The sequence below is a fragment of the Caballeronia sp. LZ062 genome (genome assembly GCF_031450785.1).
Taxonomy (GTDB): Bacteria; Pseudomonadota; Gammaproteobacteria; order Burkholderiales; family Burkholderiaceae; genus Caballeronia.
The window spans coordinates 110,113-340,798 of the sequence record NZ_JARTWB010000001.1; the positions used below are offsets into that span (position 1 = coordinate 110,113).

The window sequence follows — 230,686 nt, forward strand, 5'->3', positions numbered from 1 at the left end:
TCGAGCTTGCGCGCCTGTTCGTGCGAGGTCTTCAGCGCGTAACCCGCCGCGACCAGCGCGCCGACCGCACAAATGGCGGCGATCACGCCCGGCAGGTAAGCGGCGCTGCGCTTGGGCGTGAGCGAATACGTGTGCTGGGTCAGCTTGAGCGACACCCGGTTCGAATCAGCCTTGCGCATTGGGTTTCGGCCTGAAGAGCATGAGATAGGGCTTCGGATTGAGCTGCGCGCCGCCGACGATGACTTCGAAGTGCAGATGCGGTCCGGTCGAACGGCCCGTCGAGCCGACTTCGGCAATTTCATCGCCCGGCATGACGTACTGGCCTTCGGTGACGAGAATGCGCGACGCATGGCCGTACCGCGTGATCATGCCGTTGGCGTGGCGGACGTCCACCGCGTTGCCGTACCCGTTGCGCTCGCCCGCCTGAATCACGCGCCCGCCCGCGCTTGCGAGAATCGGCGTGCCGGTCGGCGCGACCAGATCCAGCCCGGGATGAAAGCTCACATGACCGGTGAACGGATCGATGCGGTTGCCGTACGGCGAGCCGAAGTGCGAGCCGGGGGCGGGATCGCGGCCCGGAAACGCCATGTACGCGGTGTAATGCGCAATAGCCTGACCTTGCAGTTGCGAGAGCGTGTCGCTCAGGCACCCGACGACTTTCTGCGCGTTCTTGAGACGCTGCAAAGGCGTGCCGTCCTGCGCGTGCTCCGCGTTGCAAAGACGCGGCGGCAGTTCCGGACCGCCTGCGCCGTCGAGCGAGGTCGACGGGCCTTCGCTGTCCGGCAGCGGCGGCACGTCGTGCACGCCGGAGGCCGACCCTGCGCCGGGCGCGGCCTTCAGCCGGTTATCGAAATCGCGCAATTCGCCGATCTGGGCCGACAGCGCCGCGACGCGCGGCACGAGCGAGTCGAGATCGGCGTCGATCCGTCCGAGCTGCTCGATCTCGTAAGAGCGGCGCGACACGAACGCCTGCTCTTCGCCGAGATGACTGCGCGCGAATGTCGTGCCGATGGCAATGCCCAGCGCAAGCGCGGCGATCAAAAGCGCAATGAGTCCGATGACCGCAATGGTGCGGGCCGTGCGCGCTTCGACGAAACGCACGCGCTGGCTCGACACGGACCGTCTTGACCAGATGACGAACGACATCAGCGGACGGCACCGAGTGAGCCGGCGCTCGCGCCCGGACAGGGTTGAATGTGGAGAAAGCTCAATCGGTTCACGTAAATAGCAGCGCCGCGACGGACGGCGCGGTAAAACGGGCCGGCGATTATGCCGCACGGTGCCGGTGCGCCGACACTTCGTCGGGATGGCGAATCAAATTAATACGAATTCAGCGCGATGAATCGATTCATCGCCGGAATCGGCATTAAAACACCTGCCCACGCTAACAACGTCAAAAAGGTTCAACGCTCGCCGAAGCGCGTTCAGGATGGCTTGACGTCAACCCATCCGATATCGGGCGCGTCGCCCATGAGGAACGCGTGATTGAGTTCGGCGGCTGCGCGCAGGTAGTTCCAGACGGCGGTGATGCGCCTCAGCCGGCGCAGGTCTTCGCGACACGACAGAAAGAAGGCGCGCGTCACGACGATCTCGTCGGGCAGCACCGGCACGAGCCGCGCATCCGGCGACGCCATGAAGCACGGCAGGATGGCGAGCGCGCGTCCCTGCAACGCGGCGTGATACTGCGCGATGGCGCTCGTGCTGCGCCAGCGCGACACCGCGCCCGGCACCGCGCGCTCCAGATACAGCAGTTCATGGCTGAACGCGAGATCGTCGATATAGCTCGCGAAGCGATGCTCGCGCAGATTGTCTTTCGCGCGGATCGGCGCGTGTGCGTCGAGATAGCCGGGCGTCGCGTAGAGCTTCAGCCGATAGTCGCAGAGCTTGGTATAGACGTATTGCCCTTGCTCAGGCCGTTCGAGCGTCACGGCGATATCCGCCTCGCGCTTCGAGAGGCTCACGAAATGCGGCACCGGCAACAGGTCGATGGAGATGTTCGGTTGCGCGTCCTGAAAGCGCGCGAGATGCGGCGCGAGAAAGAAGCAGCCGAAGCCTTCCGTGGAACCGACGCGCACGTGACCCGACAGCGCGTGTCCCGAGTTGGCGATCTGCTCGGCGGCGGATTGCACCGTCGTTTCCATCGCATCGACGAAACCGAGCAGGCGCTGGCCCTCGGCGGTCAGCACGAAACCGCCGCTGCGCGACTTGTCGAAGAGCAGCGTGCCGAGCGCGTCTTCGAGCGCGCGCACGCGCCTCGCGACCGTCGTGTAATCGACGCCCAGCCGTTTGGCCGCGCCGCTCGCGCGCTGCGTGCGCGCCACTTCGAGAAAATAGCGCAGGTCGTCCCAGTTCAGTTTCGCGGCGTCGAACTTCGGGCCTTTTTGCATATCGGTCGGGTGTTTTTCTAGTGCCAGGGCGGACTTTTGCATAACTATACTCAAAGGCACGAGCCTGCCGAATAGTGCCGAATCGCGGGCCGATACCTATAACGGAGACGACATGCCTTTCCCCTCGACGCTTTCACGGCGTCCCGCCCGCGCGTCTTCGCTCCTTCTTCCGCATCGTTTCAATCCAGGAGTCATCCGTGAATATCGTTGCTGAACATCCGGCGCAGGGTGCTCGCCCCGGCGCGTCCGTGCGCACGGCCAGGCTGCTGATCGACGGCGAGTTCGTCGAATCGAAAACGGGCGAATGGCGCGACATAGTCAATCCGGCGACGCAGGACGTCGTCGGCCGCGTGCCGTTCGCGACGACGGACGAGGTCGACGCCGCCGTCACCGCCGCGCAGAAGGCGTTCGAGACGTGGCGCACGACGCCGCTCGGCACGCGTATGCGGCTCATGCTCCGCTTTCAGGACCTGATTCGCCAGAACATGAAGCGCATCGCGCAGACGCTCACCGCCGAGCAAGGCAAGACGCTCGCGGACGCGGAAGGCGATATTTTTCGCGGCCTCGAAGTGGTGGAACACGCGTGCGGCATCGGCACGCTGCAAATGGGCGAGTTCGCCGAGAACGTCGCGGGCGGCGTCGATACGTACACGCTGCGCCAGCCCATCGGCGTCTGCGCCGGCATCACGCCGTTCAATTTCCCGGCGATGATCCCGCTCTGGATGTTCCCGATGGCGATCGTCTGCGGCAACACCTTCGTGCTGAAGCCGTCCGAGCAAGACCCGCTTTCGACGATGGAACTGGTCGAACTGGCGATGGAAGCCGGCGTGCCGCCGGGCGTGCTCAACGTCGTGCACGGCGGCAAAGATGTGGTCGATGCGCTCTGCATGCATCCGGATATCAAGGCGGTGTCGTTCGTCGGCTCCACTGCTGTCGGCACGCACGTCTACAACCTCGCGAGCCAGCACGGCAAGCGCGTCCAGTCGATGATGGGCGCGAAGAATCACGCTGTCGTGCTCCCGGACGCGAACAAGGAGCAGACGCTCAACGCGCTGGCCGGCGCGGGCTTCGGCGCGGCCGGCCAGCGTTGCATGGCGACGTCGGTGGTCGTGCTCGTCGGCGCGTCGAAGGACTGGCTGCCGGATCTCGTCGAACGGGCGCGCTCGCTGAAGGTCAACGCGGGTACGGAGCCGGGCGCGGACCTCGGACCGGTGGTATCGCGCGCGGCGAAGGAGCGCATTCTCGGCATGATCGCGAAGGGCGTCGAAGAGGGCGCGACGCTGGCGCTCGACGGCCGCGACATCAGCGTGACCGGCTACGAGAACGGCAACTTCATCGGGCCGACCGTCTTCTCGGACGTGACCACCGACATGGCCATCTACAGGACCGAGATTTTCGGGCCGGTGCTGTGCGTGCTGGAAGCGGCTACGCTCGACGACGCCATCGCGCTCGTCAACCGCAATCCGATGGGCAACGGCGTCGGTCTCTTTACGCAAAGCGGCGCGGCGGCGCGCAAGTTTCAGAGTGAAATCGACATCGGGCAAGTGGGCATCAACATTCCGATTCCGGTGCCGGTGCCGTCGTTCAGCTTCACGGGTTCGCGTGGCTCGAAGCTCGGCGATCTCGGGCCCTACGGCAAGCAGGTCGTGCAGTTCTATACGCAGACGAAAACGGTCACGGCGCGCTGGTTCGACGACGCCACCGTGAACGACGGCGTCAACACGACCATTTCGCTCCGATAACCAGAAGGAGACACGCGATGCGAATCGGCTTTATCGGCTTGGGTCACATGGGCGGCCCGATGGCCGCGAATCTGCTGAAGGCAGGGCACGCGGTGACGGCCTTCGATCTGTCGCCGTCCGCGCTCGACGCGGCCAAAACGGCGGGCGCGACGCTCGCCAGTTCGCCGCGCGCCGCATCGGAAGGCGCGGCAGTCGTCATCACGATGCTGCCCGCCGCGCCGCACGTCAAAGCCGTTTATCTGAACGACGACGGCGTGCTGGCAGGCGTGAGCGCGGGCGTGCCGCTCATCGACAGCAGCACGATCGATCCGGCCACCGCGAAGCTGATCGGCGAGGCGGCGGCAGCACACGGCAATCCGTTCGCGGACGCGCCGGTATCCGGCGGCGTGGTCGGCGCGCAGGCGGGCACGCTCACGTTCATGGTCGGCGCGGACGAGACGCTTTTCGAAACGCTGAGGCCGGTGCTATCGGGCATGGGCAAGAACATGGTGCGCTGCGGCGAGACCGGCACCGGGCAGATCGCGAAAATCTGCAACAACCTGCTGCTCGGCATCTCGATGATCGGCGTCGCCGAAGCGATGAAACTCGGCGAAGCATTGGGCATCGATCCTTCGAAGCTGGCTGCGATCATCAACACCTCGACGGGGCGCTGCTGGAGTTCGGATACGTGCAATCCCTATCCGGGTATTGTCGAGACTGCGCCGGCATCGCGCGACTATAGCGGCGGCTTCGGTGCGGACCTGATGCTCAAGGATCTCGGCCTCGCCGTCGATGCGGCGCGCGGTGCAAAGCAGCCTGTTTTCATGGGCGCAATCGCGCAGCAGCTCTATCAATCGATGAGTCAGCAAGGTTTCGGCGGACTCGATTTCTCAGGCATCATCAAGCTATACGGCAAGCATGAGTAAGCGAATTCGGCACGCACGTGCGTGCCGAATCTGACCCTCGCTATAACTGCTTTATTAAGTTGCACTGCACAATGCTTCGCGCTGCGCCTTATGCGCCGGAGTCATCGGGATTACGATGATTCGCTTTCCAAAAAAATGTCCTATTCTGAAAGCACGACGCGCGTGTGCCGTTCTATTCCACCCCAGGAAAAGCGGTGTCGCGCGCGCCTCCGATGCAGGCGACGAGCCCGGTCTTCGGGCGATCAGATGAGGAGCACGCGATGCAAGTTACACGTCATTTGAATATGGAATTGCGGCATGCCACGATGCCGACTTATGTAGCCAGCTATTTCTTTCCGTTGCTGCTTTTGGCATACGAAGCCTGGCGTGTGGGTTCCTGGGTCGCGGTGAACGGTTTCAACTTCATGAACTTCAACGCGATGGGCTACGAGTTCGCGCTGATGATCGCCGTGTTCGCCATGCAGGTCATCGTGGAAATCGCGTTCCTCGCGGGAGCCGTGCTGACGCGGCATAAGGATGTGGGCCACCGGCTGGCGAATCTGCTGCTGGGTCTCTTCTGCTCGATGGTTGTGCTCGGCTTCGATCTCGCGCTGCAATATGGGTTGAGCGGAAGCTGATCCGCGGCGTGGTCGTTATCGTCAGAAAGCAGGCCGGCTTCCACGCCGGCCTTCTTCGTTTGCGAGACACGCCGTACTAACAGCCCGCCGCGCTCGCCAGATTCGGCAGCTTGGCGGCGCGCTCGGCGTACCACTTCTCGCTGGCGTCTCTCAGCGCCGTGCGCAAGCCCTCTTCGACGACAGGGTGATAGAACGGCAGCTTCAGCATGTCGTCGAGCGTCAGGTCGAGCTGAATCGCCCACGCGAGCAGATGGCCGAGGTGTTCCATCGCCGGGCCGCAGCCTTGGGCGCCGCGCAGCTTGCCGGTTTTGGCGTCGGCGTAGATGTGCATAAGGCCGCGATTTTGCCGCATCACGCGGCTGCGTCCCTGTGTCTCGAACGAGACCGTCCCCGTGACCGTCATTTGCTTGTCGAGCGAATCGTACGACGCGCCGACGATCACCACCTGCGGCTCGCAGAACACGATCGAAAACGGAACCTTGCGCTTGACCGGCTGCACGTCCGGGAAGCGCGCGGCGTTCTCGCCGGCGAGCTTGCCTTCGTCGGCGGCGTCCTGAAGCCACGGGCGCGTGCCGTCGCAGTCGCCCGCGATGAAAATCGCGCTGTCGCCGCACTGCATCGTCGTTTCGTCGAAGCGCGGCACGCCCTTGTCGTTCAACTCGATGCCCGCGTGTTCCAGCGCGAGCGGCTTGAGATTCGGCGCGCGGCCGGTCGCGGCGAGCACGAGGTCGAACGCTTCCGTGCGCGTGCCGCCGTCTCGCGACTTGAAGCGCAGGGTCGGCCGGCCGTCTTGCAGCGACATGTGTTCGATGTCGCCGTCCGGGTCGAGATAGAACTCGTCGGCGAGCGCCGCCGTGAGCGCATCGCGTACGGGCGGGTCCGAGAGCGCCGCGACGCTGCCGCCTTTGCCGAACATGAAGACTTCGACCGACAGTCTCGCGAGCGCCTGTCCCAGTTCCAGCGAGAGCGGCCCCGTGCCGAATACGGCAATGCGCTTCGGCAGCGTGCGCAGTTCGAAGAGATCGTCGCTCGTGATCAGCTTGTCGCCGAACACGTGCAACTCGTCGGGAAGGTGTGCCTTCGCGCCCGTCGCAATGACGATGCTCTTCGCTGCGACGGTCGTCTCGTCGCCGACTCGGAGCCGCCCCGGCGCCGCGAAGCGCGCGTGTCCGCGAAGGATGCAATCGTCGGGAAACGCATCCACTTCTTCGATGACGCCGCGCACGAAGTGGTCGCGCTCGCGGCGCACGTAGTCCATGACGCGCGCGGAGTCGGTCTGGAGCTCATGCGTGCCTTCGATGCCGCGCGCCGCGAGCGAGCGGGCATCGTGCAGTCCGTTAGCGGCGGCGAGCAACACCTTCGACGGCATGCAGCCGACGCGCGCGCACGTCGTCCCGAATTCGCCGCCTTCGATGAGCACGGCCTTCGCGCCCGCCTCGCGTGCCGCGCGAAACGCGGCCATGCCCGCCGTGCCCGCGCCGATCACGGCGACATCCACTTCGATTGTCTTCATAAGTGAGTCAGCCGTTGTCGGCGAAACCCGGATACAGCGTCATGCCGCCATCGACGAGCAGCGTCGTGCCGACGACGTAATCGCTGTCATCGGAAGCGAGCCAGACGGCCGCGCGCCCGATATCGTCGACTTCGCCGATCCGTCCGTACGGCACGAGCGTCAGCAGCCGGTCGAGCGCCTCCTTCGAATCCCAGGCGTCCTGGTTGATCGGCGTGCGGATCGCGCCCGGCGCGATGGAATTGACGCGAATGCGCTGCGGCGCGACTTCCTGCGCGAGCGATTTCATCAGCATCTGAATGCCGCCTTTGGAGGAAGCGTAGTTCACGTGTCCTGCCCACGGAATCACTTCATGCACCGAACTCATGCAGATGATCTTGCCCAGTGCCTTCGAAACCGGCCGCGGTCCGCGCCGCAGGAACTCGCGTACCGCGCGCTGCGCCGTGAGGAATTGACCGGTGAGATTGGTCTCGATGACCTTGCGCCACTGCGCGAGCGTCATCTCGACGAACTTCGCGTCCTGCTGTAGCCCCGAATTCGCGACGACGATATCCACCGTGCCGTAGCGTTTCACGACGGCGTCGAACATGGCGTCGACGGCGTTCTCGTCGGAGACGTCCGCGCCGACGGCGAACGCCTCGCCGCCGGCCGACGTGATTTCGGCGGCCAGCTTTTCAGCCGGCTCGCCGTGTGAGTGATAGTTGATCGCGACGTGCGCGCCGGCGTCCGCCAGCGCCTTCGCGACACCCGCGCCGATGCCGGAACTGCCGCCGGTCACGAGCGCGATCTGGCCTGCGAGGGCTTTTTGCATGAGCCTTCCTGATGTCGGTTGATCCGGTGAGAGGCGGCAGCAAGGTGCGCGCCCGACATGCGACGCATTCTCACGCGCCGAGGAGTTGCCGGTACACCTCGGCGTAGCGTTGCGCCGCCGTCTCCCAGCCGAAGTTCTGGCTCATTGCGCGCTTCACGACCGTCTTCCATTCGGTGCGCCGCGCCTTGAGCGCAAACGCCCGGCGAATCGCGGCGACAATGCCCGCGCGCTCAAAGCGGTCGAAGACGAAGCCGGTCGCGGTGTCGTCGGCGAGATTTTCGAGCGAGCAATCGACGACCGTGTCCGCGAGGCCGCCCACGCAATGCACGAGCGGCAGCGAACCGTAGGCGAGCGCGTACAACTGCGTGAGCCCGCACGGCTCGAAACGCGAGGGCACCATCACGACGTCACTGCCCGCGATGATCGAATGCGACAGTGTCTCGTCGAAACCGAGTTCGACCGCCACCGCACCCGGATGCGCCGCTGCGGCGTTCTTGAGACCGGTTTCCAGCGCCGGATCGCCGGTGCCGAGCACCACGAGCTGCCCGCCGCGCTGGACGATCTCCGGCACGGCCGACAGCAGCAAATCGATCCCTTTCTGTTCCGTGAGGCGGCTGACGACGCCGAAGAGCAGCGCGTCCTCGTCACGGGCAAGGCCCATGCGTTCTTGTAGCGTCGTCTTGCACTTGCTCTTGCCGGCAGGCTTCGCGGCCGTGTAGCGCGAGGCAATGGCGTCGTCGACTGCGGGGCTCCAGATCGTATAGTCGACTCCGTTCAGGATGCCGCTGACATCGTGCGTGCGCGTTTGCAGCAGGCCGTGCAGGCCCGCGCCCTGGGCCTGAGTCTGAATCTCGCGGGCGTAGGTCGGGCTGACGGTCGTGATGCGGTCCGCGTAGTACAGACCGGCCTTCAGAAACGAAGTCTGACCGTAGAACTCGACGCCTTCCACCGCGAAGAAATCGGCCGGCAATTGCAGCGCGCCGAACTGCGACGCCGGAAACACACCCTGATACGCGAGGTTGTGCACCGTCATCACGCTCGGCACGCGCGGCGCGCCGCCACGCTCGAACGCGCGCAGATACGCGGGCGCGAGACCGGCGTGCCAGTCGTGCGCATGGACGATATGCGGCCGCCACGCGGGGTCGGCGCCCGTCGCGATGCGCGCGGCGCTCCAGCCGAGCAGCGCGAAGCGGCGGTCGCTGTCCGTGTACGGCTTGTGCGACGCATCGAGATACGGGTTGCCCGGACGGTCGTAGAACTGATCGGCGCGCACGACGTAGACCACGACGCCGTGTGGCTGCAACACGCCGCGTTCGAGCCGCACGTCGTCGGCGCCGAAGGCCGCGCCAAGACTGGCGACCGGCTGAATATCGGTCAGGCCTGCGAGCACTGCGGGAAAGCCCGGCAGCAGGACGCGCACGTCCGCGCCAAGTTGCGATTGCGCCGGCGGCAACGCGCCGACGACATCGGCGAGGCCGCCGGTTTTCAGAAGCGGAAACATCTCTGCTGCGGCATGCAGCACGCATACGGTCATCGGCGCTCCCGTCGGTTATCGATTGACTTCTTTTTCGGGCGAGCGGCACGCCCGCCCAGGCGCGGCGTGGCGATCAACGCGACCCGAGCCGCGCGAGCGCCTCGCGTGTGACGAGCGTGACGCCCGAGTCCGTGCGGAAGAACCGCGCGGCGTCTTCGTCCGGGTCTTCGCCGATCACGAGTCCTTCGGGCACCGTGCAACCCCGGTCGATCACCACGCGCTGCAATCGGCAACTCGGCCCCACCGTCACCTGAGGCAACAAGACTGCCTCATTGATGTTACAGAACGAGTGCACGCGCACCGCCGACGAAAACACCGACTTCGAAACCTGCGAGCCCGAAATCACGCAGCCGCCGCACACCAGCAGATTCGTGATGGCGCCTTGCTGGCCGTTCAGGTCGCGCACGAACTTGCCGGGCGGCAACTGTTCCTGATTGGTCCAGATCGGCCAATTGCGGTCGTAGAGGTCGAGTTGCGGAATGGTGGAAGCCAGATCGAGGTTCGCCGCCCAATACGCGTCGACGGTGCCGACATCGCGCCAATAGGCGGGCGCGTTCGGATCGTTGTCGGACGTGACGCAGGACATGCCGAACGGATGCGCGATCGCCCGGCCGCTCGTCACGACGCGCGGAATGATGTCCTTGCCGAAATCGTGATCCGTGCTCGACGCGGCGATGTTCTCTTCGAGCAGCTGATACAGATACTTCGCGCTGAAGACGTAGATGCCCATGCTCGCGAGCGCGATGTCGGGCTTGCCGGGCATCGCGGGCGGATCGGCGGGCTTCTCCAGAAAAGCGGTGACGCGGCGGTTTTCGTCCACGTGCATCACGCCGAAGGCCGTCGCCTCCATGCGCGGCACTTCGATGCAGCCGACCGTGCAGTCCGCGCCGCTCTCAACATGGTCGAGCACCATGCGCGTGTAATCCATCTTGTAGACGTGATCGCCCGCCAGCACGATGATGAACTCCGGCGCAATGGAACGGATGATGTCGAGGTTCTGGAACACGGCATCGGCTGTGCCGCGATACCAGCTCGAATCCACGCGCTGCTGCGCCGGCCAGATGTCGATGAACTCGTTGAACTCGCCGCGCAGGAAACCCCAGCCGCGCTGAAGATGGCGCAAGAGCGAATGCGCTTTGTACTGCGTGACGACCGCGATGCGTCGGATACCCGAGTTGAGGCAATTGGACAACGCAAAGTCGATGATGCGGTATTTGCCGCCGAAGTGGACCGCGGGTTTGACCCGCTTGTCCGTGAGCGGCCCGAGACGCGTGCCGCGCCCGCCGGCGAGGACGATTGCGAGGGTGGACTTCTGCAAGTCGGTGCGATTCTTTGACGGCGTCTCCATGTCGGCTCCTGATATGACCTGCGTCTGTTGATGTCGTGTGGGATGTCGTGCGGTGCTTCTTCCTCGTGGGTGGCGGCCGCTGCTTTGGACGGTGCGCGCGTTCATGTTCGTTGCATTATCGGCGCGCGGTCGAATTCGTGTGCTGCCTCCGTTCGATTTTTTGTTCACGGCAGGCGTGGGTCGCCGAGCGCATCTAGCAAGGCGCATGCCGAAGCGCGCACGACTGCGACGTTGCGTCGTCCCGTCGCGCTGTGACATGCGCGGGACTGGACAAAATGCGGCGGCGCACCTTATAACCGAGCACGCGATGCCGCACGGTGCATTGGCGCGGCACAATACAGAACGTCCCGCGAATCGGCTCTGACCGCTCTCACGCAAGCCCGGAATGACAACATGAACAATGTCCTGAGTATCCAGTCGCACGTCGTTTTCGGACACGCGGGCAATAGCGCGGCGGTCTTTCCCATGCGGCGGCTCGGCGTCAATGTCTGGCCGCTCAACACCGTGCAGTTCTCCAATCACACGCAGTACGGCCGCTGGACCGGCGGCGTCGTGGATGCCGAGGAGCTTCAGAGCGTGATCGAAGGCATCGGGGCGATCGGCGTATTGGCGCGCTGCAACGCGGTGCTCTCCGGTTATCTCGGCGCGACGGAGCAGGGCCGGGCGGTCGTCGAGATCGTCAAGCTGGTGAAGGCGGTCAACCCGCGCGCGCTCTATTTCTGCGATCCGGTGATGGGCGTCGAGGGCGGCTGCACGGTGGCGCCCGGCATCGAAGATTTTCTGGTGACGACGATGCCCGAAGTGGCCGATGCGATCATGCCGAATCACAACGAGCTGCAAAAGCTCACCGGCCGCACCATCGAGAACGTGGAGGAAGCCGTCGATGCCTGCCGCGAAGTCATCGCGCGTGGGCCGCGCACTGTGCTCGTCAAACATCTGCTCGATCGCAACAGCCGCGCCGATACGTTCAACATGCTTGCCGTCACCGCGAAGGAGGCGTGGTTCGCGCAACGGCCGCTGTATCCGTTTGCACGGCAGCCGGTCGGTGTCGGCGATCTGACGAGCGCGGTGTTCGTCGCGCGCACGCTGCTCGGCGATTCGCTCCGTAACGCGCTCGAACACACGCTCGCGGCGGTCAACGCCGTCGTGAAAGCGACCTACGACGCGGGCCGCTACGAACTGGAGATCGTGGCGTCGCAGGACGAGATCGCCAAGCCCACCGACCGCTTTCCCGCCATTCGCGTGAGCGGTAGCGCGCCCGCCAACGCGCGCTGAACGATTCAGGCGGTGGCCGCTGCCGCCATCGCTCTGAAGTTCTCGGGCGTCGCGAAGGCGAGATACTGCGCCTGCATGTCGGGCGTAAGGAATTCCAGCATCGTGCCGTTCTCGATCCAGAACTCGATCACGTCGAAGAAATGGTCGCCGCGCGTGCAACGCACCGCGCGCCAGCCTTCGCGCTCGCCGATCGCCAGCACTTCAGCGGCACTGTGCGGCGTCGCAATGGCCATATGGAACGCGCTGTACTGCGGCCGCTCGACGGTGCCCGCGCCGTAGCTCACGCTCGTCTCGTGTCCGCCGCCGGGCGTGATCACGCGATCGCTCGGGTACACCTCGATGATGCTGCCGCGGTCATCGCCCGCGACGGCCATCCACGCATCAGGGAACGGAGAGAAGGGCGCGGCGAAGCCGTCCCAGAGTTCGGCAAGCACATGCGCGACGTGCTGAGGATCGCGCGCGGGGATGGATGCGTGGAAGATCATGTGGAGCACTCCTATAAAGAGCGGCGCAATGGACGGGGCAGTGCGCGTTGGATGCTTTCACGCGGGGTCCGCCAATGTCAATTCGCGTAAGCCGCGACATTGCGGATTAATACTTTATTTTGTCTTCCCAATTCGATTTGTCTAGTTATTTGAATGACTAAAGCCGTGCGATTATCCGCGCGTGCCGAATGCACCGACAATTCCACTTGCGGCAATTAGGCTTGAACGTTACGCTTCGTCTCACCGGCGATTTACTCGATTCGCCGGTACACGCTTCTCACTTACTCGGACGTCTCGAGTAACTACAAATAGCGCCCCGTCAGGGCGTCATTCTGTGGCCAGTGCATGCAACGGGCTCATTCGACCGCATGCAAAAGCCATACGGCAAAACTTGCGCGCAGAGACCAGCGCCCCGAGCGAAACCCTCGTTTCGCCCGGTCTCGTATTGTTCGCGACGTTTTGTCGATGCTCGATTCACGCAGAGAAGGCATGCACGCGCATGCCATCGCGAAGCGTTGTGCTCTTAAACGCATGCCGCAACGAATTCATTTAACGATAGGCGGAGTTGAGACATGGAAGGAAAACATACTCATTGGATTGGCGCAGTCGCTTCGGCAGCCGCGTTAGTTTTACTCGCGAGTTGCGGCGGCGGTGGCGGCGGAACCAGTTCGAACGGCGCGGGCACGACCACGACCGGCAGCGGAAGCTCGTCGTCGGGCGGTTCTACCAACGCGACGCCGACGCTTGCCGCCGCGACGCAAGTCGTCGACGGGACAGCGCTGGGCGCGACGCAATGGTCGGACGCCTCGCCGACGAGCACCGGTCAGCAGGTCAGCGGGCTGAACTGCACGGTCGCGGGCAATACGTACAGCTACTCGCATCTGTCGATTTATCAGAACGGCAAGCAGCTGGCGCTGCCCGCGAATATCGGCACGGTCGCGCCGACGAACGCGCTCGAGACGGGCTGCGTCTATCCGGTGCATACGGACGACAACACCGGCAAGATCCGCATGGACGTGACGAGCAACACGACCTACACGCTCGGTCAGTTCTTCGCGGTGTGGGGCCAGCCGCTTTCTTCGACGAACGTCGCGGGCATCACGGGCACGGTCACGGCATGGGTGAACACGGGCGGCGCGCTCCAGCAATACACGGGTGATCTCGCGAGCCTGGTCTTGCCGCAGCATGGCGAAGTGACGCTTGCCATCGGCACGCCGCCCGCGCAGATTCCGACCTACACGTGGATCGATCCGCCGCCGTTCGACACCGCGCATCCGACCACGCTGGTGTACGGCGGAGTCGTCGGCACGACGGCTGCCTGGCCGACGGGCGGCAGCGCGACGGGCGCAACGATCGACGGCGTGACCTGCGCCTCGGGCATGGCCGAGACGTTCCACGTGCATTCGCACGTCGCGATCTTCAAGGACGGCCAGTGGCTGCAGTTCCCGCAGCAGATCGGGCTTCCGGGAACCTGCAACTACGAGATGCACACGCACGATCAGACCGGCATCATCCATATCGAAACGCCGACCGCGAAGACCTACACGCTCGGGCAGTTCTTCGATATCTGGGGCCAGCCGCTGACGACGACGAACGTCGCGGGCATCACGGGCAACGTCGTGGTCTACATCAACGACAACGGCGATTCCCGGCGCTATCTGGGCGATCCGCGCGATATCGTGCTGACCTCGCATCGGGACATCACGTTCCAGATCGGCTCGCCGGTCAGCTCGCTCGCCACGTACTCGTGGTATGAGCCGCAATAAGCGATAAGCGACAAGGGCCGCGCGAAGCGGCATCTAGGCAAACGGGTGGCGTTCGGTGAACGTCGCCCGTTTTTCGTTGCACGGGCGGTTTCGGGGCGGCGGGGTAAAAAAAAGCCGCCCGGGGTAGGCGGCGAGAGCGCGTCCGTTGCGAGACTGTCCCATGCGGGGGAACGGACGCGTGAGGAGACAACTGGATGCAGGTGAGTATCGCAAGGGGCGGCGGCCGTCTCAACCGGCATTTGGAAGCAGTGCGTTTCGCGTTCGCCGGATTATGGTGATTCGCGCATACGATCCGGCGTGCGCCACCGACTTGGGCTTATCCGACGCGAAACGCGTGCGTCGCGCGTTTCAGCATTCGCTCGACGGCATCATGCGCGGATAGCCAGGCTGCGCGGAATCGATCGTCGTGACGCATGCGCCCGGCTGGACGTCGAGCGTGCTGTCGATCTGCCGTTTGCCGCCGTCGCGCATCTGCACGCCATAGCGATATACCTTCGCCGTCTGCTCGGGAGTCTTGTCGAAGAGGCTCGTCAGATCGAAGCTCAATCCCGCGCCCGCGCCGATGCCACTCCAGCCGCCGCCACCGACGCCGCCTCCGCCCACGCCGACCGACGGCCCCGAGGACGATGCCGCGCCTGTCGTCACGGTCGTCAGATACTGCTTGTCCGCGATGCGGCCATTGGCGAGCCGGGCATCGGCCGGAAGCGCGCCCGATGCGCCGGGACCGGTTGCGCACGCCGCGAGGAGCGCGCACGCGATGGCGGCGGCGCCTGCCAGCGCCGGACGTTTGAACATGCGTTGATACGAATTCATTGCAGCCTTGATGGGAGCTTGAGTCACCCTCGATGGACGGCAAGCGTCCCGTGCCCGCTTAGCGGCGAAGCATCGCGCAAAAAAATGCCGCCCATGAGAGGGCGGCGAGCCGATGTTGCGCCGGCAGCCGGCATGCGCGGCTGAGGAAGGCGCACGCGCCGCGGCATGGTGCAATAGCGCGCGGGCCATTTGAAGCGGACTAATCCGATCCCCTCGCGGGCGGTTTAGTCCTTCAGCAGGAATTCCACCATTGCATCGCAGACGCGGCCGAACATCTGCGTGCCGGTGACGGTCGGGCAGCCCCGCGCGCGCGCCGCCTCGATGAACGGCGTGATCGGCGGCTTGGTCACGACATCGCCGATGAATGTCTTGGGCGCGAGGCGCGATACGTCGATGGGCAGCGGATCGCCCGGACGCATGCCCGCTGGCGACGCATTGACGACGATGTCGTACGCCTGCGCGTCGGCGTCGGCGTCGTCAGCGATGTTCACCGCGCCGCGTCCAAGCGACGCGAGCCGCGAGACGAGCGCGCTCGTGCGCGCGGCATCGAAGTCGCGAATGGCGAGCGACGCCACGCCCGCCTCGACGAGCGCATGTCCGATTGCCGAGCCTGCGCCGCCCGCGCCGATCAAGAGCGCGCGCTTCCCGGCCGGCCTGCAGCCGGCATCCGCGAGCGCCGCGACCATGCCGACGCCGTCGGACATGCCGCCGTGCCATGTGCCGTCGGCATTGCGCCTGAGCATGTTGGTCGCGCCGAGAAATTCGGATTCGCCGGTGAGCGTCCGGCAGTACTGCGCCGCGCTGAACTTGTGCGGCACGGTGATGATGATGCCGTCGACGTTCTGCATCGGCGTGACGCCGGCGAAGAACGCATCGAGGTCAGCCGGGGCGACATGCGCCGGAATGACGATCGCGTCGCGACCGGTCGCGCGCATGGCCGCTGTCACGCCGGACGGCGAGCGCACCTGCGCAATCGGATCGCCGACGATGAAATACACGCGGGTTGCGCCGTTCAAGCCTGCATCGAGCGATGCGGAAAAAGATGTGTCCTGCGCCATGCGTCGATTGCCTCCGATGTGGCGTCGCGTCGTGGTGAGCGCGAGCGAGGATGTGAGAAGAGTAAATCGCGGTTGTCGAACTGTAGTTGAAAATGGAATAGCATTCAACAAATGCATATTTCTTAGGAAGCAACTAACGGTCGGTTTTTCATCCCACCTCAACACTGGAGAAGTTCGCGATGAACAGAAAACGTCTGGCAATAGCCGGAGCGGGCGCCATCGGACGCATGCATATGGAGCGCGCGCAGCTGCATCCTGATTGCGAAGTGGTGGCCGTGGCGGACCCGTCGCCCGCATCGCAAGCGGTCGCGCAGACCCACGGCGCGCGCTGGTTCGAAAGCATCGATGCGATGCTCGATGCCGTGCATCCCGATGGCGTCATCGTCGCGACGCCCAACGCGGCGCATCTCGAAGCGGGGCTCGCGTGCATCGCGCGGCGTGTGCCGGCGCTCGTCGAAAAGCCGATTACCGATACCGTGGAGCAGGCGCGCCAGCTCGTCGATGCCGCGCGGCGTGCGGACGTGCCGCTCGTCGTCGGACATCAGCGCCGGCATAGCCCGATCCTCAAGCGCGCTCGGGAGATCGTGCAGAGCGGACGGCTCGGTCAGCCTGTGTCCACGAACGCACTTGCGACGTTCTACAAGCCGGAACCTTATTTCGAACTCGACTGGCGCAGAAAGCCGGGTGGCGGACCCGTGCTCATCAATCTGATCCACGACATCGACATGATGCGCTTTCTGCTGGGCGAGATCGCAGAGGTGCAGGCGTTGACGTCGAACCGCGTGCGCGGCTACGAAGTGGAAGACACGGCCGCCGTGCTGCTGCGGTTCGAGAACGGCGCGCTCGGCACGCTGACCGTGTCGGATTGCACGGTGGCGCCGTGGAACTGGGATCTCGCGGCGGGCGAGGCGGCGCATTATCCGCGGCAGAACGTGAATACGCACTTCATTTCGGGCACCGATGCATCGCTGACGCTGCCGTTGCTCGAGGTCTGGGAGTACCGCGCTGCGAAGGGATGGCACGACCCGCTGACCGTCGAGCGCACCGCGCCGCACTTCAGCGATCCGTATCACGAGCAATTGCGTCATTTCGCGGCGGTCATCGACGGCAACGAGACTCCGGTTTGCTCAGGCGAAGACGGGGCGCGCACGTTGGCCGCGACGCTGGCGGTGCATCGGTCGGCGAGGGAGCGGAGGGCGGTCGCGCCGGACGAATGAGCCTACAGCGCAGAAAACGCTTGGTGGTCGTCGCTACTTTGGAATAGGATTCCACATTCGAAGATAATTCCGAGGCGACGCAAATGAACCGGGCATCAAGCGATCTCAGCGATAACGAAACGTTCGATGTCGTCGTCATCGGCGCGGGCGGGGCGGGCATGTCGGCGGCACTCTTCGCCGCCATCGAAGGCGCCCGCGTGCTGCTCGTCGAAAGCACGGAATACGTCGGTGGGACCACCGCATACTCCGCGGGCACAACGTGGATTCCCGCGTCGATGCACATGGCAGCGGTTAATCCCGCCGATTCGTCCGCGAACGCCGAGGGCTTTCTGGATCGCGCGGTCGGTGAGCGCAGCCGCGCCGCGATGCGCCGCGCGTTTCTCGATGCCGGCCCAAAAGCGGTCGCGCATATCGAAGCGAACTCGGACGTGAAGTACCGGGCGCGCCCGTTCCATCCGGACTATTTGTCCGAACTGGAAGGCTCCACGCTGTGCGGCCGCGCGTTGGAACCCTTGCCTTTCGACGGACGCAAGCTCGGCGCCGCATTCGCACTGATTCGCGCGCCGATTCCCGAATTCACCGTGCTCGGCGGCATGATGGTGGACCGGGACGACGTCGCGCATCTGCTGAAAATGACGAAGTCGTTCGCTTCCTTCAGACACGCCGCGAAGCTGCTCGCGCGTCATGCGCGCGACCGCATGAGCGCGCCGCGCGGCACGCGTCTCGTGATGGGCAATGCGCTGATCGGCCGCCTGCTCTATTCGCTGCTTCAGCGCGGCGTCACGCTGCTCACGCGCACGAGCGTCGAGGCGCTGCACACGGGCGCGGGCGGCATCGAAGGCGTGACGCTCATGCAAAGCGGCACACGGCGGCGCGTTGCGGTGACGGGCGGCGTGATCCTCGCAAGCGGCGGCTTCAATCGCCACGCCTCGCGTCGCGCCGCGATGTTGCCGGGCGCCGATCCCGCGTGGTGTCCGGGCGCGCCGGGTCACACGGGCCGCGCGCAGGATCTTGCGCTCGAAGCAGGCGCGCGCTTCGGCGAAGGCGCCATGTCGCACGCATTCTGGGCGCCGGTGTCGGTGCGCAAGAGGGCGGACGGGACGACCGCCGTGTTCCCGCACTTCCTGATGGATCGCGGCAAGCCGGGCATGATCGTCGTCGATCAAAACGGCGAGCGTTTTCTGAACGAAAGCACGTCGTATCACCTCTTCGGCATCGCGATGCAGGAAGCCAACCGCACGACGCCTTCCGTGCCCGCGTATCTCATTACGGATACCGAAGGATTGCGCAAGTATGGTCTCGGCATGGTGCGTCCGGGCGGCAAAGGACTCGCGCCGTTCCTCGCAGACGGCTATCTGACGCAGGCCAGCACGCTCGACGCACTGGCCGGAAAGCTCTGCATCGACGCGGTGCGGCTCGCGAAGAGCGTATCGCGCATGAACCGCTATGCGCGAACGGGCGTCGATGCGGAGTTTCATCGCGGCACCACCGACTATCAACGCGCGAACGGCGACGCCAGCTGGACCGGCCCGAATCCGTGTCTCGGGCCGATCGAGCGCGCGCCGTTCTACGCGGTGCGGCTCTATCCGGGCGACATCGGCGCGGCGACGGGCCTCGTCACCGATACGCACGCGCGCGTGCTCGACCGCGACGACCAGCCGATCGGCGGTTTGTATGCGGTGGGCAACGACATGCAATCCGTGATGGGCGGCGTCTATCCGGGGCCGGGCATCACGCTCGGGCCGGGACTTGCGTTCGCGTATCTCGCCGGACGGCACGCGGCGGCGCGCGTCCAACGAACCGCTTCGAGCACTGCGCACAGCCGCGCGAACGACACGACGAGCCCCGCATGTTGACACGAAGCGATTCTCCGTCGGATGTGCCGCCCGTGCTGCAATGCGACGTGCTCGTGCTCGGCTCCGGCGCGGGCGGTCTTTCCACGGCGGTCACGGCCGCGACGCTCGGCCTCTCGGTCATCGTCTGCGAGAAGGAAGACGTGTTCGGCGGTACGACCGCGTGGTCCGGCGGCTGGATGTGGATTCCGCACAATCCGCTCGCGGTGCGCGCGGGCATCGTCGAACAGGCGGACGCGCCGCGCGCTTATCTGCAAAGCGAACTGGGCGCGCACTTCGACGCCGCAAAAGCTGCCGCGCTCATCGAGCACGGTCCGCGCATGATTGACTTCTTCGAGACGAACACGTCGATGCGTTTCATCGACGGCAACCGCATTCCCGACTTTCACACGACGCACGGCGCGGCGACGGGCGGGCGTTCCGTCTGCGCGATGCCGTTCGATGGCCGCGAACTCGGCGCGCTCATCGGCAAGCTGCGCCCGCCGCTCGCGGAAATGACGGTCAACGGGATGGCGATCGCATCGGGGCAAGACCTCGCGCATTTTCTGAACGCGACGCGCTCGGTTCGGTCCGCGTGGCACGTCGCGAGACGTCTCGCCATGTTCGCCGCGCACAAGCTGCGCCATGGTCGGTCGATGCATCTCGTAAACGGTAATGCGCTCGTTGCGCGGCTGCTGAAATCCGCGGCGGATCGCGGCGTGCAACTGAGAACGCGGGCGAAGGCCATGGAACTCTTGCGGGACGGCGACCGCGTCACTGGCGCGCATGTAGAAATCGAAGGGGTCTTGCATCGGATCGACGCGCGGCGCGGCGTCGTGCTCGCCTGCGGCGGCTATCCGCACGATGTGGCCCGCCGCGCGCAGACATTCTCGTACACGCCAACGGGCAAAGAACACTGGTCGGCGGCGCCGCGCAGCAATACGGGCGATGGAATCCGCATCGGCGAAGCGGCCGGCGCGCATTTCGATGCCGCCGGCCAAGCGCCCGCCGCGTGGGCGCCGGTGTCGCTCGTTCCGAAGCCCGACGGCGAGCCGGTCGCTTTCCCGCATCTGATCGAGCGCGGCAAGCCGGGCGTGATCGCGGTGAGGCCCGACGGCACGCGCTTCGTGAACGAGGCGTCGTCCTATTACGACTTTATCGACGCGCTGCTGCGCGCCACGCCCGCCAGTGACGAGGTGTGTGCGTGGCTCGTCTGCGATCACCGGTTCCAGCGGCGTTACGGGCTCGGCTTCGCGAAGCCGTATCCGTTTCCGCTCGCGGCGTATGAACGCTCCGGCTATCTGCAAAGCGCGCCGACGCTCGACGCGCTGGCGGAACGTTGCGGCATCGACGCGCACGGCTTGCGCGAAACCATCGCCGCCTACAACGCCCACGCCGCGCAAGGCCGCGATCCGGCGTTCGGGCGCGGCTCGACGCCCTACAACCGCATGCAGGGCGATGCATCGCACCGGCCGAATCCGTGCGTCGCGCCGATTCTCGACGGCCCGTTTCACGCGGTCAAAGTGCTGCCCGGCAGCCTCGGCACCTTCGCGGGCCTCGCGACCGACGCCCGCGCCCGCGTGCTCGACGCACGGCACGCGCCGGTTCCGGGCCTGTTTGCCGTCGGCAACGACGCAGCCAGCATGATGGGCGGCCACTATCCGGCGGGCGGCATCACGCTCGGTCCCGCCATGACCTTCGGCTATCTCGCAGGGCGCGAACTCGCGCAGCTTTCGGGCGAGGAAGCTGCCGCCGACGAATCTCTATCCAACGAAGCAAGGACGCTGCAATGACTCTGTACGACACAGTGACGCTGACCGTGAAAATCGGCACGAACGCGCAGGTTTTCGAGCGCATCACGGCGAGCGGCAATCAACCCGGCTCGACGCTGCTCGGCTGCTGGTACTCGGATATCGGCGAGCTCGGCAAGGTGATGGTGCTGCGCGGGTTCGCATCCGAGACGGCGCTGATTGCGGAACGACGACGGCTTTTGCTCGAAGGCAACCCGTTCGGCTGCGGCGAATTTATCGTTGATGTGGAAGTGAACAGCTATGCGCTCTTTCCGTTTCTCCCGCCGATTCAGCCCGCGGAGCATGGCGGCATCTACGAGATGCGCGTCTACGGCACGAAACTGGCGAGCCTTCAGCACACCATCGACGCGTGGCAGAACGCGGTACCCGAGCGCACGCAACGCTCGCCGCTGATCGGCGCGATGTACGCGCTCGACGGCGCCGTGCCGCGCTTCCTGAACATCTGGCCGTACAAGAGCGTGGACGAGCGCTCGCGCATCCGCGCCGAAGCGGTGAAGGACGGGATCTGGCCGCCGAAGGGCGGACCGGCGCATCTGACGACGATGGAAGCCACCATCTACGTGCCCGCGCCGTTCTCGCCGCTGCGCTGAAGGAGCGACGATGCGCACACGCAAACTATCGCTGTCCGCACTGACGGTGCTGGAGTTGACGCCGCCGCAGATGGTCGAATGCGCCGCCAAGGCGGGCTACGACTTCGTCGGCTTGCGGATTCTGCCCGCGACGGAGACGGAGGTCCGGCACGAGATCATCGGTGCGACGCCGCTTCTGCGCGAAACGCTCGCGGCGCTCAAGGACACGGGCATCGGCGTGCTCGATACCGAAATTCTGCGGCTGAAACCGGACACCGACGTGACCGCCTACGAGCCGATGCTCGACACGGCCGCGCAACTCGGCGCGCGCTATGTGCTCGTCGCGGGCAACGATCCCGACGAGGCGCGCACGGCAGACAGACTCGCGCAGCTTTGCGACATCGCGCGGCCATACGACCTCGCGCCTTCGCTGGAACCGATGCCGTGGACGGACGTGAAGGACATCGTGCAGGGCGCGCGCATCGTAAAGGCGGCACGGCGCGCGAACACGGGGCTGATCGTCGATCCGATTCACTTCGACCGCACGAACTCGTCGGTCGAAACGCTGCGCGCGTTGCCGCGCGAATACTTCGGTTATCTGCAGTTCTGCGACGCGCCCGCCGCGCGCCCGGCGGATGTCGAGACGCTGCTGTATCAGGCGCGATGCGCGCGCATGATTCCGGGCGAAGGCGGCATCGATCTCGCGAGCATCCTTCGCGCGCTGCCGGACGATTTGCCGCTCTCCATCGAAGCGCCGATGCAGGAGTGGTCGAAGACGGCAAGCGCGCTGCAACGTGCGACGCGGCTGCGTGAGGCCACGCTTGCCGTGCTCGCCGGAACGTATGGTTGAATTCCGGGCTGGAATCGTGTTCTCATTCGCAATCGCAACATGAAGAGAACGGAACATGGCAGGAAATCTGGAGCGCGCGCTGGCCATCATCGAGCTGCTCGCCAGGAACGGCGGGCGCATGCCGCTCGCCACCATCGCGGATACGCTCAACATTCCGCGCAGCGGCACGCACCGGCTGCTCGCCATGCTGATCGATGAAGGCTATGTCCGTCAGGACGAGGATCACGGCGAGTACATGCTTGCGCTCAAGCTCGTGTCGCTCGCGCTGATCTACTTGTCGACGGGAGGCGTGCTCGATGTCTCGCAGCCGGTGCTGGACCGGCTCGCGGCGGCCTCGGGCGAACTGGCGCGGCTCGGCGTGGTCGAGGACGATCACATCACGTTCGTCGGCAAGGCGCAGGGCGCCAAGTCCGGCCTGCGCTACGACCCGGACATGGGCAGCCAGCCGCCGCTGCATTGCACGGCGAGCGGGCAGGCGTGGCTGTCGTCGCTGTCGGATGAAGAGGCGCTCGCGCTCGTCGCGAAGCAGGGCGGCCTCGGCAAGCCGGGGCAAGGCGGCCCGAAGGCGCCGAGGACGATCCAGCAGTTTCTGTCAGACCTGCACGCGGCGCGAAAGCGCGGCTACGGTATCGCGAGCGAGACCTACGAAGCCGGCATGACGTCGATGGCCGCGCCGATTCATCATCCGGTGACGGGCGTGGTCGTGGGCGTGGTGAGCCTCGCGGGGCCGACGAGCCGTCTGCCCGACGCGCGTCTTAAGGAACTCGCGCCCGCGTTGCTGGAGGCCGCGTCCGATATGGGCGCTGCGACGTTGAGCTCGCCGTACTTCAAACGTTCCGAACCGAAACCTGAGCCGCGCGATGATCAAGCGGTCGCGGGCAAGAAGACGAAGCGCGGCGCCACGGCGCGCTGAGCGGTCGCGCCGCGCTCGCGCGCAATTCCCGGTTCGACGCGTCGCGTCTGCACTATGCTTTGCAGATCAAGCCCGTTCCGAGGCCGATCATGACAGCCGCGACCGCCATCGCTCCCGCGCGTGAACTCAACGACTTGCCGTCGCCGCGCGGCCTGCCGCTCATCGGCAACCTGCATCAGCTTGCGCCCGCCACGCACCATCTCACGCTGGAACGCTGGGCCGCGGAACTCGGCACGCCGTATCTTTTTCGTCTCGGCCGCACGCCGGTGACGGTGTGGTCGGACATCGAACTGAGCCATGCGGTGATGCGCGAGCGGCCGCATCGCTATCGGCGTTACGAGCCGATCGAAGCGGTGCTGAAGGAATTCGGCTGCAACGGGCTGTTTTCGGTCGAAGGCGAGGCATGGCTGCCGCAACGCCGCCTCGTGATGCAGGCGCTCTCCATTCCGCACATCAAGGCGTTCTATCCGACCCTCGCCGCCATCACCGACCGGCTGCGGCGGCGCTGGGAAGCGGCCGCGCGCGATGGGCGCATTGTCGACATGATCGAGGATCTCAAGCGCTTCACCGTCGATGTGACGAGCGCGCTCGCGTTCGGCGAAGATCCGAACACGCTGGAAAAGGACGGCGACGTCATTCAGCAGCATCTGGCGCTGCTACTGCCCATGCTCATGTCGCGCGTGAACGCGCCGTTCGCTTACTGGCGCTATGTGAAGATGCCGGGCGACCGCCGGTTCGATCACGCGATCGCGGAAGTGCATCGCTACATTCGCGCGCTCATGGCGCGTGCGCGCGCACGCATGCAGCCGCAGCAGGACGAGCCGCGCAATCTGCTCGAAGCGATGCTCGCCCTGCGCGATGCCCCCGGCTCCGGCATCACCGACGACGATGTGGCCGCGAACGTCATGACGCTGCTCGTCGCCGGCGAGGACACCACCGCGACGTCGATCGCGTGGGCGCTGCTGTTCCTGGGCGCGGACGAAGCACTTCAGGCGCGCATTGCCGGCGATGCCCGCCGCGCACTCGGCGACGCGCCCGTGTGTCCGAGCTACGACGCACTGCGCGAACTCGATTCGTGCGAAGCCGTCTGCACGGAAGCGGGCCGCCTGCATCCGGTCGCGCCGTATCTCTCGTTCGAGCCGCTGGAGGACGTGCGGCTTTTGGGCGTGCGCCTGCCGGCCGGCACCAAGATGTTCATGCTGAATCGCCCGGCCATGATGGATGCGCGTCATTTCGCCGATGCCGCTCGCTACGATCCCGAGCGTTGGCTGCGCAATCGTCGACGTGAAGCAAACGCCGCCGCGCACGACACGCGCGCCTGGCTGCAGTTCGGCGCGGGGCCGCGCGTGTGTCCGGGGCGGCATCTGGCGTCGGTGGAAATGCGGCTCGTCGTGTCGATGCTCGCGGCGAACTTCGTCTCGCGGCTGGCGACCGATCCGGCGAACATCCACGAAGTGTGCGCATTCACGATGGTGCCGAGCGAAATGCCGATGCGCCTACAGATGCGCGATATCGCGCCGAAGGGCGGCTCCACGCATTAAGCAGGCACGCCGCCGCCCGTCGCCATCCAGAGCACTTCGGCGTCTTCATCGCTCGTGGAGATGGCCGCATGTCCCGTGCGGCTGTCGAAGTAGATGCTGTCACCCGCGTTCAGATGCGTCGGCGCGTAGAGTTCCGAGTACAGGCAGACGCTGCCGCTGATCACGTACAGAAATTCCTCGCCTTCGTGACGGCCCCAGTCGTCGAAGGCGTCGAGCGTATGCGCGGAAATGCGGATGCGAAACGGCAGCATCGCCTTGTGCGCGAGTTCGGTGGCGAGCACTTCCATCTGATATCCGCGATACGCGTGGCGCTGGCCCTGATCGCGCCGAGTGAGTGCGCGCCTTCCGCTCGCGCTCGGCGCGCTCACGTTACCGAAAAGCTCGGAGAGGTCGATCCGCAAGCCGCGCACGATCTTCTGAAGCACGTCGAACGTAGGCGACATCAGCTCGTTCTCAATCTTGGACAGCGCCGAGCGCGACACGCCGCACAAGCGGCTGGCCGTTTCGAGCGTCATGTCCTGCGCGACGCGCGCCTGTCTGACGCGCCGGCCGAGATCGGCTGCGGACTGCTCGGGTGCTTGCTGGCTTCGAGTCGTTGTCATGGTGAGGCGGGAAATTTTGTTTCCGATAATAACACCGGCGCGAAAAATGGCGCCGCCGCTCAATGCTGGCATCGTTGGGGACAACCCGAATATTGGCGTGATTGTGACGTCTGGCATCCACGCGTATAGTCTTCCCGAGAGTTTCTGATCAGAAACAGATCAGCGCGCCGTTCAACCCCGCAGCATTGAAAGGATTCCACCGTGGACGCTCAATCGATTCTTTCCGACCTCGGCATTGCAGGCCTCGTCGCGGACGGCGACCTCGCCGTCACGTCGCCGGTCACGGGGCAGGTCATCGGGCGCGTGAAGCGCCACACCGCCGCCCAACTCGACGCCACGCTCGATCAGGCGCGCACCGCCTTCGCCGTCTGGCGCAACGTGCCCGCGCCGCGCCGTGGCGAACTCGTGCGGCTGCTCGGCAACCGCTTGCGCGAGAAGAAAGCCGCGCTCGGGCGGCTCGTCTCGCTCGAAGCGGGCAAGATTCTGCAGGAAGGCCTCGGCGAAGTGCAGGAGATGATCGATATCTGCGACTTCGCCGTCGGCCTGTCGCGCCAGTTGTACGGCTTGACGATCGCATCCGAGCGGCCGGGGCATCGCATGGCTGAGACGTGGCATCCGTTCGGCGTCTGCAGCATCATTTCGGCGTTCAACTTTCCGGTGGCCGTGTGGTCGTGGAATGCGGCGCTCGCGCTCGTGTGCGGCAACGCGGTGGTCTGGAAGCCCTCGGAAAAGACGCCGCTAACCGCGCTCGCCGTGGATCGCATTTTCCGGGAAGCCCTCGACGAATTCGGCAGTGCGCCGCCGGGACTCGCGGCGGTCGTGATCGGCGACCGCGACATCGGCACGCAACTCGTCGCGGACAAGCGCTCGGATATCGTCAGTGCGACGGGCAGCACGGAGATGGGCCGCGCCGTGGGCGTGGAAGTCGCGCGGCGCTTCGGCCGCTCGATTCTCGAACTCGGCGGCAATAATGCGGGCATCGTTTCGCAGACGGCCAATCGCGATCTTGCGCTGCGCGGCATTCTGTTCTCGGCGGTCGGCACGGCGGGGCAGCGCTGCACGTCGCTGCGGCGTCTGTTCGTCCACGACAGCATTTACGACGAAACCGTCGCGCGTCTCAAAGACCTGTATGCGAAAGTGCCTATCGGCAATCCGCTGAACGACGGCGTGCTGATGGGGCCGCTCATCGACGTGCAGTCGTTCGCGCGCATGCAGGACGCGCTGGAGCAGGCGAAGGGCGAGGGCGGCAAGGTGTCCGGCGGCGAACGCGTGACGGTCGAGGGTTGCGAGAACGGCTACTACGTGCGCCCGGCACTCGTCGAGATGCCCGCGCAAACCGAAGTCGTCCTGAAGGAAACCTTCGCACCGATTCTCTATGTGATGCACTACAGCGATTTCGACGAAGCCATCGCGCTGAACAACGCTGCGGTGCACGGATTGTCGTCATGCGCCTTCACCACCGACCTGCGCGAAGCGGAGCGATTCCTGTCCGCGTCGGGCAGCGATTGCGGCATTGCGAACGTGAATATCGGGCCGAGCGGCGCGGAGATCGGCGGTGCGTTCGGCGGCGAAAAGGAAACGGGCGGCGGACGGGAATCCGGCTCGGACGCGTGGAAAGCGTACATGCGCCGCGCGACGAACACGATCAACTACTCGTCGGAATTGCCGCTCGCGCAGGGCATCGACTTCAATCTCGGCTGACGCGTTCATGGCTCAACACGTGGTGATCGTCGGTGGCGGCGTGGTCGGCAGTTCGGTCGCGTATTTCCTGCGGGCGTCGGACCCGGGCGTGCAGGTCACGGTGATCGAGCGCGATCCGACCTACGTGCGCTCGTCGTCGGCGTTGTCGGCGGCGTCCATCCGGCAGCAGTTCTCGACGCCGCTTTGCGTGCGCATGTCGCTCTTCGGCATCGAGTTTCTGCGCGCCATCGGCGAGCGGCTCGAGGTGAACGGCGAGCGGCCGTCCATCGACTTGCACGAGGGCGGCTATCTGTTTCTCGCGACGCCGCGCGGCGAAAGCACGTTGCGCGAAAATCACGCGATGCAGCGCGAACTCGGCGCGGATATCACGTTGCTCGATGCCGCCGGTTTGCAGGCGCGCTTCCCGTGGCTCAACACGGAGGATCTGTCAGCGGGCGCATTCGGCGAGCGCGGCGAAGGCTGGTTCGACGGTTACGGGCTCGTGCAGGCGCTCAAGCGCAAGGCGCAGGCGCTCGGCGTGCGTTATGTGGCAGCGGACGTCACCGGCATCGAGCGCGAGGGGCGGCGCGCGACGCGCGTGCGCGCATCGAACGGCGAAGCGTATTCATGCGATGTCGTGGTGAACGCGGCGGGCGCGTGGTCGCGCTCCATTGCGGCCATGCTCGGCATCGACCTTCCGGTTCGCGCGCGGCGGCGCAGCATCTTCAATGTGTCGTCGCCGGGGAAGCTCGACGGCTGTCCGCTCCTGATCGACCCCAGTGGCGTCTATTTCCGCCCTGAAGGGCGCACGTATATCTGCGGCACGTCGCCCACGGCGGACAACGACCCCGACGACCTTCCACTCGACGAAGTCGACCACGCACTCTTCGATGACGTGATCTGGCCGACGCTTGCGCATCGCGTGCCGCAATTCGAGGCGTTGCGCGTGGAACACTGCTGGTCCGGTTATTACGAATACAACGTGGTGGATCAGAACGCGATAATCGGTATGCATCCGGACATCGACAATTGCATTTTTGCAAGCGGTTTTAGCGGACATGGTTTGCAGCATGGTCCGGCAACAGGTCGAGGCGTCAGCGAACTGATTCTGCATGGCCGATATACAACACTCGATTTATCGCCGCTTGGCTGGGCGCGTGTTATCGAAGGGCGCCCGATCGTGGAGAAGAACGTCGTATAGCGACAGCGGCATGAAAGGCGCCGCGCGCGGGCATTCTTTGAATGATCGGCACCGTTTTGGCGCGCGTCCATCGATGAAATCCACTAGGGCCAGTTGGCCCGCGGAAGTGCATCCTGAAACTGTCTCGATAAATATTCGAGTATGAACAGGAGGCAAAGATGGATGCTCGATCCAATACGCAACACACCCATTTCGCAGAATGGATGGACGAAGAACAGGCAACAGGCGAACCGACGGCAACGGCTTCCCACCGCTCGAGCCAGGTCTGCGCCGAACCGGAATATGTTGCCGACGTATGCGGTCGTTTCGCAGGAGAAAAAACAGAAGAGGAACAAAAGTCCTGCGTGGTTCGCGGTTATAACTAGGCGTTTTGCATTGCGATTCGTTGCGCGCAATACCGGCTCTCACGCCACGGGCGCGCAGCGATTACCGATAGTGAAAGGCAATTCGCACCGCACGGCGGATTTGCGTATCGTGAATGCGCGCAGTCGCATCGCGCTTACGCTCGTCTTTATTCGGTTCCTCGCTATTCCATCGTTTAAAAGAATATTGCGCCGACGTAAGACGGACATATTGCGTCGCTCAAGCGCGATCTTTTTTGAGCGCCTACGCTGGCGCTTGCGGATGGAGATACCTTCATGAAACGTCTTACCGCACAGGGTCTGTCTGACTTGCGCGTATCGACCGGAGCGCCGCACGATGCACGTCGATGAACACGCGGCACTCGAACCGTCATTGCCCGCTTCGCTGTCCACCGTCTCGCCCGGAGCCGACGAACGCGTGCATCGCATTCACTCGCCGGTGCGCGGGCGGTCGTTTCGCGACTTGCGTGACGACGCCGATCACCTGCGCCGCACACTGGCCGCGTCGACGTGCGTGATGGTCGCGTGGTCGCTGTTCGAAGTGCCTTGGGAAGTCGACGCCGATAGCAGCGGCCAACAGATCGCCGCAGTCCTGACCGCGAAGGCGCTCCTGATGATCATTGCAGGCATGGCGCTGCGCGGTCGGCGCTTCGCTCGCTATGTGTTGCTGTTCGTGTGCGTCACGAGCGTGCTCGCCATTGCGCCCGAATTGCCCGGCGAGTTCTCGCAAGCACCGTGGCTCGCGGTCCTCTCCACTGTCGAATGCGTGACGAAACTCGCCACGCTGACGCTCATCGCGCTGCATCTCAAGCCGCGTCTGCGCTGAAACGCGTGCTTGGTCATCGCTGATGCGGCCCGCGCAGGCGCGGCGCCGCGATGGCACAATTCTCCCAGGCTCATAGTCGACGCGACGAAACAACGACGCAGGGAGAACGCACAGTTGGCGAATCTGGATCTCGACAATCCTTTCCTCGAAGCACTCGGCGCGACACTGACCGCGTGGCGCGACGGCTACGCGGAGTTCACGATGCCCATTCATGCGGGCCATCTCAACCGGCAGCGCATTCTTCAGGGCGGCGCCATCGCCACGCTTCTCGATGCGGCGTGCGGCTACACGGGGCTTTTCACGACGGACGCGACGCCCATTCACGGCTTCACGCTTTCCCTCACGGTCAATTATCTCGATCGCGGCATCGGCGATAAGGTCGTGGCGAAGGGTTTTCTCGAACGCAAAGGGCGCTCCGTGTACTTCGCGCGCGGCGAGGCGTGGGTCGACGACCGCATGAAGATCGCGAGCGCGCAGGGCACCTTCAAGTACGCGCGTTAAGCTGACATGGCGCTCAAGAATCTGCTGCGGCGTCTCGATCTCACGACGCTTCAACTCTTTCTCGCCGTCTTCGAGGAAGGGACGCTCACGCGTGCGGCCGACCGCGAGGCCATTGCGGTGTCGGCCGCAAGCAAGCGCCTGCTGGAACTGGAGCAGGCCGTGGGCGCCGCGCTCTTCGAACGCAAGGCGCGCGGCATGGCGCTTACGCCCGCCGGCGAAACGCTGCTGCATCATGCTCGCCGCGTGTTGCGCGATGTCGAGAACATCGGCATTGAACTGGCGGAACATGCGAGCGGCGTGCGCGGTTACGTGCGGATGATGGCGAACCTCTCTGCCATCGTCGAATTCCTGCCGGAAGACCTGCGCGCCTTTCTGGCGGCACACGGGCAAATCAAGATCGACCTCGAAGAGCGGCCAAGCGGCGGCATCGTGGAGGGCGTGCTGGATAGTCTCGTCGATCTCGGCATCTGTTCCGGCGATGCGGACACGCGCGGACTCGAAAGCACGCATTACCGGCACGACCGGCTCATTATCGTAACGCCCGGCGATCATCCGCTCGCGCGGCGGGAAAGCGTGAGCTTCGCCGACACGCTGGACTTCGATCACATCGGCCTGCATTCGGCCAGTTCGATCAACGCGCGGACGCATCTCGCCGCGCGGCAGGCGGGCAAGCCGCTGCGATTGCGTATACATGTGCCCGGTTTCGATGCCGTATGCCGCATGGTGCAGGCCGGCATGGGCGTGGGCGTGCTGCCGCTTGCCGTGTTCGACGCAATGGGGCGGCAACTCGGACTCGCCGCCGTTCCGCTCGACGAAGCGTGGGCTGCGCGCAGTCTCATCATCGTCGTGCGCGATGCATCGGCGTTGTCGCCCGTCAGCCGCCTCCTGTTCGACCATCTCCGTTCGATAGAAGCCGCGCAACGCTGACCGGCGAGCGTTCGCATTTAGCGAACGATGCTTGCCCAAATGCGGTTGGACGCGGTGCGCGCGTCGCCCATAAGCTTGTCTCCAACTCGAAAACAGGAGACGAGCAACATGAGCGGACCGCTTACGGGCATACGCGTCATCGAGATCGGCACATTGATCGCCGCGCCATTCGCCGCGCGGATGCTGGCCGAGTTCGGCGCCGAAGTGATCAAAATCGAGGCGCCCAATGGCGGCGACCCGCTTCGCAAATGGCGGAAGCTGCACGAGGGCACGTCGCTCTGGTGGTATCTCCAGTCGCGCAACAAGAAGTCCGTCTGCGTGAATCTCAAGTCGCCGGACGGTGCGGACATCATCAAGCGACTCGCCGCCGACGCGGACATCGTGATTGAGAACATGCGACCGGGCGCGCTCGAAAAGCTCGGGCTCGGCTGGGACGTTCTGCATGCAGTAAACCCGAAACTCACGATGGTGCGCATCTCCGGCTACGGTCAGACGGGCCCGTATCGGGATCGTCCGGGTTTCGGCGCAATTGGCGAGGCGATGGGTGGCATTCGGTATACAACCGGCGACGCAGACGGCACACCGGCGCGCGTCGGCGTGAGTCTTGGCGATTCGCTGGCGTCGCTGCACGCAGTGATCGGCGCGTTGATGTCGCTGTTGCGTGTGAAGACCGGGCAGGGCGAAGGACAGGTGGTGGACGTGTCGCTCGTCGAGAGCGTCTTCAACCTGATGGAGAGCCTCGTGCCCGAGTACGACTTGCTCGGACACGTCCGCGAGCGAAGCGGTGGCGCGCTGCCGGGCATTGCGCCGTCGAATACGTATCGCACGGAAGATGGCGGCTTTGTCGTGATCGCTGGCAACAGTGATCCGATCTACAAGCGCCTGATGAACGTGATCGGCCGCCCTGATCTCGCCGATGACCCCGCGCTCGCCCACAACGATGGCCGCGTGCGGCGAAGCGCGATGCTAGACGAAGCAATCGGTGCATGGACATCGCATCACGCCATGAATGACGTTCTGGCCGCGCTCGAACAAGCGGAAGTGCCGTCCGGCCGGATTTATTCGGTCGCGGACATCATCGGCGATGCGCATTACCAAGCACGCGACATGCTGTTGCGGGCGAGCTTGCCGGGCGGCGTAACGGTGAAGATGCCGGGCATCGTACCGAAACTTTCGGATTCCCCCGGCGAGGTGCGCTGGCAAGGACCGGCGCTCGGTGAACACACGCACAGCGTGCTCGAATCGCTCGGATTCGACGAAAACGACGTGCAACGGATGCGTGCCGAAGGAGCGATTCAATGACACACGATGACAGCGAACGCCTGATCGTGCAGGAAGTCGCGCCGCGCGACGGCCTGCAGATAGAAGCGAAATGGGTTGAGACCGCGGACAAGATCGCGCTGATCGACGGCCTTTCTGCGTGCGGCTTCACGCGCATCGAAGCGGGTTCGTTCGTATCGCCGAAGGCGATACCCGCGCTGCGCGACGGCGACGCCGTGTTCAAAGGCATACGGCGTGCGCCGGGCGTGATCTATGTGGCGCTCGTGCCGAACCTCAAGGGCGCGCAACGCGCGCTCGACGCACGCGCCGGTGAACTGAATCTCGTGATGTCGGCGAGCCAGACGCACAACCGCGCGAACATGCGCATGAGCTGCGAGGCATCGCTTGCGGCATTCGAATCGATAGTTAGGTTGACTAATGATATGGCTCGGGTGACATTGAACGCCACGGTCGCCACCGCGTTCGGCTGTCCGTTCGAAGGCGGCATGGACGAAGACCGCGTGCTGTCCATTGCGCGTACGTATCGCGAGATGAGTATCGAGGGCGTGACGCTTGCCGATACCACAGGCATGGCGAATCCGCGTCAGGTCCGACGTCTTGTGTCGCGCGTGCTCGAACATGTTCCCGCGTCCGCGTTGACGCTGCATTTCCACAATACACGCGGGCTGGGTCTCGCCAACGTACTCGCCGCCTACGACGCCGGCGCACGCCGTTTCGACGCCGCTCTAGGCGGCCTCGGCGGCTGCCCGTTCGCGCCGGGCGCATCCGGCAACATCTGCACTGAGGACGTCGTCAACATGTGCGACGAAATGGGCATTCCAACGGGCATCGACTTGCAGAAACTCATTGCATTGTCGCGGACGCTGCCCGCGCTCGTCGGACACGACGTGCCGGGACAAGTAGCGAAGGCCGGCCGCAATGCCGATTTGCACCCCGTGCCCGACTACGTACGAGCCATTTGAAGCAGCCGGTCCGATAAGAACTCAATGACGGACCGTGAAACCAGGAGACAAACATGAGTGATCTAAGCGTATCCGCAGTGGACAAAACACAGGCAGCGCAGAACACGAGCGACATTGTTCGCAAGGTGGCGTGGCGGCTCATGCCGCTCATCATGCTCTGTTATTTGTTCGCATTCTTCGACCGCATCAACATCAGCTTCGCGAAGTTCCAGTTGCAAAGCACGCTCGGTTTTTCCGATACTGCGTACGGTCTCGGAGCGAGCCTTTTCGTGATTGGTTACGTATTGTTCGAAGTGCCAAGTAATTTGCTCCTGTACAAAGTAGGCGCACGGCGCTGGATCGCTCGAATCATGATCTCGTGGGGCATCGCGACGGCGCTCATGGTCTTCGTGCAGACGGGGTGGCAGTTCTACGGCTTGCGTTTCATCATCGGCGCGATGGAGGCGGGTTTCGCGCCGGGCGTGCTCTACTACCTCACGCTGTGGTTTCCGGCGAGCTATCGTGGCCGCATCACCTCCTTGCTGTTTCTCGCGTCGGCATTCTCCGGGCTTTTCGGCGCGCCGCTGTCGGGACTCGTGCTGGGCCATATGAACGGAGTATTCGGCATCCCGGGATGGCATTGGCTCTTTCTGCTCGGTGGCCTGCCGTGTGTGCTGCTGGGCGTCTTGGTCCTGAAAGTGCTTAAAGACCGCATCGACGATGCCGCATGGCTGACGAGCGTAGAGAAGATGTACCTCAAGAGCCAGATCGCGACGCAAAGCCAGGCGACGAATACCGGCCACTCGCTCTTCGGCGCCATCAAGACACCCGGTTTTCTGATGCTCGGCCTGATCTACTTTCTGATTCAGATCGCGTCGTACGGCCTCAACTTTTGGGCGCCGCACCTCATCCGCGCAGCGGGCACGCATAATCCCACCATCATCGGTCTATTGACGGCGGTTCCGTATATTTGCGGCGCGGTGTGCATGGTCGTGGTCGGGCGGTTGTCGGACACATCGGGCGAGCGTCGCAAGTTTGTCTGCGCGCTGTTGCTGATGGCTGCGGCGGGCTTCTTCGCGGCGGGCGTATTCGACAAGCAGACCACGCTCTTGATCGTCGCGCTCGGCGTGATGGGAGCGGGCGTCATCGCCTCCATTCCGGCGTTCTGGGCGTTGCCGCCGAAACTGCTGACGGGAGCGGGCGCGGCGGGCGGCATTGCGTTGATCAACACGCTCGGACAGCTTGGCGGAATCGTGAGTCCGGTGATGGTGGGGCGAATTCGCGATGTGATCGGCAGCACGACGCCCGCGCTGTATGCAATCGGCGCGATGAGCCTGATCTGCGCGCTGTTGTTGCTATACGGATTGCCGCAGACGTTGCGACAGCGGGAGCCTTCGGAGCGTGCGCGCTGAGTATCGCGCGATCGGCGGGGAACGCCCGGCGGACAGAAGAGCCGCCGGGCGTTTTGCATTCTGTACGCCGAACGCAACATGCCGCATTCAAAACGCAATCAGCCAGCAAGCAAGCGCCGGCAATGCCGCGCGATCTGCGTCTCCTCATCGGTGCGCACCACGCGATGCGATGCCTTCAGAAACGACAGTCCATCGAGTATTTGCGCCCGAATCGCTTCGCTGTGCTCGCCGATACCGCCGCTGAACACGATCAGATCGAGTCCGCCGAGCACGGCCGCGTAGGCCCCGATCGTCTTGCGAATAGCGTCACAGAAAACGTCGATGGCGAGCGCTGCGTCCGCATCGCCGTCATCTCGGCGGGCGAGCAGCGCCTGCATGTCGTCATCGGAATTCGACAGCGCCTTCAGGCCGCTCCCGCGATTCACGAGCGTTTCCAGCGCATCAGCGTCGAGTGATTCGTGGCGCAGCAAATGGATCAGCACGCCGGGGTCCAGATCGCCGCTGCGCGTTGCCATGGGAATGCCGCCTGTCGGCGTCATGCCCATCGATGTATCGACAGAGCGGCCGTCTTCCAGCGCGCAAAGACTTGCACCGGACCCCAGATGCGCGATGACCGTGCGCGCGGGCAGCGCGTCGCCCAGCGTGCTCGCGATGAACTCGTATGACAGCCCGTGAAAGCCGTAACGCACCACACCGCGCTGCGCGTAGTTGCGCGGCAATGCAAAGCGCGTCGCACGTTCCGGCATCGTGCGATGAAACACGGTGTCGAAACATGCGAAATGCGGCACACCGGAGAAGATGCGCTGCGCTTCGTCGATTAGCGCGAGTGACTGCGGCAGATGCAGCGGCGCAAACGGAACGGCTTCGCGCAACGCGATCTTCACGTCTTGCGTGAGCTCGCAATGCGCACGCACATGCGGCCCGCCATGCACCACACGATGCCCCACCGCGGCAAGCGGCTCGTGCAAGTGCTTGCGAAGGGCGTCGGCCACGCGCTGCAGCGCATCGTGCTGCGACTCCATCAGATGATCCTGCGCGATATCGATGCTTCCATCCGCCGAACGCATGGAGAGCGACCCGTTCTCGCGCCCGATGCCCTTTGCGCTGCCGGTGAGCCAAGCATGTTCGTCGTTATCGCGCCGGACGAACACGCCGAACTTCAGCGACGACGAGCCGCTATTCAACACCACGATGCCTTGTGTCATGGCATCAGCCCTTCCAGGTCCATTCGCGAATCTGATCGTGATCGATGCCTTCCTCATGCGCATAGCGCACGCTTTCGATGATCTGATTCTTGAGCATCTCCTTGGTATGCGCAGCCGTGCTCGAGAGGCCCGGCACACGGTCGATCACATCGATGGCGAGGCTATAGCGATCGACGCCATTGATGATCGCCAGTTCGAACGGCGTATTGATGTTGCCGCGCTCGCGATAGCCATGCACATGCATGTTGTCGTGATTCGTGCGGTTATACGTGAGCTTGTGCACGAGGGACGCGTATGAATGGAAGTTGAAGATAACAGGCTTGTCACGCGTGAAGAGCGAATCGAAATCCCGATTGGACAAGCCGTGTGGATGGTCTGTGTCGGGCATGAGCCTGAAGAGATCGACCACATTGACGAAGCGGATCTTTAACTCAGGGCAATGCGTCTTGAGGATTTCGACGGCGGCGAGCGCCTCCATCGTCGCGATATCGCCCGCCGATGCCACGACGACATCCGGCTCGTGATTCTGATCGGTCGACGCCCAGTCCCATATGCCGATGCCCTTCGCGCAATGCACCATCGCGTCCTGCATGTTCAGGTACTGCAAATGCGGCTGCTTGTCCGCGACGATCACGTTCACATAGTCATGCGAGCGCAGGCAATGGTCCGCGACGCTCAAAAGGCAGTTCGCATCCGGCGGCAGATAAATACGCACGACTTCCGGGCTCTTGTTGGTCACGACATCGAGAAAGCCGGGGTCTTGATGCGTGAATCCGTTATGGTCCTGACGCCACACGAGCGATGTGATAAGCAGATTGATCGACGGCACCGGCGCGCGCCAGGAGAGCTCGTTCTTTGCTTTTTCCAGCCATTTCGCGTGCTGATTGAACATCGAATCGATCACATGCACAAACGCTTCGTATGTCGCGAAGAGCCCGTGGCGCCCCGTCAACACGTAGCCTTCGAACCATCCTTCGAGCGTGTGCTCGGAGAGCATCTCCATCACGCGGCCTTCGGTCGAAAGTGCGCCGCCGTCCGCGTCCTCGGGCTTGATCTCTGCCAGCCAGCGTTTGCCTGATGCTTCGTACACGCCGTCGAGCTTGTTGCTTGCAGTCTCATCGGGGCCGAAGAGACGGAACGTCAGCATGTTGCGGCGGATCACATCACGGAGAAAGGCTGCGAGCACGACTGTTGGCGATTGATAGACGCTCGCAGTCCCGTTGAATGCGAAGGCGTAATCGCGGATATCCGGCATATCGAGCGCCTGCCGCAGGAGGCCGCCGTTCGCGTGCGGATTCGCGCTGATACGGCGGCCGCCCACTGGCGCGAGTTCGCGCAGGCTTTCCACAAGCGATCCGTTTTCATCGAACAGTTCTTCGGGCTTGTAACTCCTCATCCATTCTTCGAGGATCGCAAGACTTTTATAGTTCGTCGCTGGATCGAGCACCGGCACCTGATGCGAGCGCCAGAAGTTCTCGACCTTATGCCCGTTGACCTCCTTCGGACCGGTCCAGCCTTTCGGCGAGCGCAGCACGATCATCGGCCAGCGGGGACGCGTTACATCGCCGGGTTGCGCGCGGGCACGTTCCTGTATCGCATGAATCTTGTCGATACAGCGTTCCAACGTCGCGGCCATCAATTGATGCATGGTCTCGGGATCATCGCCTTCCACGAAATGCGGCTCATAGCCATAGCCCTTGAACAACGCTTCGAGTTCGTCGTGCGGAATGCGCGCGAGGATCGTCGGATTCGCGATCTTGTAGCCGTTCAGATGCAGGATCGGCAACACGGCACCGTCGGTCGCGGGATTGAGAAACTTGTTCGAGTGCCATGAAGTGGCGAGCGGTCCCGTCTCAGCTTCGCCATCACCGACCATCGTCGCGACAATCAAGTCGGGATTGTCGAAAGCCGCGCCGAATGAATGCGACAGGCTGTAGCCGAGTTCGCCGCCTTCGTGAATGGAACCCGGCGTCTCCGGCGTGCAATGCGAGCCGATGCCGCCCGGCGAGGAGAACGCGCGAAAGAGCCGCAGCATGCCGCGCTCGTCGGGGCTGCGGTCCGGATAGATCTCCGAGTAATGGCCTTCCAGGTATGAATTCGCAAGTGTCGCCGGCGCACCGTGGCCGGGTCCCGAGACGAACATGACGTTGAGATCGTCGCGTTTGATGAGACGGTTCAAATGGACCCATACGAACGATTGTCCGGGGTCCGAGCCCCAGTGACCGAGCAGCCGCCGTTTGATGTGCTCCGGCTTGAGCGGTTCGCGCAGCAGCGGATTGGCGCGCAGGTAGATCATGCCGACCGAGAGATAATTGCAGGCGCGCCAATAGGCGTCTATGTCGCGTAGCAGTTCGGGAGCGAGAGGGGTGTGCGTCGCGGTCTTGCCTTGGACGTCGTCGTTCAATTGCTTCTCCTTGCGGTGAAAGTCAGGGTCGAGCGTCGGCTTACGGGGTGATGCGAGTATTTAGCGGTGTCGGATCCGTGTGATGGAAGGCTTTTGATTCAGGGCCGCGCCGGCGGGACGGCCTTGAAGAGCGAAGAATAGTGAGGCGTCGCGCACCATGATACTTGTGTTCGCGCGACGAAGTTTTGACAAAAACGCAGGCGCGGCGCTCTATTCGATGGCGGATTGCGTCACGTCGTAATCCATTAGCAAGGCCTTGTTGTCTTCCCACATGCCGATGTAATGCACCATGAAGCTGTCGGCGCGTCGATAAATCCAGGGCGTATTCCACTCGATGAAAGACGCAATGCGCGTGGCGTCGAAGTCCGCATGCTTCTCGTATTCGTCGATGAAGAAGTATTGATCGCCCCTGTTTGCATAGACGCTCGACTTGTCGTCCAGTTGCGAGCATGCATGGAGGATGTGATGAAACGCGTCATAGTTCGGCTGCGTGCGGCGAAAGCCCATGATGCCGGAGTTGAACGTCCAGGTGCCGACATCGCGGGCAAATAGCGCGTCCTGACCGTTCATGATGGATTCCAGTCTGCGATTCATGTCGTTGATGAGCACGTCCGCATCAACCCAGAAGACCCATTCGTGATGCGGCAGATATTCGCGTAAGAGAGCGGGCTTGAGCCAGTTGCCCGCGGTTTTGCCGTCGTTCAGATGAGCGGGAATGTCACGATGAACATACAGGGTATAGCCATGACGCGCGCAATAGCGCCGGGAATTAGCCTCGGCAATGCGCCCGTACCGTGCGATGTTCGGCGTATAGAGCGTGACGATAGCGATCGGCTGGCCGGGCTGATAGACGCTTTGCGCGGACGTGTCGTCCGTGCCTGCATCGAAGAAGGAGAGGAATGGCAAGCCTCTCGCCAAGCATGCATTGATGTGTGCGAAAAGCGCCGCGCGAAACCGCCGATGCTGCGGCTCCTCGCGGATGCAAACGGAAAATGCGGGCCATTTCGCCCACACGCTTTCGAGGGCGACCGCAGCGGGTAAGGCCGCAAAGACGCCGCCGATCTTGCTACAAGGCGGAAGCGCGTCGAATTCACGCAGCAACAGACCTTCTTGTTCGGGCAGTTCAACGCTGAACCGGCAATGCGTAACCAGTCGGTAGAGCTTGCAGCGAACGTCTTCGGTATTGCGCCACACCTGAAGATCGGTTTGCGGATGTGGCGATTCCACACACGTCAGAAGCCAGTCACGGCCTTCGAGTAACTCGAGCAACGGCATCGTGCCGAGGATAGCCGCATTCTGCGTAAGCAGCATGATTGCCTCGCCGGGGGCGGTCCTGTCGATCCATTGCAACAGCGTTTCATACTTGAACGTCCACAAAGCGTGCGCGGTGCCGCCGGACAACTCCGACATGTCGATCTCGACATGCCGATAGCCGTTCATGCGTGCATAGCGGCGATGATTGGCGAGCGCACCGGGCGCGTGGTCGAAGAGCAGGCTGATGACGATCATGAATGCAGTATGCAAATGGAGCGAACGCAGGCGCAGATCGCGCCGGGACGGCCGTAGCATGGCCGCAATCCGCACCGGTTCGCATGGGATGTGTCCTAAAACGGCATGCAGAATGCAAAACGCCGTTTCTCAACCGCCCCTAGAATGTGGCGATGACCGCCGATTTCCCCACGCCCGACGACGCGCTCGCGGGCTTTCATCCTGCCGTCGTCAACTGGTTCCGCGCGCACTTCGCCGCGCCGACCGCCGCACAGGCGCGCGCGTGGCCGATCATCCATGCGCGCCGCTCCGCGCTCGTCGCCGCGCCCACCGGTTCTGGGAAGACGCTGACCGCGTTTCTGGCCGCGCTCGATGAACTCGTGCGCGACGGTATCGCGGGAGGCGGCGTCCTGCCGGACGAGACGCGCGTGGTCTATGTGTCGCCGCTGAAGGCGCTGTCGAACGACATCCGCGTGAATCTGGAAGCGCCGCTCGCGGGCATCGCAAGCGAGTTGCGCGATATGGGCGTGGTCGCGCCCGAGGTACGCGCCGCCGTGCGCACGGGCGACACGACGCAGCAGGAACGCAACGCGGTCAGGAAGCGTCCGCCGCACATCCTCGTGACCACGCCCGAGTCGCTGTACGTGCTCCTTTCGTCGGACTCGGGCCGTGGCATGTTGTCGACCACGCGCACGGTGATTGTCGACGAAATACACGCGGTCGCGGGCGGCAAGCGGGGTTCGCATCTGAGCCTGAGCCTCGAACGGCTCGATGCGCTGTGCGAGGAACGCGGTGCGGCCCGGCCCGTGCGCGTCGGACTTTCCGCGACGCAAAAGCCAATTGAACTCGTCGCAAAGTTTCTTGCAGGCGACGGGCAGCCGTGCGAGATCGTCGATGTCGGGCATGTGCGCGCACGCGATCTGGCGCTTGAACTGCCGCCGATGCCGCTAGAAGCGATCATGTCCAACGACATGTGGGAGCGTGTCTACGACAGGCTCGCGGAGTTGTCGGCGCAGCACCGGACGACGCTCGTCTTCGTGAACACGCGGCGCATGGCCGAGCGCGCGGCGCGGCATCTGACGGACCGGCTCGGTAAGGAAGCGGTCGCGGCGCATCACGGCAGCCTCGCGCGGGAGCATAGGCTCGACGCCGAGCAGCGTCTCAAGCGCGGCGAATTGCGCGTGCTGATCGCGACAGCATCGCTGGAACTGGGCATCGACATCGGCGAAGTGGATCTTGTATGCCAGATCGGCTCGCCGGGGTCCATCGGCGCGTTTCTGCAGCGGGTCGGGCGATCGGGGCACCATGTCGGCGGCGTGCCGAAAGGGCGGCTTTTTCCGACTTCGCGCGACGATTTGATCGAATGCGCCGCGCTGCTCGACTGCGTGCGCCGAGGCGAACTGGACGCGCTCACGATTCCGCGCGCACCGCTCGACGTGCTCGCGCAGCAGATCACCGCCGAAGTCGCGTGCCGCGAGTGGGGCGAGGATGCGCTTTTCGAGCGCATCCGTCGCGCGTATCCGTATGCCACGCTCGACCGTGCGCACTACGACGCCGTGCTGCGCACGCTCGCCGAAGGCTACACGGGGCGTCAGGGCGTGCGCGCAGCCTATGTGCATCGCGATGCGGTCAGCCGCACGCTGCGCGCCCGGCGCGGCGGCAAGCTGACCGCGGTGACGTCCGGCGGAGCGATTCCCGACAATGCGGATTTCGCCGTGCTGCTCGAGCCGCAAGGCTTGCAGATCGGCACGGTCAACGAGGACTTCGCCGTCGAAAGTCTCGCTGGCGATATCTTCCAGCTCGGCAACACGTCGTACCGCATCTTGCGTGTGGAAGGCGGGCGCGTGCGCGTCGAGAACGCAAACGGCCAGCCGCCGAATATCCCGTTCTGGCTCGGCGAAGCACCGGGCCGCAGCGACGAGCTTTCGTTCGCCATCTCGCGTTTGCGTGCGGACGTCGATGCGCGGCTCGCATTGGGCGGCGGTGAAGCACGCTTGCATGCTGCATGCAATATGCCGAATGCAACACAGCGGCCGTCATCCGTCGATACGACCGTCCGCTGGCTCGCCGACGAAACCGGCATCGGCACGGAAGCGGCGCAGCAGATCGTCGACTATCTCGCCCGCTCGCGTGCCGCGCTCTCCGTTCTGCCGACGCAGGACACGCTCGTCATGGAGCGCTTCTTCGACGAATCCGGCGGTATGCAACTCGTCATTCATGCGCCGTTCGGCAGCCGCGTCAATCGCGCGTGGGGGCTTGCGCTGCGCAAGCGGTTCTGCCGCACCTTCAATTTCGAGCTTCAGGCTGCGGCCACCGAAGACGCGATCGTGCTCTCGCTGACCGGCAGCCACAGCTTCGCGCTCGACGACGTCTGGCGGTATCTGAGGTCCGCCACCGCCGAGCACGTGCTGATTCAGGCGCTGCTCGATGCGCCGCTTTTCGGCGTGCGCTGGCGCTGGAATGCGACCAACGCGCTCGCGCTGCCGCGTTACGCCGGCGGGCGCAAGGTCGCGCCGCAACTGCAGCGCATGAGGAGCGAGGACCTGCTCGCGGCCGTGTTCCCGGATCAGGTCGCGTGCGCGGAAAACGTCGCGGGCGAGCGGGAGGTGCCGACGCATCCGCTCGTCGAGCAGACCATCGACGACTGTCTGCACGACGCGATGGACAGCGACGCGTGGCTCGCGCTTTTGCGACGCATCGAGGCGGGCGACGTGCGGCTCGTCACGCGCGATTTGCCCGCGCCGTCGCCGCTCGCCGCCGAGATTCTGTCGGCGCGGCCGTACGCATTCCTCGACGACGCCCCGCTCGAGGAACGCCGCACGCAGGCCGTGCTCGCGCGCCGCTGGACCGATCCGCAATCGACGGACGATCTCGGCGCGCTCGATGCCGATGCCATCGCGAGCGTGCGCGAAGAAGCGTGGCCTGACGTGACGAGCGCCGACGAAATGCACGAGGCGCTCACGAGCCTCGCCGGCGTGACGGACGCCGAAGCTGCCGCAAGCGACGGCTGGCCCGCGTGGCTGGATGTGCTCGCGCGCGCCGGCCGCGCGACGCGCCTGCAAATCGCCGAGCATGACGGTTTGTGGACGCCCGTCGAGCGTCTTGCTCTGCTGCGCGCCGTCTACGAACGCGCGCCGATGCATCCGCGCCTGTCCCCGCCGCCCGGTTTCGACGACGCGTGGAACGCCGAGGACGCGCTCGTCGAAATCGTGCGCGCGCGGCTGTCGGGCTTCGGGCCTGTGACGTTGGCGGAGATCGCGCGGCCGCTGGCGTTGCCGGCGTCGTCGGTGGCGGTCGCGTTGACGCGCCTCGAAGCCGAAGGCTATGTGATGCGCGGCCGGTTCACGCCGGGCGCATCGGGCGCCGACGAAGAATGGTGCGAGCGCCATCTGCTCGCGCGGATTCATCGCTATACGGTGCGGCGACTGCGTCGTGAGATCGAGCCGGTGGAGCGGCAAGACTTCATGCGCTTCCTGCTCGAGTGGCAGCGCGTCGCGCCCGATGCGCGCGGCGAAGGCCGCGACGCGCTGCTCGCCGTCCTCGAACAGCTGGAGGGGTTCGAAGCGCCCGCCGTCGCGTGGGAGGACGAGATCCTGCCCGCGCGCATCGCGGATTACTCCAGCATCTGGCTCGACGAAATCTGCCGCGCCGGGAAGATCGTGTGGTCGCGTCCCGCGGGCCGGTCGCGCGCGGCGAGCGGTCCGGTGCGCGGCACGCCCATCGTTCTGCTGCCGCGTCGCGCGCTGGCCGCGTGGAATGCGCTGATGCAGGCGGAGGAAGCGCCCGAGCTGTCATCGCGTGCACAGCGCGTCTTCGATGCGCTTTCGGCGCACGGCGCGATGTTCTTCGACGAATTGCTTACCGACACGCGCTTGTTGCGCACCGAACTGGAGGACGCGCTCGGCGAACTGGTCGCGCTCGGCCTCGTGAACGCCGACAGCTTCGCCGGCCTGCGCGCGCTCTTGACGCCCGCTGCGAAACGGAACGCGATGTCGCGCCGCACGCGCCGGCCGGGCGGCGGGCTGTTCATCGGCGGAATGGACGATGCAGGCCGCTGGGCGCTCTTGCATCGCGCGAAGCCGGGTCACGAAAGCGGCGATACCGAGCACGTCGCGCTGGCGCTGTTGCGCCGGTATGGCGTCGTTTTTTGGCGGCTGCTGGAGCGGGAGGCGCAATGGTTGCCGCCCTGGCGCGACCTGCTGCGCGTCTATCACCGGCTCGAGGCGCGCGGCGAGATTCGCGGCGGGCGGTTCGTCGCGGGGCTCGCCGGTGAGCAGTTCGCGTTGCCCGAGGCCGTGCCGCTGCTGCGCGAGATGCGCAGGCGGCCGAAGGAGGGCGCGTTCGTCGCGTTGAGCGCGGTCGATCCGTTAAACCTCGTCGGCACCTTGCTTCCGGGCGACAAAGTGCCGGCGCTCGCGGGCAACCGCGTGCTGTATGTCGATGGCGTGCCCGCCGGCGCGGTGATCGCGGGCAAGACGCATTACTTCGGTGATGCCGACGCGCAAACCCGCGAGCGGATGCGCCTTGCGCTCGTCAAACGGAACGCGCGGTCATTGAGCACGTCGGCCACGCGCCAAGTGACGGTTCCCGACTGATCACTTCGACACGAGCTTGTGGACGAACGGCCCCGGCTCGCGCACAGGCACGTCTTTCACCGGCACGCCGGGATAATCGACGACGCGTTGCGGATTTGCATGCAGAATGCGAAACGACGGACGCACGCGCTCGCGTGCGCCACCGGCGATGCTGGCCATCGCTTGCCGGTCCAGCTCGACGCTGTCGGCGAGGTCCCTGATCTTGATGACAGCCATGACTGCTTCTCCTGTGTGAGTGCCGCGTGATACGAGTATAGAAAGCGATGGAGCGCGTGGCTGCGTCGAACGAACGCCAACGGCGGCGAAAGGCCGAAGCCTTTCGCCGCCCACGCTCTACAGGCGCTTATCGTTGCCAACGCTCGTCGCGCTTCAGAACACTGCGGCGTTCAGATGCGCGAACTGCTTCGGTTTCACGTCAATCGAGGGCGCGACGAAATTCGCGCCGATAACTCCGACGTCATTCAGCGTGTTCACCTGCACGTTCTGCAACTGCTCGATGTTCTGCAGAATGCCGACGTTCACGTTGACATTCGCATACGGACCGTAGCTTTGCCCGCCCGAAACGGCGGACATCGCGCGGCGGTCCAGCTCCTTGCTGTGGGACAAGTCCCGAACGACGATGGACGACATGATGGTGCTCCTCGCGAAGGGATTCGTCGGTCAGGCGCCCAGCATGCCCAGACCGCCGCCGATATTGATGGTGCTCGAATTCTTGGCCTTCTGGACCGGATCGACCTTCGAATGAATGCCGCCCGCGAAGGCGTCGTTCACGCCGTTCTGGTTGTACGTGTTCTGCTCTTGCTGCGCCATTTGCTGCGTGTCGAACGAGAGCGAAGTCTTCGAGAAATTGAAGCTCGGCAGCAGGTAGCTCATGCCTCCTCGCACGGAGGACATCGCGCGGCGATCGAGTTGTTCGGCGATGGGCAGGTCTTTGATGGTCAGCGTCTTCATAACGGTTCTCCTTGGGTGCGCATGGCGCGTTCGGGTAAGGGATCGAGCAACATGTTTGCTCGGGCCAGTTAAATGCATAGCGTGTGCCAAGTGAAACGTGCCGCGCCTGAAACGCTCGAAAGTGCCTTTATTTACGAGGCTTTTGCGATACCGCGTGCCGCTGCGCCAAGAGCGATTCGAGATGCTGAGCCCGCCCGAATGCCGCGTCGAAACCAACATCCCAAAGCATTGTGTCGGTCTGCGAAAGACATGTGCGGGATGCCGCGCATCGACTAAAACGCTATTTGCTTAAGCCGGATACGAAGGCTAGTATCGAACGATCAACCGGCGTTTGTTACGACAAGTGGAGAGCCGGCCCGCCACGTCATTCGGAGCCGCAACGAGTCGCACAGATGACTAGCTTTCAGGAATCGCTTCGTGCATACGAGGGCGAAGGCGGGTCGCGCGACGCGTTCTTTGCAAGGGTGGACGGCGCATTGGCCGCCGAGCGCAGCCCGCCCGCGCGGCTCATGCAGATCCTCGACGAGGCTCATGCGGCCAGGCCGTTGCCACCGGATATCTATGCTGCCATCCGCCGGCGCATCGAGCATACGGCGCGTACTCGTTTCGACGGCGATGCCGGAACCGCCTTCACACCCGGCAGCGACGAAACGCGCATGAGGGCCGCACCCGACTTTCCGCCGCCATTGCCGCCTCGCGTGACCAATACCCCGAGCGCTGGCAGCGACCCGAGCGGCGCGACGTCGGGCCAGGCGACGCAAGTGCTTGTGGATACGGATCAGGTGAAGGGCGTCGGCGACACGCTGAACAATCGCTTCGTGCTCGAAGAATGTCTCGGTATCGGCGGAATGGGGACCGTCTACAAGGCGCTCGATCTCCGCAAGCTGGAGGCGTCGGACAGGCGTCCGTATGTCGCCATCAAGGTGCTGAACCTGCAGTTTCGCGGCAACCCGAAGTCGCTGATCGCGCTGCAACGCGAGGCGCGCAAGGCGCAGCAGCTTGCGCACCGCAATATCGTCACCGTGTACGACTTCGACCGTGACAATTCTATTGTCTATCTGACGATGGAATATCTGTCTGGCCAGCCGCTCTCGAAGATACTTCGGACGCCGAACTACAAAGGCATGCCGTTCGCGCAGGTCTTCCCGCTGTTCAAGGGAATGGCGACCGCGCTCGCCTACGCGCATGAACGCGGTTTCGTGCATTGCGACTTCAAGCCCGCGAACGTGTTTATCACGGACACGTCCGAGGTGAAAGTCATCGACTTCGGTATCGCTCGCGTGATTCAGCGCCCGGAGGAAGAAAGCGAAGCCACCGTATTCGATCCCGGCAGTCTCGGCGCGTTGACGCCCGCTTACGCGAGCCCGGAGATGCTGGAACATCGCGAGCCCGACCCGCGCGACGACATTTACGCGCTTGCATGCATTACGTATGAGTTATTGACGGGCAAGCATCCGTTCGACCGCGTTCCCGCTACGCAAGCCAAAAGCGCGGGCATGAAACCGCAGCGTCCCGAGCATCTCGGCAACAAGCAGTGGAGAGCACTCAAAGCGGCGCTTGCTTTCGAGCGGGAAGCGCGCACCCCGACGGTCATGCAGTTTCTCGATGAGATCAGCGAAGAACTGCCTCCCGCGCCGAAGCAGGCGAAGGCGGCACGCGCGGGCTTCCCGAAGGTCGCGTTCGGCGCGCTGGCGTTCGTGCTGGTTGCGGGTGCGGCGGTCTACTTCGCCGCGCATAAAAAGCCGTCCGCCGTTGCAGTCGCCCCGGCAACCCCGGCACCCATAGCGGCACCGATGCCCACGCCCGAGAAGCCCGCCATCACGCCCGCCGCCCCCGCGCCTGCGGCGCCTGCACTCACGATGGCCGCGGTGAGACCGGTGCTCGCGAGCGTGCCGTGTTCGGCGCTCGTTGCATCGGTCCATGACCGGACCGTGGATGTGCAAGGCTTCGTGCCCGAGCCATACGGACTCGCGCGGCTCAAGGACGCGCTCGGTCGTGTGCCCGGCGTGACGACGACGAACTCCGGCGTGCAACCCGTCGCCGACGACAAATGCGATCTCCTCAAGGTGCTCGGTCCGTATTGGACGACGAACCGGCAGTCGGGCCGCCCCGCATCCGTCCATACGCGGTCGAACCAGACGCGGCTCACGGAAGGCGATCCGCTGATCGTCGAACTGATGACGCCCGGCTTCGATTCGTATGTGAACGTGGACTACTTCATGCTCGACGGCAGCGTGGTGCATCTGCTGCCGAACGCCCATGCTCGCGATAATCAGGCGCCACCCGGTTATCGCGCGACGCTCGGCACCATGGGCGACTGGACCGTGGGCAGGCCGTTCGGCTCGGAGATGATCGTGCTGACGGTCACGCCCGCGCCGCTTTTCGACGCGGTGCGCCCCGACAGCGAAGCGAAGTCCGAATATTTGCGCGCGCTCGACAAACGGCTCGCCGCGCTCGCCGCCCGTTACGGACGCGAGCACGTGGCCGTCGATATCGTCCAGATCACGACGCAGCCGAAGCATTAGCCCTGGGCTTGTGGCTTTTCCACGGCCGCCTTCAGTTCCTGCAACGCTTCTTCCATGCGCCTGCTGACAAGCGCGTAGGCTTCGGCCTGCGTCTGCTGCGTGGTCCGCGCGATGTCCTGCATGTCCGCGAGCGCATTGTGCAGCGCACGCTGCACGACTTCGTTCGCATTGAACGGCGGCTTGCCCGACGAGGACGCGATCTGCTTCGCGATGGTCTCCAGATCGCCGAGCGTGCGGCGCAGTATTTCCAGCTGTTTATCGCGCAATGCTTCGATACCGCCGAACGCGACGCGATTCGTCGCCGCCAGCGCCTCGACGTCCTTGCGCCGCGATTCCATGATGGCGGTGACGTCGAATCCGGGTAGCTGATACTGCTGGAACATGGCGGCAAACTGGCTGAACGGATCGCTGAATTTTGATTGATTCATCTTGCCTCCCAGGTTCATTCGGACGAGCGCGGGCGCGATTCGATGACCGTCGCCTTCGCGCGGCAGAGCGCCGTTCGCCGCACTCGTAGCGGAGCGGCCGGCTCCTGATACTACCAATATAAGCGTCCACAATGGGGCAAGGGAAAACACCAGATCGCGCAACGAAGGACTTGATTCAGGTCAAATGCGTCTGGCGTCAAGCGACCATCATAAGAATAAGGAAGCCGCAACAACGCGGCACGGAGAAAGATGATGGTTACAGGCGAAGCGCGGATCGTCGCCGCGGCCGTCGCGGTTTTCGTGGCGCTCGCGGGCATCGTGGTCGCGCTGCACGGCCTCGTTTTCGATAAGCTCGCCGTGCTTGATTACGGCGCGCTCGCCATTCTGATCGGCGTGACGTCGTTCGCGGTCCTCCTGATGCCGATGCCGGGAGATCACGCGTGACGTTCGCCGCCGCGTGTGCTCGCCGGCGCACGCGTGACGCGTCAGGCGTCCTCGTCGCCTGCGAAGACCGGGTGCTCAGGCTTGATCTGCGCACGGTCGATGCACTGCACATGCCAGCGCCCCACGCCCGGCGACGCCGCACCGTCGGCATACCACAGCACGCGCCCGGCCACGCCTTCTTGCGGACCGCCGGGCGTTTCCACGTCGAGTTCTTCGAGCACGCAGACCGGCTGCTGCTCATGCGGATGGCAGATCAGCGTTCCGTTCGATGCGCGGCTCAGTCCGCCCCAATCAGGGACGTCCACCGACTGATGACCTTCGCGCGACCAGCGGCGCGATTCCTTGTCGAGCCACAGGACGGCGTAGGCCGCCGGGGGCGCGCCTTCGAATCCATCCAGCTTGACGGTAATACGCATGACATCCTCCATGAAAACAGGTCTCGACGGGATGCATCCAAACGGGTTCCGCCGCGCGCCGGAAGCCGGCCACTGCGTTCGCGAGCCATCAAAAGCAAGTCCAGTGCCGATGACCTGAAGCGCCGCCCGGATCGTTGCAGATTAGCCTTTGTCGCCGACGCTTTGAAGACAACCGTCATCGGCGAGTGGGATTGATCCTGCAGACGAGTGCCAGACGCGTGCAGCATGCACCTCTACGTCGAATGAAGGCCCTGTTTCGGCTCGCGTGAAAAAACGAATTGGAGAACGAACGGTCGTCAGACACGCTCCAGCCGCGACCGTTCGACAATGCGCACGTGCCGCCCGTTGAGTTCGATCGAATGGTCGCGTTGCAGTTTCGATAGCGTGCGGCTCACCGTTTCCAGTTCCAGACCAAGATAACTGGCGATATCCGCACGCGTCATCGGCAGAAGGATGTCTGCGCCATCGGCCGTTAAGCCGAGCCGTGCCGACAGATCCAGCAAGAACGCCGCGACGCGTTCCCGCGCGGGCATCGCGCCGAGCATCAGCGCAAGTCTCGCCGCGCGCACGATTTCCGCACTCATGATCGCGAGCAGCGCGTGCTGCATGTGCGCATAGTCGCGGCACAGCGGCTCGAGTATGCCGACCGGCATGATGCGCACGACGCTATCTTCAAGGGCGACGGCATCGCTCTGAAGGCGGCCGGTGCAGATGCCGTCCAGCCCGAGCGTCTCGTCTTCCAGGTGAAACGCGGTGACTTGCGTACGAGAAGCGGTGTCTTCGTTGTCGGCGGGGTAGGTGGCCACGCTCTTGAAACTGCCGGACTGCACCGTGTATAGGCTGCGGAGCGGCTCGCCGGCGCAATAGACGGCGTCGCCACGGACGATGGAGCGCGTCGGAAAAGCGATGGCGTCGGTGTCGACGAAGTGGACGTGCAGGGCGGCGGGCCGACGCGCGTAATCGGGATCGGGGGCGATGCGCATGGCCGTTCTCCTGCAATCTTTGCATTACTCAGTATGGCTCACGGCGCGCGAAGAAAAAGGGTCAATCGGCGGAATTCGCAAGCGGTAAAACGAGGCGCGCTTGTGCGCCGCCGCCATCACGTGCGCGCAGTTCGAGCGTGCCGCCGTGCAGCCGCGCCATGCGCTCGACGATGGCGAGTCCCAGACCCGTGCCCTTCGGCTGACCTTCGCCGCCGCCGCGCTTGAACGGCTGCTTGAGCGTCTCGGCGTCCTGCGTGCCGAACCCTTTGCCGCGATCCTCGACGACGATGCAGGCGGTGCGCGCCTTCTCGTCCGTCCACGTGCGCACGCCGAGCCCGACGACGCCATAAAGCACCGCGTTCTGCATGAGATTCACGATCATGCGCATCATGCCGATGGGCCGAAACGCGAACGGCGGAATCTCACCGAGCGAGAGCGCGAACTCATGGCCGAGGCCCGAGAAATCGGCGGCGAGGTTAGCGACGAGCGCATTGATATCGCCGACGACGGGCGTTTCTTTCGCGCCGCTGCCCGCGTAGTCCATGAACTGCTGGAGGATCGTGTCGATCTGGTCGAGATAACTTTCCGCCGATGCCGCGAACAATGCGTCCACGGAAGATACCGCGGACATCGCCATCGCGAGGCGCAGTTTGGTCATCGGCGTGCGGATGTCGTGGGAGATGCCGGCGAGCATCAGCGCGCGCGTGGCTTCGGCTTCCGCGAGCGCCGCGGTCATGCGGTTGAACGCGCTGCTGACTTGCGCGATTTCCGTCGGGCCATCGGTCGGCAAGACGCCCGGCTCGCCGCCTGCGGACAGGCGCTGCGCGGCATCGGCGAGATAGGACAGCGGGCGGTTGAGATGACGCTGAATCGCGTAAGCCGTCGCGATGGCGAGTGCGCCGAGGCCGAGCGACAACAGAAGCGTCGTGGTGAGGCCGTCGTCGTGTGCGGCTTCCGGAACCGCCAGCGCGATCCAACGCGCGTCGCCCGGCAGATGCACGCGAATCCATAGCCGCTGCTGGCCATCGTCGGATGTTTCACTGCTCTGCCAGCGCACGGGCATATCGGGGGGCAAATGGCGGCGCAGGCTTTCCACGAACGTATCGCGCTGATACGTCCGATAAAAGCGCAGCCAGGAGCGTGGCGGCTCCGCGTTGGCGCTTGCAGGCAGGTCCGCGCGGATGTCGAGGCGCGCCGTGCCGGCCGGCGTGTCGCGCAGCACGGTATCGAGCGTTTCGATATAACTCGCGAACGTCGCTGCGGCCCGCTCGATGCGCGGCGTCTGGATGAAATGCAGGAGCACGGCGAGCGCGCACACCTGGCTCACCGCGACGAGCGCCACGAGCAACAGAACGTTACGCGCGAAGAGCGAGCGCGGCGCGAGGCTCACGGCTCAATATCCGCGAGCAGCATGTAGCCGACGCCCCACACGGTCTTGATGAAACGCGGCTTGCCCGGATCGTCCTCGATCAACTGGCGCAGCCGCAGCACCTGCACGTCGATGCTGCGATCGAGCGCGTCGTGCTCGCGACCGCGCGTGCGGGCGATGAGATTGTCGCGGCTCACCGCGCGATTCGGCGACGAACCCAGCGCGTGCAGCAACTGCATTTGCGCGGAGTGCATCTCGAAGGGCTCGCCGCCGCGAGAGAGGCGTTGCTTGCCGAGATCGAGCCTGAAATCGCCGAAGCGGATGACTTGCGAGGTCAGCGTCGGCTCGCCCGCAGCGATTTTCTGGCGGCGCAGCAGCGCGCGCACGCGGGCGACGAGTTCTTGCGGCAGGAAAGGCTTCGCCAGATAGTCGTCCGCGCCGGTTTCGAGGCCGACCACTTTATCGACCGGATCGCCCTTCGCGGTGAGCATCAAGATCGGCAGCGTGTGGCCTTCGGTGCGCAAGCGGCGGCATACGGCGAGGCCGTCTTCGGGTTCCATCATCCAGTCGAGCACGAGCAGGTCGTACGGTTCGCGCTGGAGATAACGGTCGAGCCGCTTGCCATTTTCCACCACGCGCACCTCGAATCCCTGCGACGTCAGAAACCGCTGAAGCATGTTGCGCAACTCCGCTTCGTCATCGAGCACGATGATCTTCGGTGCGGTTTCCATGGCGTCGTCCCGGTCAGCGTTGCGCGGCGTGCGCGCGCATGAAGGCTTCGATCTGCGGCAGCGTCACGTAGCCGTTCTTCTGCGTGTCGATTTCGTCGAAGTGCTTCGCGACCATCGGCATGCCGGTGGATGCCTGATCGCGCGTGAGCTTGCCGTCGTGCGTGACGTTCGCTTGCGCGAAGCGCGTTTGCAGCATCTGCATGCCGCGTTCGACGTGCGGGCTCGCGCCCATCGGCTGCGTCGCGGTTTGCGCGAATGCGTGAGTGGAAAGCAGGGCGAGGCACGTGGCCAATTAAGCGAGTAAGGCGGCAATCTTCTGCACGACGTTCTCCTTGTTCAGTGCAAAGCGAAGTGATCGGTGACAGAGATTTTTATGGAGCCGCGCGCCGAAGGCAATGACAGCGGGGTGACGATTCATGTCGAGATATTTCGTGGTCCGCACTCACGCGCCATGCCGACATACGGCGACACAAGTTCCGGCTAACGCTTTCCGTTCTCCTTGGCTATCGTTACTCGGGTCGCAGCTTCAGCGATTCCATCCGCCGATTCAAGAGGACATCACGATGAACATCCGTCTGCTCAGTCTTTCCGCCGCCGCTTTTACGTTGACCTGCACGCAGAGCGCGTCGGCGGGAACGGCCGTTCAGGTCTCGTATATCGCGCCCGCCGTGGTTTATGCGCCGCCGCCGCGCCCGGTCTATTACTATGCGCCGCCCGCGCCGCCTTACTACTATTTGCCTGCACGCACGGTCGTGGCCGTACCGGTGGCACAACCTGTCGCGATGATCGCGCCTCCGCCGCCTCTGCCGATCAAGCCGCCGGTCGTCGTCGTGGGTGCCCCGGTTCGCGTGTACGCGCCGCCCGTGCGCGTGATGTACGCGCAGCCGGTCATGGCCGCGCCGGTCGTGGCCGTGCGTTGAGCGTATTGAGCGCGTTGCACTGAGCATAGTGCATTTCACCGGCGGCATGCGCCGGTGCGGCCTCGGGACCGCTCTTTGCGCTTACCCTGCGATGACGCAATCGCAACTCCTATACTGAATGAACCACGTCGGCGCGCGCGCCGGTTGCGTGGCAATCGTCAGAAGGAGGGCCGAGCCATGTTGTTTATCGTCACCTGGACCGCGCTGCCCGAAGTCCGCGAGCGGGCCGCTGAACGGTTCCTGCAAAGCGGCGGTGCGCCGCCGGACGGCGTGCGTTTGCTGGGGCGCTGGCACGGCATCGGTTCGATACGCGGCTTCGGCGTGGCCGAAAGCGACGACATCGAGGCGGTCGCGCGATGGGCCTACGAATGGTCCGATCTGTTCACGCTGGACATCATGCCCGCGATGACGGACGAACAGCTCGGCAAGCTGCTCGCCGATGCGGCGGGCCGGCGTTAGACGTTTTCACGGCGAAATCGGGGACATCCCGGACAGGAGACAAGCGTGACGCAAGCCACTACGAACGAACCGTGCATTATTTCCGTCGCCATTACCGGGTCCGTGCCGCGCAAGAAGGACAACCCGGCGGTGCCGATCACGATCGCCGAGCAAATCGAAAGCACGCACGAAGCGTATGAAGCTGGCGCGACGCTCGTGCATCTGCACGTGCGCGACGAAGAAGAGCAGTCGAGTTCCGACCGGCATCGCTTCGAGGAATTGCAGGACGGCATCCGCAAGCATTGCCCGGACATCATCGTCCAGTTCTCGACGGGCGGGCGCGGACGATCGTTCGAGCAGCGCGGCGCGATGCTGGATCTAAAGCCTGACATGGCGTCGCTTGCCACGGGTTCCGTGAACTTTCCGACCATCGTCTACGAGAACCCGCCGGACTTCGTGCGCTCGCTCGCGCAACTCATGCTCGATCACAATGTGAAGCCCGAGATCGAAGTCTTCGATCTGGCGATGCTGTACAGCACCGTCGATCTCGTCAATCAAGGCCTGTTGAAGCGGCCGGTGCACGTGCAGTTCGTCCTCGGCGTGAAGAACGCGTTGCCCGCGCGGCGCGAAATCCTCGAGTTCGAAGTCGAGCAACTGAAGAAGCATCTGCCGGACGCGACCTGGGTGGCCGCAGGCATCGGGCGGCATCAGCTCGAAGTCAACCACTGGACGCTGGAGATGGGCGGCCACTGCCGGACGGGTCTCGAAGACAACGTGCGCTGGGACAAGGACACGCTCGCGAAAAGCAATGCGCAACTGGTGAGCCGCGTGGCGTCGCTGTGCGCGGAATATGGGCGTCCGGTGGCGAGCGCGAAGGAGGCGCGCAGGCTGCTGTCTCTCTGAGACGATTCGCCGGGACGTGCTGCATCAGGGAAGGCCAATTGCCGCAAAATCTGCCTTACAATCGTCGTCTACCCTGACAAGCACGTCCAGCGTGAACATGAACGAGCGTAAGTCGCCCGGTCTGGCCGACCGCATCTATAGCGACATTCTCAACAGCATCATCGAAGGCGAGTTCAAGGAAGGCGACCGCCTGATGACCGAGCACGCCCTTGCGGACCGCTTCGCCACGTCCCGGCCGACCGTCCGGGAAGCGCTCGCGCGTTTGCGCGCCGACGGCATCATCGTGACGCGGCGCGGCTCCGGCACGACTGTCGGCCGCCGCCCCGATCCGGACGTGCGGCGCTTCGCACCGCTCGAAACGCTTTCGGATATCCGGCGTTGCTACGAATTCCGCATCGTCACGGAGGCGGGCGCGGCGGAGCTGGCGGCGCAAAAGGCCGACGACGACGGCTTGCGCGCCATTCAGCAAGCGTGGGAACAGCTGGACCGCGTGGTGGAGGCGCAGCAGGGCATCGGCGCGAGCGACGATTTCGCGTTTCACCTCGCCGTCGCGCGCGCGTCGAAGAACCAGTTCTTCATCACCGTGATGTCGTTCATCGAAGAGCAGGTCGTGTTCAGTATGAACCTGTCGCGCAATCTCTCGCTCGTGAAGACGCTCGAACGGCAGCGGCTCGTGCAGCGCGAGCATTTCGATGTTCTCGAAGCGATCCGCGCCCGCGATTCCGCCCGGGCCGGACAGGCGATGAAAGCGCATCTTGCCGGGGCTCTCGAACGCATGTTCGGCAACTAGATGTCATACGACCTCATCGTCGCATTCGGGGGAAACGCTCGGTTAACAAAAGTGGCGGCCCAGGTTGTTTGACAACATTCGGCGAGCTTGCTAACTTCCTCGCACACTTCGGATGAGGAAGCGAAGCGCCATGAGGGTCGAACCCATCGCAGTCGAAGAATTCTCCGAAAGCGTCATGGCCGTGCCGCCGCTTGCGCGCCGAGCTGACTACACGCTCGACGAGGCACAGAACCGCGCACTGGTGAAGCATACCGAGGCGGGCGGCGTGCGTACCTTGCTCTATGGCGGCAATGCGAATCTGTACCACGTCGCGGTCAGTGAATACCGCGAGCTGCTTGACATGCTGGCCGGAATCACCAGTGCGCAGACGCGCGTGATCCCGGCGATCGGGCCTGACTACGGAAAGATGCTCGATCAGTCGCGCATTCTGGCGCAGACCGACTACCGCACCGCAATGGTCCTGCCGCTGGCGGGCTTCACGACGCCGCAAGGCGTGGCGACCGGCCTGCGGCGCCTGACCGATATCGCCGGCATGCCGTTCACGCTCTATATCAAGAGCGAGCAATACATCGACGTCGATACGCTCGCTGCGCTCGTCGGCGATGGCACGCTGCTCGCCGTCAAATATGCGATCGTGCGTCCCGATCCCTCCGACGATCCTTTCCTGCGGCGGCTGCTCGAAAGCGTGCCGGCGGCGCAAGTAATCTCGGGCATGGGCGAGCGGCCGGCGCTCGTTCACACGCGCGAGTTCGGACTAGCCGCGTGGACCACGGGTTCGGGCTGCATCGCGCCGCACGCCGTGACGGCGCTGCTGCGCGCCGCAAAGTCCGGTCACGCCGACGAAGCGCAGCGGCTCTATGACCGCTTTCTTCCGCTCGAGACGTTGCGCGACGAAATTTCGCTCATTCGCGTGCTGCATGACGCGGTCACGCTATCGGGTGTCGCGAACATGGGTCCTATCCTGCCGCTTCTTTCGGCGACGCCCGATCACGCGCTTCCCGCCATCGAGCGCGAAGCGCGCACGCTGCTCGCCTTCGACCGCTCACTCCCGGGAAACGCCGGTTAAAGAAGTAAAACAAGTCAGGTAACGGCGCGCTCCGGGTATATCCCGACAGGCGCCCGCTGCGCTCGGCCTGTAAAGGTACGATCGCAACTATGCGCGCGTGGGAAACAGATGAAGCGGCTTCCAATTTGCTTGACATACGATGATTCAGTTGGCTATTTTTCAGCTTCGTGAGCTAATAACGACGCGAGGGCGCCGACCGACAGACCAAGAGACCGCGCACCGAGCACCATCCAGAACGAAGCACGAACAGGCCGGCGATCGAATTCATCGACAGAATCGACAAGCGACCGGACCTCGTCCCAATAGTGGTTGCGAGAGAAGTGAGGAGACAACATGGCTTTCAAGGCAGGACTGTCAGTGAAACTGGCGGCGCTGTGCGTCGCCGTGAGCGCGGCGTTCGCGACGAGCGCGGCGCAGGCGGCGGACCCGGTGGCGATCAACATCGTGGACGTCGCAGGCAATCTTCAACTGACGCAGAAGGGCTTCGAGGCGTTCAAGGCCAAGTACCCGGATCTCGTGTCCAGCATCACGTTCACCAACGCGCCCGCGCCGCAACTGCCGGGCAAGATCAAGGCGATGCAGGCGGCAGGCCGCTCGGACATCGACCTCGTCGTGACCGGCACCGATGCGCTCGCCGCCGGCATCCAGCAGGGCCTTTGGGAAAAGCTGCTGCCTGAGCACGCCGCCGTCTTTCCCGGCGTGCTGGACAAATACGCGCCCGGTCCGCGCAAGATGCAGGACATCGCGCAGGGCTACGGTCTCGAAGTGACGTACATGCCCGCCGGCCCGCTGCTCGAATACAACCCGGCGAAGGTCAGCGATCCGCCGAAGACGCCTGATCAATTGCTCGCGTGGTGCAAGGCGCATCCGAACAAACTGATCTACGCGCGTCCGGCCAACTCCGGTCCGGGGCGCACGTTCCTGATGGGCCTGCCGTATGTGCTCGGCGACAAGAATCCGATGGACCCGGTCAACGGCTGGGACAAGACCTGGGCGTTCCTCAAGCAACTGAACGACTGCATCCCTTACTACCCGGGCGGCACGTCGGCCGTGATGAAGGAACTGGGCGAAGGCACGCGTGACATGACCGTCACCGTGACCGGATGGGACATCAATCCGCGCGCGCTCGGCATCGTGCCGGCCGAATTCAAGGTGCAGGCGTTCGACAACATGACGTGGGTGAACGACGCGCACTACATGGTGATTCCGAAGGGCGTGCCGAAAGAGAAGCTCGACGTGCTCTACAAGCTGATGAACTTCATGCTGGAACCGGCGCAGCAGGCGCTGACTTATGACGACGGCTATTTCTATCCCGGCCCGGCAGTCAAGGACGTGCCGCTGTCCGCCGCGCCCGCGAAGAGCCAGGAAGTGATCCAGAAGTTCGGCCGCCCCGAGTACGCGAAGCTGCTGTCCGACCGGCCGCACGTGGTGCCGCTGAATGCGCAGGCGATGGTCGCCGCGTTCCAGAAGTGGGACCGCGAAATCGGCGCGCAGAAGACGAAGTAAGCACATCGCACTCGCAGGGCTTCGGGCGGCGGCGCTCCATCGGGGGCGTCGCCGCTCGTGCAACAGGACATCGCCATGAAGCACACTTTTGAGCAGTTGCGCCTCGACTCGGTCTCGCGCAGCTTCACCAACGCGCAGGGACATCAGCTTGCCGCGCTGAAGGGTCTCGATCTGAATATCCAGCGCGGCGAGTTCATCGCGCTGCTTGGGCCGTCGGGCTGCGGCAAATCCACCGCGCTGAACTGCATCGCCGGATTGCAGCCGCTGACGGGCGGCGGCATCTGGCTCGACGACAAGCGTATCGACGTCCTGCCGCCCGAAAAGCGCGGCTTCGGCATGGTCTTTCAGAACTACGCGCTCTTTCCGCACATGTCCGTGCTGGATAACGTCGGCTTCGGACTGAAGATGCGCGGCGTGTCGAAAGTGGAAGCGGTCAAGCGCGCGAAAGCGGCGCTGCAACTGGTCCAGCTCACCGGCCACGACGCCAAGCTCCCCGGCCAGCTTTCGGGCGGGCAGCAGCAGCGCGTGGCGATTGCGCGGGCCATCGTCATCGAGCCGCCGCTCGTGTTGATGGACGAGCCGCTCTCCAATCTCGACACCAAGCTGCGCATTGAAATGCGCGCCGAAATCCGCCGCATTCACGGCAAGCTGGAGCGCGCAACCATCTACGTGACGCACGATCAGGACGAAGCGCTCTCGATGGCGGATCGCATCGTCGTGATGAAGGAGGGGGTCGTGCAGCAAGTCGCGCCGCCGAAGGAAGTCTATTCGCGGCCGAAGAACCTGCATGTCGCGCGTTTCATGGGCTTTCGCAATGTCGCGCCGTTCACGCTCGAAGGCACGCAGGGCGACACGGTCGCGGTGAGCGCGAACGGCGTGCGCCTCTTCGGCACGCCGATGGAAGGCTTCGACAGCAAGAACGTCAGTGTCGCGCTGCGGCCGGAAGACATGGAACGCGCCGCGCCCGGCGATCAGAACGCGTTCGACGCGCACGTCGAGACTGTGGAATACGGCGGCCGCGATTCGCTGATCCGCGTGAATACGGCGTTCGGCAAGCTGTGGGCGCGCATTGCGGGCGAATGCGCGGAAGGCGAGCGCATCGTGCTGCGCGTGTCGTCCGCGAAGGCGCTCGTGTACGGAGAAGAAAAATGATCGCGCTTCCCGCGCAGCGCGACCCGAAGGGCTGGCTCGTCGCGCCGGCGCTCGTCTTCATCATCGCGCTGTTCATCTACCCGTTCGCCTACGGGCTCATGCTGTCGTTCAATCCGATGAACGGCGGCGGCGCATGGGCGAACTACGTGTCGTTCTTCACCGATACGTCGATGTGGCCGACGATCATCGTCACGCTGAAGCTGGCCGTGCCCGCGACCATCATCAACGTGGGCATCTCGGTACCGGTCGCGTTCGCGCTGCGGCGCTCGTCGCCGTATCAGAAGTTCGTGACCACGCTGCTCGTCATTCCGGTGACGCTCGGCACGGTGCTGATTGCCGACGGCATGCTCACGTACTTCAGCCCGAACGGCTGGTTTCCGCAGGCGGTTCAGGCGCTGCATCTCTATGGCGACGAAGTGCGCCTCACGCATAACTACTGGGGCGTGCTCATTTCGCTGATCGTGTCGGGCTTTCCGTTTGCGTTTTTGCTGACGCTGTCATACGTCACGGGTATCGACCCGACGCTCGCGCGTGCCGCCGCCACGCTCGGCGCGAGTCCGTGGCAGCAGTTTCGCCAGATCTATCTGCCGCTCTTGCTGCCGGGCCTCACGATGACCGCGTGCCTTTCGTTCGTGCAGGCGTTCTCGGTGTTTCCGTCGGCGGTGCTGCTCGGCGCGCCCGCGGGCCCGACGCGCGTCATCTCGATCGCCGCGTCCGAGGCTGCGTTCGAAAGCTACGACTATTCGCTGGCATCGACGATCGCCATCGTAATGGGCTTCGTGCAATTGCTGGTCGTGGGCGGCATGCTCGGCGCGCGCCGCTTCTTCTACACCGGCCCGGTGAGCGGAGGGAAGGGATAATGGTAACCGACAACCGCGCGGCGCCCGCCTGGCAGGCGCCCGCGCCGACTCAACGCTCCGGCAAGAACATGAAACAGCAAGCGAGCCTGCGCGACCGCGTGTGGAAGGCGTTCGTCTGGGTCACGATGGGCTTCTTCCTGCTCAACGTCCTGCTTCTCATCGCGACGGTCGCGGTGAACTCTGTCGCGACGCGCTGGTTCGGCACGCTGCTGCCGCAGGGCTTCACGCTGCACTGGTACGCGCAGGCGTGGAGCGACTTCCAGTTGTCGAGCGTGCTGCTCGTGACGCTCGAAGTGGTGGGCGCGGTGGTGCTGCTGTCCATCGTGCTCGGCGTGCCTGCAGCGTATGCGCTCGCGCGCGTGCAGTTTCCCGGCAAGCGCTTCGCGATGCTCGTCTTCCTGCTGCCGCTGATGGTGCCGCCCGTCACCTATGGCATCCCGATGGCGACGGTCATGTACAAGTTCCATCTCGCGGGCACGCTGACCGGCGTGATTCTCGCGAATCTGGTGCCTGCGCTGCCGTTCGTGATTCTGGTGATGACGCCGTTCATCGAGCAGATCGATCCGAATCTGGAATCCGCCGCGCGCATTTTCGGGGCGAACACCGTGCGCTATTTCCGCTACGTGCTGCTCCCGCTCCTCGTGCCGGGTATGCTCGCGGCCGGGCTGCTGGTGCTCGTGCGGACCATCGGCATGTTCGAGCTGACGTTCTTCACCGCCGGGCCGACGACGCAAACGCTCGTCGTCGCGCTGTACTACGCGGTGTTCTCGACGGGCGTGCGCGCGCCGCAATCCATCGACGCCATGGCGATGATCTATATGGCCATCACGCTGATTTGGGTGCTGATCGCGCTGCAATTCGTCAGTCCGACGCAACTCGTCTCGCGCGTGAAAGAGCAGCGGCAATGACGTCATCCAAGCTGATGCAGCCGATGCGCGCGGTCATCGAATTACGGGCCGAGCCGCGCCTTCGCGTGGCGAGCGGGCCGCATGTGATCGAAGTGGCGCCTGCCGCTGGCGGGCGCATCACACGCTTCGCGACGCACGACGAAGCCGGGGCGCACGAGTGGCTCGTGCCGATCACCGCGTCGAGCTGGCCGTGCGACGCGTGGCCGAAGGGCGGAAGCTATCCGCTCGTGCCGTTTTCCAACCGCGTGCGGGACGCGCGATTTCCCGCGCCGGGCGGCGAACGCGTCGAGCTGACGACGTTTCCCGGCATGGCGCACGCGCTGCACGGCTTCGGGCAGTACGCGGCATGGGGCGTCGAACGTCACGATGCCGATTGCATCGAACTGCGTTACACGCATCGCGAAGGCAAGCACGGCTGGCCGTGGACCTTCGAGGCGATCCAGACAATTCAAGCGACCGCCGACGGCGCGCGACTGTCGATGCGCGTCATCAACCGTTCGCCGCGTCCGATGCCTGCGGGCTTCGGTTTCCATCCGTACTTCGCGGCGCACGAAGCCGAACTCGATGCCACGACGCTCTGGCGGCACGAAGCGGAGATCGCGGTGGGAATGTCGGACGAGCGTCCGCCGAGCCGTCATGTGAAAGAGCGCGACGGCTACACGCGCTATCTCAGCGGCTGGAACGGCCGCGCTACGCTTGTCTATGCCGACGGCCGCACGCTCGCGCTCGCAGCGGATGGCGCGCTTAAGCATGTGGTCGTGCATTGCCCGGCTGGCGGTGCGTATCTGTGCGTGGAGCCGGTCTCGCATGTCAGCGACGGCTTCAATCTCGACGCGCAAGGTATCGGCGGTACGGGCGTCGTCGTCATCGCGCCGGGAAGCGAAGTCGCCGCATCGCTCGCCATGAGAGCCGGCGCCCGCGCCTGACACGCGGCTCACCGCGCGAGCGGCGCGGAAAAGAACGCATCGACCAGATCGACGATGCGCCACGTCGAGCACGGACGCCTGCAATGCGCGTCGAACCCGGCTTCCTTCAGTTTCTGCACCGGATCGGCGGGCCAGACGTTGCTCATCGCGACGAGCAGGCGCCCGGTGACATCCGCGTCCATGCGCAGCGTGCGAATGAAGACATAGCCGAATTCGCTGTCGAGGCTCGTGTCCAGCACGAGCGCCTGCGGCTGCCAGCCATGCAGCAGCGCGGGCACCGACACCAGATCGCGCGTATGAATGACCTGCAGTCCCTTCAGACGAAGCTGCACCGCGAGCGACTCCGCGATGGACTTGTCCTTGTGCGCGATCAGCACGCGCCGCGCGGAATCGCCCGGGCGCGCCCGCTTGATGCGCCAGAGGGCGAATTCGCTTTCGTCGTCGGATAAGCGGGCTGGCATCGCAATCTCCTCTTGGTGACGGTTGCGTCCAGTGTCGGCCGGCCGCGCGCTCGGCTAAACCCGGCACGGGCGGGGAACGCCGGCGATTTCCGGGGACTGCCGAATGTATCCCTTCGAAAGGAGGGGTTCGACGAGCGACAGGCGCGCGTAATATCGGAAGCGTTCTCGGGGACTCGCAATGGAAAACGGATACTTCAAAACAGTATTGCTGGTAGAGGACGAAGGGCTCACGCGCAGCGCGATGAAGACGTTGATTCTGGCGAACGAGCCCTTGCTCGAGATCGACGAAGCCGATGGGTTCGAGCAGGCGAAAGCGAAGCTCTCGGCGAATTCGTACGATCTCATGTTTCTCGACTATCACTTGCGCGGCCAGGCCACCGGCATGGACCTGCTCAACTGGATACGCGAGGAGGAGCGCGAGGTACAGACCATCATGCTGTCCGCTCAGGACGACCGCGATACCGTGCTCGAATGCATTCGCAACGGCGCGTGCGGTTTCATCTCGAAGGGAAGCGAGCAGGGCGCGGGCGTGTTCCGCGAAGCCCTCAAGACCATTCTCAACGGGCGCGTTTATCTGCCGAACACCGTGCTCGGCAAGGGCGGCCACAGCCCGAAACCCGTGTCGACACATGCGGGCGTGACCATCGAATCGCTGGATCTTCCGCCGCGTCTCACCGAAACGCTGCGCTATCTGCTGCAAGGGCTGTCGAACAAGGCCATCGCGCGGAAGATGAACATCAGCGAGAACACGGCCAAGGAATATTCCAGCGACCTGCTCGCGCGCTTTCACGTGACGCGGCGAACCTTCCTGATCGTCGAAATGGCGCGGCGCGGCATCGAAATGCCGATGGGCAACACGTCGTCGGCTTCCTGAGCGGCTCGTGAGGCCACGGCGGCGTCGCGCGCCCACTGCGTCCCCTTTTCTCAAAACTCCGAGGATTCCTGCCCGAATGGTAAGGTAGAGCCCGGTTTATTTCGAGATGGGAAACGCGCAGGTGAACAGCAGGTCGATGATTCAGAAAACGAAGGGTGCCGGTGCGGCATTCGCCCTTGCAACGGCGCTCGCCCTGGCCGCGTGCGCGCCGCTCCCCGATCAGCAGCAAAGTGCCGATGCGGCCGCGGCGGCATCGGCGGCACAGGCCGCGCAGGCGGCATCCGCTGCTGCGGCGGCGAAGGCAGCCGCGCAAGCATTGGGGCCGACGGAACAGCGGATCGTCGTCGGCGCGGCGAGCGGCTATCACGTCACCGTCAAGACGACGCCGCCCGCGCAGGTCTGCGACAACACCGCCTTTGCGGACGGCGTGCGCTACGGCTATGCGCTAACGTGGAACCGGCTCGTCGGCGAGGCGGTCCGCGAAAACGGCGGCAAGCCGGTCAAGGGCAAGCTCGGCAAATTCGATCCATCCGCCATCCACTTGCAGGACGACCAGTACAAGATTCAGTGGAACGGCAAGGAACGCACGAACGCCTGCGCGTCGGACGGCTATCTGATCGGGCGCATCGTCGGGACGCACCTCGCGGGTGTCGACATGCGCAACGGCAAGCCGTCGTAACGGGCGCGGCTCTAATCGCAGGCGTGCGCCGCGGTGACGTAGCGGCTGCCCGCCGCGCTGTCGCCGTAGATCGTGTAGCCGGTGCCGTACGCCGCCGGCTGCGCGACGACCAATATGGCCGATGAACCGCCCTGTCCCGGAACCGATACCGCCAGCGAATCGGGGCCGAGGCCGTATTCCCGCACGCGCGGCGCGATGGAAGTCCACCGCGTCTTGACGCACTTCGTGAACTCCAACGTCGCCAGCGTCGACGTGCCGGAGCCTATCGGCACGGTTTTCAGAAGGGCGTCGTCCGTGCTGACGCACCCGTTAAGCGCCAGTGCGAAACAAACTGCCAACGCGCTTGTGACACTTTTTCTCATATTTCCGATGCCTTTGATGGTGGTATCCGCTTAGTCTTCCCGCCGATGATGCACGGCGCGATTGCCTCGAAGCAGCCATCGCGCCCGGCGAATCGGCCTGGAGCGCGAGGGTCGCTTTCCCAATAAGCGGTCAAGTCGGGTCAACCGTAGCCGTTATACAGGCGTTTCATGCACGGAAACCATTTGTATGGCGCGCCGTCGGCGAAAACCGGCGCTGCGCCCACTGTGCATCATGCGCCGCCCCCGATAACTACGATTTGCGCCGCAGCCGGCAGTTTCTTGCCGGGCCGCAGCGCGAGCAGGTTCAAAAAACGCATGTCTCGCAGAAAGTCGTTCACCTGGCTTCGCGCCATTCCCGCGCTCGGACGCTCGTTTGCCGCGCGCCTCGATCCCCAGCGGTTCGCCGCGCCCGCGCTCACGGTTCTCGTGTGCGCGCTGCTTCTCGTCGTGTTCCAGCACCTGTCGCATACGGTCGATTACAAGTCCGTCGTGCGCTCGCTCCGGACGCTCTCGCTCCAGGCCTGGGGCGCCGCGCTCTTCGCGACCGCGCTCAGCTTTGCCGCGCTGGTCGGGCGCGATGCCGTCGGCTTGCGTCACATCGGCGTTGCGGTGCCGCGTTCGCTGCTGTGGGTCGGCGCGACGGTCGGCTCGGCGCTCGGCAACGTCACCGGTTTCGGCGCGCTGACAGGCGGGGCGGTGCGCTGCCGCGTCTACGGCGCGGCGGAGGTCACGGCCGCGCAGGTCGGCCGCCTGTCGATTTTCACGGGCGTGACGCTCGCGCTTTCGCTGGCGTTCATAGCGGCGCTCGGCATGGTGTGCTCGGCGGGCACGCTCTCGCCGATGCTGCATCTTTCCCCGGCGATACTGCGCGCGCTCGGCGCCGCGCTGCTCGCCGTCTTCGTCGCGATGCTCCTCTTCTGCGGACGCGAGCAGCGCACGCTGCGCTCGCGCTGGACGTGGCTCGCGTTCACGGTGCCGACGCGCCGCGACTTCATCGCGCAAACGGCGCTCGCCGTCGTGGATGTGCTCGGCGCGGGCATCGCGCTCTGGGCGATGCTGCCCGGCGCGCACGTCGGCTTCGGCGAATTCATGACCGTCTTCTCCACAGCGATGCTGCTCGGGATGATCGGCCACACGCCGGGCGGCGTCGGCGTGTTCGAAGCGGCGATGGTCTTCGCGCTCGGCCGCAATGTGGCGACGCCGGACGTGCTCGCCGCGCTGCTCGCGTATCGCGCGATCTACTTCGGCCTGCCGCTGATTCTCTCGGCCGCCGTGATGGCCGCGTTCGAAGGACGCGCGCTGAAGGGCCGTTTCGCCTTCCTGCATCCGCGCCGCGTGTCGCCGCTCGCGCCGCTGTTCCTCGCGATCGTCGCGTTCGCGGCCGGGTCGATGCTCGTCATCTCCGGCGCGACGCCTGCGTTCAAAATGCGCATTGCGCTCTTGCAGACGGTGATTCCGCTGTGGGTGCTGGAAAGCTCGCAACTGCTCGGCAGCGTGATGGGCGTCATGCTGCTTTTCGTTGCGCGCGGGCTCATGCGCCGGCTCGACGCCGCGTGGTGGGTCGCGCTGATTCTCGCGGTCGCGAACTTCGCGCTGTCGCTGGCGAAGGGGCTCGCCTTCATCGAAGCGGGCGTGCTGGCGTTCCTGATCGCGCTGCTCGTGCTGACGCGCGAGCGGTTCAACCGTCGGGCGTCGCTCTTCGCCGAGCGATTCACGGCGACGTGGCTGGTTTCCGTCGGCATGGTCATGGCGGTTGCCGTGTGGATCATGTTCTTCGCCTTCCGCGACGTGCCGTACAACACGGACCTCTGGTGGCAATTCGCGTTCGACGAGCGCGCGCCGCGTGCGCTGCGCGCGACGCTCGCGGCGGGCGTCTTCGCCTGCGCGTTCGCCGTGTGGCAGTTGCTGCGTCCGGCGGCGGGCCGCTTCGAAATGCCCGCGCCGCAGGACCTCGCCGATGCCGCGCGCATTTTCCGCGCGCAGGAGCGCAGCGACGCCGGCCTCGCGATGATGGGCGACAAGAGCTTTCTGTTTTCCGAGTCGCGCCAGGCATTTCTCATGTACGCGAAGCACGGCCGCACGTGGGCCGCGCTGCACGATCCCGTCGGGCCGCGCGGCGAGTGGGCGGGGCTGATCCGCCGTTTCGTCGAACTCGCGCATTCGCACAACGGCCGCGCCGCGTTCTATCAGGTGCGCGCCGACGCGCTGCCGCTCTATCTCGATGCCGGTCTCACGCTGATGAAGCTCGGCGAGGAAGCGCACGTCGCGCTGTCGGAATTTGATCTCAAGGGCTCGCATCGCGCGCATTTGCGTTATGCGTTGAAGCGCGGCGAACGCGACGGCTTCGACACGGAACTGATCGGACCGGACCGGATCGCGGAAAGCATGCCGATGCTGCGCGAAATCTCCGACGACTGGCTCGACAGCCGTTCGGCCCGCGAGAAGAGCTTCTCGGTGGCGGCGTTCAACGAAGAATATCTGGCGGCGCAATCGGTGCTGCTCGTGCGTCAGCAGGGCGTTCCCGTGGCGTTCGTCACCTTCATGACGACCGATCTCAACACCGAAGCGACCGTCGGCGTGATGCGGCACGTGGCGGAGGCGTCGTCGTATGCAATGGAATACCTCTTCACGCAGCTCGCGCTGCATCTGAAGGAGGCGGGGTTCAAGTCGCTGTCGCTGGGCATTGCGCCGCTTTCCGGCATGGAGCCGACGCCGCTCGCGTCGCACTGGCATCGGCTGGCGGGGCTCGTGTGGCGTTTCGGCGGGCGCTTCTACAACTTCCGCGGTCTGCGCGGATTCAAAAGCAAGTTCCAGCCGCACTGGGAGCCGCGTTATCTGGCGGCGTCCGGTTCGGTCAGCGTGTTTCTCACTTTGGCGGACCTCTCGTTGCTGGCGGGAGGCTGGCGTTCATGAACAAGTTTGGCAAGAAACTGGCGGCGCTCGCGGCGGCCGCCGTCTGCGGCGTTTCGATGATCGGCGCGGCGCACGCGAACACCGTGTCCGGTGGCCGCTACGGGCAGGTCACGGTGACGAAGCCCACGGGCGAGATGACGGGCTTCGTCGTGCTGCTGTCGGAAAAGAGCGGCTGGAGCGAATCCGACCAGCAAACCGCCGATGCGCTCGCGGCGAAGGGCGCGATGGTCGTCGGCGTCGATACGCCGCGCTACGCCGCGCGCCTCGCGACCGAGAAGAAGGAGACGTGCCACAACCTCGTCGGCGATGCCGAGGACATGAGCCATCAGCTCGAACGCACCGTGCAGACGAGCCGCTATTTCTCGCCGATTTTCGCTGGAACCGGACAAGGCGCGACCGTTGCGGAACACGCGCTCGGGCAGGCGCCGGACAACACGGTGGCGGGCGCGGTGTCGCTCGCGCCGGACGCAAAACTCGACGCGCGCTTCAATCCGTGTCCGCCCGATCCGACCATCATCCACATGAAGGGCTTGCCGGGCTTCATGGAGCGCGCCGCGTGGCAGCCGGGGCGCACGAAGGCTGACGCGCTCGTCACGATGACCGCGCCGCATCTGAAGAAGCCTGACGCGCCCGCTGTGAACGACGTGTCGGATCTGCCGCTCATCGAACTGCGCGCGGCGCAACCGACCGACTTGCTCGCCATCGTCATTTCCGGCGACGGCGGCTGGCGCGATCTCGACAAGACGATGGCGCTCGCGCTTCAGCGCGACGGCGTGTCGGTGATCGGCATCGATTCGCTGCGTTACTTCTGGAGCGAGAAGACGCCGCAGCGCACCGCAGAGGACATCGCGCGCGTGGTCCGCACGTACAGCGCGCGCTGGCATACGAGCCACGTCGCGCTCGTCGGCTATTCCTTTGGCGCGGACGTGATGCCGTTCGCATACAACCGTCTTCCCGACGACGTGCTGCGCCAAGTCTCGTATATCTCGCTGATGGGCTTCGCGTCCGAGGCGGATTTTCAGATACGCGTGACCGGCTGGCTCGGCATGAAGGCGAGCGACAAGGCGCTGAAGGTCAAGCCCGAACTCGCGAAGCTGCCGCCCGCGATGGTCCAGTGCATCTACGGCGAGAAGGAAGACGACACGCTGTGCCCGACGCTCACGAAGACGGGCATCGACGTGGTGAAGCTGCCGGGCGATCACCACTTCGGCGGCGACTACGACGCGCTCGCGCGGCGCATTCTCGCCGGCTGGCGTAAGCAGATCGCGGCGAAGCAGGCTGCATAACTCAGAGGCGATGATGGCCGGTTGATGGAGCCGGCCATGTCTCTCAACGATTACTTCGACGGTTGGTTTCTCGCCTGCTTCGACGTAAAAGCCACGAAACGCTTATACGTCGACGTCGTGCAAATGCAACTCGAACGTTTCGTTTCGGCGCTTAGAAAATCAACCGCCGTGTGCGCGGCGCCGATTCGGGCCGAAAGCACATCTGCCCGTACCGGGCGCGCTCGACTCGTCTTTCATCGCCGCCGTGCGATTCGTCAGCTGATCGGGCGGCTTGCGCGCATGAACGTGCCGATCATCGAGCGCACGGGCGCGACGCAAAAGCTGCGCTCGGTCCACGTGCGCGATTCCAAGCACAACCTGATCAAGATCTCCGAACTTATTTGAGCGGCCCGAGATAGTCCCGCTTGCCGATGGGCGCGCCGAGGTGCCGCAAGATATCGTGCGTCGTCGCGACGTGGAAGTAGAAGTTCGGCAAGCCGAAGCCGAACAGATAATCGACGCCTGAAAACGACGGCGAAAAGTCCGGAAACTTCAGCGTGACCGTGCGCGTTTCGCTGCCCTCCATCGTCGTTTGCTGGATGCTCTTCAAGTAAGCGATCGTCTTCGCTATGCGCTGCTGCAACGCCGCGAAGCTGTCCTCGTTGTCCTCGAAGCTCGGGGCATCGACGCCCGAAAGACGCTGCGCCGAGAGCTTCGCCGTATCGCTCGCGCGCTGAATCTGCGCGGCGAGCGGCAGCATGTCGGGGGCGAGGCGGGCGGCGATCACATCGGCGTGGGCGAGGCCTTTTTCATCGGCGAAAGCGGCGCCTTTCTCCAGCAGCGACGAGCAGACCTCCAGCCCGCGAATAAAAACCGGAATCGACGCGCGATACATCGAGAGGGACATGGTCTTGCGCTCCTTGTAGTGCGGACCGTCGCGGTCCTAAGTAGACATGGGCGACAAGCATAGCGTCCGGCGCGTCGCTGCGCAGAAACGGCTCGCTACGACTGTCCGTGTCGAGCCTGCCGTTCGCGCAGCTGCGCTTCGTAGCGTTCGAGCGCCGTCTGATACACATCGAATACACAGGGATGGCAGCCGCTGTGGCAGCAATCGTCCGGTTGGGGGCGCTCGGGCGGCGTGGGGCGCGGGTCGTCGGCGAGGTCGTTGGCTTCGTTCATGGTGTCGAGCTTGAACTGCCGCTTCGTCCGACGCAACCGCGGGCCGCTCGTGCCGCTTTTGCCGTCTATTGCCGCTCGTGCCGCTAACTTTTGGCGGGCTCACAATTCGCACAGTGCGATACTGCGCCAACGCTATCCCACCTCAACTCGACAGGATCGAAGGACTCCCTCGATGACTCAGACCGTCAGGCTTGCGATTGCCGGGGCGCTCGTGAGCGCGCTGCTCGCCGGCTGTGCCTCGCCGCACGACACGTCCGGCCGCACGCAGGCCGAGCCGGGCAAGGGCACGCCGTACCGCGCCGAGATCCGCCGCACGCAGGCAGGCATTCCGCACGTCCGTGCCGCCGACTGGGGTAGCCTCGGTTTCGGCTACGGCTACGCGCAGGCCGAAGACACGCTGTGCACGCTCGCCGACGGCTTCGTCACCTATCGCGGCGAGCGGTCCGCGTACTTCGGTGCGGATGCCCGCCTGCCGGCGCCGACGACGTTCGGTCAGCCGCGCAATCTCGACGCCGACTTCTTCTTCCGCCTCGTCGCGGACCAGGCCGCGGTCGACCGTTATCGCGCCGCGCAGCCACCGGAATTGCGCAGTCTCGTCGACGGCTTCGCATCCGGCTACAACCGCTACGTGGCCGACCTGAAAGCGGGCCAGTTTCCCGGCGCGCACGCGGCCTGTCGCGCGCAGCCGTGGGTCGAGGAGATCGAGCCGGACGACATCTATCGCCGGGTGATCGCGGCAAATCTCGCGGGCGGCTCGGCGCGGTTCGTGCAGGCGATCGCTGGCGCGCAGCCTCCCAAGCGCGGCGCGCAGCCGCCGGCCGCGTCGCTGGATGCGAAAGACCTGCGATACGGCGTCGGCGACATGCCGGGCATCGGCAGCAACGCGCTCGCGTTCGGCGCGCCGATCACGCGCGACAGACGCAGCATCCTGTTCGGCAATCCGCACTGGTTCTGGCGCGGCCCGGACCGCTTCTATCAGGCGCAGTTGACCATTCCCGGGCGGCTGAATGTGGCGGGCGCGTCGTTTCTGGGAATGCCGCTCGTCGTGCTCGGCTTCAACGAAAACATCGCGTGGACGCACACCGTTTCGACGGGGCGCCGCTTCGGCCTCTTCGAGATGACGCTCGATCCCGCCGACCCGACGCGCTACGTGTTCGACGGCGCGAGTCAGCCGATGACGCCGGTGCCGCTCACGGTGCGCGTGCGCCGCGCGAACGGCTCGCTGGAATCGGTCTCGCGCACGCTGTATCGCACGCGCTTCGGGCCGGTCGTCGATCTGTCGGCGATGAACGCCGGCCTCGGCTGGAGCGCGCAGCGCGCGTATGCGCTCGCCGACGTCAACGCGGACAACGTGCGCAGCTTCGAAAACTTCTTCGCGTGGGACCAGGCGCGCTCGCTCGACGACTTCATCGCGATTCAGAAGCGGTATGCGGCGATTCCGTGGGCCAACACATTCGCCATCGGCCGTGGCGATCCGCGTGTGTGGTTCGCGGACATCGGCCCGATTCCCGGCGTGCCGGATGCGCTTGCGGACGCCTGCACCACGCAAACGGGCCGGGCGCTTGCGGGCGGCTTGCCCGGCGTGCCGGTCCTGGACGGCTCGAAAAGCGCCTGCACGTGGCGCTCCGATCCGGGAAGCGCACAGCCCGGCACGCTGCCCGTCGCGCAGTTGCCGACCATGCTGCGCGGCGATTACGTCGGCAACTTCAACGACAGTTACTGGCTCACCAACGCGAACGTGCCGCTCAAGGCTTATGCGCGCGTGCTCGGTCCGACGCGCGACGAGCAGTCGTTGCGCACCCGCTATGGGCATCTGCTTGCCGCGCGGCTGCAGCGCGAACCCGGCGGCGTGACGCGCGGCGCGGTGGAACAGGCGGTGCTCGAAACGCACTCGATGTCCGAGCAGTTGTACCGTCAGCCTGTACTCGACGCCGTCTGCTCGCCCGGCGACGCGGCAAGCGCGCTCAACGACGCCTGCGACGTGCTGCGCAACTGGAACGGCACCGCCGACATCGACGCGCGCGGCGCCAATCTGTGGGACGAATTCTGGCGACGCGTGGAAAAGCTCGCGCCGGAGAGTCTCGCCGCCACGCGCTTCGATCCGGCGCGGCCGCTCACGACGCCCAGCGGGCTGAAAACGGACAACCCCGCCGTCGTGCAGGAATTGCGGCAGGCGCTCGGCGGGGCGGCGCTTTCGCTGAGGCTCAACGGCTTCGCGCTGGACTCGCGGCGCGGCGATCTGCTCTATTCGACGCGCAACGGCGCAAACGTGCCGCTCTACGGCGGCTGCGACGATGCAGGCTACTTCACCGTCGTCTGCGCGGGGCGGCCGCTCAATCCGAAGGGCTATCCGATGGACGCGAATGGCGAAGGCGACAGCTACATGCAGGTGGTCACGTTTACTGCGGACGGTGCGCCGGGCGTGGAGGCGGATACGATGCTCGCGCCGTCCGAATCGGACGATTCTGCATCGCCGCGTTCCGGCGACGGCACGCGGCTTTTCGCGGCAAAGCATTGGCAGCGGTTCCCGTTCACCGACGAAGCCATCGACGCCGACCCGGGCGTGACGCGCGTCGTCGTCACGGGCACGCGTTGAGGTCGCAGGACGCTTCGCGAGCCGGAAGTTTCCCGTCTATGATGGAGGTTTGCCCGCATGGAACCTCTGTCATGACTACTGGCGACAGCACACAGCAAGAAGAAGCAGTCCGGCTCGACGCGTCCGCGTTGCAGGCCTTCGTCGATCGGAAATGGAACGACGAAATCGTTCCGGCGCTCACCGATTACATCGCCGTTCCGGCGAAAAGCCCGATGTTCGACGCCGACTGGGCGCGCCACGGCTTCATCGAGCGCGTGGTCACGGACGCCGTGGACTGGGTCAAGGCGCAGCCGGTCAAGGGTCTCGAGGTCGAAATCGTGCGGCTGACCGGGCGCACGCCGGTGATCTTCTTCGAGGCGCCCGCTACGCGCTCGGGCAGCACCGAAACGGTCGTGCTCTACGGCCATCTGGACAAGCAGCCGGAGTTCGAGGGCTGGCGCAGCGACCTCGGCCCGTGGACGCCGAAGCTCGAAGACGGCAAGCTCTACGGTCGCGGCGGCGCCGACGACGGTTACGCGACCTACGCCAGCATCACGGCGCTCGCGGCGCTCGACGCGCAGGGCGTGGAGCGCCCGCGCTGCGTCGGCATCATCGAGACGTGCGAGGAGTCGGGCAGCTACGACTTGCTGCCGTACATCGACGCGCTGCGCGACAGGCTCGGCGACGTCGGGCTCGTGATCTGCCTCGATTCGGGCGCGGGCAATTACGACCAGCTTTGGCTGACCACGTCGCTGCGCGGGCTCGTCGCGGGCGATCTCGAAGTGCAGGTGCTGGAAGAAGGGCTGCATTCGGGCGGCTATGGCGGCATCGCGCCGTCGACGTTTCGCATCATGCGGCAATTGTTCGAGCGCCTCGAAGACGCCGCGACCGGCAATCTGCTGCCGAAGGACTTCCACTGCGGGATTCCGGCGCAACGCCTGCGCGAAGCGGAAGCAACGGCGCAGATTCTCGGCGACGACGTCTGGAAGAAGCTGCCGTGGAGCTGCGGTCAGGATGGCGGGAGCGTGCTGCCGACCACCACCGATCCTAAGGAAGCGCTGATCAACTCGACGTGGCGGCCTTCGCTGACCGTGACGGGTGCAGCGGGCCTTCCGCCGCTCGCGGACGCCGGCAACGTGCTCGCGCCGCGCACCGCGTTCAAGCTCTCGCTGCGCCTGCCGCCGCTCGTCGAAGCGACGGAGGCGGTCGCGCAGCTGAAGTCGTTGCTCGAATTCGATCCTCCGTACAACGCGAAGGTTACGTTCAAGCCGGAGGCGGGCGCCGCGACGGGCTGGAGCGCGCCGGAACTCGCGCCGTGGCTTGCCTCGTCGCTGAACGACGCGTCGCGGCGGCATTTCGGCGCCGATGTCGCATACATGGGACAGGGGGGCACCATTCCACTGATGAACACGCTGAAAGAAGGCTTCCCGCGCTCGCAGTTCATGGTGTGCGGGGTGCTCGGGCCGAAGTCGAACGCGCACGGGCCGAACGAGTTCCTGCACGTGCCGTATGCGCGCAAGCTGACGGCGGCGGTGGCCGAAGTGATCGCGGCTGCGCCGTGAACGGTGTTGCGTCCACGTTGTCGGAACAAGAACGCCCGCGCTCGCGGGCGTTTTCTTATCTTTGGCCGAAAACAAACTGGTCAGGCCAGTTGATCGTCTGTAAAGTAGTAGGCCCGCGCGTTGCCCGAAGAGGCGACGCGTCAGCAATCGACTTTGGGAGACGAGAGTCGCAATGAACGAAGCCAGCAAAACCGCAGTACAGGAGCGGCGCATCGCCGCCGACACCTTGCACGCGTACGTCCGCGCCATCTGGGAACACGCGGGCAGCGCCGCGCGCGAGGCGCAACTCGTGGCCGATCACCTGGTGATGGCCAATCTGTCCGGCCACGACTCGCACGGCGTCGGCATGATTCCGCGCTACACGTCGTCGCTCGCGGACGGGCAACTCCAGCTGAACACGCACGCGGACATCGTGCGCGACGCCGGCGCGGTGCTCACCGTCGATGGCCGCAAGGGGTTCGGGCAGGTCGTCGCCTACGAGGCGATGGAGCACGGCATCGAGCGCGCGAAGAAGTTCGGCGTATGCGCGGTGGGCTTGCGCAACGCGCATCACATCGGGCGCATCGGCCACTGGGCCGAGCAGTGCGCGAAGGCGGGGCTCGTGTCGTTCCACTTCGTGAACGTGGCGGGCGATCCGCTCGTCGCGCCGTTCGGCGGCATCGACCGGCGCTTCGGCACGAACCCGTTCTGCGCCGGGTATCCGCGCGACGGCAAAAATCCGCTCGTGCTCGATTTCGCGACGGCGGGCATCGCTTACGGCAAGACGCGCGTAGCCTACAACAAGGGCGTGACGGTCGCGCCGGGCATGTTGCTCGACCACGAAGGCCGTCCGACCGTGGAGCCGAAGGTGATGCACGAAGAGCCGTTCGGCACCTTGACGGCGTTCGGCCTGCACAAGGGCTCGGGGCTTGCCGCGCTGTGCGAGATTTTCGGCGGCGCGCTCTCGGGCGGCTACACGACGCACGAAAGCACGCTGGAAAAGTCGAGCGCCATCTTCAACTGCATGACGTCGGTGATCCTCGACCCGAACGCCTTCGACGCGCCCGCGGCGCAAGCCGAAGCCGAAGCCTTCCTCGAATGGATGAAGGCGTCGCCGCACGGCGAAGGCGTCGATGCGATCTACGCGCCGGGCGAACCGGAAGAGGCGCGTCGCGCGGAACGCGGGGCGAACGGCGTGCCGATCGACCCGACCACGTGGAAGCAGATTCGTGAGTCCGCCGAGAAGTCCGGCATGACCGAAGCCGAAATCGCACCGTACGCGGATGCATTGAAATAAGCGCGCAAGACCGCGCGGCCGAAATTGGTCAAACCAATTCGGCCGCGTATCAGGAATCAGCGCACCATCTCTTTCTCGATCCACTCGATCACCGACGTCCGCTTCGGTTGCCATCCGAGCAGCGTTCGTGTGCGCTCGCCCCGCACGCGACTGTTCGACCCCAGCCCGTACGACGCCATCTCGTAGCCCCATTCCTCGATTGCCTGTTCGAGCGGCCAGTCCTCGGGGCCGCGCAGGCCGAGCGCCTTCGCCATCGCGGCCGTCATGTCGCGGAACTGCGCCTCGCCGCTTTCGATAAAGTAGAAGGTGCCCGCCGGCGTTTTCGCGAGCGCGCGGCGGTAAGCGTCCACGACATCGTCGATATGGACGTTCGACCAGATATTCAGGCCGCGCCCGACGTGCCGCACGACGCCGCTCTTTTTCGCTTGCCGCTCGAGACGCGGCAACTGAACGCTGGCCGTGCCGGGAATCGCGCCGTGACCGTAGATCAGCGTGTTGCAGAGCACTGCCGAACGCACGCCGCGCTTGGCGGCGTCCAGCACGAGATTGTCGATGGCGACGCGCGGCGCCTTGTCGACGGTCGGTTCGGGCAAGCGGTCCTCCGAGTAGATCGCGTCCGATGCCTCGCCACCCGAAGCATCGCCGACGATGCTCGACCCGCTCGTATGCAGGAACGGCTTGTCCGAGCCTTCGAGCGCATGCACCAGCGCTTCGACCGCGCCGCGATGATCGCTGCTCGCCGCGTTGATGACCGCATCGGCGGCGCGCGCTTCGGCAGCCAGCAGGGCGTTGTCATCCAGACTGCCGACAACCGGCTCGATGCCCGCACGCATCAGCGCGTCGCGCTGCTCCTCGCGGCGGATCAGCCCGCGCACGCGATGCCCGTCGCTGACGAGGCCCGCAGCAATCGACCCGCCGATGAAACCGCCCGCGCCTGTGACGAAAATATTCATGGTGTTGCTCCATTGTTTGATTCGGTGCGCACAGTATCGTCTGCTTCGACTTTCGCAGAAACGGTGTTAGTCTCAAATGAACTTTGACTCCGAATCAATAATCGACGCGGCATGAAGACCAACACCGACGAACTGCTCGTATTCGTGACAGTGATCGACAGCGGGTCAATGACGGCGGCGGCCGAAAGTCTTCAGCAGACAGTTTCCGGCGTAAGCCGCACGTTGACACGGCTGGAGAAGAAACTCGACGCGGCACTCGTGCGCCGCACGACCCGCCGCCTGCAACTCACCGACGAAGGCGAACTGTTCCTGGCCCGCGCCCGCGCGATCCTCGCCGCGATGGACGACGCCGAGGAAGCGCTGTCGCGACGCCGCGAGCGGCCCGCCGGCCGGCTGCGCGTCGATGCGGCTTCGCCGTTCATGCTTCATTGCGTCGTGCCGCACGTGAAAGCGTTCGCCGCGCTCTACCCGGACATCTCGCTGGAGCTGACGAGCAACGAGCGCATCGTCGACTTGCTGGAGCAGCGCGTCGATATCGCGATCCGCATCGGCGCGCTGCAGGACTCCACGCTGCACGCGCGCGCGCTCGGTAGCAGCCGCCTGCGCGTGCTCGCGAGTCCGGCATACCTTGCCGAGCACGGCGAACCGCGCGACGTCGACGAACTGCTGCGCGCCCGGCTGATCGGCTTCACAGCGCCGGAGAGCCTGAACGACTGGCCGCTGCGCCATCTACGCGATGGCCGCGACGTGGGCTTCGTGAGCATCGAGCCGGCCATTTCGGCGTCGAGCGGCGAGACGATCCGGCAGTTGACGCTCGACGGCGGCGGCATCGCCTGTCTCGCCGACTTCATGACCGCGGCCGACGTCAAGGCGGGCCGCCTGCGCTGGATTCTGGACGACGTGCTTCGCGACGTTCGCCAGCCGATCAGCGCGGTGTACTACCAGAGCGAGTCGATGGCGGCGCGCGCCCGCGCATTTCTCGACTTTCTCGCGGGCCGGCTTGCGCTATAGCGCAACCGGCTGCCACTACCAGACACAGGACAACCCATGCCACCGATCGAAGCGATCAACGCCCCCGGCCTGCCGACTCCCGCCGGCCATTACAGCCACGCGACGCGCGCTGGCAGTCTGATCTGCGTCTCCGGCCAGTTGCCCGTGCGCCCGGACGGCACGCACACCGGCGACCTCTCGTTCGAAGAGCAGGCCGAGCAGACCTTGCGCAACCTGCGAACCGTGCTCGAAGCGGCGGGCGCGGGCCTGCGGGACTGCATCGAAGTGACGGTTTATCTCGTCGGCGTCGAGCACTGGAAGGCATTCAACGAGATTTACGCGCGCCACTTCGGTACGTGGAAACCGGCGCGCGCCGTCGTGCCGGTCGGCGCGCTGCATTACGGTTATCTGCTGGAAATCTCCGCGCGTGCGTGGATAGAACCGGCGCCGAAACAGCCCGACTAGGCCAGGTCGAGCGCCTTCGTCAGATCGCCGAGCGGGGCCTCGCCGTTTGCGGCCATGGCGCGATCCCGCGCGGCGACACCGTCGAGCGGCGCGAGGTCGTGCACGCGCGAGATGAAGCGCAGGATCGAGTTCGTGTCGTAGACCGTGTGATCGACATAGCCCTTCTTGGCGAACGGCGAGACGACGAGCGCCGGAATGCGCGAACCCGGCCCCCAGCGGTCGCCTTTCGGCGGCGCGACGTGGTCCCACCAGCCTCCGTTTTCATCGACGGTCACGATGACCACGGTGTTCTGCCACTGCGGACCGCGCCGGATGTGCTCGATCACGTTCGCAATGTGACGGTCGCCCGAAGCGACATCCGCGTAACCGGCGTGCATGTTCAGATTGCCTTGCGGCTTGTAGAACGTGACGGCGGGCAGGCGGCCGGCGTCGATATCGGCTAGCAGTGTGTTCGTCGAAGGGTCGTCGCCGAGGCCGGCGTCGCGTAGGTGCCGCTCGCGCGCCGCCGTCCCCGGCGCGTAGTTGCGAAAATAGTTGAAGGGCTGATGGTGATACTGAAAGTCGGGCACGGCGCCCGTGTCGCGGTGATCGAGGGCGTATTGCCACGCGCCGCTGTACCACGCCCAGTCGACGCCCTTGTCGGACAAACGGTCGCCGATGGTCGCGTAAGTTTGCGGCGGGAGCACGAGCGCGTTCGACGTATCCGCGAGGCGTGGATCGCCGCCAGGCGCGGGCTTCACGTTGCTCGGCTGATAGGGCGGGAACATGGTGTTGACCGCGTAGCCGTCGGCGGTGAGCGCGCCGTCGCGCACGAACTTCGGCGGGCCGTCCAGCGCGGACTTCGGCGAATCCGGGGCGAGCTTCAGCCGGGCGCCGGCCGGATCGTCGCCTTCTACGACTGCCAGCAGCCTCGCCGCCGGGCTGCTGGCTGCATCCGGGTAATAGGGCGCCTGCGCCGAAATCAGGAAGATGTGGTTGAGCCACGAGCCGCCGAACGCCGACATGAAAAAATTGTCGCAGAGCGTGTACTGCTGCGCGAGTCCCCACAGTTTCAGCGTGTCAGGCGAACTCCTGTAGTGACCCATGACGAGCGCGCCGGAGTCGCCCCAGGCCGCGAACTGGTTGTTGCGCCCGGCGTTGATCTGCATCTGGTTCTGGTAGAACCGATGCACCAGATCACGCGTGATGACGCTGTTCGGCAGCGGTTCGCCGTGCGCATCGACGAGGCGGAACGGGCCGTTGCGAAGCTCGCTGATTTGATGCTCCGCAATGGCATATCGCTTGCCGTCGACTTCCTGCGCCTGTGGCACAAGGCCGCCCCAGATTTTGGGCAACGTAGGCAAGGGCGTGACGCCGTCGCGGTCGAACTGCGTGTACTGCGAAGACGGCACAGCCGAGAGCGGATATTGCACGCCGGGATAGTCGCCGTACAGGTTCGTGAAGCTGCGGTTCTCGGCGTAGATGACGACGATCTGTCGCACTTGCGCCGCGAGCGTGCGGTCGAGCGAAAGGTCGGCCGCCGTTTTCGGCGTGGCGGGCTTCGGCTCGAAGAGGTTGCAGCCGCCCAACGACAATCCCGCGATCCCGACGCCAGCAGCGAGTAACCGCCGCCGTGCGGGATCGGCGGGCGCGTCGGCGCTGCTGGAAAACTCGTGGTGCGGCTCGTCGTTCGGTTTCATCGCGTGACTCCTCGTTGATGCACGCGGCTGCCAGCGCGCGGCATGATCGACGCTAAAGATGGCGCTTGCGTGACGCTGCGCTCCGGTGGTCCGACAGCGCATGATGCCGCATCGACCGCCTGCCGGAAACCCGGCCGAACGGCATAAGCAAAAACACCAGAAAACGTAAATTTGCCTATGCCGTTTGGCCGACTGGAAACCTCACGGTCGTGTGACTACCATCAACTGAACGCGAGCTTTAGTCCGACGAGAACGAGCGTCGCTGCGAGCAGGTAGCGCAGCAGTGCTTCGGGCGCCTTGGAAGAGAGATTGCTGCCGATCACGATGCCGGGAATCGAGCCCACGAGGAGGGACGCCAGCAGCGACCAGTCGACCGAGCCCATCATCCAGTGGCCTGCGCCCGCAATCAGCGTGAGCGGCACGGCATGGGCGACGTCCGAGCCGACGATGCGCACCGTAGGCAGACGCGGATAGAGCAACAGCAGCACGGTCACGCCGATTGCGCCCGCCCCGACGGAGGTGATGGAAACCAGCGTGCCGAGGATCACGCCGGTCAAAACCGTCCAGGCGGCCGTGCGCGCGGGCCGCTCCGGGCGGTTGCGGCCCTTGCGGTAGGCAAAGCGTGCGAGCTGCGGCCGAAAGACGAGCGAGACGGCGGTGATGAGAAGCGCGGTGCCGAGAATCGATTGGATAAGACGCGCCGTGCCGGGCGAGGTAATGCCGTGCTGGTTCAGAAGGTACAGCGTGACGGCGGCGGCGGGCACGCTGCCTGCCGCAAGCCGCCCGGTGATGCGCCAGTCGACGGAGCCTTTGAGCCCGTGGACGAGCGTTCCCGCGGTTTTGGTGGCAGCGGCGTACAGCAGGTCGCTTCCCACGGCTGTAGCCGGGTGGATGCCGAACAGGAGCACCAGAAGCGGGGTCATCAGCGAGCCGCCGCCCACGCCGGTCAGCCCGACGAGAAAGCCGACCGCCAGCCCGGAAGCGGAATAAAGTAAGTCGATATGCGGAAATGACATGCGCGCGGGGAGAACCGGTCAGGCGTCGGTAGGTCGAAAAACCGTCGATGATAGCCGGTCAGCGGTTGACCTGCTGCACAAAACCCGTGCGCGAACCGCCGTCCGCTCGCCTGCAACGGCCCGTGGCGCCCTTTGATTCGCCAGTTCGCGCCATCAGGCGCCCTTTCACGTCACTTTCAGGAAGGTGCAATGGATACGAAGGAACAGACGCAGCAGCAACAACAACAGCAACAACAGCAACTGTCAGCGACGGACGAAGCATTCATCCCGACCGAGAACGCCAACATGCCGAGCGAGCGGCAGTTCGTGCTCAAGTCCGGCAACACGTTCGCCGTCTACGACGCAAACGGCGATATTCGCGGCCGCGACGACGGTCTCTTCGTCAACGACACGCGCGTGCTTTCCGAGCTCGTGCTGACCTTCGGCGGCCGCGCGCCTTCGCTTCTGTCCGGCAGCGTGTCCAGCGACAACGCCGTTTTCACCGCGCATCTGACGAACCGTCCCTTGCCGCCCATCGGCGGGGCGCGCACGCCGGAGGGCGTGATTCACGTCGAACGCAAACGCGTGTTGTCGGGGCACGTCCTGCACGAAAGCATCGTGCTCACGAACTACGGCACGGAACCGTCGACGGTGCCACTTTCCATCTCGTTCGCCGCCGACTTCCTCGACATGTTCGAAGTGCGCGGCACCATACGGCCGAAGCGCGGCACGTTGCGTCCGCCTGCCGTCGAGAACGGGGAAGTGATCCTGAGCTACATCGGGCTCGACGAAGTCGAACGCACGGCGCGCATCCAGTTCACGCCCGCGCCGGACGTGCTCTCGCCGACACGCGCCGACTACGCGCTGCACATCCAGTCGGAAACGGCGATCTCCGTCTATCTGTCCGTGACCGCGGTCACGCACGCCCTGAACGACGCCAGCGAGGAGAGCAAGCGCAACGCGGCCGAAGCGCCGGAATGCGCGCCGGAGTCGGGGCGCCCGGCCATCCGCGAGGCGCTCGTCGACGCGCACCGGAGCATGCGTGACAAACGCCGCGCCGGCGCCCGCGTGCGATCGAGCAATCCGCTCTTCAGTGAGTGGATCGACCGGTCGCTCGCGGACTTGGGCCTGCTCACCACCGATCTCGAAACCGGGCCGTATCCGTACGCCGGCATCCCGTGGTTTTCGACGCCGTTCGGACGTGACGCGATCATCACGTCGCTTCAGATGCTGTGGCTGCAGCCGACGCTCGCGCGCGGCGTCTTGCGCTTTCTGGCGGCGCATCAGGCGCGGGAAGATTCGGCGTTCAGGGACGCCGAGATCGGCAAGATCATGCACGAGACGCGCAAGAGTGAGATGGCGGCCACCGGCGAAGTGCCGTTTGCGCTGTACTACGGCGGCGTGGACAGTACGCCGCTCTTCATCGTGCTTGCCGGCGCCTACGCCGAACGCACGGGAGACCGCGCGCTCATCGACGAAATCTGGCCCGCGCTGCAACTGGCCGCCGGTTGGGTGGCGCGACACTGCGACCGGAATCCGCACGGCTTGCTCAGTTATCAGCGGGCGACCGAATACGGCCTCGCGAATCAGGGCTGGAAAGACAGCCACGATTCCGTCTTCCACGCAGACGGCCAGTTTCCCATCGGCCCGATCTCGCTCGTGGAAGTGCAGGCGTACGCGTCGACGGCCTTTTCCACGATGGCGCGCCTCGCCCGCGAGCGCGGCGAGCACGAGCACGTAGCGGAATTCGAGCGGCGCGCCGAGCATATCCGCGAGCGCGTCGAGGCGCTCTTCTGGATGCCCGAGATGGACTTCTACGGCATTGCGCTGGACGGACGCAATGAACTGTGCCGCGTGCTGTCGTCGAACGCGGGACATCTGCTCGCTTTCGATCTCGTCGAGCGCACGCGCGGCGAAGCGGTCGCGCGGCAACTGGAATCCGCGCTCTTCCACACCGGTTGGGGCGTGCGCACGCTCGCGGCCGGCCAGCCGCGCTTCAATCCGATGTCGTACCACAACGGCTCCGTGTGGCCGCACGACTCGGCCATTTGCGCGCGCGGCCTCGCGCGCTACGGCGAGCGCGGCGCGGCGGTAGGTTTGCTGCAATCCTTGTTCGAGGCGGCCGTCACCTTCGACATGCGTTTGCCCGAACTCTTCTGCGGCTTCACGCGGCAGCGCGGGGAGCGGCCGATTGCGTATCCGGTCGCATGCCTGCCGCAGGCGTGGGCAGCGGGCTCGCCGTTCATGATTCTCGAGGCGTGTCTCGGCGTGACCATCGACGCCGAGAAGGACGAGATTCGCGTCGACCGGCCACAGTTGCCGGACGGGATCGACTGGCTGGAAATCGGAGATCTGCGCGTGGGCGAGCGAAACGTCACGATCACGTTCCGGCGCGTGGGCGGACAGGTAGTGCCGTCGGTCGAAGGCGATGCGCGAGTGGTCGCGGTGCTCTGAACGTGGCAAGGCGCCTGGACGACGGCCGGCGCTACTGCCGACGTGCTTCTGCGCGGGCGACGTCCCGCTCGTTCGCGCTCGGAGACTTGCGGGCGCTGCTCGAACCGTGGCGCCGCGCGGCTTAGCAACAGCGCAGCGCAAAAGGAAAGCGAGCTCACAGCGCGACGCCGCGGGCGTAATCACGTTCGAGCGCCTGAGCGGGCAAGTCACACCGTCGGTCGAAGTCGACGAATGCGGCAAGGCGCCCGGACAATGCCGGACGCCTTGCCAGCAAACGAAGAGAAGCGGGAGATTACGCGGTCACGCTGCCCACGTCGTCGCCGCATGTGGAGTCTCGCGCACGCGGCCGGCAACAGGCATGCGCTGCTCGAACCGCAACGCCGCGCGACTTCGCAACAGCGCAGCGCAGATTGAAAGCGAACTCAGAGCGCGACACCGCCGAGTAATCAGGTTCCAGCGCCTGAGCCGGCGAATGGTACCGTCCGTCGAAGTCGACGAATGCGGCAAGGCGCCCGGACAATACCGGGCGCCTTTCCAGCAAACGAACAGAAGCGGGAGATTACGCGGTCACGCGGCCCACGTCGTCGCATGTGAAGTCGTGCGCGCACACCTCAGACGACGCTCGCGCGCTCCACAACACCGCACCGCAACCCGACACGACCTCAAACCGCCACGCTGCCCACATAGTTTTCCGCGAGCGCCGTCGCCGCGGCGCGCGACGTCGTCACGTGCTCCAGTTCGGCAACTTGCAGGCGCTGCTCGAAAGGCGAGTTGTCGTCGAGCTTGTGCAGCATGCGCGTCATCCACCAAGAGAAGTGCTCGGCGCGCCACACGCGCTTGAGCGCCGTCTCGGTGTAACGCGCAAGCGAGGCCGCGTCGTTTTGCTTGTAATAGCCGATCAGTGCCGCTGTCAGCACGCGCACGTCCGACGCCGCCAGATTCAGCCCCTTCGCGCCGGTCGGCGGCACGATGTGCGCCGCGTCGCCCGCGAGGAAGAGCTTGCCGGACTGCATCGGCGTGGAAACGAAGCTGCGCATCCCGACAATATTCTTCTGAAAGATACGTCCCTCGGTGATCTGCCAGCCGTCCGCCGTATCGACGCGTGCGTGCAGCTCGGCCCAGATGCGGTCGTCGGACCAGGCACCGACCGAATCTTTCGGGTCGCACTGGAAGTACATGCGCTGCACGCCCGGCGAGCGCGTGCTGATGAGCGCGAAGCCGCGGTCATGTCGCGCATAGATGAGTTCGTCGGAGGAGGGCGGCGCTTCCACCAGAATGCCGAACCAGCCGAACGGATACACGCGCTGATAGTCTTGCCGCACTGCCTCCGGTATGCATTGGCGCGAGACGCCCTGCGAGCCGTCGCAGCCGACGATGAAATCGCACTCCAGCTCTTCGTCACGTCCTTCGTGGCGATACTTGATGCGCGGCTTACGGTCGCTGTTCTCGGCGAAGTCGTGCAGCGAAACGTCCGACACATTGAACTTCAGCGCCCCGTTGGCCGCGGTGCGCGCCGCAACGAGGTCCTTGATGACTTCGTGCTGCGCATAAACCGTGATCGAATGGCCGGTCAGTTCGGTGAGCGCAATGCGTCGGCGCTCGCCCTCGAACGCCAGTTCGAAGCCGTGATGCAGCGCGCCTTCCGCCTGCATGCGCGCGCCAAGCCCGGCTTCGTTGAGCAGGTCCATCGTGCCCTGTTCGAGGACGCCCGCGCGAATGGTGGATTCGATGTCCTGCTGGCTGCGCGCTTCGAGCACGACCGATTCGATGCCGCGCAGATGCAGAAGATGAGAGAGCAGAAGCCCCGCCGGGCCCGCGCCGACGATGCCGACTTGAGTACGCATGAGTGTCTCCGTTGCGTCGTGATGTTGTGCGTACAGTGTCGGCATGGCGGCGATATGCCGCAACGCGATACCGCGGATAGCGCGTATCGGCTATCGCGATAAAGCCCGCGAAGGCGCATGAAATCGGGTCCGGTGCTTGCTGACCAAGGGTTTATCCCGACTCATCAACACGAGGACACCGACATGGACGCAAGCGCATATCCGAAGCCCCCTTTCGCCGACCAGCAACAGGAACGCACGCCCGGCCTGACCGAATCGATGAATCCGAAGCCTGACCACGGCGAAGAAACGTATAAGGGCAGCGGCAGGCTCGCAGGCAAAGCGGCGCTGATCACGGGCGGCGACAGCGGCATCGGGCGCGCGGTGGCGATCGCTTTCGCGCGCGAAGGCGCCGACGTCGCCATCGCCTATCTGGACGAACACGACGACGCGAAGGAAACCGCGCGCTGGATCGAGCAGGCGGGGCGCAAGGCGCTCTTGCTGCCGGGCGACATTACGGACCGCCAGCATTGCCGCGACATCGTCGCGAAGACGGCCGATGCGTTCGGACGCCTCGACGTGCTGGTGAACAACGCGGCGTATCAGATGACCTACGACAGCCTCGAAGAAATCAGCGACGACGAGTGGGACAAGACCTACTCGACCAACATCGGCGCGATGTTCCGCATCACGAAGGCCGCGCTCGCACATATGAAGGAAGGCGCGGCGATCGTGAACACGACGTCCGTGAACGCCGACGCGCCGAATCCCGGCCTGATCGCGTATGCGAGCACGAAGGGCGCGATTCAGAACTTCACGGGCGGACTCGCGCAGTTGCTGGCAGAACGCGGCATTCGCGTGAACTGCGTCGCGCCGGGCCCGATCTGGACGCCGCTGATTCCGTCGACGATGCCCGCCGAGAAGGTGAAGAACTTCGGCTCACAGGTGCCGATGAAGCGCCCCGGCCAACCGGCCGAGCTCGCGCCGGCGTATGTGATGCTGGCTTCGGACGAGGGCAGCTACATTTCCGGCGCGACCATCGCGGTGACGGGCGGCAAGCCGATCATCTGACCGGCCTGCCTGGTACTCTCACCCGCTCGATGCTTACTCGCCCGCCGCTTCCTTCAACTGGTTGCGGCGGTATTCGCCCTGACGCGTAAGCATCCAGCCCGGGTACTCGGCCGGCAACTGGCTCACTTCGTCGAGCGCGGCGAGTTCGTCTTCGTTGAGCTGCACGTTCGTCGCCGCGATGTTGTCATCGAGTTGCTCGATGCGCTTTGCGCCGACGATCACGCTCGTCACGACCTTCTGGTGCAGGAGCCACGCGAGCGCGATCTGCGCGACCGACACGCTCTTCGCCTCGGCCATGCGGCGCATTGCGTCGATGCAGTCGTAGGCACGGTCGACGTTCACCGGCGGGAAATCGAACTTCGAACGGCGGCTGCCTTCCTCCTTGCCGCCTTCGCGCGTGAACTTGCCCGAGAGCAGCCCGCCCGCGAGCGGGCTCCACACCATCAGCCCGACGTTTTCGCTCTGCAGAAGCGGCACGAGTTCGCGTTCGAGGTCGCGTCCGGCGATCGTGTAATACGCCTGCAACGATTCGAAGCGCGCGAGTCCGAGCCGCTCCGAAATGCCGAGCGCTTTCATGATTTGCCAGGCGGCCCAGTTCGACACGCCGATGTAGCGCACGTGGCCGTGCTGCACGAGCGTATCGAGCGCGCGCAGCGTTTCTTCGATCGGCGTGGCCGGGTCGAAACCGTGAATCTGGTACAGATCGACGTGATCGAGTTGCAGGCGCTTCAGGCTCGCCTTCACGCCGTCGATGATGTGAAACCGCGACGCGCCGCGCGAATTCACGCCCTTCGTTCCCGCTTCGCCCAGAATCTTCGTCGCGACCACGACGTTCTCGCGCGGCACCTTCAGGTTCCTGAGCGCCTGTCCGGTGATGATTTCCGACTGACCGTCGGCGTAGACATCGGCGGTGTCGATGAAGTTGATGCCCGCGTCGAGCGACCGGCCGACGAGCTTGTCGGCGTCCGCCTGTCGAAGCTGGCCGATGTTGTCCCAGATGCCGCCGCCACCGCCGCCGAACGTCATGGTGCCGAGGCACAGTTCGGAGACGAAGAGCCCGGTATTGCCGAATTTTCTGTAGCGCATGGTTGCTCCTGAGTGGACGATAGGCATGAAGCGTTCGCTAAAAAGCGACGAGCGTTCAGTGCCGCCAATGCAGTATCGTCCCGCAACGCGCGGCGTTCATAGCCTGATCCTGTCGAATCCTTGCCTGTTCCTGCAAACGCGGTGGCAGCGCGCGCGCACGATCCCGCTCGCGCGAGTAAGCTATGTCGACTTCTTCCACGCTCACGTCCCTTTCGGAAACCATGGCGCTGAACGACACGCCCGGCCTCGCCGGCAAAGATGCTCACGATCCATCCCACGAAGCGCGCCGCGTCTTGCCCGACGCGACGCTCGATCAGGCGCGCCTCGATCTTGTCGCGCTAATCGACCGCTTCACTGTCGGCTGCGAAGGCACGACGGAGACGCCGGTGCCGGGCCTCTTCCTGCATCGCGTGATGAATCCCGGCGGGCCGAAGCCCGGCATTCAGACGCCGGCGCTCGCGCTCATCGCGCAGGGTTCCAAGCGCGTGATCGTCGGGGACGACGTGTATGTCTACGACCCGTTGCACTATCTCGTTTCATCCGTCGATTTGCCGGTGATCGGCCAGGTCACGGTCGCGAGCGATTCGGAGCCGTATCTCGGCTTGCGGCTGGACCTCGACGTCGAGGAAATCACCTCGCTGATTCAGGACCAGAATCTGCCGCCCGCGACGCAAACCGACGCTTCGCGCGGCCTGTTCGTCAACCGCCTCGGCACGTCCATGCTCGACGCCGTGCTGCGACTCTTGCGTCTGATCGACACGCCGGAAGACGTGCCTATCGTCGCGCCGCTCGTCAAGCGTGAGATTCTCTACCGGCTGCTGATGAACGGCTCCGGCGCGCGCCTGCGCCAGATTGCGCTCAACGACAGCCAGACGCAGCGCATCGCGAAGGCCATCAAGCTGCTGCGTCAGAACTTCGATCAGCCGTTGCGCGTGGAAGACATCGCGAAGGACGTGCATATGAGCGTGTCGTCGCTGCATCATCACTTCAAGGCCGTGACCGCCATGAGTCCGCTCCAGTATCAGAAGCAGTTGCGCTTGCAGGAAGCGCGGCGGCTGATGCTGCTCGATATCGCGGATGCAGCGACGGCCGCGCATCGCGTGGGATATGAGAGCGCGTCGCAGTTCAGCCGCGAGTACAGCCGGCTCTTCGGCGCGCCGCCGCTGCGCGATACACGCCGCTGGCGCGATGCCGCCGCAGCCGGCGCGTGAGCTCGCAAATGCTGACTGGCGATGCGTCGGCGCTGCCGCATCGGTTTATTTCATCGTCCGCGGAATAATGCAGCGCCGCGCGACGTTCTGCGGAAACTGCCACGTACTTTTTCTGCGAGGAAGATGAAATGAACAAGCATGTTCTGATGGCTGTCACCGTCGCGAGCGCCGCCGCCTGCGTCGCGTCGTCCGCGTTTGCAGCGGCGCCGAAAGAAGCCAACGGCATGTATGTCGATGAAAACGGCATGACTCTCTACACGTTCGACAAGGACACGAAGGGCAGCCCGAGCGCCTGCACCGGCGGCTGCGCGCAGGCGTGGCCGGCCGCGATGGCGAGCGACTCCGACCAGCCGAGCGGCAAATGGACCACCGAATCGGCCGACGGCGGCAAGCAATGGGCCTACGACGGCAAGCGCGTGTACCGGTTCGCCAAGGACACGAAGCCGGGCGACAAGAACGGCGACAACTTCCGCAATGTGTGGCACGTGGTCAAGCCTTGAGGCCGTGACCGGCGCCTGATCGAAGAACGCTCGGAAGCACGCTTCGAACCACGCTCGTGGACTTCGAGCACGATCTCCTCGCCCATCTCCCGCAGTTGCGCCGCTATGCGCGCGCACTGACGGGTGATCGCGCCTGGGCCGACGATCTCGTGCAGGACGCCACCGAACGCGCGCTCAACCGGGCGAGCATGTTCCGCGCGGGCACGAACCTGCGCGCGTGGCTCTTCACGATCATGCGCAACATTTATATCGATCAATGGCGGGGACGCCGCGATATTGCCGTCGACGATGAAACCGCGCCTTGGCGGCAGATGGCCGCGCCGCGCGGCGAAGTGGACGGGCTCGTGCTGCGCGACGTGCAGCGCGCGCTGTACTGTCTGCCGGTCGAGCAGCGCGAAGTGATGCTGCTCGTGTGCGTCGAAGAGATGAGTTATCTGGAAGCGTCACAGGTTTTGAACGTGCCGGCGGGCACCGTCATGTCGCGCCTCTCGCGGGCGCGCGAACATATGCGCGTGCTGTTGGGCGAAGAGCAGGGGCGTCGCGCGCCGCTGAAAGTGGTGAGCCGCACATGACGAATCAGGACCGCCCAACCGACGACAACGAGCGCGCGTTGCAGGCGCTCTCCGCGTATATCGACGACGAGTTGCCCCTCGACGAACGCGACTCGACCGCCGCGCGCATCGCGAACGATGCCGCCTGCGAAGCGACGGTGGCGGCGTATCGCGCGCAGGACAACGCGTTGCGCGCGCTGTTCGCGGCGGGGTCGGCGGAGCCGCAGATCGTCGTGATGCGGCCGCGTGCGACGCAGCGTTATCTCATGGCCGCGTGCTTGCTCGTCGTCGGCGTGGCGTGCGGTTTTTTCCTGCACATGCTGCTTCCCGCCTTCGACGAGCCGCGCGCCCGTTTCGCCGAGCGTGCGGATATTGCGTATGCGGTGTATGCGCCCGAACAGCGGCACGCGGTGGAGGTGGCGGCATCGCAGCAGGATCATCTGGTGAACTGGCTGTCGAAGCGGCTCAACCGGACGCTCACGATTCCGTCGCTCGCCGAATATGGGTTCCAGCTCGTCGGCGGACGGCTCTTGCCGGGCGAAGAGGGGCCGGCCGCGCAAATCATGTATCAGAACGCGACGGGCGATCGCCTCACGCTCTATACGACGACGGTCGCCCGTAACGACGAGAAAGTGAGGATGCTGCGCGACGGCCCGCGCACAACGTACTACTGGGCGTCCGATCGTGTCGGCTATGCGCTGTCCGGGCAGATCGGGCAGGCGAAGTTGCAGGCGATTGCATACGACACGTGCAAGGAACTGGGCGGGGATCCGAAGAGCTGGTAGCGGGTTGAATCCGCGGAATGTCTGTCTTGGCGCAAGCATTCAGTTGCGTGACACAAAGCCATACATAGCAGGGTGTGTTAGCGATAACGTTACTCTGTTTCTGTCGGCGTTGATATGTAATGCTTACTATTTGCATGGTGCGACGAGGGCAGTTCATATCGCATCCCGATTTTCGTTCCAAAAGCCGCGAACCGCATGCATTGCAGGCGCAAGTCAATCAAGGAGTGAACGCTCTAACTCAATGGCAATGCAGTCGCGCACGAGCCCGACCAACGCCACAAAAAATCCGCCGCGAAAACTCGCGGCGGATTCTCAAACGCACTAAGGTTCAATTAACCATGGTGCGGATGATGCCGCTCCCACTCGGCGCGCTGCCAATAGCGATGACCATCCCAGTAACGATCGCCATGCCAGCCCACCTTCACGGCATGATGATGCCCATGGTGCACGTCGGCGGATGCAACGTTCACGAGGCCCAGGCCCAGCGAAGCGGCAACGGAAGCGATAAGCAGGCTCTTCTTTGTCTTGTCGAACATGATTGGCTCCTTAATGTTTAAAAAGCTCGTTTGAATAACTCGCAGCGTGTCAGGCCATTCCGGCTCTAGCGGTAATAGTCGTGATGGTGGTGATAACCGCCGCCATCGGGCACGATGATGCAGCCCGACAGCGTGCTACCCAACACCACGCTCAGCACCGCAAGAATCGCTAACTTCTTCATGGGTTTCTCCGTGTGAATCCGTGGAAACCAATTTAGCTGTTAGCAAAATGACAAGCCGTGTTCCTTTGTAAGCAAACGTGTTGCCTGAAATATTTACGAAGCAGGCTTATCAATCGACGCGCCGGACACTGCGACGTCAGCGCACGATCACCGGCTTCATATTGGGCGTCAACGATACGCCGACCACCTGGCCATCGCGCACGCCGCATCGACTATCCACGCGCAGCCATTGCGCCTTGCCGCGCGCTTTGGCGAAGGCGCGCATCATGATCACCTTGTCGACCGGAATGGGATTGGCGGGACTCAGAATCGGCGTATCGTCGTCGATCTTGGCGGCAAGCACGCGGCGGTCAGGCACGATCAGCGTGTCGTACTTCGGCGCATGCTCGACCCAGCGGTCGAACGCCGCAACGCATTGCACGACGGTATCCGGCACATGCAGGCGGGTCAGGTAGGAATAGTCTTCGGAAGGGTCGGGCGTCTCTTGAGCCTGAACGATCTGGAACAGCGACGCCGAAAGCAAAAGCGCGCACAGCGCAGGGGCGAACAAGGTTTTCATGCAGTCACGATGGCGAGGTCGGCAGGGGACGAGAAGAAGCGCAGGCGGGCATCGCGGGAAGAAGGCGACAGCCGAAACGGACCGTGACGTGCGCGCGCCTGATTTTCGAGATGGCGCGAAGTATACCGTGCGAAATTTTTCTGCGTCGAGCATCGCGAACGTTGAATGCCGATCGAAAGGGTTAGCGTCAAGATGTATGCTTTGTGCGAGCCGATAACGGAGCCGCGTGATGAAGCACGTGCGATGGTCGCAGCGGGACGGCGCGGGTCTCGAGCATCTCGTGCTCGATTCGCGGGCGGATGGCGTCGTCATCGAAAGCGTGATCGTCGGTGAAGGCGATGCCGGGGCGTTCGGCATGACGTACCGCATCGAATGCGATGCGCGCTGGCAGGTCACGCGGCTCGCCGTCAAGCTGGCGGGAGGCGCGTCTATCGAACTGCTTCGCGAAGAACAGTGGACGGACGAGCACGGCGCGCCGCAAGACGCGCTTCGCGGTTGCATCGACGTGGATATCATCGCGACGCCGTTCACCAACACGTTGCCCATACGCCGCCTCAACCTGCAGCCCGGCGAGCGCCGCGAGATTCGCGTGGTGTACGTGCGCGTTCCCGAGATGACCGTGAGCGCCGTCGCGCAGGCTTATACGTGTCTCGAGCGAAACCGGCGCTATCGCTTCGAGGGACTCGACACGGGCTTCGATGCCGACATCACGGTCGATGAAGACGGCCTCGTCACCGACTATCCCGGTCTTTTCGAGCGGATCGCGTGAGGCGCGCCGCGCCGCGAGCGGCGATAATGCGGTCATCGAACGACTTTTTGCCGGGTTCCACCGATGACCGATACTGCACTGACCACTGAAACCAAAAACGACGCGCCGCGTCTCACGAGCCTCTCGCACGGCGGCGGCTGCGGCTGCAAGATCGCGCCGGGCCTGCTCGCCGATCTGCTCAAGCGCAGCGCGCCGATGCCCGCATTCCCGAATCTCCTCGTCGGCAACGACACCGCCGACGACGCCGCCGTCTACCAGCTCAACGACGAACAAGCCATCGTCGCGACGACGGATTTCTTCATGCCCATCGTCGACGATCCGTTCGACTTCGGCCGCATCGCCGCGACGAACGCGCTGTCCGACGTCTACGCGATGGGCGGCAAACCGATTCTCGCGCTCGCGCTCGTCGGCATGCCGATCAACGTGCTGCCGCACGAAGTCATCGCGCAGGTGCTCAAAGGCGGGGAAGCGGTGTGCGCGGAGGCGGGCATTCCGGTCGCGGGCGGCCATTCCATCGATTCCGTCGAGCCGATCTACGGGCTCGCCGCGCTCGGCATCGTGCATCCCTCGCGCGTGAAGCGTAACGCGGCGGCTCGCGCCGGCGACGTGCTGATCCTCGGCAAGCCGCTCGGCGTCGGCGTGCTGTCGGCGGCGCTCAAGAAGAATCAACTCGATGCAGCCGGCTACGCCGCGATGATCGCCGCGACGACCAAGCTCAATCGCCCTGGCGCGGAGCTCGCGAAGCTCGACGGCGTTCACGCGCTCACCGACGTCACCGGTTTCGGGCTGCTTGGCCACACGCTGGAACTGGCGCGCGGCGCCGGGCTCACGGCGCGCCTCCGCTACTCGGCGCTGCCGTGGCTGCCGCAGGTTCAGGACTTCGTGCGCGCGGGCGTGTTCACGGGCGCCTCGGGCCGCAACTGGGCGGCTTACGGCGCCGACGTGACGTTGGACCCGTCGCTTGGAGACACCTTCGAAAGCTCAATGGAAGCGGCCCGCGCCTTGCTCACCGATCCGCAGACCTCGGGCGGCCTGCTCGTGTCGTGCGCACCGCAAGCCGTCGACGACGTGCTCGCCATCTTCCGCGCCGATGGCTTCAACGAGGCCGCGGTCATCGGCGAGATGACGGACGGCGCGGGCCGGGTCGAGGTGCGCTAGGAATTTCCCTGACAACGAACAGCGGGTGGACATGAAGGAAGAATCGCCGAAAGCCATTTTCTACGCGCTCGCCGCGAACTTGGGCATCGCGGTATGCAAGTTTGGGGCAGCCGCGTACACCGGTTCGGGCGCGATGTTCGCCGAAGCGATCCATTCCACCGCCGACTGCGGCAATCAATTGCTCCTGCTTTTCGGGTTGAAGCGCGCGCAGGCTCCGGCCAACGCGCTGCATCCGCTAGGCTCGGGGCGCGAGATCTACTTTTATGCGCTGCTCGTGGCGCTGCTGCTGTTCTTCGTGGGCGGGGCGTTCTCGGTGTACGAAGGCGCGCATCGGCTGCTGCATCACGAGCCGCTGTCGAATCCGATCGTCGCGCTCGTGATTCTCGGCGTGTCCGTCGCGCTCGAAGCGTTTTCGCTTGCCGGCGCGGTTCGCGAAATCCGCAAGAACACGCCGAACAAGACCATGTGGCGATGGTTCCGCGAGACGCGCGAGTCAGAACTGCTCGTCGTGGCGGGCGAGGACGTGGCCGCGCTCGCGGGGCTCGCCATCGCATTCGTCGCCGTGCTGCTGACCATGATCACCGGCAATCCCGCCTACGACGCCGCGGGCTCAGTCGGAGTCGGCCTGCTGCTCATGGTGATCGCGTTTCTGGTCGCGCGCGAAGTGAAGTCGATGATCGTCGGCGAATCCGCGAGCCCGGAAGTGCGCAAGGCGATCGACGCGCATTTGCGCGCACGGCCGGAAGTCACGCACATCATCAGCCTCATTACCTTGCAATGGGGCAAGCATCTCGTCGTCGCCGTGCAGGCGGAGATGATCGACTATGCGAGCGGCCGCGCAATGATCGACGCGATCAACGTTATCGAAGAGGACTTGCAGCGCGCCTTTCCGCAGGTGCGCTGGGTCTTCTTCGAGCCCGACGTGCCGCGCCAGACGCAGAAACCGGCCGCCGCTGCCTGAACGCCTGCGTCCGGTATCACGGCAAGTGTGCGGGCGGCCGCGCATAGTGCGGACGCGGCGTGACGGGGGTGACGGGCACTTCGGTGCGTCCGTGGTCCGGAACCTGCGTGACGCCCATCTCGGGTAAGGGCGCTGCGGTCTCGCCATGCGCCGGGAATGCACCCGACGCGGCGCGCGGCTCGCCCTGCATGGCGCGCGGCGACGCCCGGAGCGGGGCAGGAGCGCAGAGTGCTACACACACCGCAGCCGCGACGAGCGCGGCGTTCGTTCCGCGCGCACCGTCTGTCAACCAGCGAAACCCACCCCCGTATTTCGAACGTTTGAGCATTGTCCTTGTCATTGTCGTTTCAACCTCAACGCGATAGCACGCCTCGATCCGCAGCGTGCAACGCTCCCGCGCACCGGCGGGAAAGCTATCGCGTGAATCCGTGTCGTGCGCGTCGTCCGCATCGAGTCCCCGAAATTTCGTGATCTTCATCCGACCCATGCGCAAACATCTACTTGCCGTCTATTTCATTTTCGTGTCGGGCCTCGTCTCGATACTTTCGCCCACCGCCCGAGCCGCCGCGCCCGCACAGCCGGCTTCGCAGCCCGCCGTCGCGCTGACGCCGCAACAGGCCCGCGATGCGCTCTCCGTCCTGAACGATCCGCAGCGGCGCGCGCAGGTGGCCGACACGCTGCGCGCCGTGGCCGCAGCCGGCACGCTGGCCGCGCCCGCGAGCGCCGCGCAATCCGCTTCCGCTGCGGGGGCCGCGCCGGCATCGGGAGCGTCCGGCGTGCTGGCGAACTCGCTGAAGGCCAACGGCCTCGCATCGCAGATATCGCATCAGGCCGGCAACTGGCTCGTGCATTTCGGCACGGGCCTGCGACATTCGGTGGCCGCGCTCCTCAACGTGCGCTCCGTCGTGCGCTGGTGGCACGACCGGCTCGCGAGCGAGCAGGCGCGCGACCTGATGGCGCACGTCGCGTGGGCGGTTCTGCTGTCGCTTCTGCCGGCGCTCGTGATCGAATATCTCGCGGCGCGGCTCTTGCGAAAACCGCGCCAGAAAGTCGCCGCACGGGGCGTGGCGGACGCCGAAGTGACCGAGCCGGAACTGGTGCGCGAGCAGCGCGCCGCCGAACATGCCGAAGATGCGGCGCAGCGTTCCGGCGACGAAGTTCAGCAGCATGTCGCCGAGCGCAAGGCGGACGCGGCGCGCGGCAAACGTCATGCGGCGCGGCACTGGACCCTGTTGCGGCGTCTACCGAACGCGCTGCTGCATCTCGTGTTCAATCTGATTCCGCTCGGCGTCTTCATGGGCGCGGCGACGGTGCTGATGTCGGTTTTCATCGACGACAACTCCACCGAAGCGCATGTCGCCGGCGCGCTGATCGACGTGTATCTGGTCTGCCGCCTCGTGATGATCGTGTTCGGCTTCTTCGTCGCGCCGAACGCGCGTGGTCTGCGGCTCTTGCAGATGCGCGACCAGTACGCGATGTACATGTATCGCTGGCTGCGGCGCATCGTGATCGTGACTGGCGCGGGTATCGCACTCGCGAACGGCTGCGAGCCGTTGGGCCTCACGGACGCCGCGCATATCGCGATTCTCAAGGTCGTGACGCTCGTCGCGCATCTGATGATCGCGTGGGTCATCTTCGAATCCCGCAGGCTCGTCGGCGAAAGCATTCGCCAGCGCATGACGGCTTACCGGTCGGTCGCGCTCGTCGGCAGCTGGGTGGCCGATGTCTGGGCGGGCGTCGCGATTTTCTTCGTGATCGCGCTGTGGTTCGTGTGGGCGCTCGACGTGCAGAACGGCTACAGCACGCTTTTCCACCTCGGCGGCGTGTCGCTGCTGGTGCTGGTCGGCGCGCGCGTGGCTGCGATCGTCGCGTTCGGCGCGCTGGGCCGAATCTTTCGCGACAACGACGAGGAAGACTTCGCGAGCAAGTCCATCGCCCATCGCCATGCGTACCGCTATTACCCGGTGCTGCGGCGGATCGTGCAGACGGTGATCGGCGTGGCGACCGTTATCGCGCTGCTCGAAGTGTGGGGCGTGCATGTCGTGCGCTTCTTCACGTCGGGCGGCGTCGGCAACCGGCTCGCATCGGCGATCCTGACCATCGCGGTCGCCGCCGTGTTCGCGGTGCTCGTCTGGGAAACGGCCAACGTGCTGGTCGAGCGCCGTCTCGAACAGTGGAACGCCACGGGCGACCGCGTGCGCGCCGCACGCCTGCGCACGCTTTTGCCGATGATGCGCACCGCGCTCATGGTCGTCATCGGCATGGTCGTGGTGCTGACCGGGCTTTCGGAGATCGGGGTGAACACCGCGCCGCTGCTCGCCAGCGCGAGCATCTTCGGCGTGGCGCTCGGCTTCGGCTCGCAAAAGCTCGTGCAGGACTTCATCACCGGCATCTTCCTGTTGATGGAAAACGCGATGCAGGTCGGCGACTGGGTGACGGTCGCGGGCGTGTCGGGCACGGTGGAATATTTGTCGATCCGCACGGTGCGGCTGCGCGGCGGCGACGGCTCGCTCTACACCGTGCCGTTCAGTTCCGTGACGACGGTGAACAACACGAACCGGGGCATCGGCAACGCGGCGGTGCGCGTATCGATCGCGCTCGGCCAGGACGTGGACCTCGCCATCTCGACGCTGAAGGAGATCGGCGCCGCGCTGCGCGAGGACGAAGCGTTCCGCGACGGCATTCTCTCCGACTTCAGCTTCTGGGGCGTGGATGCCGTCGATGGCTCGACCGTCACGCTCGCCGGCCAGATCCAGTGCCGCGACAGCGCGCGCTGGCCGGTGCAGCGCGAGTTCAACCGGCGCATTCTCAACGAGTTCACGGCGCGCGGCATCGAGATCGCGAATCCGCAGCGCAACTTCGTGATCGTAGGCGGCAACGGGCACGAGACCGCGCAGGAGCTTCAGCAGGACAGCGAACAGGCGGGTGCGGAACAGCGCGCGGAGCCGTCGAAGGCGGCGCAGCATCCGACGAGCGAAGCGGCTTCGGGCAGCGATGTGGCCTCGGCCGCGCCGCCGCCGCGCGGAGCCCAGAGCGGCGCATGAGCATGAGAGCCGATGCCGCCGGGCGGCTTATTGGCTCTCCTATAATCGTCCGGGCCAGCCGCGCCGACGCATGACTCGAACGGCGCGGCGGCTTTTCTTCGAAGTTCGAACCTTCAAGAGGACGATGCCCGTCATGAAAATCGCCGCCCGGTTTAAATCGACTCGCTTCAAGCGTTCGCCCGCAAAAAGAATGCGCACGGCGCTCGCCGCCGCTGGCCTCACGACGCTGTGCGCTGTCACAGGTTGCGCGTTCGCGCAACAACCCGACGACATGAGCGGCGAACGCCACGGAAACGGCGGTCGTCACGTCAAGGTAATGATCGTCACGATGTTCGGTCCGGAAGGCCAGGTCTGGCTCGACAACCTCGGTCCGTGGCAGACGGTGGAGGTGCCGGGACTCTCGCCCGACTATCCGGCCGTGCACTGCAATCGCGACGACGTGTGCGTCATCACCACAGGCATGGGCCACGCGAACGCCACGGCGTCGATCATGGCGCTCACGTTCTCCGACCAGTTCGATCTGCGGCACACGTATTTCCTGATTGCGGGCATCGCCGGGATCGATCCGGCGCGCGGCACGCTCGGCTCCGCGGCGTGGGCAAAATATCTGGTCGATTTCGGCATTCAATGGGAAATCGACGCACGCGAGAAGCCGGCGGACTGGCCGACCGGCTTTCTCGGCATCAACACGAAGAGCCCGCACGACAAACCGCCGCTCGACTATCGCACCGAAGTGTTCGCGCTGAACGCGTCGCTCGCGGACGCGGCTTACGCGCTGTCACGCAATGTGACGCTTTCCGACAGCGATGAGGCGAAAGTCGCTCGCGCCAAGTTCAACTACGCCCCGGCGAACCAGCCGCCGCGCGTGATCCAGTGCGACACGCTGGCCGGCGACACGTGGTGGTCCGGCAAGTACATCGGCGAGCGGGCGCGCTACTGGACGCGGCTCCTGACCGACCGGCAGGGCGTCTATTGCACGACGCAGCAGGAAGACAACGCGACGTTCGAAGCACTCAAGCGGGCGGCGAGTGTGAAGCGAGTGGATTTGTCGCGCGTGGCCGACCTGAGGGCGGGTTCTGACTTCGACCGGCCATACGAGGGTCAGACGGCTAGCGACAATTTTCTGAACTATTCGGCACAGGGCGGATTTACTCCCGCGATCCGGAATCTATATCTGACCGGCAATCCTTTCGTTCAGGAAGTGGTGACTCACTGGGGCGCATGGCGCAAGGGCGTACCGCAAAGGTGAGCGTGAGCGAAGCCGCCTTTTTGTCTGATGACACGGCGAAGTAACAAGACTTCGGAACCAATTACACTTACAGCCGCGAACCGGTAATTTTCGGTATCGCGGCTTTTTTACCGCTTTTCAGCCGCAAAACGCGTCTCAAAAATAAACGGCGTGGTTGTCAACCGAACCCCGCAAAGCCCCGTTGAACCGGGCGTCAGGCGATTACTCAGATAAAAAACCAGCCGCCTCGTTTTCGAACGAGCAGACGAAAAGTCTTCGCAGAATTGCTGTCAAATTTGCCGGTTTCTAGAGGAAGCAAACGTTACCGATGCAAAGTGTTGTCTGCAACAAAATATTATTGAGATGGTCTTGCGTTCGATTAAGCCCATCCTTAGAATCCGTTTCACAGTGTTGTTACAAGTTGTAACGGCCTGTATCAAAGTACGTAGCCGGGCGAAGCGAGCCTGGTGAGGCACAAAAAAGATATCGGCAAAAGCCGGCGGGAAAATCGGGGATTTACTGGAAGCAGCAACCATGAACGGTCGCGAAACGCTGGAATCGATCCGGGAAATCAACTTGTCTTACATCATGCTCGCACAGCGTCTGCTGCGCGAGGACCGGGCCATCGGCATGTTCCGGCTCGGGCTGTCGGCTGAACTGGCCGATCTGTTGTCGGGGCTCACGCTCGCGCAGATCGTCAAGCTCGCGCAATCCGACAACCTGCTGTGCGCTTTCCGCTTCAACGATCACACGATGCTGTCGGCCTTGACGCAACCCGCGAAGAACGCGGATATCGCGCCGACGCATGCGGCAATCCTGCTGGCTGGCCAGCCGGCCGAACAGTTCGCTTAAGAGAGAGACGGAGCGAGCCATGCTGAAGAAGAGCCTCACTGAAGACGCCCAGGAAGTTTTCCGCGCCATCGCGCTGATCGAGCTCGGCGCGCGCATGCAAGTGCTGGAGAGCGAACTCACGCTCTCGCGCGACCGCATGATCCGTCTCTATCGCGAAGTGAAGGGCGTCTCGCCGCCCAAGGGCATGCTGCCGTTTTCGGCGGACTGGTACATGACGTGGCTCGCGAACATTCACGCATCGCTCTTCTATAACACTTACACGTTTCTCAAGAACGAAGCCGGTTGCTCGCATCTCGATGCGCTGACCAAAGGGTATCGGCTGTATCTCGAGCACTGCAACCATAGCGGCGCCGAGGCGGTACTCGATCTCACGCGGGCCTGGACTCTTGTGCGCTTCTTCGACGCGGGCATGCTGCAGATGACGTCATGCTGCCGCTGTACCGGGAAGTTCGTCGCACACAAACATGATTTGCAGAACAACGTGGTGTGCGGGGCCTGCCAGCCGCCGTCACGCGCGGGGAAGACCAAGAAAGCGGCGGCCGCTCGACAGGCCGTTCAAGAAGCCGCTCTGGAGGTTGTGTCTAGCAAGAGCGAAGTGCCGGCAGCACCGGAGTTTCCGGCGCATGTCGCACTCGAAAACGTGGCGGCCTTGCAGCCGCCGCGCGCAAGCCTGGTCGCACAGGCTGCTTAGGCGGTAGCGGCGCGGGTTCATTCGTCGAGGACCATCCAGCGTGGATGTTTCTGGATGGTGGATGGCCCGCATGCCGCTACCGCGTTTTACTTCCTGCTGCAGCGTCTCCCTTTCATACACGCCGGCGCGCTTCTCGTGCGCGCCGCAGCGTTCTCCCGCCCCCAAAGTAAAATGCTTCGATGGCACGCGCTTTCGAAGGACACGCCTTGGCTCAGGCACCGAACAATTCTCAGCACGGCTTCTTGCTGACGCGTCATTGGCGCGATACGGCCGCCGGTACGGAGGTCGAGTTCTGGCTCGCCACCGATGACGGTCCGCACAAGGTGCGCATCGCTTTGCAAACACCCGTTGCGTTCATCCGCGCGGAAGACCGTGATCGAGCCGAGCCGCTCGTTCGCACGGTGCGCGATGCGCAATTGCGCGAATTGCCGCTCAGGGACTTTCGCCAGAAGCCGGTGCTCGGCCTCTATTGCGCGCAGTATCGCCAATTGCTTGCGCTCGAAAAGACGCTGAAGAACGCCGGCATCCATGTCTTCGAAGCGGACATTCGTCCGACCGAGCGCTATCTGATGGAGCGTTTCATCACCGCGCCGGTGGCCTTCGAAGGCGAATGGCGTGACGGCGTGGTGCATAGCGAACTCAAGCCCGCGCCGGCTTACCGTCCCGCGCTCAGGCTCGTGTCTCTGGATATCGAAACGAGCGCCGCGGGCGAGCTTTACTCCATCGCGCTCGAAGGCTGCGGCGCGCGGCAGGTGTACATGCTCGGGCCGCCGACTGGCGACGTGCATCCTCCGCTCGACTTCGAACTCGACTATTGCGCGAGCCGCGCCGACATGTTGCATCGCTTCAACGCCTGGATCGCCGATCATGATCCCGATGCGATCATCGGATGGAACGTCGTGCAGTTCGATCTGCGCGTGCTGCAAAAGCACGCCGACGCTTATGACGTTCCGCTTGCCATCGGACGCGATGGCAGCGTGATCGAATGGCGCGAGCACGGCATGAAGCGGAATCACTTCTTCGCATCTGTCGCCGGAAGGCTCGTGGTCGATGGCATCGAGGCGTTGCGTTCGGCGACGTGGAATTTCCCTTCGTTCAGCCTCGAATATGTCTCGCAGTCGCTATTGGGCGAAGGCAAGGCAATCGACAGTCCGTATGCCCGCATGGACGAGATCGAGCGGCGCTTTCGCGAGGACAAGCCCGCGCTCGCACGCTACAACCTGACCGACTGCGAACTCGTCACGAAGATCTTTGAGAAGACGGAACTTCTGCCGTTTCTGCTCGAACGCGCGACCGTGACGGGACTCGCCGCGGACCGCAGCGGCGGATCGGTCGCGGCGTTCACGCATTTGTACATGCCGCGCATGCATCGGCTCGGATACGTGGCGCCCAATCTCGGCGACGTGCCGGAAGAAGCGAGTCCCGGCGGTTTCGTGATGGATTCGCGTCCCGGTCTTTATGATTCCGTGCTCGTGCTCGACTATAAGAGCCTGTATCCGTCGATCATTCGCACGTTTCTAATCGATCCTGTTGGACTTGCGCAAGGCATGAGTGAAGCGGAAGACGAGACGCGCACTGTTCCTGGCTTTCGCGGCGCGCGTTTTTCGCGCGACAAGCATTGCCTGCCCGCCATCGTCGAGCAGGTGTGGGAAGGGCGCGAGTCCGCGAAGCGTCAGCACAACAAGCCGCTTTCGCAAGCACTCAAGATCATCATGAACTCGTTCTATGGTGTGCTCGGTTCGAGCGGCTGCCGTTTCTTCGATCCACGGCTCGCATCGTCCATCACCATGCGCGGCCATGAAATCATGCATCGCACGCGCGAGTTGATCGAGGCGCGCGGCTACAGCGTCATCTATGGCGACACCGATTCGACCTTCGTCTGGCTGCGCCGCGCGCGCAGCGAGGAAGACGCCGGGCGCATCGGCCGCGCACTCGTCGATCATGTCAACGATTACTGGCGCAAGCATCTGCGCGAAACATTCGGGCTCGACAGCGCACTGGAACTGCAATTCGAGACCCATTTCAAGCGATTCCTGATGCCGACGGTTCGCGGAGCCGAAGAGGGCAGCAAGAAACGCTACGCCGGACTCACGCAACACGCGGACGGCAGCGAAGAAATCATCTATAAAGGGCTAGAGACGGTGCGCACGGATTGGACGCCGCTCGCCCAGCGTTTTCAGCAAGAGCTCTATATGCGCGTCTTCAAGGACGAGCCTTATGAAGACTATGTGCGCGATTATGTCGAACGCACGCGGCGCGGCGCGCTGGACGAGTTGTTGATCTACCGCAAGCGCCTGCGCCGCAGCCTCGACGACTACCAGCGCAATGTGCCGCCGCACGTGCGCGCCGCGCGCACTGCCGACGAATTCAACGCGCAACAGGGACGCCCGTTGCAGTATCAGAACGGTGGATGGATCAGTTACGTGATGACCGTCGGCGGCCCCGAACCGGTCGAGGCGCGTCGTGCGCCCATCGACTACGAGCATTACGTGAGCAAGCAGCTTCAGCCCGTGGCGGACGGCATCCTGCCGTTCTTGCGCAACGACTTCACCAAGCTGATGTCGGGACAGCAAGCGCTTTTCTAGGCACCGAAGACGAACGGGCGTGCGCGGGCGCGGCACTTGCTGCCGCTTTACGCGTTGCTTGCATCGACAACGAGAATGGAAGCATGCACATGATGACTGCGTCCACGGAAATCAGCCGCTCGCAAGTTCGTAACCGCATCGTGAAGGACCTTTGGCAGGCGATCTGGACATTTCGCCTGCAGACGCTCGGTGCCGTTGCGCTGATGATTGCCTCGCGCCTTGCGGTGGTATCCGTTCCCTTGATGCTGAAACACGTCATTGATGAGTTCAGCAAGCCGACCGCCAACGCGGTGTTCCCGGTGTTCGTGATTCTGACGTACGTGCTGATGCGCTATCTCGGCGACGTGCTCAACGAAGCACGCGATGTGTTATTCAGCGTCGTGACGCAACGTACTGTCGCATCGTTTACTGCGCGCACGTTCTCTCACTTGCACGGCATGGGCGCGCGTTTTCATGCGCAGCGTGAAACCGGCGGCGTGGTGCGCGACGTGCAAAAAGGCGCGGACGGTATCGGCTTTCTGCTCGGCGTCGCGATCTTCACCATCGTTCCGACGTTGATCGAGATAGGCACGGTCGTCGCCATCATGGTGAGTCAGTACGCGAAGACGTTCATGATTGCCATCGGCGCGACGTTCGTCTGTTATGCGGTCTATACGTTGATCTTCACGCGCTATCGCATGCGCTTTCAGCGCGCGGTGAACCGGCTCGAAGCGCAGTCGGACAGCCGCCTCGTCGACAGCCTTCTGAACTACGAAACAGTGAAGCTCTTCGCGAGCGAAGACGTGGAACGCGGTCGCCTGTCTTCGGTGCTCGACAAATGGGTCGATGCCCGCACCGCGAACCAGCGTGCGTTGACGATTCTGCATGTCGGGCAGAGCACGGTGATCGCCGTCGGCATCGCGGCCGTGATGCTGCTGGCGGCGCAAAACGTGGTGGCCGGCACAATGAGCGTGGGCGATCTCGTGTTGGTGAACGCGTATATCGTGCAGGTATGTGCGCCGCTCAACACGCTCGGCTTCGTATTCCGCGAGACGAACGACGCAATCGTGAACGTCGAACGCATGTTCGAGATTCTGTTGTCGCGCGGCCGTCGCGGTGAAGATGTGGACGAGGCAGATGCCAAGCCGCTCGTGGTGTCCGCAGGGGAAATCGAGTTCGAGCACGTGGACTTCGGCTACGATCCCGCGCGCCAGATTCTGCGTGATATCGACTTTCGCGCGCATCCGGGAAAGAAGCTCGCGGTTGTCGGCGGCAGCGGCTCAGGCAAGTCCACGCTGATGAAGCTGCTCTTCAGGCTCTATTCGCCGACGGCAGGGGTCGTCACCATCGACGGTCAAGACATCCGGCAGGTCACGCAGAAGAGCCTGCGCGAAGCCATCGGCATCGTGCCGCAGGATACGGTGCTCTTCAACGATACGATCGCCTATAACATCGCCTATGGCCGGCCGTCCGCCACGCGCGCCGATGTCGTGCGCGCGGCGCGTGCCGCGCAACTGGACAGCTTCATCGAACGCTTGCCCGATCATTACGACACGCGCGTCGGCGAACGCGGCGTGCGGCTCTCGGGCGGCGAGCGGCAACGCATCGCAATCGCGCGCGCCATTTTGAAAGACCCGCGCATCATCGTATTCGATGAAGCGACGTCCGCGCTCGATACGCGCTCCGAGCGTGCGATTCAGAGCGAACTCGACCGGCTTGCGCAAGGCCGCACGTCGATTGTGATCGCGCACCGGCTATCCACTGTCGTCAACGCCGACTGGATTCTCGTCATGGAGCACGGGCGCATTGTCGAGCAAGGTCAGCATGCAGAGCTTATCGAACGCGGCGGCGTATATGCGCGTATGTGGGCGCTGCAATCGCAACAGGGCGAGCTTGCGCAAGTGCAGCGCAAGGTGTCGGCGCAACCGGTGGGACTCGGCGCCTTGATCGCCGGTGTGGTCGATGGCTTGCACGAAGAGATCGTCGAACACGGCGTGCAGCTTTACACGATGATGCCCGATGACGATCTGCGCGTGACCGGCGACCCCGGCGTGTTGCAACTGGTGATAGCGGACCTGTGCCGCACCGAGATACGCGCGGCCGAGCGCGGCGAGCGCGTGGAACTGCGCGTCGAGCGTGAAGCGAATCAGGTTCGCGTGTGCGTGCTGGGCCGTCGCGCGCAGCCCGCGCCGCTTTCGCAGGAACAGGCGCGCCGCCTCGAACAGGCGCTCGCCGAAACGGGTGGCACGTTCACCGTGGGCTACGTCGACGGCCACCTCGCCTATGTGGCGATGATGCCGCTGCGCCCCGTGGTCGATACCGATAGCCTCGCGGGTCTCGCGGAGCCGAACGCAAACGTTACCGGCAATCTGGAGGGCCTCTGCGTCATGGTGCTGGACGATCAGGAAGCTGCCCGCGAGGCGCTCGGTGCGGTGCTGGAGATGTCGGGGGCGGGCGTGCGACTGGCGGCGTCGGGCAAGGAGGCGCTCGAATGGCTCGCGCAAGCACCCACGCAGGAATGGCCCGATGCGCTGCTGTGCGACATCGTGCTCGGCGAAGAAGACGGCTATCAGGTCTTGCGCCGCGTACGCGAATTGGAAGCGAGCCGCCGCGTGTCGCTCGGCGAGCGCATGCCCGCGATTGCGTTGACGGGCCATACGCAGACCGAGGATCGCCTGCGCGCTCAGATGGCAGGCTTTCAGATGCATATGACCAAGCCCGTTCCCGCAGAGCGTTTGATCGCGGCAATCCGGCAGGTCGCCGTGCCGACGGAAGCATGAGGAGATGCTATGGACACCGAATCATCGGCTCGCATCGACGAACTCAAGCCGACGCAAGGTTCAATCGGAATGGAGCACGTGCGCGAGAAGATGCATCTGACGGCCGCCACGCCCGCTCATGGACGCGCGGCGTTCTTGCGCGACCACGCGCTGCGTCTGGTGCGCGGACCGGGCGGCACGCTGCATGTGATCGACCATCATCATTGGGCGCGTGCCTGGCACGAACTGGGCATCGACGTGGTGCCGGTGGTTATCGCGTGCGACTTCAGCGACCGCAGTCACAATGCCTTTATCGCTGCGCTGCGTGAGCGCGGCTGGCTTCACGCGGTCGATGCAGAGGGCCGCGAGACGTCGGTCGACGAACTGCCGCCATCCATTGCCGCAATACCCGACGACCCTTATCTGAGTCTCGCGGCTTTCGTGCGGATGGCGGGCGTTTATAGAGACCCGCCGGGAGCCAACGCGAAGTATGCCTGGGCCGACTATCTGCGCGAGCGCGTGCAGGGAGATCTCACCTCCATTGCCGGCTTCGCGAAGGCGCTCGCGCAGGCAGTGGCCGCTTCGCGTGAAGACGAAGCGCGCGCACTGCCCGGTTACAACATCAAAGCGTAGCCAGTGCAGAGCGCGTCTGCTGCGCCTCGATAATCTGCCGGAAATAGGCGGCTGTGCGACGCAGACCTTCATCGAGCACAGTCACAGGTTCCCAGCCGAGCAGCTGCCGCGCCTGCGTGATGTCGGGTTGACGATGCCACGGATCGTCCATCGGCAGCGGGCGGAACACGATCTCCGACTTCGAGCCCGTCAACGCGACGATTCGTTGCGCAATCTCCAGCATCGACAATTCATGCGGATTGCCGAGATTGACCGGACCTGTCACGTCGTCGGGCGTGTTCATCAATCGAATGAAGGCGTCGACCATGTCGTCCACATAGCAGAACGAACGCGTTTGCGTGCCTTCGCCGTAGACGGTGATCGGCTCGCCGGCGAGCGCCTGCATCATGAAGTTGGATACGACGCGGCCATCGCTCGGATGCATGCGCGGTCCGTACGTGTTGAAGATGCGCGCAATCTTGATGTTGAGGCCGTGCTGGCGACGATAATCCATGAACAGCGTCTCGGCGCAACGCTTGCCTTCGTCATAACATGAGCGCGGCCCGATCGGATTCACGTTGCCCCAGTACGCTTCCTGCTGCGGATGAACGCGGGCATCGCCATACACTTCGCTCGTCGAGGCCTGAAAAATCTTGGCCTTCACGCGCTTCGCGAGCCCCAGCATGTTGATCGCGCCGTGCACGCTCGTCTTCGTGGTCTGCACAGGATCATGCTGGTAATGCACCGGCGACGCGGGACATGCGAGGTTGTAAATCTCATCGACTTCGACATACAGCGGGAACGTCACATCGTGACGCATCAGTTCGAAGTTGGGACTATCAAGCAGATGCGCGATGTTGTCTTTCGTGCCCGTATAGAAGTTATCGACGCACAACACGTCGTGCCCTTGCGCGAGCAGACGTTCGCAGAGATGCGAGCCGAGAAAGCCCGCGCCGCCCGTCACCAGAATGCGCTTGCGATATGCTTCCTTCATGTCGGTTCCTTTTTGTGGTGATTGGGTCGCGCTTGATCGTCGCGCTTGATCAACTGCACACGTGGCGCAACGTTGCTTCCCATTCGGCGGCGAAGCGGTCTATGTGGAAACGTTCAAGCGCGAGACGGCGAGCGCCTTCACCCAGACGGCGCGCTTCGGCGGGATCGCGCAGCAGCTGTTGCATGACGTCGACGAGCGCGTTCGTATCGGTATGGATGAAGCCGCTCTCGCCATTGCGGATCACGGTGGCAAGCTCCGTCGTCGCAAGACCGATGACGGGCATACCGATCGTCATGGCTTCGACGATGGCGAGGCCCAGACTCGTCCAGCGAATCGGATTGAAGAAGAAACGGTATTGCGCGGAAAACGCGGCCAGGTCCAGATTGCCGATCTCTCCCAGACCGCCCGCCGATTCCGCGTCCATGCCGACGAGATCGAGCGGCACGCGCTGCGCGGCATCCGCGAAAACATCGCTGCCGAGCCTGCGGCCGCGCTGCCGCAGATGATTGATAACGACGATGCCGCGTTCCTTTTCGCCGGTATAACGCACGCCTTCCGGCACGACCACGCCATGTTCGATCACACGCGTCGGCGTCTCGCCGCTGTCCCACATCAGCCGATTGAAGTGCGTCACATGCACGAGCAAGGTGTCGCGATCCTGCACCCAATGGCGCTGTTCGAACGGATTCTCCTGCGGCGGATCATGTTCGATATAGACGCGCGGCAAGCGCCGCTGCGCATCCGAGAGCAGGTTGATGCGATCGTCGTCCCAGTGCGTGCGATGCTGAAATAGAACGACGTCGAATTCGTGCGAAGCCACTTCGTCGGCCGGCACTTCGTGAACGTTGTCACCCCACGGCAGCACGCCCACTTTGCCCGCATAGCCGGGCGGATGACCGGGCTTCGTCACGAGGTAGAAGTCGTGCTTCGCCTGAGTCAGGTAGTACAGATAGTTGCCGTGTACGTGCCACGTGAGCACGCGCAGGCGTCGTTGATTAGCAGTGGGCATCGGTTTCCAGTTTTTCTACAGGCAATTGGAGTCGTGCGACATCGAGCACTTGCGCGACACTCACATTGAGCGCGCATGGATGACCATACGGACACTCGCGAAACGAACACGGGCGGCAGGGCGGATAGTCGGCCAGCACGCGGTGCCGTTCGTGATCGAGCGGTGCCCAGCGTTGCGTGTCACTGCCCGATGCGATGACGACGCTTCTCGTGCGCATCGCAGCGGCCACGTGCGAAAGCCCCGTGTCATTGCAGACGATAAGACGTGCCCGCGCAACGAGCGCAGCCAGCGAGCCGAGCGATGTCTTGCCGGTCAGGTCGATTGCATCGAGGCCGGGTGTGCTTGCAATGCTCGCGGTAATCGCAGCTTCGCCTGCGCTACCGGTCAACGCCACCTGCCAGCCATCGCTCGCAAGTGCCGTGGCGACTTGCGCGAAGCGTTCGGCGGGCCAGCGTCGCGAAGGCAATTGCGCACCCGCATGCACCAGCACGAGCCGCGCGGTGTCGAGACCATATTGCGCGATCAATTCATCGCATTCGCGCGTATCTTGTGGCGTGAGCGGAATCTCCAGTTGCGTGTCATGCGCATCCAGGCCGAGTGCCGCCATTAGCGCGTTGTAGCGCTCGACTTCCTGCAACGCGTCGGGCCACGGAATGAACACACCGGCGCGCGGCGATTCATCCGGCTTCAGGAATCCCGCACTAAGCCGTGCGTGCATCTCTTCGACGATATCGTTCGCCACGCCGCCGCTGCCGTGCAGCTGAATCGCGAGATCGAAGCGGCGCGCGCGCATCGCTTCAAAAAAGGCCGGTAGTTTCGCGTCCGTTTCCTCTTGCTCCGGAAATCCCACTGCGCCGGGAAACAAAATCAGCTCATCCACGAGATGCGAATAACGTTCGACGAAAGTTTGCGCCCACGGCAAGCCGATCAGCGCAATGCGTGCGCGAGGATAAGCGCGGCGCAATGCCCGCAGCGCCGGCACACAACAGAGCATGTCGCCGAGTTGCAGCGCCCGGAAGATCGCAATGCGCTCGACGTTTTCCGGCTTCATATGAACATCACCCGGAACTTCACGGCGCCGTAGATTCTCCAGTACACCGAAAGAAATGGTATCCATAGCGATGTCCACGCCATTTCCAGTACATGCGACGGCGTGAGCGAAGTCGACTTCAGGCGCTTGAAGCAGAACCATGCGGTCATGCCGAGCCACGCGACGAGGCAGACGCCCGCGAGCGTGTTATTGCCCTTGGCAAGCGCGAGCACGGCGACCAGTAGGGCTGCGATGATCGCGTAATAAAGCAGCGGCGGCAGGCTTCGAATCCGTGTCTTGAAGAGCGAGCGATGCTTCTTGTACAGCAGCGCGTCGAACTGGCTCTTCTTCTGTTGCGACAAGCTCACGCCCCAGCGCGCAGGCCGCACGGGATGCAAGACCATTGCATCGTGTGACCTCACGATGCGCGCGCCGATGCGCATCAATTCGAATTGCAGGTCCGAGTCTTCGCGCCATGCCGACGTGAAACGCGCGTCGAAGCCGCCGACGCGTGCGAGCGCCGAGCGCGTCACGAACGTGTTGGCCGTCGCGAATTCGGCGTGCGAGAGACCGGCTGCATCTTGCTCGTAGTCCGTCGGACGAGGCCCGAGCGGCACCACGATACGGCCCGATACCGCATCCGCGCCCGCTCGCAATGCGGCAACGCCTGCCGCGAGCCAGTGCGGATCGGGAATCGTGTCGTCATCGGTGAAAGCGATCAACGCCGCGCCCGATGCGCGCCATCCCGCATTGCGTGCGCCCGCGGGGCCTTGCGTCGCGGTGACGGGCACATAGCGGATGCGCGGTCCCTGCTCGAACTCACGTGCCAGCGCTGCAACACGCGAGCGCGTCGGTTCGTCGGGACCGTCATCGCACACGATGATCTCGAAGCGCGTCTTGTCGTAGTCCTGCGCGATGATCGCGCGCAGACAGCGTTCCAGCATGTCGGGGCGGCGGTAGGTCGGCACGACGACGGACACCTCGAACGCCGCGCCCGCTGCCGCGCTGGCGTCGCGCGGCGCGGACGCGTGCTTCGCGCCGTCGTAGGGAAACGAGCCTGCAACCGAGCTCATGCACGCACTCCCGGCTTTTCAATCAGGAACGGGCCGATCACGAGCGCATCCAGCGGCGACGTCCAGAACGATTCGAGCGCATCGCGCGGCGAATTGACCATCGGCTCGCCGCGCGTATTGAACGACGTATTGACGAGCACCGGCACGCCCGTGCGCGCCTTGAACGCCGCGAGCAAGTCGTAATAGAGCGGATGCTGCGAGCGGTTCACGGTCTGCACGCGCGCCGTGCCGTCGATATGCGTGACGGCAGGAATGCGCGACTTCATGTCCTCGCGCACATCGAACACGAAGAGCATGAACGGCGCGACGCGTGCGTCAACGAACCAGTCCGCAGCGTGTTCTTCCATCACCACGGGCGCAACAGGGCGGAAATCTTCCCGATCCTTGATTTCGTTCAGACGCGCCTGCATGGAAGGATCAATCGGCGAAGCGAGGATCGAACGCGCACCGAGCGCACGCGGCCCGAACTCCGTACGTCCCTGATACCAGCCGATCACACGATTCGATGCCAGAATTTCAGCGGTTTCGCTCGCAATGTCGTTCAGCCTGCGATACGGCGTCTTCGACCACTTGAGGAACTGCTCGATCTCGTCGTCTTCATAGCGCGGGCCAAGATACGCGTGATTCATGGCCCAGCGACGGCCCCCATCACCTTGCTTGACGCGTTCTTGATAGTCGGTCCAGAGTGCTGCGCCGAGCGCGGTACCCGCATCGCCCGCAGCGGGTTGAACCCAGATGTCTTCAAACGGGCCACGATCGCGCAAGCGCGCGTTCATTACGCAATTAAGCGCCACGCCGCCCGCCATAGCAAGATGCTTGAGACCGGTGCGTTCATGCAGCCAGCGTGCGAGATCCAGCGCGGTTTCTTCGAGCACTACTTGCAGCGAATGCGCGATGTCGTAATGGTGCTGCGTGAGCGGACCGCCACGTTCGCGTCGCGGACCGAAGCGCTCCACCAGACGCGGCGCATCCACGGTATAGCTGCCGTCGTTGCGATACTTCACGATCTCGCGGAACTGATCGACGTACGCCGGCTTGCCGAACGAAGCGAGCGCCATGACCTTGTACTCGTCCGACGAGTGCAGGAAGCCGAGATAGTCCGTCACGGCTTCATACAGCAAGCCGAGCGAATGCGGCAGTTCCACTTGCTTGATGCGCTTGTATTCGCCATCGACGAACTGTCCGAGACTCGTCGTCACGCCTTCGCCACGGCCATCCATCGTGAGAACGGCGGTGTTCTCATACGGCGCCGCGAGAAATGCGCTTGCTTCATGCGACAGATGATGATCGACGTTATGCCATTCGAAGCGCGGTGCGCGTCCGCCGCTGGCGAACCGCTTCTTCAGATGATGCGGCGCGCCGTCGAGCAACTGGCCGCGCGCATTCACGATATAGCTCAGGAAAAGCGGGTCCCACGGCGATTCCGACGGGTTGCCGGTCACATGTTCGGAAGGCATGAAGGGCAGGGCGATAGTCGCCTTAGTCTGCTTCGGCATGCCCGAGAAAAGCTGCGGATCGTACGAATACGCGATGTGGTCGATATCGGCGAGCTCGATGCCGGCTTCCTTGAGGCAATAGTCGATGGCATCGAAAGGCAGTTGCCACGTCGAGAAGGGCACCGGGCGCTTCGCATGCTTTACATGCGTGAAACGCTCGTCTTCCGCCGCCGCGATCACGACGCCGTCGCGAACCAGCGCCGCTGCGCTGTCGTGATAGACCGCATTGATTCCGAGTGTGTACATAGGGCGCGTCTCTCAGGGTAGTGTCAGATGAGCGGGATGTTGTTCGGTGCGGGCATCGAGCAAGGACAGCGCGGCGTCGACGACTTCATCGACGGTCACGCCGAGCAGACACGAGTGATGCCCTTCGGGACACACGCTGCGATAGCACCAGCGGCAAGGCACGTCGCGAAAGAGGACACGATGCGGCGTTTGCCACGGCATATGCTGCGGATTGGTGAGCGCATACAGATCGACGACCGGCGCACCGAGCGCGGACGCGATATGCACCGGACCGCTATTGTTGGAGATCAGCACACGCGTATGCGCGATCAGTGCCCCAAGCTCGCCAAGCTCGAGCGCGCCCGCAAGGTTGACGACGCGCGCATCGCCTGCGGCAACCGTCTCGCACAATGGGGCTTCGCTCGCCGATCCGGTGACGAGAACCGGCCAGCCGGTCCGGTCTGACAACGCTCGCGCCGCCTGTGCGAAGCGCTCCGGCGGATAGCGCCGCGATGCAGCGGTGGCGCCGGGATGCATGACAAAGAAGGGCGCGTTGAGATCGACGCCTCGTGCGTCGAGTTTGCGAGCAAGCGATGCCTCGTCTTCAGCGCGCAATGCGAAGCGCATACGTGTATCCGCGTTCGTTGCGCCGACGCTTTCGACGAGCGCAAGCTGCCGCTCGACTTCGTGCCGCGTGCCATGTTGCGGTTCACGCTCGGCGACCCAATCCGTCAGCAGTCCGTACGGGTTTTCGCGGCAATGCGCGAGCCGTCGCGGAATCTTCGCGAGATGGCAGAACATCGCTGCCGGAAGCGGATTCTGGCTATAGACGGTGAATATGACGGCAGCATCGAACTCAAGTGATGCGAGACGTTCGCAGATCGCGATATCCGCGCTCGCATCGATGGGCTTGTCATGCTTGACCCACGGCGCGTCGTATTCGATCACGTCGTCGATATCGTCGATGAAACGCGCTGCCTGCGCACCTGAACGCGACGCAAGCAACGTGAGATGCCGCCCCGGATACGCCGCCTTGAGCGCATGGAGCGCGGGCGTGGTCATCAGCACGTCGCCCAGATTATCGAGGCGAATGCACAAAATACGCCGTACGTCCGCGCCCCAAATGCGCTCAGGCGCAACGGCGGGCGCGCGCGCGTGCGCGTCGGCGGGCTGAATGCTGATCGGAATATCGTTGGCTCGCAACGGATCGCGCTTCATGTCGCGATCTCCGTGTCATGCCACGCACGCTCGATGATGCGCGCGGCTTCACTCATATCTTTCGCGATCGCATCGGGTTCGCGCATGGGGCCGCGTTGCCAGAGCGTCTCGTTGCCGTTGTCGATCAACACAGCGCGACATCCGGCGCGATGCCCCGCTTCGATATCGTCGAGAATGTCGCCGACGAACCAGCTTCGCCGCAAATCGACGCCGAGCTCGCGCGCCGCGCGTTGAATCATGCCGGGTGCCGGCTTGCGGCAATCGCATACGCGGGCATACCGCGCGACCGTGCCTTGCGGATGATGCGGGCACCAGTAGACGCCCGCCAGCCGCGCGCCCGCTTCCGCAGCGAGTTCGTGCAGCTTGCGTTCGACAGGTTGAAGCGCCGCTTCATCGAACTTGCCGAGCGCGACGCCGCTCTGATTGCTGATCACGACGATCGGCACGTCCATGCGCGCGAAGATGGCGAGTGCATCGCGTGCGCCATGCGCGAGACGCATCTTGTCGGGATCGACGTTATAAGGCACGTCGTCGAGCAGCGTGCCGTCCTTGTCGAGAAAGACGGCGGGTTTCATGCGGTGGCGCTGCCATATGCGGCACGCCGGCTATCGAGGTCCTGCGCCATGTCCACGCCCGCAACGCGCGCATACACGCGTTCGAGCGACTGCGCGACGCCCGACCACGTGAACATCGCGCGCGCGCGTTCGAGGCCCGCTGCGCCCATGCGTTCGGCGAGCAGCGGGTCGCGCTTGAGCACGGCAAGCGCATCGGCGAGTGCGCGCGGATCTTTTGGCGGAACCAGCAATCCAGTTTCGTTATGCGCCACCGAATAGCGAATGCCGCCCACGTCCGCGCCGATGACCGGCCGGCCGCACGCCATGGCTTCGAGCGGCGTGATGCCGAAAGGCTCGTACCACGGCGTCGTCACGAATACATCGGCTGCGTTGTAGAAGGTCTTCAGGCGTTGCCTTCCATGTCGGCCGAGAAAGTTCACCTTGTCGGCCACGCCGCATTCGTTTGCGATGCCGCGCAAGCGGCCGATTTCCGGTGTCGCGATTTCGTTCGCTTCATCCGAATTGCCGCCGATCACATAGAGATGCGCGTCTTCTTTCAGTTCGCGATTGCACAGGCCGATGCCGCGCACCACGTTGTCGATGCCTTTGCGCGGCACCATGCGTCCCAGTTGCAGCACAATGAAGCGGTCTTGCGGCCAGCCGAGACGTTCACGCGCTTCGGCCTTCTTCATCGGATGAAACTCGGTGCTGTCGAAGCCGCAGGGCACCAGGTCGATGCGTTCGCGCTCAGCGTGATAGAGCGACACGAGGTCCGTTTCGTCTTGCGGACACTCGGCGATGACCGAATCCGATTCACGCACGAGCGCGTCTTCGATCTCGAAGCGCTCGTCGGGAAAGCCATCGCCCGCGCCTTGATGAATGCGTCGCACGCGGCCGAGCGCATGAAACGTAGTGACGAGCGGCACGCCTAGCGCCTCCTTGATACGCATTCCAACGAGACCGGACATGAAGAAGTTCGCATGAACGACGTGATAGGGCGTCGCCTGCTTCTTGAAGTAGCCGATCATGAAGCGAGCGAACTCGTCCATGTGCGCCAAAAGCTGTTCCTTCGGCAATTGCACGGGCGGTCCGGCCGGCACGTTGATGACGCGGATGCCGCGAATGCGTTCGAAGCGCGAGACCAGCGGCAACAGGGAACGGTCGCGGCGCGTGAAGACATCCACTTGGTGACCGTTGCGTGCGAGCTGTCGCGCGACATGCGCGACATAGATATTCTGCCCGCCGCTATCGACGCCGCCCGCCACCGCGAGAGGCGACGCATGCTCACTGATAAGTGCGATCTTCACGTGTAGGCCCCCTCGATTGGCGTTGTTCGACATGGACTTCGAGTCGTTGCACGCGCGCAAAAGTTGCCGCGTCTTTCGAAGCTTGCAGGGCTCACAGCATTCGTTGTGCCACGAGCGCAAAAAATCGCAGAATCGTTGGTTCGTTGCTGTACGAACAAAATTTCCTTAGACGCGGGGTAACCAACAGAGGCGCGGTTTTACACGGCGCGTGTAGCGTCTGCCCGCGTGAGCGTGGTTTCGCTGGCCTGTTGGCGCGCATGGCGGCGGTCGTCTTCGCGCACGATCGATCGCATGACCTGCACGTGCCGGCCCACTACGCGCCGATGCGACAGCGCCCAGGGCAAACCGCGCAACATCTGCATAGCATCGCGCCAGAACGTGCCTTCGCGACGCATGACGGCGAACGCCTGCATGCTCGCTTGGACGGCTTCACGCAACGGCAGGCGCAGCCACGCGACCCACGCGGCGTTGCGCGCGAGCAGACGCCTGCGCAGTGCGCTGTCGCGTATCGGCGAGGGATGATGATGCAGCACGAGCTCGTCGGCATAGACGAGCGCGTGGCCGTGGTCCAGCATGTCGAGCGCGAGCAGCGACTCTTCACCGCCTATGAAAAGCCGTGGCTCATAGCCGCCCATCGTTCGATAGACGCTCGTGCGGAACACGCTCGCACCGGCCATGTAACCGACGAGCGCGGGTCCCGGCAAGCCATTCGCGCCCAGCGGACTGACGCGCATACGTTCGCAGGTTTCGTCGGCATCGCCGTTTTCGCCGACGACCACGCGCGCACTCAGCACCGCGACACGCGGCGAGGCGTCGAGGATGTCCGCTGCGCGCGAGAGCGAACCCGGGCCCCACCACGTATCGTCGTCGCAGAACGCGACGTACTCGGTGCGCACCTTCTCCACGCCGAGGTTGCGGCCCGCCGCGCCCATATTCGACGGCGCGACCACCAGTTCGACAAACGGGAAGGCTTGCGCGACGCGCGTGGCCGTATCGTCGGACGATGCGTTGTCGACCACCACGATGTCGATGCGATCCGGCAAGGCCGCGAGTCTTCCCAGCGTGTCGAGCACTTGATCCGCGCGGTTGTAGGTCAGCACGACCACGGTCACGCGCGCGGCCTCGTCGTGAGCAGGGCGCGCGAGGGGTTGCGGGAGCGCGCTCATGCGCGCTTCTCCGCGCGTTCGAGCGTCCAGAAACGCTCTGGCAGATACACGTCGCCATATCCGTCCGGCCCGAATGCCTTGAGCTGGCTCGGATACGCGTTCACGGCGTCGCGCTTCATGGCTTCGCGGCGCTGTGCTTCGGCGGGCTCCGGCGGGCGCGGATTGAGCGGTGTCGCGTCGATGCCGCGTTCCAGCAGATCAGCGAGACGCTGCTGCAAGAGCGCACGCTTGCATCGATACAGCGCCTCTTCGTAGGCCACGCAGGGCAAATCGCGATGATGCAGCCACGCATCGCAGGCGGCTTCGTGAACGAGCGCGTGATCCGAATGAAAGAGGCCGAGCGGAATCATCAGCACGTTCGGCCGATACTTCGCGATGACGTCGAGAAATGCTTGCGTCAACGCGCTGCGCGTGGGCTTGTCGGCATCGTGGGCAAACGGGATGTATTGCGAATCGAGAAAGCCCAGATGCTGCGGCGTCGCGCCGAGCAATGCAAGCGCGCGGTTGTCCTCTTCGATGCGCGCGGCCATCGCCTGCCGCGCGTCCGCGAAGCCGCATTGGGCGTCCCAATCCGTGTGGGCATCGGCGGCGGGGCATCCGGTGAACACCGTGCAGACGAGCACGTCCGGCGCGCCCGCAAGCGAGGCGCCGCAGCCGAGCACGGCGTCGTCGAGGTGAGGGGAGATCAGCAGGGTTCTGGGCGGGACGTCGATCATGGAGGAGCCGTTGAGAGCGGATGACGGCTCGTCCAAACGCAAGTACCGCGCCAGCCGGTTTGCAGCGGCCCGGTCAGAAACGCATGCCGATGCCCGCCTCGATGATGTCCGCGTCGCGGTCATAGCGCGTCACCATGCGGTTCCACGTCGCTCGAACGAGCCAGCGATTCGTGAAACGATAACTCGCCGACAGCGAGACGAGGCCCGCGAAACGGCCGTCGCCGGTGCGGTTTTGCGGCAGATCGTCGTTCTGCGTGATCGACAGATACGGGCCCGCGCCGACGCCGAGCGTCAGCCGATCGTCGAAGAATGCGCGGGTTGCCCACAGTTGCGCGGCGACGCCGTCGCGGCGCGACTGAACGTGGCCGCCCTCGTGCAGGTACGACGCGCTGAAGTCGACATACTTCCACAGCCCGCGCCGGTATTCGATGCTTTCCGCCACGTTCGATTCCGAGTCCAGGCTGTTCAGGATCGTCGTGCCGACCATGACCGTCATTTCGTTGCCGGTGACGTTCGTGATGCGCGACGGCGCGCGCTCGCGCGGGCCACGGCCGTTTGGTGCGTCGAGCTGATAGCCGATGCCGAACAGCAGGGCCGTCGTGTCGGGACCGCCGAACGCCTGCACGCGATTGAGCTTCATCTCCGCGATCCAGCGGTTGTCGAAGTAATACGCGGCGCGCAGCGTGAAGAGGCCGCCCCAGCCGTGCGTGTTGGAATAATCGCCGCCGGCGCGGGCCTCGCTGGTATCGAAATAGCGGTACGGCCCCGCGCCCGCCGACAGTTCCAGGCGCTTATTCCAGAGCGGAAGCCGTCCCCACAACTGCGCCGCCTGACCGTCACGGTGATGATTGGGAATATGGCCTTCGTTAATCCAGGAGAAACTCCAGGCCGCATACGGGCCGAGGCCTTCGCGGTAGCTTGCTTCCCAGGAATAGGTGTTCTGGCTGCCGCTCTTGAGCGGTCCGGCGAGAATGGAGAACTCCTGCGCCTGCGCAGTCCGCGCCGCGACGCAGAGCGCGACGCCGGCCAACGTCAGGGCAGCAAGTGTGAAACGGTTTCGTCGGTGGAGAGTGGGCGGCACTACGAGTCGATTAGAGGTGGAGGTTCGTCGGAGCATAGCGTCTAAATGAGAATCATGCAGATTTCGCGGCGCTCCAATGTTGGTCGACGCACGTCCGGAATCTTGATTTCCCGCTAAAAATAGGGCGTCACGTCCCGCACGCTTCTTCAATCGCCACGCGGGCTACTTCCAGAGCGAGAGTCGAATGGACGCCATTCCAGTGGAGTACCGGGGCTGCGAGTTGTCGGCGGTCGTCGTGCATGCCGCGGGCGAATTCGTCGCGACGGTTCTGATCGAGCGTCCCGGCGGTGTGCGGCGTGCGGTCGGGCCGTTTCGACCGTTCCCGACGGCGAAGGCGGCCGAACAGTTCGCCATTCAATACGGGAAGGACGAACTGGACGGACGGCACGAGCGGCGCGGCCTATACGTCGGGGCGCACGACGATCCGGCGGTTCGACGCTCAACGGCCTTCGCGCCTCGGCGTCCTTCCTAGCCGCGCGATCGATCGCTGCCGCTGCGCCGCTTCGAAAAGCGACGGTCCGTCGCGCCGTACGGCCCGGGATCATGCCGTCGCGTGCGGCCAGCCTGCTGGCGGCGCCATAGGCTTGCTGCCCGCGAACGCCAACCGTGCGCGCCACGCGGCATGCGGTTGGACCCCCCGCGTGCTCTGAGCAGTCGTCTCCATGCTGCTCGGGACGCTCCTTGGCAATCCGGCGTCGTCGATTGCGAACGTCGCCTTGCTCATAACCTTTGACGCAACTAGGACGATACGGTCTGGAACGCCACGGAATGTCCGCTCGCAATCGCCGTCTCGGTGTCGCATGCATCGCGCTCGTCAAAGAGGCCGAACGACGCGCAACCGGCGATCGTGCGCGTCCTGAATAAGCGACAGCGCGCCGGAACGCGACAGTGCGTTCATCCACGTCTGCACGTCCTACAATTGAGCGCGGATGGCAGATTCTCCGCGCGCGAGATACTTCGGTTGACGCAATAATTTGCAAGTTCGTTGACCGCAACGGATATGCTACGGCCCCTTGCGCGCGGCTCTTGCGCCGCGCTTCGTGCGTCCACGCTATTCACTTGCCGGTACAACATGGTCACACTGGTTAGCTGTTTTTCCGACCGCCGCGCGACATCGTCACGCGACAACCACGCCGAGTTCTGCCGCCGAACGCAAGCGGTCCATTGCGACGAGTCGATCTCGAGCAGCGCCGACTCACTCGAACTCGGCGTCCTCTTCAAATACCAAATGATCAGCGACCGGCTCGCGCGCGCCGCGGACGGGGAAATCCTTATCTTTGCGACCGAGAATGCGCTCTTCGTTCGCTTCGAGGATTTCGGCCGAATCATGGAAGGGCGAGACAGTCTCGTCACGAAAGGCTTCTTCGGCGTCAATACGGAAATGTTCGTCATCCGAAATACCGAGGAGAACCGACGCATTGCACGAGGCATGGCCGCACGATGCCGCGCCTTCTACGAATACGGCAAATTCGTGACTGAAGAGGAATTGCTCGAAGCGTTCCCTGCCGTCGCAGACTGGGACTTGATGAACGGCGTGATACCGATCGCATCCATGTGGTCGGGGCAGCATCCTGATCTGCGCGGGACGCCGGTGATTGCGGTATCGCTTGTCTATACGCCGCGTCTTTATAGCAAGTATGGTCCGCGCTGGCGGGCGGTGTTCGCACAGCACGTGAACGCGTGCCATGCGGCGGGCCACAGCGCGTTCTTCGACGTTCCACCGCCGCCTCAATGCGATACCGACGAGCCGCTAACCGTGTATCAGCCCGGCAAGCCTATCGCCGTCGTCATGCTATACACGCCGAACATCGCGAGTTACGCGCGCTTCGGCGAAGCAAGCCTGCGCGCGTTCTGCGAGCGTCACGGCTATACGCTCTACCAACATCGCGCCGTGCCTGCCGATTTTCAGCGCGAGGCATGCGGCAACTGGTCGAAGCCGTTCTTGTTAGCCAAGTATCTGCCGCATCACGAATGGGTGTTTTGGGTCGATGCCGATATCCTCGTCATGAACCCTTCGATCAAGCTCGAGGCGTTCACCGAAGGCCGCGATCGCGTGCTGACTGCGGATATCTGCGGCTGGCGCTTCAATTCGGGCGTCATGGGCTTTCGCAACACAGAGGCGAACGCGAACGTGCTGCAAAGCGTGCTTGCTCGCGTGCTGGAGACCGAGGACATCAAGTACACGTTTTCCAGCCAGGGCGACCAGTTCTACTTCATGGAGCAGATGATTTCGCATGGTTTATGCCCCGAACCGGACTCGGCCGAACTCGTGAGCTTCAACGAACTCAACACGCCGTGGTATTACGCGAAGCCGGCCACGTTCATGTGCCATTTCCACGGGTTGAGCACCGAACTGCGGATGCTGTTCATGTCGAACCACGCGGTTCCTGAAGGCGGATACCAATCGATTGAGGCGTAGGGCACGCTGTCGCGCGGGACCATGGCTTGCTGCGAATTCCATGAACGATGACTACGTCAACGGAGGCAGCATGATTCAAGCCACAGGCGACAACCACGGCTCGCGCGCCACGGCCGACGACATGGACGAACCAGTGGGCGCGCCCGCCGCCAGCGAAACGCGGCAGGAAGACCTCGATGCCCGGGAAAAGCAGCATCATCCGCAGAGCGAGAATGCGCTGCCTACCGCGCAAGACAACAATCCCGTGCCGCCGGAATCGACGCGCGAATAGCCACCTGTCAGACGAGGACCAGTCGAATGAGCGACTACATCGATTGCATCGCCGCACTGGACCGTTGCGCCGCCGCTTGCGATAACTGCGCATCCGCGTGCATTGCGGAAGGGCATCTGCCCGACATGGAAAAGTGCATCCGTCTCGATCTCGACTGCGCCGCGCTGTGCCGGTTCACGTCCGAGTCGCTTGCACGCGACACCCAGTTCATGCGCGACTTCTGCGATCTGTGCGCGCGAATCTGCGATGCATGCGCCGACGAGTGCAGCCGTCATACTGCCGCGCATTGCCAGGCGTGTAGCGATGCGTGCCGGAAGTGCGCGGAGGCGTGTCGGGCAATTTGATGCCCGAAGCCAAGAAAATATCCACAGTTTCTGTGCCCAACCCTGTGGACAAGCCGGTGACGCGCGACCTAACCGCTTGACGCGACGAATAAAAATGCGCGCCGTCACACGGTGAGCGTCGCTTCGGTCTGCTACCGTGGCAGACGAACAGCAAAGGGGACAACATGAAGCGCAAGTCGTCGGGCGTGGCCGTGGTGGCGATACTCGTGGGCGTGGCCGTCGCGGTGACGCTCTATATCGCCAGCTTCGGCAGGTCGTCGCATCATGCGGGCATCGCAACGCCGACGCAGGACGCTGTCGCTGCGCACGACGTCTCCGCAAGCGAGGCAGCCATCACGGCAGCGCCGATGGAGCCTGTTTCGGGCAGTCTCGACACGACCGCTGCACGCTAAAATCGCGCATCGTCGCGTCGAAGCTTTGTCCTCGACACGACGCGTCACGGGAATGCCCCTTGCTCAACGGCTTGCAACGTCAAGCCGGAGCGCAACCGATGGGCCATCCATCACAGCAGGTCCCACCCGCCGTGCTGCCCGTCGATGCACGCGGCATGATCGGCAACATGAAGACGTCTGCCCTTGTGTCGCTTCGGGGCACGATCGACTTCATGTGCTTTCCGCGCATCGATTCGCCGACGCTTTTCGCCGCATTGCTCGACGACGAGCGCGGCGGTTCGTTTGCGATCACTCCGCGCGATCTCGACGCCAACGTCAAGCAGATGTATCTGCCCGAGACCAACGTGCTGCTCACGCGCTTCATGACGGGCGAGGGCGTCTGCGAGCTTTTGGACCTGATGCCCGTACCGTCTTCCGAAGCGCGCGTGGACGCCGTGCCCAATTGCGTGATGCGCATCGTGCGTATTGTGTACGGCAAGATGACGCTCGACGTTCGCTGCGATCCGCGCTTCGACTATGCGCGTGTCCGTCACACGGCGCATGCGGTGGAGAAGGGCGTACGGTTCGCGCGAGCCGACAACGGCGCGCCGCTGGAACTCCGCGCGAGCGTGCCGCTTTCCGTCGAGCATGACGGCGCACGGGCGACGCTGGATATGTCGGAGGGCGAGTCGGCGTGCTTCGCGCTGGGCGCGGCCGATGAACTGCCGAAGCTCGACACGAAAGAGAAGTTCGACGGCATGCTGCACGAGACGATCGCGTTCTGGAAAGAATGGTCGTCGCGCTCGACGTATCGCGGACGTTATCGCGAAGTCGTGCTGCGGTCGGCATTGACGTTGAAGCTGCTCAGTTCGGACGAGCACGGCGCAATCGTCGCCGCGCCGACTTTCGGTCTGCCGGAGGCGCAAGACGGCTCGCGTCGCTGGGACTATCGCTACACGTGGATACGCGACGCCGCGTTCTCGGTCTACGCGCTGTTGCGTCTCGGTTATACGGGCGAAGCCGAGCGCTTCATGCGATGGATCGCCGATCGCAATCGCGACTGCAGTTCCGATGGTTCGCTCAGGGTGATGTATGCGGTGGATGGCGAGCCCGCGCCCGACGAGACGCAGCTCGCGACGCTTGGCGAGTCAGCGCCGGGCACGCTGGTCGTCGGCAACGGCGCGCGCGAACAAACGCAGCTCGATGTCTATGGCGCGCTGCTCGATTCGGTCTATCTCTACAACAAATACGGCGCAGCGATTTCATACCAAGGCTGGCGACATGTGACGCGCACGGTCGATTATGTCGTCGAGCACTGGCGCGAGCCGGATCACGGCATATGGGAGTTCCGCAACGGCAAGCGTCCGTTGCTGCATTCGCGCCTGATGTGCTGGGTCACGGTGGATCGCGCGTTGCGTCTTGCGCAGAAACGCTCGCTTCCGGCGCCGCTGGCGAAGTGGTTCCAGACCCGCGACGACATTCATCGCGACATCCACGAGCATTTCTTCAACGAAGAGCTTCAGTCGTTCGTGCAGACACCGGACTCCGCCACGCTCGATGCATCGGCGTTGATGATGCCACTCGTGCGCTTCATCGGCCCGAAGGATCCGCGCTGGATGGGCACGCTGGACGCGATAGGCCGCGATCTGCGCGTCGATCCGCTGATTTTTCGCTATACGCGGGGCACGACGCTAGATGGTCTGCCGGGCATGGAAGGCGGCTTCAGCGCGTGCTCGTTCTGGTACGCGGAGGCGCTCGCGCGCGCAGGCCGCGTCGACGAAGGACGGCTCGTGTTCGAAAAGATGCTGGCGTATGCGAACCACCTGGGCTTGTTTTCCGAGGAAGTCGCGACCAATGGCGCGGCGTTGGGGAATTTTCCGCAGGCGCTCACGCATCTGGCGTTGATCAGCGCGGCGTATCAGTTGGACCGCGATCTGGATCGTACGCATGTGGCGTGGACTTGAAGTGGGCGGGCTGGGGCGTGCGTTCGCCCCGATTCGTCATTTGACATAACACAAATTAGCGATGGTTTTGTAACCGCTGAGTTCAGACCGTCCTTCGCTGCACAAGCCTAACAGTCGCGACCGGCACCAACGCCGGTCGCGCCCTAAGTCATCGCGATGCCTCGCCCGGCGGCATCGGCTCGGATGCACCGAGCGGGCTTTCCTGCGCCGGCGACGCGCCCGCGCCCGCGGGATTCACATCGGGCGGCGTGCCGAGCGTCGGACTCGGTTTGCGTTCGGGCGGCGCGACGGGTTCATTCGACGGATCGGCTGCGGGCGATGTATTGGCGTCGGAAGGCATGGACGTTCTCCGGTTCAGAGCAGGACGAAGCCATGTCTGCATTCCCCGTTCCCGTTCGCCTTAGCGCTAGACCACTTTTCCCGGATTCAAAAGCCCGAGCGGATCGAGCGCGCCTTTGATCGCACGCATCGCGTCGATGTCCGTCTCGCGACGGCTCTGCGATAGAAAATGCCGCTTCTTCACGCCGATGCCATGCTCCGCCGATATGGAGCCGTTCAACTCGCGGGTGACCTCGTAGACGACGCGGTCGATATCCTCGTGTTCGTGCTTGTCCATGCCGGGCACGTCCACGACGATATGGATGTTCCCATCGCCCAAGTGCCCGTAGATCATGACGAGCGACTGCGGCCAATGTTCGCGTAGCCGCGCCTCGCAGCGCGCGGCCGCTTCGCCGACCTGCGCGATGGAAAAGCTCACGTCATACGCTGCGTGGTTCGGAATGAAGCGCTGATACTCCCCGGGCGCATCGCGGATAGCCCAGAACGCGAGCGCGTGCGCCTCCGATGACGCAATCGCCGCATCCGTCACGATGCCTTCTTCCAGCATCGCGCCGAGGAACTCCTCGAACGCCTCCCCGTGCCGCACCGGATCGGCCCCAACGCTTTCCAGCAGCACATAGAACGGATGCGCGGAACCGAGCGGCGCGCGCAATTGCGGCAAGTTGGCGAGCACCGTGTCGTGATAGCCCGCCCACATGACCTCGAACGCCGACACGCCCGACGCCAGCCCCGCCTGCGAGCGCGCAAGCAGCGTAGTGACGGCCTTGAAGTCCGGCAAGCCGCACCATGCGGTCGCCGTTGCCGTGGGCTTCGGACGCAGACGCAGCACGACGCGCGTGATGACCGCGAGCGTGCCTTCGCTGCCGATCAAGAGATGCCGCAAGTCATAGCCACTATTGTTCTTGATCATCTTGTTGAGACCGCCGACGATCGCGCCGCTGGCCAGCACCGCCTCAAGCCCGAGCACCTGATCGCGCATCATGCCGTACTTGATGACGCGATTGCCGCCCGCGTTGGTCGCGAGATTGCCGCCTATCGAGCAACTGCCGCGGGCGCCGAGATCGAGCGGAAAGTAGAAGCCTGCCGCGCTCGCCGCTTCCTGCACGGTCTGCAACGCCGCGCCCGCTTCAACCGTCATCGTGCCGGACACCTCGTCGATCTCGACGATGCGATTCATACGATCGAGACTCAGCGCCACTTCTCCGCCGCGCGCATTCGCGCCGCCCACGAGACCCGTCAGTCCGCCTTGCGTGACCACGGGCTGCCGAAAGCGCGAGCAAATGGTCAGCGCCTCTGCGACTTCCTCCGTCGTGCGCGGACGAATGAGCGCGAGCGGAATCTCTCCCGGCAGCCCGCTCCAGTCCACGACGCGCCGGTCGCCGAACTCTTCGGGCAGCGCGACCACTTCCGCGCCAAGGGTGTCGCGCAATGCAAGTATTGCTTCTGTTGCCGTCATGTGCCGCCTGTCTCCTTTGTTGTATGCCGCATCGCGTCGTCGGATGCGCACCTTCATCACGATATAACGCGTTGCGTGGCTACGGCAAGAGCCAGCGCGTGCGGTCATCGAACAGCGGCGCCCTGCCCGTTTCTCGCGGTCAGTTGTTCATACACGTCATGCGATATGGCGAGCAATTGCGGGCGCGGGATCGCTCCCGACACTGCATAGCCGAAGTCGCCATCGACCCAATAGAACACGTTGACAGAGCCATCCTGATAGAGCTTGAAGGCGGTCACGTCGCGGCTCACCTTGCGATGCGACACGTTCAGCGTAATGCGTTCCCCATTGGCGTCGTGATACATGAATTGGGCGATCGGGCCTTCGTCGCCGGGCAACAGGCGTCCGCCCATCAGATTGAAGCCCACGTGCGTGAGCACCGGTGCATGCACATCGGTGCCGAGCCGGTTCGATAGCCACTTGACGAGTTCCTCTTCCTGGTCCGCGCCGACTTCGACAGGACGCGTGACCATCGGCGCATACGTCACATACGCAATCGCCGATTGACGCGCGAACGACTCGTCCTTCGTCAGGCTCGCATGTCGAAGCGAAGCGTTGTCGTCACTCGAAACAAGCATATTGCGCGCAGGCGGACTCATCATGCCGCCCACGCCGATGCCTATGCCCAGCACGAGCGCCGCCGCCATGCCCGCGTACTTCGCCCAGTTCGCGGCAGGAGCATGGCCGGCATTCACGGTCGCGGCGGGCGGCGCGTCCAGAGCCATGGTGAGGCGCTCAGGCAACGGCTCTTGCAATACGCGATCGTAGCGGTCGTGAAGCATGTTGTTGAGCGCAAAGTAATCGCTTACGCGGCTCGCGAGTGCATGATCCGTTTCCAGCAATCGGTCGATCTCGTCGCGTCGATGATCGGCAATGACGCCATCGACATAGGCTTGGATGTCGTCTTCGCTGATGGGAGTCGTTTGTTTGTTCATCGCACCACCTTCAATTGCACGCCTTCCTGCTTGCCTGCCATGAGCGCACGCAGTCTTTCCCGTCCGCGCGAGAGCCGCGACATGACCGTGCCGAGCGGAATGTCAAGCGCGAGGGCGACTTCGGCATACGACATCTCTTCGAGACCGACGAGCAGCACCACTTGACGCTGCTCGACCGGCAGCCGTTGCAGCGCGTAGTCGAGGTCTCGCATTTCGAGCGATTGCGTGTCGCGGCTGGCGACCGCGAACTGGGTTTCGTCGAGCGGATCGTCATCGACCGACAGATGCACCGCACGCGCATCGGCGCGGCGCGCCTGATTGGCGAACACGTTGTGCATGATCGTGAATAGCCATGCACGCAGATCGGTGCCGGATTGAAACTTCTCGGTGTGCCGAAGCGCGCGTTCGAGCGTGTCCTGCACGAGATCGTCGGCCAGTTCCTGATTGCGGATCAGCGCGCGAGCATAACGACGCAAGCGCGGAAGATGATCCATCAGTTGTTCACGCACGCTCATCGGCGCACCTTGCGAAGGAGTCTTGCGTTCATGGTTCAATCCGTTGCATGTTCTCGCGAGCCATCAGCAATTCGGCGGCACGCATGAGACCAGGCGTGCCCGCGCGCGAGCCGACGACCGTGCGAACGCCCGACGTCGACGTCCATTCGACCAGACGCGCCGTTCCGATTCTATGCGCGTGCCACGGCGAACGCATGGATGCGGGCGGTGCACACGTGGACAAGAGCACGAGCGGTTCGTTGCTTGCATTGCGATACGCGATGACCTTGACGCCAGCGAATGCGCCGAGCGTGACGCTCCGCGAATCGACGGCGCGAAAGCCCGCCGATGACAGATCGGGCGCATCGGTGACATCGACGCCGCGCCCGGACCCGGCCGTCTCCATCGCCAATGCGGATACGGCCGCGCGTTCGAACGCGGCGTCGGGTACGCGCACCGTGGCCCAGATAGCGGCAATCACCAGCGAAAGACAGCCGACGATGGCCATCCACAGCCGCAGCCGCGCGCCGAATCGTCTATCGCCTTTCCGGGGCGCAACGCACTCGTTGTCGAACATCGAGCGCAGCTGTGCATTGAGCCGATCATAGAACACTACCCTGCGCGCTTCGTCCGGCCTGCTCGACAGATAGGCGCGCAACGCGTTGGCCCGCTCCGGCGCGAGCAGCCCGTCGGCGAAAGCCTGCACGTCGGTTTCGGAAAGGCGGATGTCTGAAAGCGGGTCCACGGTCGCACGGCTTCGGGTCAAGAAGTCATCTCACTGGTGCAAACAACGCGGCACGGCGTTTATTCCCGTGCGCGTCGTTTTTTTTGAAGCACGGTCAAGAGCCCGCGTAAATGTGGCAAAAGCTGTAGGGACCGACACAGTCGGACATGTTCATAGGCGCACTTCCCGCGCCCGATGCGGTCTTCATGCCGCCATACGCGTCGCTGTCCTGGGTCTTCGAATGCGCCGTCTGGTTCTGATAAATCGGGCTGACGTCCGGATACGAGGCATCTGTCACGAGGCGCGAGCCGCTCTGCTCGGCCTGCACGAGTTGCGCGCGAACCTCGTCGCGCGTAAGGCCTTGCGCGAACGCGCCCGTTGAAACGACCAGTGCGGCGGAAACGGCAAACAGTTTGGCGATGTTCATCTTCGACTCCTTGAGAAAGATTGATTGGGCTTGCATGAAGGCAAACCGCGTCGAGGGCCGATCTATTCCAAAGAATGTGCATCGAAATGCGTTGGAATATTCACGCCGCCAGTTGTGTTCGCGTGAACTGATCCACCGAACATCGAGCGGAACATCATGAAACAGCCACCCTTCTCACTCATGAGGCTTTTGCGGAACCCGCGACGAAACGCGCCTGAACTGACGAAGCTGGCGCTCATCGGCGCCAGCGTACTCGGCATCAGCACTGCGTTCGCCTACGTGGCGGGCGTCGGCGCCACGCATAGACTGACATCGACGAAGATCGTCGATACGCTGCAAAGCGTGGGCGGCGTGCATGCCGGATACCGGCGCAATCACGCCAAGGGCGTATGCGTCGAAGGCTGGTTCGACGGCAACGGCAACGCATCATCCATCTCTCGTGCCGAAGTCTTCACGCGCGAACGCACGCCGGTCACGGGGCGGTTTGCGATACCCGGCCCCAACCCCTTCGTCAGCGACTCAGGCAACCCCGTGCGCAGCCTCGCCCTCGAGTTCCGTCTGCGCGACGGCGAGCAATGGCGCACGGCAATGAACAGTACTCCTGTATTTATCGTCAACAGCGCGCGGGGATTCTACGAGCAACTGATCGCTTCACGTCCCAATCCCGGAACGGGCAAACCGGACCCCATGAAGCTCGCCGCCTTCTTCGCTGCGCACCCGGAAACCTTCCCGTTTCGCGACTGGGTCAAGACGCACGCACCATCATCGAGCTTCGCGAATGCCGCGTACTACAGCATCAACGCGTTCCGCGCGACCGACGCATCCGGAGCCGTGCATTTCGTGCGCTGGTCGCTGGTTCCAGACGCAACTTACGAGCCGGTGTCGCCAAGCAATGCTACGCGCCACGACTTCCTCGACGATGAACTGAAGGGACGCCTCGCGCACGGTGCGCAGCGATGGCATCTGATACTGACAGTCGCGCAGCCGGGCGACATCACGAACGACGCGACGAAAGCATGGCCCGAAGACCGCAAACAGATCGACGCCGGCACGCTGGTCATCAATCGTGAGACCGCGCAAGCCGACGGCGATTGCCGCGACATCAATTTCGACCCCACGGTGTTGCCCGCGGGACTCTCGGTTTCTGACGATCCGTTGCTAGCGGCGCGATCGTCTGCGTACTCAGTGTCGTTCAACCGCAGAACTCAAGAGGAGGCGCAGCATGAAGCGCACTAACGCGAACCACTTCAGCCCCGCTGCGCGCTGGATTCACTGGCTCATGGCGCTGCTTGTCATCGCCATGCTGTTCATCGGCATCGGCATGGTCGCCACGCTTTCGTCGTGGCATCAGACCTTGATCGCGATACATCGTCCTCTGGGTATCGCAATTCTCTTGCTGACGGTGTTGCGTCTCGGTGTACGCCTGACGCACGGGACGCCCGCCCTTCCCGACGACATGCCCCGATGGCAGCAGCGCATCGCGCATGGCTCGCATGGGCTCTTTTATGCGCTGCTCTTCGCCGTGCCGATCGTCGGATGGTCGATGCTATCCGCCGCCGGATATCCGGTCGTCCTCTTCGGCGGCGTGCATCTTCCTCCCATTGCGCCCGTGAACGTGCGGCTCTATGCGCTGCTGCGAAGCGCGCACACGTATCTCGCGCTCTTGCTGTTCGCCACCTTCGTGATGCACTTCGCCGCAGCACTGTTTCATGGCCTGATTCGCCGCGACGACGTGTTTTCCAGCATGACGCGCAGCGGCCGGTGATCGAACGCTGTCATCGAGTTGGCCCGCCCGGCAATGTTCGGCGCGCTGACACCTCGTCGATCGCGGTCCGCAGATCTTCCGTATGGACCATGAGTTCGCGTACCCGCCGCAAGGTCTGGTATTGATCCAGCACACTACGCCACCGAGGCAAATGAAGCAGCTGATCCCACACGGGTTCGAGCGTTTGTGTATCGGCTGCTTGCCCATCTTCGAGCATGATGGCGAATTCGAGGCTCGGTTGCGCCGACAGCAGTTGCATGCGACTGCCTGCGCCGAGTACACGCTGAGCCGCTTCAAAAGGCGCATCGCAGCAATAGACAACGCTTTTCTGCAAGCTGCCCTCGTCCGTGCTCAACTCACGCAACGAGGAACCGCGCAAATGCACGGCGCCTTGGCTTGTGTCGAACGCGTAAGCCACGTTTTCTTCAGCATGGGCAAGAAGCGCGATACCACGAAGCAGGCGAGAGAGATCGGTGGTTGCCGCATCGACGGACGCTTTCGATTCCACAAGCAGACAGACATCCCATAGCGGCGTTTCATCGCTGCCAATTGCCTGCCTCAGCAGCACGGCATCCCATTCGCTCTTGGCGCGTTCGGCGCTTCCCGGAATAGTCGCGGGAGCGCGCATCGAGGTCACGACGCGATACGGTCGGTCCGCGCCTTCTTCTTGATTGAGACGATCCGCCATCACTCGCAGTGCCCGAGCGGCCCGTGCTTCGGCCGCCGTTCCGCGCTTCTGCGACGCGTTCCCTTGCGCAGCGGCCTGCGCACTGCCAGAGCGCGGACCATTCTTGTCCCATAGCGCCACATACTGACGCACTCGTTCATCTTCACGCAGCGATTCGAGACGCTGCAGGCGAAGCAACGAAGGGCTTTCAACGAGTCGCGTCAGCCATTGACGAAGCGGCGAATCGTTCGCGATGTCGGGAGCCGAAAGCAGATCGTGCGCGATGTCGGCGAGGCCGTGACAGTAAGGCGACGACGCAGCAGCGTGCAGTCGCGCGAACGCTTCGCGCTGCCGCTCCGACGACGTTCGGTGCTTGCCTGGGTGCGCGATGGCGTTGACGCTGGCCCGAATGGATCGACGATCCTCTTTCGCGTGCTCGGACAACGCCACGTATTCGCGCACCTCGGCTGCACGGTGTCTTAGCAAGGTGGCTTTGAAGACCGGATCGCCTGAAACGTCGCGCATGGCTTCTTCGATCAAGCGAGCTAGGCTATCCACGAATGCGTGCTTCATCGATGCGGTGAGTCCTTCACCACGCGCCATTGCGCGACGGGCTTGCTCGATGACAATGGCAAGCGCGGTAGCGGGCTGGGTCTTGGACAGATCATCCGATGCCGCAGGAAGCGCGGGCAAGCGATAGCGGCGTGGAACGACTCTGAGCGTCTCTTGAAGCAGGAAAGGAACCGACATGGCAGTACGGGGCATGACGCGTAACCCCGTACTTTACCGCGTCCGCCCTTAGCGCCGCGCAGTGCCCGACACCACGTCGATCCAAACGGCGATCACGAGAATCGCGCCTTTGACGATCATCTGCCAGTACGAGTCGACATCCAGCATCGACATGCCGTTGTCGAGGCTCGCCATCACGAGTGCGCCGATGATCGCGCCATACACCGTGCCCGAGCCGCCACGCATCGACGTTCCGCCGATGAAGCATGCGGCGATGGCATCGAGTTCGCCCATCGATCCCGCGGAAGGCGATCCCGCCGCAAGACGCGCCGTATTGACGAGTCCGCCGAATGCGCACATTAAGCCCATCAACGCAAAGATGGCGAGCTTCACGCGGTCTGTGTTGATCCCGGACAGGCGCGTCGCTTCCAGATTCGAGCCGACTGCATAGATGCGCCGGCCGAACACCGTTTGCGTCGCGATGTAGGTGAACACGCCGAGCAGCGCGAGCAGCACGAGCACGGGGACCGGAATGCCGCCGTAGCGGTTCAGCGTCGCGACGAAGGCAAAAAGAATGACTCCTGCTGCGACGATTTTCACGCCGTCTTGCCAAGGCGCGACGACAGGCAAGCCATAACGCTGACGGCTGCGTCGTTGACGTAGCGTCAGGAGTGCAAGCAAGACGAAGAGCGCGACGGCAAGCGTATCGCCCGCAATACGCGGCAGATAGCCTTGCCCGATGAACACGAGCGAATCGGACACCGGCGCGATAGTCGAACCACCTGTTATACCGAGCAATATGCCGCGATACGCCAGCATGCCGCCCAGCCCCACGATGAACGAGGGCACCCGTCGATAGGTGGACCACCATCCGTTGAAGAGACCAACGGCCACGCCGAGCAGCATCACGACGGGCAACGTTGCAGCAATAGGCCAGTGATACGTGACATCGAGAATCGCTGCCACACCGCCGAGCAGGCCCAGCAGTGAGCCGACGGATAAGTCGATTTCACCGGAGATAATGACGAACACCATGCCGCATGCAAGCATCCCGGTGATCGACATCTGGCGCAACAGGTTGGAAAGATTGCGCGGCGTGACGAATGCGCCATCGGTCAGGACAGAGAACAATAGCCAGATGACGGCCACAGCAAGCAGCAGCGCAAGCAGCTTGTAGCGCGTGAAAAGCTGCTTCAACCGCTGGCTGGCGGACTGCGGCGCGCCCTTCTCGTCTTTGCTCTGCTTGGGCGTGGAAATGAGATCGGGAGTCATGCGAGGCTCGCTGAATCGATTGAATCACTGTCTTGCCGCGTTGCAATGGCGGCGGAAAGAATGTCTTCCTGCGTGAGGCCGTCGTTGATGAAATCACCCCGCAGTTCGCCTTCGCCGATGACGAGCACACGGTCTGCCACGCCGAGCACTTCCGGCAGTTCCGAAGACACCATGACGATGGAAACGCCCCGCCGCCCAAGCTCGAACATCAGCTTGTAGATTTCGTATTTCGCGCCTACATCGACGCCGCGCGTGGGTTCGTCCAGAATCAGCACTTCCGGATCGGTCAGCAACATGCGTGTGAGTACCGCCTTCTGCTGATTGCCGCCGGAAAGACTTGCTATGGACAGCATGGGATGCGCGGCGCGCACGGAAAGCCGCTTCATCTCCGTGTGAATCGTGTCGAGTTCCGCGGCGGTATCAATGCGGCCGCCTTTGGCAAAGCGCCGCAACACCGCGAGGGTGATGTTATGCCCGACGCCGAGTTGCGGGACGATGCCATGGCGCTTGCGATCCTCCGGCACCATTGCGATCTTTGCCGCGATGGCGTCGGCCGGTGTGCGAATGGTGACGGGCTTGCCCTTCACGAACACCTGCGCGGAACTCTCTCCTGCGTAGGCGCCGAAGACCGCCTGCATCAGTTCGGTACGGCCCGCCCCGACGAGCCCGGCGACGCCGAGAATCTCGCCCTTTCTTAGCGCGAACGACACGTCGTCGACGCGCTTGCGATTCGGATTCGTGATATCGAAACACGTGACGTTGCGCGCTTCAAAGATCACGTCGCCAATCTCGTGCCGGTCTTCCTTCGCGGGACGCGGGAAAAGGTTCGTGATCTCTCGACCGACCATCATCGCAATCACGCGGTCCGTGCTGAGGCCACGCATGGGATGCGTGGCGACGTGTTTGCCGTCGCGAATGACCGTGACGGTATCGCAAACCGCCTCAACCTCATCTAGCTTGTGCGAGATGTACACGCACGCAACGCCGCGCCGCTTCAGGTCCCGGACGATGTCGAGAAGAATCTGCGTTTCGGCTGCGGTAAGCGATGAAGAAGGCTCGTCGAGGATCAGCAATCTCGCCTTCTTGTTCAGCGCCTTGGCGATTTCAATGAGTTGCTGATGCCCGCCGCCGTAGTTCATCACCGGCTGCGCCACATTAATGCCCTGAATGTTCAGCTCGTCGAGTAGTTCACTCGCGCGCTGATACATTGCCGGATAATTCATGCGACCGCCGGGCAGCGTGATCTCGTTGCCGAGGAAGATATTCTCGGCCACCGACAGTTGCGGCACGAGCATCAGTTCCTGATGAATGATGATGATGCCCGCGCGCTCGGTATCGCGAATGCTGGTCGCCTGAAGCGGCTTGCCGTCCCAGTGTATTTCGCCCTGCCACGTGCCATACGGGAAAACGCCCGACAGCACCTTCATGAGTGTGGACTTGCCTGCGCCATTTTCGCCGCAGAGTCCCACACACTCGCCTTGATTCACGACGAGATCGATGCCGTCGAGCGCCTTCACACCGCCGAACGATTTGGCGATGCCGCGCATCTCCAATAGCGCCTGTGCCATGCTAATTGTCCTGACTGTGCCGAACGAAGCGGGCATCGCACGAGGCCATGCCCGCAGGACTTTCAGTTGCCGGCAAGTTGCGCTTGCGAATAGAAGCCGTCCTTGATGACGACGTCCACGTTGGACTTGGTCAGCAGCGTCGGCTGCAGCAGTACCGTGTCGACCTGCTTCTTGCCGTTGTCGTACTTCGCGTTAAAGGCGGGCTTGTCGCCCTTGGCCAGATCGACGGCAAGTTTCGCTGCATTGCCCGCAATCAGCTTGAGCGGCTTGTAGACCGTCATGGTCTGCGTGCCCGCGACGAGACGCTTCACGGCGGCGAGGTCCGCGTCTTGCCCGGATACCGGCACCTTGCCCGCGAGCTTTTGCGCGGCCAGCGCCTGAATGGCGCCGCCTGCGGTGCCGTCGTTGGACGCGACGATGGCATCGATCTTGTTGTTGTTTGCGGTCAACGCATCCTCGGTGATGCGCAGCGCGGTGGATGCGCTCCATTCCGGCACCCATTGCTGGCCGACGATCTTGATGTCGCCGCGATCGACCGCCGGCTTGAGCACCTTCATCTGCCCTTGTCGCAGCATCTTTGCGTTGTTGTCGGTAGGCGCCCCGCCAAGCAGGAAGTAATTGCCCTTGGGCTGGGCGTTATACACGCCTTGCGCCTGCAATTCGCCCACCTTTTCGTTGTCGAACGAGATATAGGCATCGACGTCCGCATCCAGAATCAGGCGGTCATACGAGACGACCTTGATGCCCGCCTTGTGCGCCTCGGCCACCACATTACCGAGCGTCTTCGAATTGAACGGCACGATTACGATGACATCGACGCCACGCGAAATCAGATTCTCGATCTGCGAGATTTGCCGCGCTTCGCTCGCGTCGGCCGACTGTACCGATACTTTCGCGCCGAGCTGTGTCGCGGCAGCCACGAAATAGTCGCGATCCCGCGACCAGCGTTCAACGCGCAAGTCGTCGATACAGAACCCGATCTCGGGCTTGTCCTTGCTTGCATGGGCAAGCGGCGCGACCATCGAAAAGCCTGCGCACATGACGGCGCAGACGAGCGAACTCAATACCGAACGGCGAATGGATGATTTCATGTCTCACTCCTGTTATGGACGACCGCCGGCGTGACGTGCGAGAGAACGCGCGGCGTTACATTCAGTGCGCCGCGAATACGTGCTCGCAGGCGTCGCTATGTTGGTTTCGGTTCGAAGAGTGGGCGTTATCGGCCCGCATCGCAATTGCGAAATCTGCCGTCTGCGCTAACGTTTTTTAGGTTCGCTCAGCCGTAGATCGCGCGATTGACAATATTCTCCAGCCGCTCTTGCTGACCGCTGACATGCCGGGGATCGATACCACGCGAGAGCGCGTCGCTCGCCAGCGCGTCCAGCGAATAGCCGCCTGCGAGCACCTTGCGGCCGAGATCCGAATCCCAACCGGCGTAGCGGGCCCGCTTCAGTTCTTCGAGTTGATCGTTATCTACGAGCGTCGCGGCGCGATCGAGCGCCACCGCAATCATGTCGATTGCGCCGATGTGTCCATGCAGCAGATCTTCCGCATCGATGCTCTGCCTCCGCACTTTCGAGTCGAAATTCATGCCGCCGGTCGTGAAGCCGCCGTTGCGCAGGATCTCGTAGAGCGCGAGCGTGAGTTCTTCGACGCTGTTCGGAAACTGGTCGGTATCCCAGCCGTTTTGCGGATCGCCTCGGTTCGCGTCGATGCTGCCGAAGATGCCGAGTGCGAAAGCCGTCGCGATCTCGTGATGGAACGAATGTCCGGCAAGCGTTGCGTGGTTCGCTTCGATGTTCACGCGGAATTCATCCTGCAAGCCAAATTGAGTAAGAAAGCCGTGCACCGTCGCGACGTCGTAATCGTATTGATGCTTGGTCGGCTCCTGCGGCTTCGGCTCGATCAGCAGAGCGCCCTTGAAGCCGATCTTGTGCTTGTGCTCGGCGACCATCGCGAGGAAGCGCGCGAGCTGCTGGCGTTCTCGCTTGAGGTCCGTGTTCAAAAGCGTCTCGTAACCTTCACGGCCGCCCCACAGCACGTAGTTCTCGCCGCCGAGATCGAGCGTAGCTTGCAGCGCCTCGCGCACTTGTGTGGCAGCGAAGGCGAATACGTCCGGGTTCGGGTTCGTGGCTGCGCCCGCTGCATAACGCGGATTGGAGAATAGATTCGCCGTACCCCAGAGCAGTTTGACGCCGCTTGCCTCCTGTTTGCGCGCCAGATAGTCGCGCATGTGCTTGAAGTTGTCGACGTATTCGCGAATGCTTGCACCCTCGGGCGCGACGTCGGTGTCGTGAAACGTATAGAACGGCGTGCCGAGCTTGCTGAAGAATTCGAAGGCGGCATCGGCTTTCATGTGCGCCATTTCCATCGCATCGCCCTGCTTGTGCCATGGACGATCGAACGTCCCCGCGCCGAACACATCCACACCCGGCCACACGAACGAATGCCAGTAACACATGGCAAGCCGCAGATGATCGGCCATACGCTTGCCGAGCACCAGTTTGTCGGCATCATAATGGCGATAGGCGAACGGATTCTCCGAACCGGCTCCCTCGAAGCGGGCGCTCGGAAGGTGTTCGAGCAAAGGCATGATGTCTCCGGGTTTGGATGCGCGCATTCGAGGCGCGCTATAGAGTGACGCCATGCTGCCAGCCGCGCGCCCGGTGCTTCAATTGCGAAATTCGCCAGCACCATTAGCGATTCTTTAGAAACGCCGATGTCTGCTAGCACATGCAATTAGAATGAAGCGGCTGCATAGTCGGCAGCCAGGCGTCATATATGGAAAACCCTTAAGTCCGCTAAGAGATTTTCATGAACCGTCCGCATCGCATTGCGCTGCTTTTCAACGCGAACAAGGTGTACGACCGCGAAATCATCACCGGTATCGGTCAGTACCTGCTTTCCACGCGTGTCGCCTGGGACCTTTTCCTCGAAGAAGATTTCAGAGCGCGGCTCACAGGCATTGAACGCTTCGATGGCGACGGCATCATCGCGGATTTCGACGACCCCGCCGTATGCGACGCGCTCGCCGATTGCCCGCTTCCCGTCGTCGCGGTAGGCGGCTCTTACCACGATGCGGCCTGCTATCCCGCATCGCTGCCCTATATCGCCACGGACAACGCCAAGCTCGTTTCGCTTGCCTATACGCACCTCATCAGCGCGGGACTGCAACGCTTTGCGTTATACAGCCTGCCGGAATCCGCCGAGAACCGCTGGGCTCAGGAGCGCGAACGCGCGTTCGAAGCGCTGATGACGGCCGATGGACTGGACGCGGAAATACATCGCGGCCTGCCGACGAGCGCGCCGGTATGGAGTCAGGCAAGCGCGGATCTCACTACGTGGCTGCAGGGCCTGGAAAAGCCGGTCGGCATCATCGCCGTCACGGATGCGCGTGCGCGGCATCTTCTGCAAGCCTGCCTGATCTCGGGCATCGCGGTGCCCGAACAAGTGGCGATCATCGGTATCGACAACGATCCGCTCACGCGTTCACTCACGCGCATCGAGCTTTCGTCGGTGATTCAGGGAACAGAGGAAATGGGCCGCACGGCGGCGCACCTGTTGCATCAGATGCTCGGTGGCGCGCGCTTCGCGGGACGCCGAATACTCGTGCCGCCAGTCGGGATCAACGTGCTCGAGTCGACGCGCCATCAGCCCGTGGCGAGTCCCTATGTGATGCGAGCGCGTCATTACATACGTCAATACGGATGTCAGGGCATCAAGACTGAACAGGTAGCCGATTATGTCGGCGTATCACGCTCGTCCCTCGAAGACCACTTTCGGCGCGAGCTTGGCTGCACCGTTCATCAGGAAATCCTGAGTCACAAGCTTCACGTGGCCAAGCAATTGCTTGCGAAACAGGACATCCCGAGTGCAGAAGTCGCAATACGCTGCGGCTTTACTTCGGTGCAGTACATGTACGCGGTTTTCCGGCGCGAACTCGATTGCACGCCGCGCGAGTATCAGGAACGGCTTCAAGCCACGTCTTCGCACACTGCCTGACGCAACGAAGGTCATCGACTTATGAACATCGCCGACACCGAGGGCACTGCCCGAACGAATGCCGACCAAATCACTGTCGAGCGGTGGGGCAGCTTGCCGGGCGGCGACAGCGTGCGTCTTTTCACGCTGCGCAATGCGCACGGGATGCGCGTCACCATCAGCGATCTTGGCGCGACGCTCGTTTCGTGGCATGCCGCAGATCGTGCGGGACGGGTCGCCGATGTCCTGCTCGGGCACGACACACCCGAAGCGTATTTCACGAGCAGCGCGTTCATGGGGGGCATCATCGGGCGATGGGCGAATCGCATTGCCGATGCCCGCTTCGTGCTCGACGGCGTGCCCTATTCGCTCGATCGCAACGAGGGACCGCATCATCTTCATGGCGGCGCAACGGGTTTTCATCGCGCGCTATGGAATGCACGTGAGAGCGAAGGCGGACTGGAATTCATGCATGAGTCGCCCGAAGGCGATGCGGGCTTTCCCGGCAAAGTCATAGCGACGGTGCGTTATTCGCTGGACGACGACGGTGCGCTCACGATCCGCTACGACGCGGTCGCCGACGCGCCGACGCCCATCAACATGACGAATCACGCCTATTTCAACTTGTCCGGTGATAACGCGCCCGGCCCCTTCGACATACGCGGCCACGTCATTGCCATAGACGCCGATACGTTCTTCGAAACCGACGATGCGTTGATTCCCGTGGCCCGTGCGCATGTAGCAGGCAACGCATTCGACTTTCGCGCGGGCGCGCCGATCGGCGCACGACTCGACTGGCCGGATACGCGTCTTGCGCGCGCCGGCGGCTTCGATCATTGCTACATCTTGCCGGACGCCGACGAAGGCGCGGTGCGCAAGGCCGCGATCCTATACGATCCGGCGAGCGGAAGAGAACTCACCGTATCGACAGATGCACCTGGCTTGCAGTTCTATACCGGCAATTTTCTCGAAGGTGTGACTGGCCGCGAGGGCAAGTCATATCGCATTCATGCGGGGCTATGCCTCGAAGCTGGTGCGTTTCCTAATCAGATCAATATGCCGGATGCGTCGCGCGTGGTGCTGAGGCCAGGCGAGCGTTATAGCCAGACCACGCGCTATCGCATCGGCGTGCGATAGGTCGGCTCAGGAGACAGCCGGTGCGCGCACGCCGAGTCTTTCCTCTCGTACCGGCGAATTCGTTTCCTTGATGACGCTCTCGCACAGCGAAATGATCTGCGCCGAGCTAGCCGGATTGAACAGCGAGTGATCGACATCCGGAAACGTCATGACGCGGACGTTCGGGTAACGCGACAAGCGCACGCCCAGCTTGCCGCAATGCGCGGCGAGAAGATCGAGGCCCGCATCATAGCTGCCATAGACGAGCAACGTCTTCGTGCCCTTGGCATCGAGCACGCGCGCGATTGCCTGAGGCGTCGTGGCTTGCGCGGGCGGCGTATGACTCGCGCCATCGAGCCGCAGCAGGTCCGACATGCGCGAACGGACCCGCGTTGCACCATAACTCGCGATAAAGCCCAGCACGCGAAGCAAATTCTTGTCGCCGCGAAGTATCGCTTTCCACTTATTCAGTTCGAACATGGACGAGGCATAGCCGGCCATCGAATTGCGAGTCGATTGACGCATTTCGTCGGCCGACTTGTCTTCGGGCTGCTTGAACGTTGGAATGTTCACCGCTATCACGCCCGAAATGGCGGCTTCGGAGGCGGCCGCCTTCAATGCGTGATATGCGCCGGAACAAATGCCGAACGAGAAGATCGAGCTGTAGCCTTGTTGCGAGAGCCATCGTGCGGCAGTCGCGGTATCTTGGGTGGCGACCGGATTGTAGATGCGGCTGTACGGCGTCGCCGCTTGAGTTATGCCTGGCGCGGCGGGGCTATCGCCTCTGCCGCGCGCATCGAATCGCAACGAAGCAATGCCACGCCGTGCAAGATCGCGGGCGATTCGCACGGATAGCCGGCTATCACCGACACGCGAGCTTGCCGATGTATTGGCCAGAAGAAATGCTGATGCACGCGAGGCCGAACGGCGCGGTTCGCACAGGATGCCGACAAGTCCTTCTTCGCCGATTCTGACGGGCCGCTCTATCGCCTCTGCCGTCTCGATGCTCATGTCATTCGGCCAGTCAGACGATGTCGAGGATGCTCGGGACTGACCGTCTGCGCCAGGGGCAAGCCAATGCGCGACTTGCGCAAACGCCGCGTGCGGCGTGACAGTGAAAGCCGATTCTTGAATAAACCCGGTTAAGTCGTCGAATGGCTGCGTTTGCACATCGACGCCGAGCGACGCAAGTGCATCGCGCAAGGGGTCCTTAGCGCTAACACGGCCATGCATCAGCAACACGCGAGCCGCGGGCGCGACGCCAGACTGTTTGACGCTTGCCGCCAGATCGACGGCTTCGAGTTCACGCCTGAAGTCTTCGCCATACGTCTGACCGAGGACGTTGAGCGGACCGTCCTGTGGCTGAACTTCGCGCAAGGGCGCGGCGAGTTTCTCGAGCCACGTCTTGCGCGTGACGCTCAATTCGCGCATGTACGTGCGCCCGCTCACGACCGGCGCAAGCAGCACGAGATCATCCACGGGATGGCGCAAGGCCGCGTGCAACGCGAAGGCGGCGCCCACGCGAAAGCCGCAAAGCGCCACATGTTCGACGCCCGCTTCCTGTTTCAGGAGATCGACGGCAGCGCCGATGTCATCGATTGACGACTCGAATTGGCCTGGCGCTGCATCGTCGCCAGCGGAATCGCCAGTGCCGATGTAGTCAAAGCGCAAGACCCAGAGCCCACGCGCCGCAAGCAATTCGGCAAGGAGGCGCAGGCCGCTATAAGTCCAGACATACTCGTGACCGAACGTATTGCAAAGTACGACGCCCCGCTTACCCGTTCCCGCGTGCAACCACCCCAATCGCCCACCGAATATGACCGGTTTCATTGTTTTGTCCTCGCTCTGGCGACGTACATGATCCAGAGGGATGCCCCCGCCTCCCTTTACTGGACCTCGGCTGCGGGATTCGCCATGCGAGATCCGCAGCGTGGGTATGCCGTTCGTCGCGATTATATTGAGCAAGTCGACTTTCTGACGTCGACATTCGACATTTCGGGGTGAATGAGCTATTAATTGGCGGTTATAGCAGCAACTCGATGATTCTGCCGTGGTAGACACAGGGTTTGCCCGGCGGCATTCTCTTTCTATGAATCGCACCCGCGCAAGCAACATACGGCCGATGCGTTGGTCATGCTGCCATCGCCGGATTGACACCGTCTTGCGTTGCAAGACGCGCATGCGCGAAGACACGAGCGCGTTCTCTGGCGACCAGCGCCTTTTTGCTCGCCACCGTCTGACGACGGAATCTCGGGTCGCCCATCATGTTCACGTACTCACTGCGGCGGTATCGCAGATAACGCTGGAAGAACTCCGCGCCGGGCAGCCCGCTGTCGAGCGCAAGAAGCACGCCGTAGTCGATATCCTGCACATCGCCTAGCGTCTTGACTGCGGACTCCAGCGCAGCATAACGCTGCGATAGCGGCACGTTCTTGTCGCACAACGCATGGAAACGCTGATAGCTTAGTAATTGGCGATGTGATGCGCAGCGTCGCAGTACCTTTGCAAGTTTCGAACTCAGTTCTGTTTCCATTCTTCCTCCTGCAATATCGAAGGATTCCAAACGCACGAATTCACCGCTATCGTCGATAATGACGGCGGACGAAAACTGTCTGACTTCACTGTCAAAGAAAGAAAATGGCCGATAATTACAGCATGCGTTGAAATGACTGCCACGGCGAATGAGCGAGTCGATCTGCGCAGTGTGAAGGTTTGAAACTAAGTCGATAAGTGCCAGACTCCACGGCCACTGCGCAAGGCTGCGAGTGCCGACGGTCAGCGTGAGACGTCGCAATACGCCTATTGCGTCCGCTTAGGGCAGCGATCACTTTCTACATTCGTGTTGAATACATGCTAGCAAACATATCGCGGCTAACCAAGAAGACTTTGCTGTCTTTCAACGCCAGCCGTCATTCACGAAACTGTCACCCGGTATCTTTTCCTTTTTTGAGCCGAGGCACGATTCGCTCGTTCTTCGCGTGCATGACGGCGATTTTGGCCAGAGAGAATATCGCTGTGTGTTTTGACGAAGCGTCGCGGATAGCGCATGACTGCCTGAAATGGCAGGCAGCCGCGCCTATAACGAATTCACGCGAATAGAGCTTTGAACGGCACAGTGTTGCAAGCAAACCATCGCATCGCACCCGGCAAACGGTGCCGGGCGTTCTTCGCGGAGCGTTTGCCCTTCAGCTTAGGCATCCAGCGCTTCAATAGAATCGACGCGATCAGGATAAAACGCCAAATGATCCTTGATCTGCGCGACCGCCTCGTATGGCTGCTCATAGGTCCATACGGCGTTGACACCCTTTTTCACGGCGCGAAACGATGCTGTAATAGCTGCATTCGCCCTTATACGGGCAATAGGTCGTGTGAGACGTACGCTGCAGCTTCGACATGTCGACATGCGCGCGAGGCACGTAGAGTACCTGCGGATACGACGCTTCACGCAAGACGAGGGCGTTCGTCGTATCCGCAAGCACGCTGCCGCCGCTTGTCACTCTTACGCGCAGCGACGTTCGCTCTACGGTGACAGGATGGTCCGGACCGGGAATCTTGACGGCACGTCGCATGGCGGGTTCCTCGAGAAGTGATCGTGGCGACCACTCATGCTAGCGCGCCCCAACGCGGCGCGCAGGAATCGCCTCACCCCTAACCCGCGCCTGCGATCTCAATGCCCGAAATAGACCGGCTTGTTGGCGTCGTTCATCGGTCGCATTGCCCGAATGCCGGCGGCCGATGTTCCGTCGTTGACGCCGCCATAGTCGCGGTTATAGCCCGGCATTGCACCGTTCTGCCTGGAAGCGCGGCTCTCCGCATTCTGAACATCGCGCGGATAGGTCGTGCGATCGGGCTGCCCAGGGTTGTAGCCCGCGGCTTCTACTTGACGCAAATCTTGTTGTACTTGGTTACGTTGTACCGCAGAATCGGTTTGTGCAAACGAAAGCGCCGGCGCAACGAGCACAGCGGCAGCAGCGACTGCTTTGACGATCGATTTCATGGCGAGTCCTCCGGTTGTCAGACGGCGCACGAGTATTTCTGCGCCTGCTCCCAACATTCAGCATCAGCCGTTCCCGCGTCGTCAGCCCGCCCTTCATGCGGCCTTGCTTTCGACGAGCTTGACGAGCACGTGCAGCATGCGATTAGCCGGCGTCGCAACGCCGAGCGCTTCGCCGCGCCGGACGATCAATCCGTTCAAATGATCGATTTCACTGCGCTTGCCGCGCGCAAGGTCCTGAGCCGTGGATGAGTATTGGTTCGGCATCGTCTCTGCTATTCGGCGCACCGCGGCGTCCACATCGCCGGGAATCGTAACGCCATCGGCGCGGGCGACGACAAGGCACTCATCGACGACATCGCGCATGGCACGCGTCACGCCTTCAGCCTGCACCAGCGGCCCATAAGGGACCTGTGCAATGGCCGAAAGCGCGTTGTACGCACAGTTGAGAACGAGCTTCGCCCATAGGGCACCGCGCACGTTGTCGGATATTTCGGTCGGCACGTTGGCAGCAGCGAACGTCCGCGCAACGTCCTCGCTCATGCTGGAAGGCTCGATCACCAGTTCGCCACGGCCATGATGGCGGATGTGCCCGGGCCCTGCCATTTCCGCCGCGACATACACCACTGCGGCTGCGACTTCCTGTGGCAACAGTTGGCGCAGGCGCTCGGCATTCTCGACGCCGTTTTGCAGCGACAACACCAGCGCGCTCGAATCGAGGTACGGCCCGAGGGCCTGCGCGGCGCTATCCGTGTCGGTCGATTTCACGCAGAAAAGCACCACCTGTGCGCCTTCGGCCGCGCTTGCCTCCGTGCTTGCGAACACGCGAACGTGCTCGTCGAACGTCTGAGTATCGAGCCGCAGGCCGTTGCGTTGAATCGCTTCGACGTGCTGGGGCCGCGCAATGAGCGCGACCTCATGTCCCGCACGCGCGAGCATACCGCCGTAATAACAGCCCACTGCGCCCGCACCCATGACCGCAACTTTCATGTTTCGTTTCTCCTGTTGGCTGCATCGCTCGATGCCCGTTCGCTTCGGAACGGGAAAATAACATATCACCGCTTAGCCCGAACGCGCCGGACATGGCGAGCAAACGCTTGCGCCACGGCATGCGCGTGCTTCTTTGTGGGACGACGCACGATAGTCAGTCGAATTCGAAGTGAACCATATTGTTAAAGCATGCCATGTGACGATACGCTTGCTGCAGCGGATAGACGGCACTCTTCCAAACCATGACCGACCGCTATGGGGTGTGTGTTGCAAGTCTTCTCCGTCCAAGGGATTGGCGGAAAAGGACGGCAAGAGAGGGAGACCAACTTACGGCGCGCCGAGGCGCCGCATAAGCAGTAGAAGCGGTAGCGGCCCGGCAACGGGCGACGCGCAGCCGGAGCGCGGGGTGTTTTCACGAGAACAAAAAATGAACCATGGATATGAAGCATCGCTCGTCAAGCGCGTGGTGAACCAACTCGTCGCGGGCATCATCAACGGAGAATATAAGGACAACGTTCTGCCGCCTCAGATCCTTCTTTCACAGAAGCATGGTGTTTCCCGCACCATCATGCGCGAGGCATTGAGCATTCTGATATCGCGGCGCATGCTCGATGTGCGGCCCAAGACCGGGACGCGCATTCGGCCCGCGCACGAGTGGCTCATCATCGACTCGGAAGTGGCCGATTGGCGCTTGCGTGCCCTCCCCGATCCCGATTGTCTGCGACGACTCGTCGAATTCCGCGCGCTCGTCGATCCGCCCGCAGCCGCGCTGGCGGCGACGCGCGCAAGCAGGCATCAGCGCATCGGCATCAATGCCGCGTTTCAACGCCTCGTGCATGCCAGTCCCACGGAGACTCTGCAGGCCGCCGCGGAAGAAGCGTTGCTGACTGCCATCGTCGATGCGAGCGGCGACGAAATTCTCCGCCAAATGGGTAGTGTCGTGCGTGTCGGTATCCGAACGATCAAGGCGACCTTGCGTACTCAGTCTCAAGGAGTGGTACGTATGCCCGAGTCTCAGATCAGCGATTACGGCAGAGTGGTCCGTGCAATCGAAATGATCGATGCCGAAAGCGCGCGTTCGGCCATGTCGCACACACTCGAGCGCACCGCTTCGATGTGGATCGAAGAAGCGGTTTGATCGCCTCTGCCTCTTCCGATGCGAGCCGAGGAATCAGTGACTACAATGGTCAATGATTCAGTGGTCAACCGCTTTGCAACGGGACTCGGAGGCAGAGATGGCAGAACTCGACAAGGAAGAAGTCGTCGCCGTTTTGAACCGGATTCTGGAATCCGAGTTGGCCGGCGTCGTGCGTTACACACACTATTCGTTTCTGGTGTTCGGGTTCGGACGCATACCGATTGTCTCGTGGCTACGCGCACAAGCGGACGAATCGTTGACGCATGCGCATCAGGCCGGCGAATGGATCACCACGCTCGGTGCATATCCATCGCTCGAGATCGGCCCGCTGCTGGACAACCACACTTTCGATATTGCGACCATTCTCCGTGAGTCGTTGCAAGCTGAGAAGGTTGCGCTCGACCTTTATCGCGATCTGCTGAAGCTAGTGGAAGATCGCTCGGTTGCGCTGGAGGAATACGCGCGGCAGATGATCCAGACGGAAGAGTTGCACGCGGGAGAAGTGGACAAGATGCTGCGCCGCCCCGGAGAGGTCGACACCTCGCCAGAGCGACGCACTGGGCATGTCTGAATCTACGCTGACCGCGGCGCGCGGTCAGCGTATGCGGCGCAAAGCAGTTGTTACTTAGGCTGCGCAACCGTCCGCAGATACGGCTTCAGCGTCTTGAAGCCTTCCGGATACTTCTTCTGAGCGTCTTCGTCTGACACCGAGGTAGGGATGATCACGTCGTCGCCCGGCTTCCAGTTGACCGGCGTCGCGACCGTGTGCTTTGCGTTCAGCTGCAGCGCATCGAGCAAGCGCAGCACTTCGTCGAAGTTGCGGCCGGCGCTCATCGGATACGTGAAAGTCGCTTTCATCTTCTTGTCCGGGCCGATGATGAACACCGCTCGAATGGTGGCATTGTCGACGGCCGTGCGCGGGCCGCCGCCGCTCGCATTCGGGTGAATCATGTCATAGAGCTTGGCAACGGTCAGGTCGGCATCGCCGATCATCGGGTAATTGACTGCCGTGCCCTGGGTTTCCTCGATGTCCTTCGCCCATTTCGCGTGATTGTCGACCGGATCGATCGACAAGCCGATGACCTTCGTGTTGCGTTTGTCGAACTCCGGCTTCAGCTTTGCCATATAACCGAGTTCGGTGGTGCAAACGGGCGTGAAGTCCTTTGGATGAGAGAACAGGATCGCCCATTGATCACCGATCCACTCGTGGAAGCGGATCGGGCCTTCGGTGGTTTCTGCGGTGAAATCGGGGGCTTCATCGCCAATGCGGATGGACATATATGATCTCCACGTCAAGGAATAATGAGAAGCGTTGGGCGCCGAGCAACGGTATCCCGGCTGTCAAATGAAACCGACAAGACGATTATAGTGCCGGTCCGCACGCGCGCGGACCACAGACCTAAATCACCCCGTGGCGCATACGGTTTTCGGCACGCGAAATGCTTTAAAACGGGCGTTTCAAAACTCGATGCGTTCGAGCATGCGCGGCTTCGGTCTCGTATTCCTCGGCGAAATCTGCTATCACGAAACTGCGACACGACAGCCGGTGCCGCGCCGTCGCACTGCGAGTGTCTTGTCGAAAGACCGGAGGTGATCGTGGCCGTCATGCAAAGAAAAACCGTCGCTGCACTGCAAAACGAAGCGTCGGAGACAGAGGAAGTCGTGCAGGAACATGGCGGCCATGCGTTGAAACGTTCGCTTACCGCACTCGATGTCACCATGTTGGGCATCGGTTGCATCATCGGTGCAGGCATATTCGTGCTGACCGGTCATGCCGCAGCCGCCAATGCAGGCCCGGCCATCGTCATATCGTTCGTGCTGGGCGCAATCGTGTGTGCGCTCGCGGGTCTTTGTTATGCTGAGATGGCTTCCACCGTGCCCGTTTCGGGCAGTGCCTACACCTACGCCTACGCGACAATGGGCGAACTCATTGCATGGCTCATCGGCTGGGACCTGATACTGGAATACGCGGTCGGCGCGACGACAGTCGCCATCGGCTGGTCGGGCTATGTTGTCAGCTTCCTGCATTCGCTGCATATTGATATACCGGCGCAGTTCTCTCAAGCGCCCTTCGCATACGATCCCGCCAAAGGATGGAGCCATGCCGGCGCTATTCTCAACATACCCGCAATGGTCATCGTCGGACTTATCACGATCCTGCTGGTGATCGGCATTCGTGAATCGGCTCGGGTGAACAGTTTCATCGTCGTGATCAAGGTGCTGATCGTACTTGCCTTCATTGCGGGAGGCATTGCCTACGTCGATACGAGTCATTGGGTCACCGCAAAGAATCCGACTGGCGCCTTCATTCCACCGAACACGGGTGAGTCCGGCGTGTTCGGCATGAGCGGCGTCTTGCGCGGCGCAGCGGTGGTCTTCTTCGCTTACATCGGCTTCGATTCCGTGTCGTGCGTCGCGCAAGAGACGCGCAATCCGCGGCGCGATATGCCAATCGGCCTGCTCGGCTCGCTGACCATCTGCACGATCTTATATGTCCTCGTCTCTTACGTGCTCACAGGCATCGTGTCGTACGACAAACTCAATGTCTCGGATCCGATCGCTGTCGGTGTGGATGCAATCGGGATGCGCTGGCTCTCGCCCATCGTCAAGCTGGGCGCGATCTTCGGCTTGACGTCCGTTGTTCTCGTTCTATTGCTGAGTCAACCGCGCATTTTCTATTCGATGGCGAAAGACGGACTGCTCCCGCCCTTCGCCTCGAAGATTCATCCTCGCTTTCATACGCCGTACATCACGACCATCATCACTGGGCTGATCGTCATGGTGCTCGCCGGACTGCTACCGATCGGCCTCGTCGGCGAACTGGTCAGCATCGGAACCCTGTTTGCGTTCGCCGTGGTCTGCGTGGGCGTGCTGGTGTTGCGCATCACGCAACCTGAACTCAAGCGCGCGTTTAAGACGCCCGCAGTCTTCATCGTGGCTCCGTTAGGCGCAATCTCCTCTGTGTTCCTCATGTCCGGCTTGCCTGCCGATACATGGATACGGCTCCTCGTATGGATGGCGATCGGCATCGTCATCTACTTCACGTACGGCATACGCCATAGCCGCTTGCGCGCCGACAGGCAGACGCCTCCCGCTCAAACCGCGAGAAGCTAAGCATCACGGGAACGCCGGGCGCCATGCTCGCGCGCTTCCTGTGCGCTTTCATAGATATATGGTGCGACGCCCCGGCGCTTGAGCGCGTCGCCGAGTTTCATGCGCAGGAAGCTGCTCGTCGTATAACGCGTAACGCCGTCATAAAACTCGCTTACTAGCCGGCTCACCATTTCCGAATAGGCGTCGAGCATGCTCGGGCGGATGGAGAAATTGTCGTAGTTGACAATGGCATGTGGCTTGACGCTTACCCCTGCGAGCTGCTTTTCGACTTCGAGGCGAATTGCTTCCACGTCGTGCAGGCTTGCCACCTCGTGCCCTTCGAAGTTGATGAAGAAGAGCTTCTTCTCCGCGTCGTAGCTGAACCGTTCGGACAGATCGAGGCCCAGCAACTGATTACGCAAACCCATCGGGGCATCGCGAAAAATGCGCTCATCCATTAGGCGTGGCACAGAAGGTATCACCGGTCTGAAGTCCATCTGCGCCACGATATCCCGCTCCACGTCGATGCCCGGCGCGACTTCCTTCAACACCAGCCCTTCACTCGTCAACTCGAACACGCAACGCTCGGTGATATAAAGCACCGTCTGGCCACGCTCCACGGCATAACGGCCGCTGAACGTGCGATGCTCGACGGCATCGACGAACTTGCGGCAATTGCCCTCGCGACGTATCGCGAGCTTGCCGTCTTCAATGACGATGTCCAGTTTGCCTGCATTGAACGTACCGACGAAAACGACCTTCTTGGCGGACTGACTTATATTGATGAATCCGCCAGCGCCCGCCAGCTTGGGACCGAATTTGCTGACGTTGAGACTGCCTTCGCGGTCCGCCTGTGCAAGTCCAAGGAAAGCGATATCGAGTCCCCCACCGTCGTAGAAGTCGAACTGATATGGCTGATCGATGATCGCTTGCGTATTGGTCGCAGCGCCGAAGTTGAGGCCGCCGGCCGGGATTCCGCCAATGACGCCCGGTTCGGTCGTCATGGTGAAGAGGTCGATCACCTGTTCTTCATTCGCCACGCTCGCAATGCCTTCCGGCATGCCGATGCCGAGGTTGACCACGCTATTGGCCATCAATTCGAACGCGGCGCGACGCGCAATCACCTTGCGTTCGTTGAGCGGCATCGGTGACAGGGAACTCGCGGCGACACGCAGTTCGCTGGAGAACGCCGCGCTGTATTGTTCGCCGAAGGTCTGCCAGTGGTTCTCCGGGCGAGCCACCACGACACAATCCACCATGACGCCCGGCACCTTGACTTGTCGCGCGTTGAGCGTATTGGATTCGGCCAGCCGTTCGACTTGTGCGATGACGATCCCGCCCGAGTTGCGTGCCGCCATTGCAATGGAGAGTGCTTCCAACGTCAGCGCTTCCTTCTCCATCGTGATGTTGCCGTTAAGATCCGCCGTCGTGCCGCGCACGATTGCGACGTCGATGGGAAAGGCCTTGTAGTAGAGGTAGTCGGTGCCGTCAATCGGCATGAGACGCACGATATCCTCGGTCGTGCGTGCATTGAGCTTTCCGCCTCCATTGCGCGGATCCACGAAAGTGCCGAGTCCGACGGTCGATAACTGCCCCGGACGATGCGCCGCGATGTCGCGAAAGAGTTGTGAAATGACGCCTTGCGGCAGGTTGTACGCTTCGATGCGGTTTTCGATAGCAAGCTTCTGCAAGCCGGGCACGAGCCCCCAATGACCGCCAATGACCCGCTTGACGAGCCCTTCATGCGCGAAATGATTTAGCCCTTTGCCTTTGCCGTCGCCTTGACCGGCCGCATACACAATGGTCAGATCTCTAATCGGCTCATGACCGTCCGCGTGTTCTGCCTCTTTTCCTTCCAGGAAGCGGGACTCGAGTGCAATTGCCACTTCTTCCGCAAAGCCGACGCCCACAAAGCCGCTCGTTGCAATGGTGTCTCCCGAGCGAATCAGGCGCACCGCCTCGCGCGCCGATACGATCTTTCCACGCTCGACGAGTCGTGCCGACGTCGAAAACGGAGGGTGACGAGGCGGTGCGCTGCTGGCGTTCATGGCGTCTCCTTGTTCATTTCGGGCAAGGTAACACCAAACGCGCAGAGCGGGAAATGTGCGTCGCATCGCGCATCGCGCATTATCGTCAGCAGATAAGACGCGCCCTTATCGAATCAGCGGGGAGCCCCCGCTTCGATCGCCTGTATGAATTGGTTCAGCACTGCGCCCGACGCATCGGTCACGGCCCAGAAGGTCATGCCATCTTCGTTCCAGCGAGCAAGCGCATAGCCGTCATCGGAGCGCGTCACGATAGCTTTGGCGGCCTTTTGCGCGACTGCGGACGGTTTATCGGGGAACACGTAGACGTCGATCGGATGCTTGAGATAGCGATACACGACGACCGCCACCGGGCGATGCCCGATGTAATCGAGCCTTCCGCCGACGAGTGCGAAGCCCGGCCCCGCTGGGTCGATGACTGGCGGCGCATAGTCGATGCGACCGTTGAACCACGGCTTGACGGTGTGTTTATCGCTGGATAAAACGTCGATCGGTCGATCGGACATCAACGCCCGAACATGGCTCGACACGATCTCCTGGGCGATTGGCGAATCGGGCGGCATGCGAGCCGCAGTCTGCACCCAAAGCACCGCGCCAAGCACAATCGCCGATAGTGTCGCGCCCGCGAATGCTCCGCCGAAGAACGGCCACGGCACGGAGAAAGGCGAGCGCCATGTGTTCCGCGCGATATGCGATTGTGCTTCTCGACGATGTTCGCGCGCCGCTTCTTCGCGCACGCGTGCCAGCACCTGCGCACGCAGATGCACCGGTGCGCGATGATTGAGCGAGCCATCGGTCAGCCTCGTTTCCAGCGAGGCGGTATCGTTATCGTCCATTGCCCGATTCCTCAGAATGACCCGGCTCGGCCTTGCGAACGAGTCGCACGCTCGGCCTTTCGCCTTGTGCGGCGCGTACCGCTGTCGCGAGCATCTTGCGGCCGCGAGCAAGCCTCGACATGACCGTTCCTATCGGCACGCCCGTAATGGCCGCCACTTCCTTGTAACTCATATCTTCGAGTTCGCGCAGCACGAGTACCTCACGAAAAACGAGCGGAAGCGCCTCCAATGCGCGATGAACGAGCTGAACTTCGTCTTTGCGCACGGCGAGTGTCTCCGGGCTCACGCCTGCATCGTCGGACCATCCCGGCAGTGCCTGATCACCGGCGATGTCCTCATCGTAAGGCGTTGCGTCGGCTGACTGCACACGACGACGCCATTCCGTGAACCATGTGTTGCGCACGATGGCAAGAAGCCAGCCACGCGCATTAGACTCACTGCCGTCTTCAAAGCCGGAAAAGAAACGAAACGCACGCAGATAGGCTTCCTGCACGACATCGTCCGCATCGCTCGCACTGCCGGAAAGCCAGCGCGCAAGGTTGTAGGCGGCATCGAGGTGCGGCATCACCGTCGCTTCGAAGCGCGCATGCGCAGACTCGTCTACTCTCGACCTGCTTCGCCACATGGCGCCGATCTCCCTGAGCGAACCGACTTCGGACATGTATCGCTGCGCGCAATCACGCGCGCCCACGGTTCCATTACTGTGCTCTTTGCCGATTTATTCCTTGGCAGCGCGAGCGCGATTGAAAAAAACATTGTCGGGAATATTGGAAGCGCTGCGCGGGTTCGATGGACGCTGGATACGTCACTTCCCGAGGAGCCGCCATGCATACCGAACTCAACCCTTCCGCACCCACTCAAGAACTCGACGATCACGGCAAGCGCCGGCGCACGGCTTTGTCGTGCATGGCGTGGGCCGGCGCTGGCGTGCTTTGGACGATCAGCGGCGGCGTACCGCGCTCGCAGCTGATTTCGTCGGTGCAGGCCGCCGAAACGACGCACTCTTTCAGCTTCGTGCAAATCAGCGATAGCCATATCGGATTCAACAAAGACCCGAATACCGAGCCGACAGGCACGCTTCAGGAAGCCATCAGTCATGTCCGCACCATGCCGCAACGTCCTGCATTCATGATCCACACCGGTGATATCACGCATCTCTCGAAGCCGGCCCAGTTCGATACGGCCACGCAGATCATCAATGACGCGGGCATGCCGGTCCATTACGTTCCTGGCGAGCATGACGTGCTGGTCGAGAATGGAGATTCATTCTTCTCGCGCTTCGCGGACCAGTATGGAAGCGGCGGCGCGCGTCATTGGTACAGCTTCGACGAAGGCGGTGTTCATTTCATCGGTCTGACGAATGTCATTGACCTCAAGGGCGGCGGCCTCGGCTTTCTCGGCGACGCACAACTCGCCTGGCTGAAGCAAGATCTGCAAGCGAGAACGAGCAGCACGCCGATTGTCGTCTTCGCGCATATTCCGCTTTGGGCCTTATATCCGCAATGGGGCTGGGGCACCGACGACAGCGCGCAGGCGCTTACGCTCTTGCGGCGCTTCGGTTCGGTGACAGTGTTGAATGGCCACGTGCATCAGGTCGCGCAAAAAGTGGAAGGCGACATGCGGTTCTATTCCGCCATGTCCACCGCGTTTCCTCAACCCGCGCCCGGCGCGGCGGCAGGCCCCGGCCCGATGAAAGTCGGCGCTGACCAACTGCGTTCAATGCTCGGACTACGAGCCGTCACACACGTTGCGGGGCGCGAGCAGTTGGCTATCGTCGATACTTCCCTTGCAGGAGCGCGGGCATGAATGCATCCTTCATCGGGCGCTGCGCGCGTCGGCTAGCGGTGGCCATGGTCGTCAAAGCACTCTTTGGCATGATGCCGTCCGCCTGCGCGGAAGAGCCCGCTCAACAAGTCGCAGCAGTGGCAACGCCCACCATCACCATCGATAATTTCGCGTTTAGCCAGCCTACGCTCACGGTCCCCGCCGGAACGAAGGTGACCTGGACCAATCGCGACGACATGTTGCACACCGTCGTCGATGAGGCGAAGTCGTTCAAGTCGGACCCGCTCGATAGCGGCGACAGCTTCTCGCATGTATTCGATCAGCCGGGGACGTACAAATACTTTTGTTCGTTGCATCCGCACATGACGGGGATCATCGTCGTGCGGTAAAGGCTTGCGTCTGGAGGCGCACGCTCAGCCTTGCGCCTTCGCTATCGCGTCCAGATTGCCTTCGCCGAAGCCGTGGTGTCCGCGTCTTTCGACGATCTCGAAGAACATGTCGCCGGGGTTGCGCTCGAGAAACGTTTGCAGAAAGAGTTGCGGCGTGCCGTCCGGCAGTATTTCGCCATCCACGAGGATGCCGCGCGTCCGCAGCTGCTCGATATCGAGGCCATGGCCAGGCAACCGGGCGTCGATCTCGTCGTAATAGCGCGTCGGCGGCATGAGAAAGCGCACCCCGCGCGCGCGGAGGGCATCGACGGACGCAAGGATATCCGCTGACGCAAGCGCGATATGCTGCACGCCCTCGCCTTCATGGTCCGGTAAATATTGCTGCATGAGGTCCGTGCGATACGCGCCCTCTTCATACACGGGAATGCGGATCGAGCCGCATGGCGAGACGGTGACAGCCGAATCTTGCGACACATGCCAGTCCGGATGGACTTCGTGAATCTCTTCGAAATGCAGCACTTCACGGTAGAAATCCAGCCACTCTTTGATACGGCCTGCGCCGACCGTTTGCGTGAAGTGATCTACTTCGAGCAGTCCCGTGCCGCCGAGCCCTGCGCTCACATGTTCCAGCGGCCGAAAGTCAATGTCGTAAATGGACGCTTCGCCGCTATTTTTTCCCGGCCAGTGATCGACGAAATAGATATGCGAATCGCCGATGCCCTGAATGGCGGGAATCGCGAGTTCATTGGGGCCTATCTTCTCTCCCTCGAAATCCCACGCGCCGTAATCGACTGCGCGCTCGTGCGCGATCTGCGCATCCAGCACGCGAATGCCGATGGCCGCGATCCCGACTCCATGCGTCTGCGCGAACCGCGTCGCGAACGAATCCGGCTCGGCGTTGAGGAGGAAGTTCATGCTGCCCTGGCGATAAAGCGTCACTGCCTTGCTGACATGTTGCGCCGCAGGCACGAAACCGAGCCGCCCGAAGAGATCGGCAAGCCCTTGCGGGTCGGGACTCGAAAACTCCACGAATTCCAGGCCGGCAATGCCGAGCGGGTTGCGCCCCGCGTCCGCGTCTTGGATCGAGCGGGCGGCCGAAGAAAGGTCAGCGGATTGCGGCTGGGTCATCGGCAATACCTCGAAATGTACGAGTTGGTTCACGGACGCAGAAAGTACCATGAGTGCCGCATCGTACGCCACCGGCGCAGCGGCGCTTGCCGCTAGAGTAGCGGCAGCCTGTCGCCCGTGTCAAAGTGGCCGCCTCACACGGCTCAAGCGGCGAGCCTGGCCGCGTTCATCGACAAACCCCTCGCCTGGGGCGGAAATACGTTCCACGTGCCGTCGTAGTGGCGAAAGAAAATGATGCCGATCAACTCGCCCCCGTGCCAAGCCTCGACACGCACGTACCGCATACCGGTGATGCGAGAACGGCTCAGTTGCGCAACGCGCGCTGGATGCGTCACAGTGGGTGCGAGCCATTTGTCGACGGCGCTGTGCAGTGAGTTTGCGGGAGTTTGCATGATGGTCTCCTTCAGATTGCGAGCGCGGCGCCCTTCCGGCTGTAGCCGATGAGCGCATTGGCGCGACGGCCACGTTGTGCAGCGATATAGGCCCGCACGAGCCCTCTTATCGCCTGAATAGCAACGCGAGGATGAGCGACACACGCGCGCACCTGCGTGCTGCGAGCCTCGCCGAAAAGGCACCAGGAGACGAAGTGCTCGCAGTTATTGGTCAAGAGTCGATAGCGATCTTCGCCGAGGCGGCTGCGCGCCCGACGCACCGCTTCAATGCCCGTGAAGATCGCCCCTGCGTGTTGCCGGACAATCAGGTCATAGCCGTCTGCGAACTGCGCGATACTGACTTCTTCGACCGGGCCGCGATGCAACGACTTGGCAAAGCCCGCATAGTGAATGACCGTGCCGTTGCCCGCATAGATTCCATGGTGCTCATAACCGCAGCGACGCGTAATCAGTTCGCTGCCGGGAGGCGGCTCGTCGTTCAATGGAGAACGACGCGCTGCCAATGGTTGAGGGCTTCTGCTCGACGCTTGCTGGCTAGACATGGCTGTCTCCGATTCTTTTCGTGGCTTGGCGCAATGTGTTTGTTTCGCACCCGGTTGTAAAGCCAATTGCACCTTTCTTGCCAGTTCTCGCAGAACCTTGTCCCTCGGGGCTTTAACCATCTTTGCGACGCTTTGCCTGATCGTCTCTGTCGCGGTCGAACCAACGCTTCGCATCGGGTTTCGTTGGTTCCAGAGCGTCACATTAGTGCGAAGGTATGTGTCGGTTTTCAGTGTCCTCGATGGCGCCAAGTGTTAGTGACCATCCAACTTTCAGGCGCTCACGCCCGCACGGAACCGCGCACAATCAATCGCTTGCAGGCCGCGAAGAAATCGGCACGGGCCTTGCATTACCTGCGTGCATTCTTGCCGGCTTTATTGGAGACGCACATGGCCACGCTTACGGTTACCGATCTCGTTTTCGACCGCGCACTTGATCGCAAGACAATGTCGGGCATCATGGGTGGAGGCGGCGCGCCATGGGTGTACGGCTGGATTACGCCGTTCATCGCGGACCGACAGTCGAACTTTGGCGGCGTCGTCAACATCTATGACATCACGAACAATTTCACGGCCGGCCAGATGATCAATCAGTTCCAGTCCGTCGACGTACGCAATTCGGGTGACGGAGCGAATCTGACGGTGACGCCGAATGCGATCTCCGCCAACCGGGCGGGCTGATGAGAAATACGTGAGTTTGGATCGAGGAGGCTTGGCGTGACCTCTGCGACTGACTTTCGCTGGACCTCTGCCGCCCGCTCGGACGTCGGCTGCGTGCGTCTGGTCAACGAAGACGCCGTGCTCAGTTCGCCCGAGCGCGGTCTCTGGGCCGTGGCGGATGGCATGGGGGGACACGCCGTAGGCGACCTCGCGAGCCGCATGGTGATCGAGGGGCTGTCCACGGTTCCCGCGATCGACGGGCTCGCAGGCGTCATCGCCGAAGCGCGCGAACGGCTGCTGCAGGTGAACGACGCACTGCGCGCGGAGGCGTCGAAACGTCAGGTGTCGCGCATAGGCAGCACGGTGGTACTGCTTGCCGCGCGAGACGGCGCGTGCGCCTATCTTTGGGCGGGCGATAGCCGCATCTATCTATTCAGGAGCGGGCGGCTCGTGCAATTGACCCGCGATCATAGTCACGTGGAAGAGCTCAAAGCGCGTGGCCAACTGACGGCGGAAGAAGCGTTGCATCACCCGGCACAGCACTTGATCACGCGTGCGGTGGGCGCGCTCGATACACTCGAACTCGACGAAAGCAGCGTCGCACTGGCCGACGGCGATACGTTCCTGCTATGCAGCGATGGTTTATCGAACGAAGTGAGCGAAGCCGAGATCGCAAGCGAGCTTGCGCCCGGAAACTGCGAAGCAGCGGCGCAGCGGCTGCTCGAAATCGCGCTGGAGCGCGGTGGAAGGGACAATATCTCGCTCGTGGTGGCGCATGCCGAAGATGTGCTTGCATCCGACAGAACGCAGGTGAATCCGACCATCTGAGCAACGATATCTCACTGTTTGTTTCGTTGCGCCGCCTGTCTAAAGTCTTTCGAATGAAGCCCGTGCTTCTTCAGTAGCATTTGCAAGTGCGAGCGGTTCATTTCATAGCGGCGCGCAAGCTCGGCCACAGTCCCACCGACTTCATGCAAGCCGCGTTCAAGAAACGCGCGCTCTGCTTCATCGCTTGCGACGCGTTTGGCTTCGCTCAGCGAACCGGCGGTGGCGATGCTTTCGCCGTTTGCCGACGACCCTCCCAGTGACATGGACAGCGAAGACTTGGGCCGTATATCCACCGGCAAATGTTCGATATCGGCCATATCGCCCGCGAGGCAAGCAAGCCGATAAACGACGTTGCGCAACTCACGGATATTCCCCGGGTAATCGTAACTACGCAGAAAGTCACGAAGACGCGGCGACATCTTCACGGGGCGACGTTTGAGCGCGGCGGCCGCCTCATCGCCGAAATACGCGAGCAGAAGCGGAATCTCGTCGCGACGCTCACGCAGCGGCGGCAGCGTCAAATGAATGACGCTCAAGCGATAGAACAGATCCTCGCGGAAGCGCCCTTCTTCGCACCATCGACGTAAGTTCCGATTCGTCGCCGCGACGATCCGCGTGTCCACGGCAATCGGTTCGTCCGAACCTACCCGCTGAATTTCATGCGCTTCGAGCACGCGCAGCAGTTTGACTTGCCCCGACAGCGGCAACTCGCCAATCTCGTCGAGAAATATGGTCCCCGTGTGCGCGCTCTCGAACTTTCCTTTGCGATCGTTCGTCGCGCCCGTGAACGCGCCCTTGCGATGGCCGAAGAGTTCGGACTCGATCAAGTTCTCAGGAATCGCCCCGCAGTTCACGGAGATATACGGCTTGTCCGCGCGTGATCCATTCGCGTGAATGACCTTCGCCATCAATTCCTTTCCGGTTCCGCTCTCACCGTCGATCAAGACGGGAAGATCGGTCGGTGCCGCTTTCTCGGCAATCTCCAGCGCCTCGAGTAGCTTCGGATTGTCGCCGAACGTGCCTTCGAAAACGAAGCTGCGTTCCATGAGTGCCTGACGCCGCGCACCCGCCGACATTTCGCGCCGGGGCTCGGCAGCAGCGGCCTGTACGAAACGTTCCTTGTGCGACAACCGCATGACTTCATCGCGCAGTGCGCTCGCTTGTCGAAGCAGCTTCTCGATCTCGGGGCGCTCTAGACGCGAGGTCCATCGCAACGTCGAACGCAATATCTCTATCTTCTCGATGAGACCCGCAAACGAGATTGCCGACGCGGGCATCCCGCTTTCGCTTTCCGGCTGGTCGAGTATTTTCATGCTGCGCTCAATTGTTTCTGCACGAGTTGGTAATACATGCCCTTCCTCGCGATGAGTTCATCGTGCTTGCCTTGCTCCACGATGCCGCCGTCGTAGAGCACGAGAATCTTGTCGGCGCGCATGATCGTCGACAGGCGGTGCGCGATGATGACCGCCGTTCGCCCTTGCAGAATCTGCTGCATGCTGCTGAGGATATTGCTCTCGGACTGTGTATCGAGCGCGGAAGTGGCTTCGTCGAATACGAGCAGACGCGGATCATGATAGAGCGCCCGCGCAATGCACAGACGTTGCATCTGACCGCCCGAGAGCCCCACGCCGCGTTCGCCGACCACTTGCTCATATCGTAGCGGCATCTTGCTGATGAAACCGTGCGCGTCGGCCATCTTCGCCACTTCCTCGATGCGCTTGCGATCCGGCGCTTCGTCGCCGCTCGCAATGTTATCGGCGATCGTGCCCGAGAATAGTAGGTTGCTTTGCATCACGTAGCCTATCTGCGCACGATAAAAGCCCTTGTCGATGACATTGATGTCGTAGCCGTCGACCGTCATCCTGCCTTCGCTGGGCGCGTAGAAGCCAACGAGCAATTTCGCGAGCGTCGTCTTTCCCGATCCGCTGCGTCCGACCACTGCGATGAGTTCGCCCGGCTTGATATCGAAGCTGATGTTCTCCAGCACGTAAGGCGTGTCTCCGTCTCCGTACCGGAAATAGACGCCATTGAAGCTGATATCGCCCTTCAGGTCAGGCAACGTTACGCGTTGCTGCGTATCCGACGGCTTTTGCTCGGGCTCCATGTCGAGCACGTCGCCCAGACGTTCCATGGCGACGCCGGCGTCGTTGAGCAGGCTCCACAGATTGATGAGGCTCATGAGCGGCGACAGCACGCTTCCCATGAAAGCATTGAACGCAATCAGCTGGCCGATCGTCAGTTCGCGTGCAAGCACCAAGTTGGCGCCAGCCCATAGCACGGCAATGGTTGTCGCAGCGTTTAGCAGTTGGCTGCATAAGCTCACGGCGATATTGAATCGCTGAGACTTATATTGGATTTCGAGTGACTTGGCGTACTTCTTTTCCCACTTGAGGCGTACCGCCCGCTCGATACCCATCCCCTTGACCGTCTCCACGCCGCCCAAAGCTTCCATCAGGTACGATCGGGCGTCGGTGCCTGATGAAAACGCCTCACGCGCGTTCTGCTTGATGCGAGGCGTCGCGAGTACCGTCAACGCCATCAGCGGAATGATGAACGCCATCAGCAACAACGTCAGCTTGACGTTGTACAAGAACATGATGGTGAAGTAGATAAAAACCATGAGCAGGTTCAGCACGGTCGTGACCGTGGATTCGGTCAGGAACGCGCGAATAGTGTGATTTTCCTGAAAGCGCGCAAAGATGTCCCCCGTCTTGCGTTTCGCGAAGAAACCGAACGGGAGAGAGAATGTGTGCTTGAAGAACTGCGACATCATCGCGAAGTCCATGTTGCGCATCATGAAGTTGGCCAGATACGCGCGTATCGTGGACATCAACTGCGAGAACACGTTGGAGATGATCAGTCCGGCGATCAGCACATGCAGCAACCCGACATTCTGGTGAACGATGACGCCGTCCAGGATGTTCTGGATGATGAGTGGCGGCACCACGCCCAGCACCTGAATCACGAATGTCGCAAGAAAGAGATGCAAGAGAATGGTGCGATAAGGCTTCATGTATCCGACGAAGCGGATCCACGGCGAATTCGATACCGCCTTTTGCACCAGATCGTGCGCGGGCAAAAAGAGCAGACAGGTGCCGCTCCAGCCTCGCTCGAACTCGTCCACCGTCATCTTTCTGAAGCCTATGGCCGGGTCCGCAACCCACACGTTCCCCTTCGAAATGCCGTAGACGATGATGTAGTGATAGCCCTCCCAGTGCGCGATGAACGGTAATTCGAACCCGCGCAACGATTCATAGGTGCACTGCACCCCGCGTGTCGTGAATCCGAGTGTCTCACCGGCGCGCGCCAGGCTGTCGAGCGTCGCGCCTTGAGTCGTCACGTTGGCCAGCTCTCGCAGCTTCCCCAGCGTCATGCTGATGCCGTAGTGCCGGCAAATCATCGCGAGGCATGCGGCGCCGCAATCCATCTCCTCGGCCTGTTGCACCCATGCGAACCGTTTGATGACGCGTTCGCCTAGCTCGGGCTTGCTTTGCAGGTCCAGCATCGCGGGCAGGCTGCGGCGCTCGGCGAGCTTCTTCTGCCGCTCTAACTCTCGCTCGATGAATCGAATGCGCTCTTCGAGCACATCGCGCAGTCTGACGTTACGCTCGATGATGAAATGCACGGTCTTTTCAGGGATGACGAGCAAGCGCGTGTCGGCGCTTGCAATGGCCGAAGCCATTTGCTCCTGACGCATCACGCAAGCCTTCTCGCCAAAAATCTCACCGGGGCCGAGCGTTGCCAGCAAGTATTGATGACCGGCCTCTTCGCGCACAAGACGCACTTCGCCTTGACGCACCACATAGAGGCGCCTGTCATCGCGAGAGTCTTGCTTGAAGATTTCCTTGCCTTCACTGATTCGCTTGACGCCGACGCTGCGCACGCACTCTTCGAGTTCGGCCTTGTCGAGCTTACCGCGCAGATCGAATAGCTTCGCCACGAAGCCACCGGCCGACGCTATCGCCACATAGCTCGTCACGAACGCGAGCGCAGCAGGATTTCTGGCAATGACAGGTTCGATCGCGCGACGAGGGATGAACAAGAGTTCGGTTTTTCCGGAAGAACGCACCGAGGACTCATGCCGATAGTCGCGCAACATGGCGATATCCGCGAAAGTCTCGCGCTCCTTCTTGAGACCCATGCTGATCTCTTTGCCGTGCTCCTCAGTGAATATGCGCACTGAACCGGCTTTAACGACGTAGAGTCCATCGGCCGCGTCGCCCGCATTGCACACGGTCTCGCCAAACACATAGCGGCGCGACTCGACGTGTTGCGCCAAGTGCTCTACTTCCTCGCGCGAAAGGGACGAGAGGATTTCTACCGTCGAGAGAAACTCGGCAGTCGAGTCGATGTTGGAAGGGGCGTCCATGTCTGCGGATAAGCCTTAGCGCGCCTGAATTACGTGCTCCTGCGCCCTGGCGAGCAGCCATTCCTCGCGCAAGAGCCGACGTATCTCAGCCGCCGTATCATCGTCGAGCTGTGCCGGAAACTTGCACGTCACCGCGAAGATCTCATACGACGAGCCGTCTGCCGAGACAAACGGTCCAAGCAAATCTCCGGGCTCGGCGTTGAACACTTTCGCTTCGATATCCGGGCGCAACTGTCCCCGCATCACACGACCGATCAGACCGCCCTCGTCACGGGTATCGGCAAGAGAGTGCTCACGAGCCATATCGGCAAAGCTGTCGGGATCGTCGTTGAGATAGGACATCATCTCTTTGGCGCTTCCCGCGGAATCCAGCACGATGTGGCGGACTTCGATGCTGTCGAAGCGCGGTGAATTGAGTTGAAAGAACTCTTCGATCGCGCCCTGCGTGCCGACCTGCTCCAGCATTCTCTCCTGGTACAGCGTATCGGTGATATAAGCCTCGAATTCATCGAGACTTACGTCGAGCGCGTCCAGATAGTTGTTCATGTCCGCCGCGCGGTGCAGCCCGCGAATTCGCCGGAATTGGTCGGCTCGTGTCTGAATCTCATCCGCCGTGAGTGCGACGCCTGCCTTCTTTGCCGCGCGCACCGTCAGCTTGTCGCGCACCAGTTGCTCGACGAGGCTATCGAACTGACCGTTCAGCTTCAATAGCCTGAGGAATTCGCCTACATCGACTACTTCGTCGTCGATACGCACAATCGCCGTCATGTTCTTCTCCGTTCGGTTTATCCCGCTACGCTGCGGAAAGGATCGAGTCCCAAGTCGATGAGTCGCCGCTCGCGCACTACGATCTCGGCCGAAGCGGTCATTCCGTAGCGAAGCGGATAGCGCGTTCCGGCAATCTGGTAGGAGTCACGGTCCAGCGTCACGCGTCCTTCATAGACCGGTTGCTTGGTGGCCGCGCCTGGCTTCGTTGCCGGCGAAATGAACGCAAGCGTGCCGTCGATCACGCCGTATCGCTGATACGGAAATGCATTGAACTTCAGCTTCACGCGCTGCCCTTCGCGCAGAAAGGCGCGGTCATGCTCCGCGATCTCAATCTTCAGCACCGGCCTGGCGTTGGCCGGCGCGATGCCTCCAAGCGGCGCATTCGCCTGAATCTTGTCGCCCGGCTGTGTCGAGGTCACGTCCGTCACCACACCCGACACAGGAGCGAGTATCAACAGGAAATTGTCCTTGTCGATGTTTTCGAACCGGATGCGCGCGGCGGCGTCCGCGACGAGGCGTGCCGTTTGCAACTGCAAGCGCAGCTTGTCTTCCGTACTCGCGACTTCACGCATGGCCGATTCGTATTGCAGCCTGAGACTGGTTGCTTCCTGGCCGCTCGTTTCGAGTTGCGCCTTTGCCTGCTTAAATTCATGACTCAAGCGGAAATCGAGTTCAGCGAGTTTTGCTTGCTCCACACGATATGCGCCGTCGGCCTCGAGATAGACATTCCGCTTCGCTTCCACTTGCGACTCCGACACACCGCCGCCGCCTGGCAAAGCGAAGAGCCGCGTGAATCGATCCAGCTCGTTCTTTGCCGCGTCGCGAGCCCGGCGCGCGTTTTCCAGCGTGCTGCGCTGTTCCTGTAACTGCGCCCTCTGGCCTTCGGCGAGCTTGCTGGTGCCTTCGCTCACCCGTTGCTGATGCTGATGCTCTTCCACTTCCATCTGATCCTTCAGCGCCGCGATTCGGCGCTCCATCAACAACTTCTTCTCAGGAAACTGCTTCCATTCGCGCTCTGCGTCGTCGAGCTTCAACTGGGCTTCCAATGCATTCGTCGCGGCCTCGATTGCGCCGCGTGCGTTGAGCCGCGCGACGACATCGTCCTTGCGCACGGGTTGTCCTTCCGCGATATACAGATCGGCCAATTCACCGTCGATCGGGGCGTAAAAGCGACGAACCTCCGATTCTGGTGCGAGGGTGCCTTGCGCAGTCACCATGACGTCCGCATGGCCGATGAAAGACCAGGCGAGCGCCGCAACGACGAGCGCAACCATCGCGATCACGACGGCTTGCGTCAGCTTGAGCGGCTCGGCGGTCAGAATGGCGATGCCTTCCGCGCCGTGATCGCCGAGCGCTTCGGAGAATGGTCTAAGGGACGCGTTGTGCTTCACCACTCCCTCCTCCCAACAAGTTCAGCTTGGCCTGCAGCAGTGACGGCTCGAGCACCATGCGAAGGTCTTGGAGCGAGCGACGTTGCAGTTCTGCTTCATCGTCGATTTCTTTGCTGAGAGCCGTCCATTTGCTCTGACTCGCCGCGTCACTCGCTTTGACTTGCCTGAGCATTCTCATGCCGCGCGTGGACGCGTCGTGCGCGTCCGACAGGCGACGCGCCTGCGTTCGGAAGCTCTCCGATACATCGGACTCGAGCCGTTGGGATCCGCCGATTCCGCCGTTCGTCCGGTATTGTTCCCAGAGCGACTGCGCCTGAGTCATCCACGTTTGCCCCCGCGCAAGCGCTTTGCCGTTGAGTGCGGTCATGTCGGACGCAATGGCCCTAACAAAATAGCCGTCGCTTTGCACGTCTAGCGCTTCATAAAACGAGAGCAAAGCGTCTTCATAGCCTTTTGAGCCGCGTGCTTTTTGTAATTCATAGAACTGGGCAGCCACCGCTTTCTTGTGACTCAGTTCGTTCTGTAAGGCTGACGACCAAGAACCAGACGGAATCTTCTGCAGACCAGCGATAGCTTCTGCACTACGTCCGTTGCGCCAGGCATCCGACACAGCGGCGTATTGGGTCATCACCGTGGCAGGCGGCAACTGATGTGCGCTCAGTTCCGTCCACTTGGTCTTAAAGGGCGGCGTTGAAAACTGAGTTGTTCGCAGCCACTCTGCGAGCGGCGCGAGGCTTTTCGCTGTTATTGCGCTTTCTAGGCTCGCGTAGGCGGTCGCGTCGGCGCGAAGGCGATCGAGACCGCGAAGCCGCGGATATCGATCCGCATAGTCCTTCAGCATCGCTGTGATTGCATCGAGATCGTCGGTAGCGAGGCTCTTGGTGATACCGGCATTCAAGCGATCGATGGCAGCGAGATAGACAGAATCGTCGCTTTGCAGCTTGCGCAGATGGCTGAGCGCAAGCGCGTAGGGATCGCGGAATTCGGGCACGTAACCCGCAATCCGGTCGAGGTCCCGCTGATGACCTGCCGCGTCCGACTCCCAGTGCTTGAGAATGTCTGCGATACGCGGTTCATCCGCACACATCTGAATAGGCGCGTCCGGGCCGCCACGGCCCATCACGAAACGCTCCAGCTTGCCGACCCAACGCAGTTCGTCGAGTAGCGAACCGACTTCCCGGTTGTGCTGACTCAACGCTTGCATCTGCGCGATGATGGCGTCCGCGTTCGCGTACTCACCGTTGCGCAGCCCCGTGAGCCAGCGCGGCACATCTGCTTTGAGCACGGCCTCCGTGTTGATCGAAACGAAGGGCGCATCTTGCGGATGCAGTCGCAAATAGTCGTCGCTCAACACAGCCGCCTGCGCGTAGTTAGCGCTCGCCATCAGCGACCTCGCACGCCGCTCCGGTGAACCGCTATGGAATATCGCCAAGCCCGCCACCGTAAGCAAAAGCAAAACGCCGGATATCACGACGCGAGTGCGCCGCGTGGCGCGGGCGTCGTCACTCGCAAAAGCCTTATGTAGTTCATGCACGAACAGCGCAACTTTGCCGCGCCTCGCGTTGTCGTCGGACGATGTTTGTCTAGCGATCGATGCAGCTTGCGCGTCTGTGTTGATCTCGTCATCGCCCGCTGCGGATTGGTCGATGCAGAATATGTCGAGGAACGAATGCGCAGACCCGACAAACGTGGTCTTATCGCTGTCACGCTCGTTGTGCGCATTAAGAGGAGTCGCGGCGGCCAATTCTGTGAGCGTCGATTCGCTTTCGGCGCCATGCAGACTCACTCGGTAGGCGAAGTGCGTGCCGCCGAAGGCCACTGTGTCGCCGTCTTTAAGTTCGATAGCCGAATCGCCTATGCGTTGACCGTTCACGAAGGTACCGTTCGTGCTGCCGAGGTCTTCGACGAACGGCGCGCCGGCTTTCACGAACACATGTGCGTGACGGCGCGACACGTAGTTGACCTGATGCGGATAACGCGGCCGGTAGCGCGCGAAGATGTCGTCGGTCTTGCTGACCAGGAAAGGGAACTGCGTGAGTTCTATCGGCTCCAGACCCAAGTCTTCCCGCAGCGGCACGAACGTCACCGCGACGGATTTCGGCACACAAGCGCGACGTCGGCGTGGCACGAATTGCACGCGATAAGAGAGCCTGCTGCCGAACGAGATCTCGTCGCCGCTCTTTAGGCGAGCGGGCACGTCCCGCACGGGCGTGCCATTCAAGGCCGTTCCATTCTTGCTTCCGAGATCCGCGATATAAACGCTGCCGTGCTCGATAAAGACGCGCGCATGGCGCCGCGACAGTTGCGCCACGGCTTCTGGCGGACTTTCGTCGAACGGCGCTTCAGCGCGCCCTATTGCGAAAAGGTCTTCGTCGATGCGAATCTCGCTCAACGCGTGCGCCGGATCGCCGCGCAGCAACGGCTGGAGGACGACATCGAATGATTCGTCCACGCGTGGCTGCGCTTCCGCTATCGGTTCGCCTGGGGCCATGTCAGTTCACACGATGCGTCCGACCGCCGCAAACGGGGCGGTAGGACCAGAGGGATTCCCGCCATTCATCGTGCGCAGCGCACTGACGGGCTCATGAAAGTTTAAGTCACGCATTCGCTTAGTCAATTGCACGGTAGCGGCGGCAAACGCCATATTGCGGCACCGCCGGTTTGTGAACAGTCGTTAGCGTATCGTCAGTACTTCTTTTCAACAGCGGCTCTCTGCACATCGACAGCCGGCCAGCCGCCTCCTAGCGCCTTGTAGAGCGTCACCGTATCGGACAAGATCTGCTGATGATTCGCGAGCAAGGCAAGTTGGGCGGCAAGCAACGTGCGTTCGGTCTCGAACACTTCGAGTTGAGAGATCACGCCTTCCTTCAGTTGCGCATCGATTTGCGCGGCAACGATTGTCAGGTGCGCGACTTCCTGCTGCAGTTCATCGCGCTGCCTGGTGTGCGAATTTAGATTGACGAGCGCATTCTCCACTTCCTCGAACGCGTTCATGACCGTGCTCCGATATTGCTGTTCGGCTACCGTGCTTTGCGCTTCAGTCGTCTTGACGTGCGCGCGCACGCTCGGATCGAGAATCGGAATATTGATGCTCGGCATGAAGCCGAACGTGAAGGACTTCATTAAGTCCGTCAGCGCAAAACTCGCGGTGCCACCGCGCCCCGTCAGGCTGATGGTCGGTAGCTGAGCGAGCTTCGCTTGTCCCACGAGATCGTAGGACTCGAGTACGCGATACTCGGCAGCGATCAGATCAGGCCGCCGCGCCAGCAAGTGCGATGGCAGGCCGGAAGGCACAGGCGGAACCTGCACGCGTTTCTGCAACTGACCGTCAGGCAGCTTGAATTCGCCAGCCGGGACACCCGTCAGCGTCGCAAGCGCATTGTCTGCGAGGTCTCGCGCACGGCGCAGTTCGAGCAAATCGCGCGTGAGCCGGTTCAACTCGGCGCGTTGCGTCAGTACCTGCGTATGCGGCACGAGGCCGTTCTTCTCCATTCCTTCGAATATGGTCAGTATTTTTTCGTTCGTCGCGATGGTCAGCGTTTGTTGCTGGATCTGATCGTCGAACTGAAGAATCTGGAAGTAAGTGGTGGATACGTTTGCCACGAGCTCAAGATAGCCAGCACGCCAGTCCGCTTCGCTCGCGCGATATTCGGCTTTCTGAGCCTGCACGCCCTTTTCCACCGCGCCCCAGATATCGATGTCCCAATTCACTTGCGTGCCGAGGTTGTATTGCTTCGTGAATGTCTGGCCCGTCGTCTTCTCGAAGCTCGCGCCCGCTCCGACATCCATCGACGGGAGCGCGCCCGCGCGAGCCTCCCCGATCTGCGCGCCCGCCACTTGGATGCGTGCCGCGAGCACCTTGATATCGAAGTTGCCGTTGATGGCTTTCTCGATGAGTCCGTCAAGATAAGGGTCTTGAAACTGCTTCCACCAGTCGGGCCGAATCGTTTCCGTCGGATCTGCCTTGACGGCATCCATTGTCGTGAACGCGGTCTTTTCCGGCGTATCCGGGCGCTTATAGACCGGCACTTTCACATCGATGCAGCCCGCAAGCAGCGCGGCGGCGCTGAGAATTGCGCATCCGGTCATCAGGCGCAACGAAGGCACGAGGACTTGCACGATGTGCTCCAACGATCATGCTAGTACGAGGAATGCGCGTCACTTACTAACCGCGCTCGAATGCGGCCCGCTTGTCGTCTCGGGAACGGCGAGCGAGCCGCGCCGCCAGAACTCAGGCGGTGAATTCAGCGGAGCTCCCCGCGCTCCGCTGCTACTGCGAACAACATGAAACACCTACTGCCCTACATTGCATACGGCCCGAAGACATTGATGTGGTTCGTGTTATCTGCCTTCTGATGCGGCGCGACGTCGGACGTGATCTTGTGCGCGAATGCGTCGTTCACGCCGTTTTCGTTGAGTGTGTTTTGCGCCTGATTAGTCAGTTGCTGTGTCGTGGCGCTCAGATCGAAGCTGCTCTTGTAGCTCGGGAAGTAGAAGCTCGTGCCGCCGCGCACAGCGGACATTTCCTGGCGGCCCAGTTCGGCGTGATGGACGAGATCGTGGATGGTCAGCGTAGTCATGATGTCGGTTCCTGGCTCGATGGTTGACGGTGACGGGATTAGCGCGGCAAGAAGCCCGATCCGATGTTGATGGTGCTGGTGTTACTGGCTTCCTGCTTCGGCTCGACCTTCGACGTGATGTTGCCGCCGAACGCCACGCCCACGCCGTTCTGATTCTTCGTGTTCTGCGTCTGGCCAATGAACTGCTGCGTATCGAACGAGAGTTCTACCTTCGAAACGTCATAGCCGGGAAAGTAGAACGACGTGCCGCCGCGCACGGCCGACATGGCGCGGCGGTCGAGTTGTTCGGTGAGAGGAAGGTCGTGGATCGTCAGCGTCTTCATGGTGGTTCTCCTTGGTTGCGCATTGCGCGTCGGTTGGGTTCGAGCAATGTGTTTGCTCGGGCCGATACAATGCACGGCCTGTGCCATATTTCCGCTGATTGCCGCATTTTGTTGCCGCACAAGGCTTTGCGCTTCGTCTGCCTCGACTCTGGCTCGCGCGGCCTATCGGTTCCCAACAAACACTTCGCACTCCGACTGTTTGTTATTGGGAGACACCTTCACCTGACGTAGATCGTGATCTTCTTCGAATAGACGGGCGGGTTATGCGGAATGTGCCGGTCATCTGCAAGCAAGAGTTGAAGGGTGTGCTTACCGGGCGGCAATTCGAGCATCGTCTCTGTTTCGCCTGCGCCGTAATGCAGATGATTGCGATCAGAGGGAATCTCCTGATCCAGCGGCGGCAAGTCCGTATCGATTAGCAAATGATGGTGCCCCGTGTTCGGAAACTTGACGCCGCGCGGGGCGACGCCCATGAATCGCAAGCCGAACCACACGCGAAAAGGCTTGCCCGCCGGAAGCGTCTGACCGTCGTTGGGATAGCCAATATACGCATAAGCGTTCGCGGGCGCCGGCGTCGGCCCACCTGCCGCATGGCTTGCCGTGAACGGCGCGGCCAGCGTGGCCGCGAGCAGGATCGAACGTGCGCGCACAAGCGCGCGAGCAGTGCGTTGGTTCATGTCGTGTCCTTCTGAAAATGCGCCGGACGGTGCATGCATCAGGTGAAAGACGCCCCCGCCTATTTCATCGTGACCGTGATCTTCTTCGAATAAACAGGCGGATCGTGCGGTACATGATTCAAATCGCCCATGAGCAGTTGCAGTGTGTGCTTTCCGGGCGACAACTCGACGCGCGCATCCGTTTCGCCCGCGCCGTAGTGAAGATGATTGCGGTCCGACGGAATCTCCTGATCGAGCGGCGGCAGGTCCGCATCGATCAGCAGATGGTGATGCCCCGCGTTAGGCATGTCGATGCCCTTCGGACACACCCCCATGTTGCGCAGCCCCATGCGGACCCATAGCTTGCCGCCTGAAAGCACCGCGCCGTCCGGCGGCCAGATGATGTAAGCCTCCGCATTTGCCGGCGCGGGCGTGCGGCTACGCCCAGCGGAAAACGATGCGTCCGCGGCAAGCGCCGCAATCGAAGCGAGCGCTCCCAACACAGTTCTTCTCAGCATGTTTCGGATGCCTCTTCAAAGAAAGGCCGGTCACAGGCCAACGGTCAAACCCGGCTTTCAGATTAGGACGCAGCGACTTAAAAAGATACATGCGTGGGAGGGGATGCGGACAATGCATCCGAATACCTACTTTTAGGGGATCAAATAGAGGCTGACAGCGTGCTATCGTTGTTTGTGCTGCACGGATGCTTCTCCCTCAACGCCAGACGCAACAGGGTGGGAATATGTGGCGAACCCTCTTCATCGCAGGCATGTTCGTCGCCATGAGCGTGGCATTCGCGCAATCCGGACAGCCGCCATCCTCGGCATTCGCTCACAGCGTCGACGCAGAGCAAAGAGTCGCGCTCGTGATGGGCAATGATGCTTACGACGAGCATCCCCTCGAAAGCGCCCTGAACGATGCGAACGAGATGAGCGCGGCACTGTCGGCAATGGGCCTTAGCGTGACGCGCCGCACGAATCTAAATAGCGATGCAATGCAGCAAGCCATCGAGTCGTTCATCGACCGACTGGGTCCGCGTGATACCGCATTGATCTACTTCGCAGGACACGGCGTGCAACTGGCCGGCAATGCGCTTCTCTTGCCGATCGATGCGCGCGACACGCAATCCGCCGCTTTACTCAAGAAGGGCATCGCAGCGCAAGCTATCGCCGAACGCATGGCCCGCGCGAGGCCGCTTGCTGCGAACATCGTCGTACTCGACATGTGTCTCGACGATCCGTCGCGCCACGCTTCGGTTCAAGCGATTCATCTGCCGCCGCGCACGCTCCTTGCATTCGCAGCGCAACCCAACGCGGGCGCTGAAGAAGACGGGCGCAACGGTCGCTATACCGCGGCGCTCTTGCGCGCGTTCGCCAGAGAGAAGCAGATAACGTCGGCCTCCTTCGATCTGGCCGCCGCCGACGTTGCCCGCAACTCGCGGGGCGCGCAGCGTCCCTGGCTTGCATCGACGCTGAACGGGCCTGTCACTCTCGGACGCGCAATCGCAATCCTGCCGGCGATGGCGGAAACCGCCGATATGAATGGCGGACGAATCCGCATGCGCGGCATTCTCCCGAAGGACAGCAGCGAACAATACGAGCTCGCGTTCTGGGAGTCCATCAAGGACAGCACCTATCCGAGCGATTACGAGGCTTACCTGAAGTCTTATCCGAACGGGCGGTTCGCTGCGCTCGCGAAGGCCCGCATCGATCGGCTCAAGGCGACGGCGAGCGCTAAGCCATCCGTCGCGGCCTCGCCCGCAGCGGCTGCGATGCCCGCTAGCGCAGTCACGAGCACCCCGCAAATCACGGCCGCCAGCGTCACGCCCAAGCCGACCGGCAACGAAATCAAGGACTGCCCGCAGTGCCCGCTGCTTATCCCCGTGGTGCCCGGCACGTTCACGATGGGCAGCAACAACGACGATCCGGGCGAGAAGCCGTCGCATCGCGTGACGCTTGGGCGGCCGTTTGCCATCGGCAAATATGAAGTGACGGTCGAGCAATGGAATGCGTGCGCCGATGCGGGCGCCTGCACGCGCATCGCGCCCGACAGCAACGCGAGCGCCCCGCCGCCCGCCAATTCGCCGATGCGCAATGTCAGTTGGGACGATGCGCAGGTCTACGTGAAGTGGTTGAGTAAAGTCGGCGGCAAGCCCTATCGTTTGCCTAGCGAAGCCGAGTGGGAATTCGCCGCGCGCGGTGGCACGCAAAGCACGTTCTGGTGGGGTGATCAAATGAGCAAAGGCACGGCCGACTGCAAGGATTGCGGTGAGCCGTATCACCCGGATGCGCCGGTGCCCGTCGGTTCGTTCAAGCCCAACGGCTATGGCCTGTACGACATGAACGGCAGCGTGTGGGAATGGGTCGCCGACTGCTGGCACAGTTCATACAAAGGCGCGCCCGCCGATGGCCGCGCGTGGGACGAGCCTTCCTGTTCGGTGCGCGTGATTCGCGGCGGTTCCTGGCGCGAAGGTGCAGACTACATGCAGTCGGCTACGCGCTTCAAATACAGCGCGAGCGTGCGCCAGTCGCAAAACGGCCTTCGCGTGGCGCGCGATACGCAGTAACCGCGCTCATTGCGCCGATATCTTGACGATGATCTGTGCCTGCGTATCTCGTTCGATTCTCTTGAGCGCGGGCAGCGCCGCCACGAAATCGTCAGGCGAACACACCTGCTTGCCGAAACGGGCATCGAGCGTGCGCGATATCTGGATCACATTGCTCGCCGCGTCGAATACATAACGCGATCGATAGCGAAAGAACCCGCTCGTCAGTTCGAGATCGTCGGGGACCTCGACGACGCGCATCGTCTTCGGCAGCGCGATCTGCGATACCTCGTCATACGCGCCGCTCACGCACAAGTACGGCTGCGTGCGCGTGCGCTCCACAAGCCAGTTGCGCGTCTGCGTGGCGATGCCGCCGGACAGGCTCGTCAGCGCGGGCAACGCTGTCGTGCCGGTCGGCCAGACGACGTCGTCGAGCGTGCCGCGCAGCGTCGTCGCAAAGGGGCCGCTGGTGGCGTCGATATCGGTCGTCGTCAGCGCGCCCGCGCCGCGCAGATTCGTATAACGCAAACGGTCCGCCGCTATCTGGTCGCGCCGTTGCGCGCTTGCGAGCCGCAGATTCATGCGCTCCAGTTCCGCGCTCCATCCCGCGTCCTCGACCCAATAGGCGAACTTCGCCTCGCCTTGCGGCGCGACATCGATCTGCAGACGCGCCGTGCGCGACAACGGCTGCGTCGCGGGCGTGCGTGCGAGCGCGCCGCTATCGACGAGCAGCGTCGGCCGGTCCATATCCGCGAGCGGCAGGAAGCCGAACTCGACGCTCGACGCCGTGCTGTCCGCGTACATCGCGAAGTCCGGCAAATACGTGATGATGTGATTGATTGCGCCCGCGCCGTAACCCGGCACCGCCGGCAGCGAATACACCGATCCCAGCCCGATGAGCGCAGGCTCGTTGCGAATGCCGACTGCGCCGAGCAACGCGCCGAACAGCGCGACATGGTCCTTGCAATCGCCGTAGCGGTTCGCGAGTACATCGGTCACGCGGTGCGGCACGGCCGGACTCTGCCCGATGAACATCGCCACATAGCGGATATTGCGGCGCACCCAGTCGTACAGCGTTCGCGCCTTTGCGCGTGCGTCGGCGTCGTGCGCGGTGAGCGACTGCGCGAGCGCGCGCACGGCGGGATCGCTCGCGCTGGCATCGGCGGCGGACGCGCGATAGCTCGCCGCGAAGCTCGCGTAGTCGGGGAACGTGGAAACCATCAGCCGGTCGCCGTACTGCGCATAGCCGACGGAGCCGCTTTCGATGCGCGCGATCCGCTCCCGGCGGTAGTCGAACTCGTAGCGCGTGCGGCCGTTTTCGGTGACGGGCGCGCGCGCCACATAGCCGCGCGTATCGGCATGGAGCGGCTTCGTCGCGGGGAGATCGAAGACGAGCTGCTGGTCCAGCACCGGCCGCTGTCCCGACTCGACGTAATAGCCGAACTGGCCCGGAATGACCGGACTCGCCTGACTTTTTCGCGAATGAAGATGCACCGTCGAGCTGACGCCGACGGCCGGAAAGATCACCGCGCGCAGCTTCGCGTCCTGAAACGTCGGCGCGCCTGCGGAGCGCGGCTCCTGAATGTCGTGGATCTGCTCGGGCGACACGTCGTGGCGCGCGCCGTTTGCATCGATCGAATAGGCCTCGACGATCTCCACGTTGGACACGCTGCGGTCGTACCAGACGTAACGCTGCGCAATTTCGTCGACGCCGGCCGGCGTGTTCGCGCGCAGCACCGTGCGGTCGTCTTCCGTCACGGAGCCGTCTTCGGCCACGACGAACTCATGCACGTCGCTCACGATGGTCGATGGATCGTCGGCATCCGGCGTCGGCGCGCTCCACGCTGGCGTCGCGAGCAGGCACATCGCCAACGCGTGGTGGAATCGCATGAAGAACCGGCTCATGTTCGGCTCACGAGAAAACGCGCGAACGTTCATCGTACAGGAGCCGATGTCGCCGCGACAATTTGTATCACGTTGCGATATAATTTCACGCTTCGCCGCGCGCCCGACGCGCGATTCACTGATCCCGCTAAAAGATTCCCGCAGAAAACGTGTCGCGCACCATCCTTTTTCGCTGGCTACATGGTTTCCTTCCCGCTCCCGTCCCCCTCAAATGGACCGAACGGCTGCGCGCGGGCGCGGGCGCGCTGATCGGCATTGCGCTGACGGGCGGCATCGCGCATCTGCTCGTGGGCGACAAATCGGCGATTCCGTTCCTGATCGCGCCGATGGGCGCCTCCGCCGTGCTGCTGTTCGCCGTGCCGGCGAGTCCGCTCGCGCAGCCGTGGTCGATCATCGGCGGCAATCTCGTCTCCGCCGTCGTCGGCGTCACGTGCGCGGCGCTGATCCACGATCCGGTCGATGCCGCCGCGCTCGCCATTGCGCTCGCCATATGCGGAATGTTCGCGTTGCGCTGCGTTCACCCGCCTTCGGGCGCGGTCGCGTTGACGGCGGTGCTCGGCGGCCCGTCCATCCACGCGCTCGGCTACGGCTTCGTGCTCGCGCCCGTTGCCATCCAGTCGGCGGCGCTGCTGTGCTCGGCCATCGTGTTTCACGCGCTGACGGGGCACCGCTATCCGCACGTCGCGCAGGCTTCGCCGAAGACGCCGGACGCCACTGCGTTCACGCGCGCCGATCTCGAAGCCGTGCTCGCGCGCCGCAGCGAAATGCTCGACATCGATCCGGACGACCTGGAGGCGCTCCTGCGCGAAACGCAATTGCAGGCCTACGCGCGCCGCTTCACGGAATTCAGTTGCGCAGACATCATGTCGCGCGGCGTGGTGTCCGTGACGCCGGACACGACTGTCGAAGACGCGCTTTCGTTACTCGCGCGGCATCGCGTGAAGGCGCTGCCGGTGATCGACGCGACGCGGCGCGTGCGCGGCATCGTCACACGGGCGGACCTCGCGCCCGCGCATCGGTCGGCGCCTCGCGATGCCTTCGCGCGCGCCGTCGAGCGCATCATGCGCGGCCCGGTGCAAGCGCCGCCGCGCGTCGGCTCGCTGATGACGACCGACGTCTGCACGGTCGATTCGCGCACGGCGATCGCGGAGCTGGTGCCGATGTTCGCGGACTTCGGGCATCACCACATTCCGGTGGTCGATAACAACGAGCGCCTGCTCGGCATGATCACCGAAACGGATCTGATTGCCGGGCTGTATCGCCAGAGCTTCGCCGGCGAGCGCAAAAGCGCCTGAGCGCACGAAGAAACCGAATGAAAACCGCACGCACACTCGCCAAGCCCGACTTCGAGCAACTCTCCGAATTCCGCTATCAGATGCGCCGCTTCGAGCGGTTTTCCGAGCGCGCCGCGCAGGAAGAAGGCATCACGCCGCTGCAATATCTGTTGCTTCTGCACATCAAGGGCTTTCCGGGCCGCGCCTGGGCGACGGTCGGCGAGCTGGCCGAGCGATTGCAGTCACATCATCACGGCGTCGTGGCGCTCGTCACACGCTGCGAAGCCCTCGGGCTCGTGCGTCGCGAGCAAAGCGCCGAGGACCGGCGGCAAGTGCAGGTGCATCTCGAAGCGCGCGGCGAGCAAGTGCTCGCGCGGCTCGCGGCGCTGCATCGCGCGGAGTTGAAATCGCTGGAAGGCGCGTTTCGCGTCCCGCAAATCGATCTCTGAGTCCCGCGGAGTTTCCTGGAGTGACAGACATGAACCATCATAAACGCGACTTTTCCGTGAACGACCGGCTGCTGCGCATGTGCGGGCTGGCTGCGGTCATCGGCGGCATCAGCACGCTTGCGGCGGTCGTGCTGCTCGCGCTCATCCATCTGTTCACGAACATCTTCTTTTTCCAGACGTTTTCGATCGAAGACCGCTCGCCCGCGCTGAACACACTCGGCATCTGGGTCATCGTGATTCCGGTGATCGGCGGGCTGATCGTCGGGCTGATGGCGCGCTTCGGCTCCGAGAAGATTCGCGGCCACGGCATTCCCGAAGCGATCGAAGCAATTCTCTTCGGCAAGAGCCGCATGTCGCCGAAGGTGGCGGTGCTCAAGCCGCTGTCGTCGGGCATCGTGATCGGCAGCGGCGGGCCGTTCGGCGCGGAAGGCCCGATCATCATGACAGGCGGCGCGCTCGGCTCGCTCATCGCGCAGTGCATCGACGTGACTGCTGCCGAACGCAAGACGCTGCTCGTCGCGGGGGCGGCGGCGGGCATGACCGCCGTGTTCGGCACGCCGGTCGCGGCCGTCCTGCTCGCGGTCGAACTGCTGCTCTTCGAATGGCGGCCGCGCAGTTTCCTGCCCGTCGCGCTGGCTTGCGCCGTGGCCGGTTTCGCACGAGCGTTCGTCTTCGGCACCGGCGCGCTCTTCCCGATGCAGACCGAGCCGCCGCACATGATTTCGCTGTTGTCGTGCCTCGTCGCGGGGCTGTTGTCGGGTGCCCTCGCCTCGGGGCTCTCCGCGGCGCTGTACAAGCTGGAAGATGCGTTCGGCAAGCTGCCGCTGCACTGGATGTGGTGGCCGGCCATCGGCGGCGTCGTGGTCGGCATCGGCGGATTCATGGAGCCGCGCGCATTGGGCGTCGGCTATGACGTGATCGGCGATCTGTTGCACCAGCACATCGCTATTCAGGCCGCGCTCGCCATTCTGGCCGTGAAGGCGGTAATTTGGGTCGTTGCGCTGGCTTCGGGTACGTCGGGCGGCGTGCTCGCGCCGCTTTTGATGCTCGGCGCGGGACTCGGCACCGTGCTCGGCGCGGTCCTGCCGGGCCACGACACCGCGCTCTGGCCGCTCGTGTGCATGGCCGCGACGCTCGGCGCGACATTGGGCGCGCCGCTCACGGCCATCGTCTTCGCGTTCGGCCTCACGCACGACAGCAATGCGCTGCTGCCACTGCTGGCCGCGACGCTCGTCGCGCACGGCTTCGCGACCGTGGTCATGCGCCGCTCGATCATGACGGAGAAGATCGCGCGGCGCGGTTATCACATCTATCGCGAATACGGCGTGGACCCGCTGGAGCGTCATCACGTGGATGAAGTGATGACGCGCGATGTCAGCACCGTCGACGCCGCCACGCCGCTCGCCGATGTGCTCGCGCGGCATTTCGGGCCGCAGCAGGCGCACCGCGCGTATCCGGTCGTGCGCGACGGCGCGCTCGTCGGCATGCTGGATCGCGCGGGACTGGCGGCGTTCGCGGGGACGTCGCAAGCCGGCACCATCGGCGAGGCGCTCGCGCGACAAAGCGATGCCGCGCCCGTGGTCGCGCTGCCCGGCGAACCGTGCCGTCTCGCCGCGACGCGCCTTGCCGTGCATGAACTGGAACGCTTGCCGGTCGTGACGGACAAGGAATCGATGCGGCTCGTCGGCATCGTCTCGCGCAGCGATCTCGTGAAGCCGGCGCGCGCGCATTTCGACGAAGAGCACCGGCGCGAACGCTTTCGCGGCTTTCGGCGCACTCAGGCGTTGCGCAAGCCTTAAGCGCGCTTCAACGACGCGAATCGCGCCAGGTCCGTCCGCAAATCCGCCAGCGGATGCGACCAGTCGCCGAGTTGCGTCTGGCGGTAAAGACGCATGGACGGGTACCACGGCGTGAATCGCCTGCAGTCGTACCAGCGGCAATCGCACGCCTGCGCGAGCAGCACCCATACCGGACGATTCAGCGCGGCGGCAAGATGCGCCGGACCGCTGTCGATCGAAATGATGAGGTCGAGCGACTCGAAAGCGCGCCCGGTGTCGCCGAACGTGTGCAGATTCGGCGCCATGTCGCTTACACCGTGCGCCTGCATCAGCGCGCGCTCCGCCTCGCTCGATTCGCCGACTTGCAGCGAAAAGAAATCGCACGTTGCATCGGCGAGCACGGCGGCAAGCTCGTGCAGTGGCATCGACCGGTACGGCTCGTGTCGCGCACTGCTCCCGCTGCGCCAGATCAGGCCGACTTTGGGTCGCGGACCGTGCGCGTTCAACAGCGCGCTCGCCTCGCGCGGCAAGGCCTTCGCGGTTTCGAGGCCGATCAGCGCCGCCGGATTCTCCTGCGGCGCGTAAGGCGACGACTGATAGCGCGCCCACAGATGGAACACGGTGGCGATGCGGTCGCAGCGTTGCGCTTCTTCGGCGCGCGCCTCGGCCGTCGGTACAGCGTGACGAACGCGCTCTCGCGGGCGCACGGCATCGCGCCAGAAGTCGAACAGTTCAATCACGACCTCACGCGCGCCCTCTCGCAGCAGGACGTCGACATAGCGCGAAAAGAGCACGAAATCGCCGAACCCGCCTTCGGCGATGAGCAGGATCGACTTGCCGGCGACCGGCTCGTCCATGCCGAGCATCTTCGGCTTCAGTCTCTCGAACCACGCGCCGTCGCCTGCGAATAGCGTGTCGAGGAGCGCCTCGGCGCGCCCGATCCCGCGATCGGCCCGATGCAGTTCGTGCGCTTCGCGATATTTGCCGAGGCTCAATAGCGTCATGAGCAGCTCCTCGGTGAGCTGGAAGCGGAACACGTCGGGCAACGGATCGAGAAGGCCGCGCCTCAGCCACGGCTCCGCTTCCGCGAACATGCCGAGATAGCTCATGTCGATGCCAATCTGCCCCGCCCAGACGCCGCCGGCATCGCGCAACGCGGCAATGCGGCGCAGCATCGCCTGCGCTTCCGCTGCGCGGCCCGCCATGCGCAAAGCGCGAACCGTGTCGATGCTGGGCGGTATTTGATCGTCGGATTGAATGGGCATTGCCGAAACGAGGCGGAGAGACGGCGCAGGATACTAATAGCACGCACGTCGTCCTATGTAATAAAGCGTGCGCATTCAATCATAGGCGCATGACTCCCGGATTCGATCGCGAGACTGAAAATTGTTGTATCGGATTTGCGCGTCTATTTGCCGCGAGCATTTGCGCAATGCGACAATCGCCGCCGCCGCGTGCTAGAGTCTCGCCGCGTCAGCGCCTCACGGTTCTAATTACTATGAATTATCTGCGTCAACGCGGCCCGATTATCGCGGGCACCGCCGCGCTCTTTCTCATCACACTTGTCGCAAACGAACTGCTGTTTCCGCATTCGGAATACGTTCCGGGCGCCAACTGGATATATTTGCCCGCCGGGATGCGTCTGCTTTGCACGCTGCTTTTTGGTGAGGCCGGCGCAATAGGCATGTTATGCGCCGCCTGGGTCAGTTGCGTCTTTCTGTATTTTCCGGACGATCCAGTGCGTTCCCTTTTCTACGGCACGATTTCCGCACTCGCGCCTTATCTCATTTATCTGTTCGCGACGGGTGTGCTCGGATTACGCACGTCGCTATCGAATCTGACGGCGAAGCGTCTGCTTTTGCTCATTCTTCTTTATTCGATTGCCAGTCCCGCGCTCCATCAAATCTGGCTCGCGATGCATGGCGAAGCTGCGGGCGCGGCCCGGCGCTTCGTGGTCATGGTCGTCGGAGATCTGAGCGGCAGTCTGATTATGATCTACACGATCAAACTGATGTTATGGCTGATGGTAACGGTTGCGCCGTTGCGGCGGCGCCTCGGCGATTGACTCATCGCTCAAATAAAAACGCCGCCTAGCTCATTGCCAGGCGGCGCCTATTTCACCGCTTTTCTCATCTTCTCTCAGGTTCTCGCGCAAGCAATCGGCCATCTCTCAGTAACCTGTTGCCAACTCGATTGCTTCGCATGATAGCAGTTGCTTATCAGCTTGATAAGTGATTTTGTGTTCCGAACGTCAGACCCGACCGAGTATGATCCACTGCATCACCCTGCCACTTTCCTTGGGCGCTCAAGCAAGCGCATGACAATGACGAAAAAACATCTCGTCGACGCTTACTTCCGCTTCCTGAATCTCGCGCAGGCGGTTCAGGCCTTGCCCTCCGTGCCGAAGCTGGACGCGGCCGAAGAACGGCTGCTCGAAGCCCTCACGGCGGCCTGGCACGCGGGCCGCACGCTGACGGTGACGGAAACCATGGCGCTGTCGGCGGCCGGCGCGCCGGCAACCGTGCACCGCAAGCTGACGCGCCTCAAACAGCAAGGTCTCGTCACGCTCGACGATACCGGCGCGGACATGCGCACGAAGTCCGTCGTGCCGACCCCGAAGGCGCTCGCCTACTTCGAGAAGCTCGCTGCCTGTCTCGAAGAAGCCAAGAAGAAGTAGCGCACACCCTGCCGGCGCGCGGTTTAATCTGTGGCTCCTTGCCAACCAAAGCAGGAGCCGGATCCATGAGGCCTCCCAAGACGTGGCGCACGCCGGGCCGGCGCGACTTTTTGCTTGCGTCCGCCGCCGCTCTGCTGACCGTGCCCGCCGCTCGCGCATGGGCTGCGGACGCGCCCATCGAACCGATGCATAAGCGCCGGATTCCCTCGACCGGCGAAGCGTTGCCGGTCGTCGGATGCGGCACATGGCGCACTTTCGACGTCGGCGACGACGCCGCGCGCCGGCGTGAACTCGCCGAGGTGCTCCGCGTTCTGTTCGCGGCGGGCGGATCGGTGATCGATTCGTCGCCGATGTACGGCACGTCCGAAGCAGTCGCTGGCGCGCTGCTCACCGAATTGCATGCGCGCGACAAGGCGTTCATCGCGACCAAGGTCTGGACGGAAGGCCGCGAGGAAGGCATTGCGCAGATGCAACAGTCGATGCAGCGCCTCGCCGCGCCCCGCATCGACCTCATGCAAATCCACAATCTGCTCGACTGGCGCACCCAGCTTGCCACCCTGCGCGACTGGAAAGCCGCCGGGCGCGTGCGCTATATCGGCATCACGCATTACACGTCGAGCGCGTTCGGCCAGGTCGAAGCCGTCTTGCGCGCCGAGCGCGTCGACTTCGTGCAGATCAATTACGCCGCCAACGACCGCGACGCCGAAGCGCGCCTGCTGCCGCTCGCGGCCGACCGCGGCGTCGCCGTGATCGTCAATCAGCCGTTCGGCGGCGGGTCGCTCTTGGCCGAGTTGCGCGGCAGGCCGCTGCCGCCTTTTGCGGCGGAACTCGGCTGCACCAGTTGGGCACAGCTTCTGCTGAAGTTCGTGCTGGGCAATCCGGCGGTCACGTGCGTCATTCCGGGCACGGGCCGCCGCGAGTACATGGTCGACAACGTTCACGCGGGCATCGGCGTCTATCCGGATGCGGCGCTGAGACGGCGTATCGAGGAAGCCGTCGCGTGATGGTTCAAGGGAGAGAAACACTCGATGGGCGATCCGTTCAACCTGCAACGCTTCGTGAGTGCGCAGGAAAGCGTCATCGATGAAGTGCGCGCCGAGCTGTCCGCCGGCCGCAAGCGTACGCACTGGATGTGGTTCGTGTTCCCGCAGATCGCGGGGCTCGGCCATAGCCCCATGGCGCAGCGTTACGCGATCCAGTCGCTCGCCGAAGCGCAGGCGTATCTCGCGCATCCGGTGCTGGGCGCACGGCTCGTCGAGCTGACGCGCACCGTCAACGGCGTCGAGGGCCGCAGCATCGAGGACATTTTCGGGTATCCGGACCACATGAAATTCCATTCGTCGATGACGCTTTTCGCGCGCGCCGCGCCCGACGAGCCGATCTTCGACGAAACGCTGCGCCGTCACTTCGACGGCCGCCCCGACGAAGCGACGCTCATGCGCCTGCGCTGATTCGCCGACTGGCATGGGCGTTGCACGTTCGACGCGCACATTCAACCGGAGTCCGACATGAGCCGATCGCTGAAAGTTCACGACCACGTGAGCTGGAATACGCCGCAGGGCGAGACCACGGGCCGCGTGGTGCGCGTCATTTCCGAGCGCACGACGCTCGACGGGCACACGGTCAACGCGTCGAAAGACGATCCGCATTACGAAGTCGAGAGCGACAAGAGCGGCAAGCGCGCCGTCCACAAGGGCAGCGCGCTCAAACCCGTTTCGCACTGAGCGGCGGACAAAGCCACGACACGATTCATGCAAAAGCCGCGGTAAACGGTCAAACTGCTAGCGCGCCGCCATGGCGCGCTTCGCCGGACCATCCTGCCAAATCTTTTGAGGAATCGATATGAACTTGAAATTCGTGGCACTGCTCTGCGCTTCTTCGGCCATCGGCCTTGCTTCCACGCTTGCTTCCACGTCTTCGTTCGCGCAGGTCGCGGGCGCGCAGCCGCTCGGCGTCTCCGTTCAGGTCTCGACCGCGATCATCGACGGGTGGAGCGTGAAAAAGTCGATTCTGAACAAACCCGTCGTCAACGACGACGGCAAACGCGTCGGCGTGATCCACGACATCATCATCGCGCCCGACCGTTCGGTCTCGTTCGCGATCATCGCGGCGAATCAGTTCCTTGGCGTGTCGCACCACGACGTCGCCATCCCGATCGAGCAGATCGACGTAAAGGACGGCAAGCTGGTGCTGCCGGGCGCGACCAAGGACGCGATCAAGGCGCTGCCGGAATTCCAGTACTCGAAGGTGAAGGCCACGCCGGTGGCGCGCGACCAGTTCGAACATCACTGACCGGTTCAACGGAGCGATGCAGCGCGCGTTCGCCGCTGTGTCGCACGTATCGGCGCACGTATCGGCGCTCATCTCACGCTCAACGGAAAGCTATGTTCAACGCGCTGCTGCTCGACAAACAGGACGACCGCACGGTGGCGTCCATTCAGTCAATCGACGAGTCGCGTCTGCCTGCGGGCGACGTGCTCGTGCGCATCGAATACTCGACGCTCAATTACAAGGACGCGCTCGCGATCACGGGCAAGGGCCCCGTCGTGCGCAGCTTTCCGATGGTGCCCGGCATCGACTTCGCGGGCGTCGTCGAGGAGAGCACGCACGCGGACTATCGGCCGGGCGACCTCGTCGTGATGAACGGCTGGGGCGCGGGCGAAACGCATTGGGGCGGCCTTGCCCAGAAAGCGCGCGTGCCGGGCGGGCATCTGATTCCGCTGCCCGCCGGCATCACGACGCGTCAGGCGATGGCCGTCGGCACGGCCGGCTACACGGCGATGCTTTGCGTGCAGGCGCTCGCGCAACGCGGCGTCGCGCCCGGCCAGGGCGATGTGCTCGTGACCGGCGCTAACGGCGGCGTCGGCAGCTTCGCAGTGGCGATTCTCGCGAAGCGCGGCTATCGCGTGATCGCATCGACCGGACGGCCCGAGGAAGCGGCGCGGCTGCGTGAGCTCGGCGCGGCGGATGTCATCGACCGGAACACGCTGTCTGCCGCAGGCAAGCCGCTGCAGAAAGAGCGCTTCGCGGCGGCGGTGGACTGCGTCGGCAGTCACACGCTCGCCAACGTCTGCGCGAGCTTGCGATACGGCGGCGCGGTCGCCGCGTGCGGGCTTGCGCAGGGCATGGATTTTCCAGCGACGGTGGCGCCGTTCATTCTGCGCGGCGTGGCGCTGCTCGGCGTCGACAGCGTCTACGTGCCGCGAGAGCGGCGCGTCGCGGCGTGGAACGCGATCGCCGACGACGTGCCGGTAGCCACCATTGAGCGCGTGGCAAGCACGATTTCGCTCGCCGACGCGCCGCAGACCGCTGCGAGCCTGCTGCGCGGAGAGATCAAAGGGCGTGTCATCGTCGATGTGAATGCGTGATGGCGTGATGGCGGCGGCCCGGGTTGGCGCGATGCTATCCGCTCGCTCGCCACGCGCCGGCGGGCTTCGCGGCGCCTTTCGCGTGACAACCGGTCCTCTAAACGCCCAAACACAGCGGACGGATCAGCACGCGTCACGCTCCGCTCAAAACGCGCTCCACCCATTCGCATCCGTAGCCGCGCTCGCCGCTTCCCTACGCACCGGCGCGCTTCGCGGCGCCTTGCGCGCGACCAGCCGCGCGGGCGACTCCGCCGCGAACGCGGATGCGCCCGCTTCGACGGTGAAGAACGCCATCACCTCGTTCAGCTTGCGCCCCTGCTCTTCGAGCGCCTGCGACGCGGCCGCCGCCTCCTCCACCAGCGACGCGTTCTGCTGCGTCACTTCGTCCATCTGCGTGATCGCCTGATTGATCTGCTCGATGCCGCGTCCCTGCTCCGTCGACGCCGCCGCGATTTCTTCCATGATGTCGGTCACGCGTGCGACAGCCTGCGTCACTTCGATCATCGTCGAACCGGCTTCGCCTGCGAGCGCCGAGCCGTCGCGCACCTTGTCGGCCGAATCGGCGATCAGTTCCTTGATTTCCTTGGCCGCCGTCGAAGACCGCTGCGCCAGGCTGCGCACCTCCGTTGCGACGACCGCGAAGCCGCGTCCCTGCTCGCCCGCGCGCGCCGCCTCGACGGCGGCATTCAACGCAAGAATGTTCGTCTGAAACGCAATGCCTTCGATCATGCCGGTGATATCCGCGATCCGCGCTGAACTGTCGCTGATCCCCTGCATCGTCGATACGACGCGGCCGACGACATCGTTGCCCTTGCGCGCGACCTCCGAAGCGTTCGACGCCAGCGTGCTCGCCTGCTGCGCGTTGTCCGCGTTCTGGCGCACCGTGGACGTCAGCTGCTCCATGCTCGCCGCCGTCTCCTGCAGCGATGCCGCCTGCTCTTCGGTGCGCTGGCTCAAGTCAGTGTTGCCGGTCGCGAGTTCCCTCGCCGCGCCGCCGACCGCACCGCCGCTTTCGCGCACGCGGCTCACGGTTTCCGTCAGACGCGCGTTCATCTGGGCGAGCGCGCGCAGCAGATCGCCGGTTTCGTCCTTGGTCTCGGCGACGATCCTGCTGCGCAGATCACCGCGCGCCACGGTCTGTGCGATGCCGACCGCCTCGGCAATCGGCGCGGTAATCGACCGCGTGACCGCGATGCCCGCGGCCACGGCAAAGAGCCCGCCGAATACGCACAACGCGAGCAGCACGTTGCGCTGCATCAGATAGTTCGCCTCGAATTCGCGCACCATCTCGTCGCGGCGCACGTTGGTGTAAGTCGCGTAGTCGTCGGTGGCCTTGACGAGGCGCGCGAGCAGCGGCCGGCATTCGTCGTCCAGCTTGACGATGGCTTCATCGTGCCGGCCCGCGAGCGTGAGCGCCTCGATGGCCGTCGCTACCGGTCCGTAGAGCGCCTCGACGCTCGTCATCTCGCCGACGAGGCTACGCGCCTTATCGCTCGTATCGGACGCGGACGCCATCATGTCCTGCAACTGTTTGAGCCGCGCCTGCACGTCCTGGTGCGCGCGCTCGACGGCCGCTTTCTCCATTTCGAGGTCGGCGGGTTTCGTGACGAGCACCAGGTTGCGCGCGGCGATGGCGCGGCGGTCCACGGCGGCGCGGATCTGCGCGGCCACGTCGGCGCGCGCGTTGATGCCGTGGACATAATGCGCGAAGCCGTCCGTGGCGACGGACAGCGCACGCAGCGACATGCCCGCGACCAGCACGAGCAGCACGGCGAGCAAACCGAAGCCGGCAATCAGCTTGTTCTTGATGGTGATATTGCGAAGGTTCACGCTTTGGCTCTCTCAGATCCGAAAAAACGGAGTTTGGTTAAGGCTTCACGCTCTTCGGCGCGAAAGAAAGCGCGCGCGAACGTTTGCAGTCGGCGCGGCGCGGCTCTCTGAGTCAAATTACGGCGCAGGAAGCGCAAGTCTGAAGGGCTGGAGCGGCGCATTGTCGATATTCCGTTCATCGCATGTGGGCGCCGCGATCGGCGATACTGACGCCTTTGCCCGTCTTCTTCGCCCATGACCGATCCGCTCGACGTTCGCACGCCCGAATTCGACGCCGCCCTGCGCGCGCTGCCCGCCACGCCCGCCCCGTCGCCCGCCCTCGGCACCGACGAGACGTACTGGGACGCCGTGCGCGGGTTGTATCGGCAGACGGATGCCGTCGTCAATCTGGAGAACGGCTACTGGGGCGCAATGGCCGAGCCGGTGAAGTCAGTGTTTCATCACTGGATCGACCGCGTAAATGACGAGACGACGACGCTCGTGCGCCCGCACTGGCCCGGCATCCACGACGGCCTGCGCGAGCGCGTCGCGGCGGCGATGGGTTGCGGCGTCGAGGAAATCGAACTGACGCGCAACGCGACGGAGGCGCTGCTCGCGCTCATCAGCGGCTACAACCGCCTCTCGCCGGGCGACACGGTGCTCTACAGCGACCTCGACTACCCGTGCGGAAAGGACGCGATGGAATGGCTGCGCGAGCGGCGCGGCGTCACGCCGGTACGGATCACGATTCCCGAGCCGCACGGGCAGGAGCACTTCCGCCGCACGGTCGTCCGAACGTATGCGCAAGCGCTGCGCACGCACCCGCGCACGCGGCTCGTGCTGCTTTCGCACGTCTGCTTCGCGACCGGCCTCGTGATGCCCGTCGCCGAACTGGCGGCGCTGGCGCGAGAGGCCGGGGCCGACGTGATCGCCGATGCCGCGCATTCCTGGGGCGCGCTCGACTTCGATGTGCCGACCCTGGACGTGCCGTTCGCCGCGCTGAATCTGCATAAGTGGATCGGCGCGCCGCTCGGCTGCGGCGCAATCTATATCCGCCGCGGACACCTCGCCGCCGTCGATCCGTATCTCGGCGACCGCACGTGGCCCGCCGACGACATTCGTTCGCGCGTGCATACCGGCTCGCCGAACTTCGCGGCGTGGCTCACGGTGCCGGCGGCGCTGGAGTTGCACGGGCGCATCGGCCCGCATACGAAGGAAGCGCGTCTTCGCGCGCTGCGGGATGCGTGGGTGAAGCCGGCGCGCGCGCTGCCGGGCGTGCGCATCATGACGCCCGACGATCCGTCGATGACCACGGGCATCACCGCTTTCCGGCTCGACGGCCGCAGCGCCCGCGCCACCTGCGACGCGCTTCGCGAGCGCTTCGGCCTCTTCACCGTGACGCGGCCCGGTCCGGATGCGGGCGACGTGGTGCGCGTGACGCCCGCGCTGTTCTCGCGGATGTCGGATGTCGAGCGGTTGGCCGAGGCGCTCGGCGTGTTGTCGCGGGAAGCGGGTTAGGCGGGAGCGCGCTTTGGTCGCGCAGCGCATTGATGCGCGGCGCTTCCAAGGCGCGTGGGCGAGAGCGCTGCCCCCCGGCTGGCGTTCAGCCGCGCGATGAGATCGGCTAGCGCATCGCTGGATGGCACTTGCGCGTTGGGTGCGAGCATTGAGGCGCGCGATCAGATGGCCCCGCTTCTCTACCAAGGCGTTGGGCTTTCATTGCGGGACACAGCTAGGCAGCGGCGCCGCCGCCGTCGACGGGTCGCGCGCACGGCTTGCCCACGGTCCTTGAGCACTGCGCATCGGTCTTCAGCGGAAGGAGCGGCCGCGTGAACACGCTCCCCGGACGGGCCTTCGTTGGCCACTCGCATCGAGGCGCGACCAGTTCGCCGCGCTTCTCTACCGAGGCGTTGGGCGTTCATTGCGGGACACAGCTAGGCAGCGGCGCCGTCGCCGCCGCCGTCGACGGGCTGCGCGGACGGTTTGCCCACGGTCTTTGAGCACTGCGCATCGGTTTTCAGCGGAAAAGCGGCCGCGCGGACACGCTCGCCGGACGGGCCTTCGTCGCCCACTCGCATCGAGGCGCGACCAGTTTGCCGCGCTTCTCTACCAAGGCGTTGGGCGTTCATTGCGGGACACAGCTAGGCAGCGGCGCCGTCGCCGCCGCCGTCGATGGGCCGCGCGGTCGGTTTGCCCACGGTCTTTGAGCACTGCGCATCGGTCTTCAGCGGAAGGAGCGGCCTCGCGGGCACGCGTTCGCGTTGCACGAAGCCCGATCAATCCGATCAGTCCCGCCGAGCACGCCGCTTCCGCCCACGCGCGCAAGCGATCTACGCGGAAGCGCCTTCCCCGCCGACAGAGCGCGCATCCAGCCGCGCGATCAACTCCTCCAGCGCCTCCGAGCACGGCGCTTCCACTTTCAGCGAGAGCAGCGCATCGGCGCGCGTCTTGCCGATGTTGATCGCCGCAATCGGTTTGCCGCTTTTCGCGGCCCACTCGCAAAAGCGGTAGCCGGAATAGACCATCAGCGACGAGCCGATCACGAGCATCGCGTCCGCGCCGTCGAGTGCGCTCGCCGCGTCCTGCACGATCTCGCGCGGCACGCCCTCGCCGAAGAACACCACGTCCGGCTTCAGCAGGCCGCCGCAACGAGTGCAGCCGGGCACGTCGAACGCGCCGAAATCCAGGTCTTCGATCAGCGCGTCGCCGTCCGGCACGGCAGGCGCCGTGTAGCCGGCGAAATCGGGATTGGCCGCTTCTAGAAGGCGTTGCACGTCCGCACGTTCATGCCGCGCGCCGCAGTCCATGCAGCGCACGCGGCCAAGGTTGCCGTGCAGTTCGATCACGTCCGGGTTCCCGGCGCGCGTGTGCAGTCCATCGACGTTTTGCGTCACCAGCCGATGCACGCGCGAGCGCGCGGCCAGCGCCCGAACCGCGTGATGCGCCGCGTTGGGCTGCGCGCTCGCCACCACCGGCCAGCCGATGAGGCTACGCGCCCAGTAACGCCGCCGCGCATAATCGGAACCGAGGAACTCTTTGAGCAGAATCGGCGCTCGGCCTGTGCGCTGGCCCTCACGATCGCGATAGCAGGGAATGCCGGACTCGGTGCTGATGCCCGCGCCGGAAAGTACGAAGAGCCGCGGATGCCGCTCGACAAAGTCATAAAGTGAAAGCACGTGCCGTCCTTGGGTTGCCTGAAACGCGCGGTAATTTGCCGGCGCGGTATCGTCAAAATATAAGGCGAAACGCCTGCCGATGCACCGGCCTTACCACTTCCTCCATTCTTGAATTGGCTTGACCAAAACGCCCGGCGCCGATAGATTGATGCGCTGCCCCACATCATTCCAACGAGAGACACGATGCTGACCGTCATCTGCGAAACCCCCGGCACCCTGAAGGCCGAAGAACGCGCCAAGCCGCAGCGCGCCGAGAACGAAGTGCTGCTGCGCGTGAAGCGCGTCGGCGTGTGCGGCACGGACTTGCACATCTTCACGGGGAATCAGCCGTATCTGTCGTATCCGCGCGTGATGGGCCACGAATTGTCCGGCGTGATCGAAGAAGCCGACGCAGCCAGCGGTCTCAAAGCGGGCGATACCGTCTACGTGATGCCGTATCTGTCGTGCGGCAAGTGCATTGCGTGCCGTCAGGGCAAGACCAACTGCTGCGTCAACATTCAGGTGCTGGGCGTGCACCGCGACGGCGCGTTTACGGAATATCTGAACTTGCCCGCGCAGTTCGTCCACAAGGCGGAAGGCGTCACGCTCGATCAGGCCGCCATGGTCGAATTCCTCGCGATCGGCGCGCACGCCGTGCGCCGCGCGGACGTGCAGCCGGGCCAGCGCGTGCTGGTGGTCGGCGCCGGGCCGATCGGCATGGCGGCGATCACGTTCTCCCGGCTGCGCGGCGCGAACGTGACGGCGCTCGACACGCGCGCGGACCGTCTCGCCTTTTGCAAGCGCGAACTGAAGGCGGACGCGACCGTGCAGATCGGCGAGCGCGACAAGGAAGAACTGTCGCAGCTGACGAATGGTGAATTCTTCAACGTGGTGTTCGACGCGACCGGCAATTCCCGCGCGATGGAGCGCGGCTTCGAGTTCATCGCGCATGGCGGCAAGTACGTGCTCGTGTCCATCGTGCCGGATCGCATCTCGTTCGCGGACCCGGAGTTTCACAAGCGCGAAGCGACGCTGCTCGCAAGCCGCAACGCGACGCCCGAGGACTTCGAGACGGTGCTGGCCGCCATGCGCCGCGGCGACGTGCCGACCGATGCGCTGAACACGCATCGCATGACGCTCAACGACGTGCCCGAGCAGTTCTCGTCGCTGCTGGATCCGAAGGCGGGCGTCGTGAAGGCGATCGTCGAGTGCTGAAACGCTACTGCGGACGGCTGCGCGCGTAATGCGGCCGGCCGTGATCGTCATGCCACGGCTCGGCGGTCTTGCACCAAATTTCATACGCGGGCGGATACAGCCCGATCTCGTCGAAGATGCCGGTCGGCACTTCGATTTCAGGCACCCCGTCGAACGCCAGATAGACCGGCGAACCGCACGCCGGACAGTGATGGCGGCGGCCCGTCGGCGAACTCGGCCAGGCGATGGTGTCGCCGGAAACCTCCACCGCATCGCGCTCGAAGATTGCGTACACGCCGAACGGCGCGCCGTGGATGCGGCGGCACGTCATGCAATGGCACAGGTTGACGTCCTTCGGTTCGGCAAACACGCGCACGCGAACCGCGCCGCACGCGCAGTGTCCCTCGTGAATGGCAATTCGGCTCATCGTCGCTCCCCGAACTCGCAGCGTCGCGCGAATTCGCGCGGTCTAGCGATGCAGCACGAGCGCGATCATGCGCTCATCGCACGAAGTATCCGCGGTTCTGCATGCACTCGCTGTACGCGCGCCAGTAGCGCACCATCGGCGGCTCGGGCGGCGGGAGCGGCGGCATCTTCATGTCGCCGCCGTAGACCGCGTCCGATGCGCCGCTCGCCATGCCCGGCATCGCCGGCATGCCCGCCACGCCCGTGCCTGCGTTGCCGGACGCCGGCATCGCCGCAGACGCGCCGCGCGGCGCCGAGGCGCCCGCGGCCACCGCCGCCCCTGACGCCGCCACGGCGGCCGATGCCCCCGAAGCCGGCGACGCAGCCGACGCCGCGAGCGCGCCGGATGCGCTCGGCGGCAGCGGCGGTTCGACGGCACGCGGGGCGCTTATCGTGCGTGTGTCGGCCGTGCTCTGCTTCGGCGCGGCCTGCGACTCGCGCGCCATATTGACCTTCGTCGTCTGATTGGCGTACGCATAGCAGGCGGCGTTGTCCACGGCCTGTTGTCCCGCGCTCTGGCTGCGGCCGGGCAAGGTCATCGGTTGCTGCGCGAGAGCGGCGCAGGAGCCGACGAGCAAGGCGAGTCCTGCGAGATGTGAAGGTTTCATTGACGTGCGTTCCCCGATGCGGTGTTTTTAGTCGTTGCAGTTCGCTCGCCACCGCGTTGCTGCGCGAATGGCCGCGAGTCTGCGCCGGGCCTGCTGTCAAGGATACCGCCATCACGGAGCGCGCCACGACAGAAGCACCGGCAACATCCGCCAAAATCCGCGCGGGCAGAATCGCCGCCGCGTCAGAACTTCATGCCGACGCCCACGCCGAGCACCCACGGATCGATCTTGAGCGAGCCGAGATCCGTGCCGCCCGCCGACGCGCTCGTGCGCATCCAGATCTTCTTCACGTCCGCGTTGACGAAAACGTTCTTCGCGACGTCGACATCCACGCCCGCCTGCAAGGCCGGACCGAAGCTGCTGCGCTTGATCGAGACAGGCGTGTCGCCAGCCTTCAGCTTGTCGTTGTAGAAGTACGTGTAGTTGAGTCCGGCCCCGACGTACGGCCGCACGTGTCCCTGGTGATTGAAGTGATACTGCAGCAGCACGGTCGGCGGCAGCACGCCCACGCCGCCCAGCCCGCCGATACGCGATGTCACCTGATGCCGCGACGTCGCGAGAATCAATTCCACGCCGATCTGGTCGCGAACCATGTAGGTGAAGTCCAGCTCCGGCACGATGGCGTTGTTCACGTCCACGCCCAGCGAGCCGAGCGCCCCGCCCGCCGATACCTGCGGTTCGATGCTAATTGCGCGCAGGCGCACGATCACGTCGCCCGCGTGGATGGCGCTCATGGTTGCATCGCTTTGCGGTGCGGTGTCGTTCGCGTGCGCCGCGCCCGCGAAAAATGCTGTGCTTGCCAGCAGCATCGCCCCAAGTTTCGTTCTCATTTTTTCGCTTTCCCGGTTGAAAGCTCGATTGTCCCGGCGCCATCCGCGCGTTCCTTTGACGGCGGACAACGGATTGCTGCGCACAGTCATCGTGTGTCACGACACCTTGCGCGTCGACAAGAAAAGCGCGGTCAGGTCTGCTGCTTGCTTTGAAAACGGCAAAGCGCAGAACATTGGGAGAACGAGATGAGACCCACTTTCGGAACAGTGGCACGAGTAGCGGCAGTGCTCGCGGGCACCACCTTCGCGTTGGCAGCCAGCGCGCAAGACCCGACGGCGAGACCCGAAGGTCATCCGAACGGTCAGCAGAACACGCAGCCGAACTCGCCGAAGCCGAGCAGACTCGACAAGGACAGCACGCCTGCGTATCACGAAAGCAACGTCACGCCGCCGGCCGTCGCCGCCACGCAGGCAAGCAGCGCGCTGAGAACGGAGCCGGGCAAGACGTCGTCCGGCAAAGGGCCAGCGCCGAAGCGCCCGAACGGGCTCGGCTTCGATAGCGACGCGGGCAGCATGGGCAAGAAGCCCTAAGTCTTCGAACGCAAGCAGCGCTGTGCCGCTTGCGTGCGGCGTTCATTTCGACTTGTTCGGCCAAGGCCACGTCAGATAGCGCGACGGCTTTTGCGTTTCGCCGTCTTGATTAGCGGACGTATCAACGCGGGCCGCATGTGCGGGTGCCGCGCTCTCTGCAATTTCCGGCAAGTCTTCGCCGAACCAAGGGACTTCGCCGCGCCGCTCCTCAACATAAGCGCGCCAGCCGGCTGCATTGTCATCGAAGAGATCGTGCTTCACGGTGTTCGCGAGCATCGGACGATTCAGCGACGCGTCGAGCAGCGCCTTCGGCCACACGAAGAAGGCCCCGGATGCACGCCGGATGAATTCGCGCGGCGTCATGCTTGCATCGACGAAGCCGAGCAGCGTGAAGTCCGCTAGCGCGTCGTTGCCGCGCACCGCGTCGCCGATGCTCGCGTACTCGTCGGCGCATTGGCTCAGGCAAAACACTGTCTCCAGCACGTCGCCGAGATGCAGCAGCAATGCGCGTCGCTCATAGGGTTCTTGCGTCGGGGCCGCTTGGTTCGTCATACGCTCTTTCCGTCCGATAGAAGATGAAACGCGGGCGGCGCGCACACCGTCACATCGAGCGAGGCGCGCCGCGTCCATTCCGATTCTAGCGAACCTCGCGCCCGATTCCGACCGGCGCCTGCATCAGCGGCACATGCGGTACGGACCCATGTCGACGTGAAAGTGCGTCTTGTGGAGCGCGTTGTAGTCCGGCCCGAGCGTGGCATCGAACGAACGGCATGCGCCGTCGTGGATGCGGCGCAGAAACACGGCGTCCGGCGACGCTGCGTCGTCGTCCCAGCGCGCAAGCGTGATGCGTCGTCCGTTCGCGAGCACGAAGCCCGTCAGGTCGATGGCGTTCGCGCTCGCGTGCTGACTCAGCGCCGCGTCCTTCTGATGATTCACGTTGCGGCACGCGTAGCTGCCCACGTGCTCGATGCGCGTCACGCGCTCGCCGAATACGTCGATGGCGGCAGGTTGCAGATACTGATGCTCGAAGAACGCCATGCCGAGCGCGAGCGGACACGTCGCGAGAAACGGCGCGCTGAAGCGCACGTCGGCGGATTGCGTGACGCGCACGACGTCCTTCAATTCGCAGCCGCCCGGCCCGGATGTATCCGCAATCGGCCGATACTGAAGGCCGGATTGCGCGAGCGCGGCATCGCAGAGTCGCGGATCATGTGTCGTGCGCCAGAGCTTCAACGCGGTGAGCGGCCCGGGCGGCGCGCGCACGTCGAGCGGCGCGAACGGATCGTACTGCTCCGGCACGGCGATGCGTCGCGTGTACACGCCGTATGCGAAGACGAGCGCCGCGACGAACGCGAGCAGCATCAGCCAGCGGATGATTCTGGCGATCACCCAGCTCTCCGTGTCTGTGCGCGCGTCGCGTCAGCCGGCGGGATGCGATGCGTCCGTTGTACTCGCCTGCACACGCTCGGCGAGCTTCGCGTCGTAGCTCGAATGGATATGCGTGCGCTTCTTGTCCGGATACGCGTATGCATAAGCCTTGCGCAACGCAAGCGACGCTTCGTGAAAGCCCGAGAGAATGAGCTTCTGCTTGTTCGGATAGTTCGCGATGTCGCCGACCGCGAAGATGCCCGGCCGCGACGATTCGTAGTTCGATGTATCCACTTCGATGCGCCCGCCGCGCACATCCAGGTTCCAGCCGGCTATCGGCCCGAGATCCGCGACGAGCCCATACAGCACGATGAGCTTTTCTGCCGCGATATCCGTCGTGCCTTCGACGTGCTTGATGCGCACGCCGCGCAGCGCGCCATCGGACGCGTCGAGCGAATCGATCATGCCGACGACGAAGCGCATCTCGCCCGCCTCGACCTTTGCCTTCATGGCCGCGACGGAGGCCGCCGCCGCCGAAAAGCCGTTACGCCGATGCACGAGCGTGAGATTGCGCGCGACGCCGGCAAGCGCGTTCGCCCAGTCGAGCGCCGAGTCGCCGCCGCCTGCGATCACGACCTCGCGGTCCTGAAAATCCGCGATGCGCGCGACGCTATAGAGCACGTCGCGCCCTTCGAGCGCCGCCGCTTCCGGCACCTGCAAACGCTGCGGCACGAACGCGCCGTTGCCCGCCGCGATCAGAATGGCGGCGACATCGAAGGTCATGCCCTGTTCGGTGCGCACCGTCCAGCGATGATCCTCGCGCTGCTCGACGGCCTGCACGCGCTGGTCGAGATGAATCGGCACGTCGAACGGGCGGATCTGCGTGAGCAGCCGGTCCACGAGTTCGCGCGCCGTACACGACGGAATGGCGGGAATGTCGTAGATCGGCTTGTCGGGATACAGCTCGATGCATTGGCCGCCGATGCGCCCGAGCGCATCCACGATATGACATGAAAGCCCGAGCACGCCGGCTTCGAATGCGGCGAAAAGCCCCACGGGGCCTGCGCCGATGATCAATACGTCCGTCTGAATGGGGCTGCTCGATGCGTTCATGTAGTCGTCTTCCGTTGTGCCGGCTGTCCTGCGTTGTCAGCATTCAACGGTCCACGATACAGAAAGCCTCCGGGCGCGGCAACGAAGCCCCTGCGCGCAAGGCGGCGATTGCCAGCGGCCCCGCTACTTGTTCAGCTCCCGCGCGTAGTAGGCCGACGCCGCATCGATCTCTTCGGGCGTCATGTTGCGCGCGACGTTGCGCATCACTTCGTTGATGTCGTTCGTGCGCGCGCCCTTGGCAAACGCAATCAGTTGCGCCTTCGTGTACGCCGCAGGCAAGCCGTCGATCCACGGGCTGCCCGCCTTGTTGTCGATGCCGCCGTGACACGCCGCGCACGGCGCGATATTGCGCATCGGCGCGCCGTGCGACACGATGCCGGGCGCAAGCGCGTCGCTGACCTTGCGTTGCGCCGGCGGCCTCGGCAGGCTCGCATAGTAGGCGGCGAGATCGCGCATGTCCTGATCGCTCAGATTCGCGGCCATCGGCGACATCACGGCGTTGCTGCGCGCGCCCGCCTGAAAATCCATCAGTTGCTTGTAGATGACGGACGCATACTGCCCCGCGAGATTCGGCGAATTCGCTTCGCTCATGCCGCGTTCGCCGTGGCACATCGTGCATCGCAGGGCGAGCGTCGCACCACGCCCGATGGAATTCGCGCTCGCGTGGACGAGCAATTGCGGCGTGACTTCGACAGCGGAGAGCGTGATCTTCGGCACGACGATCGTATCGCCTGAGTACCACGCGCGCGGCACGCCCGCCGCGCTGCAGATGGCGTTCCATACGCCCGAGAACGAGGCATCGCGCTGAACCGACGGCAGCCACACGAAGCCGATCAGCGCCGATACAGCCGCGATGCCGACCGTACCGATCACGCTAGTCGCGAACCAGCGATTGCGGAAGGTGAAAAGACGTTCCTCGCTCATCGCTGCGCTCCGATGGGAACGGCCGGCACCGATGTATCGGAGCGCGCGATGAGTTGCGCGATCGGATAGCCGTAGTTGACGAGCGTGAGGCCGATCATCAGCGCGAGCCACAGCCCGAAGCTGTTCAGCGCGACGGGGATGGTGCGCGGCTCATGGATCGCGCGACTGAAGCGGAATTCCTCGACGCTCACGCGCGGCGCGCGGTGCCCGCGTATCAGCACGACGAAGAACAGCAGCGCCGACACGACCAGAATGAAGCCGCCGATAGTCGAAATCACGACGGAAGCCGCCTGCGCCGCGATCTGCGGATCGCTGTAATCGTAGAACGCCATGCGCCTTGGCATGCCGAGCACGCCGACGTAATGCCACGGAAACGTCAGCACGATCATGCCGACGAACCACAGCCACAACTGCCAGCGCATGAGCTTCACGTCGCGCAGCGCGCGGCCTGTCAGATGCGGCCACAGGTCATACGCAATCGCGAAATACATGATGACGATGGCGCCCGCGAAAATCAGATGGAAATGGCCCGTGACCCATTGCGTGTTGTGGACGGTCGAATCCAGTTGATAGCTCATGTTGATGATGCCGCCCGCCCCGCCGAAGCCGAGCATCACGAAGGAGAACGCGACGGCGAGCATCATCGGGTTGTCCCACGGCAGCGCGCGAATCCAGCCGAGCGCGCCGCGACCGCCGCGCAGCCGCGCCGCGATCTCGACGGACGCGCAAATGGTGAACACCGTCAGAAGCGTCGGCACGGCGACGAGCGCGGTGAACACCGAATGCATGAACTTGAAGCCCGAGCCGACTTGCGGATCGGCGAACAAGTGGTGAATGCCGATGGGCATCGACACGACGAGAAACAGGATGAACGAGATGCGCGCCATGGCGTCGCTGTAGAGCCGTCCACCGATGGCGCGCGGGATGATCGTGTAGTACGCGATATACGCGGGCATCAGCCAGAAATAGACGATGGCGTGCAGCGTCCACGAGAAGAACACGCGGGCGAGACCGGCATCGATGGTGCTCTTCCAGCCGATCGCCACCGGCAGGATCATGAACAGCACTTCGATGGCCGCGCCCACGGCCGTCCAGCCCCACAGATACGCGCCCGCGACCGTGGCGAACATCGGCAGCGGCACGGTCTTGCCCGGGTTGTCGCGCTTCCATGCGTGCAGGTTCACCGACATCAGCGCAACCCATATCCACGACCCGACCACCACCAGCACGACGCCGAGGTAATAGAACGCGTTGCCGATCATCGGCGGATAGAAGGTGTAGAGCACCGAGGCGAGGCCCATGGCGACCGGAATCATCGCCATGACGGAGCCGACCGCGACGAGCCAGAAGCCAAGCCACGCCCAGCGCAGGCCGACGAGCGCGCGTTTTAGCGCAAGCTCGCTCACCGCGTAGCCGAAGCCCATGGCGATGAGCGTCGGGAACACGTAGCCCATCGCCGAGCCGTGCGCCGTCACCGACCGGTAATAGATCTCGGGATTTTGCAGCCCGATGAACAACGGACTGCGCGCGAACATCTGCCAGGCGCCGAGCAACAGCGCGACGCCGAAGGCCGCGAAAGCGAGCCAGAAGTGCGCGAGGATGAGGCGCTTGCTATTTAACACAGGACAGTCTCCGCGAATTGGCCGGCAGCTTGTCGGCCATCTGCATGAATTCGGCGCGATCGATCACCTTCACGTGCGCCCACATGCCGTGATGCCCGACGCCGCAGAATTCGTGGCACGGCATCAGGTGGTCGCCGGGTTCGTCGAACGTGGTCTTGAAGGTCGAGACATAGCCCGGCTCGAGCATCGAATTGATGTTGGTCTTGGTGATGAGAAAGCCGTGCACGACATCAGAACTCGTCGCGCGGAACGTGACCGGCACGCCCACCGGCACAAGCAGGCATTGCGGCGTGAACGAGTACTGCTGCGCGACGACGCGCACCGTCACCGAGCCGTCGGCCTCCGGCGCCGTGCCGAGATTGCTTTCGACGAATTCGCCCGACACGTGCAGCGTTTCGGGCCGCACGGTCTCGACGCGCGAGGGCGGCATCATCGCCCAGTGCAGGCCGGTGTAGACCACCATCGCGACCAGCACGGCGACAATGGCGAGCACGAGCATCGCCCAGCGTTTCTCGACGCGCTCTGCAACTTCATGTGAACCTGGATGGATGGCCATATATCGCTGCTAGATGGATCACTGGATCACGCCGCGCGGCAGGAACACGGCGAAGTAAAAGAGAAACCAGATGCCGACGACGATGGCCGTCGCGATGCCCGCCAGCGCGAGCGCACCGCCCGGCCCGCTGCGCACGATTTCGTCGAGTCTGGCGTCTTCCTTTGAATCGTCATTCATGGCGGTATCGAGCTTAATAAAGAGGCGCGGAGCGCAGTTCGTTGACTTCCTTCACGGACACCGGCGCGCCGCGATTACCCCACGCCGTGCGGATGTACGTGACCACCGCCGCGACTTCCACGTCCGACAGCGACTGCGCGAACGGCGGCATGCCGTAAGGCTTCGGATTCTTAAACGTGCCGGGCGGATAGCCGCCGTTGAGCACCATGCGGATCGGGTTCACCGCCGAACTCATCACGATGGACTGATTGTTGGCGAGCGGCGGAAAGTCGGGCGGCTTGCCCTGACCTTGTGCGGCGTGGCAGACGGCGCATTGCGCGTCGTAGATTTTTTTGCCGAGCGGCGAGAGACTCGTGCGCTCCTCGACGACAGCCTGGCTCGGCGGCGCGGATTTGTCGCCGCTGCGCGCGGGCAGCGCCTTCAGATAGACGGCCATGGCGCGCACGTCGTCTTCGTTCAGATATTGCAGGCTGTCGTAGACGACTTCGGCCATCGGGCCGTACACCGCGCCGCGGTTCGAGACGCCCGCATGCAGCAAGCCGACGATATCGTCCATGCTCCAGTCGCCCAGGCCCGCTTCCTTGTTCGACGTGAGCGAGGGCGCGTACCAGTTCTGAATCGGAATGAGGCCGCCTTCGAACGCCTTCGAGCTGACGTTGCCGCCGAGCGCGTTGATCGCGGTATGACACATCGAGCAATGTCCGAGACCTTCGACGAGATACGCGCCGCGATTCCATTCGACGGACTGCTTCGGGTCCGGCTGATACTCGCCCTGCCTGAAGAAAAGCGATCGCCAGCCGATCAGCAGCTCGCGCCGGTTGAACGGGAAACGCAACTCATGCTGACGGTTCGGCTGATGTACCGGCGGCGTGGACATCAGGAACGCATAGATGGCGTCCGAGTCGGCGCGCGTGACTTTCGTATAGGACGCAAAGGGCATGGCGGGATACAGCAGCGAGCCGTCGCGCGACCGGCCCGTGTGCATCATGTTGTAGAAGTCGTCGGCGGTCCAGAGGCCGAGTCCCGTCTCTTTGTCCGACGAGATATTCGGCGTATAAAGCGTGCCGAACGGCGTGTCCATCGGACGTCCGCCGCCGAAGGTCTTGCCCGCAGGCAGCGTATGACACGCGATGCAATCGCCCGCGCGAGCCAGATACTCGCCCCGCTTGACCGTGTCGGCGCCGGAAGTCTTCGCCTGCGCCATCGTGTTGCCCGACGGCACTGCGCACGCGGTCAAGAACACCGCAACCGCAAGCGCCCGAAGTTGTCTGAAACGAAGCACGTCGGCCCTCTCTAGTGTTGGACGCTGCCGCACGCGAGCGGCATCTTCAGCGAGCCGGCGGCGACGGGCGTCGGATTGGCCGGCGCGGGCAGCGAAGCCAGATAGGCGGAAATGGCGGTGATGTCCCGCTCGCTCAGAAGCTGCGCCACCTGGCGCATGCAATCCGGCGCGATGGTCGAGCGCGTGCCGTAGCGCCATGCGCCCAGTTGCGCGCTGATGTAGTCGGCGTGCAGGCCGAGCAGGCCGGGAATCGCGGGCTCCATCCCGGTCATCGATGCGCCGTGGCAACTGACGCAGGCGGGCACCTTGCCCGAGGCATCGCCCTTCATGACGAGCGTCTTGCCGAGATCGAGCGTCTTCGTATCGACGGTGATGGCGGCCGGCGGCGCGAACGGCGGGTGCTCGCCGGCGAAATAATCGGCGATCTGCTTCAGATATGCGTCGGGCAGGTACGCGAGCAGGTAATTCATCGGCGGGTACTTGCGCCGGCCGTCACGGAATGCAATCAGTTGGTTGTACAGATAGCCGGCGGGCTTGCCGGAGAGGCGCGGAAAGTAGTCGTTGTCGGTGCCCTCGCCGTGCGCGCCGTGACACGCGGCGCAGCCCATGACGCGTGCCTGCATGGTGTCGGGCGCGCGTTCGAGAGCCGCGTCGGCGGCGAACGCCTCGACGCCGCACAACGTGAAGAGCGCCGAAATCAGGATCAAGGCGCTGCGCTGAGCCACGTTTCCCACGTATCCCCCGTTTCAGGTTGCCATTTTGTTTGGACGTGCGGTCGGTTTCACGCAATGGACACGGCCGACGCTGTTCTTCGAAGCTCCAAGTCTTGCCGGTGGCGGGACGTGCTTGGCCTTTCAGATGGTAGGAGACGCACTTCGTTTTCTCCAACACCGAGATTCTCTCAATACATGCGATCGATGCGCGTGACAAGACGACACAAAACTTTGCGTTTCGACAAAGACCTGCATTATTTCGAGATGCTCAACCGACAAAGCGAAGGTCGCAGCTGTGCTTAAGGATGGGCTTTGCGGAGGATGGCAATGAATTTCGAGATTCGGGCCGCGCCGGTTATTTGAGCCCGAGCCGTCGCGCGAGCCGGTTCAGATTCGCCCGGTCGATGCCCAGTTCGCGCGCCGTCGATGCCCAGTTCTGCTGGTTGCGCGCGAGTGAATCGAGAATCAGCGTGCGCTCGTAGACCGTGACGGCTTCGCGCAGTCCGACGGCAGGCGCGTTGGTAGCGGGCGCGCTGGGCAGTGCGACGCTCGCCGTATCGCCGATACCGAAATCGGCCGCGGTCAGCGTCAGAATGCGTGGCCGTTCGCGATGCGCCGCGAGCGCCTTCAGCGCGCTTCGACCGATCAGATGTTCGAGTTCCCGCACGTTGCCCGGCCAACGATAGGCAAGCAGCGCGGCCTGCGCATCGGCGGAAAGGCGCAGGCTCAACAGGCCGAGCCGCGAGCGGTTCTCTTCGAGAAAATAGCCGGCAAGCAGCAAAACATCACGGCCGCGGTCACGCAACGGCGGCACGACGAGCGGATACACCGACAGGCGGTGATACAGGTCCGCGCGAAAGCGTCCCGCGCGCACCTCCTCAGCCAGGTCACGATTCGTGGCGGCAAGCAGCCGCACATCCACGCGATGCTCGCTATCGGAACCGATGCGCTGCAACTGGCCGTTCTGCAAGACGCGCAGCAGCTTTGCCTGCACGGCAAGCGGCAGCTCGCCGACTTCGTCGAGGAACAGCGTGCCGCCGTCCGCGAGTTCGAACTTGCCGCGCCGGTCCGACGAGGCGCCCGAGAATGCGCCGCGCACATGCCCGAACAGTTCGCTTTCGACGAGCGTGTCCGGCAGCGCCGCGCAGTTCAGGCTCACGAGCGGCTTCTCGGCGCGCTGCGAACGCGCGTGAATCTCCGAGGCCACCAGTTCCTTGCCGACGCCCGTCTCGCCGTTGATGAGTACGGTCAGATCGCTCGACGCAACAATGCCGATTTCCTCCAGCAGATGCTTGTGCGGCCCGCTGCTGCCGATCATTTCGCGGCGGCGCGGGCCGCTCGCCTGCCGGTACACCTCTGCGCGTTGCCGTTCCGCCTCGCTGCTGCGGGCCAGCCGTTCGATGCGTTCGGCGACGCTGACGGTCGCCGCCGTCAGGCTGAGGAAAGCCTGAAGCGAAGCCATGTCGATGCCGTCGAAACGGGCAGGATCGAGCGCATCGAGCGTAAGCACGCCCCACGGCCGGCCGCCGATGAAAAGCGGGCTGCCGAGGCAATCGTGTACTTCGAGATCGGCCCCTTCGTGTTTGATGAGACCGTCGTAGGGATCGGGCAGATTCGAGTGGGCGGGGAATCGCGTCGGTTCCGGTCGCGCGAGGATGCGAGCGAAACGCGGATGTTCACGCACGAGAAAGCGGCGGCCGAGGGTATCGCTCGACAAGCCGTCGATGGCGAGCGGGACCAGCGTGTCGCCGTCGAGTCGCAAGAGCGCGGCGGCATCGCTCGGAAAGAGCGCGCGCAGCGTGCTCAAGAGCCGGCGGTAACGTTCGGTGTCCGGCATGTCCTGAGACAGGTCTTCGATGAGTGGCACCAGCGCATCGAGTACCACGCGCGAGGTCATTGCGACTACGTCCGCAGTCCTTTTGACTAGAGTCGAATCGACCATACTTTTACGCAAGTGGTTGATTTAACGCCTATTCTATACTGGCACGAAACCTGTGTCGTCCTTCTTAGATTTCTGGTAGCGGAGCAGACTCGCTCCCCCATTGTCATGAGGACTACACCATGCTGTCAGCCGAACACCGTGCCATCGTCAAAGCCACCGTGCCGCTTCTCGAAACCGGCGGCGAGGCGCTCACACGCCACTTCTACGCCACGATGCTGAAGGAGTATCCCGAAGTTCGACCGATGTTCAATCAGGCGCACCAGGCAAGCGGTGCGCAGCAGCGCGCGCTCGCCAACGGCGTGCTGATGTACGCGCGTCACATCGATGAGCTGGAAAAGCTCGGCGGGCTCGTCGGGCAGATCATCAACAAGCACGTCGCGCTGAACATTCAGCCGGAGCATTACCCGATTGTTGGAAGCTGCCTGCTCCGGTCTATTCGCGAAGTGCTCGGCGCGGAGATCGCGACCGACGCCGTGATCAAAGCGTGGGCCGCTGCCTATGGGCAACTCGCCGATTTGCTGATCGGCCTGGAAGAAGGCATCTACAGTGAGCGCGAAAACGCGCCCGGTGGATGGCGCGGGACTCGGCGCTTCATCGTCGCGCGCAAGGTCGCGGAAAGCGATGAGATCACGTCGTTTTATCTCGTGCCGGAAGACGGCGGCGCCCTGCTCGATTTCCATCCGGGCCAGTACATCGGGCTGCGGGTGCTTATCGACGGCGAGGAACTGCGTCGCAACTATTCGCTGTCGGCTGCGCCCAATGGCCGCGAATATCGCATTAGCGTGAAGCGCGAGAAAGAAGGCAAGGTGTCGAGCTTCCTGCACGATCACGTTCATGAACGGGACACGCTCGACCTTTATCCGCCTGCGGGTGATTTCAAGCTCGAACACGGCGACAAGCCGCTCGTTCTGATCAGCGGCGGCGTGGGCATCACCCCGACGCTCGCGATGCTGCACGCCGCGCTCGCCGCGACGAAGCGCCCGATCCACTTCATCCACGCGGCGCGGCACGGCGGCGTGCATGCGTTTCGCGAGACCATCGATGAACTGGCCGCGCGGCATCCGCAACTCAAGCGTTTCTATTGCTACGAACAGCCGCGCGACGGCGACAGCGAGCCGCATGGCGTCGGCTTCGTCAACGAAACGCTCCTCGACCAGTGGCTGCCCGCGAACCGCGATGTCGACGCCTACTTCCTCGGGCCGAAGTCGTTCATGCAGGCAGTCAAGAAGCATCTGAAGGCGCTCGGCGTGCCCGAAGCGCAGAGCCGCTATGAGTTTTTCGGCCCCGCTGCGGCGCTCGATTGATTGTTTGTGTGATTGGGAACGCGAACCCGCGCTGACACACGGCGGGTCTGTCGCGTGTCGGCGAGACTGTCCGGCGCGCACGGCACGTGCGCGCTTGCCCTGTCTCGGCAATGCTACCGGCCCAGCGCCGGGCGGTTTTTTAGTGCGCCGACGCGAGCACGCTGCGATTCGCCGGCTCAGGCAGTCGGCAGTTCGTCCATTGAAAGGCGCTTCGCGCGCTTCAGCTCAGACAGCAGCTCCAGTGCGCGCCCCTCGTCGCTGGTCAGATCCGCGAGAAAGGCTTCATTGTTCTCCTTGATCCATGGCAGTGGCATGTCCCACCAAGCCAACTCCAGAAGAGATTCGCGTACTTTCTCAGGGAATCGGAATCTGACGAGACGCGCGGGTGAACCCACGTAGATACCATAAGGCTCGCTTCGAAAATTCGGCGGAACAACGGTTCGCGCCCCGATCACGCATCCGCTCTCTACAATGCTACCGCCGAGAAAGAGCGCCTCATCGCCGATCCATACATCGTTGTGAATGATGGTGTCGGCGTACTGCGGTGGTGCGGCATTTCGCAATCCATTGCCGTACACGCTGAACATTGCCATGGAGATGGTTCTAGTTTCGTGCTGTCCATTCAGCAAAAAGCGCAACCTGAGACCGCCGGCGACAAAGTTGCCAATAGTGAGGTTCTGAACTCCCGCGTCGTACTTGGCGATTGAACCCACTCCAAGCCCAGAGCATCGACCGATGCGAAACGTTCCCACCTTTGCCTCTTCGTCGAGCCAATCCCTAAAGAAGTTGTTGGGGATGAAAGAAAGAGCGCCGTCACGATACGTCAGTATGATGAAGTGCTTTGCCAACGGATGATCCGCGGAGATTCCAATACAGTCGTCCGATGTCGTTACGTTCATCTTTTTCCAATCTCCAAGCGCCGCTTGATCAGTGCCATGCGGGACGCGCTCGATTATTCAGAAACCCGCCCGTCGGGCTTCATGCACGATCGATATTAGCTTGGCTAGCCTCCTCTTTAACCTGCGAAAAGAGCCGGTTTCTGCCGCTTCCTCAGCAGTAAGACAGGCAATCGCACCGTGTACGTAGTTCGAGGACTTGAGCAGCGAGGCGGCGGAGGCACTTCGCACGCTTTGCAAGCGCGGCGATCGACCACAGGGGCACCCGCTCTAGCTCACGCGGGTTTGTCGCATGTCGCGCAGTGGGCACCTCGGCTATGTAAAACCGGTCATCTGATCACGCCACCGGGCGCCCGGCCCGTGTTTGTCGCGCCACTGCTCGCGCACTTTTCAACGGATGGATGTGCGCGATTGAGGCGCTTATTCGCGCGGAAGGACGCTGTGGCAGATCGTCGATCGAGAAAATCGTTTCGTATATACGCTTGACGATCATGAGAGCTTAGTCAGAGTCGTCGGACGTCACTCGCCGACAAACTCTAAGCTGAAGCTCTCTATAGAAAGCGTGGCCGGCAGCAGCCTGCCACGCACGCCGTTCCTCAAAACACATTAAACGGCATATTTACCATTAGCCGGTAAATGTCGCTCGAGCCGTCCGAATAGTACTTGCTGCCTTGGTGGTGCATGTAATAGAACTTGACCGACGTGTTCTTGAACTTGCCGTCCGGCACGGTGTAACTCGGAATAATGCCGAATTCGTGGTGCGTGCCATGCACGGGTTCGCCATTCACGATGTAACTGCTCGCGTTCGCGGTGCCGCTATTGGCCATGGCGCTGCCGTCGGCGCCCCAACCATAGGCGACCCATGTCGTCACCTTGAACCCGGGCACGCCGTAGTCCTTCAGATTCAGCGAATACGAGAGGCTCACGGACTTTTCATGCGGCTGGTTGTAATCGACGTCGAGCGAATTGGACAGATAATCGCCGCCCGACTCGTGCATGTAGTCGAACATTTGATTGCCGAGTATCTGCTGGAAAGCAAACTGCAGCGTATGCGCGCCATGCGTGCCGGCGAGCGCCAGGCTATAGGCGTTGTTGTTGATCGGACCTTGACGCTCGTCGCCGATGGCGCCCGTGTAGTAATAGTTCAGCGCGCCCGTCCAGCGCACCGACTTCGCGTCGCCAATACTTTGCGTCGCCGAAAGATAGTACTGCTGCCACACGTTATTCGCGACGCTGCCGTACAGCGTGACCGCCGTGTCGTCGCCGCGCGTCCAGTCGCCGCCGAAGTACGTGAATTGCGACACGTGCTTGCCGCCATACTCCGTCGAGAGCCCCGTTACGGTCGTCATGCCGCGCGAGATTACGCCGTCCACCGTGCCGGCCTTCAGCGTCAGGTTCTTGAACTCGTCGCTCACGAGCGAGAAGCCGCGATATGTCGGCGGCAACGCGCGATTGTCGTGCGGCACGAGGAACGGGTTGTCGAAAAGTTGCTGACCGTATTTGAGCACCGTGTTCGACGCGCGCGCCTTCACGTCCCACACGCCCGGATATGCCCACGCAAGCTGGTTTGCGCCGCCGCCGTCCGTGCCCACGTGTACGCGAGTGCCCGCGCCCTTGCCGCCGTTCAGCTTGAACGCGCCGAACATCGACACATCGCCGCCGAGCCCGATCAGCCCGCGCGTGAAACCGGATTCGAACACGGCCTGCGCGCCGAGCACCCACGCGTCTTTCTTCTCTGCACCCTTCGGCTCAAAATGTTCCGTAAAAGATCGGGCGAGCACATTGAAATGCGAATCCTCGATGAAGCCCTTCGACTTCGCCTGATTGCTCACCGGCGCATCCGCTTCGGTATTGGGCGGCGAACTCGGAACCGCTTCGGTATGGCGGGAAGGCGGTTCGGTATCGGCCTCCTGGCCATATGCCGCAACGTTCGCGGCCATGATGCCGCTGAAAAGCAGTATCGAAAGTGCGACTGAAAGTTTTTCTTTTTTCACGAAAAGTATCTCCAAACAACTGACTCAACCTGCGGACTGCATAAATCAACTTCGAAAATCGACGGCCGCAAGAAGCCGTGCCCGGCTACCGAAGCGGTCGGGACACGCAACGCGGTTTCTGCGACAAACTAGCGCTTAGGCTTCCTACGGATAATGGGCGTGTTTCACGGCACCGGGTGCGTCAGGCGAAGAAACACGCGGCCCAATCGCCGTTATCGAGCGCGCGCAATGCCGGCGTTTCTATCGCGCACCGCGCCTGCGCCATCGGGCAACGCGTATGGAACACGCAGCCGGAAGGCGGATCGATAGGACTCGGAATATCGCCCGACAGAATCTGCACCGTCTTGCCGCGTTCGATGGCCGGATCCGGAACCGGCACCGCCGACAGCAGCGCACGCGTGTACGGATGACGCGGCGTGTCATAAAGCGTCTCTTTGTCGGCAAGCTCCATCACGCGGCCGAGATACATGACCATCACGCGATCCGAAATGTGGCGCACTACCGCCAGATCGTGCGCGATGAAAATCAGCGAGAGCTTCATTTCCGCCTGCAACGACTTCAGCAGATTGACGATCTGTGCCTGAATGGAGACGTCGAGCGCGGAAACCGGCTCGTCGCAGATCACCAGCTTGGGCTCGACGATCAGCGCCCGTGCGATCCCGATGCGCTGGCACTGCCCGCCCGAAAACTCGTGCGGATAACGGTTGATCATGTGTTCCCGCAGGCCGACCTTCGTCATCATCGCGCGCACGCGAGCTTCCCTTTCCTGCTTGCCGATTCCCGGGCGATGCTCCGTCAACGGCTCTGCGATGATCTGCCCGACCGTCATGCGCGGATCGAGCGAGGCCAGCGGGTCCTGAAAGATCATCTGCACGTCGGCGCGCAGCGCGTGCCAGTCGCGCTGCGACGCGCCGGTGAGCTTCGAGCCCATCCACACGATCTCGCCGCTGGACGGTGGAATGAGATTCAAAATGGCGCGGGAAAGAGTCGACTTGCCGCAGCCGGATTCGCCGACCACGCCGAGCGTTTCTCCCGCACGAAGGTCGAAGCTCACGCCGTCGACGGCCTTGAGCGTGCGAGACGGCGCCCACGGCAGGCGGCTCTTTGCCTTCACCTGGAAATGTACGCGCATATCGCGTACGGAAAGAAGGGTCGATGCCTTCGCGTCAGCCATGGATTGCCTCCCGATAGCGCGTCTTTAGCGCATCGACGGGCCGATGGCACGCGCGCAGCCAATGCGCGCCGTCCACCGCAGCGAGCGCGGGCGCGCGCTCGGCGCACTCGGCGGACGCATCGGCGCAACGCTCGTGGAATGGACAGCCCGCCGGCGGGTGCGCCATGTTGGGCGGATTGCCCGGAATGCCCGTCAGTTCGCCGCCCTGCTGATCCAGCCGCGGCAACGCGCGCAGCAAGCCGATGGTGTACGGATGCGAGGGCTTCGCGAACAGCGTGGCCGCGTCGCACCGCTCCATCACGCGGCCGCCGTACATGACCATGACTTTTTCGCACAGGCCGGCGACCACGCCGAGATCGTGCGTGATCAGCACGATGGAGGTGCCGAAATCCCGCTGCAAATCGCGCAGCAGTTGCAGCACCTGCGCCTGCACGGTGACGTCGAGCGCGGTGGTCGGCTCGTCCGCGAACAGCACTTCGGGCTCGCACAAGAGCGCCATCGCGATCATCACGCGCTGCCGCATGCCGCCCGACAACTCGTGCGGATACTGTCCGATGCGATGCGCCGCCTCGGGAATGCGCACGGCTTCGAGCATGGCGATCGCCCGCTTCTTGGCCTCGCGGCGCGTCATGTTCTTGTGCAATTCGAGCACTTCAGTCATTTGCCGCTCGATGGTCAGGTACGGGTTGAGCGAGCTCATCGGGTCCTGAAAGATCATCGAGAGGCGGTTGCCGCGAATACGGTTGAGCGCCTTGGCCGGCATGCCGAGCAGATTCTCGCCGCGATACATCGCGCGCCCGCTTGCGCGCCCGTTCGACGCCAGCAGCCCGAGGATCGCAAGCACGGTCTGGCTTTTGCCCGAGCCGGATTCGCCGACGATGCCAAGCGTTTCGCCCTCTTCCAGTGCGAAGCTCACGCCGTCGACCGCGCGGACGGTAGCTTCGTGCGTCGTAAATTCGACGCGCAGATCGTTGATTTCGACTAGCGACATGGCTCACCTGTCCTTCGGATCGAGCGCATCGCGCAGCCCGTCGCCGACAAAATTGATGCAATAGAGCGTCACCGACAGCAGCCCGGCTGGGAAAAGCAGAATCCACGGCGACGCTTCCATCACGCCGACGCCGTCCTGAATCAGGACGCCCCAACTCGTCATCGGCTCCTGCACGCCGAGCCCGAGAAACGACAGCACCGACTCCGTGAGAATGACGCCCGGCACGGTCACGGTCGTATATATCGCGACGATGCCGAGCAGATTCGGCACCACATGCCGCGCGATGATGCGCCGTGTCGGCACGCCGATGGCGCGCGCCGCCTCTACGTATTCCTTCGAACGGATGGCGAGCGTCTGCCCGCGCACCACGCGCGCCATGTCCATCCACGAGAACACGGTGATGGTCAGCACGACGAGATAGAACGCGCGGCCGAGCAGCGTCACCATCAGAATGGCGATAAGCAGGTACGGGATTGCGTACATCATGTCGACGAAGCGCATCATCGCGTTGTCCACGCGTCCGCCGATGAAGCCCGCAATCGCGCCCCACACGATGCCGAGCGTCACCGAAGTGAGCGTGGCGAGCGCGCCGATCATGAGCGATACGCGGCCGCCCACGAGACAGCGCACGAGCAGGTCGCGGCCCGTTTCGTCGGTGCCGAAAAGGTGCCAGTTTGCAAATGTCGGCGGCACGCTCATGGCGTTCCAGTCGGCGGAATCGAACGCGTTCGGAAGCAGCCAAGGTCCGGCGATGCACGCGAGCGTAATGGCCGCCAGCAGTGCGACACTCACGACCGCCGCCTTGTTGCGCAGAAAGCGCGCGCGGGCGTCCTGCCACGGACTGCGGCCCGCGACGGCCTGTTCGAGCATCGGCGTCAGAGAAGCAGATATCATCGTGCGCCCCTCAGTAACGAATCTTCGGATCGAGCCACGCGTAGGCGAGATCGACCAGCAGGTTGAGCAGCACGGCCACGAACGTGACGAGCACGACGAGACCGAGCACGAGCGTGTAATCGCGATTGGCCGCGCCGTTCACGATCAGCTTGCCGATGCCCGGCAGCGAGAACACGGATTCCGTGACGACGGCCGCCGTGATAGACGCAATCGCGAGCGGCCCGATCACGGAGACAACGGGAATAAGCGTCGGCTTGAGGGCGTGGCGCAGCACGATGGTCCGCATCGGCAGGCCCTTCGCACGGGCGGTGCGAATGTACGGCGTGTTCATCACTTCGATCAGGCTCGCGCGCGTGACGCGGCCGACCGTCGCGACGTTGATCATCACGAGCAGCGCCACCGGCAAGACCATGTAGCGCACGTCAGAGCCGTTCCAGCCGCCCGCCGGCAGCCATCTGAGGCCGATGGCGAAAACGAGGATCAGCACCGGGCCGATGACGAACGACGGAAACGCGTTGCCCGCGTTGCTGACGAGCATGAGCGCGTAATCCGCGAGGCTATTGCGCCGCAGCGCCGCGCCCGCGCCCAGCAGCACGCCGATGACGATAGCCAGCGCCATCGACACGCCGCCGATCGTCAGCGACACCGGCAGCGCGCGCAGCACCAGTTGATTCACGCTCCAGTCGGCATAGCGGAACGACGCGCCGAGGTCGCCGTGCAACAAGCCGTCGAGGTAGAGCACATACTGCTTCCACAACGGCTCGCCCAAGTGATACTTCGCCTGCAGGTTCGCGAGCACTTCAGCGGAGACCTTGCGCTCGCCGTCGAACGGACCGCCGGGCGTGGCGTGCAGCAGCAGATAGCAGACCGTCACGACGATCAGGAGCGTCGGCAGCGTGAGCAGTACGCGACGCAGGGCATATGACCACATGAAAGCGCGTCCTTCTCGTCAATGCTTGACGATATAGAGGTCCTTACTGCCGTAGTGGTCCATTGGATTCTTCAGCGAATAGCCGCCCACAGTGCTGCGCACGAGCCGCGGCAGGCCATATTGCAAGAGCGGCAGCATCGGATAGTCGTCCATCACGAGCTTGGCCGCTTCGGTCAGCAGTTGCTTGCGCTTGATCGCGTCTGTCGTCTCGCTTGCCTGCTTGACGAGCGCGTCCGCCTTCGGATTGCAGTTGAAGTTGTCGTTTTGCTCCGACTTGCACTGCACGAGCGTGAGGAAGGTCGTGGCGTCGTTGTAGTCCGCCACCCAGCCGTTGCGCGCAATCTGATAGTCGCCGTCATGGCGCTTCTTGAGCAGCACCTTGAACTCCATCGATTCAATGTCGGTGGCAAGGCCGAGCTTCGTTTTCCATTCCGACGCCGCGAAGATCGCCATCTTCTTGTTGTAGTCGCTCGTGTTCATCGCGAAGCGCAGCGTCGTGCCCGGCTTCACGCCCGCCTGTTCGAGCAGTTTCTTCGCTTTGGCAACGCGCTTGTCCATGGGCCAGTTCGCCCATTCGTAGGCCGATACGTCCGCGCCGCTCACGCCCTTCGGCAGCAGGCCGTAGCTCGGCGTCTGACCGTCGGCGGTCACGCGCTGCGCGAGCAGATCGCGGTCGATAACCATGGAGAGCGCCTTGCGCACGCGCACGTCTTTCAAGAGCGGATCGCGATTATTGAAGCTGTAATAGCGCGTGCCGAGAATCAGCGAGTTGCGGATATCGTTCGGGAACTGCTGACGGTACTTGGCGTAGGTGCCGGTCGGCAGTTGATACGTCATGTCGTTCTCGCCGGACTGAAAGAGCTTGACGTCCGTGTTCTCGTCCTCGACCGGCAAGTACGTGACTTTCGTCAACTGGACGTGCTCCTTGTCCCAGTAATTTAGGTTCTTGACGAGCACGAGCTTGCTGTTGACCTGCCAGTCCTTCAACTGGAACGGTCCGTTGCTCACGAGATTGCCCGGCTTCGTCCACTCCTTTCCGAACTTCTCGACGGTCGCGCGATGCACCGGCCCGAGGTTCGGATTCGACATGAGTTCCGGCAGGAACGGAACCGGGCCCGATGTCTTGACTTCGAGCGTGGCCGCGTCGACAGCGCGCACGCCGAGCGCGCTCGCCGGCTTCTTGCCCGCGACGATCTCCGCGCCGTTCATCAGGAATGGGCCGAAAACGCTCGCGTAAGACGACGCCGTCTTCGGATCGATGAAACGCTCGCAGCCGTAGACGAAATCGTTCGCGGTCAAGGCGTCGCCGTTGGACCAGCGCGCGTTCTTGCGCAGATGAAAGATCCACGTCGTCGGGTCCTTCTGCTCCCACTTTTCGGCGACGCCGGGGACGACCGCGCCGTCACCGTTGGTCGCGGTCAGCCCTTCAAAGAGATCCCGCGCCAGATTCGCCGCGCCGACCGATTCGACGAGCGCCGGATCGAGCGTCTCCACTTCGGACCCGTTGTTGCGCACCAGTTCCTGCTTCGCGGCAAGCGTCACGCCGGGCGGCACGATGGCGGCGAAAGCGGGCATCGCTGCAAACAACAATGCGGTTCCGGCGGCGGCGACGGCTGCGCGATGAAAAGAACTGAAAGCGGCGAATGACTTCATCGGATTCCTTTTGTCTCGTTGTATTGCTTGTTTTTTGAATGCTTCGCGTGCCGCCAGTTTTAGCGACCAACGACTAAACGTACAGCGGTGTAACGCTCAGGCCAACTAATTACTGGCGAACCATGCACAGAACAGTTCCCAGCGCTTATCGTGGTGCTTGATGACTGCCAGCGAGTATTTCGCATCGGTCCGGCAGATGCCACCCGCAACCGCACTTGATGACGAAATTTTTCGAAATATCGCCCGAGCGAGCAATTGGAATCGGTGTCACAAGGCGGGCGTCGTCGCGCAGACTGCGGCGGGGACGCCCGCCGCGGATCACGCGCCGCCGAAAAGACGTTCCGCGCGCGAGCGCAACTCCTCGGGCGATACGTCTTCCTTATGGGTCGCAATCCACCATAGGTGGCCGAACGGATCGCGCAGCTTGCCGCCACGGTCGCCGTAGAATTGGTCTTCGACCGGCCGGACAATGGTCGCGCCCTCGTCGACGGCGCGCTGCACCACGGCATCGACGTCTTCCACGTACAGATGCAGCATCACCGGCGTGCCGCCGACCGCCAGCGGGCCTCGCACGTCCATTTCCGGGAACTCGTCGCTGAGATAGAACGGATTCCCGCCGATCAGCAATTCTGCATGCCCGACGCGCCCGCCCGGCTCCTGCATGCTGAAGACTTCGGTGGCGCCGAACGCCTTCTTGTAGAAGTCGATGGCCGCGACGCCGCCCGCCACCGCAATGTACGGAATCACGCCGTGACGGCCTTCGGGAATGGGATCGACTGGTGAACTCATGGATGCCTCCATAGATCAGCAAGGGTTAGCGGACGCCGCATGTGCCGCGGCGCCGCACTTCAGATGGTGCCGGTTTTGGGCGAGCGCCGCAAAGCGCGGCCATGTTGCCCTTAACAAGTTTTCACCGTTCGCTTCATACTCTCGATCGAAGCACGTCCACTTTCCCATCAAACGGAGCACTCATGCACGATCTGAAAGGCAAGTCGATTCTCATCACCGGCGCGAGCACGGGCATCGGCGCGGCGGCGGCCCGCGCGTTCGGGCGTTACGGCGCGAATGTCGCCGTCCACTACAACAGTTCGAAGGACCAGGCCGAGGAAGTCGCGAAAGACGTGCGCGCGCTCGGCGTGAGCGCGATCACCGTCGGCGCGGACGTGCGCGATTCCAAGGCGATCGTGGCCGTCGTCGCGCAAACGGTCGATGCGTTCGGCAAGATCGACGTGCTCATCAACAACGCCGGCAGCCTCGTGAAGCGCGAGCCGCTCGAAAGCGCGACCGACGAACTCTTCGACGACATCATCAACATCAATGCGCGCTCGGTCGTCGCGTTCACGCGGGCGGCGCTCCCTTCGTTGCGCTCGGGCGGCGGCGGTTCGATCATCAACGTGACATCGGTGGCCGCGCGCAACGGCGGCGGTCCGGGCGCGCTGCTGTACGCGGCATCGAAAGGTTTCGTCAGCACCATCACGAAGGGCATGGCGAAGGAGTTTGCCGCCGACCGCATTCGCGTGAACGCCGTCGCGCCCGGCGTGATCGGCACGCCGTTTCACGACCGCTTCTCGACGCCCGAGCAGCTCGAATCTTTCCGCAAAGCGATCCCGATGGGCTACATCGGCGAGGCGGACGATTGCTCGGGCGCGTTCCTGTACCTCGCATCCGAGGCGATGTCGCGCTACGTGACCGGTCAGATCATCGACGTCAACGGCGGCCAGTTGATGCCGTGACGCGGGCCGGGCGTGCTATAAGGCGCTAGTTCATACCAGAAAGGAGGATGCAGGAGATGCCGTTGAAACAGCAACATCGCTTTCGGTCTCTCGCGCTGACAGCCGCTGCTGTCGCCGCGTTCAGCGTGGCCGGCTTCGTCGAAACGTCGCCGGCCTATGCGAAGACAGCGGACACGCAGCCGCAGGTGTTGACGGCGTCCGCCGTCGCCGTCGCGGACAAATACGCCGCCGATACGGCCGAGCAGATCTTCAAGCAAGGCGGCAACGCGGTCGATGCGGCGGTGGCCATCGCGTTCACGCTCGCGGTCACGTATCCGGAAGCAGGCAATATAGGCGGCGGCGGGTTCATGACGCTCTATGTGGACCATCGGCCGTATTTCCTCGACTATCGCGAGCGCGCGCCGATTTCCGCGACGCGCAACATGTATCTCGACGACAAGGGCGAAGTCATCAAGGGCATGAGCCTGTACGGGCATCGCGCGGTCGGCGTGCCGGGCACGGTCGAAGGTATGTGGGAAGCGCAGAAGCGTTTCGGCAAGCTGAAGTGGAAGCAGGTGCTCGCGCCCGCGATCCGGTATGCGGAGAACGGTTTCGTCGTCGACGATCAATTGATCGAGCGGCGCGACCGCGCGTCGAAGGACTTTGCGGGCAAGACGAACTTCGACCTCTACTTCGGCAGCATGAAGGCGGGCGAAGTCTTCAAGCAGCCGGATCTGGCGGACACGCTGCAGCGCATCTCCGACAAGGGCGCCAAAGGCTTCTATCAGGGCAAGACCGCCGAGCTGATCGCCACGTCCATGACCGGGCACGGCCTCATTACCGCGCGCGATCTCAAGGAGTACAAGGCGGTCTGGCGGCAGCCGGTGGTCGCGAGCTGGAACGGCTATCGCGTGATCACCGCGCCGCCGCCTAGTTCGGGCGGCGTCGGCCTCGTGCAGTTGCTGAAGATGAAGGCCGACCTGAAGGACAAATTCGACGGCGTGCCGCTGGACTCCGCGCAGTACATCCACCTCGTCGCGGAGATCGAGAAGCGCGTATTCGCCGACCGCGCGCAGTATCTCGGCGACCCCGACTTCTACAAGGTGCCGGTCGCGCAGTTGATCGACGACGACTACATCCTCAAGCGCGCTCAGGAAGTCAATCCGGACGCGCCGTCCGATACGAAGAGCGTGCAGCCGGGCCTCGGCACGTCGATGCCCGAAAAGGCCGAGACGACGCACTTCTCGGTCGTCGACAAGTGGGGCAACGCGGTGTCGAACACGTACACGATCAACGGCTACTTCGGCGCGGGCGTGATCGCGGAAGGCACGGGCGTCGTGCTGAACGACGAAATGGACGACTTCTCGGCGAAACCGGGCGTAGCGAACATGTTCGGCGTCGTGGGCAGCGATGCGAACGCCATCGCGCCGCGCAAACGCCCGCTTTCGTCGATGACGCCGACTATTCTCACGAAGGACGATCAGGTCGCGATGGTGATCGGCACGCCGGGCGGATCGCGCATCTTCACGTCGATCTTTCAGGTGCTCTCGAACGTGTACGACTTCCAGATGCCGCTGGCGGAAGCAGTCGGCGCGACGCGCTTTCACCATCAACTGCTGCCGCCGAACACGATCTATCAGGAGCCGTTCCATCAGCTCGATCCGGAGGCCGTGAAGCAGTTGCAGGCGAAGGGCTACACCTTTTCGATGCAGGGCTTCAACGGCGACATTCAGGCGATCCGCATCAAGGACGAGACGCCCGAGCCGATGTCCGACCCGCGCGGGCGCGGCGTGTCGCGTGTGATTCAGTGACGTCCGCGCTTGCGCTTTCACGCTGAAAGCGCCGCGCCCCGGCCCGGACTAGGCGTTTGCCCTAGTCCGGGGTCCACGCCTTGCGCGCCGAAGCCCGTCCCGCGCGGGATTCTCAGAAATATAAGAATGCCGGCATGAGCGGCATGTTTCGCGCGGGATTGGACCGGGCGTGTCCTTCACCTAGTCTCTGTCCTGACCGAGTGCATCCATGCGCCGCTGTGCGCGACGCACGCGGCCCATCCAGAACTACATACGAGACGACCCTGACGACAGACCGCAGTGCGCATCGACGCGCGCACGGACATCTGTTTCAGCGTGCTGATAAAGGAGCAGCTCATGTTGGAATCCCCCGCCCAGCAGCTTGGCGATATCGCGCCCGTCGACCGGGAACACGACGTTCAGACGGTCAGCGGCGGCGCGCTCGATCACTACTTCGGCATATCGCGATCCGGCAGCACGCCTAAACGCGAAGTCGTGGCCGGCGTCACGACCTTCCTCGCGATGGTCTATTCCGTCTTCGTCGTGCCGGGCATGCTCGGCAAGGCGGGCTTCGACACCAGTGCGGTGTTCGTCGCCGTGTGCCTCACGACCGCGTTCGGCTCGCTTTTGATGGGCGTGTGGGCGCGTTTGCCCATTGCCATCGGCTGCGCCATTTCGCTGACCGCGTTCACCGCGTTCGGTCTCGTGCTCGGCAAGGGGTTGTCGCCCGCCATCGCGCTCGGCGCGGTGTTCCTGATGGGCGTCGTGTTCACGGCCATTTCCGTGACCGGCGTGCGTTCCTGGATTTTGCGCAATCTGCCGACGGGCGTCGCGCACGGCACGGGCATCGGCATCGGGCTCTTTCTGCTCCTGATCGCATCGAACGATGTGGGCCTTATCGTGAAAAATCCCGCGCCCGGCATGCCGGTCTCGCTCGGTCACATCACGGCGCTGCCCGTGTTGATGTCCGTGGCCGGACTCGCGGCGATCTTCGGTCTGGAGCGCCGGCGCGTGCCGGGCGGCATCCTGCTGGTGGTGATCGGGCTCTCCGCGATCGGCCTCGTCATCGACCCGTCCGTGCGCTTTCATGGCGTGTTCGCGTTGCCGTCGCTCTCGGCGCCGGGCCATGCGTCGCTGATCGGCGCAATGGATATCAAAGGCGCGCTCTCGATGGCCGTCCTGCCGAGCGTGCTGGCGCTCGTGATGACCGCCGTTTTCGACGCCACCGGCACGATCCGCGCGGTCGCGGGCCAGGCGGGGCAAATCGACGCGAACGGGCGCATCGTGAACGGCGGCCGCGCGCTGACGGCGGATTCCATCAGTTCCATTTTCTCCGCGTGCTTCGGCGGTGCGCCGGCGGCGGCGTATATCGAATCGTCGGTGGGCGTGGCCGCGGGCGCGAAGACGGGGCTGGCGGCGAGCGTCGTCGGCGTGCTTTTTCTGGCGGTGATGTTCCTGTCGCCGCTCGCGAGCCTCGTGCCCTCTTACGCGACCGCGCCCGCGCTGATGTACGTCGGTCTGCTGATGCTCGGCAATGTCGCGAAACTGCACATGGACGACACCGTAGACACGATGTCCGGCCTCGTCTGCGCGGTGTTCATCGTGCTGACGGCGAATATCGTGACGGGCATCATGCTCGGCTTCTGCACGCTCGTGATCGGGCGCGTGGTGGCGGGCGAAATCCGCAAGCTGAACGTGGGGACGGTGGCGATTGCGATTGCGCTCGCGGTGTTCTATCTGGGCGGCTGGGCGATCTGAAAGCGGCCCGCTGAAACGACAAAACCCCGGAAGCGAACGCTTCCGGGGTTTTGTCCGATGCTACTGCTCGTGCCTTTGACCGGGCGTGAGGCCGATACTTGGCTTACTTGCGGCGATACGATTCGACGAGGATCTCGCAGTTCTGCAGATGCAGTTGCAGGGCGCGGTTCCACTCGCGACGCACCGCAGCCTTCGCCGCGCGCATCCACGAACCGAACGAAACGAGCAAAGATTGTTGAGCGGTGGTTTTCATGAGTGTCTCTCAGGGAAAGTAGCTAGGGGATAACCCTAACTATACGCTTTTCATGCTGCATTGCAACTAAATCTCAAAAAAGCTACACCGATTTGTGGCGCGCGACCGGTCGCTTTTTCCGGTTTTATCACTGCACCAGCAGATCGCCGTGACGCAGTGGTCCGTCGCCTGCAATCCGCGCGACGAGCATCCCCGTTGTTGCGAAACGCGTCCAGTGGCGCGCGTACAGCACGCCCTCGGTCTGCGCGATAAGCGGAACGAGCCGGTCCTGGAGCGGATCGAGGATGTCGGCGATCGTCTCCCCTGTGCCCACCCGCTCGCCCAATCGGCGCCGATGCAGAATCACGCCCGACACCGGCGCATGGATGTACTCGCATCCAGCGAGCGGCGTCGCGGCGTGACGAAGCGGCGGCGGCTCGGGCGCATCGCCAGCGACAAATCCCGCGTGCGTCAGATAGTCGATGATCGCCTGCGCATCGTGCGCTGCCGTCTCGTGCGACACATCGCGCACGCCGCGCAGTTCGAGCGTCACCGGCGTGACGCCCATCGGAATCGGGAAACGCGTGCCGAACGCATCGCGAAGGAAACGCCACGCCGATGTGCAGGCTTCGTCGAACGGCTCGCCGCCCGACACGTCGGCCAGCAACTGCGCCTCGCTGCCGAGATAGCGCGCGAGCGGCTCCACGGCGGGCCACGCAGCCGGCGTCGTATAGAGATGCGCGACGGCTTCCCAGTCGCAATGCAGGTCGATCACGAGATGCGCGTCGCACGCAAGGCGCATCAGCGCGATGCGTTGTGATTCGAGCTCGGTTGCGCCTTCGCTCGCGGCGAAATGGCGGCGCAGCGCGGCGCGGATCAAAGCGGCGTTGTGCGTGCCGTCGTTCGTCAGGCGGCCGTCGAGTCGCTGCGCCAGTTCGGGGCCGGGATCAGGAAAGCGCCGGTTGAAGTCGTGTCCGGACTGCATGTCGAAGCGGCCCATGTGCGCGCCGAACCAGTGCTGATTCAGTCCGGCGGGGTTCGCCACGGGCACGAGGACAATGCGCGCATTGAGCCTGCCCGCCGCCTCCAGTTCGGCGAAGCGCCGCTTCAGCATCCACGCGACGACCATGCCGGGCAACTCGTCGGCATGCAGCGAAGCCTGGATATAGACCTTCGGCGCGGTCTCGTCGGCGGGACCGAACGAATAACTTCTAATCGCGCGCCGGGTGCCGAGCGCGGCGCCGACGAGCGGGTGATCGTGAATCTGCATCGCGTCTGGCCTTCGAAACTGTCGGGCAAAAACAAAAGGCACCGCGAACGATGCCTTTCGAGCGGTTAGACGACGCCCAAGCGGTTATTGAATCGACACGTCCGTCGCGAAGTACTTGGCCATGATGCGCTTGAAAGTGCCGTCCTTCTTGATGGCGTCGAATGCCTGATTCAGGCCCTTCTGCAGATCGGCGTCGCCCTTGCGCAGGCCGATGGCCGTGCCCGGACCGATGATCGCCTTGTCCTCGACAATCGGACCGACGAGCGCAAACGGCTTGCCTTGCGGCTTCTTCAGAAAGCCGATGGCGGCCTGTGCCGCGTCCGTGAACATGGCGTCGATGCGGCCCGCGACGAGGTCGCCTTCGACCTGTTCCTGATCGCCGTAAGCGACGACCGTCACGCCTTGCGGTTCCCACTTCGCCTTCGCGTAGCGTTCCTGCACGGTTCCCTGCTCCACGCCCACGCGCTTGCCCTTGAGCGCCTGCGCCGTCGGCAGAATGCCCGAGCCCGCGCGCGCGACGAGTTGCGCGTGGGTGTCGTAGAGCGGCTGCGTGAAGTCGATCTGCTTCAGGCGTTCTTCGGTGATGCCCATGTCGGAGAGCACGGCGTCGAACTTGCGCGCTTTCAGGCCGGGAATCATGCCGTCGAAATTGTTCTCGACCCAGACACACTTGACCTTCATCTGCGCACACAGGGCGTTGCCGAGATCGATATCGAAGCCGACGAGCTTGCCGTCAGGCTGCTTCGACTCGAACGGCGGATACGACGGATCCACGGCGAAGCGAATTTGCGTAATGTCCTTCGCGTGCGCGGAGAACGAGGCGGCGGTGAGTGCGGCGAGCATCGCGCGCAGAGCGAACGATGCGGACTTGCTGACCAACTTCTTCTGCGACATTCCAATCCTTCGAGACTTGCGGTGAGTGCTGGCGCGCTCGCGACGGCGTTCGCGTGCTGCGCGAATGCGGGCGTAGCGCGCGTTGAACCCTTTCGGGAAAACCCTGAATGGTAGCAAACGCGACGCGTCACGGCACGACAGAAAGGAACAGAAACGCCGCGAAAATGACGAGATGCACGACGCCTTGCAGCACCGTCGACCGGCCTGTGCCGAGCGTGATCACGGAGACGAGTAGCGTGAGCGCAAGCATCGTGATTTCCTTCGGCGCGAGGCCGAGTGCGATGGGCTGGCCGATCGCGATCGACACCACGGCCACCGCCGGGATCGTCAGCCCGATGCTCGCGAGCGCCGAGCCGAGCGCGAGATTCAGGCTCGTCTGCAAGCGGTCGAGCCGCGCGGCGCGCAGCGCAGCGAAGCCTTCGGGCAGCAGCACGAGCGCGGCAATCACGACGCCGACAACCGCTTCGGGCGCACCCGCCGCCGCCACGCCCGCTTCGACCGCCGGCGATAGCAGCTTGGCGAGCCCGACCACCGCGACGAGCGACAGCATTAGCAACGCGAGCGCGGCCCACGCTTGGGCGTTCGTCGGTGGCGGGGCGTGCGGGCCGTCGTCGGCGGCATCGGGCGACGTCGCCTTCGGCGCGAACGGCAAGAAGTAATCGCGATGGCGGATGGTCTGCACGAAGACGAACACGATGTACAGCACAAGCGACACTACGCCGACGAAGACGAGTTGCGACGTCGAGAGCGCCGGGCCTGCGACCGTGCTCGTGAAGTTGGGCAGCACCAGCGTCAGCACGGAGAGTGCGCACAGAATGGCGAGCGCCGCGCTCGCGCCCTGCAGTTGAAAGTCTTGCACGTGATGCCGCAAGCCGCCCAGCAGCAGGCACAACCCGACGATGCCGTTGCCGCAGATCATGATCGCGGCGAACACGGTATCGCGCGGCAGCGCCGCTTTCTCAGGTCCGCCCGAAAGCATCACGGAGACGATCAGCGCCACTTCGATGACCGTCACCGCGACCGCGAGCACCAGCGTGCCGAACGGCTCCCCGACCCGATGCGCGACGACCTCGGCGTGATGCACTGCAGCGAACACGGCAAACGCCAGCGCGACCGCCGCCAGCGCCGTCAACAAGGCGCCGTGGATGAGCGCCGCCGCGCCGAGCACGATAAGCGCGAGAATCGGCGCAATGGCAGTCCAGTCGAGCTTGAGTTTCATCGGCGCTCCGGGCGGATCGGGTGAAGGGATCGCCGGCAAGCGGGCGGAAAGCGCCTCGCGAACGGCGATAGACCATCGGCATGATAGCGGGCGGACAGCGCGCCGACGATGACATGCAGTGCCGCGACACAAAACGAAACGGACGGCGAAAGCCGTCCGCGATGTCCCGCTCAGCGACGAATCACGACTCGAGTTCGGCGTTCAGCGTGATCTTGGCGTTGCCGGCAAAGAGCTTCGATACCGGACAGCCTTCCTTCGCCGCCTGCGCGGCTTTGTCGAACGCGGCCTTGTCTGCGCCGGGGATCTTCGCCTTCAAATCGAGCTGGCACGACGTGATGGTGAAGCCTTCGCCATCCTTCTCGAGCGTCACCGTCGATTTCGTTTCGAGGCTTTCCGCCTTCATGCCCGCCTGTTCGAGTTGCAGCGAGAGCGCCATCGTGAAGCAGCCGGCGTGCGCCGCGCCGATCAGCTCTTCGGGGTTCGTGCCCGGACCTTCTTCGAAGCGCGACTTGAATCCATACGGCGCTTCGTTCAGCACGCCGGTTTGCGTCGAGATGAAACCCTTGCCGTCCTTGATGCCGCCGCTCCATTTAGCCGATGCAGTCTTTTGCACGAGAGTTCTCCATGAAGATGGTTTCAGTTGCGTTCGACCGGGCGCTTTCGCCCCGCGTGGCTCACCGCGCACGGCGCGCCCGGTCTCGATGACGCTTGTCGATAGACGCGTCGCGCGGCAAGCGCCTCGCGAAGCATCGGGTCCATCGTAGCGGATCGAGGCTCGTGACGCAGAGAGTGCGCCGACGCACGACTTTTGTTCATATGGCGAGCCGCCGCCGATTCCCTTAGGATGCTTGCCTCGTCCATTTCATCGGCACATTCACAGCATGGATGCACTTGCACGACCCGCCGCAGCCCGAGGAGCGGCCTAGCATGGGACCGCCGACCGAACGCATCGCCGAAGACCGAGTGCTGCCAGAACGCGTGGATGTCGTTGTCGTGGGCGGCGGCGTGATCGGCATCAGCACGGCGCGCTTCCTTGCCGAGAAAGGTCTTTCGGTCGCCGTGTGCGAGAAGGGACACGTAGCGGGCGAGCAGTCGAGCCGCAACTGGGGCTGGTGCCGCGCGACGCACCGCGACTTGCGCGAACTGGAACTCAGCCTCGAAAGCCTGAAGCTGTGGCGTCGCATGGACGCGGAACTGGGCATCGACAGCGGCTATCGCGAATGCGGCATCTTGTATGCCGCCGACGACGCCCACGCCCTCGCCGATCATGAAGCGTGGCTCGCGCGCGCTATCGCCAAAGTCGGCCGCGAGGCGCTGGATTCGCGCATCGTGTCCCCCGAGGAAACCGCCGCGCTGATGCCGGGCGCCGTGCGGCGCTTCGCGGGCGGCATCTACACGCCGAGCGACGGCCGCGCCGAACCGCAGCGCGCCGTGCCTGCAATGGCCGCCGCGTTGCGCGAACGCGGCGTCAAGATCGCGATGCCGTGTGCGGTGCGCGGCGTCGAAACGAGCGGCGGCGCGGTGAGCGGCGTCGTCACGGAATACGGCCGGATTCGCTGCGACAGCGTGGTAATCGCGGGCGGCGCGTGGACGAGGCTTTTCGCGGGGAACCTCGGCGTAGACGTGCCCCAATTGATGGTGCGTTCCTCGGTCGTGCGCACGGCGCCGCTGCCGGACGGCCCCGAAGTGAGCGCTTGCAACCAGTCGGTCGGCTATCGCAAGCGGCTGGACGGCGGCTATTCGATTGCCAACGCGTTTCGCAGCTATAGCGACATTACGCCCGACAGCTTTCGTCTCTTCGGCAAGTTCCTGCCTGCGCTCAAAAGTCAGCTCGGGTCTATCAAGCTCAGTTTCAACGCGCGCTTCTTCGAAGAATTGCGCCGCCCGCGCCGCTGGCCGCTCGACCGGCCAACGGTCTTCGAACAGGTGCGCACGCTCGATCCAGCGCCGGTCGAAGCGTTCAACCAAACGGCGCTGGCTGAATTCCGCGCGATATTCCCGTCGCTCGCGCAGCTGACGGTGGAACAGGCGTGGGCCGGTTATATCGACGTGACGCCGGATGCGGTGCCCATCATCTCGGGCGTCGAGCGCGTGCCGGGACTCTTCATCGGCACGGGATTCTCCGGACACGGCTTCGGCATCGGTCCGGGCGCGGGCAAGTTGATGGCCGATATCGTGGCCAATGACGCGCCGCTCGTCGATCCGCACGCGTTCCGACTGTCGCGCTTCTTCGACGGCAGCAAAATCGAGATCGACGGCGGCTTCTGAGCCTGCGCGGCGCCAGGCGGCCGGCGCGGCGGGCGGCGGCACGCGCTAACATAGCGGCTTCGCGGTCGACGCCGGCTCGCTAGAGCAGGCGAACGCCGCCGCACTTCATCGGTTCCGAGGCTTTCATGGCATCCACGCCCCTTTTGTTCATCGACGTCTGGTCGGACTTCGTCTGCCCGTTCTGCTATCTGGAAACGCCGGTGCTCGACCAGTTGCGCAATGCTTACGGCGACGCGGTCGAGATTCGCTGGCACGCGTTCGAATTGCGTCCGGAACCCGCGCCGCTGCTCGATCCGAACAGCGATCACATCGCGGAATCGTGGGAAAAGTCGGTGCGCCCGCTCGCCGACGAGCGCGCGCTGCTCATGCGCCAGCCGTCCGTCGCGCCGCGCAGCCGCAAGGCGTTCGAGACGGCGCTTTTCGCGCGTGAGTCGGGCCGCTACGACGTCGTGCATCGCGCGATTTTCAAGGCGTACTTCGAAGAAGGCATCGATATCGGCGATACCGACGCGCTGCTGGACATCGCCGCGACCTGCGGTGTCGATCCCGAACTGCTCGAGGAATCGCTCGACGACGGGACCTACACGGACCTTGTCATCGAAGACGAAGAATTCGCGAAAAAGATCGGCGTGACCGGCGTTCCGTTCGCCGTGTTGTCGCGCGAACCCGCGCCAGGGCAGGAGCCGCCCCCGCCTATCGCGCTGCGGGGCGCCGCGCCAGTGCAGCACTTCGAAGCCGCTATCGAACGGCTCTTTCCCGACGGCTTTCCCGGCAGTTGAGCCGATGCGCCCGTGAGAGCCGGCTCGCAGTGGTGCTCGGCCGTGAATGGCTTCAGCGTGTTATGCGCATAATGCAGCACTTCGAAGCCGCTAGCGAAAGGCTCTTTTCCGATGGCTTTCCCGGCAGTTGAGCCGATGCGACCGCTGGGAGTCGGCGAGCAGCCGTACTCGGCCGTGAGTGGCACCGGTGTTATGCGCATAAATTGGGCTGAGTGCGCGAGGGGTTATAACCCCTGCGCGGAGAACGTATCACACTGCCGCACATCCCCCGTGGACATCCCCCGCCGCAGCCACCGCTGCCGTTGCGCACTCGTCCCGTGCGTGAAGGCTTCCGGCACCACGCGCCCTTGCGTTTCCTGCTGCAATCGATCGTCACCAATGGCCCCGGCCGCATTCAAACCCTGCTCGAAGTCTCCCGGTTCGATCAGCTTTGCATTGTCGCGTTGAGCGACGGCCGCCCAGACGCCGGCGAAGCAATCGGCCTGTAGCTCCACGCGCACAGACAACGCATTGGCCTGCTCACGCGACATCCGCGCACGCGCACGGTCCACCTTGTCAGAAATGCCCATTACGTTTTGCACGTGATGCCCCACCTCGTGCGCGATCACATACGCCTGTGCAAAGTCGCCGCCCGCGCCGAAACGGTCGCGCAGTTCGCGGTAAAACGACAAATCGATATACACCTTCTGGTCAGCCGGACAGTAGAACGGTCCCATCGCCGCTTGACCCATGCCGCACGCCGTCTGAGTGCCACCCGAAAACAGCACGAGCTTGGGCGCCGGATAGTCCTGATTGAACTGCGTGCGGAAGATGTGCTCCCACGTGCGCTCCGTATTGCCGAGGACACGACGCACGAAGACCGCGCCCGCATCGTTGGCGGGCGGGGCATCGCTGGGCGCGGCCTGGCGTTGCGGCGCGTTGCCGTGCAGGACCTGCGCGCCGTTGATGATCGTCATCGGATTGATGCCGAAAAAATAGGACGCCGCCAGCGCGACGATGATCGTCCCGATCCCGATCGAGCCGCCGCCAATGCTGAATCCGCCGGACCCGCGCCGGTCTTCGACGTTCTGACTCTCCGCTTCATCATCGAGGCGCATGTTCTTTTCTCCGTTATGGTCGCGCGTCGCGCGCTGCTCACTAAAGCGATTATCGTACCCGCGCCCGCACCTTTCTCTACGCGGGCGGTCCGTCAAAGTTCGTCCGCGCACTTCTACGCGCACGCATTGCCCAATGTCCGGCGCCGCGCGTGATGCAGTGCGGTCGATTGTCGCGACAATGCCAGCGCGCGTCTGGCGCCGCGTGAGATGCGGCATCTCGAAAACCTTGGCGAATCAAGCGTCTGAGCGCGTCGAAGCTCCGAAACTGCGGCATTTGCGCGCAAGCGTCCTTCGCTGACGCAGCGCAACACGCCGCACGATTGAGCGCTACGCTCTGCCCGTCATCAAAGCAAATCGAAACACGGCCGGCTCGGCCGCAACACGCAACGTAGCAGACGTCATCATGCAATCGACTCCTGAAGCACTCGATCTGGCGCGAATACAGTTCGCGTTCACCGTATCGTTTCATATCATCTTTCCGGCGCTTTCCATCGGGCTCGCGAGCTTCATCGCCGTGCTCGAAGGCGCGTGGCTCAAAACCGGCAAGCCGGTCTACAAGGAACTGTGTCTCTTCTGGTCGAAGGTCTTCGCGGTCGCCTTCGGCATGGGCGTGGTGTCGGGCGTCGTCATGGCCTACGAATTCGGCACCAACTGGGGCGGGTTCTCCAGTTTCGCCGGTCCGGTCACCGGCCCGCTTCTGACCTACGAAGTGATGACCGCGTTCTTCCTCGAAGCGGGCTTCCTCGGCATCATGCTATTCGGCTGGAACAAGGTCGGCCCGAAGGCGCACTTCGGCGCGACGCTGATGGTCGCCATCGGCACGCTCATCTCGACGTTCTGGATTCTCGCCTCCAACAGCTGGATGCAGACGCCGCAAGGCTTTCGCATCGAAGGCGATCACGTGGTGCCGGTCGACTGGTTCGCGATCATCTTCAATCCGTCGTTCCCGTATCGGCTCGCGCACATGGCGATTGCCGCGTTCATCGTGGCAGCGCTCGTCGTCGCGGCAACGGGCGCATGGCATCTGCTGAAGGGCCGGCGCGATCCGGCGATCAAAAAGACGTTCTCGATGGCGCTGTGGCTGCTGCTCGCGCTGACGCCGATTCAGGCGTTCGTCGGCGATGCGCACGGCCTCAACACGCGCGAATACCAGCCGGCGAAGATCGCGGCGATAGAAGGCATTTGGGACACGGAAAAAGGCGGCACCGCGCTGAACGTGTTCGGCATTCCGGACATGCAAGCCGAGACCACCAAATACGCGGTTCAGATTCCTCATCTCGGCAGCCTGATCCTCACGCATAGCTGGGACGGCGAAATCCGCGGCCTGAAGTCTTTTCCGAAGGACCAGCGGCCCAATTCGACGATCGTATTCTGGAGCTTTCGCGTGATGGCGGGCCTCGGCGTGCTGATGATCCTGATGTCGGTGGCCGGTTGGCTGCTGCATCGCAAGCGCAAGTTGTTCGACGCGCGCTGGTTTCATCGCTTCGCGCTCTTCATGGGCCCGACCGGCTTCATCACGCTGCTCGCGGGCTGGGTCACGACCGAAGCCGGCCGCCAGCCATGGGTGGTCTACGGTGTGATGCGCACAGCCGACGCCGTGTCGCCCGTCACGGCGCAGCAAGTCGGCGTGTCGCTGCTCGCGTTCGTGGTCGTGTACACCATCGTCTTCGGCACGGGCATCTATTACCTGCTGAAGCTGCTGCGCCACGGGCCCGCGCTACCCGGCGAGACGCCGCACACGCCGGGCTTCTCGGAAGGCACCGCGCGCCGCCCGCTTTCCTTGCCCAGTCAGTCCATAGAAGGAGCATGACCATGGACCTCACACTCGCCTGGGCCGCGATCATCGCGCTCGGTCTCCTGATGTATGTGGTGCTCGACGGCTTCGACCTCGGCATCGGCATTCTCTTTCCGTTCTTTCCGGACCAGCACGATCGCGACGTGATGATGAACACCGTCGCGCCCGTCTGGGACGGCAACGAGACGTGGCTCGTGCTCGGCGGCGCAGGCCTCTTCGCCGCGTTCCCGATGGTCTATTCCACCGTGCTCTCGGCGCTTTATCTGCCGCTCGTGCTCATGCTCGTGTGCCTGATTTTCCGGGGCGTGTCGTTCGAGATCCGTGCGAAGGCGTCGCGTACCAAGCCGATGTGGGACCTCGCGTTCATCGGCGGCTCGGCGGGCGCGACCTTCTTTCAGGGCGTGGCGCTCGGCGCGTTTCTCGACGGCATTCCGGTCGCGGACGGTCGCTTTTCCGGCGATGCCTTCGGCTGGTTCACGCCGTTTTCCATGTTCACAGGCGGCGCGCTCGTCGTCACGTATGCGCTGCTCGGCGCATGTTGGCTGATCGCGAAGACCGAAGGTGACTTGCAGCGGCGCATGTATCGCGTGGTCTGGCCGCTGACGCTGCTGCAACTCGCGACGATTGCCGTCGTGAGCGTGTGGACGCCGTTGCTCGATGCGAGCATCGCGTCGCGCTGGTTCGATTCGCCGCTGTTTTATCGCATGTTGCCGGCGCCCGTATTGGTCGTGGCATGCGCCTGGGCGATGCGTCGATCGATTGCATCGCGCCACGAGAAGCGGCCGTTCGCCGTCGCGCTCGGATTCGTCGTGCTCGGCTATGCGGGACTGGTCGCGAGCATTTCGCCGCACGATATTTTTCCCGGCGTCTCGATCTGGGATGCGGCTTCCCCACGGTCGAGCCAGCTATTTACGATTGTCGGTGCGGCGGTGATCCTGCCGGTCATCATCGCGTACACGACGCTGGGGTATTGGGTATTCAGAGGAAAGGTGCGCCATGGCGAACATCACTACCACTGAGCGCGGCGGCGCGGCTGCCATGACGGGTGCGAAGAAAGTTTTCTGGTTCGTCGCGCTGTGGATGGCCGGCGTCGGCGGCGCGATGCTGCTGGCGTTGCCGTTCAAGCTGTTGATCCGGCTCGGGACGGCGATTCATTGAACCGCGCGCCCCTGAGGCGAATGTCAGAAGAGCGTCGCCGCAATCGTGCCTGCGACGACGCCGAACACCACCACCGCCCCCGCCACGAACGCCAGCACTTTCGCTGGAAACGAGCGGGCGAGCATCGCCATCGACGGTACGCTCACGGGCGGCAGCGTCATCAGGAGCGCGCCCGCCGGTCCGGCTGCCATGCCGAGCGACAGCATCGCCTGGATGATGGGTACTTCGCCCGCCGTCGGAATGACGAAGAGCGTCCCGGCGACGGCGAACGCGACGATCCACAGCACGCCGTTATCGATATCGGGCCCGATGTGCGGAAAGAGCCACGCGCGCGCCGCGCCGAGCAGCAGCACCAGCACGATGTACTCCGGCACGAGCCGCAGCGTCATGCGGCCGAGAATCTTGATCCAGCGCGAAAACGCCGTGCCCGGCTCGTCTTCCTCGATGAGCTGCGCCAGCGCCTCGCGCGATGCCGCCGCCTGTGCGGGCGTCACCATCCGGTTCACCGCGTAGCCGAGGCCGAAGACCATCAGGACGCCTAGCACGAGACGCAAGCCGGTCCACTGCCAGCCGAGCACGAAGCCCATGAAGACGAGCGCCGCCGGATTCAGCACGGTGTTGCCGAGCCAGAACGCGATCGCCGCACCCGGCGCCGCCTGACGCGCCCGCAGTCCCGCGACGACCGGCGCCGCGCAACACGTGCACATCATGCCGGGCAAGGACATCAGCCCGCCGTTGATGACACTGCCGAAGCTGTGCTGGCCGAGGGCACGCGCGACCCACTGCGGCGGAATCAGCGCCTGCACCGCCGAGCCGAGCAAGAGACCGAGCACCATCGCCTGCCAGATCGCCTTACCGTAGGCCATCGCGTAGTCGAGCGCCGCGTGCCACGAGGGCTGCGGCGCGCTTGCGGACACGCCCATCAGAATGGACTTGCCGATGGAATGCTGGCTCGCCGCGACGAACGCGCGGTTGTAGTACGGAAACCATTTCACATAGTAGAGGCCCGCGACGGCGATCAGCAGGAACACCAGCCAGCCGAGCGCGACGCGGGGTTGTCGAAGCGTGGTCATATTCTTGGTCGAATCAGAAAGAAGAAAATCAGCCGAGCGCAGGCGACGTCTCGGACAACTGCGCGAGCAGCGCCTTCGCCTGATCGACGCTGTCGGCGTCGTTCGGGCGAAACAGCATATGCGCCGCGTGCGGCAACTGCGTGTACAGCGCGCGGCTGCTGCGGCCGTACGCCGGATCGTAATGCCGGTCGATCAGTTCGGCGAAAAGCGCGGCGCGCTCGCCTTCATCGATCAGTTGATGCCAGTGCTCCACGCGCTCGCGACTATGCAGCGCGACGAGCTTCGACAACTGTGCCTTGAAGAACGCGGGCTCGTCGAAAAGGTGCGCGTAGTCCTGCAACAGGAACGCGATGCGGTCCTCGCGGCGCGCTTCGATTTCCACGCACGCGGCCGCATGCAGGCTGTCGAGCAGCGAGTCCGGCGTGGACAGCGCGCCGATGCGCCGCCCTTCCGCCTCGATGAAAACGGGCTTCGCCGGATCGAAGCCGCGCAACGCGTGGACGAGCGCTGAATCGAACGCCTTCTGCGATGGCTGCGGGTGTCCTGGCAACGCGCCGAGCAGCGAGCCGCGGTGCGCGGCGAGCCCTTCGAGGTCCAGCACCTGTGCGCCGGCTTGCGCGAGCGCGTTCAAGAGCCGCGTCTTGCCGCTGCCCGTGTGGCCGATCAGCGCGATGAAGCGGAATTGCCCCGGCAGCGCCGTGAGTGCCTGAAGCACATCGCGCCGATAACTCTTGTAGCCGCCATCGAGCTGACGCGCCTGCCAGCCGATCATGTTGAACCACGTCGTCATGGAGCCGGAGCGCTTCCCGCCGCGCCAGCAATAAATGAGCGGGCGCCAGTTGCGCGGCCGGTCGGCAAAGAGCGTATCGAGATGACGGGCGATATTGCGCGCGACCATGGCCGCGCCGACGCGCGTGGCCTCGAACGGCGACACCTGTTTGTACATGGTGCCGACGATCACGCGCTCTTCGTTTTCGAGCACCGGCGCGTTGATTGCGCCCGGAATGTGATCCTCGGCGAATTCGAGCGGCGTGCGGACATCGACGATCTCATCGAAATCCTGAAGACGGTCGATCGAAACGAGGAGATTTTTCACGGATTTGAGCGCAATTCGGCGGCGGCGAAGCCCGAAATTATCGCACGGGCGGAGAATCGGGGTTTGCGGCGGATTTTTGTGCGCGCACGCGATGCGGTTACAGTAAAGGCGTCGCGAATTGCGCTCGCGTGGCGAGGAGAATCGATGACTTATCAGGCAAGCATCGGCGTGCGCCGCTACCGTTTCGACGATCTGAAGACGCTACTCGGCCGCGCGAGCCCGCAGCGTTCCGGCGACGAACTGGCAGGCGTCGCCGCGGCCACGGAAGAAGAACGCGTCGCCGCGAAAATCGCGCTTGCGGACGTGCCGTTGCGCGCGTTCCTCGACGAGCCGCTCATTCCCTATGAAGCGGACGAAGTCACGCGGCTGATCGTCGATACTCACGACGCGGCTGCTTTCGCGCCGATTGCCCATCTGACGGTCGGCGAGTTGCGCGAATGGCTGCTCTTCGACGCGACGGACACGGCCGCGCTCGAAGCCGTGCAGATGGGTCTGACGCCCGAAATGGCCGCCGCCGTCTCCAAGCTCATGCGCAACCAGGACCTGATTCTCGCCGCGAGAAAGCGCCCTGTCGTCACGCGCTTTCGCACGACCATCGGTTTGCCCGGACGGCTGTCCGTGCGCCTCCAGCCGAATCACCCGACCGACGATCCGAAAGGCATTGCCGCGTCCATCCTCGACGGCCTCTTCTACGGCTGCGGCGACGCCGTCATCGGCGTGAATCCGGCCTCGGATTCGCCTGCGGACATCACCGCGCTGCTCACAATGATGGACGACTTCCGCCAGCGCTACGACGTCCCGATGCAGTCGTGCGTCCTCACGCACGTCACGAACACGCTCGCGGCGATCGAACATGGCGCGCCCGTCGATCTCGTGTTTCAGTCGATTGCGGGCACCGAGCGCGCCAACGCCAGCTTCGGCGTGTCGCTCGCGCTGTTGCAGGAAGCGCACGACGCGGCGCAGTCGCTCGCACGGGGAACCGTCGGCAACAACGTCATGTACTTCGAAACGGGTCAGGGCAGCGCGCTGTCCGCGAACGCGCATCACGGCGTGGATCAGCAGACGTGCGAGGCGCGCGCCTACGCGGTCGCGCGCCATTTCCGTCCGCTTCTGACGAACACCGTGGTCGGATTCATCGGGCCGGAGTATCTATACGACGGGCGCCAAATCATTCGCGCCGGCCTCGAAGATCACTTCTGCGGCAAGCTGCTCGGCGTGCCGATGGGTTGCGACATCTGCTACACGAATCACGCGCAAGCGGACCAGGACGATATGGATACGCTACTGACGCTGCTCGGCGTCGCGAACGTCAACTTCATCATGGGCGTGCCCGGCGCGGATGACGTGATGCTCAACTATCAGAGCACGTCCTTTCATGACGCGTTGTACGTGCGCCGCGTGCTGAACCTGAAGCGCGCGCCCGAATTCGAAGCCTGGCTCGCGAACATGCGCGTCACGGATGCGCACGGCGGGCTGATTTCCCATTCCGCACGCGCCGATGGACAACCGCTGCTCGACTGGATCGACTCATGACGGACGACGCCACCCGCCGCGCGGCCGAAGCGGACCCTTGGGACGCGCTGCGGCGTTTCACGAACGCGCGCATCGCGCTCGGCCGCGCCGGCAGCAGCCTGCCGACTGCACCCTTGCTCGCATTTCAGCTAGCGCATGCGCAGGCGCGGGACGCGGTACATCAGCCGCTCGACACGGCTTCGCTCGCCGAAGCGGTGCGCGCGGCCGGATTCGTCACGCTGGAAGTAGCGAGCGCCGCGCCGGATCGCGAGCACTATCTACGTCGGCCGGATCTGGGCCGTATGCTCGACGACGCCGGCGCCGAGCGGCTCGCGGCCTTCGCCAGCGAGGGCAGCGAAACGCCCGACGTCGTGTTCGTGGCCGCCGACGGCTTGTCGGCGTTCGCCGCCCAGCGCCACGCCGCGCCGCTGCTGTCGACACTGCGCGCGATGCTCGACGGCTGGATTATCGGCCCGGTCGTCATCGCGACGCAGGCGCGCGTCGCGCTGGGCGATTGCATCGGTGAGCTTTTACGGGCGCGGATTGTCGTCGTGATGATCGGCGAGCGGCCGGGTCTGAGTTCGCCCGACAGCCTCGGGTTGTACGTGACCTACGCACCGCGCGCCGGACGCAGCGACGCCGAGCGCAATTGCATCTCGAACGTGCGCCCTGAAAGCCTCGGTTACGATGCCGCCGCCTTCAAGCTGCACTGGCTGCTGAGCGAAGCGCGACGGCTGAAGCTGACGGGCGTCGGGTTGAAGGACCATAGCGGAGGACTGCCGGCACCGGCGGACGCGAGGCGGATCGAAGGAAGCAGTTAGACGCTGCGCTTTCTGTGCGCCGTAGTGCTGGGGCGGCGTGATTCGACCTCGTCGAGAAGATCTGCGCTGCGATCAGGGGCACGCGCG

General features: G+C 63.6%; 212 protein-coding genes and 2 pseudogenes (1 of these 214 cut by a window edge). 102 read left to right on the plus strand and 112 right to left on the minus strand.

Annotated features, from left to right (window positions below; genetic code table 11):
* From P9239_RS00610 to P9239_RS00620, 3 genes are all read right to left on the minus strand, one after another.
* A protein-coding gene (locus P9239_RS00610; RefSeq protein ID WP_309748580.1) for a hypothetical protein crosses the window boundary here: on the minus strand, positions 1-179 show its 5' portion. Its footprint begins 178 nt before the window's first position; the window shows 179 of its 357 coding nt (coding positions 1-179); it begins with the start codon at positions 177-179; its stop codon lies beyond the left edge, outside the window.
* Positions 166-1,146 carry a M23 family metallopeptidase gene (locus P9239_RS00615; RefSeq protein ID WP_309748581.1) on the minus strand — a complete coding sequence of 327 codons (981 nt, stop codon included), beginning with the start codon at positions 1,144-1,146 and terminating at the stop codon, positions 166-168. Before P9239_RS00615 ends, P9239_RS00610 begins: the two co-directional genes overlap by 14 nt.
* A 278-nt stretch (positions 1,147-1,424) precedes the next feature.
* Positions 1,425-2,387 carry a LysR family transcriptional regulator gene (locus tag P9239_RS00620; protein WP_309748582.1) on the minus strand — a complete coding sequence of 321 codons (963 nt, stop codon included), beginning with the start codon at positions 2,385-2,387 and terminating at the stop codon, positions 1,425-1,427.
* 197 nt (positions 2,388-2,584) lie between these two features.
* Here P9239_RS00620 and P9239_RS00625 point away from each other — a divergent pair, with 197 nt between their 5' ends.
* The 3 genes from P9239_RS00625 (at position 2,585) to P9239_RS00635 (ending at position 5,651) form a co-directional block, all read left to right on the plus strand.
* Positions 2,585-4,129, plus strand: a complete 1,545-nt coding sequence (locus P9239_RS00625; protein ID WP_309748583.1) for a CoA-acylating methylmalonate-semialdehyde dehydrogenase — start codon at positions 2,585-2,587, stop codon at positions 4,127-4,129.
* Between the two features lie 17 nt (positions 4,130-4,146).
* Positions 4,147-5,034, plus strand: coding sequence for a 3-hydroxyisobutyrate dehydrogenase (gene mmsB / locus P9239_RS00630; protein ID WP_309748584.1), 888 nt, complete (start codon positions 4,147-4,149; stop codon positions 5,032-5,034).
* Between the two features lie 260 nt (positions 5,035-5,294).
* Positions 5,295-5,651, plus strand: coding sequence for a hypothetical protein (locus P9239_RS00635; RefSeq protein WP_206468467.1), 357 nt, complete (start codon positions 5,295-5,297; stop codon positions 5,649-5,651).
* Positions 5,652-5,727: 76 nt separating this feature from the next.
* Here P9239_RS00635 and P9239_RS00640 read toward each other — a convergent pair whose 3' ends face one another.
* From P9239_RS00640 to glgC, 4 genes are all read right to left on the minus strand, one after another.
* Entirely contained in the window at positions 5,728-7,164 is a 1,437-nt protein-coding gene (locus P9239_RS00640) for a dihydrolipoyl dehydrogenase (RefSeq protein WP_309748586.1), read from the minus strand.
* Positions 7,165-7,171: 7 nt separating this feature from the next.
* The gene (locus P9239_RS00645; protein WP_309748587.1) at positions 7,172-7,972 is read right to left on the minus strand and encodes an SDR family oxidoreductase; all 801 of its coding nucleotides are present in this window, start codon (positions 7,970-7,972) and stop codon (positions 7,172-7,174) included.
* A 70-nt stretch (positions 7,973-8,042) separates the two neighbouring features.
* Positions 8,043-9,506, minus strand: a complete 1,464-nt coding sequence (gene glgA, locus P9239_RS00650; protein ID WP_309748588.1) for a glycogen synthase GlgA — start codon at positions 9,504-9,506, stop codon at positions 8,043-8,045.
* Between the two features lie 73 nt (positions 9,507-9,579).
* Positions 9,580-10,854 carry a glucose-1-phosphate adenylyltransferase gene (gene glgC, locus P9239_RS00655; RefSeq protein WP_309748589.1) on the minus strand — a complete coding sequence of 425 codons (1,275 nt, stop codon included), beginning with the start codon at positions 10,852-10,854 and terminating at the stop codon, positions 9,580-9,582.
* 393 nt (positions 10,855-11,247) lie between these two features.
* Between glgC and pdxY the strand changes: the two genes are divergently transcribed.
* On the plus strand, positions 11,248-12,129 hold the full coding sequence (gene pdxY, locus P9239_RS00660) for a pyridoxal kinase PdxY (protein ID WP_309748590.1): 882 nt from the start codon (positions 11,248-11,250) through the stop codon (positions 12,127-12,129).
* A gap of 5 nt (positions 12,130-12,134) precedes the next feature.
* Here the strand turns inward: pdxY and P9239_RS00665 are convergent, their stop codons facing one another.
* Positions 12,135-12,614, minus strand: a complete 480-nt coding sequence (locus tag P9239_RS00665; protein WP_309748591.1) for a hypothetical protein — start codon at positions 12,612-12,614, stop codon at positions 12,135-12,137.
* 572 nt (positions 12,615-13,186) lie between these two features.
* On the opposite strand from P9239_RS00665, the gene P9239_RS00670 reads away from it, so the two are divergent.
* Positions 13,187-14,380: a hypothetical protein gene (locus P9239_RS00670; protein ID WP_309748592.1), complete on the plus strand. Its 1,194-nt coding sequence runs from the start codon at positions 13,187-13,189 to the stop codon at positions 14,378-14,380.
* Positions 14,381-14,728: 348 nt separating this feature from the next.
* Here the strand turns inward: P9239_RS00670 and P9239_RS00675 are convergent, their stop codons facing one another.
* Together P9239_RS00675 and P9239_RS00680 are read right to left on the minus strand one after the other, a co-directional pair.
* Positions 14,729-15,193, minus strand: a complete 465-nt coding sequence (locus P9239_RS00675; RefSeq protein ID WP_309748593.1) for a hypothetical protein — start codon at positions 15,191-15,193, stop codon at positions 14,729-14,731.
* Positions 15,194-15,417: 224 nt separating this feature from the next.
* The gene (locus P9239_RS00680) at positions 15,418-16,251 is read right to left on the minus strand and encodes a shikimate dehydrogenase (protein ID WP_309748594.1); all 834 of its coding nucleotides are present in this window, start codon (positions 16,249-16,251) and stop codon (positions 15,418-15,420) included.
* A gap of 179 nt (positions 16,252-16,430) precedes the next feature.
* Here P9239_RS00680 and P9239_RS00685 point away from each other — a divergent pair, with 179 nt between their 5' ends.
* From P9239_RS00685 to P9239_RS00715, 7 genes are all read left to right on the plus strand, one after another.
* Positions 16,431-17,468 (plus strand): Gfo/Idh/MocA family oxidoreductase, encoded by a 1,038-nt coding sequence (locus P9239_RS00685; RefSeq protein WP_309748595.1) that lies wholly within the window; start codon positions 16,431-16,433, stop codon positions 17,466-17,468.
* An 83-nt stretch (positions 17,469-17,551) separates the two neighbouring features.
* Positions 17,552-19,324 carry an FAD-dependent oxidoreductase gene (locus P9239_RS00690; protein ID WP_309748596.1) on the plus strand — a complete coding sequence of 591 codons (1,773 nt, stop codon included), beginning with the start codon at positions 17,552-17,554 and terminating at the stop codon, positions 19,322-19,324.
* Positions 19,318-21,093 (plus strand): FAD-dependent oxidoreductase, encoded by a 1,776-nt coding sequence (locus P9239_RS00695; RefSeq protein WP_309748597.1) that lies wholly within the window; start codon positions 19,318-19,320, stop codon positions 21,091-21,093. The genes P9239_RS00690 and P9239_RS00695 overlap by 7 nt, the downstream gene beginning before the upstream one ends.
* Entirely contained in the window at positions 21,090-21,701 is a 612-nt protein-coding gene (locus P9239_RS00700) for an NIPSNAP family protein (RefSeq protein ID WP_309748598.1), read from the plus strand. Before P9239_RS00695 ends, P9239_RS00700 begins: the two co-directional genes overlap by 4 nt.
* A gap of 10 nt (positions 21,702-21,711) precedes the next feature.
* On the plus strand, positions 21,712-22,530 hold the full coding sequence (locus P9239_RS00705) for a sugar phosphate isomerase/epimerase (protein ID WP_309748599.1): 819 nt from the start codon (positions 21,712-21,714) through the stop codon (positions 22,528-22,530).
* A 55-nt stretch (positions 22,531-22,585) separates the two neighbouring features.
* Positions 22,586-23,443 (plus strand): IclR family transcriptional regulator, encoded by an 858-nt coding sequence (locus P9239_RS00710; protein ID WP_309748600.1) that lies wholly within the window; start codon positions 22,586-22,588, stop codon positions 23,441-23,443.
* An 89-nt stretch (positions 23,444-23,532) separates the two neighbouring features.
* Positions 23,533-24,984, plus strand: coding sequence for a cytochrome P450 (locus P9239_RS00715; RefSeq protein ID WP_309748601.1), 1,452 nt, complete (start codon positions 23,533-23,535; stop codon positions 24,982-24,984).
* Here the strand turns inward: P9239_RS00715 and P9239_RS00720 are convergent.
* The gene (locus tag P9239_RS00720; RefSeq protein ID WP_309748602.1) at positions 24,981-25,586 is read right to left on the minus strand and encodes an XRE family transcriptional regulator; all 606 of its coding nucleotides are present in this window, start codon (positions 25,584-25,586) and stop codon (positions 24,981-24,983) included. The genes P9239_RS00715 and P9239_RS00720 overlap by 4 nt on opposite strands.
* A gap of 201 nt (positions 25,587-25,787) precedes the next feature.
* On the opposite strand from P9239_RS00720, the gene P9239_RS00725 reads away from it, so the two are divergent.
* The 9 genes from P9239_RS00725 (at position 25,788) to P9239_RS00765 (ending at position 34,717) form a co-directional block, all read left to right on the plus strand.
* Entirely contained in the window at positions 25,788-27,287 is a 1,500-nt protein-coding gene (locus tag P9239_RS00725) for an aldehyde dehydrogenase family protein (RefSeq protein WP_309748603.1), read from the plus strand.
* Between the two features lie 7 nt (positions 27,288-27,294).
* Complete coding sequence (locus P9239_RS00730) at positions 27,295-28,467, plus strand: FAD-binding oxidoreductase (RefSeq protein ID WP_309748604.1); 1,173 nt, start codon at positions 27,295-27,297, stop codon at positions 28,465-28,467.
* Positions 28,468-28,625: 158 nt separating this feature from the next.
* Entirely contained in the window at positions 28,626-28,832 is a 207-nt protein-coding gene (locus tag P9239_RS00735; protein ID WP_309748605.1) for a hypothetical protein, read from the plus strand.
* 334 nt (positions 28,833-29,166) lie between these two features.
* Complete coding sequence (locus tag P9239_RS00740; protein ID WP_309748606.1) at positions 29,167-29,655, plus strand: hypothetical protein; 489 nt, start codon at positions 29,167-29,169, stop codon at positions 29,653-29,655.
* A gap of 114 nt (positions 29,656-29,769) precedes the next feature.
* Positions 29,770-30,156 carry a PaaI family thioesterase gene (locus tag P9239_RS00745; protein WP_309748607.1) on the plus strand — a complete coding sequence of 129 codons (387 nt, stop codon included), beginning with the start codon at positions 29,770-29,772 and terminating at the stop codon, positions 30,154-30,156.
* A 6-nt stretch (positions 30,157-30,162) separates the two neighbouring features.
* Positions 30,163-31,083: a LysR family transcriptional regulator gene (locus tag P9239_RS00750; RefSeq protein WP_309748608.1), complete on the plus strand. Its 921-nt coding sequence runs from the start codon at positions 30,163-30,165 to the stop codon at positions 31,081-31,083.
* Positions 31,084-31,191: 108 nt separating this feature from the next.
* The gene (locus P9239_RS00755; RefSeq protein ID WP_309748609.1) at positions 31,192-32,385 is read left to right on the plus strand and encodes a CaiB/BaiF CoA-transferase family protein; all 1,194 of its coding nucleotides are present in this window, start codon (positions 31,192-31,194) and stop codon (positions 32,383-32,385) included.
* Positions 32,382-33,326 (plus strand): hydroxymethylglutaryl-CoA lyase, encoded by a 945-nt coding sequence (locus P9239_RS00760; protein WP_309748610.1) that lies wholly within the window; start codon positions 32,382-32,384, stop codon positions 33,324-33,326. Before P9239_RS00755 ends, P9239_RS00760 begins: the two co-directional genes overlap by 4 nt.
* Before the next feature lie 53 nt (positions 33,327-33,379).
* Complete coding sequence (locus P9239_RS00765) at positions 33,380-34,717, plus strand: MFS transporter (protein WP_309748611.1); 1,338 nt, start codon at positions 33,380-33,382, stop codon at positions 34,715-34,717.
* Between the two features lie 98 nt (positions 34,718-34,815).
* Here the strand turns inward: P9239_RS00765 and P9239_RS00770 are convergent, their stop codons facing one another.
* The 3 genes from P9239_RS00770 to P9239_RS00780 all read right to left on the minus strand — a co-directional run bounded on the left by P9239_RS00770 (position 34,816) and on the right by P9239_RS00780 (position 39,895).
* Positions 34,816-35,922, minus strand: coding sequence for an acetate kinase (locus P9239_RS00770; RefSeq protein WP_309748612.1), 1,107 nt, complete (start codon positions 35,920-35,922; stop codon positions 34,816-34,818).
* A 4-nt stretch (positions 35,923-35,926) separates the two neighbouring features.
* On the minus strand, positions 35,927-38,326 hold the full coding sequence (locus tag P9239_RS00775; RefSeq protein ID WP_309748613.1) for a phosphoketolase family protein: 2,400 nt from the start codon (positions 38,324-38,326) through the stop codon (positions 35,927-35,929).
* A 210-nt stretch (positions 38,327-38,536) separates the two neighbouring features.
* Positions 38,537-39,895, minus strand: coding sequence for a hypothetical protein (locus P9239_RS00780; protein WP_309748614.1), 1,359 nt, complete (start codon positions 39,893-39,895; stop codon positions 38,537-38,539).
* Positions 39,896-39,987: 92 nt separating this feature from the next.
* On the opposite strand from P9239_RS00780, the gene P9239_RS00785 reads away from it, so the two are divergent.
* Positions 39,988-44,409 (plus strand): DEAD/DEAH box helicase, encoded by a 4,422-nt coding sequence (locus P9239_RS00785; RefSeq protein WP_309748615.1) that lies wholly within the window; start codon positions 39,988-39,990, stop codon positions 44,407-44,409.
* On the opposite strand, the gene P9239_RS00790 is transcribed toward P9239_RS00785, so the two are convergent.
* From P9239_RS00790 to P9239_RS00800, 3 genes are all read right to left on the minus strand, one after another.
* A complete protein-coding gene (locus P9239_RS00790; RefSeq protein WP_309748616.1) occupies positions 44,410-44,625 on the minus strand; it encodes a hypothetical protein in 216 nt (71 codons plus the stop codon).
* 153 nt (positions 44,626-44,778) lie between these two features.
* Entirely contained in the window at positions 44,779-45,039 is a 261-nt protein-coding gene (locus P9239_RS00795; RefSeq protein ID WP_309748617.1) for a hypothetical protein, read from the minus strand.
* Positions 45,040-45,069: 30 nt separating this feature from the next.
* Positions 45,070-45,360: a hypothetical protein gene (locus P9239_RS00800; RefSeq protein ID WP_309748618.1), complete on the minus strand. Its 291-nt coding sequence runs from the start codon at positions 45,358-45,360 to the stop codon at positions 45,070-45,072.
* 392 nt (positions 45,361-45,752) lie between these two features.
* On the opposite strand from P9239_RS00800, the gene P9239_RS00805 reads away from it, so the two are divergent.
* Complete coding sequence (locus P9239_RS00805) at positions 45,753-47,885, plus strand: protein kinase domain-containing protein (RefSeq protein ID WP_309748619.1); 2,133 nt, start codon at positions 45,753-45,755, stop codon at positions 47,883-47,885.
* Here the strand turns inward: P9239_RS00805 and P9239_RS00810 are convergent.
* Positions 47,882-48,313, minus strand: a complete 432-nt coding sequence (locus tag P9239_RS00810) for a phasin family protein (protein WP_309748620.1) — start codon at positions 48,311-48,313, stop codon at positions 47,882-47,884. The two genes, P9239_RS00805 and P9239_RS00810, sit on opposite strands and share 4 nt — an antisense overlap.
* Positions 48,314-48,562: 249 nt before the next feature.
* Here P9239_RS00810 and P9239_RS00815 point away from each other — a divergent pair, with 249 nt between their 5' ends.
* The gene (locus P9239_RS00815; protein WP_404980150.1) at positions 48,563-48,757 is read left to right on the plus strand and encodes a DUF2964 family protein; all 195 of its coding nucleotides are present in this window, start codon (positions 48,563-48,565) and stop codon (positions 48,755-48,757) included.
* Between the two features lie 41 nt (positions 48,758-48,798).
* Here P9239_RS00815 and P9239_RS00820 read toward each other — a convergent pair whose 3' ends face one another.
* The 5 genes from P9239_RS00820 to P9239_RS00840 form a co-directional block, all read right to left on the minus strand.
* Complete coding sequence (locus P9239_RS00820; RefSeq protein WP_309748621.1) at positions 48,799-49,173, minus strand: DUF3564 family protein; 375 nt, start codon at positions 49,171-49,173, stop codon at positions 48,799-48,801.
* Between the two features lie 296 nt (positions 49,174-49,469).
* Positions 49,470-50,156 (minus strand): helix-turn-helix domain-containing protein, encoded by a 687-nt coding sequence (locus P9239_RS00825; protein ID WP_309748622.1) that lies wholly within the window; start codon positions 50,154-50,156, stop codon positions 49,470-49,472.
* A gap of 61 nt (positions 50,157-50,217) precedes the next feature.
* Positions 50,218-51,546 (minus strand): ATP-binding protein, encoded by a 1,329-nt coding sequence (locus tag P9239_RS00830; protein ID WP_309748623.1) that lies wholly within the window; start codon positions 51,544-51,546, stop codon positions 50,218-50,220.
* Entirely contained in the window at positions 51,543-52,256 is a 714-nt protein-coding gene (locus tag P9239_RS00835) for a response regulator (RefSeq protein WP_309748624.1), read from the minus strand. The genes P9239_RS00830 and P9239_RS00835 overlap by 4 nt, the downstream gene beginning before the upstream one ends.
* Positions 52,257-52,269: 13 nt before the next feature.
* A complete protein-coding gene (locus P9239_RS00840) occupies positions 52,270-52,488 on the minus strand; it encodes an EF-hand domain-containing protein (protein WP_404980178.1) in 219 nt (72 codons plus the stop codon).
* 331 nt (positions 52,489-52,819) lie between these two features.
* On the opposite strand from P9239_RS00840, the gene P9239_RS00845 reads away from it, so the two are divergent.
* From P9239_RS00845 to P9239_RS00890, 10 genes are all read left to right on the plus strand, one after another.
* Positions 52,820-53,176 carry a hypothetical protein gene (locus tag P9239_RS00845; protein WP_309748626.1) on the plus strand — a complete coding sequence of 119 codons (357 nt, stop codon included), beginning with the start codon at positions 52,820-52,822 and terminating at the stop codon, positions 53,174-53,176.
* 177 nt (positions 53,177-53,353) lie between these two features.
* On the plus strand, positions 53,354-53,635 hold the full coding sequence (locus P9239_RS00850; protein ID WP_309748627.1) for a DUF3303 family protein: 282 nt from the start codon (positions 53,354-53,356) through the stop codon (positions 53,633-53,635).
* A 45-nt stretch (positions 53,636-53,680) separates the two neighbouring features.
* On the plus strand, positions 53,681-54,517 hold the full coding sequence (locus P9239_RS00855; protein WP_309748628.1) for a 3-keto-5-aminohexanoate cleavage protein: 837 nt from the start codon (positions 53,681-53,683) through the stop codon (positions 54,515-54,517).
* A 97-nt stretch (positions 54,518-54,614) separates the two neighbouring features.
* Positions 54,615-55,307 carry a FadR/GntR family transcriptional regulator gene (locus tag P9239_RS00860; RefSeq protein ID WP_309748629.1) on the plus strand — a complete coding sequence of 231 codons (693 nt, stop codon included), beginning with the start codon at positions 54,615-54,617 and terminating at the stop codon, positions 55,305-55,307.
* A 130-nt stretch (positions 55,308-55,437) separates the two neighbouring features.
* Entirely contained in the window at positions 55,438-56,373 is a 936-nt protein-coding gene (locus P9239_RS00865; protein ID WP_309748630.1) for a dihydrodipicolinate synthase family protein, read from the plus strand.
* 333 nt (positions 56,374-56,706) lie between these two features.
* The gene (locus P9239_RS00870; protein ID WP_309748631.1) at positions 56,707-57,879 is read left to right on the plus strand and encodes an extracellular solute-binding protein; all 1,173 of its coding nucleotides are present in this window, start codon (positions 56,707-56,709) and stop codon (positions 57,877-57,879) included.
* Between the two features lie 75 nt (positions 57,880-57,954).
* Positions 57,955-59,031, plus strand: a complete 1,077-nt coding sequence (locus P9239_RS00875; protein WP_309748632.1) for an ABC transporter ATP-binding protein — start codon at positions 57,955-57,957, stop codon at positions 59,029-59,031.
* On the plus strand, positions 59,028-59,891 hold the full coding sequence (locus P9239_RS00880; protein WP_309748633.1) for a sugar ABC transporter permease: 864 nt from the start codon (positions 59,028-59,030) through the stop codon (positions 59,889-59,891). The genes P9239_RS00875 and P9239_RS00880 overlap by 4 nt, the downstream gene beginning before the upstream one ends.
* 68 nt (positions 59,892-59,959) lie before the next feature.
* Positions 59,960-60,799 carry an ABC transporter permease gene (locus tag P9239_RS00885; RefSeq protein WP_404980179.1) on the plus strand — a complete coding sequence of 280 codons (840 nt, stop codon included), beginning with the start codon at positions 59,960-59,962 and terminating at the stop codon, positions 60,797-60,799.
* Complete coding sequence (locus P9239_RS00890; RefSeq protein WP_309748635.1) at positions 60,796-61,725, plus strand: aldose epimerase; 930 nt, start codon at positions 60,796-60,798, stop codon at positions 61,723-61,725. The genes P9239_RS00885 and P9239_RS00890 overlap by 4 nt, the downstream gene beginning before the upstream one ends.
* Positions 61,726-61,733: 8 nt before the next feature.
* Here the strand turns inward: P9239_RS00890 and P9239_RS00895 are convergent, their stop codons facing one another.
* Complete coding sequence (locus P9239_RS00895) at positions 61,734-62,186, minus strand: histidine kinase (protein WP_309748636.1); 453 nt, start codon at positions 62,184-62,186, stop codon at positions 61,734-61,736.
* A gap of 178 nt (positions 62,187-62,364) precedes the next feature.
* Here P9239_RS00895 and P9239_RS00900 point away from each other — a divergent pair, with 178 nt between their 5' ends.
* The gene (locus tag P9239_RS00900) at positions 62,365-63,060 is read left to right on the plus strand and encodes a response regulator transcription factor (protein ID WP_309748637.1); all 696 of its coding nucleotides are present in this window, start codon (positions 62,365-62,367) and stop codon (positions 63,058-63,060) included.
* A 136-nt stretch (positions 63,061-63,196) separates the two neighbouring features.
* Positions 63,197-63,739 carry a hypothetical protein gene (locus P9239_RS00905; RefSeq protein WP_309748638.1) on the plus strand — a complete coding sequence of 181 codons (543 nt, stop codon included), beginning with the start codon at positions 63,197-63,199 and terminating at the stop codon, positions 63,737-63,739.
* A gap of 11 nt (positions 63,740-63,750) precedes the next feature.
* On the opposite strand, the gene P9239_RS00910 is transcribed toward P9239_RS00905, so the two are convergent.
* Positions 63,751-64,011: a hypothetical protein gene (locus P9239_RS00910; protein WP_309748639.1), complete on the minus strand. Its 261-nt coding sequence runs from the start codon at positions 64,009-64,011 to the stop codon at positions 63,751-63,753.
* A 405-nt stretch (positions 64,012-64,416) separates the two neighbouring features.
* Between P9239_RS00910 and mprF the strand changes: the two genes are divergently transcribed.
* The 3 genes and pseudogenes from mprF (at position 64,417) to P9239_RS00925 (ending at position 68,684) form a co-directional block, all read left to right on the plus strand.
* Entirely contained in the window at positions 64,417-67,014 is a 2,598-nt protein-coding gene (mprF, locus tag P9239_RS00915; protein ID WP_309748640.1) for a bifunctional lysylphosphatidylglycerol flippase/synthetase MprF, read from the plus strand.
* Complete coding sequence (locus tag P9239_RS00920; RefSeq protein WP_309748641.1) at positions 67,011-68,300, plus strand: AcvB/VirJ family lysyl-phosphatidylglycerol hydrolase; 1,290 nt, start codon at positions 67,011-67,013, stop codon at positions 68,298-68,300. The genes mprF and P9239_RS00920 overlap by 4 nt, the downstream gene beginning before the upstream one ends.
* A 36-nt stretch (positions 68,301-68,336) precedes the next feature.
* Positions 68,337-68,684: pseudogene (locus tag P9239_RS00925) on the plus strand (VOC family protein).
* Here the strand turns inward: P9239_RS00925 and P9239_RS00930 are convergent.
* A complete protein-coding gene (locus P9239_RS00930; protein WP_309748642.1) occupies positions 68,677-69,186 on the minus strand; it encodes a DUF1993 domain-containing protein in 510 nt (169 codons plus the stop codon). The pseudogene P9239_RS00925 and the gene P9239_RS00930 sit on opposite strands and share 8 nt — an antisense overlap.
* Positions 69,187-69,281: 95 nt before the next feature.
* The gene (locus P9239_RS00935; protein WP_309748643.1) at positions 69,282-69,458 is read right to left on the minus strand and encodes an oxidoreductase-like domain-containing protein; all 177 of its coding nucleotides are present in this window, start codon (positions 69,456-69,458) and stop codon (positions 69,282-69,284) included.
* A 172-nt stretch (positions 69,459-69,630) separates the two neighbouring features.
* Here P9239_RS00935 and P9239_RS00940 point away from each other — a divergent pair, with 172 nt between their 5' ends.
* From P9239_RS00940 to P9239_RS00950, 3 genes are all read left to right on the plus strand, one after another.
* Positions 69,631-72,054, plus strand: coding sequence for a penicillin acylase family protein (locus tag P9239_RS00940; RefSeq protein WP_309748644.1), 2,424 nt, complete (start codon positions 69,631-69,633; stop codon positions 72,052-72,054).
* Positions 72,055-72,125: 71 nt separating this feature from the next.
* Entirely contained in the window at positions 72,126-73,595 is a 1,470-nt protein-coding gene (locus tag P9239_RS00945) for a M20 family metallopeptidase (protein ID WP_309748645.1), read from the plus strand.
* Positions 73,596-73,767: 172 nt separating this feature from the next.
* Complete coding sequence (locus P9239_RS00950) at positions 73,768-74,871, plus strand: malate/lactate/ureidoglycolate dehydrogenase (RefSeq protein WP_309748646.1); 1,104 nt, start codon at positions 73,768-73,770, stop codon at positions 74,869-74,871.
* Between the two features lie 56 nt (positions 74,872-74,927).
* Here the strand turns inward: P9239_RS00950 and P9239_RS00955 are convergent, their stop codons facing one another.
* Positions 74,928-75,824, minus strand: a complete 897-nt coding sequence (locus tag P9239_RS00955; RefSeq protein WP_309748647.1) for an NAD-dependent epimerase/dehydratase family protein — start codon at positions 75,822-75,824, stop codon at positions 74,928-74,930.
* A 111-nt stretch (positions 75,825-75,935) separates the two neighbouring features.
* On the opposite strand from P9239_RS00955, the gene P9239_RS00960 reads away from it, so the two are divergent.
* On the plus strand, positions 75,936-76,835 hold the full coding sequence (locus P9239_RS00960) for a LysR family transcriptional regulator (protein WP_309748648.1): 900 nt from the start codon (positions 75,936-75,938) through the stop codon (positions 76,833-76,835).
* A gap of 36 nt (positions 76,836-76,871) precedes the next feature.
* Complete coding sequence (locus tag P9239_RS00965; RefSeq protein ID WP_309748649.1) at positions 76,872-77,279, plus strand: RidA family protein; 408 nt, start codon at positions 76,872-76,874, stop codon at positions 77,277-77,279.
* On the opposite strand, the gene P9239_RS00970 is transcribed toward P9239_RS00965, so the two are convergent.
* A complete protein-coding gene (locus P9239_RS00970; protein WP_309748650.1) occupies positions 77,276-78,958 on the minus strand; it encodes an acid phosphatase in 1,683 nt (560 codons plus the stop codon). The genes P9239_RS00965 and P9239_RS00970 overlap by 4 nt on opposite strands.
* Positions 78,959-79,179: 221 nt before the next feature.
* Entirely contained in the window at positions 79,180-79,974 is a 795-nt protein-coding gene (locus P9239_RS00975) for a sulfite exporter TauE/SafE family protein (RefSeq protein WP_309748651.1), read from the minus strand.
* Positions 79,975-80,163: 189 nt separating this feature from the next.
* Here P9239_RS00975 and P9239_RS00980 point away from each other — a divergent pair, with 189 nt between their 5' ends.
* Entirely contained in the window at positions 80,164-82,407 is a 2,244-nt protein-coding gene (locus P9239_RS00980) for an amylo-alpha-1,6-glucosidase (RefSeq protein ID WP_309748652.1), read from the plus strand.
* A gap of 662 nt (positions 82,408-83,069) precedes the next feature.
* On the opposite strand, the gene P9239_RS00985 is transcribed toward P9239_RS00980, so the two are convergent.
* Complete coding sequence (locus tag P9239_RS00985) at positions 83,070-84,251, minus strand: 4-hydroxybenzoate 3-monooxygenase (RefSeq protein ID WP_309748653.1); 1,182 nt, start codon at positions 84,249-84,251, stop codon at positions 83,070-83,072.
* Between the two features lie 183 nt (positions 84,252-84,434).
* Between P9239_RS00985 and P9239_RS00990 the strand changes: the two genes are divergently transcribed.
* A complete protein-coding gene (locus tag P9239_RS00990; protein WP_309748654.1) occupies positions 84,435-85,301 on the plus strand; it encodes an SDR family oxidoreductase in 867 nt (288 codons plus the stop codon).
* 33 nt (positions 85,302-85,334) lie between these two features.
* Here P9239_RS00990 and P9239_RS00995 read toward each other — a convergent pair whose 3' ends face one another.
* A complete protein-coding gene (locus P9239_RS00995) occupies positions 85,335-86,387 on the minus strand; it encodes an aldo/keto reductase (protein ID WP_309748655.1) in 1,053 nt (350 codons plus the stop codon).
* 221 nt (positions 86,388-86,608) lie between these two features.
* On the opposite strand from P9239_RS00995, the gene P9239_RS01000 reads away from it, so the two are divergent.
* From P9239_RS01000 to P9239_RS01015, 4 genes are all read left to right on the plus strand, one after another.
* Positions 86,609-87,598: an AraC family transcriptional regulator gene (locus tag P9239_RS01000; RefSeq protein ID WP_309749577.1), complete on the plus strand. Its 990-nt coding sequence runs from the start codon at positions 86,609-86,611 to the stop codon at positions 87,596-87,598.
* Between the two features lie 128 nt (positions 87,599-87,726).
* Positions 87,727-88,098 (plus strand): hypothetical protein, encoded by a 372-nt coding sequence (locus P9239_RS01005; protein ID WP_309748656.1) that lies wholly within the window; start codon positions 87,727-87,729, stop codon positions 88,096-88,098.
* Positions 88,099-88,154: 56 nt separating this feature from the next.
* On the plus strand, positions 88,155-88,670 hold the full coding sequence (locus tag P9239_RS01010) for an RNA polymerase sigma factor (RefSeq protein ID WP_309748657.1): 516 nt from the start codon (positions 88,155-88,157) through the stop codon (positions 88,668-88,670).
* Positions 88,667-89,434, plus strand: a complete 768-nt coding sequence (locus P9239_RS01015; protein WP_309748658.1) for an anti-sigma factor — start codon at positions 88,667-88,669, stop codon at positions 89,432-89,434. Before P9239_RS01010 ends, P9239_RS01015 begins: the two co-directional genes overlap by 4 nt.
* 332 nt (positions 89,435-89,766) lie before the next feature.
* Here the strand turns inward: P9239_RS01015 and P9239_RS01020 are convergent, their stop codons facing one another.
* Positions 89,767-89,970 (minus strand): hypothetical protein, encoded by a 204-nt coding sequence (locus P9239_RS01020; RefSeq protein WP_309748659.1) that lies wholly within the window; start codon positions 89,968-89,970, stop codon positions 89,767-89,769.
* A 318-nt stretch (positions 89,971-90,288) separates the two neighbouring features.
* On the minus strand, positions 90,289-90,711 hold the full coding sequence (locus P9239_RS01025) for a BspC domain-containing protein (RefSeq protein ID WP_309748660.1): 423 nt from the start codon (positions 90,709-90,711) through the stop codon (positions 90,289-90,291).
* Between the two features lie 229 nt (positions 90,712-90,940).
* On the opposite strand from P9239_RS01025, the gene P9239_RS01030 reads away from it, so the two are divergent.
* From P9239_RS01030 to P9239_RS01040, 3 genes are all read left to right on the plus strand, one after another.
* Complete coding sequence (locus P9239_RS01030; protein WP_309748661.1) at positions 90,941-91,480, plus strand: putative glycolipid-binding domain-containing protein; 540 nt, start codon at positions 90,941-90,943, stop codon at positions 91,478-91,480.
* 63 nt (positions 91,481-91,543) lie between these two features.
* Positions 91,544-92,638, plus strand: coding sequence for a selenide, water dikinase SelD (gene selD / locus P9239_RS01035; protein ID WP_309748662.1), 1,095 nt, complete (start codon positions 91,544-91,546; stop codon positions 92,636-92,638).
* A gap of 31 nt (positions 92,639-92,669) precedes the next feature.
* Positions 92,670-93,599 (plus strand): cation diffusion facilitator family transporter, encoded by a 930-nt coding sequence (locus tag P9239_RS01040; protein WP_309748663.1) that lies wholly within the window; start codon positions 92,670-92,672, stop codon positions 93,597-93,599.
* Between the two features lie 16 nt (positions 93,600-93,615).
* Here P9239_RS01040 and P9239_RS01045 read toward each other — a convergent pair whose 3' ends face one another.
* Positions 93,616-93,789: a hypothetical protein gene (locus P9239_RS01045; RefSeq protein WP_309748664.1), complete on the minus strand. Its 174-nt coding sequence runs from the start codon at positions 93,787-93,789 to the stop codon at positions 93,616-93,618.
* 295 nt (positions 93,790-94,084) lie between these two features.
* On the opposite strand from P9239_RS01045, the gene P9239_RS01050 reads away from it, so the two are divergent.
* From P9239_RS01050 to P9239_RS01080, 7 genes are all read left to right on the plus strand, one after another.
* Positions 94,085-96,643 (plus strand): mechanosensitive ion channel domain-containing protein, encoded by a 2,559-nt coding sequence (locus P9239_RS01050; RefSeq protein WP_309749578.1) that lies wholly within the window; start codon positions 94,085-94,087, stop codon positions 96,641-96,643.
* 190 nt (positions 96,644-96,833) lie between these two features.
* The gene (locus tag P9239_RS01055) at positions 96,834-97,892 is read left to right on the plus strand and encodes a purine nucleoside permease (protein ID WP_309748665.1); all 1,059 of its coding nucleotides are present in this window, start codon (positions 96,834-96,836) and stop codon (positions 97,890-97,892) included.
* A gap of 513 nt (positions 97,893-98,405) precedes the next feature.
* Entirely contained in the window at positions 98,406-98,723 is a 318-nt protein-coding gene (flhD, locus tag P9239_RS01060) for a flagellar transcriptional regulator FlhD (protein WP_309748666.1), read from the plus strand.
* A gap of 19 nt (positions 98,724-98,742) precedes the next feature.
* Positions 98,743-99,414 (plus strand): flagellar transcriptional regulator FlhC, encoded by a 672-nt coding sequence (gene flhC / locus P9239_RS01065; RefSeq protein ID WP_309748667.1) that lies wholly within the window; start codon positions 98,743-98,745, stop codon positions 99,412-99,414.
* Between the two features lie 179 nt (positions 99,415-99,593).
* Positions 99,594-101,999, plus strand: coding sequence for a DNA polymerase II (locus P9239_RS01070; RefSeq protein ID WP_309748668.1), 2,406 nt, complete (start codon positions 99,594-99,596; stop codon positions 101,997-101,999).
* A gap of 92 nt (positions 102,000-102,091) precedes the next feature.
* Positions 102,092-104,758 (plus strand): ATP-binding cassette domain-containing protein, encoded by a 2,667-nt coding sequence (locus P9239_RS01075; RefSeq protein ID WP_309749579.1) that lies wholly within the window; start codon positions 102,092-102,094, stop codon positions 104,756-104,758.
* A 9-nt stretch (positions 104,759-104,767) separates the two neighbouring features.
* Positions 104,768-105,370, plus strand: a complete 603-nt coding sequence (locus tag P9239_RS01080; RefSeq protein ID WP_309748669.1) for a ParB/Srx family N-terminal domain-containing protein — start codon at positions 104,768-104,770, stop codon at positions 105,368-105,370.
* On the opposite strand, the gene P9239_RS01085 is transcribed toward P9239_RS01080, so the two are convergent.
* From P9239_RS01085 to P9239_RS01135, 11 genes are all read right to left on the minus strand, one after another.
* Complete coding sequence (locus tag P9239_RS01085) at positions 105,360-106,343, minus strand: UDP-glucuronic acid decarboxylase family protein (protein WP_175941718.1); 984 nt, start codon at positions 106,341-106,343, stop codon at positions 105,360-105,362. The two genes, P9239_RS01080 and P9239_RS01085, sit on opposite strands and share 11 nt — an antisense overlap.
* A 49-nt stretch (positions 106,344-106,392) precedes the next feature.
* Positions 106,393-107,352: a glycosyltransferase family 4 protein gene (locus P9239_RS01090; RefSeq protein WP_309748670.1), complete on the minus strand. Its 960-nt coding sequence runs from the start codon at positions 107,350-107,352 to the stop codon at positions 106,393-106,395.
* A complete protein-coding gene (locus tag P9239_RS01095) occupies positions 107,339-108,403 on the minus strand; it encodes a glycosyltransferase family 9 protein (RefSeq protein WP_309749580.1) in 1,065 nt (354 codons plus the stop codon). The genes P9239_RS01090 and P9239_RS01095 overlap by 14 nt, the downstream gene beginning before the upstream one ends.
* Positions 108,400-109,455: a glycosyltransferase gene (locus P9239_RS01100; protein ID WP_309748671.1), complete on the minus strand. Its 1,056-nt coding sequence runs from the start codon at positions 109,453-109,455 to the stop codon at positions 108,400-108,402. Before P9239_RS01100 ends, P9239_RS01095 begins: the two co-directional genes overlap by 4 nt.
* The gene (locus P9239_RS01105) at positions 109,452-111,197 is read right to left on the minus strand and encodes a carbamoyltransferase C-terminal domain-containing protein (RefSeq protein ID WP_309748672.1); all 1,746 of its coding nucleotides are present in this window, start codon (positions 111,195-111,197) and stop codon (positions 109,452-109,454) included. Before P9239_RS01105 ends, P9239_RS01100 begins: the two co-directional genes overlap by 4 nt.
* Positions 111,198-111,209: 12 nt before the next feature.
* Complete coding sequence (gene waaF / locus P9239_RS01110; protein ID WP_309748673.1) at positions 111,210-112,394, minus strand: lipopolysaccharide heptosyltransferase II; 1,185 nt, start codon at positions 112,392-112,394, stop codon at positions 111,210-111,212.
* On the minus strand, positions 112,391-112,969 hold the full coding sequence (locus tag P9239_RS01115) for an HAD family hydrolase (protein WP_309748674.1): 579 nt from the start codon (positions 112,967-112,969) through the stop codon (positions 112,391-112,393). The genes waaF and P9239_RS01115 overlap by 4 nt, the downstream gene beginning before the upstream one ends.
* Positions 112,966-114,255 (minus strand): glycosyltransferase family 1 protein, encoded by a 1,290-nt coding sequence (locus P9239_RS01120; RefSeq protein WP_309748675.1) that lies wholly within the window; start codon positions 114,253-114,255, stop codon positions 112,966-112,968. Before P9239_RS01120 ends, P9239_RS01115 begins: the two co-directional genes overlap by 4 nt.
* 197 nt (positions 114,256-114,452) lie before the next feature.
* The gene (locus tag P9239_RS01125) at positions 114,453-115,421 is read right to left on the minus strand and encodes a glycosyltransferase (protein WP_309748676.1); all 969 of its coding nucleotides are present in this window, start codon (positions 115,419-115,421) and stop codon (positions 114,453-114,455) included.
* The gene (locus tag P9239_RS01130; protein WP_309748677.1) at positions 115,418-116,137 is read right to left on the minus strand and encodes a PIG-L family deacetylase; all 720 of its coding nucleotides are present in this window, start codon (positions 116,135-116,137) and stop codon (positions 115,418-115,420) included. Before P9239_RS01130 ends, P9239_RS01125 begins: the two co-directional genes overlap by 4 nt.
* Positions 116,138-116,210: 73 nt before the next feature.
* Positions 116,211-117,218: a hypothetical protein gene (locus P9239_RS01135; RefSeq protein ID WP_404980151.1), complete on the minus strand. Its 1,008-nt coding sequence runs from the start codon at positions 117,216-117,218 to the stop codon at positions 116,211-116,213.
* 184 nt (positions 117,219-117,402) lie between these two features.
* Here P9239_RS01135 and P9239_RS01140 point away from each other — a divergent pair, with 184 nt between their 5' ends.
* From P9239_RS01140 to P9239_RS01165, 6 genes are all read left to right on the plus strand, one after another.
* Positions 117,403-117,690 carry a hypothetical protein gene (locus P9239_RS01140; protein WP_309748678.1) on the plus strand — a complete coding sequence of 96 codons (288 nt, stop codon included), beginning with the start codon at positions 117,403-117,405 and terminating at the stop codon, positions 117,688-117,690.
* An 855-nt stretch (positions 117,691-118,545) separates the two neighbouring features.
* Entirely contained in the window at positions 118,546-119,637 is a 1,092-nt protein-coding gene (locus P9239_RS01145) for a hypothetical protein (protein WP_309748679.1), read from the plus strand.
* Positions 119,638-119,707: 70 nt separating this feature from the next.
* Entirely contained in the window at positions 119,708-119,908 is a 201-nt protein-coding gene (locus P9239_RS01150) for a hypothetical protein (protein ID WP_309748680.1), read from the plus strand.
* Positions 119,909-119,934: 26 nt separating this feature from the next.
* Entirely contained in the window at positions 119,935-120,252 is a 318-nt protein-coding gene (locus tag P9239_RS01155; RefSeq protein ID WP_309748681.1) for a four-helix bundle copper-binding protein, read from the plus strand.
* A gap of 164 nt (positions 120,253-120,416) precedes the next feature.
* The gene (locus P9239_RS01160) at positions 120,417-120,644 is read left to right on the plus strand and encodes a hypothetical protein (RefSeq protein WP_309748682.1); all 228 of its coding nucleotides are present in this window, start codon (positions 120,417-120,419) and stop codon (positions 120,642-120,644) included.
* A gap of 98 nt (positions 120,645-120,742) precedes the next feature.
* Complete coding sequence (locus P9239_RS01165; protein WP_309748683.1) at positions 120,743-122,587, plus strand: glycoside hydrolase family 15 protein; 1,845 nt, start codon at positions 120,743-120,745, stop codon at positions 122,585-122,587.
* Positions 122,588-122,735: 148 nt separating this feature from the next.
* On the opposite strand, the gene P9239_RS01170 is transcribed toward P9239_RS01165, so the two are convergent.
* The 6 genes from P9239_RS01170 to P9239_RS01195 all read right to left on the minus strand — a co-directional run bounded on the left by P9239_RS01170 (position 122,736) and on the right by P9239_RS01195 (position 127,001).
* Positions 122,736-122,927: a hypothetical protein gene (locus P9239_RS01170; protein ID WP_309748684.1), complete on the minus strand. Its 192-nt coding sequence runs from the start codon at positions 122,925-122,927 to the stop codon at positions 122,736-122,738.
* A 66-nt stretch (positions 122,928-122,993) separates the two neighbouring features.
* A complete protein-coding gene (locus P9239_RS01175; RefSeq protein ID WP_309748685.1) occupies positions 122,994-124,382 on the minus strand; it encodes an FAD-binding oxidoreductase in 1,389 nt (462 codons plus the stop codon).
* A 104-nt stretch (positions 124,383-124,486) separates the two neighbouring features.
* Positions 124,487-125,356 (minus strand): anti-sigma factor, encoded by an 870-nt coding sequence (locus tag P9239_RS01180; protein WP_309748686.1) that lies wholly within the window; start codon positions 125,354-125,356, stop codon positions 124,487-124,489.
* On the minus strand, positions 125,353-125,871 hold the full coding sequence (locus P9239_RS01185) for a sigma-70 family RNA polymerase sigma factor (protein WP_309748687.1): 519 nt from the start codon (positions 125,869-125,871) through the stop codon (positions 125,353-125,355). The genes P9239_RS01180 and P9239_RS01185 overlap by 4 nt, the downstream gene beginning before the upstream one ends.
* A gap of 28 nt (positions 125,872-125,899) precedes the next feature.
* On the minus strand, positions 125,900-126,616 hold the full coding sequence (locus tag P9239_RS01190; protein WP_309748688.1) for a transcriptional regulator: 717 nt from the start codon (positions 126,614-126,616) through the stop codon (positions 125,900-125,902).
* 73 nt (positions 126,617-126,689) lie between these two features.
* A complete protein-coding gene (locus P9239_RS01195; protein ID WP_309748689.1) occupies positions 126,690-127,001 on the minus strand; it encodes a DUF4148 domain-containing protein in 312 nt (103 codons plus the stop codon).
* Between the two features lie 180 nt (positions 127,002-127,181).
* Here P9239_RS01195 and P9239_RS01200 point away from each other — a divergent pair, with 180 nt between their 5' ends.
* The gene (locus P9239_RS01200; protein ID WP_309749582.1) at positions 127,182-128,237 is read left to right on the plus strand and encodes a catalase family peroxidase; all 1,056 of its coding nucleotides are present in this window, start codon (positions 127,182-127,184) and stop codon (positions 128,235-128,237) included.
* Entirely contained in the window at positions 128,224-128,766 is a 543-nt protein-coding gene (locus P9239_RS01205) for a cytochrome b (RefSeq protein ID WP_309748690.1), read from the plus strand. Before P9239_RS01200 ends, P9239_RS01205 begins: the two co-directional genes overlap by 14 nt.
* Positions 128,767-128,776: 10 nt before the next feature.
* Here the strand turns inward: P9239_RS01205 and P9239_RS01210 are convergent, their stop codons facing one another.
* From P9239_RS01210 to xylA, 5 genes are all read right to left on the minus strand, one after another.
* Complete coding sequence (locus P9239_RS01210; protein WP_309748691.1) at positions 128,777-130,183, minus strand: 3-deoxy-D-arabino-heptulosonate 7-phosphate synthase; 1,407 nt, start codon at positions 130,181-130,183, stop codon at positions 128,777-128,779.
* A gap of 48 nt (positions 130,184-130,231) precedes the next feature.
* Complete coding sequence (locus P9239_RS01215) at positions 130,232-131,434, minus strand: ABC transporter permease subunit (RefSeq protein ID WP_309748692.1); 1,203 nt, start codon at positions 131,432-131,434, stop codon at positions 130,232-130,234.
* Complete coding sequence (gene xylG, locus P9239_RS01220; protein WP_309748693.1) at positions 131,431-133,002, minus strand: D-xylose ABC transporter ATP-binding protein; 1,572 nt, start codon at positions 133,000-133,002, stop codon at positions 131,431-131,433. The genes P9239_RS01215 and xylG overlap by 4 nt, the downstream gene beginning before the upstream one ends.
* 62 nt (positions 133,003-133,064) lie before the next feature.
* A complete protein-coding gene (gene xylF, locus P9239_RS01225; protein WP_309748694.1) occupies positions 133,065-134,093 on the minus strand; it encodes a D-xylose ABC transporter substrate-binding protein in 1,029 nt (342 codons plus the stop codon).
* A gap of 185 nt (positions 134,094-134,278) precedes the next feature.
* Positions 134,279-135,595 (minus strand): xylose isomerase, encoded by a 1,317-nt coding sequence (xylA, locus tag P9239_RS01230; RefSeq protein WP_309748695.1) that lies wholly within the window; start codon positions 135,593-135,595, stop codon positions 134,279-134,281.
* Between the two features lie 221 nt (positions 135,596-135,816).
* Here xylA and P9239_RS01235 point away from each other — a divergent pair, with 221 nt between their 5' ends.
* Positions 135,817-137,004 (plus strand): DNA-binding transcriptional regulator, encoded by a 1,188-nt coding sequence (locus tag P9239_RS01235; RefSeq protein WP_309748696.1) that lies wholly within the window; start codon positions 135,817-135,819, stop codon positions 137,002-137,004.
* A gap of 21 nt (positions 137,005-137,025) precedes the next feature.
* The gene (locus P9239_RS01240) at positions 137,026-138,120 is read left to right on the plus strand and encodes an aldose epimerase family protein (RefSeq protein WP_309748697.1); all 1,095 of its coding nucleotides are present in this window, start codon (positions 137,026-137,028) and stop codon (positions 138,118-138,120) included.
* 6 nt (positions 138,121-138,126) lie between these two features.
* Here the strand turns inward: P9239_RS01240 and P9239_RS01245 are convergent, their stop codons facing one another.
* From P9239_RS01245 to P9239_RS01265, 5 genes and pseudogenes are all read right to left on the minus strand, one after another.
* The gene (locus tag P9239_RS01245; RefSeq protein ID WP_309748698.1) at positions 138,127-139,929 is read right to left on the minus strand and encodes an alpha/beta hydrolase; all 1,803 of its coding nucleotides are present in this window, start codon (positions 139,927-139,929) and stop codon (positions 138,127-138,129) included.
* A 301-nt stretch (positions 139,930-140,230) separates the two neighbouring features.
* Positions 140,231-140,893 carry a hypothetical protein gene (locus tag P9239_RS01250; RefSeq protein ID WP_309748699.1) on the minus strand — a complete coding sequence of 221 codons (663 nt, stop codon included), beginning with the start codon at positions 140,891-140,893 and terminating at the stop codon, positions 140,231-140,233.
* A 396-nt stretch (positions 140,894-141,289) separates the two neighbouring features.
* Positions 141,290-141,668: pseudogene (locus P9239_RS01255) on the minus strand (DUF427 domain-containing protein).
* A 98-nt stretch (positions 141,669-141,766) separates the two neighbouring features.
* Positions 141,767-142,096, minus strand: a complete 330-nt coding sequence (locus tag P9239_RS01260; protein ID WP_309748700.1) for a DUF4148 domain-containing protein — start codon at positions 142,094-142,096, stop codon at positions 141,767-141,769.
* Positions 142,097-142,189: 93 nt separating this feature from the next.
* Positions 142,190-143,083, minus strand: coding sequence for a ketopantoate reductase family protein (locus P9239_RS01265; protein ID WP_309748701.1), 894 nt, complete (start codon positions 143,081-143,083; stop codon positions 142,190-142,192).
* Between the two features lie 169 nt (positions 143,084-143,252).
* On the opposite strand from P9239_RS01265, the gene P9239_RS01270 reads away from it, so the two are divergent.
* Entirely contained in the window at positions 143,253-144,221 is a 969-nt protein-coding gene (locus tag P9239_RS01270; protein WP_309748702.1) for an FCD domain-containing protein, read from the plus strand.
* 97 nt (positions 144,222-144,318) lie between these two features.
* The gene (locus P9239_RS01275) at positions 144,319-144,792 is read left to right on the plus strand and encodes a ferritin-like domain-containing protein (RefSeq protein WP_309748703.1); all 474 of its coding nucleotides are present in this window, start codon (positions 144,319-144,321) and stop codon (positions 144,790-144,792) included.
* A 50-nt stretch (positions 144,793-144,842) separates the two neighbouring features.
* Here P9239_RS01275 and P9239_RS01280 read toward each other — a convergent pair whose 3' ends face one another.
* Positions 144,843-145,499, minus strand: a complete 657-nt coding sequence (locus P9239_RS01280; protein WP_309748704.1) for a peroxiredoxin — start codon at positions 145,497-145,499, stop codon at positions 144,843-144,845.
* Positions 145,500-145,826: 327 nt separating this feature from the next.
* Between P9239_RS01280 and P9239_RS01285 the strand changes: the two genes are divergently transcribed.
* On the plus strand, positions 145,827-147,335 hold the full coding sequence (locus tag P9239_RS01285) for an amino acid permease (RefSeq protein ID WP_404980180.1): 1,509 nt from the start codon (positions 145,827-145,829) through the stop codon (positions 147,333-147,335).
* Here the strand turns inward: P9239_RS01285 and P9239_RS01290 are convergent.
* From P9239_RS01290 to P9239_RS01300, 3 genes are all read right to left on the minus strand, one after another.
* Positions 147,332-149,362 (minus strand): acyl CoA:acetate/3-ketoacid CoA transferase, encoded by a 2,031-nt coding sequence (locus P9239_RS01290; protein WP_309748706.1) that lies wholly within the window; start codon positions 149,360-149,362, stop codon positions 147,332-147,334. The two genes, P9239_RS01285 and P9239_RS01290, sit on opposite strands and share 4 nt — an antisense overlap.
* Before the next feature lie 113 nt (positions 149,363-149,475).
* On the minus strand, positions 149,476-150,195 hold the full coding sequence (locus P9239_RS01295; RefSeq protein WP_309748707.1) for an anti-sigma factor: 720 nt from the start codon (positions 150,193-150,195) through the stop codon (positions 149,476-149,478).
* On the minus strand, positions 150,185-150,820 hold the full coding sequence (locus P9239_RS01300) for an RNA polymerase sigma factor (RefSeq protein ID WP_309749583.1): 636 nt from the start codon (positions 150,818-150,820) through the stop codon (positions 150,185-150,187). The genes P9239_RS01295 and P9239_RS01300 overlap by 11 nt, the downstream gene beginning before the upstream one ends.
* Positions 150,821-151,020: 200 nt before the next feature.
* Here P9239_RS01300 and P9239_RS01305 point away from each other — a divergent pair, with 200 nt between their 5' ends.
* Together P9239_RS01305 and P9239_RS01310 are read left to right on the plus strand one after the other, a co-directional pair.
* Complete coding sequence (locus P9239_RS01305) at positions 151,021-152,001, plus strand: metallophosphoesterase (protein ID WP_309748708.1); 981 nt, start codon at positions 151,021-151,023, stop codon at positions 151,999-152,001.
* Entirely contained in the window at positions 151,998-152,369 is a 372-nt protein-coding gene (locus P9239_RS01310; protein ID WP_309748709.1) for a cupredoxin family copper-binding protein, read from the plus strand. The genes P9239_RS01305 and P9239_RS01310 overlap by 4 nt, the downstream gene beginning before the upstream one ends.
* A gap of 24 nt (positions 152,370-152,393) precedes the next feature.
* On the opposite strand, the gene P9239_RS01315 is transcribed toward P9239_RS01310, so the two are convergent.
* The 3 genes from P9239_RS01315 to P9239_RS01325 all read right to left on the minus strand — a co-directional run bounded on the left by P9239_RS01315 (position 152,394) and on the right by P9239_RS01325 (position 154,431).
* Positions 152,394-153,497, minus strand: coding sequence for a VOC family protein (locus tag P9239_RS01315; protein ID WP_309748710.1), 1,104 nt, complete (start codon positions 153,495-153,497; stop codon positions 152,394-152,396).
* Between the two features lie 143 nt (positions 153,498-153,640).
* On the minus strand, positions 153,641-153,889 hold the full coding sequence (locus tag P9239_RS01320; protein WP_309748711.1) for a hypothetical protein: 249 nt from the start codon (positions 153,887-153,889) through the stop codon (positions 153,641-153,643).
* Between the two features lie 11 nt (positions 153,890-153,900).
* Entirely contained in the window at positions 153,901-154,431 is a 531-nt protein-coding gene (locus P9239_RS01325) for a lecithin retinol acyltransferase family protein (protein ID WP_309749584.1), read from the minus strand.
* A gap of 387 nt (positions 154,432-154,818) precedes the next feature.
* On the opposite strand from P9239_RS01325, the gene P9239_RS01330 reads away from it, so the two are divergent.
* Both P9239_RS01330 and P9239_RS01335 read left to right on the plus strand, forming a co-directional pair.
* Positions 154,819-155,109: a hypothetical protein gene (locus tag P9239_RS01330; RefSeq protein WP_309748712.1), complete on the plus strand. Its 291-nt coding sequence runs from the start codon at positions 154,819-154,821 to the stop codon at positions 155,107-155,109.
* Positions 155,110-155,145: 36 nt separating this feature from the next.
* A complete protein-coding gene (locus P9239_RS01335; protein WP_309748713.1) occupies positions 155,146-155,916 on the plus strand; it encodes a protein phosphatase 2C domain-containing protein in 771 nt (256 codons plus the stop codon).
* An 11-nt stretch (positions 155,917-155,927) separates the two neighbouring features.
* On the opposite strand, the gene P9239_RS01340 is transcribed toward P9239_RS01335, so the two are convergent.
* The 10 genes from P9239_RS01340 to P9239_RS01385 form a co-directional block, all read right to left on the minus strand.
* Entirely contained in the window at positions 155,928-157,229 is a 1,302-nt protein-coding gene (locus P9239_RS01340; protein ID WP_309748714.1) for a sigma-54 dependent transcriptional regulator, read from the minus strand.
* Positions 157,226-160,285: a peptidase domain-containing ABC transporter gene (locus P9239_RS01345; RefSeq protein ID WP_309748715.1), complete on the minus strand. Its 3,060-nt coding sequence runs from the start codon at positions 160,283-160,285 to the stop codon at positions 157,226-157,228. The genes P9239_RS01340 and P9239_RS01345 overlap by 4 nt, the downstream gene beginning before the upstream one ends.
* 15 nt (positions 160,286-160,300) lie before the next feature.
* Entirely contained in the window at positions 160,301-161,053 is a 753-nt protein-coding gene (locus P9239_RS01350; protein WP_309748716.1) for a peptidylprolyl isomerase, read from the minus strand.
* Positions 161,054-161,070: 17 nt separating this feature from the next.
* Positions 161,071-162,444, minus strand: a complete 1,374-nt coding sequence (locus P9239_RS01355) for an HlyD family efflux transporter periplasmic adaptor subunit (protein WP_309748717.1) — start codon at positions 162,442-162,444, stop codon at positions 161,071-161,073.
* Complete coding sequence (locus P9239_RS01360) at positions 162,422-164,935, minus strand: FHA domain-containing protein (protein ID WP_309748718.1); 2,514 nt, start codon at positions 164,933-164,935, stop codon at positions 162,422-162,424. The genes P9239_RS01355 and P9239_RS01360 overlap by 23 nt, the downstream gene beginning before the upstream one ends.
* 194 nt (positions 164,936-165,129) lie before the next feature.
* Positions 165,130-166,533: an efflux transporter outer membrane subunit gene (locus tag P9239_RS01365; RefSeq protein ID WP_309749585.1), complete on the minus strand. Its 1,404-nt coding sequence runs from the start codon at positions 166,531-166,533 to the stop codon at positions 165,130-165,132.
* A 212-nt stretch (positions 166,534-166,745) separates the two neighbouring features.
* Positions 166,746-167,024, minus strand: a complete 279-nt coding sequence (locus P9239_RS01370) for a hypothetical protein (protein WP_309748719.1) — start codon at positions 167,022-167,024, stop codon at positions 166,746-166,748.
* Between the two features lie 38 nt (positions 167,025-167,062).
* Positions 167,063-167,347 (minus strand): hypothetical protein, encoded by a 285-nt coding sequence (locus tag P9239_RS01375; RefSeq protein WP_309748720.1) that lies wholly within the window; start codon positions 167,345-167,347, stop codon positions 167,063-167,065.
* 218 nt (positions 167,348-167,565) lie between these two features.
* On the minus strand, positions 167,566-168,024 hold the full coding sequence (locus tag P9239_RS01380) for a DUF4399 domain-containing protein (RefSeq protein ID WP_309748721.1): 459 nt from the start codon (positions 168,022-168,024) through the stop codon (positions 167,566-167,568).
* A gap of 59 nt (positions 168,025-168,083) precedes the next feature.
* Positions 168,084-168,521, minus strand: coding sequence for a DUF4399 domain-containing protein (locus P9239_RS01385; RefSeq protein ID WP_309748722.1), 438 nt, complete (start codon positions 168,519-168,521; stop codon positions 168,084-168,086).
* Positions 168,522-168,745: 224 nt separating this feature from the next.
* On the opposite strand from P9239_RS01385, the gene P9239_RS01390 reads away from it, so the two are divergent.
* Positions 168,746-170,569, plus strand: a complete 1,824-nt coding sequence (locus P9239_RS01390; RefSeq protein WP_309748723.1) for an SUMF1/EgtB/PvdO family nonheme iron enzyme — start codon at positions 168,746-168,748, stop codon at positions 170,567-170,569.
* Positions 170,570-170,575: 6 nt separating this feature from the next.
* Here the strand turns inward: P9239_RS01390 and P9239_RS01395 are convergent, their stop codons facing one another.
* Positions 170,576-172,414, minus strand: coding sequence for a DUF3857 domain-containing transglutaminase family protein (locus P9239_RS01395; RefSeq protein WP_404980181.1), 1,839 nt, complete (start codon positions 172,412-172,414; stop codon positions 170,576-170,578).
* A 188-nt stretch (positions 172,415-172,602) separates the two neighbouring features.
* On the opposite strand from P9239_RS01395, the gene P9239_RS01400 reads away from it, so the two are divergent.
* The 3 genes from P9239_RS01400 to P9239_RS01410 are packed head-to-tail and all read left to right on the plus strand — an operon-like array spanning position 172,603 to position 175,975.
* Positions 172,603-173,748 carry an HPP family protein gene (locus P9239_RS01400; RefSeq protein ID WP_309748725.1) on the plus strand — a complete coding sequence of 382 codons (1,146 nt, stop codon included), beginning with the start codon at positions 172,603-172,605 and terminating at the stop codon, positions 173,746-173,748.
* Between the two features lie 17 nt (positions 173,749-173,765).
* A complete protein-coding gene (locus P9239_RS01405; RefSeq protein ID WP_309748726.1) occupies positions 173,766-174,176 on the plus strand; it encodes a MarR family transcriptional regulator in 411 nt (136 codons plus the stop codon).
* Positions 174,177-174,205: 29 nt separating this feature from the next.
* The gene (locus P9239_RS01410; protein WP_309748727.1) at positions 174,206-175,975 is read left to right on the plus strand and encodes a chloride channel protein; all 1,770 of its coding nucleotides are present in this window, start codon (positions 174,206-174,208) and stop codon (positions 175,973-175,975) included.
* Here the strand turns inward: P9239_RS01410 and P9239_RS01415 are convergent.
* On the minus strand, positions 175,972-177,219 hold the full coding sequence (locus P9239_RS01415; RefSeq protein WP_309748728.1) for a glycosyltransferase family 9 protein: 1,248 nt from the start codon (positions 177,217-177,219) through the stop codon (positions 175,972-175,974). The genes P9239_RS01410 and P9239_RS01415 overlap by 4 nt on opposite strands.
* Before the next feature lie 89 nt (positions 177,220-177,308).
* On the opposite strand from P9239_RS01415, the gene P9239_RS01420 reads away from it, so the two are divergent.
* From P9239_RS01420 to P9239_RS01450, 7 genes are all read left to right on the plus strand, one after another.
* A complete protein-coding gene (locus tag P9239_RS01420; RefSeq protein ID WP_309748729.1) occupies positions 177,309-178,019 on the plus strand; it encodes a hypothetical protein in 711 nt (236 codons plus the stop codon).
* Positions 178,020-178,277: 258 nt separating this feature from the next.
* Positions 178,278-178,631: a winged helix-turn-helix domain-containing protein gene (locus tag P9239_RS01425; RefSeq protein WP_309748730.1), complete on the plus strand. Its 354-nt coding sequence runs from the start codon at positions 178,278-178,280 to the stop codon at positions 178,629-178,631.
* A gap of 65 nt (positions 178,632-178,696) precedes the next feature.
* The gene (locus P9239_RS01430; RefSeq protein WP_309748731.1) at positions 178,697-179,635 is read left to right on the plus strand and encodes an aldo/keto reductase; all 939 of its coding nucleotides are present in this window, start codon (positions 178,697-178,699) and stop codon (positions 179,633-179,635) included.
* 24 nt (positions 179,636-179,659) lie between these two features.
* Positions 179,660-180,082, plus strand: a complete 423-nt coding sequence (locus P9239_RS01435) for a DUF1810 domain-containing protein (protein WP_309748732.1) — start codon at positions 179,660-179,662, stop codon at positions 180,080-180,082.
* 57 nt (positions 180,083-180,139) lie between these two features.
* Positions 180,140-180,355 (plus strand): DUF2945 domain-containing protein, encoded by a 216-nt coding sequence (locus P9239_RS01440; RefSeq protein WP_309748733.1) that lies wholly within the window; start codon positions 180,140-180,142, stop codon positions 180,353-180,355.
* Positions 180,356-180,473: 118 nt separating this feature from the next.
* Positions 180,474-180,923 carry a PRC-barrel domain-containing protein gene (locus tag P9239_RS01445; protein WP_309748734.1) on the plus strand — a complete coding sequence of 150 codons (450 nt, stop codon included), beginning with the start codon at positions 180,474-180,476 and terminating at the stop codon, positions 180,921-180,923.
* Positions 180,924-181,015: 92 nt separating this feature from the next.
* The gene (locus tag P9239_RS01450) at positions 181,016-181,999 is read left to right on the plus strand and encodes an MDR family oxidoreductase (RefSeq protein WP_309748735.1); all 984 of its coding nucleotides are present in this window, start codon (positions 181,016-181,018) and stop codon (positions 181,997-181,999) included.
* Between the two features lie 144 nt (positions 182,000-182,143).
* On the opposite strand, the gene P9239_RS01455 is transcribed toward P9239_RS01450, so the two are convergent.
* A complete protein-coding gene (locus tag P9239_RS01455; RefSeq protein ID WP_309748736.1) occupies positions 182,144-183,829 on the minus strand; it encodes a methyl-accepting chemotaxis protein in 1,686 nt (561 codons plus the stop codon).
* 234 nt (positions 183,830-184,063) lie between these two features.
* Here P9239_RS01455 and P9239_RS01460 point away from each other — a divergent pair, with 234 nt between their 5' ends.
* Positions 184,064-185,326, plus strand: coding sequence for an aminotransferase class V-fold PLP-dependent enzyme (locus P9239_RS01460; protein WP_309748737.1), 1,263 nt, complete (start codon positions 184,064-184,066; stop codon positions 185,324-185,326).
* Between the two features lie 812 nt (positions 185,327-186,138).
* Here the strand turns inward: P9239_RS01460 and P9239_RS01465 are convergent.
* Positions 186,139-187,065, minus strand: coding sequence for an NAD-dependent protein deacetylase (locus P9239_RS01465; protein ID WP_404980182.1), 927 nt, complete (start codon positions 187,063-187,065; stop codon positions 186,139-186,141).
* 102 nt (positions 187,066-187,167) lie between these two features.
* On the opposite strand from P9239_RS01465, the gene P9239_RS01470 reads away from it, so the two are divergent.
* Positions 187,168-188,178, plus strand: a complete 1,011-nt coding sequence (locus P9239_RS01470) for a zinc-binding alcohol dehydrogenase family protein (RefSeq protein ID WP_309748738.1) — start codon at positions 187,168-187,170, stop codon at positions 188,176-188,178.
* A 4-nt stretch (positions 188,179-188,182) separates the two neighbouring features.
* Here P9239_RS01470 and P9239_RS01475 read toward each other — a convergent pair whose 3' ends face one another.
* The 3 genes from P9239_RS01475 to P9239_RS01485 form a co-directional block, all read right to left on the minus strand.
* Positions 188,183-188,584 (minus strand): GFA family protein, encoded by a 402-nt coding sequence (locus tag P9239_RS01475; RefSeq protein ID WP_309748739.1) that lies wholly within the window; start codon positions 188,582-188,584, stop codon positions 188,183-188,185.
* Between the two features lie 73 nt (positions 188,585-188,657).
* On the minus strand, positions 188,658-189,230 hold the full coding sequence (locus P9239_RS01480) for a hypothetical protein (RefSeq protein ID WP_309748740.1): 573 nt from the start codon (positions 189,228-189,230) through the stop codon (positions 188,658-188,660).
* 182 nt (positions 189,231-189,412) lie between these two features.
* Entirely contained in the window at positions 189,413-190,060 is a 648-nt protein-coding gene (locus P9239_RS01485) for an OmpW family outer membrane protein (RefSeq protein WP_309748741.1), read from the minus strand.
* 186 nt (positions 190,061-190,246) lie between these two features.
* Between P9239_RS01485 and P9239_RS01490 the strand changes: the two genes are divergently transcribed.
* A complete protein-coding gene (locus P9239_RS01490) occupies positions 190,247-190,591 on the plus strand; it encodes a hypothetical protein (protein WP_309748742.1) in 345 nt (114 codons plus the stop codon).
* 42 nt (positions 190,592-190,633) lie between these two features.
* On the opposite strand, the gene P9239_RS01495 is transcribed toward P9239_RS01490, so the two are convergent.
* From P9239_RS01495 to norR, 10 genes are all read right to left on the minus strand, one after another.
* Positions 190,634-191,143 carry a hypothetical protein gene (locus P9239_RS01495; protein ID WP_309748743.1) on the minus strand — a complete coding sequence of 170 codons (510 nt, stop codon included), beginning with the start codon at positions 191,141-191,143 and terminating at the stop codon, positions 190,634-190,636.
* Positions 191,144-191,266: 123 nt separating this feature from the next.
* Positions 191,267-191,980, minus strand: a complete 714-nt coding sequence (locus tag P9239_RS01500; protein WP_309748744.1) for an extensin family protein — start codon at positions 191,978-191,980, stop codon at positions 191,267-191,269.
* Between the two features lie 30 nt (positions 191,981-192,010).
* Positions 192,011-193,072 carry an NAD(P)/FAD-dependent oxidoreductase gene (locus P9239_RS01505; protein WP_309748745.1) on the minus strand — a complete coding sequence of 354 codons (1,062 nt, stop codon included), beginning with the start codon at positions 193,070-193,072 and terminating at the stop codon, positions 192,011-192,013.
* Positions 193,073-193,195: 123 nt separating this feature from the next.
* Positions 193,196-193,996, minus strand: a complete 801-nt coding sequence (locus P9239_RS01510) for a c-type cytochrome (RefSeq protein WP_309748746.1) — start codon at positions 193,994-193,996, stop codon at positions 193,196-193,198.
* Positions 193,993-195,618, minus strand: a complete 1,626-nt coding sequence (locus tag P9239_RS01515) for a b(o/a)3-type cytochrome-c oxidase subunit 1 (protein ID WP_309748747.1) — start codon at positions 195,616-195,618, stop codon at positions 193,993-193,995. The genes P9239_RS01510 and P9239_RS01515 overlap by 4 nt, the downstream gene beginning before the upstream one ends.
* A complete protein-coding gene (locus P9239_RS01520; RefSeq protein WP_309748748.1) occupies positions 195,608-196,174 on the minus strand; it encodes a cytochrome C oxidase subunit II in 567 nt (188 codons plus the stop codon). Before P9239_RS01520 ends, P9239_RS01515 begins: the two co-directional genes overlap by 11 nt.
* Positions 196,175-196,192: 18 nt before the next feature.
* Positions 196,193-196,351 (minus strand): hypothetical protein, encoded by a 159-nt coding sequence (locus tag P9239_RS01525; RefSeq protein ID WP_309748749.1) that lies wholly within the window; start codon positions 196,349-196,351, stop codon positions 196,193-196,195.
* Positions 196,352-196,364: 13 nt separating this feature from the next.
* The gene (locus tag P9239_RS01530; RefSeq protein WP_404980152.1) at positions 196,365-197,633 is read right to left on the minus strand and encodes a c-type cytochrome; all 1,269 of its coding nucleotides are present in this window, start codon (positions 197,631-197,633) and stop codon (positions 196,365-196,367) included.
* A gap of 11 nt (positions 197,634-197,644) precedes the next feature.
* Positions 197,645-198,256, minus strand: coding sequence for a c-type cytochrome (locus tag P9239_RS01535; RefSeq protein ID WP_309749587.1), 612 nt, complete (start codon positions 198,254-198,256; stop codon positions 197,645-197,647).
* A gap of 445 nt (positions 198,257-198,701) precedes the next feature.
* Entirely contained in the window at positions 198,702-200,288 is a 1,587-nt protein-coding gene (gene norR, locus P9239_RS01540) for a nitric oxide reductase transcriptional regulator NorR (protein ID WP_309748750.1), read from the minus strand.
* A 119-nt stretch (positions 200,289-200,407) separates the two neighbouring features.
* On the opposite strand from norR, the gene hmpA reads away from it, so the two are divergent.
* A complete protein-coding gene (gene hmpA / locus P9239_RS01545; protein ID WP_309748751.1) occupies positions 200,408-201,592 on the plus strand; it encodes an NO-inducible flavohemoprotein in 1,185 nt (394 codons plus the stop codon).
* 176 nt (positions 201,593-201,768) lie between these two features.
* On the opposite strand, the gene P9239_RS01550 is transcribed toward hmpA, so the two are convergent.
* From P9239_RS01550 to P9239_RS01585, 8 genes are all read right to left on the minus strand, one after another.
* Positions 201,769-202,491, minus strand: coding sequence for an acetyltransferase (locus P9239_RS01550; protein WP_309748752.1), 723 nt, complete (start codon positions 202,489-202,491; stop codon positions 201,769-201,771).
* 593 nt (positions 202,492-203,084) lie between these two features.
* Complete coding sequence (locus P9239_RS01555; RefSeq protein WP_309748753.1) at positions 203,085-204,482, minus strand: OprD family outer membrane porin; 1,398 nt, start codon at positions 204,480-204,482, stop codon at positions 203,085-203,087.
* 181 nt (positions 204,483-204,663) lie between these two features.
* Positions 204,664-205,656: a murein tripeptide/oligopeptide ABC transporter ATP binding protein OppF gene (gene oppF / locus P9239_RS01560; RefSeq protein ID WP_309748754.1), complete on the minus strand. Its 993-nt coding sequence runs from the start codon at positions 205,654-205,656 to the stop codon at positions 204,664-204,666.
* On the minus strand, positions 205,649-206,647 hold the full coding sequence (locus tag P9239_RS01565) for an oligopeptide/dipeptide ABC transporter ATP-binding protein (protein ID WP_309748755.1): 999 nt from the start codon (positions 206,645-206,647) through the stop codon (positions 205,649-205,651). The genes oppF and P9239_RS01565 overlap by 8 nt, the downstream gene beginning before the upstream one ends.
* Positions 206,648-206,650: 3 nt before the next feature.
* Complete coding sequence (locus tag P9239_RS01570; RefSeq protein ID WP_404980153.1) at positions 206,651-207,541, minus strand: ABC transporter permease subunit; 891 nt, start codon at positions 207,539-207,541, stop codon at positions 206,651-206,653.
* Between the two features lie 10 nt (positions 207,542-207,551).
* Positions 207,552-208,472, minus strand: a complete 921-nt coding sequence (locus P9239_RS01575) for an ABC transporter permease subunit (RefSeq protein ID WP_309748756.1) — start codon at positions 208,470-208,472, stop codon at positions 207,552-207,554.
* Between the two features lie 18 nt (positions 208,473-208,490).
* Entirely contained in the window at positions 208,491-210,125 is a 1,635-nt protein-coding gene (locus P9239_RS01580; RefSeq protein ID WP_309748757.1) for a peptide ABC transporter substrate-binding protein, read from the minus strand.
* 318 nt (positions 210,126-210,443) lie between these two features.
* Positions 210,444-210,914, minus strand: a complete 471-nt coding sequence (locus P9239_RS01585; RefSeq protein WP_309748758.1) for a VOC family protein — start codon at positions 210,912-210,914, stop codon at positions 210,444-210,446.
* Between the two features lie 182 nt (positions 210,915-211,096).
* On the opposite strand from P9239_RS01585, the gene P9239_RS01590 reads away from it, so the two are divergent.
* The 3 genes from P9239_RS01590 (at position 211,097) to P9239_RS01600 (ending at position 215,385) form a co-directional block, all read left to right on the plus strand.
* Positions 211,097-211,858: a glucose 1-dehydrogenase gene (locus P9239_RS01590; protein WP_309748759.1), complete on the plus strand. Its 762-nt coding sequence runs from the start codon at positions 211,097-211,099 to the stop codon at positions 211,856-211,858.
* Between the two features lie 56 nt (positions 211,859-211,914).
* Positions 211,915-213,648 carry a gamma-glutamyltransferase gene (gene ggt, locus P9239_RS01595; RefSeq protein ID WP_309748760.1) on the plus strand — a complete coding sequence of 578 codons (1,734 nt, stop codon included), beginning with the start codon at positions 211,915-211,917 and terminating at the stop codon, positions 213,646-213,648.
* Between the two features lie 336 nt (positions 213,649-213,984).
* Entirely contained in the window at positions 213,985-215,385 is a 1,401-nt protein-coding gene (locus tag P9239_RS01600; protein WP_309748761.1) for an NCS2 family permease, read from the plus strand.
* Positions 215,386-215,488: 103 nt separating this feature from the next.
* On the opposite strand, the gene P9239_RS01605 is transcribed toward P9239_RS01600, so the two are convergent.
* The 5 genes from P9239_RS01605 to P9239_RS01625 form a co-directional block, all read right to left on the minus strand.
* Entirely contained in the window at positions 215,489-215,638 is a 150-nt protein-coding gene (locus P9239_RS01605; protein WP_309748762.1) for a hypothetical protein, read from the minus strand.
* Positions 215,639-215,765: 127 nt separating this feature from the next.
* Entirely contained in the window at positions 215,766-216,887 is a 1,122-nt protein-coding gene (locus P9239_RS01610; protein WP_309748763.1) for a M14 family metallopeptidase, read from the minus strand.
* Positions 216,888-216,971: 84 nt separating this feature from the next.
* Positions 216,972-217,781, minus strand: a complete 810-nt coding sequence (locus P9239_RS01615) for an ABC transporter substrate-binding protein (protein ID WP_309748764.1) — start codon at positions 217,779-217,781, stop codon at positions 216,972-216,974.
* 127 nt (positions 217,782-217,908) lie between these two features.
* On the minus strand, positions 217,909-219,000 hold the full coding sequence (locus P9239_RS01620) for an ionic transporter y4hA (RefSeq protein ID WP_309748765.1): 1,092 nt from the start codon (positions 218,998-219,000) through the stop codon (positions 217,909-217,911).
* A gap of 181 nt (positions 219,001-219,181) precedes the next feature.
* Positions 219,182-219,613, minus strand: coding sequence for an OsmC family protein (locus P9239_RS01625; RefSeq protein WP_175941681.1), 432 nt, complete (start codon positions 219,611-219,613; stop codon positions 219,182-219,184).
* A 314-nt stretch (positions 219,614-219,927) separates the two neighbouring features.
* On the opposite strand from P9239_RS01625, the gene P9239_RS01630 reads away from it, so the two are divergent.
* Positions 219,928-221,268 (plus strand): FAD-binding oxidoreductase, encoded by a 1,341-nt coding sequence (locus tag P9239_RS01630; RefSeq protein ID WP_309748766.1) that lies wholly within the window; start codon positions 219,928-219,930, stop codon positions 221,266-221,268.
* Between the two features lie 125 nt (positions 221,269-221,393).
* On the plus strand, positions 221,394-222,047 hold the full coding sequence (locus tag P9239_RS01635) for a DsbA family oxidoreductase (RefSeq protein ID WP_309748767.1): 654 nt from the start codon (positions 221,394-221,396) through the stop codon (positions 222,045-222,047).
* A 224-nt stretch (positions 222,048-222,271) separates the two neighbouring features.
* On the opposite strand, the gene P9239_RS01640 is transcribed toward P9239_RS01635, so the two are convergent.
* Positions 222,272-223,144: a neutral zinc metallopeptidase gene (locus P9239_RS01640; RefSeq protein ID WP_309749589.1), complete on the minus strand. Its 873-nt coding sequence runs from the start codon at positions 223,142-223,144 to the stop codon at positions 222,272-222,274.
* 403 nt (positions 223,145-223,547) lie between these two features.
* On the opposite strand from P9239_RS01640, the gene P9239_RS01645 reads away from it, so the two are divergent.
* Genes P9239_RS01645 through P9239_RS01655 form a run of 3 tightly spaced genes read left to right on the plus strand, consistent with a single transcriptional unit; the run spans position 223,548 to position 226,097 of the window.
* Positions 223,548-224,954, plus strand: a complete 1,407-nt coding sequence (locus P9239_RS01645) for a cytochrome ubiquinol oxidase subunit I (RefSeq protein ID WP_309748768.1) — start codon at positions 223,548-223,550, stop codon at positions 224,952-224,954.
* Between the two features lie 2 nt (positions 224,955-224,956).
* Positions 224,957-225,958, plus strand: a complete 1,002-nt coding sequence (gene cydB, locus P9239_RS01650) for a cytochrome d ubiquinol oxidase subunit II (protein ID WP_309748769.1) — start codon at positions 224,957-224,959, stop codon at positions 225,956-225,958.
* The gene (locus tag P9239_RS01655) at positions 225,936-226,097 is read left to right on the plus strand and encodes a hypothetical protein (RefSeq protein ID WP_309748770.1); all 162 of its coding nucleotides are present in this window, start codon (positions 225,936-225,938) and stop codon (positions 226,095-226,097) included. The genes cydB and P9239_RS01655 overlap by 23 nt, the downstream gene beginning before the upstream one ends.
* A 23-nt stretch (positions 226,098-226,120) precedes the next feature.
* On the opposite strand, the gene P9239_RS01660 is transcribed toward P9239_RS01655, so the two are convergent.
* A complete protein-coding gene (locus P9239_RS01660) occupies positions 226,121-227,170 on the minus strand; it encodes a permease (RefSeq protein WP_309748771.1) in 1,050 nt (349 codons plus the stop codon).
* A 28-nt stretch (positions 227,171-227,198) separates the two neighbouring features.
* Positions 227,199-228,266: a tRNA 2-selenouridine(34) synthase MnmH gene (gene mnmH, locus P9239_RS01665; protein WP_309748772.1), complete on the minus strand. Its 1,068-nt coding sequence runs from the start codon at positions 228,264-228,266 to the stop codon at positions 227,199-227,201.
* Between the two features lie 144 nt (positions 228,267-228,410).
* On the opposite strand from mnmH, the gene P9239_RS01670 reads away from it, so the two are divergent.
* Together P9239_RS01670 and eutC are read left to right on the plus strand one after the other, a co-directional pair.
* On the plus strand, positions 228,411-229,799 hold the full coding sequence (locus P9239_RS01670; RefSeq protein ID WP_309748773.1) for an ethanolamine ammonia-lyase subunit EutB: 1,389 nt from the start codon (positions 228,411-228,413) through the stop codon (positions 229,797-229,799).
* The gene (eutC, locus tag P9239_RS01675) at positions 229,796-230,599 is read left to right on the plus strand and encodes an ethanolamine ammonia-lyase subunit EutC (protein ID WP_309748774.1); all 804 of its coding nucleotides are present in this window, start codon (positions 229,796-229,798) and stop codon (positions 230,597-230,599) included. Before P9239_RS01670 ends, eutC begins: the two co-directional genes overlap by 4 nt.
* Positions 230,600-230,686: the final 87 nt, after the last annotated feature.

Coding starts and splice junctions, on each gene's coding strand:
- P9239_RS00615 (WP_309748581.1), bottom strand. CDS start 1,146: ATGTCGTTCGTCATCTGGTCAAGACGGTCCGTGTCGAGCCAGCGCGTG.
- P9239_RS00620 (WP_309748582.1), bottom strand. CDS start 2,387: ATGCAAAAAGGCCCGAAGTTCGACGCCGCGAAACTGAACTGGGACGAC.
- mmsB (WP_309748584.1), top strand. CDS start 4,147: ATGCGAATCGGCTTTATCGGCTTGGGTCACATGGGCGGCCCGATGGCC.
- P9239_RS00635 (WP_206468467.1), top strand. CDS start 5,295: ATGCAAGTTACACGTCATTTGAATATGGAATTGCGGCATGCCACGATG.
- P9239_RS00640 (WP_309748586.1), bottom strand. CDS start 7,164: ATGAAGACAATCGAAGTGGATGTCGCCGTGATCGGCGCGGGCACGGCG.
- P9239_RS00645 (WP_309748587.1), bottom strand. CDS start 7,972: ATGCAAAAAGCCCTCGCAGGCCAGATCGCGCTCGTGACCGGCGGCAGT.
- glgA (WP_309748588.1), bottom strand. CDS start 9,506: ATGACCGTATGCGTGCTGCATGCCGCAGCAGAGATGTTTCCGCTTCTG.
- glgC (WP_309748589.1), bottom strand. CDS start 10,854: ATGGAGACGCCGTCAAAGAATCGCACCGACTTGCAGAAGTCCACCCTC.
- pdxY (WP_309748590.1), top strand. CDS start 11,248: ATGAACAATGTCCTGAGTATCCAGTCGCACGTCGTTTTCGGACACGCG.
- P9239_RS00665 (WP_309748591.1), bottom strand. CDS start 12,614: ATGATCTTCCACGCATCCATCCCCGCGCGCGATCCTCAGCACGTCGCG.
- P9239_RS00670 (WP_309748592.1), top strand. CDS start 13,187: ATGGAAGGAAAACATACTCATTGGATTGGCGCAGTCGCTTCGGCAGCC.
- P9239_RS00675 (WP_309748593.1), bottom strand. CDS start 15,193: ATGAATTCGTATCAACGCATGTTCAAACGTCCGGCGCTGGCAGGCGCC.
- P9239_RS00680 (WP_309748594.1), bottom strand. CDS start 16,251: ATGGCGCAGGACACATCTTTTTCCGCATCGCTCGATGCAGGCTTGAAC.
- P9239_RS00685 (WP_309748595.1), top strand. CDS start 16,431: ATGAACAGAAAACGTCTGGCAATAGCCGGAGCGGGCGCCATCGGACGC.
- P9239_RS00690 (WP_309748596.1), top strand. CDS start 17,552: ATGAACCGGGCATCAAGCGATCTCAGCGATAACGAAACGTTCGATGTC.
- P9239_RS00695 (WP_309748597.1), top strand. CDS start 19,318: ATGTTGACACGAAGCGATTCTCCGTCGGATGTGCCGCCCGTGCTGCAA.
- P9239_RS00700 (WP_309748598.1), top strand. CDS start 21,090: ATGACTCTGTACGACACAGTGACGCTGACCGTGAAAATCGGCACGAAC.
- P9239_RS00705 (WP_309748599.1), top strand. CDS start 21,712: ATGCGCACACGCAAACTATCGCTGTCCGCACTGACGGTGCTGGAGTTG.
- P9239_RS00710 (WP_309748600.1), top strand. CDS start 22,586: ATGGCAGGAAATCTGGAGCGCGCGCTGGCCATCATCGAGCTGCTCGCC.
- P9239_RS00715 (WP_309748601.1), top strand. CDS start 23,533: ATGACAGCCGCGACCGCCATCGCTCCCGCGCGTGAACTCAACGACTTG.
- P9239_RS00720 (WP_309748602.1), bottom strand. CDS start 25,586: ATGACAACGACTCGAAGCCAGCAAGCACCCGAGCAGTCCGCAGCCGAT.
- P9239_RS00730 (WP_309748604.1), top strand. CDS start 27,295: ATGGCTCAACACGTGGTGATCGTCGGTGGCGGCGTGGTCGGCAGTTCG.
- P9239_RS00735 (WP_309748605.1), top strand. CDS start 28,626: ATGGATGCTCGATCCAATACGCAACACACCCATTTCGCAGAATGGATG.
- P9239_RS00740 (WP_309748606.1), top strand. CDS start 29,167: ATGCACGTCGATGAACACGCGGCACTCGAACCGTCATTGCCCGCTTCG.
- P9239_RS00750 (WP_309748608.1), top strand. CDS start 30,163: ATGGCGCTCAAGAATCTGCTGCGGCGTCTCGATCTCACGACGCTTCAA.
- P9239_RS00755 (WP_309748609.1), top strand. CDS start 31,192: ATGAGCGGACCGCTTACGGGCATACGCGTCATCGAGATCGGCACATTG.
- P9239_RS00760 (WP_309748610.1), top strand. CDS start 32,382: ATGACACACGATGACAGCGAACGCCTGATCGTGCAGGAAGTCGCGCCG.
- P9239_RS00765 (WP_309748611.1), top strand. CDS start 33,380: ATGAGTGATCTAAGCGTATCCGCAGTGGACAAAACACAGGCAGCGCAG.
- P9239_RS00770 (WP_309748612.1), bottom strand. CDS start 35,922: ATGACACAAGGCATCGTGGTGTTGAATAGCGGCTCGTCGTCGCTGAAG.
- P9239_RS00780 (WP_309748614.1), bottom strand. CDS start 39,895: ATGCTACGGCCGTCCCGGCGCGATCTGCGCCTGCGTTCGCTCCATTTG.
- P9239_RS00785 (WP_309748615.1), top strand. CDS start 39,988: ATGACCGCCGATTTCCCCACGCCCGACGACGCGCTCGCGGGCTTTCAT.
- P9239_RS00790 (WP_309748616.1), bottom strand. CDS start 44,625: ATGGCTGTCATCAAGATCAGGGACCTCGCCGACAGCGTCGAGCTGGAC.
- P9239_RS00795 (WP_309748617.1), bottom strand. CDS start 45,039: ATGTCGTCCATCGTCGTTCGGGACTTGTCCCACAGCAAGGAGCTGGAC.
- P9239_RS00800 (WP_309748618.1), bottom strand. CDS start 45,360: ATGAAGACGCTGACCATCAAAGACCTGCCCATCGCCGAACAACTCGAT.
- P9239_RS00805 (WP_309748619.1), top strand. CDS start 45,753: ATGACTAGCTTTCAGGAATCGCTTCGTGCATACGAGGGCGAAGGCGGG.
- P9239_RS00810 (WP_309748620.1), bottom strand. CDS start 48,313: ATGAATCAATCAAAATTCAGCGATCCGTTCAGCCAGTTTGCCGCCATG.
- P9239_RS00815 (WP_404980150.1), top strand. CDS start 48,563: ATGATGGTTACAGGCGAAGCGCGGATCGTCGCCGCGGCCGTCGCGGTT.
- P9239_RS00820 (WP_309748621.1), bottom strand. CDS start 49,173: ATGCGTATTACCGTCAAGCTGGATGGATTCGAAGGCGCGCCCCCGGCG.
- P9239_RS00825 (WP_309748622.1), bottom strand. CDS start 50,156: ATGCGCATCGCCCCCGATCCCGATTACGCGCGTCGGCCCGCCGCCCTG.
- P9239_RS00835 (WP_309748624.1), bottom strand. CDS start 52,256: ATGGAAACCGCACCGAAGATCATCGTGCTCGATGACGAAGCGGAGTTG.
- P9239_RS00840 (WP_404980178.1), bottom strand. CDS start 52,488: ATGGGCGCGAGCCCGCACGTCGAACGCGGCATGCAGATGCTGCAAACG.
- P9239_RS00845 (WP_309748626.1), top strand. CDS start 52,820: ATGAACATCCGTCTGCTCAGTCTTTCCGCCGCCGCTTTTACGTTGACC.
- P9239_RS00850 (WP_309748627.1), top strand. CDS start 53,354: ATGTTGTTTATCGTCACCTGGACCGCGCTGCCCGAAGTCCGCGAGCGG.
- P9239_RS00860 (WP_309748629.1), top strand. CDS start 54,615: ATGAACGAGCGTAAGTCGCCCGGTCTGGCCGACCGCATCTATAGCGAC.
- P9239_RS00865 (WP_309748630.1), top strand. CDS start 55,438: ATGAGGGTCGAACCCATCGCAGTCGAAGAATTCTCCGAAAGCGTCATG.
- P9239_RS00870 (WP_309748631.1), top strand. CDS start 56,707: ATGGCTTTCAAGGCAGGACTGTCAGTGAAACTGGCGGCGCTGTGCGTC.
- P9239_RS00875 (WP_309748632.1), top strand. CDS start 57,955: ATGAAGCACACTTTTGAGCAGTTGCGCCTCGACTCGGTCTCGCGCAGC.
- P9239_RS00880 (WP_309748633.1), top strand. CDS start 59,028: ATGATCGCGCTTCCCGCGCAGCGCGACCCGAAGGGCTGGCTCGTCGCG.
- P9239_RS00885 (WP_404980179.1), top strand. CDS start 59,960: ATGAAACAGCAAGCGAGCCTGCGCGACCGCGTGTGGAAGGCGTTCGTC.
- P9239_RS00890 (WP_309748635.1), top strand. CDS start 60,796: ATGACGTCATCCAAGCTGATGCAGCCGATGCGCGCGGTCATCGAATTA.
- P9239_RS00895 (WP_309748636.1), bottom strand. CDS start 62,186: ATGCCAGCCCGCTTATCCGACGACGAAAGCGAATTCGCCCTCTGGCGC.
- P9239_RS00900 (WP_309748637.1), top strand. CDS start 62,365: ATGGAAAACGGATACTTCAAAACAGTATTGCTGGTAGAGGACGAAGGG.
- P9239_RS00905 (WP_309748638.1), top strand. CDS start 63,197: ATGATTCAGAAAACGAAGGGTGCCGGTGCGGCATTCGCCCTTGCAACG.
- mprF (WP_309748640.1), top strand. CDS start 64,417: ATGTCTCGCAGAAAGTCGTTCACCTGGCTTCGCGCCATTCCCGCGCTC.
- P9239_RS00920 (WP_309748641.1), top strand. CDS start 67,011: ATGAACAAGTTTGGCAAGAAACTGGCGGCGCTCGCGGCGGCCGCCGTC.
- P9239_RS00930 (WP_309748642.1), bottom strand. CDS start 69,186: ATGTCCCTCTCGATGTATCGCGCGTCGATTCCGGTTTTTATTCGCGGG.
- P9239_RS00935 (WP_309748643.1), bottom strand. CDS start 69,458: ATGAACGAAGCCAACGACCTCGCCGACGACCCGCGCCCCACGCCGCCC.
- P9239_RS00940 (WP_309748644.1), top strand. CDS start 69,631: ATGACTCAGACCGTCAGGCTTGCGATTGCCGGGGCGCTCGTGAGCGCG.
- P9239_RS00945 (WP_309748645.1), top strand. CDS start 72,126: ATGACTACTGGCGACAGCACACAGCAAGAAGAAGCAGTCCGGCTCGAC.
- P9239_RS00950 (WP_309748646.1), top strand. CDS start 73,768: ATGAACGAAGCCAGCAAAACCGCAGTACAGGAGCGGCGCATCGCCGCC.
- P9239_RS00955 (WP_309748647.1), bottom strand. CDS start 75,824: ATGAATATTTTCGTCACAGGCGCGGGCGGTTTCATCGGCGGGTCGATT.
- P9239_RS00960 (WP_309748648.1), top strand. CDS start 75,936: ATGAAGACCAACACCGACGAACTGCTCGTATTCGTGACAGTGATCGAC.
- P9239_RS00965 (WP_309748649.1), top strand. CDS start 76,872: ATGCCACCGATCGAAGCGATCAACGCCCCCGGCCTGCCGACTCCCGCC.
- P9239_RS00970 (WP_309748650.1), bottom strand. CDS start 78,958: ATGAAACCGAACGACGAGCCGCACCACGAGTTTTCCAGCAGCGCCGAC.
- P9239_RS00975 (WP_309748651.1), bottom strand. CDS start 79,974: ATGTCATTTCCGCATATCGACTTACTTTATTCCGCTTCCGGGCTGGCG.
- P9239_RS00980 (WP_309748652.1), top strand. CDS start 80,164: ATGGATACGAAGGAACAGACGCAGCAGCAACAACAACAGCAACAACAG.
- P9239_RS00985 (WP_309748653.1), bottom strand. CDS start 84,251: ATGCGTACTCAAGTCGGCATCGTCGGCGCGGGCCCGGCGGGGCTTCTG.
- P9239_RS00990 (WP_309748654.1), top strand. CDS start 84,435: ATGGACGCAAGCGCATATCCGAAGCCCCCTTTCGCCGACCAGCAACAG.
- P9239_RS00995 (WP_309748655.1), bottom strand. CDS start 86,387: ATGCGCTACAGAAAATTCGGCAATACCGGGCTCTTCGTCTCCGAACTG.
- P9239_RS01000 (WP_309749577.1), top strand. CDS start 86,609: ATGGCGCTGAACGACACGCCCGGCCTCGCCGGCAAAGATGCTCACGAT.
- P9239_RS01005 (WP_309748656.1), top strand. CDS start 87,727: ATGAACAAGCATGTTCTGATGGCTGTCACCGTCGCGAGCGCCGCCGCC.
- P9239_RS01015 (WP_309748658.1), top strand. CDS start 88,667: ATGACGAATCAGGACCGCCCAACCGACGACAACGAGCGCGCGTTGCAG.
- P9239_RS01020 (WP_309748659.1), bottom strand. CDS start 89,970: ATGTTCGACAAGACAAAGAAGAGCCTGCTTATCGCTTCCGTTGCCGCT.
- P9239_RS01025 (WP_309748660.1), bottom strand. CDS start 90,711: ATGAAAACCTTGTTCGCCCCTGCGCTGTGCGCGCTTTTGCTTTCGGCG.
- P9239_RS01030 (WP_309748661.1), top strand. CDS start 90,941: ATGAAGCACGTGCGATGGTCGCAGCGGGACGGCGCGGGTCTCGAGCAT.
- selD (WP_309748662.1), top strand. CDS start 91,544: ATGACCGATACTGCACTGACCACTGAAACCAAAAACGACGCGCCGCGT.
- P9239_RS01040 (WP_309748663.1), top strand. CDS start 92,670: ATGAAGGAAGAATCGCCGAAAGCCATTTTCTACGCGCTCGCCGCGAAC.
- P9239_RS01045 (WP_309748664.1), bottom strand. CDS start 93,789: ATGCAGGGCGAGCCGCGCGCCGCGTCGGGTGCATTCCCGGCGCATGGC.
- P9239_RS01050 (WP_309749578.1), top strand. CDS start 94,085: ATGCGCAAACATCTACTTGCCGTCTATTTCATTTTCGTGTCGGGCCTC.
- P9239_RS01055 (WP_309748665.1), top strand. CDS start 96,834: ATGCGCACGGCGCTCGCCGCCGCTGGCCTCACGACGCTGTGCGCTGTC.
- flhD (WP_309748666.1), top strand. CDS start 98,406: ATGAACGGTCGCGAAACGCTGGAATCGATCCGGGAAATCAACTTGTCT.
- flhC (WP_309748667.1), top strand. CDS start 98,743: ATGCTGAAGAAGAGCCTCACTGAAGACGCCCAGGAAGTTTTCCGCGCC.
- P9239_RS01070 (WP_309748668.1), top strand. CDS start 99,594: ATGGCACGCGCTTTCGAAGGACACGCCTTGGCTCAGGCACCGAACAAT.
- P9239_RS01075 (WP_309749579.1), top strand. CDS start 102,092: ATGACTGCGTCCACGGAAATCAGCCGCTCGCAAGTTCGTAACCGCATC.
- P9239_RS01080 (WP_309748669.1), top strand. CDS start 104,768: ATGGACACCGAATCATCGGCTCGCATCGACGAACTCAAGCCGACGCAA.
- P9239_RS01085 (WP_175941718.1), bottom strand. CDS start 106,343: ATGAAGGAAGCATATCGCAAGCGCATTCTGGTGACGGGCGGCGCGGGC.
- P9239_RS01090 (WP_309748670.1), bottom strand. CDS start 107,352: ATGCCCACTGCTAATCAACGACGCCTGCGCGTGCTCACGTGGCACGTA.
- P9239_RS01095 (WP_309749580.1), bottom strand. CDS start 108,403: ATGAAGCCGGAAAACGTCGAGCGCATTGCGATCTTCCGGGCGCTGCAA.
- P9239_RS01100 (WP_309748671.1), bottom strand. CDS start 109,455: ATGAGCTCGGTTGCAGGCTCGTTTCCCTACGACGGCGCGAAGCACGCG.
- P9239_RS01105 (WP_309748672.1), bottom strand. CDS start 111,197: ATGTACACACTCGGAATCAATGCGGTCTATCACGACAGCGCAGCGGCG.
- waaF (WP_309748673.1), bottom strand. CDS start 112,394: ATGAAGCGCGATCCGTTGCGAGCCAACGATATTCCGATCAGCATTCAG.
- P9239_RS01115 (WP_309748674.1), bottom strand. CDS start 112,969: ATGAAACCCGCCGTCTTTCTCGACAAGGACGGCACGCTGCTCGACGAC.
- P9239_RS01125 (WP_309748676.1), bottom strand. CDS start 115,421: ATGAGCGCGCTCCCGCAACCCCTCGCGCGCCCTGCTCACGACGAGGCC.
- P9239_RS01130 (WP_309748677.1), bottom strand. CDS start 116,137: ATGATCGACGTCCCGCCCAGAACCCTGCTGATCTCCCCTCACCTCGAC.
- P9239_RS01140 (WP_309748678.1), top strand. CDS start 117,403: ATGGACGCCATTCCAGTGGAGTACCGGGGCTGCGAGTTGTCGGCGGTC.
- P9239_RS01145 (WP_309748679.1), top strand. CDS start 118,546: ATGGAAGGGCGAGACAGTCTCGTCACGAAAGGCTTCTTCGGCGTCAAT.
- P9239_RS01150 (WP_309748680.1), top strand. CDS start 119,708: ATGATTCAAGCCACAGGCGACAACCACGGCTCGCGCGCCACGGCCGAC.
- P9239_RS01155 (WP_309748681.1), top strand. CDS start 119,935: ATGAGCGACTACATCGATTGCATCGCCGCACTGGACCGTTGCGCCGCC.
- P9239_RS01160 (WP_309748682.1), top strand. CDS start 120,417: ATGAAGCGCAAGTCGTCGGGCGTGGCCGTGGTGGCGATACTCGTGGGC.
- P9239_RS01165 (WP_309748683.1), top strand. CDS start 120,743: ATGGGCCATCCATCACAGCAGGTCCCACCCGCCGTGCTGCCCGTCGAT.
- P9239_RS01170 (WP_309748684.1), bottom strand. CDS start 122,927: ATGCCTTCCGACGCCAATACATCGCCCGCAGCCGATCCGTCGAATGAA.
- P9239_RS01175 (WP_309748685.1), bottom strand. CDS start 124,382: ATGACGGCAACAGAAGCAATACTTGCATTGCGCGACACCCTTGGCGCG.
- P9239_RS01180 (WP_309748686.1), bottom strand. CDS start 125,356: ATGAACAAACAAACGACTCCCATCAGCGAAGACGACATCCAAGCCTAT.
- P9239_RS01185 (WP_309748687.1), bottom strand. CDS start 125,871: ATGAGCGTGCGTGAACAACTGATGGATCATCTTCCGCGCTTGCGTCGT.
- P9239_RS01195 (WP_309748689.1), bottom strand. CDS start 127,001: ATGAACATCGCCAAACTGTTTGCCGTTTCCGCCGCACTGGTCGTTTCA.
- P9239_RS01200 (WP_309749582.1), top strand. CDS start 127,182: ATGAGGCTTTTGCGGAACCCGCGACGAAACGCGCCTGAACTGACGAAG.
- P9239_RS01205 (WP_309748690.1), top strand. CDS start 128,224: ATGAAGCGCACTAACGCGAACCACTTCAGCCCCGCTGCGCGCTGGATT.
- P9239_RS01210 (WP_309748691.1), bottom strand. CDS start 130,183: ATGTCGGTTCCTTTCCTGCTTCAAGAGACGCTCAGAGTCGTTCCACGC.
- P9239_RS01215 (WP_309748692.1), bottom strand. CDS start 131,434: ATGACTCCCGATCTCATTTCCACGCCCAAGCAGAGCAAAGACGAGAAG.
- xylG (WP_309748693.1), bottom strand. CDS start 133,002: ATGGCACAGGCGCTATTGGAGATGCGCGGCATCGCCAAATCGTTCGGC.
- xylF (WP_309748694.1), bottom strand. CDS start 134,093: ATGAAATCATCCATTCGCCGTTCGGTATTGAGTTCGCTCGTCTGCGCC.
- xylA (WP_309748695.1), bottom strand. CDS start 135,595: ATGCCTTTGCTCGAACACCTTCCGAGCGCCCGCTTCGAGGGAGCCGGT.
- P9239_RS01235 (WP_309748696.1), top strand. CDS start 135,817: ATGAACCGTCCGCATCGCATTGCGCTGCTTTTCAACGCGAACAAGGTG.
- P9239_RS01240 (WP_309748697.1), top strand. CDS start 137,026: ATGAACATCGCCGACACCGAGGGCACTGCCCGAACGAATGCCGACCAA.
- P9239_RS01245 (WP_309748698.1), bottom strand. CDS start 139,929: ATGAAACCGGTCATATTCGGTGGGCGATTGGGGTGGTTGCACGCGGGA.
- P9239_RS01260 (WP_309748700.1), bottom strand. CDS start 142,096: ATGAAATCGATCGTCAAAGCAGTCGCTGCTGCCGCTGTGCTCGTTGCG.
- P9239_RS01265 (WP_309748701.1), bottom strand. CDS start 143,083: ATGAAAGTTGCGGTCATGGGTGCGGGCGCAGTGGGCTGTTATTACGGC.
- P9239_RS01275 (WP_309748703.1), top strand. CDS start 144,319: ATGGCAGAACTCGACAAGGAAGAAGTCGTCGCCGTTTTGAACCGGATT.
- P9239_RS01280 (WP_309748704.1), bottom strand. CDS start 145,499: ATGTCCATCCGCATTGGCGATGAAGCCCCCGATTTCACCGCAGAAACC.
- P9239_RS01285 (WP_404980180.1), top strand. CDS start 145,827: ATGCAAAGAAAAACCGTCGCTGCACTGCAAAACGAAGCGTCGGAGACA.
- P9239_RS01290 (WP_309748706.1), bottom strand. CDS start 149,362: ATGAACGCCAGCAGCGCACCGCCTCGTCACCCTCCGTTTTCGACGTCG.
- P9239_RS01295 (WP_309748707.1), bottom strand. CDS start 150,195: ATGGACGATAACGATACCGCCTCGCTGGAAACGAGGCTGACCGATGGC.
- P9239_RS01300 (WP_309749583.1), bottom strand. CDS start 150,820: ATGTGGCGAAGCAGGTCGAGAGTAGACGAGTCTGCGCATGCGCGCTTC.
- P9239_RS01305 (WP_309748708.1), top strand. CDS start 151,021: ATGCATACCGAACTCAACCCTTCCGCACCCACTCAAGAACTCGACGAT.
- P9239_RS01310 (WP_309748709.1), top strand. CDS start 151,998: ATGAATGCATCCTTCATCGGGCGCTGCGCGCGTCGGCTAGCGGTGGCC.
- P9239_RS01315 (WP_309748710.1), bottom strand. CDS start 153,497: ATGACCCAGCCGCAATCCGCTGACCTTTCTTCGGCCGCCCGCTCGATC.
- P9239_RS01320 (WP_309748711.1), bottom strand. CDS start 153,889: ATGCAAACTCCCGCAAACTCACTGCACAGCGCCGTCGACAAATGGCTC.
- P9239_RS01325 (WP_309749584.1), bottom strand. CDS start 154,431: ATGTCTAGCCAGCAAGCGTCGAGCAGAAGCCCTCAACCATTGGCAGCG.
- P9239_RS01330 (WP_309748712.1), top strand. CDS start 154,819: ATGGCCACGCTTACGGTTACCGATCTCGTTTTCGACCGCGCACTTGAT.
- P9239_RS01340 (WP_309748714.1), bottom strand. CDS start 157,229: ATGAAAATACTCGACCAGCCGGAAAGCGAAAGCGGGATGCCCGCGTCG.
- P9239_RS01345 (WP_309748715.1), bottom strand. CDS start 160,285: ATGGACGCCCCTTCCAACATCGACTCGACTGCCGAGTTTCTCTCGACG.
- P9239_RS01350 (WP_309748716.1), bottom strand. CDS start 161,053: ATGACGGCGATTGTGCGTATCGACGACGAAGTAGTCGATGTAGGCGAA.
- P9239_RS01360 (WP_309748718.1), bottom strand. CDS start 164,935: ATGGCCCCAGGCGAACCGATAGCGGAAGCGCAGCCACGCGTGGACGAA.
- P9239_RS01365 (WP_309749585.1), bottom strand. CDS start 166,533: ATGACCGGATGCGCAATTCTCAGCGCCGCCGCGCTGCTTGCGGGCTGC.
- P9239_RS01370 (WP_309748719.1), bottom strand. CDS start 167,024: ATGACTACGCTGACCATCCACGATCTCGTCCATCACGCCGAACTGGGC.
- P9239_RS01375 (WP_309748720.1), bottom strand. CDS start 167,347: ATGAAGACGCTGACGATCCACGACCTTCCTCTCACCGAACAACTCGAC.
- P9239_RS01380 (WP_309748721.1), bottom strand. CDS start 168,024: ATGAACCAACGCACTGCTCGCGCGCTTGTGCGCGCACGTTCGATCCTG.
- P9239_RS01385 (WP_309748722.1), bottom strand. CDS start 168,521: ATGCTGAGAAGAACTGTGTTGGGAGCGCTCGCTTCGATTGCGGCGCTT.
- P9239_RS01390 (WP_309748723.1), top strand. CDS start 168,746: ATGTGGCGAACCCTCTTCATCGCAGGCATGTTCGTCGCCATGAGCGTG.
- P9239_RS01395 (WP_404980181.1), bottom strand. CDS start 172,414: ATGTGCCTGCTCGCGACGCCAGCGTGGAGCGCGCCGACGCCGGATGCC.
- P9239_RS01405 (WP_309748726.1), top strand. CDS start 173,766: ATGAAAACCGCACGCACACTCGCCAAGCCCGACTTCGAGCAACTCTCC.
- P9239_RS01410 (WP_309748727.1), top strand. CDS start 174,206: ATGAACCATCATAAACGCGACTTTTCCGTGAACGACCGGCTGCTGCGC.
- P9239_RS01415 (WP_309748728.1), bottom strand. CDS start 177,219: ATGCCCATTCAATCCGACGATCAAATACCGCCCAGCATCGACACGGTT.
- P9239_RS01420 (WP_309748729.1), top strand. CDS start 177,309: ATGACTCCCGGATTCGATCGCGAGACTGAAAATTGTTGTATCGGATTT.
- P9239_RS01425 (WP_309748730.1), top strand. CDS start 178,278: ATGACGAAAAAACATCTCGTCGACGCTTACTTCCGCTTCCTGAATCTC.
- P9239_RS01430 (WP_309748731.1), top strand. CDS start 178,697: ATGAGGCCTCCCAAGACGTGGCGCACGCCGGGCCGGCGCGACTTTTTG.
- P9239_RS01435 (WP_309748732.1), top strand. CDS start 179,660: ATGGGCGATCCGTTCAACCTGCAACGCTTCGTGAGTGCGCAGGAAAGC.
- P9239_RS01440 (WP_309748733.1), top strand. CDS start 180,140: ATGAGCCGATCGCTGAAAGTTCACGACCACGTGAGCTGGAATACGCCG.
- P9239_RS01445 (WP_309748734.1), top strand. CDS start 180,474: ATGAACTTGAAATTCGTGGCACTGCTCTGCGCTTCTTCGGCCATCGGC.
- P9239_RS01450 (WP_309748735.1), top strand. CDS start 181,016: ATGTTCAACGCGCTGCTGCTCGACAAACAGGACGACCGCACGGTGGCG.
- P9239_RS01460 (WP_309748737.1), top strand. CDS start 184,064: ATGACCGATCCGCTCGACGTTCGCACGCCCGAATTCGACGCCGCCCTG.
- P9239_RS01470 (WP_309748738.1), top strand. CDS start 187,168: ATGCTGACCGTCATCTGCGAAACCCCCGGCACCCTGAAGGCCGAAGAA.
- P9239_RS01475 (WP_309748739.1), bottom strand. CDS start 188,584: ATGAGCCGAATTGCCATTCACGAGGGACACTGCGCGTGCGGCGCGGTT.
- P9239_RS01480 (WP_309748740.1), bottom strand. CDS start 189,230: ATGAAACCTTCACATCTCGCAGGACTCGCCTTGCTCGTCGGCTCCTGC.
- P9239_RS01485 (WP_309748741.1), bottom strand. CDS start 190,060: ATGAGAACGAAACTTGGGGCGATGCTGCTGGCAAGCACAGCATTTTTC.
- P9239_RS01490 (WP_309748742.1), top strand. CDS start 190,247: ATGAGACCCACTTTCGGAACAGTGGCACGAGTAGCGGCAGTGCTCGCG.
- P9239_RS01495 (WP_309748743.1), bottom strand. CDS start 191,143: ATGACGAACCAAGCGGCCCCGACGCAAGAACCCTATGAGCGACGCGCA.
- P9239_RS01505 (WP_309748745.1), bottom strand. CDS start 193,072: ATGAACGCATCGAGCAGCCCCATTCAGACGGACGTATTGATCATCGGC.
- P9239_RS01510 (WP_309748746.1), bottom strand. CDS start 193,996: ATGAGCGAGGAACGTCTTTTCACCTTCCGCAATCGCTGGTTCGCGACT.
- P9239_RS01520 (WP_309748748.1), bottom strand. CDS start 196,174: ATGGCCATCCATCCAGGTTCACATGAAGTTGCAGAGCGCGTCGAGAAA.
- P9239_RS01525 (WP_309748749.1), bottom strand. CDS start 196,351: ATGAATGACGATTCAAAGGAAGACGCCAGACTCGACGAAATCGTGCGC.
- P9239_RS01535 (WP_309749587.1), bottom strand. CDS start 198,256: ATGCAGGCACGCGTCATGGGCTGCGCCGCGTGTCACGGCGCGCACGGC.
- norR (WP_309748750.1), bottom strand. CDS start 200,288: ATGGTCGATTCGACTCTAGTCAAAAGGACTGCGGACGTAGTCGCAATG.
- hmpA (WP_309748751.1), top strand. CDS start 200,408: ATGCTGTCAGCCGAACACCGTGCCATCGTCAAAGCCACCGTGCCGCTT.
- P9239_RS01550 (WP_309748752.1), bottom strand. CDS start 202,491: ATGAACGTAACGACATCGGACGACTGTATTGGAATCTCCGCGGATCAT.
- oppF (WP_309748754.1), bottom strand. CDS start 205,656: ATGGCTGACGCGAAGGCATCGACCCTTCTTTCCGTACGCGATATGCGC.
- P9239_RS01565 (WP_309748755.1), bottom strand. CDS start 206,647: ATGTCGCTAGTCGAAATCAACGATCTGCGCGTCGAATTTACGACGCAC.
- P9239_RS01570 (WP_404980153.1), bottom strand. CDS start 207,541: ATGATATCTGCTTCTCTGACGCCGATGCTCGAACAGGCCGTCGCGGGC.
- P9239_RS01575 (WP_309748756.1), bottom strand. CDS start 208,472: ATGTGGTCATATGCCCTGCGTCGCGTACTGCTCACGCTGCCGACGCTC.
- P9239_RS01580 (WP_309748757.1), bottom strand. CDS start 210,125: ATGAAGTCATTCGCCGCTTTCAGTTCTTTTCATCGCGCAGCCGTCGCC.
- P9239_RS01585 (WP_309748758.1), bottom strand. CDS start 210,914: ATGAGTTCACCAGTCGATCCCATTCCCGAAGGCCGTCACGGCGTGATT.
- P9239_RS01590 (WP_309748759.1), top strand. CDS start 211,097: ATGCACGATCTGAAAGGCAAGTCGATTCTCATCACCGGCGCGAGCACG.
- ggt (WP_309748760.1), top strand. CDS start 211,915: ATGCCGTTGAAACAGCAACATCGCTTTCGGTCTCTCGCGCTGACAGCC.
- P9239_RS01600 (WP_309748761.1), top strand. CDS start 213,985: ATGTTGGAATCCCCCGCCCAGCAGCTTGGCGATATCGCGCCCGTCGAC.
- P9239_RS01605 (WP_309748762.1), bottom strand. CDS start 215,638: ATGAAAACCACCGCTCAACAATCTTTGCTCGTTTCGTTCGGTTCGTGG.
- P9239_RS01610 (WP_309748763.1), bottom strand. CDS start 216,887: ATGCAGATTCACGATCACCCGCTCGTCGGCGCCGCGCTCGGCACCCGG.
- P9239_RS01615 (WP_309748764.1), bottom strand. CDS start 217,781: ATGTCGCAGAAGAAGTTGGTCAGCAAGTCCGCATCGTTCGCTCTGCGC.
- P9239_RS01620 (WP_309748765.1), bottom strand. CDS start 219,000: ATGAAACTCAAGCTCGACTGGACTGCCATTGCGCCGATTCTCGCGCTT.
- P9239_RS01630 (WP_309748766.1), top strand. CDS start 219,928: ATGGGACCGCCGACCGAACGCATCGCCGAAGACCGAGTGCTGCCAGAA.
- P9239_RS01635 (WP_309748767.1), top strand. CDS start 221,394: ATGGCATCCACGCCCCTTTTGTTCATCGACGTCTGGTCGGACTTCGTC.
- P9239_RS01640 (WP_309749589.1), bottom strand. CDS start 223,144: ATGCGCCTCGATGATGAAGCGGAGAGTCAGAACGTCGAAGACCGGCGC.
- P9239_RS01645 (WP_309748768.1), top strand. CDS start 223,548: ATGCAATCGACTCCTGAAGCACTCGATCTGGCGCGAATACAGTTCGCG.
- cydB (WP_309748769.1), top strand. CDS start 224,957: ATGGACCTCACACTCGCCTGGGCCGCGATCATCGCGCTCGGTCTCCTG.
- P9239_RS01655 (WP_309748770.1), top strand. CDS start 225,936: ATGGCGAACATCACTACCACTGAGCGCGGCGGCGCGGCTGCCATGACG.
- P9239_RS01660 (WP_309748771.1), bottom strand. CDS start 227,170: ATGACCACGCTTCGACAACCCCGCGTCGCGCTCGGCTGGCTGGTGTTC.
- P9239_RS01670 (WP_309748773.1), top strand. CDS start 228,411: ATGACTTATCAGGCAAGCATCGGCGTGCGCCGCTACCGTTTCGACGAT.
- eutC (WP_309748774.1), top strand. CDS start 229,796: ATGACGGACGACGCCACCCGCCGCGCGGCCGAAGCGGACCCTTGGGAC.